Origin of the sequence: Actinotignum sanguinis, assembly GCF_030230305.1 — a bacterium.
GTDB classification, from domain to species: Bacteria; Actinomycetota; Actinomycetes; order Actinomycetales; family Actinomycetaceae; genus Actinotignum; species Actinotignum sanguinis.
In genome coordinates this window covers 1-230686 of sequence record NZ_JASPCQ010000002.1, presented here as the reverse complement: position 1 = coordinate 230686, position 230686 = coordinate 1, and the positions used below count along the sequence as shown (strand labels likewise).

The 230686-nt window shown below is 61.4% G+C and carries 198 protein-coding genes, 4 tRNA genes, 1 other RNA gene, 1 pseudogene, 1 CRISPR repeat array and 1 riboswitch (1 of these 206 cut by a window edge); of the genes and pseudogenes, 149 read left to right on the top strand and 55 right to left on the bottom strand.

Annotated elements, in window-relative coordinates; translation table 11 throughout:
* Positions 1-4677: the 3' portion of a type I polyketide synthase gene (locus QP828_RS02215; protein WP_279058210.1), read on the top strand. Its footprint begins 4377 nt before the window's first position; only the last 4677 of its 9054 coding nucleotides appear in the window; the start codon falls outside the window, past its left edge; the stop codon is at positions 4675-4677.
* A gap of 121 nt (positions 4678-4798) precedes the next feature.
* Here QP828_RS02215 and QP828_RS02210 read toward each other — a convergent pair whose 3' ends face one another.
* Positions 4799-6457, bottom strand: a complete 1659-nt coding sequence (locus QP828_RS02210) for a zinc ribbon domain-containing protein (protein ID WP_279058212.1) — start codon at positions 6455-6457, stop codon at positions 4799-4801.
* 235 nt (positions 6458-6692) lie between these two features.
* Here QP828_RS02210 and QP828_RS02205 point away from each other — a divergent pair, with 235 nt between their 5' ends.
* Positions 6693-7661, top strand: a complete 969-nt coding sequence (locus QP828_RS02205; RefSeq protein ID WP_279058213.1) for a variant leucine-rich repeat-containing protein — start codon at positions 6693-6695, stop codon at positions 7659-7661.
* Between the two features lie 91 nt (positions 7662-7752).
* Here QP828_RS02205 and QP828_RS02200 read toward each other — a convergent pair whose 3' ends face one another.
* Complete coding sequence (locus QP828_RS02200) at positions 7753-9186, bottom strand: purine-cytosine permease family protein (protein WP_274733558.1); 1434 nt, start codon at positions 9184-9186, stop codon at positions 7753-7755.
* Positions 9187-9377: 191 nt separating this feature from the next.
* On the opposite strand from QP828_RS02200, the gene QP828_RS02195 reads away from it, so the two are divergent.
* The 9 genes from QP828_RS02195 to QP828_RS02155 all read left to right on the top strand — a co-directional run bounded on the left by QP828_RS02195 (position 9378) and on the right by QP828_RS02155 (position 18436).
* Complete coding sequence (locus QP828_RS02195; RefSeq protein WP_206435388.1) at positions 9378-9899, top strand: holo-ACP synthase; 522 nt, start codon at positions 9378-9380, stop codon at positions 9897-9899.
* A gap of 220 nt (positions 9900-10119) precedes the next feature.
* Complete coding sequence (locus QP828_RS02190; protein ID WP_425536588.1) at positions 10120-11619, top strand: amino acid permease; 1500 nt, start codon at positions 10120-10122, stop codon at positions 11617-11619.
* Positions 11620-11785: 166 nt separating this feature from the next.
* Complete coding sequence (gene glyA, locus QP828_RS02185) at positions 11786-13096, top strand: serine hydroxymethyltransferase (protein ID WP_274733556.1); 1311 nt, start codon at positions 11786-11788, stop codon at positions 13094-13096.
* A complete protein-coding gene (locus QP828_RS02180; RefSeq protein ID WP_274733554.1) occupies positions 13096-14034 on the top strand; it encodes a bifunctional methylenetetrahydrofolate dehydrogenase/methenyltetrahydrofolate cyclohydrolase in 939 nt (312 codons plus the stop codon). Before glyA ends, QP828_RS02180 begins: the two co-directional genes overlap by 1 nt.
* Position 14035: 1 nt before the next feature.
* Positions 14036-14866, top strand: coding sequence for an exodeoxyribonuclease III (locus QP828_RS02175; RefSeq protein WP_274733553.1), 831 nt, complete (start codon positions 14036-14038; stop codon positions 14864-14866).
* A gap of 80 nt (positions 14867-14946) precedes the next feature.
* Positions 14947-16245 carry a YihY/virulence factor BrkB family protein gene (locus QP828_RS02170; protein WP_274733551.1) on the top strand — a complete coding sequence of 433 codons (1299 nt, stop codon included), beginning with the start codon at positions 14947-14949 and terminating at the stop codon, positions 16243-16245.
* A gap of 2 nt (positions 16246-16247) precedes the next feature.
* Complete coding sequence (locus QP828_RS02165) at positions 16248-17372, top strand: mannose-1-phosphate guanylyltransferase (protein ID WP_274733550.1); 1125 nt, start codon at positions 16248-16250, stop codon at positions 17370-17372.
* Between the two features lie 58 nt (positions 17373-17430).
* Positions 17431-18213 carry an LOG family protein gene (locus QP828_RS02160; protein ID WP_274733549.1) on the top strand — a complete coding sequence of 261 codons (783 nt, stop codon included), beginning with the start codon at positions 17431-17433 and terminating at the stop codon, positions 18211-18213.
* A 55-nt stretch (positions 18214-18268) separates the two neighbouring features.
* Positions 18269-18436 carry a DUF3117 domain-containing protein gene (locus QP828_RS02155; RefSeq protein WP_016442993.1) on the top strand — a complete coding sequence of 56 codons (168 nt, stop codon included), beginning with the start codon at positions 18269-18271 and terminating at the stop codon, positions 18434-18436.
* Between the two features lie 248 nt (positions 18437-18684).
* Here QP828_RS02155 and QP828_RS02150 read toward each other — a convergent pair whose 3' ends face one another.
* Genes QP828_RS02150 through QP828_RS02130 form a run of 5 tightly spaced genes read right to left on the bottom strand, consistent with a single transcriptional unit; the run spans position 18685 to position 23980 of the window.
* Positions 18685-19308 carry an O-methyltransferase gene (locus QP828_RS02150; protein ID WP_016442992.1) on the bottom strand — a complete coding sequence of 208 codons (624 nt, stop codon included), beginning with the start codon at positions 19306-19308 and terminating at the stop codon, positions 18685-18687.
* Positions 19309-19365: 57 nt separating this feature from the next.
* Positions 19366-20523 (bottom strand): Mrp/NBP35 family ATP-binding protein, encoded by a 1158-nt coding sequence (locus tag QP828_RS02145; RefSeq protein WP_274733547.1) that lies wholly within the window; start codon positions 20521-20523, stop codon positions 19366-19368.
* On the bottom strand, positions 20510-21157 hold the full coding sequence (locus tag QP828_RS02140; RefSeq protein WP_016442990.1) for a DUF1003 domain-containing protein: 648 nt from the start codon (positions 21155-21157) through the stop codon (positions 20510-20512). The genes QP828_RS02145 and QP828_RS02140 overlap by 14 nt, the downstream gene beginning before the upstream one ends.
* Complete coding sequence (locus QP828_RS02135; protein WP_016442989.1) at positions 21150-22454, bottom strand: magnesium transporter MgtE N-terminal domain-containing protein; 1305 nt, start codon at positions 22452-22454, stop codon at positions 21150-21152. Before QP828_RS02135 ends, QP828_RS02140 begins: the two co-directional genes overlap by 8 nt.
* A complete protein-coding gene (locus QP828_RS02130; protein ID WP_016442988.1) occupies positions 22454-23980 on the bottom strand; it encodes an aminopeptidase P family protein in 1527 nt (508 codons plus the stop codon). Before QP828_RS02130 ends, QP828_RS02135 begins: the two co-directional genes overlap by 1 nt.
* 58 nt (positions 23981-24038) lie before the next feature.
* Between QP828_RS02130 and QP828_RS02125 the strand changes: the two genes are divergently transcribed.
* Positions 24039-24878: a PHP domain-containing protein gene (locus QP828_RS02125; RefSeq protein WP_274733546.1), complete on the top strand. Its 840-nt coding sequence runs from the start codon at positions 24039-24041 to the stop codon at positions 24876-24878.
* A 216-nt stretch (positions 24879-25094) separates the two neighbouring features.
* The gene (locus tag QP828_RS02120) at positions 25095-25721 is read left to right on the top strand and encodes a MarC family protein (protein ID WP_016442986.1); all 627 of its coding nucleotides are present in this window, start codon (positions 25095-25097) and stop codon (positions 25719-25721) included.
* 96 nt (positions 25722-25817) lie between these two features.
* Here QP828_RS02120 and QP828_RS02115 read toward each other — a convergent pair whose 3' ends face one another.
* Together QP828_RS02115 and QP828_RS02110 are read right to left on the bottom strand one after the other, a co-directional pair.
* Positions 25818-27494, bottom strand: coding sequence for a DEAD/DEAH box helicase (locus tag QP828_RS02115; RefSeq protein WP_274778218.1), 1677 nt, complete (start codon positions 27492-27494; stop codon positions 25818-25820).
* Between the two features lie 419 nt (positions 27495-27913).
* Positions 27914-28138, bottom strand: a complete 225-nt coding sequence (locus tag QP828_RS02110; protein ID WP_016442984.1) for a DUF3107 domain-containing protein — start codon at positions 28136-28138, stop codon at positions 27914-27916.
* A 171-nt stretch (positions 28139-28309) separates the two neighbouring features.
* On the opposite strand from QP828_RS02110, the gene QP828_RS02105 reads away from it, so the two are divergent.
* Both QP828_RS02105 and QP828_RS02100 read left to right on the top strand, forming a co-directional pair.
* Positions 28310-31750, top strand: a complete 3441-nt coding sequence (locus tag QP828_RS02105) for an ATP-dependent DNA helicase (protein WP_274778219.1) — start codon at positions 28310-28312, stop codon at positions 31748-31750.
* Positions 31747-35613, top strand: a complete 3867-nt coding sequence (locus tag QP828_RS02100; RefSeq protein WP_284891157.1) for an ATP-dependent helicase — start codon at positions 31747-31749, stop codon at positions 35611-35613. Before QP828_RS02105 ends, QP828_RS02100 begins: the two co-directional genes overlap by 4 nt.
* Here QP828_RS02100 and QP828_RS02095 read toward each other — a convergent pair.
* The gene (locus QP828_RS02095; RefSeq protein ID WP_016442981.1) at positions 35561-36619 is read right to left on the bottom strand and encodes a phosphotransferase; all 1059 of its coding nucleotides are present in this window, start codon (positions 36617-36619) and stop codon (positions 35561-35563) included. The two genes, QP828_RS02100 and QP828_RS02095, sit on opposite strands and share 53 nt — an antisense overlap.
* A 207-nt stretch (positions 36620-36826) precedes the next feature.
* Here QP828_RS02095 and QP828_RS02090 point away from each other — a divergent pair, with 207 nt between their 5' ends.
* The 13 genes from QP828_RS02090 to smpB all read left to right on the top strand — a co-directional run bounded on the left by QP828_RS02090 (position 36827) and on the right by smpB (position 47259).
* Complete coding sequence (locus tag QP828_RS02090; RefSeq protein ID WP_016442980.1) at positions 36827-38044, top strand: TadA family conjugal transfer-associated ATPase; 1218 nt, start codon at positions 36827-36829, stop codon at positions 38042-38044.
* A gap of 236 nt (positions 38045-38280) precedes the next feature.
* Complete coding sequence (locus tag QP828_RS02085; RefSeq protein WP_274733538.1) at positions 38281-39141, top strand: type II secretion system F family protein; 861 nt, start codon at positions 38281-38283, stop codon at positions 39139-39141.
* Between the two features lie 14 nt (positions 39142-39155).
* Positions 39156-40037, top strand: a complete 882-nt coding sequence (locus QP828_RS02080) for a type II secretion system F family protein (protein ID WP_016442978.1) — start codon at positions 39156-39158, stop codon at positions 40035-40037.
* Positions 40038-40071: 34 nt separating this feature from the next.
* Positions 40072-40284: a hypothetical protein gene (locus QP828_RS02075; RefSeq protein ID WP_016442977.1), complete on the top strand. Its 213-nt coding sequence runs from the start codon at positions 40072-40074 to the stop codon at positions 40282-40284.
* On the top strand, positions 40281-40700 hold the full coding sequence (locus QP828_RS02070; RefSeq protein ID WP_016442976.1) for a hypothetical protein: 420 nt from the start codon (positions 40281-40283) through the stop codon (positions 40698-40700). The genes QP828_RS02075 and QP828_RS02070 overlap by 4 nt, the downstream gene beginning before the upstream one ends.
* A gap of 94 nt (positions 40701-40794) precedes the next feature.
* The gene (locus tag QP828_RS02065; protein WP_016442975.1) at positions 40795-41241 is read left to right on the top strand and encodes a hypothetical protein; all 447 of its coding nucleotides are present in this window, start codon (positions 40795-40797) and stop codon (positions 41239-41241) included.
* On the top strand, positions 41238-41651 hold the full coding sequence (locus QP828_RS02060; protein WP_016442974.1) for a hypothetical protein: 414 nt from the start codon (positions 41238-41240) through the stop codon (positions 41649-41651). Before QP828_RS02065 ends, QP828_RS02060 begins: the two co-directional genes overlap by 4 nt.
* Positions 41652-41660: 9 nt before the next feature.
* Complete coding sequence (gene prfB, locus QP828_RS02055) at positions 41661-42812, top strand: peptide chain release factor 2 (protein WP_016442973.1); 1152 nt, start codon at positions 41661-41663, stop codon at positions 42810-42812.
* A 97-nt stretch (positions 42813-42909) separates the two neighbouring features.
* Positions 42910-43602, top strand: a complete 693-nt coding sequence (gene ftsE, locus QP828_RS02050) for a cell division ATP-binding protein FtsE (protein WP_016442972.1) — start codon at positions 42910-42912, stop codon at positions 43600-43602.
* Positions 43602-44516, top strand: a complete 915-nt coding sequence (gene ftsX / locus QP828_RS02045) for a permease-like cell division protein FtsX (RefSeq protein ID WP_126135352.1) — start codon at positions 43602-43604, stop codon at positions 44514-44516. Before ftsE ends, ftsX begins: the two co-directional genes overlap by 1 nt.
* A gap of 86 nt (positions 44517-44602) precedes the next feature.
* Positions 44603-45916, top strand: a complete 1314-nt coding sequence (locus QP828_RS02040; protein ID WP_284891153.1) for a M23 family metallopeptidase — start codon at positions 44603-44605, stop codon at positions 45914-45916.
* Positions 45917-46017: 101 nt separating this feature from the next.
* The gene (locus QP828_RS02035; protein WP_284891151.1) at positions 46018-46713 is read left to right on the top strand and encodes a YrzE family protein; all 696 of its coding nucleotides are present in this window, start codon (positions 46018-46020) and stop codon (positions 46711-46713) included.
* Positions 46714-46728: 15 nt separating this feature from the next.
* The gene (smpB, locus tag QP828_RS02030; RefSeq protein WP_016442968.1) at positions 46729-47259 is read left to right on the top strand and encodes an SsrA-binding protein SmpB; all 531 of its coding nucleotides are present in this window, start codon (positions 46729-46731) and stop codon (positions 47257-47259) included.
* Between the two features lie 71 nt (positions 47260-47330).
* Here the strand turns inward: smpB and QP828_RS02025 are convergent, their stop codons facing one another.
* The 6 genes from QP828_RS02025 to QP828_RS02000 all read right to left on the bottom strand — a co-directional run bounded on the left by QP828_RS02025 (position 47331) and on the right by QP828_RS02000 (position 54774).
* Entirely contained in the window at positions 47331-47672 is a 342-nt protein-coding gene (locus QP828_RS02025; RefSeq protein WP_274733530.1) for a hypothetical protein, read from the bottom strand.
* An 83-nt stretch (positions 47673-47755) separates the two neighbouring features.
* Positions 47756-48229, bottom strand: coding sequence for a hypothetical protein (locus QP828_RS02020; RefSeq protein ID WP_274733529.1), 474 nt, complete (start codon positions 48227-48229; stop codon positions 47756-47758).
* Between the two features lie 514 nt (positions 48230-48743).
* Positions 48744-49055: a hypothetical protein gene (locus QP828_RS02015; protein ID WP_274733528.1), complete on the bottom strand. Its 312-nt coding sequence runs from the start codon at positions 49053-49055 to the stop codon at positions 48744-48746.
* A gap of 207 nt (positions 49056-49262) precedes the next feature.
* Positions 49263-49638: a transfer-messenger RNA gene (gene ssrA / locus QP828_RS02010) on the bottom strand.
* Positions 49639-50115: 477 nt separating this feature from the next.
* Positions 50116-52586: a CRISPR direct-repeat array (repeat unit 29 nt; unit sequence CTCTTCCCCGCGCAAGCGGGGGTAATTCC).
* 47 nt (positions 52587-52633) lie between these two features.
* Complete coding sequence (locus QP828_RS02005) at positions 52634-53659, bottom strand: hypothetical protein (RefSeq protein WP_274733526.1); 1026 nt, start codon at positions 53657-53659, stop codon at positions 52634-52636.
* Positions 53660-53724: 65 nt separating this feature from the next.
* A complete protein-coding gene (locus QP828_RS02000; protein WP_274733525.1) occupies positions 53725-54774 on the bottom strand; it encodes a hypothetical protein in 1050 nt (349 codons plus the stop codon).
* 240 nt (positions 54775-55014) lie between these two features.
* On the opposite strand from QP828_RS02000, the gene QP828_RS01995 reads away from it, so the two are divergent.
* On the top strand, positions 55015-56037 hold the full coding sequence (locus tag QP828_RS01995; RefSeq protein WP_274733523.1) for a Cna B-type domain-containing protein: 1023 nt from the start codon (positions 55015-55017) through the stop codon (positions 56035-56037).
* 268 nt (positions 56038-56305) lie between these two features.
* On the top strand, positions 56306-57382 hold the full coding sequence (locus tag QP828_RS01990) for an inositol-3-phosphate synthase (RefSeq protein WP_274733522.1): 1077 nt from the start codon (positions 56306-56308) through the stop codon (positions 57380-57382).
* A 188-nt stretch (positions 57383-57570) separates the two neighbouring features.
* On the opposite strand, the gene QP828_RS01985 is transcribed toward QP828_RS01990, so the two are convergent.
* Together QP828_RS01985 and QP828_RS01980 are read right to left on the bottom strand one after the other, a co-directional pair.
* Positions 57571-57942 (bottom strand): PH domain-containing protein, encoded by a 372-nt coding sequence (locus QP828_RS01985; RefSeq protein ID WP_274733520.1) that lies wholly within the window; start codon positions 57940-57942, stop codon positions 57571-57573.
* A 137-nt stretch (positions 57943-58079) separates the two neighbouring features.
* Entirely contained in the window at positions 58080-58493 is a 414-nt protein-coding gene (locus QP828_RS01980) for a DoxX family protein (RefSeq protein ID WP_274733519.1), read from the bottom strand.
* Positions 58494-58985: 492 nt separating this feature from the next.
* Between QP828_RS01980 and QP828_RS01975 the strand changes: the two genes are divergently transcribed.
* The 3 genes from QP828_RS01975 to QP828_RS01965 all read left to right on the top strand — a co-directional run bounded on the left by QP828_RS01975 (position 58986) and on the right by QP828_RS01965 (position 64331).
* Complete coding sequence (locus QP828_RS01975) at positions 58986-61700, top strand: MSCRAMM family protein (RefSeq protein WP_284891144.1); 2715 nt, start codon at positions 58986-58988, stop codon at positions 61698-61700.
* Between the two features lie 127 nt (positions 61701-61827).
* Complete coding sequence (locus tag QP828_RS01970; RefSeq protein WP_274733516.1) at positions 61828-63324, top strand: SpaH/EbpB family LPXTG-anchored major pilin; 1497 nt, start codon at positions 61828-61830, stop codon at positions 63322-63324.
* An 86-nt stretch (positions 63325-63410) separates the two neighbouring features.
* The gene (locus QP828_RS01965) at positions 63411-64331 is read left to right on the top strand and encodes a class C sortase (protein WP_274733838.1); all 921 of its coding nucleotides are present in this window, start codon (positions 63411-63413) and stop codon (positions 64329-64331) included.
* A gap of 10 nt (positions 64332-64341) precedes the next feature.
* Here the strand turns inward: QP828_RS01965 and QP828_RS01960 are convergent, their stop codons facing one another.
* Both QP828_RS01960 and mprF read right to left on the bottom strand, forming a co-directional pair.
* A complete protein-coding gene (locus QP828_RS01960; RefSeq protein ID WP_274733837.1) occupies positions 64342-64812 on the bottom strand; it encodes a hypothetical protein in 471 nt (156 codons plus the stop codon).
* Positions 64812-67520 carry a bifunctional lysylphosphatidylglycerol flippase/synthetase MprF gene (gene mprF, locus QP828_RS01955; RefSeq protein WP_279058265.1) on the bottom strand — a complete coding sequence of 903 codons (2709 nt, stop codon included), beginning with the start codon at positions 67518-67520 and terminating at the stop codon, positions 64812-64814. The genes QP828_RS01960 and mprF overlap by 1 nt, the downstream gene beginning before the upstream one ends.
* Positions 67521-67737: 217 nt before the next feature.
* Here mprF and QP828_RS01950 point away from each other — a divergent pair, with 217 nt between their 5' ends.
* From QP828_RS01950 to QP828_RS01940, 3 genes are all read left to right on the top strand, one after another.
* Positions 67738-68022 (top strand): HU family DNA-binding protein, encoded by a 285-nt coding sequence (locus QP828_RS01950; protein WP_016442950.1) that lies wholly within the window; start codon positions 67738-67740, stop codon positions 68020-68022.
* A gap of 129 nt (positions 68023-68151) precedes the next feature.
* Positions 68152-68496 carry a DUF3039 domain-containing protein gene (locus QP828_RS01945; RefSeq protein ID WP_274733834.1) on the top strand — a complete coding sequence of 115 codons (345 nt, stop codon included), beginning with the start codon at positions 68152-68154 and terminating at the stop codon, positions 68494-68496.
* Positions 68457-70274: a DEAD/DEAH box helicase gene (locus QP828_RS01940; protein ID WP_274733832.1), complete on the top strand. Its 1818-nt coding sequence runs from the start codon at positions 68457-68459 to the stop codon at positions 70272-70274. The genes QP828_RS01945 and QP828_RS01940 overlap by 40 nt, the downstream gene beginning before the upstream one ends.
* Before the next feature lie 108 nt (positions 70275-70382).
* Here the strand turns inward: QP828_RS01940 and QP828_RS01935 are convergent, their stop codons facing one another.
* Positions 70383-71738: a nicotinate phosphoribosyltransferase gene (locus QP828_RS01935; RefSeq protein WP_284891138.1), complete on the bottom strand. Its 1356-nt coding sequence runs from the start codon at positions 71736-71738 to the stop codon at positions 70383-70385.
* 82 nt (positions 71739-71820) lie between these two features.
* Between QP828_RS01935 and clpS the strand changes: the two genes are divergently transcribed.
* The 6 genes from clpS to rdgB all read left to right on the top strand — a co-directional run bounded on the left by clpS (position 71821) and on the right by rdgB (position 75983).
* Positions 71821-72159, top strand: a complete 339-nt coding sequence (clpS, locus tag QP828_RS01930) for an ATP-dependent Clp protease adapter ClpS (protein ID WP_284891137.1) — start codon at positions 71821-71823, stop codon at positions 72157-72159.
* Positions 72160-72161: 2 nt separating this feature from the next.
* Positions 72162-72872, top strand: a complete 711-nt coding sequence (locus tag QP828_RS01925; protein WP_284891136.1) for a DUF2017 family protein — start codon at positions 72162-72164, stop codon at positions 72870-72872.
* Positions 72873-72881: 9 nt separating this feature from the next.
* Positions 72882-73694 (top strand): glutamate racemase, encoded by an 813-nt coding sequence (gene murI, locus QP828_RS01920; protein ID WP_274733826.1) that lies wholly within the window; start codon positions 72882-72884, stop codon positions 73692-73694.
* Complete coding sequence (locus QP828_RS01915) at positions 73691-74488, top strand: MBL fold metallo-hydrolase (RefSeq protein WP_274733825.1); 798 nt, start codon at positions 73691-73693, stop codon at positions 74486-74488. The genes murI and QP828_RS01915 overlap by 4 nt, the downstream gene beginning before the upstream one ends.
* An 89-nt stretch (positions 74489-74577) precedes the next feature.
* Positions 74578-75369 (top strand): ribonuclease PH, encoded by a 792-nt coding sequence (gene rph, locus QP828_RS01910; protein ID WP_274733824.1) that lies wholly within the window; start codon positions 74578-74580, stop codon positions 75367-75369.
* Complete coding sequence (gene rdgB / locus QP828_RS01905; RefSeq protein WP_274733823.1) at positions 75360-75983, top strand: RdgB/HAM1 family non-canonical purine NTP pyrophosphatase; 624 nt, start codon at positions 75360-75362, stop codon at positions 75981-75983. The genes rph and rdgB overlap by 10 nt, the downstream gene beginning before the upstream one ends.
* 142 nt (positions 75984-76125) lie before the next feature.
* Here the strand turns inward: rdgB and QP828_RS01900 are convergent, their stop codons facing one another.
* Positions 76126-76662, bottom strand: coding sequence for a DUF4916 domain-containing protein (locus QP828_RS01900; RefSeq protein WP_026429485.1), 537 nt, complete (start codon positions 76660-76662; stop codon positions 76126-76128).
* Between the two features lie 148 nt (positions 76663-76810).
* On the opposite strand from QP828_RS01900, the gene QP828_RS01895 reads away from it, so the two are divergent.
* From QP828_RS01895 to nhaC, 5 genes are all read left to right on the top strand, one after another.
* Complete coding sequence (locus QP828_RS01895) at positions 76811-77134, top strand: hypothetical protein (protein WP_274733821.1); 324 nt, start codon at positions 76811-76813, stop codon at positions 77132-77134.
* A complete protein-coding gene (locus QP828_RS01890; protein ID WP_274733843.1) occupies positions 77118-77588 on the top strand; it encodes a peroxiredoxin in 471 nt (156 codons plus the stop codon). Before QP828_RS01895 ends, QP828_RS01890 begins: the two co-directional genes overlap by 17 nt.
* A gap of 101 nt (positions 77589-77689) precedes the next feature.
* Positions 77690-77771, top strand: a tRNA-Leu gene (locus QP828_RS01885).
* 203 nt (positions 77772-77974) lie between these two features.
* Positions 77975-79147 (top strand): MalY/PatB family protein, encoded by a 1173-nt coding sequence (locus QP828_RS01880; RefSeq protein ID WP_274736565.1) that lies wholly within the window; start codon positions 77975-77977, stop codon positions 79145-79147.
* Positions 79148-79264: 117 nt separating this feature from the next.
* The gene (gene nhaC / locus QP828_RS01875) at positions 79265-80863 is read left to right on the top strand and encodes a Na+/H+ antiporter NhaC (protein WP_274758703.1); all 1599 of its coding nucleotides are present in this window, start codon (positions 79265-79267) and stop codon (positions 80861-80863) included.
* A 30-nt stretch (positions 80864-80893) separates the two neighbouring features.
* On the opposite strand, the gene aroE is transcribed toward nhaC, so the two are convergent.
* The 4 genes from aroE to QP828_RS01855 form a co-directional block, all read right to left on the bottom strand.
* Complete coding sequence (gene aroE / locus QP828_RS01870) at positions 80894-81751, bottom strand: shikimate dehydrogenase (RefSeq protein WP_274733817.1); 858 nt, start codon at positions 81749-81751, stop codon at positions 80894-80896.
* A gap of 4 nt (positions 81752-81755) precedes the next feature.
* Positions 81756-83732: an AMP-dependent synthetase/ligase gene (locus QP828_RS01865; protein WP_274733815.1), complete on the bottom strand. Its 1977-nt coding sequence runs from the start codon at positions 83730-83732 to the stop codon at positions 81756-81758.
* Positions 83733-83801: 69 nt separating this feature from the next.
* Entirely contained in the window at positions 83802-84545 is a 744-nt protein-coding gene (locus tag QP828_RS01860; protein ID WP_274733813.1) for a fumarylacetoacetate hydrolase family protein, read from the bottom strand.
* Positions 84546-84574: 29 nt separating this feature from the next.
* The gene (locus tag QP828_RS01855) at positions 84575-85804 is read right to left on the bottom strand and encodes a MalY/PatB family protein (protein WP_274733811.1); all 1230 of its coding nucleotides are present in this window, start codon (positions 85802-85804) and stop codon (positions 84575-84577) included.
* Positions 85805-85829: 25 nt separating this feature from the next.
* Here QP828_RS01855 and gltX point away from each other — a divergent pair, with 25 nt between their 5' ends.
* From gltX to QP828_RS01830, 5 genes are all read left to right on the top strand, one after another.
* A complete protein-coding gene (gltX, locus tag QP828_RS01850; RefSeq protein WP_126135537.1) occupies positions 85830-87332 on the top strand; it encodes a glutamate--tRNA ligase in 1503 nt (500 codons plus the stop codon).
* Between the two features lie 26 nt (positions 87333-87358).
* On the top strand, positions 87359-88453 hold the full coding sequence (locus QP828_RS01845) for a hypothetical protein (RefSeq protein WP_274733808.1): 1095 nt from the start codon (positions 87359-87361) through the stop codon (positions 88451-88453).
* A gap of 176 nt (positions 88454-88629) precedes the next feature.
* Positions 88630-88701, top strand: a tRNA-Gln gene (locus tag QP828_RS01840).
* A 26-nt stretch (positions 88702-88727) separates the two neighbouring features.
* A tRNA-Glu gene (locus tag QP828_RS01835) sits at positions 88728-88800 on the top strand.
* Positions 88801-89013: 213 nt separating this feature from the next.
* Entirely contained in the window at positions 89014-89247 is a 234-nt protein-coding gene (locus QP828_RS01830) for a hypothetical protein (RefSeq protein WP_274733806.1), read from the top strand.
* Between the two features lie 291 nt (positions 89248-89538).
* On the opposite strand, the gene QP828_RS01825 is transcribed toward QP828_RS01830, so the two are convergent.
* Positions 89539-90438, bottom strand: a complete 900-nt coding sequence (locus tag QP828_RS01825; RefSeq protein ID WP_274733804.1) for a ChbG/HpnK family deacetylase — start codon at positions 90436-90438, stop codon at positions 89539-89541.
* Positions 90439-90524: 86 nt separating this feature from the next.
* Positions 90525-91082: a peptide deformylase gene (gene def / locus QP828_RS01820; RefSeq protein ID WP_126134559.1), complete on the bottom strand. Its 558-nt coding sequence runs from the start codon at positions 91080-91082 to the stop codon at positions 90525-90527.
* Between the two features lie 184 nt (positions 91083-91266).
* On the opposite strand from def, the gene QP828_RS01815 reads away from it, so the two are divergent.
* Positions 91267-92532 carry a glycosyltransferase family 4 protein gene (locus tag QP828_RS01815; RefSeq protein WP_274733801.1) on the top strand — a complete coding sequence of 422 codons (1266 nt, stop codon included), beginning with the start codon at positions 91267-91269 and terminating at the stop codon, positions 92530-92532.
* A 4-nt stretch (positions 92533-92536) separates the two neighbouring features.
* Here the strand turns inward: QP828_RS01815 and QP828_RS01810 are convergent, their stop codons facing one another.
* The gene (locus QP828_RS01810; protein ID WP_051278627.1) at positions 92537-93298 is read right to left on the bottom strand and encodes an IclR family transcriptional regulator; all 762 of its coding nucleotides are present in this window, start codon (positions 93296-93298) and stop codon (positions 92537-92539) included.
* A gap of 294 nt (positions 93299-93592) precedes the next feature.
* On the opposite strand from QP828_RS01810, the gene leuC reads away from it, so the two are divergent.
* The 3 genes from leuC (at position 93593) to murA (ending at position 97193) form a co-directional block, all read left to right on the top strand.
* Complete coding sequence (gene leuC / locus QP828_RS01805) at positions 93593-95086, top strand: 3-isopropylmalate dehydratase large subunit (RefSeq protein ID WP_274755659.1); 1494 nt, start codon at positions 93593-93595, stop codon at positions 95084-95086.
* 20 nt (positions 95087-95106) lie between these two features.
* Entirely contained in the window at positions 95107-95757 is a 651-nt protein-coding gene (leuD, locus tag QP828_RS01800) for a 3-isopropylmalate dehydratase small subunit (protein WP_274733795.1), read from the top strand.
* Positions 95758-95867: 110 nt separating this feature from the next.
* A complete protein-coding gene (gene murA / locus QP828_RS01795; protein WP_274733793.1) occupies positions 95868-97193 on the top strand; it encodes a UDP-N-acetylglucosamine 1-carboxyvinyltransferase in 1326 nt (441 codons plus the stop codon).
* A gap of 17 nt (positions 97194-97210) precedes the next feature.
* Here murA and QP828_RS01790 read toward each other — a convergent pair whose 3' ends face one another.
* Positions 97211-97852, bottom strand: a complete 642-nt coding sequence (locus QP828_RS01790; protein WP_274733791.1) for an AMIN-like domain-containing (lipo)protein — start codon at positions 97850-97852, stop codon at positions 97211-97213.
* 96 nt (positions 97853-97948) lie between these two features.
* On the opposite strand from QP828_RS01790, the gene QP828_RS01785 reads away from it, so the two are divergent.
* The 3 genes from QP828_RS01785 (at position 97949) to adhP (ending at position 101331) form a co-directional block, all read left to right on the top strand.
* A complete protein-coding gene (locus QP828_RS01785; protein ID WP_274733789.1) occupies positions 97949-99031 on the top strand; it encodes a D-alanine--D-alanine ligase family protein in 1083 nt (360 codons plus the stop codon).
* Entirely contained in the window at positions 99032-100165 is a 1134-nt protein-coding gene (gene thiL, locus QP828_RS01780; protein WP_274733787.1) for a thiamine-phosphate kinase, read from the top strand. It begins immediately after the preceding gene.
* Positions 100166-100314: 149 nt separating this feature from the next.
* Positions 100315-101331, top strand: a complete 1017-nt coding sequence (adhP, locus tag QP828_RS01775) for an alcohol dehydrogenase AdhP (RefSeq protein WP_126134551.1) — start codon at positions 100315-100317, stop codon at positions 101329-101331.
* A 125-nt stretch (positions 101332-101456) separates the two neighbouring features.
* Here the strand turns inward: adhP and rpmB are convergent, their stop codons facing one another.
* Complete coding sequence (rpmB, locus tag QP828_RS01770; RefSeq protein WP_016442917.1) at positions 101457-101648, bottom strand: 50S ribosomal protein L28; 192 nt, start codon at positions 101646-101648, stop codon at positions 101457-101459.
* A 303-nt stretch (positions 101649-101951) separates the two neighbouring features.
* Here rpmB and QP828_RS01765 point away from each other — a divergent pair, with 303 nt between their 5' ends.
* The 8 genes from QP828_RS01765 (at position 101952) to QP828_RS01730 (ending at position 108774) form a co-directional block, all read left to right on the top strand.
* Positions 101952-104165 (top strand): ATP-dependent DNA helicase RecG, encoded by a 2214-nt coding sequence (locus tag QP828_RS01765; RefSeq protein WP_274733784.1) that lies wholly within the window; start codon positions 101952-101954, stop codon positions 104163-104165.
* Between the two features lie 3 nt (positions 104166-104168).
* Entirely contained in the window at positions 104169-104726 is a 558-nt protein-coding gene (rsmD, locus tag QP828_RS01760) for a 16S rRNA (guanine(966)-N(2))-methyltransferase RsmD (protein WP_274778239.1), read from the top strand.
* A gap of 48 nt (positions 104727-104774) precedes the next feature.
* Positions 104775-105248, top strand: a complete 474-nt coding sequence (coaD, locus tag QP828_RS01755) for a pantetheine-phosphate adenylyltransferase (RefSeq protein WP_126134549.1) — start codon at positions 104775-104777, stop codon at positions 105246-105248.
* A complete protein-coding gene (locus QP828_RS01750; RefSeq protein ID WP_016442913.1) occupies positions 105245-105838 on the top strand; it encodes a F0F1 ATP synthase subunit B family protein in 594 nt (197 codons plus the stop codon). The genes coaD and QP828_RS01750 overlap by 4 nt, the downstream gene beginning before the upstream one ends.
* Complete coding sequence (locus tag QP828_RS01745; protein WP_126134548.1) at positions 105838-106398, top strand: YceD family protein; 561 nt, start codon at positions 105838-105840, stop codon at positions 106396-106398. The genes QP828_RS01750 and QP828_RS01745 overlap by 1 nt, the downstream gene beginning before the upstream one ends.
* A 2-nt stretch (positions 106399-106400) precedes the next feature.
* Complete coding sequence (rnc, locus tag QP828_RS01740) at positions 106401-107192, top strand: ribonuclease III (RefSeq protein ID WP_126134547.1); 792 nt, start codon at positions 106401-106403, stop codon at positions 107190-107192.
* Between the two features lie 6 nt (positions 107193-107198).
* A complete protein-coding gene (mutM, locus tag QP828_RS01735) occupies positions 107199-108080 on the top strand; it encodes a bifunctional DNA-formamidopyrimidine glycosylase/DNA-(apurinic or apyrimidinic site) lyase (protein WP_274755662.1) in 882 nt (293 codons plus the stop codon).
* Between the two features lie 76 nt (positions 108081-108156).
* Positions 108157-108774 (top strand): response regulator, encoded by a 618-nt coding sequence (locus QP828_RS01730; RefSeq protein ID WP_039899046.1) that lies wholly within the window; start codon positions 108157-108159, stop codon positions 108772-108774.
* Positions 108775-108808: 34 nt separating this feature from the next.
* Here QP828_RS01730 and QP828_RS01725 read toward each other — a convergent pair whose 3' ends face one another.
* The 5 genes from QP828_RS01725 to QP828_RS01705 form a co-directional block, all read right to left on the bottom strand.
* Positions 108809-110497 carry a GAF domain-containing sensor histidine kinase gene (locus QP828_RS01725; RefSeq protein ID WP_274733777.1) on the bottom strand — a complete coding sequence of 563 codons (1689 nt, stop codon included), beginning with the start codon at positions 110495-110497 and terminating at the stop codon, positions 108809-108811.
* A gap of 2 nt (positions 110498-110499) precedes the next feature.
* Entirely contained in the window at positions 110500-112260 is a 1761-nt protein-coding gene (gene cydC / locus QP828_RS01720) for a thiol reductant ABC exporter subunit CydC (RefSeq protein WP_016442907.1), read from the bottom strand.
* Positions 112257-114017: a thiol reductant ABC exporter subunit CydD gene (cydD, locus tag QP828_RS01715; protein ID WP_016442906.1), complete on the bottom strand. Its 1761-nt coding sequence runs from the start codon at positions 114015-114017 to the stop codon at positions 112257-112259. Before cydD ends, cydC begins: the two co-directional genes overlap by 4 nt.
* 203 nt (positions 114018-114220) lie before the next feature.
* Positions 114221-115348, bottom strand: coding sequence for a cytochrome d ubiquinol oxidase subunit II (gene cydB, locus QP828_RS01710; protein WP_016442905.1), 1128 nt, complete (start codon positions 115346-115348; stop codon positions 114221-114223).
* Positions 115349-115357: 9 nt separating this feature from the next.
* Entirely contained in the window at positions 115358-116863 is a 1506-nt protein-coding gene (locus QP828_RS01705; protein WP_039899041.1) for a cytochrome ubiquinol oxidase subunit I, read from the bottom strand.
* A gap of 498 nt (positions 116864-117361) precedes the next feature.
* Here QP828_RS01705 and QP828_RS01700 point away from each other — a divergent pair, with 498 nt between their 5' ends.
* From QP828_RS01700 to QP828_RS01675, 6 genes are all read left to right on the top strand, one after another.
* Positions 117362-119827, top strand: coding sequence for an Rne/Rng family ribonuclease (locus tag QP828_RS01700; RefSeq protein ID WP_016442903.1), 2466 nt, complete (start codon positions 117362-117364; stop codon positions 119825-119827).
* 190 nt (positions 119828-120017) lie between these two features.
* Positions 120018-120323 carry a 50S ribosomal protein L21 gene (gene rplU / locus QP828_RS01695; protein ID WP_016442902.1) on the top strand — a complete coding sequence of 102 codons (306 nt, stop codon included), beginning with the start codon at positions 120018-120020 and terminating at the stop codon, positions 120321-120323.
* 48 nt (positions 120324-120371) lie between these two features.
* Positions 120372-120626: a 50S ribosomal protein L27 gene (gene rpmA, locus QP828_RS01690; protein WP_016442901.1), complete on the top strand. Its 255-nt coding sequence runs from the start codon at positions 120372-120374 to the stop codon at positions 120624-120626.
* Between the two features lie 180 nt (positions 120627-120806).
* Complete coding sequence (obgE, locus tag QP828_RS01685; protein WP_016442900.1) at positions 120807-122342, top strand: GTPase ObgE; 1536 nt, start codon at positions 120807-120809, stop codon at positions 122340-122342.
* A gap of 45 nt (positions 122343-122387) precedes the next feature.
* Positions 122388-123503, top strand: a complete 1116-nt coding sequence (proB, locus tag QP828_RS01680) for a glutamate 5-kinase (RefSeq protein WP_016442899.1) — start codon at positions 122388-122390, stop codon at positions 123501-123503.
* 575 nt (positions 123504-124078) lie between these two features.
* On the top strand, positions 124079-124972 hold the full coding sequence (locus QP828_RS01675; protein ID WP_016442897.1) for a hypothetical protein: 894 nt from the start codon (positions 124079-124081) through the stop codon (positions 124970-124972).
* A gap of 75 nt (positions 124973-125047) precedes the next feature.
* On the opposite strand, the gene trxA is transcribed toward QP828_RS01675, so the two are convergent.
* Positions 125048-125431 (bottom strand): thioredoxin, encoded by a 384-nt coding sequence (gene trxA / locus QP828_RS01670; protein WP_016442896.1) that lies wholly within the window; start codon positions 125429-125431, stop codon positions 125048-125050.
* Positions 125432-125599: 168 nt separating this feature from the next.
* Here trxA and QP828_RS01665 point away from each other — a divergent pair, with 168 nt between their 5' ends.
* The 12 genes from QP828_RS01665 to QP828_RS01610 all read left to right on the top strand — a co-directional run bounded on the left by QP828_RS01665 (position 125600) and on the right by QP828_RS01610 (position 134719).
* Positions 125600-126862, top strand: coding sequence for a glutamate-5-semialdehyde dehydrogenase (locus QP828_RS01665; RefSeq protein WP_016442895.1), 1263 nt, complete (start codon positions 125600-125602; stop codon positions 126860-126862).
* Positions 126852-127550, top strand: coding sequence for a nicotinate-nucleotide adenylyltransferase (nadD, locus tag QP828_RS01660; RefSeq protein WP_016442894.1), 699 nt, complete (start codon positions 126852-126854; stop codon positions 127548-127550). The genes QP828_RS01665 and nadD overlap by 11 nt, the downstream gene beginning before the upstream one ends.
* A complete protein-coding gene (locus QP828_RS01655; protein WP_016442893.1) occupies positions 127547-128380 on the top strand; it encodes a hypothetical protein in 834 nt (277 codons plus the stop codon). The genes nadD and QP828_RS01655 overlap by 4 nt, the downstream gene beginning before the upstream one ends.
* Positions 128377-128838, top strand: a complete 462-nt coding sequence (rsfS, locus tag QP828_RS01650; protein ID WP_016442892.1) for a ribosome silencing factor — start codon at positions 128377-128379, stop codon at positions 128836-128838. Before QP828_RS01655 ends, rsfS begins: the two co-directional genes overlap by 4 nt.
* Complete coding sequence (locus QP828_RS01645; RefSeq protein ID WP_016442891.1) at positions 128835-129494, top strand: histidine phosphatase family protein; 660 nt, start codon at positions 128835-128837, stop codon at positions 129492-129494. Before rsfS ends, QP828_RS01645 begins: the two co-directional genes overlap by 4 nt.
* Positions 129495-129585: 91 nt before the next feature.
* Positions 129586-129661, top strand: a tRNA-Ala gene (locus tag QP828_RS01640).
* 399 nt (positions 129662-130060) lie between these two features.
* Positions 130061-130357 (top strand): hypothetical protein, encoded by a 297-nt coding sequence (locus tag QP828_RS01635; RefSeq protein ID WP_016442890.1) that lies wholly within the window; start codon positions 130061-130063, stop codon positions 130355-130357.
* A 252-nt stretch (positions 130358-130609) separates the two neighbouring features.
* On the top strand, positions 130610-131464 hold the full coding sequence (locus QP828_RS01630; protein WP_016442888.1) for an HAD family hydrolase: 855 nt from the start codon (positions 130610-130612) through the stop codon (positions 131462-131464).
* A gap of 76 nt (positions 131465-131540) precedes the next feature.
* The gene (locus tag QP828_RS01625; protein ID WP_039898878.1) at positions 131541-132890 is read left to right on the top strand and encodes an NAD(P)/FAD-dependent oxidoreductase; all 1350 of its coding nucleotides are present in this window, start codon (positions 131541-131543) and stop codon (positions 132888-132890) included.
* Between the two features lie 112 nt (positions 132891-133002).
* Complete coding sequence (locus tag QP828_RS01620; RefSeq protein WP_274734608.1) at positions 133003-133143, top strand: hypothetical protein; 141 nt, start codon at positions 133003-133005, stop codon at positions 133141-133143.
* 101 nt (positions 133144-133244) lie between these two features.
* On the top strand, positions 133245-133748 hold the full coding sequence (locus QP828_RS01615; protein ID WP_016442886.1) for a DUF4282 domain-containing protein: 504 nt from the start codon (positions 133245-133247) through the stop codon (positions 133746-133748).
* Between the two features lie 218 nt (positions 133749-133966).
* Positions 133967-134719, top strand: coding sequence for an HAD-IIB family hydrolase (locus QP828_RS01610; protein WP_016442885.1), 753 nt, complete (start codon positions 133967-133969; stop codon positions 134717-134719).
* Between the two features lie 73 nt (positions 134720-134792).
* Here the strand turns inward: QP828_RS01610 and QP828_RS01605 are convergent, their stop codons facing one another.
* Complete coding sequence (locus QP828_RS01605) at positions 134793-135233, bottom strand: HIT family protein (RefSeq protein WP_016442884.1); 441 nt, start codon at positions 135231-135233, stop codon at positions 134793-134795.
* Positions 135234-135340: 107 nt separating this feature from the next.
* Here QP828_RS01605 and QP828_RS01600 point away from each other — a divergent pair, with 107 nt between their 5' ends.
* Both QP828_RS01600 and QP828_RS01595 read left to right on the top strand, forming a co-directional pair.
* Positions 135341-138241, top strand: coding sequence for a leucine--tRNA ligase (locus tag QP828_RS01600; RefSeq protein WP_274733123.1), 2901 nt, complete (start codon positions 135341-135343; stop codon positions 138239-138241).
* 126 nt (positions 138242-138367) lie between these two features.
* Positions 138368-139339: an aldose 1-epimerase gene (locus tag QP828_RS01595; protein ID WP_279058457.1), complete on the top strand. Its 972-nt coding sequence runs from the start codon at positions 138368-138370 to the stop codon at positions 139337-139339.
* Between the two features lie 12 nt (positions 139340-139351).
* Here QP828_RS01595 and QP828_RS01590 read toward each other — a convergent pair whose 3' ends face one another.
* A complete protein-coding gene (locus tag QP828_RS01590) occupies positions 139352-141229 on the bottom strand; it encodes a helicase HerA-like domain-containing protein (RefSeq protein WP_039899032.1) in 1878 nt (625 codons plus the stop codon).
* 118 nt (positions 141230-141347) lie between these two features.
* On the opposite strand from QP828_RS01590, the gene QP828_RS01585 reads away from it, so the two are divergent.
* From QP828_RS01585 to QP828_RS01550, 8 genes are all read left to right on the top strand, one after another.
* Positions 141348-142337, top strand: coding sequence for a ComEA family DNA-binding protein (locus QP828_RS01585; protein ID WP_016442880.1), 990 nt, complete (start codon positions 141348-141350; stop codon positions 142335-142337).
* A 140-nt stretch (positions 142338-142477) separates the two neighbouring features.
* A complete protein-coding gene (locus QP828_RS01580; RefSeq protein WP_196800260.1) occupies positions 142478-144976 on the top strand; it encodes a ComEC/Rec2 family competence protein in 2499 nt (832 codons plus the stop codon).
* Positions 144891-145817 (top strand): DNA polymerase III subunit delta, encoded by a 927-nt coding sequence (gene holA / locus QP828_RS01575; protein ID WP_231366734.1) that lies wholly within the window; start codon positions 144891-144893, stop codon positions 145815-145817. The genes QP828_RS01580 and holA overlap by 86 nt, the downstream gene beginning before the upstream one ends.
* A 156-nt stretch (positions 145818-145973) precedes the next feature.
* Positions 145974-147500 (top strand): Re/Si-specific NAD(P)(+) transhydrogenase subunit alpha, encoded by a 1527-nt coding sequence (locus QP828_RS01570; protein WP_016442877.1) that lies wholly within the window; start codon positions 145974-145976, stop codon positions 147498-147500.
* Positions 147501-147503: 3 nt separating this feature from the next.
* A complete protein-coding gene (gene pntB / locus QP828_RS01565) occupies positions 147504-148982 on the top strand; it encodes a Re/Si-specific NAD(P)(+) transhydrogenase subunit beta (RefSeq protein ID WP_375712888.1) in 1479 nt (492 codons plus the stop codon).
* Between the two features lie 341 nt (positions 148983-149323).
* Positions 149324-149902, top strand: coding sequence for a hypothetical protein (locus tag QP828_RS01560; RefSeq protein WP_274733019.1), 579 nt, complete (start codon positions 149324-149326; stop codon positions 149900-149902).
* Between the two features lie 9 nt (positions 149903-149911).
* Positions 149912-150142 carry a hypothetical protein gene (locus QP828_RS01555; RefSeq protein ID WP_274733021.1) on the top strand — a complete coding sequence of 77 codons (231 nt, stop codon included), beginning with the start codon at positions 149912-149914 and terminating at the stop codon, positions 150140-150142.
* Positions 150143-150294: 152 nt separating this feature from the next.
* Positions 150295-150486 (top strand): hypothetical protein, encoded by a 192-nt coding sequence (locus QP828_RS01550; RefSeq protein ID WP_274733023.1) that lies wholly within the window; start codon positions 150295-150297, stop codon positions 150484-150486.
* Between the two features lie 139 nt (positions 150487-150625).
* Here QP828_RS01550 and rpsT read toward each other — a convergent pair whose 3' ends face one another.
* The 3 genes from rpsT to QP828_RS01535 form a co-directional block, all read right to left on the bottom strand.
* Positions 150626-150892: a 30S ribosomal protein S20 gene (rpsT, locus tag QP828_RS01545; RefSeq protein WP_016442875.1), complete on the bottom strand. Its 267-nt coding sequence runs from the start codon at positions 150890-150892 to the stop codon at positions 150626-150628.
* Between the two features lie 160 nt (positions 150893-151052).
* Positions 151053-151565, bottom strand: coding sequence for a PH domain-containing protein (locus QP828_RS01540; RefSeq protein WP_274733025.1), 513 nt, complete (start codon positions 151563-151565; stop codon positions 151053-151055).
* A gap of 118 nt (positions 151566-151683) precedes the next feature.
* Positions 151684-152706 (bottom strand): LLM class flavin-dependent oxidoreductase, encoded by a 1023-nt coding sequence (locus tag QP828_RS01535; protein ID WP_279058598.1) that lies wholly within the window; start codon positions 152704-152706, stop codon positions 151684-151686.
* Positions 152707-152760: 54 nt separating this feature from the next.
* Between QP828_RS01535 and lepA the strand changes: the two genes are divergently transcribed.
* The 3 genes from lepA to hemW are packed head-to-tail and all read left to right on the top strand — an operon-like array spanning position 152761 to position 156734.
* Positions 152761-154614 carry a translation elongation factor 4 gene (gene lepA, locus QP828_RS01530; protein WP_126134519.1) on the top strand — a complete coding sequence of 618 codons (1854 nt, stop codon included), beginning with the start codon at positions 152761-152763 and terminating at the stop codon, positions 154612-154614.
* Positions 154615-154616: 2 nt separating this feature from the next.
* On the top strand, positions 154617-155459 hold the full coding sequence (gene trmB / locus QP828_RS01525) for a tRNA (guanine(46)-N(7))-methyltransferase TrmB (RefSeq protein ID WP_274733030.1): 843 nt from the start codon (positions 154617-154619) through the stop codon (positions 155457-155459).
* A gap of 6 nt (positions 155460-155465) precedes the next feature.
* Positions 155466-156734 carry a radical SAM family heme chaperone HemW gene (gene hemW / locus QP828_RS01520; protein WP_274733032.1) on the top strand — a complete coding sequence of 423 codons (1269 nt, stop codon included), beginning with the start codon at positions 155466-155468 and terminating at the stop codon, positions 156732-156734.
* A 12-nt stretch (positions 156735-156746) separates the two neighbouring features.
* Here the strand turns inward: hemW and QP828_RS01515 are convergent, their stop codons facing one another.
* Positions 156747-157706, bottom strand: coding sequence for a DMT family transporter (locus QP828_RS01515; protein WP_126134516.1), 960 nt, complete (start codon positions 157704-157706; stop codon positions 156747-156749).
* A 158-nt stretch (positions 157707-157864) separates the two neighbouring features.
* Complete coding sequence (locus tag QP828_RS01510; protein ID WP_274733127.1) at positions 157865-158722, bottom strand: DUF3097 family protein; 858 nt, start codon at positions 158720-158722, stop codon at positions 157865-157867.
* An 88-nt stretch (positions 158723-158810) separates the two neighbouring features.
* On the opposite strand from QP828_RS01510, the gene hrcA reads away from it, so the two are divergent.
* From hrcA to QP828_RS01415, 19 genes are all read left to right on the top strand, one after another.
* Positions 158811-159830: a heat-inducible transcriptional repressor HrcA gene (gene hrcA, locus QP828_RS01505; RefSeq protein ID WP_126134515.1), complete on the top strand. Its 1020-nt coding sequence runs from the start codon at positions 158811-158813 to the stop codon at positions 159828-159830.
* 105 nt (positions 159831-159935) lie between these two features.
* The gene (locus QP828_RS01500) at positions 159936-161048 is read left to right on the top strand and encodes a J domain-containing protein (protein ID WP_126134514.1); all 1113 of its coding nucleotides are present in this window, start codon (positions 159936-159938) and stop codon (positions 161046-161048) included.
* Positions 161045-161830, top strand: a complete 786-nt coding sequence (locus QP828_RS01495; RefSeq protein WP_274733035.1) for a 16S rRNA (uracil(1498)-N(3))-methyltransferase — start codon at positions 161045-161047, stop codon at positions 161828-161830. The genes QP828_RS01500 and QP828_RS01495 overlap by 4 nt, the downstream gene beginning before the upstream one ends.
* 6 nt (positions 161831-161836) lie before the next feature.
* Complete coding sequence (locus tag QP828_RS01490; RefSeq protein ID WP_126134512.1) at positions 161837-162808, top strand: PhoH family protein; 972 nt, start codon at positions 161837-161839, stop codon at positions 162806-162808.
* A gap of 87 nt (positions 162809-162895) precedes the next feature.
* Positions 162896-163381, top strand: a complete 486-nt coding sequence (ybeY, locus tag QP828_RS01485) for an rRNA maturation RNase YbeY (protein WP_274733039.1) — start codon at positions 162896-162898, stop codon at positions 163379-163381.
* A gap of 6 nt (positions 163382-163387) precedes the next feature.
* Positions 163388-164668 (top strand): hemolysin family protein, encoded by a 1281-nt coding sequence (locus QP828_RS01480; protein ID WP_274733041.1) that lies wholly within the window; start codon positions 163388-163390, stop codon positions 164666-164668.
* Positions 164669-164674: 6 nt separating this feature from the next.
* Positions 164675-165583: a GTPase Era gene (gene era, locus QP828_RS01475; RefSeq protein WP_126134509.1), complete on the top strand. Its 909-nt coding sequence runs from the start codon at positions 164675-164677 to the stop codon at positions 165581-165583.
* 3 nt (positions 165584-165586) lie between these two features.
* A complete protein-coding gene (locus QP828_RS01470) occupies positions 165587-167200 on the top strand; it encodes an alpha/beta hydrolase family protein (RefSeq protein WP_284891121.1) in 1614 nt (537 codons plus the stop codon).
* 271 nt (positions 167201-167471) lie between these two features.
* Entirely contained in the window at positions 167472-169274 is a 1803-nt protein-coding gene (gene leuA / locus QP828_RS01465; protein WP_274733045.1) for a 2-isopropylmalate synthase, read from the top strand.
* Between the two features lie 11 nt (positions 169275-169285).
* A complete protein-coding gene (gene recO / locus QP828_RS01460) occupies positions 169286-170017 on the top strand; it encodes a DNA repair protein RecO (RefSeq protein ID WP_274778257.1) in 732 nt (243 codons plus the stop codon).
* Entirely contained in the window at positions 170014-170913 is a 900-nt protein-coding gene (gene uppS, locus QP828_RS01455; protein WP_274755667.1) for a polyprenyl diphosphate synthase, read from the top strand. The genes recO and uppS overlap by 4 nt, the downstream gene beginning before the upstream one ends.
* Positions 170914-170975: 62 nt before the next feature.
* Positions 170976-171497, top strand: coding sequence for a YbhB/YbcL family Raf kinase inhibitor-like protein (locus tag QP828_RS01450; RefSeq protein ID WP_274755668.1), 522 nt, complete (start codon positions 170976-170978; stop codon positions 171495-171497).
* A gap of 31 nt (positions 171498-171528) precedes the next feature.
* Positions 171529-172119, top strand: coding sequence for a hypothetical protein (locus tag QP828_RS01445; RefSeq protein ID WP_274733051.1), 591 nt, complete (start codon positions 171529-171531; stop codon positions 172117-172119).
* Positions 172109-172846 (top strand): HisA/HisF-related TIM barrel protein, encoded by a 738-nt coding sequence (locus QP828_RS01440; RefSeq protein ID WP_274733053.1) that lies wholly within the window; start codon positions 172109-172111, stop codon positions 172844-172846. The genes QP828_RS01445 and QP828_RS01440 overlap by 11 nt, the downstream gene beginning before the upstream one ends.
* A gap of 278 nt (positions 172847-173124) precedes the next feature.
* Positions 173125-173802 carry a translation initiation factor IF-3 gene (gene infC, locus QP828_RS01435; RefSeq protein WP_206435355.1) on the top strand — a complete coding sequence of 226 codons (678 nt, stop codon included), beginning with the start codon at positions 173125-173127 and terminating at the stop codon, positions 173800-173802.
* Between the two features lie 81 nt (positions 173803-173883).
* Positions 173884-174078, top strand: a complete 195-nt coding sequence (rpmI, locus tag QP828_RS01430) for a 50S ribosomal protein L35 (RefSeq protein WP_016442851.1) — start codon at positions 173884-173886, stop codon at positions 174076-174078.
* 37 nt (positions 174079-174115) lie between these two features.
* On the top strand, positions 174116-174499 hold the full coding sequence (rplT, locus tag QP828_RS01425) for a 50S ribosomal protein L20 (RefSeq protein WP_026429412.1): 384 nt from the start codon (positions 174116-174118) through the stop codon (positions 174497-174499).
* 77 nt (positions 174500-174576) lie between these two features.
* Positions 174577-175290, top strand: a complete 714-nt coding sequence (locus QP828_RS01420; RefSeq protein WP_274733058.1) for a glycerophosphodiester phosphodiesterase family protein — start codon at positions 174577-174579, stop codon at positions 175288-175290.
* Positions 175291-175332: 42 nt separating this feature from the next.
* A complete protein-coding gene (locus tag QP828_RS01415) occupies positions 175333-176172 on the top strand; it encodes a TrmH family RNA methyltransferase (protein WP_126134499.1) in 840 nt (279 codons plus the stop codon).
* A gap of 142 nt (positions 176173-176314) precedes the next feature.
* On the opposite strand, the gene QP828_RS01410 is transcribed toward QP828_RS01415, so the two are convergent.
* Together QP828_RS01410 and uxaC are read right to left on the bottom strand one after the other, a co-directional pair.
* A complete protein-coding gene (locus QP828_RS01410; RefSeq protein WP_126134498.1) occupies positions 176315-176623 on the bottom strand; it encodes a hypothetical protein in 309 nt (102 codons plus the stop codon).
* A 216-nt stretch (positions 176624-176839) separates the two neighbouring features.
* A complete protein-coding gene (gene uxaC, locus QP828_RS01405) occupies positions 176840-178291 on the bottom strand; it encodes a glucuronate isomerase (protein WP_274733062.1) in 1452 nt (483 codons plus the stop codon).
* 520 nt (positions 178292-178811) lie between these two features.
* On the opposite strand from uxaC, the gene QP828_RS01400 reads away from it, so the two are divergent.
* The 4 genes from QP828_RS01400 to QP828_RS01385 all read left to right on the top strand — a co-directional run bounded on the left by QP828_RS01400 (position 178812) and on the right by QP828_RS01385 (position 185104).
* A complete protein-coding gene (locus QP828_RS01400) occupies positions 178812-180479 on the top strand; it encodes an MFS transporter (RefSeq protein WP_126134496.1) in 1668 nt (555 codons plus the stop codon).
* 148 nt (positions 180480-180627) lie between these two features.
* Positions 180628-181707 (top strand): phenylalanine--tRNA ligase subunit alpha, encoded by a 1080-nt coding sequence (gene pheS / locus QP828_RS01395; protein WP_126134495.1) that lies wholly within the window; start codon positions 180628-180630, stop codon positions 181705-181707.
* Complete coding sequence (gene pheT / locus QP828_RS01390; protein WP_274733065.1) at positions 181707-184250, top strand: phenylalanine--tRNA ligase subunit beta; 2544 nt, start codon at positions 181707-181709, stop codon at positions 184248-184250. The genes pheS and pheT overlap by 1 nt, the downstream gene beginning before the upstream one ends.
* Positions 184250-185104 carry an SDR family NAD(P)-dependent oxidoreductase gene (locus QP828_RS01385; protein WP_274733067.1) on the top strand — a complete coding sequence of 285 codons (855 nt, stop codon included), beginning with the start codon at positions 184250-184252 and terminating at the stop codon, positions 185102-185104. The genes pheT and QP828_RS01385 overlap by 1 nt, the downstream gene beginning before the upstream one ends.
* A 107-nt stretch (positions 185105-185211) precedes the next feature.
* Here QP828_RS01385 and QP828_RS01380 read toward each other — a convergent pair whose 3' ends face one another.
* From QP828_RS01380 to QP828_RS01365, 4 genes are all read right to left on the bottom strand, one after another.
* Positions 185212-185691 (bottom strand): hypothetical protein, encoded by a 480-nt coding sequence (locus QP828_RS01380; RefSeq protein WP_274733069.1) that lies wholly within the window; start codon positions 185689-185691, stop codon positions 185212-185214.
* 128 nt (positions 185692-185819) lie between these two features.
* On the bottom strand, positions 185820-186191 hold the full coding sequence (locus tag QP828_RS01375; protein ID WP_274733071.1) for a hypothetical protein: 372 nt from the start codon (positions 186189-186191) through the stop codon (positions 185820-185822).
* A 101-nt stretch (positions 186192-186292) separates the two neighbouring features.
* A complete protein-coding gene (locus QP828_RS01370) occupies positions 186293-188302 on the bottom strand; it encodes a DEAD/DEAH box helicase (RefSeq protein ID WP_274733073.1) in 2010 nt (669 codons plus the stop codon).
* Between the two features lie 162 nt (positions 188303-188464).
* Positions 188465-189925 carry an MFS transporter gene (locus tag QP828_RS01365; RefSeq protein WP_274733075.1) on the bottom strand — a complete coding sequence of 487 codons (1461 nt, stop codon included), beginning with the start codon at positions 189923-189925 and terminating at the stop codon, positions 188465-188467.
* Between the two features lie 206 nt (positions 189926-190131).
* On the opposite strand from QP828_RS01365, the gene aspS reads away from it, so the two are divergent.
* Positions 190132-191967 carry an aspartate--tRNA ligase gene (gene aspS / locus QP828_RS01360; RefSeq protein WP_274755669.1) on the top strand — a complete coding sequence of 612 codons (1836 nt, stop codon included), beginning with the start codon at positions 190132-190134 and terminating at the stop codon, positions 191965-191967.
* A gap of 66 nt (positions 191968-192033) precedes the next feature.
* Here the strand turns inward: aspS and QP828_RS01355 are convergent, their stop codons facing one another.
* Both QP828_RS01355 and QP828_RS01350 read right to left on the bottom strand, forming a co-directional pair.
* Positions 192034-192582 carry a DUF421 domain-containing protein gene (locus QP828_RS01355; protein WP_274755670.1) on the bottom strand — a complete coding sequence of 183 codons (549 nt, stop codon included), beginning with the start codon at positions 192580-192582 and terminating at the stop codon, positions 192034-192036.
* A gap of 7 nt (positions 192583-192589) precedes the next feature.
* On the bottom strand, positions 192590-195190 hold the full coding sequence (locus tag QP828_RS01350) for an MMPL family transporter (protein WP_284891114.1): 2601 nt from the start codon (positions 195188-195190) through the stop codon (positions 192590-192592).
* A gap of 180 nt (positions 195191-195370) precedes the next feature.
* Between QP828_RS01350 and QP828_RS01345 the strand changes: the two genes are divergently transcribed.
* The 10 genes from QP828_RS01345 (at position 195371) to QP828_RS01300 (ending at position 206101) form a co-directional block, all read left to right on the top strand.
* Entirely contained in the window at positions 195371-196714 is a 1344-nt protein-coding gene (locus QP828_RS01345; protein WP_284891111.1) for a replication-associated recombination protein A, read from the top strand.
* A 111-nt stretch (positions 196715-196825) separates the two neighbouring features.
* Positions 196826-197446 carry a 30S ribosomal protein S4 gene (gene rpsD / locus QP828_RS01340; RefSeq protein WP_016442833.1) on the top strand — a complete coding sequence of 207 codons (621 nt, stop codon included), beginning with the start codon at positions 196826-196828 and terminating at the stop codon, positions 197444-197446.
* Positions 197447-197680: 234 nt separating this feature from the next.
* The gene (gene alaS, locus QP828_RS01335) at positions 197681-200362 is read left to right on the top strand and encodes an alanine--tRNA ligase (protein ID WP_284891109.1); all 2682 of its coding nucleotides are present in this window, start codon (positions 197681-197683) and stop codon (positions 200360-200362) included.
* Positions 200362-200841: a Holliday junction resolvase RuvX gene (ruvX, locus tag QP828_RS01330; RefSeq protein WP_126134484.1), complete on the top strand. Its 480-nt coding sequence runs from the start codon at positions 200362-200364 to the stop codon at positions 200839-200841. The genes alaS and ruvX overlap by 1 nt, the downstream gene beginning before the upstream one ends.
* On the top strand, positions 200834-202165 hold the full coding sequence (gene mltG / locus QP828_RS01325; RefSeq protein ID WP_274733088.1) for an endolytic transglycosylase MltG: 1332 nt from the start codon (positions 200834-200836) through the stop codon (positions 202163-202165). Before ruvX ends, mltG begins: the two co-directional genes overlap by 8 nt.
* A gap of 155 nt (positions 202166-202320) precedes the next feature.
* Complete coding sequence (locus QP828_RS01320) at positions 202321-202950, top strand: prepilin peptidase (protein WP_274733090.1); 630 nt, start codon at positions 202321-202323, stop codon at positions 202948-202950.
* Between the two features lie 129 nt (positions 202951-203079).
* Positions 203080-204291, top strand: coding sequence for a chorismate synthase (aroC, locus tag QP828_RS01315; protein WP_274733129.1), 1212 nt, complete (start codon positions 203080-203082; stop codon positions 204289-204291).
* Positions 204288-204812, top strand: a complete 525-nt coding sequence (locus QP828_RS01310) for a shikimate kinase (protein ID WP_126134480.1) — start codon at positions 204288-204290, stop codon at positions 204810-204812. The genes aroC and QP828_RS01310 overlap by 4 nt, the downstream gene beginning before the upstream one ends.
* 120 nt (positions 204813-204932) lie before the next feature.
* The gene (gene efp / locus QP828_RS01305) at positions 204933-205496 is read left to right on the top strand and encodes an elongation factor P (protein ID WP_016442826.1); all 564 of its coding nucleotides are present in this window, start codon (positions 204933-204935) and stop codon (positions 205494-205496) included.
* Positions 205496-206101, top strand: coding sequence for a transcription antitermination protein NusB (locus QP828_RS01300; protein WP_126134479.1), 606 nt, complete (start codon positions 205496-205498; stop codon positions 206099-206101). The genes efp and QP828_RS01300 overlap by 1 nt, the downstream gene beginning before the upstream one ends.
* Before the next feature lie 168 nt (positions 206102-206269).
* Here the strand turns inward: QP828_RS01300 and QP828_RS01295 are convergent, their stop codons facing one another.
* On the bottom strand, positions 206270-206647 hold the full coding sequence (locus QP828_RS01295; protein WP_087070820.1) for an RNA-binding S4 domain-containing protein: 378 nt from the start codon (positions 206645-206647) through the stop codon (positions 206270-206272).
* 173 nt (positions 206648-206820) lie between these two features.
* Between QP828_RS01295 and mihF the strand changes: the two genes are divergently transcribed.
* The 11 genes and pseudogenes from mihF (at position 206821) to QP828_RS01240 (ending at position 218324) form a co-directional block, all read left to right on the top strand.
* The gene (mihF, locus tag QP828_RS01290) at positions 206821-207195 is read left to right on the top strand and encodes an integration host factor, actinobacterial type (RefSeq protein WP_431732203.1); all 375 of its coding nucleotides are present in this window, start codon (positions 206821-206823) and stop codon (positions 207193-207195) included.
* Positions 207196-207290: 95 nt separating this feature from the next.
* Positions 207291-207860: a guanylate kinase gene (gmk, locus tag QP828_RS01285; protein WP_274733096.1), complete on the top strand. Its 570-nt coding sequence runs from the start codon at positions 207291-207293 to the stop codon at positions 207858-207860.
* A 66-nt stretch (positions 207861-207926) separates the two neighbouring features.
* A pseudogene (rpoZ, locus tag QP828_RS01280) lies at positions 207927-208175 on the top strand (DNA-directed RNA polymerase subunit omega); the annotation flags it as partial.
* Positions 208175-209458, top strand: coding sequence for a bifunctional phosphopantothenoylcysteine decarboxylase/phosphopantothenate--cysteine ligase CoaBC (gene coaBC, locus QP828_RS01275; RefSeq protein ID WP_274733098.1), 1284 nt, complete (start codon positions 208175-208177; stop codon positions 209456-209458). The pseudogene rpoZ and the gene coaBC, both read left to right, overlap by 1 nt.
* A 75-nt stretch (positions 209459-209533) precedes the next feature.
* On the top strand, positions 209534-210733 hold the full coding sequence (gene metK, locus QP828_RS01270) for a methionine adenosyltransferase (RefSeq protein WP_126134475.1): 1200 nt from the start codon (positions 209534-209536) through the stop codon (positions 210731-210733).
* Between the two features lie 66 nt (positions 210734-210799).
* On the top strand, positions 210800-212974 hold the full coding sequence (locus QP828_RS01265; RefSeq protein WP_284891106.1) for a primosomal protein N' family DNA-binding protein: 2175 nt from the start codon (positions 210800-210802) through the stop codon (positions 212972-212974).
* Positions 212975-213042: 68 nt separating this feature from the next.
* The gene (gene fmt, locus QP828_RS01260; RefSeq protein WP_274736525.1) at positions 213043-213999 is read left to right on the top strand and encodes a methionyl-tRNA formyltransferase; all 957 of its coding nucleotides are present in this window, start codon (positions 213043-213045) and stop codon (positions 213997-213999) included.
* Positions 213992-215440, top strand: coding sequence for an RsmB/NOP family class I SAM-dependent RNA methyltransferase (locus tag QP828_RS01255; protein ID WP_274733105.1), 1449 nt, complete (start codon positions 213992-213994; stop codon positions 215438-215440). Before fmt ends, QP828_RS01255 begins: the two co-directional genes overlap by 8 nt.
* Before the next feature lie 13 nt (positions 215441-215453).
* Positions 215454-216128, top strand: a complete 675-nt coding sequence (gene rpe / locus QP828_RS01250; RefSeq protein WP_274733106.1) for a ribulose-phosphate 3-epimerase — start codon at positions 215454-215456, stop codon at positions 216126-216128.
* 40 nt (positions 216129-216168) lie between these two features.
* A riboswitch (FMN riboswitch) is annotated at positions 216169-216287 on the top strand.
* 103 nt (positions 216288-216390) lie between these two features.
* Complete coding sequence (locus QP828_RS01245) at positions 216391-217194, top strand: ABC transporter permease (protein ID WP_274733107.1); 804 nt, start codon at positions 216391-216393, stop codon at positions 217192-217194.
* Positions 217195-217283: 89 nt separating this feature from the next.
* Positions 217284-218324, top strand: a complete 1041-nt coding sequence (locus QP828_RS01240) for an ABC transporter substrate-binding protein (protein WP_274733108.1) — start codon at positions 217284-217286, stop codon at positions 218322-218324.
* 45 nt (positions 218325-218369) lie between these two features.
* Here the strand turns inward: QP828_RS01240 and QP828_RS01235 are convergent, their stop codons facing one another.
* On the bottom strand, positions 218370-219485 hold the full coding sequence (locus QP828_RS01235) for a DUF3866 family protein (protein ID WP_274733110.1): 1116 nt from the start codon (positions 219483-219485) through the stop codon (positions 218370-218372).
* 36 nt (positions 219486-219521) lie between these two features.
* On the opposite strand from QP828_RS01235, the gene QP828_RS01230 reads away from it, so the two are divergent.
* Genes QP828_RS01230 through QP828_RS01210 form a run of 5 tightly spaced genes read left to right on the top strand, consistent with a single transcriptional unit; the run spans position 219522 to position 226570 of the window.
* Positions 219522-220502 (top strand): helix-turn-helix transcriptional regulator, encoded by a 981-nt coding sequence (locus QP828_RS01230; protein WP_274733111.1) that lies wholly within the window; start codon positions 219522-219524, stop codon positions 220500-220502.
* A complete protein-coding gene (locus tag QP828_RS01225) occupies positions 220499-221614 on the top strand; it encodes a helix-turn-helix transcriptional regulator (RefSeq protein ID WP_284891103.1) in 1116 nt (371 codons plus the stop codon). The genes QP828_RS01230 and QP828_RS01225 overlap by 4 nt, the downstream gene beginning before the upstream one ends.
* Positions 221611-224208: a DEAD/DEAH box helicase gene (locus tag QP828_RS01220; protein ID WP_274755672.1), complete on the top strand. Its 2598-nt coding sequence runs from the start codon at positions 221611-221613 to the stop codon at positions 224206-224208. Before QP828_RS01225 ends, QP828_RS01220 begins: the two co-directional genes overlap by 4 nt.
* Positions 224205-225797, top strand: coding sequence for an apolipoprotein N-acyltransferase (gene lnt, locus QP828_RS01215; protein ID WP_274733118.1), 1593 nt, complete (start codon positions 224205-224207; stop codon positions 225795-225797). The genes QP828_RS01220 and lnt overlap by 4 nt, the downstream gene beginning before the upstream one ends.
* 2 nt (positions 225798-225799) lie before the next feature.
* On the top strand, positions 225800-226570 hold the full coding sequence (locus QP828_RS01210; RefSeq protein WP_274733120.1) for a polyprenol monophosphomannose synthase: 771 nt from the start codon (positions 225800-225802) through the stop codon (positions 226568-226570).
* A gap of 24 nt (positions 226571-226594) precedes the next feature.
* On the opposite strand, the gene QP828_RS01205 is transcribed toward QP828_RS01210, so the two are convergent.
* Entirely contained in the window at positions 226595-226948 is a 354-nt protein-coding gene (locus tag QP828_RS01205; RefSeq protein ID WP_126134462.1) for an RNA polymerase-binding protein RbpA, read from the bottom strand.
* A gap of 418 nt (positions 226949-227366) precedes the next feature.
* Between QP828_RS01205 and QP828_RS01200 the strand changes: the two genes are divergently transcribed.
* Positions 227367-230686, top strand: a 3320-nt coding sequence (locus QP828_RS01200) for a S8 family serine peptidase (protein ID WP_284891101.1), incomplete at its 3' end; no start/stop codon positions are given.

Below are 230686 nucleotides of genomic sequence, written 5' to 3'. Positions count from 1 at the left end.
GTCAATTACAACCTGGCCGGCGCCCAGTACGCGGTGGCCGGAACCGTAGCGGGCCTGGAAGCCCTGGAAAAGGACGCCAATGAGCGCGCCCGGCAGGCCGGGGGCAAGCGCCCCTTCATGCTGGTTCCCGGTATTGATGTGCCTTTCCACTCCAGCGTGCTGCGCACCGGGGTGGCCGAATTTGGGGATACCCTGCGCGCCATCGTTCCCGCCGATATCAAGCTTGAGATCCTCGAAGGGCGCTACCTGCCGAATCTGGTAGCTCGCCCCTTCGAACTCACGGAAGAGTTCTGCGATGCCATTCTTGAGGTTGTGCCCTCCCGGGTGGTGCGTGAGATTCGCGCCGACCTGCCCGCGCGCCTGGAGCGCGACCGGGTAGGCACCGCCCGCGAGCTACTTATCGAGCTGCTGGCCTGGCAGTTCGCCTCCCCGGTGCGCTGGATTGAAACCCAGGATTACCTCATTGAGGCCGGGGTGGAAGATATCGTGGAAATCGGCCTGGCCGCTTCGCCCACGCTGGCGAATATGGCCACCCGCACCCTGGCGCTGCCCAAGCACGCCCAACGCCACGTGAGCGTGTACAACGTCCAGCGTGACGCCAAGCGGGTTTTGCATGAGGATGTGGCCAGTGCCCCGGTTGCGGAGGACGCACTCGAGGAAAGCACCGCGGCCGCGGCCCCGAGCGCCGCCAACGGTGCCGGTGCGAGCGGCGGCGATATCGCTGCTGCGGCACCCGAAGCTGCGCCTGCTACTCCGGAGGCCCCGGCCCCCGCGGCTGCTCCGGCAGCTGCGGCCGCTCCCGCCCCGGAAAGCGCTCCGGCGGGCGATGGCCAGCCGGCAGCGGATCTGCCCTTCCGGGCCGGTGACGCCCTGCGCGTTTTGCTGGCCTGGTCCACCAAGATCCGTGTGGATCAGATGGGTGATGCCGATTCGGTCGAAACCCTCACCAACGGGGTTTCCTCGAAGCGTAACCAGATCCTTATGGATATGACCGCTGAATTTGACCTGGCCTCCATGGACGGCGCCGCGGAGGCACCGCTCGCCACCCTGGTTTCCCAGGTGGATCAGGCCGCCCACTCCTACAAGCCTTTCGGGAGCGTGCTGCGCGAAGCTATCGCTGACCGGCTGCGTTCCCTCACCGGTGCGGCCGGCGCCAAGCCGGCCCGGGTGGCCCAGCGGGTGCAGGACACCTGGCAGCTCGGTGAAGGCTGGGTGGCGCACGTGACCGCCACGATTCTCCTGGGTACCCGGGAAGGTAAGTCGGTACGCGGCGATGAATTGGCGACCCTCCCGCTCGCCCCCACCTCGGCTGCGCAGCTCGATGACCTCATCGACGCGGCGGTACGGGCGGTGGGTGCAGCCCACGGGGTCAGCGTTGCGCTTCCGAGTACCGGGAGCGGGGCGGGCGGCGTCGTCGACTCCGCGGCCCTGGACGCTTATGCCGAGCGTATGGACGCGATTTTGGCCGGGACCGCCCGCGATCTGCTCGCGCGCCTCGGGCACGATGAGCGCCCGGACACGCAGGCGAGCGCCGATGATCTGGCTCTGCGCGAAGCCATGAGCGCGGAACTGGGCAGCGGTTGGGAAGACTTCGTGACCCCGCGTTTCGATCCGGCCCAGGCCGTGCGCCTGTGCGACCGCTGGGCGACCGCCCGCGAGGACGTTGCCAAGATCGCCTTCGGGCGTGAGGTAAGCGCCAATTTCACCGGCGTTGGGGAAGAAGTGGCCCGCCAGGCCGAATGGCAGGCGGCTCGCAATCCCCATCTGGCGGCGCGTTTCGCCAAGATTGCCCGTGAGGCGCGCGATACCACCCCCGGCATTTACGCCGGGAAGATCGCGGTTGTCACCGGTATGGCAGAAAACTCCATCGCCGGTGCGGTGGTGGCCGGGCTGCTGGCCGGCGGGGCAACCGTCGTCGCCACCTCCTCGCGTATCTCCACCGCGCGTCTGAACTTCGCCAAGAAGCTCTACCGCGAGAACGCCATCAACGGTGCCGAGCTGTGGCTTATTCCCGCCAACCTCGCCTCCTTCCGCGACGTCGACGCGATCACCGCGTGGATCGGTGCCGAACAGCGCGAAACCGTGGGTGCCACCTCGAAGCTCATCAAGCCGGCTCTTATTCCGGATCTGCTCGTGCCCTTCGCGGCGCCGCGGGTGAGCGGCTACCTCAGCGATGCCGGCCCCGAAGCGGAAAACCAGGCCCGAGTGCTGCTGTGGAGCGTGGAGCGCCTCATCGGCACCCTCGCGAGCCTCGGAACCGATGCCGCTATCGATCACCGTATGCACGTGATCCTGCCGGGCTCCCCGAACCGGGGCTCCTTCGGTGGGGACGGTGCCTACGGCGAGGTCAAGGCCGCGCTGGATGCGGTGGTCAATAAGTGGCGCGTGGAGCCGTGGGGCCAGCGCACCACCATTGCCCACGCGAAGATCGGGTGGGTGCGCGGCACCGGCCTCATGGGCGGGAACGACCCGCTGGTCGAAGCTGTGGAAGCCAAGGGTGTGCACACCTGGTCCACGGCGGAAGCCGGGCGCGAACTGCTCACTCTCTTCACCCCCGAATCCGTGGCTGCTGCCCGCCGCGCCCCGGTTATCCACGATATGACCGGCGGCTTGGGCGATATTAACCTGCCCGAACTGGCCGCCAGCATCACGCCGGCCGCACCCGCACCTGCTGCGGAGGACGCGCCGAGCGTGCGGGCGCTGCCCAGCCCGGTGAGCATCCACCAGCCCACTATGGACCTGGGTGCTTTCGGGAAGGGTACCGCGAAGCCCGAGGACCTCGTGGTCATCGTGGGGCTGGGCGAAACCGGCCCCTGGGGCAGTTCGCGCACCCGGTGGGAAGCCGAACTGGGGATTCAAAGCGACGGCGATGTGGACCTCACCCCGGCCGGGGTGCTCGAGCTGGCCTGGATGATGGGCCTGCTCACCTGGTTCGATACCCCCAAGCCGGGCTGGTACACGCCCGAAGGGGAACTGGTGCCGGAAGAGGATATCTTCGAGCGCTACCGCGATGAGGTTGTGGCACGTTCCGGAATCCGCGCCTTTGTGGACGACGGGCCGCTGGCCGATATCGGGACCACCGATATCGCCCCGGTCTACCTGGAAAAGGACGTTGTTTTCACGGCCGGTAGCGAGGCGGAGGCCCGCGCCCATGCCGAAGCAGATCCGAACTTCACCAGCTTCTTCGAAGAAGACGGCGAATGGCGGGTGCTGCGCAAGGCCGGGGCACTGACCTATATGCCGCGTCGTACCACGCTCACCCGGCGCGTGGGCGGGCAGTTCCCCACCGATTTCGATCCGGCCAAGTGGGGGATTCCGGCGTCGCTCGTGGAGAGCGCGGACCGCATGGCTATCTACAACCTCATGACGGCGGTAGATGCCTTCCTCTCGGCCGGGTTCTCCCCGGCGGAGCTGCTCGAATACGTCCACCCGGTGGATGTCTCCTCCACGCAGGGCACCGGCTTTGGCGGGATGACCTCCATGCGCCGCCTGTACGTGGATCGTTTCCTGGGGAAGGATTATCCGCAGGATATCCTCCAGGAAACCCTGCCGAATGTTATCGCCGCGCACACCATGCAGGCGTACGTGGGTGGTTATGGTTCCATGATTCACCCCATCGGCGCTTGCGCGACCGCCGCCGTTTCGGTGGAAGAGGGCGTGGATAAGATCGCCACCGGCAAGGCCCAGTTCGTGGTCTCCGGCGCGATTGATGACGTGCAGGTGGAGTCCCTCATCGGTTTCGGTGATATGAATGCGACGGCGGATTCTGCCGCGATGGCAAAGAAGGGCATTAACCCGCGCTTCTTCTCCCGCGCCGGCGATCTGCGCCGCGGTGGCTTCGTGGAAGCTTGCGGTGGCGGCACGGTGCTGCTGGCCCGCGGAGATGTGGCCGCCCAGATGGGGCTGCCCGTCTACGGTGTGGTGGCCTATATCCGCTCCTTCGCGGACGGTATCCAAACCTCGATCCCGGCACCGGGCCTGGGAGCGCTGGCCGCGGGCATGGGCGGAGAAAACTCCGTGCTGGCCACGAACCTGCGCAATCTGGGCGTGAGTGTGGACGACGTCGCCGTGCTTTCCAAGCACGATACCTCCACCAATGCGAACGACCCGAACGAAGCGGAACTCCATGACCGCCTCTTCACGGCACTGGGGCGCAGCGAAGGCAACCCGCTTTACGTTGTCTCCCAGAAGACCCTGACCGGACATTCTAAGGGCGGGGCGGCGCTCTTCCAGATGGCTGGCATCACCCAGATGTTCGCCACCGGGAAGATCCCGGGTAATAAGGCCCTGGACTGCTCCGATCCGGCCTTCGAGGAACGTAGCTACCTGGTGTGGCCGCGCGATGTCCTCGAGGTGGGGGATATTAAGGCGGCCGTGCTGACCTCGCTTGGCTTCGGGCACGTCTCCGCGCTCATGATGCTCGTGCATCCGGCGGCTTTCGAGGCGGCTATCGCGCGCACCAACGGCGCTAAGGCAGCCCAGCTGTGGCGCGAGAGCGCTGATATGCGCCTGCTGGAAGGCGCGCGTCACCTGGTTGCCGGAATGGTCGGCCACGCGCCGCTCTACACCGAAACCTCGGTGGACGAGCGCTTCGCCGGGGATCGCCACGAAGGTGAAGCCGCGCTGCTCCTCGATCCGCGCTACCGCCTGGTGAACGGTAAGTACCAGCTGCGCTAAATCAGAGCGGGTACAGCCCATAGGAGCGGGGCGGGTAGGTTGTGATGACCTACCCGCCCCGCTCTTTCGTTGAGTAACAGCAGTGCCCAGTCACAGTTGCGCTTGGTAACTGGAGCCGTGTTTACCAGCCGTAATTATCCTTGGAGAAATCCACCGTGATCGCCCCGTCCTTCACCTCGAAGCGCAGGGTGCGATTAACCCAGATATTGACCGGGAATTCCGATTCCTTCCAGGGGTCTTTTTCGCTGTAGCGCTGCTTGTAATTGATGATGGCTTTGCCCTTGACCTTGGCGGTGCCCACGTAAGCACCATCTTCGTAGCGCACGCTGGCGGCATCTACCTCAACCTTGGGCTCTTCCTTCCACGAACGCCGAATTTCCGTCACGGCCTGGAAAACCGGATCGCTCATATTCAATTCGGGGCATTCTTTCACCTCGAAAGTATTGGCGGGCATACACGCCTCGTAGCGGGCATTCACCTGCTTTTGTACCTCCGCGGCCACCTCCGGGGTGAAGCTCGGTTCAATGGAGGTCGAGGAACCCGGGCCAATAACGGGAACAGATACACTCTGTGCCTCCCCGAAGCTCACGAAGGTATCTCCGCCCTGCGCACCCACGGTATACGTCCCCGGGAAAGTGGGGAGCGAATAGTACTCGCTGAGCCGTTCGCCTTTATTGGCCGGGTCCACCGTGGTCGAAAGATCGACGTCGACCCCGTTAACACTGAGTTGCGGTGTGACTGAACGCAGTTCCACGGTCCCCAGTGGTGCATCGGTGACCTGCCATTCGGAGAAGAACAGGAATTTCTTGCCGCGTTCACTTAGCGTAAGGTCAACCGGATACTTCTTCATGTCGATGGTGAATTCCGCGCTCACATGCACGGTATCTTTCCCGCCCGCCTGAGGTGCCTTAAAGGCAGAGATGATCTCAAAATCGGTGGGCCGGTTGGTGGCCTTGCTGTAAATCTCATCGCTGAGGAGCAGGCGCTCACCGGAACGCACATTCGGGTCGTACACGTCGAGCGCCGCGCTGGCCTTCCCCTCCACAATCGCGGAAAGATATTTCTCGGCAGTTTTCTCCGGTGCGAATTTACTGGCCGTCACCTTAAAACCAATAACTCCCGCCACGACGAGCACGAGCAGAATCACCAGGCTGATCCACAATTTCTTATGGGATTTCTTCTGGCGTGGTGCCGCGGGTACCGCGGATACCGGAGCGGCCGGGTACATTCCTCCCGGTAGCCCGGGGCCCGCCGCCGGACTCGGCGCGGTGCCGTATCCGCCCGGAGGGGCGTAGCCCTGCGGCGGAACACCGTATCCGGGCTGCGGTGCATAGCCCGGTGCAGGTGGGTAGCCCGGAGCCGGTACCACATCCGGGGCAACGCCGGCGCTGGCTGCACTCGGAATCTCCTCAAGCATGCGCGGAAGCGCGATACGGGTGGGCGCGCCCGCCTCGGCATCGGCCGGTACGTGCGGTTCAGGCCCGCTTGGGGAGGGGGCCGACGGCGCCGCTGCCGCGGGTGAATCCTCCACCGCGGGTGAATCCGCTGCCGGGGTCTCGGCAGAGAGCTCGGGTTCCGGATCCGGTTGCGGGGGAGGCGGCGGAACGGGAACCGTGCGCGGATTCGCCGGAGTGGCCTCAGGCTGAGGCGCTGGCGCGTCCTCTACCTGCGGAATAGTCCGGGTCAGCCCCGCATCTTCAGGCGTCTGCGCGGAAGGCGGGGGAGGTGGAGGTGGGGGCACCGGCGTGGACGGTGGGAACTGGTCAGGTCCGTTAGTCATGGGATAGTCCTTCCTCACAGATGGAGTACGGTGACGTGGAAGGTGGAACTCGCGTGATGAGCCCCGCCGTCGTACCTGTAGAGTTTTTCATAAACTCCACGTACCTAGGGTAGCTGGGATACTGTTACTACAGGAGAAAACTCCGTATATTAACGATAGAAACTATTAGTAGCTACACGGGTTTTCGTCCGCGTTCGCACGGCACGAAAATTCTATGGGAGAAAGTAGAACGGCTATGATGTACGATCCGCGCACGATGACCCTTGAGAATTTGGGAGACCCGCAGATTACCGCGCGGGATCTTGCCGATATTGCGGCCCAGCGCCCCGACCTATGGGATGCCATTGCGGTGCACCCGCAGTGCTACCCGGCGCTGGTCTCCTGGATTCGCGAGCGCCAGGCCGAAGCCCAGGGCCAGCCGGCCCCGCAGGCTCCGCAAACTCAGCAGTCCCCGCAACCGGCAGCGCAGCCGGAAGAACGGCCGGCGGAACAACCCGCACCCCAGTTCTCGCAGCCTGCGGCACACGCCCCGCAGCCCCTCACCGCCGAACAGTGGCAGGCTCGTTTCCAGCTGGATAACGGGCGCGAACCCACGTTGCGGGAGTACCAGGAGGCTGTGGCTCAGGGCGCGGTGGCCGGGCCGGGCGTTCCGGATAACTCCGTGGGGGATATGAAAGAGGGCCTCAAGCAATTCGCTACCGGCGCCAAGGATTTTGTAAATAACCGGGTGGCTCCGGCGGTGGCCCAGCAGGCCGGTGCGATGCGCCAGGGGTTCGCGGCTGCCTCCGCGGGGCGCGGTTCCAAGTGGAATGTGATTATTCCGGCGGTGCTTATCGGCGCTCAGGTCCTCGCGATGCTCAGCGTTTTCCTGCCCTTCGCTTCCGCCTTTGGTTTTTCCGCCAGTATGATGACGGGAGACGCAGAATCGGCGTGGATGGTCATTCTCTGCTACCTCATTGCGGCTGTTTTCTCCACGCTTGCTCTGGTGATGAAGAAAAAGTGGACGATGGCTACCGCCGGCGGGGTGGGTTTGCTTTTCGGAATTCTGCTCTTTATCGGGAGTATGAACGCGCTTTCGAAGCTTTCTGAATTCTCTGAGGTTGCCAGCGTAGGCTTTGGCTTCATCCTCTTCATCCTCGCCACCATCGTGGATATTGCGTTCTCCATCTGGGCTATCGTCGTGGTGGTCAAGAAGCAGTACTAACAGGGAAATCTTGCGGATAGCAAGAACGATCGGATCATAAAAGTGGGGCGGACATCATCAAAATGTCCGCCCCACTTTTGTATGGGTAGCGCTAGTTCATCTCCACTTCCTGGCGGCGTACCCGCGCCCCGCACAGGCCGTAGTAGGCCACGAAGCCGATGATGAGAGCCAGGATCACGCCAATGTTGCCCGAACCGAGCGGCCCGTCCACCCCGCCGATGAGTGGGAGGAGGTAGCCCTGCCAATCATTGAAGGGGGCATCGGAGAAGCCGTTGACGACCAAACCCCAGCCGATCACACAGCACAGCGCCAAGATGGCCAGCGAGGTCACGTTGTAGTTGCCGTAGCGGCCGGTGGGGGAGAAGAGTGCGGCGTCGTCGTAATCACGCTTGCGCAACGTAATATCCGCCATCATGATGCCGGTCCACGCGGCAAGCGGCACCCCCAAGGTGACCAGGAAGGACTGGAAGGGACCGATAAACGTGGGTGAGAAGAAGGTGACGTACACGGTGCCCACGGTGAGGATAACGCCGTCGATGAGGGAGGCGAGGGGCCGTGGAATCCGAATCCCCAGGGTGAGGAGCGTGAGCCCCGAAGAATAGATACCGTTAATCGCGCCCGACAGCAGCGAAAGAATCGCGGTGAGGAGGAAGGGGAGAAGGAACCAGGTAGGCAGGATCGTGGCCAACGCGCCCACAGGATCAGCGCCGATGGCGTCGGAGAGGGCGTCATCTGAACCGGCGAGCATAAGGCCGAAACTAATGAGCACCACCGGGCCGAGGGAACCACCCAGGGTATTCCAGAAAATAATGTGGCTCCCGCGCGCCTGCCGGCTTTGGTAGCGTGACCAATCCGCCGCGATATTCACCCAGCCCAGACCCATGCCGGTGAGCACCATGACGAAAGCGCCGAGCATGGCCGCCACCGAGCCGGACGGGTGGGAGAAGAGCGCGCCGGCGTCGAGATGCGGGAAAACTAAAATGATATAGATAATGGTGGTGATGCCGGTGATCCAGGTGAGGACCGCCTGCATTTTCATAATAATGTGGTAGCCGGCCACCGCGCCCAGCACGATGAGGGTGGCAACAATCGCTGCCGCTACCACTTTGACCGTGGTGGAATCTTCCCCGGCCCAGCCCAGCCGCGCGAGCACCGTGTTGGTGGCCAGAACTGCGGTAATGGCCAGCGACGTTTCCCAGCCGATGGACGTCAGCCAGGAAATAATGCCCGGAACTTTCGCGCCGTTCACCCCGAAAGCCGCTCGGGACATGACCATCGTAGGCACCGAGCCGCGTTTGCCGCCCAGCGCGATGACCCCGCAGATAGCGAAGGAAAGAATCACGGCGATGACCGTGATAGCCAGCGCCTGCGGGAAAGAAATACCAAATCCAAGCACCCACGCCCCGTAACTCATCCCAAAAACGGAGATATTCGAGGCGAACCACGGCAGGAAAAGATGCCGGGGTTTCGCGGTGCGCTCACTATCGTCGACTATTTCGATGCCGGTTGTCTCTATCGATGCCATAGGTACTATCTTTCTCCAGCTCAGCGGGGAATGGTAGAGGGACAGCGAAATTCGGGACGAGCAGACAGGAAGCGGTGGCCTCGTTTACCATAAAAGGGAATAGTTACGCGGGAGCGAAAGTCACGGGGAACGACGGCGCCGCTTTGGCTTTGAGCTGGCCACACGGATACGTCACCAGGAAGGAGCACGCGGTGATCGCCGGAATTGGAACCGATACCGTCGCAATCGATGCCTTCGCCCAGCAGCTGGATCTACCCGGCTCCCGCTTCCGCAACGTTTTTACCGCGCGGGAAATGCGCTACGCGATTCGCCGGGCCCAGCGCCACACCCGCACCGAGGCCGCCGGAGCTTTCGCCACCCCGGCCGCGGAAGATGCCGGATTTGAGACCGTTATTCCGGCCGCGGAACTCGCCCCGCACCTGGCGGCCCGGTGGGCCGCCAAAGAGGCCTTTATTAAAGCGTGGTCGGCGGCTCTTTACGGCTCCCAACCGGTACTGCCCGAGGGGCATTGGGACGCCATCGAGGTCACCAATGACCGCTGGGGGCGCCCGGCGATTATCCTCGGGGCACCGATAGCCGGGGCGGTTCATAAAACCCTGGGGAGTGTCAATATTCATGTTTCGATGAGTCACGATGGGAACGTGGCCAGCGCCGTCGTTCTTATCGAATACCAGAACACCGGTGCGCCGCACCGGGCCGCACCCACCCGATAAACCGCGCCTAAACCGCGCTACACCCAGCTCCTGGCCGTAACTACACCCCGAAGTGGCCGGAAATAGACCCGCGGTTCACGCTCTGAGAAGCAGTGGCGCGCCACCGCTGGCGTACACTACCGTGTGCCGGTACGAACGAAGCACTGAGGCGGTGGCACGGTCACCGCGGGGAGCGGAGCCCGCACGGGGCGAGGCGCCGCGATGAAGGAGCTGAGAAAACGTGGCACCACAGCAAGCTGGACAATCCGAGCAGACCGGGCCGTCCGGGCAATCGGAACAATCCGCCGAGCCGCAGCTGCAGCGCGGCCTGCACGCCCGCCACCTCACCATGATCGCGGTGGGCGGGGCGATTGGCACCGGGCTTTTCGTGGCCTCCGGAGAAACAATCAGCCAAGCCGGCCCGGGCGGAGCCCTGGTGGCCTACGGGCTCATCGGCATGATGGTCTACCTCCTCATGCAATCGCTGGGGGAGATGGCGGCCTACCTGCCGGTGGCCGGGTCCTTCGAAGAATACGGGCGGCGTTTCGTTTCGCCCTCTTTCGGTTTCGCCACCGGCTGGAACTACTGGTACAACTGGGCGATCACCGTGGCCGCAGAGCTTTCCGCCGCGGCGCTCGTGATGAAGTACTGGTATCCGGATACGCCCGGCTGGGTGTGGTCTGCGATCTTCCTGGCCCTGCTCATTTTGCTCAACGCGCTCTCGGTGCGCACCTACGGGGAAGGTGAATTCTGGTTCGCTCTTATTAAAGTGGTGACGGTTCTCGCCTTTATCGCGGTGGGGCTCCTCATGATTGCCGGTGTTTTCGGGGCGAGCCCGGGACTGGCTCACTGGACGGAAGGCGAGGCGCCTTTCGTCAACGGCGGAGCAGGAATCCTCGCGGTTTTCATGGTGGCCGGTTTCTCCTTCCAGGGCACCGAAATGGTGGGGATCGCCGCGGGGGAGGCTCGCGACCCCGCCACCACGGTTCCGCGTGCCACCCGCACAATTTTCTGGCGCATCCTCATCTTCTACATCGGCGCCATCGTGGTGGTGGGCACCCTGGTGGCCTATAGCGACCCGAACCTGCTGCGCACCGATATTTCCGATATTGCGGTCTCGCCCTTCACCCTGGTGTTTGAGCGCGCCGGGGTGGCTTTCGCGGCCGCCGTCATGAACGCCGTTATTCTTACCGCGGTGCTATCGGCGGGTAATTCCGGCCTGTATGTCTCCACCCGCATGCTTTTTGCGCTCGCCGAGCAGGGCAGCGCCCCGAAATTCCTGGCGCGTCTGACCCGCCGCGGCGTCCCGCTCAACGCCATGATCATCACGATTCTGGTGGCTACCGCCTGCTTCATCTCCTCCTTTATGGGCGACGGCAAAGCTTACGCCTGGCTCGTCAATGCCTCCGGCTTGGCCGGTTTTATCACCTGGATGGGTATCGCGTGGAGCCATTACAATTTCCGGCGCGCTTTTATCGCCCAGGGCCGTAGCCTCGACGAACTCCCCTTCAAGGCGCGTTTCTACCCGGCCGGCCCCATTGTGGCGCTGGTGATGTGCGCGGTGGTGATCGTGGGGCAGAGCTACCTCATTATTACCTCAGGTGGTGGAGCCCTCGACCTGCTCTCCTCCTATATCGGATTGCCGCTGTTCTTCGGCCTGTGGTGGGGCCACAAACTCATCACCAAGAGCCCCGCCGCGGATCTCTCCCGCGCGGACCTGAGCGCCCCCAAGATTTCCTGAGCCGCCCGCTTTTCCGCGCGCCGCGGCTATGTTCCCACAAGCCTTGAGCACGACGACGCCGCGACGCCCCGCGTGGTCCCGGAAAGCTGCGCCACAATTTTGTGTCGTAACCCCGCGGTAGACTGTCGATCTAACAGCGAAGGCGTGGAAGGTGTGGAGGAGAGACATGAGTACACCACTGGATGAACCTTTGGCCGTGGCGGACCCGGAAGTTGCCGCAATTCTCACCGGGGAATTGCGGCGTCAGCAAGAAGGCTTGGAAATGATCGCGTCGGAAAACTTCGTTTCCCGCGCGGTTATGCAAGCCCAAGGCTCTGTTCTCACCAATAAGTACGCGGAAGGCTATCCCGGGCGGCGCTACTACGGTGGTTGCGCATGGGTGGATAAGGCCGAAACTCTCGCCATAGAGCGGGCAAAAAGCCTCTTCGGGGCGGATTACGCCAATGTGCAACCGCATTCGGGTGCCTCGGCGAATGCCGCTGTCTATCACGCGATGGTGAAACCTGGTGCGAAAGTACTGGGCATGGCCCTCGATCAGGGCGGGCATCTCACCCACGGTATGAAACTCAACTTCTCCGGGCGCAATTACGATGTGGCCGCCTACCACGTGAATCCGGAAACCTATCTTCTCGATATGGATGAGGTGCGTGAAACCGCGCTGCGCGAACGCCCCGCCATGATTATCGCCGGGTGGTCCGCCTACCCGCGGCAGCTAGATTTCGCGGCTTTCCGCTCCATTGCTGATGAAGTCGGTGCCGTGTTGTGGACGGATATGGCCCATTTCGCCGGCCTCGTGGCCGCAGGGCTGCACCCCAACCCCCTCCCGTATTCGGATGTGGTTACCACCACCATTCACAAAACCCTGGGTGGGCCCCGCTCGGGGATGATCCTGTCCGCGCGCGGGGAGGAATACGGCAAGAAGCTCAATTCCGCGGTATTCCCCGGCAACCAAGGCGGCCCGCTCATGCACGTGGTTGCCGCGAAAGCAGTGGCTCTCGGGTATGCAGCCACGGAAGAATTCCGCCAGCGTCAGCTCCGCACCCTGGAAGGCGCCCAGATCTTGGCCGCCCGGCTCACGGAAGCAGATGTGGCTCAGGCAGGTATCTCGATTATTTCCGGGGGCACTGATGTCCACCTGGTCCTCGTGGATCTGCGCAATGCCGCGATCAACGGTCGGGAAGGGGAGGACCTGCTGGGGAGCATCGGTATTACCGTCAACCGCAACGGGGTTCCCTATGATCCGCGCCCGCCTTTCGTCACCTCCGGGTTGCGCATCGGTACCCCGGCGCTGGCCACCCGCGGCTTCGGCCCGGAAGAATTCACGGAAGTTGCCGATATTATTGCCCGCGCCCTCATCGGTGGGCACGCTGCGCCGGTAGAGGAGCTGCGCGCCCGGGTACGCGCGCTCGCGGACCGCTTCCCGCTGTACGCCGGTCTGGACCAAATTGGGGCCACCCGGAACGGGGAAGGGCAGTAATGGCAGCGCAACTTCTGGACGGGCGCGCCGTCGCCGCCGCTATTAAAGACGAACTGAGGGTGCGGGTGGAAGCTCTGCGCGCTCGCGGATACACACCCGGGCTCGGAACAGTGCTGGTGGGTGATGACCCGGCTTCCGCGGCGTACGTGCGCGGCAAGCACCGCGATTGTGCAGAAGTGGGCATCGCTTCCTTGCAGGTGGAGCTGCCTGCCAGTGCCAGCGCCGCGGAAGTGGCCGATGCACTCCGCGCTCTTAATGCCAATCCTGCCTGCACCGGATATATTCTCCAGCTCCCGCTCCCGGCAGGCTTGCCCGAATCCCGCCTTATCGAAGTGATCGATCCTGATAAGGATGCGGATGGGCTTCACCCGGTCAACCTCGGGCGCCTGGTAGCGGGCGTGAGCGGGCAGCTCACCTCCCCGCTGCCCTGCACCCCGGCCGGCATCGTGGAGCTGATCGAACGCCACGGGCTCAACCTCGCCGGCAAACACGTGGTGGTCCTCGGGCGCGGCATCACGGTGGGAAGAACCATTGGTCTCCTTCTCACTCGGAAGAATATTAACGCCACCGTCACGCTCTGCCATACCGGCACCCCGAATATTCCCGAGCTATGCCGGCGCGCTGATGTCATTATCGCCGCGGTGGGCCAGGCGGGTTTCGTCCGTTCGGAATGGGTGGCGCCCGGCGCTGTCGTTGTTGATGTGGGAGTAACTCGGGAGCGCACCGCGGAAGGTACCTGGCGCACCCGTGGGGATGTGGATCCGGGCGTGCGCGAATCTGCGGCCTGGGTATCACCTAATCCCGGTGGGGTCGGCCCGATGACCCGTGTCATGCTGCTCAGCAACGTCGTCGATATGGCTGAACGCTACCTGGCGCAGCAGCACGCAACAGAACCAGGCGTCTCGGAACATTCCGGGGCCGGATACAAAGGGGAATGAGATGCGGATCAGCACTGTTAACGTCAACGGGATCCGCGCGGCCGCGCGAAAAGGAATTGCGGCGTGGCTGGAGGCCACCGCGGCGGATGTCGTGCTGCTTCAAGAGGTGCGTGCCCCCGCGGATATCACCGCAGATATTTTCGCGGGCACCGGCTACCAGGTTTACACGGCCGTTTCCGAACTCAAAGGCCGGGCCGGGGTCGCGGTGGCGGTGCGCGAAGGTACGGGCGTAGGCGAAGTGCGGGATCACCTGGGCGTGGGAGCCGATGGAGAACCTGTTGGGTCCGAAGCGCCGGTGGATAGCGGGCGCTGGCTTGAAGTGGAACTCCCGGATCTCCAGCTGCGGGTGGTGAGCGCCTACCTGCATTCGGGAGTGGCGGATAATCCGGAAAAAATGGCGGCAAAATACGCGCATCTTGAGCGGGTGAGTGCCCGCCTAGCGCAATTTGACCCGGCCGCCCGCACCCTAGTTGCCGGGGACTTCAATATCGTCCACACCGAAGCTGATATTGAGAACTGGAAATCCAACCACAACCGTACCTCCGGGGTACTCGACGATGAAATCGCCTACCTGGACCGGTGGTTCGGTGGGCCCTGGGTGGATGTGCAACGCGCGTTGCTGGACCGCAGCGGGCATGAGGGCAAAGGCCCCTACACCTGGTGGAGCCAGCGCGGCAAAGCTTTTGACAACAACGTAGGCTGGCGTATCGACTACCATATGGCCAGTCCGGCGCTTGCCGCCACCGCGCAATCCTTCACTATCGGGCGAGCATCCTCCTATGCGGAGCGCTGGTCCGACCACGCCCCGCTCACGGTGGACTACCAGCTCTAGGTGCACTGTTTGTACCGTTCAGGACCGTTGAGGAATCAAAAACTTCTGTTTTTGTCGTAGCCCTCACGTACGATGGCTATGTGACAAAGCAGAACTCTATGATTGCCGGTGTCTCTCGAGCTCTCGGCGTGGACCGGCAGGGGCGGCAAGCCGCCCGGCACGGTGCACCCGGTGGGGAACGGGGTGCGGAAAGCGCAATAGCCGGCGTCGTCCATAAAGGAAAAGCTCTGGCCGAATGGGTGCAAGGCACGCGCATCATGCGGGGGCTGGGGCGCTACGGAAAGGCCCGCGGGGGCCTGCTCGCCGGCGGAATCGCCTACTCGGCACTTTTCGCTATCACCGCGGCTCTCACCATTTCCTGGACCGTCTTTATGGCCACCCTCGGCAGAAATACGCAGCTGCGGGAAACTGTGGTGGATGCCGTCAATGCGGCCCTACCCGGCATTCTCCAAGATTCTTCCGGGGAAGGGCTCATCAATCCCGATGACCTCATCCTCTCGGGAACCTCGGTAGTGGCTACCATCATCGCGGGCGCGGTGCTGCTGTGGACGGCCATGTCCATTATGGCCGGGCTCTCCACCGCTATCGGTGCCATGTTCGGGGTGAATCAGCGGGTCGAAAATGGGGTGGTCAGCATCCTCTTCCGCCTCGCCGGATTCGTGGTGCTTGCCCTGGGGATTCTTACCTCCGCGATTATCGGCTCCCTCGTTGGTTCGGTAGGAACCATGCTTCTTACCCGTGTAGGAATGGACGGGGCATTCGTACAATTCGGAACCAAAATCGCGGTCTTCCTGCTCGCGGCCACCGTGGACGCGCTTGTCATCATGTTCATTATCCGGTTCACCTCCGGGATCCGGGTACCCCGCCGCGATTTCATCACGGGGGCGGCCCTCGGCGCGATCCTGCTCTCCCTCATTCGGGTAGCGGGAACCTCCGCGGTATCCAGTGTGTCCGGAAACCCGCTCCTCGCGCCCTTTGCCGCCATCGCCACCCTGCTGCTGTGGCTCAACCTTGCCTCGCGCATTGTGCTCATGGTCTCGGCCTATATGGCCAACCCGCCGCGGGTCTACGTGCCGAAAGATCCGGAAGAACTGCGGGCCACCACCACGCCCAATTACGTCACCCTCTCCGTTCCGGAAACACTCGCGTGGCCCCATGATCCCATCACCGGCTCCCTCCTTCCCGAACCGGAGAACGCCATCGGTACTGAGGAAGAAGATCTGCCCGAATGGGGCGGCCTGGCCGGTAACCTGGCCCGCCGCCGGGCCGAAAAGCTAGAATCAAAGGCGCGCGAGGCACAGCTCAAAGCTGAAGAAGCTCGCGCACACTACGTGAGCGGACAGCGCGAACTCGCCCGCTCGCAGCGAAAGGACAGCTAGGCGTGACATTCCATGCGATTATTCCCGCCGGGGGAGCCGGCTCACGGCTGTGGCCGCTCTCGCGGGCCAGCCACCCGAAGTTCCTGGTTGATTTCGGTTCGGGGCACACCATGATTCACGATACGGTGACCCGGCTTGCCCCGCTAGCATCCAGTATCTATACCGTGACCGGCACCGCGCATGCCGCGGCCGTCCGTGAGCAACTAGCCGATATTACGACGCCCCTTCACTACGTGGTTGAGCCGAGCCCGCGCGGCACGATGGCCGCCATCGGTATTGCCGCGGCGCTCGCCCACCGCACCGATCCGGATGCCCTGGTCGGTTCCTTTGCGGCCGATCATCGTATCTCCAATACCGCGGCCTTCACCGCGGCCGTGCGCGGCGCGCTGGAGGCGGCCTCCCGCGGTTATCTTGTTACCCTAGGGATTACTCCAACCGGGCCTGCCACCGGATTCGGCTATATCCGCGCGGGCGGGGCACTCCCCGGTGAACCTTCCGCCGGCGGATCGCGTGAGGCTAACGCCGCTGCCGTGCAGGTAGAACAATTCGTGGAAAAACCGGATGCGGAAACTGCCGCGCGTTATCTCGCGCAGGGGGGCTACTACTGGAACGCCGGGATTTTCGTGGTGCGGGCGGCCACGCTTATGGATATGCTCACCGACTACCGCCCTGATATTGCCGCTCCGCTGCGCCAGCTTGCCCAGCTGTGGGATCTGGACTCGGTTCAGCAATCTCCCCAGGTAGAAGCCATATGGGCGTCCATCCCGAAAGAAGTGATTGACCGGGCGGTAGCCGAACCGGCAGCTGCTGCGGGCCGGGTGGCCGTGGTTCCCGCAGATATGGGCTGGTCCGATGTGGGGGATTACGATTCCCTCGCCGAAGGTATCCCCGCCGGGGAGCTCACCGCCCAGCGTGTCCCAGGAAGCACAGGGGCTCCGGTGCTCACTGTTGATGCGCCGGATTCTCTGGTATACAGCTCAGCGAAGCCCATTGTTGTGGTGGGAGTACCGGGCGCCGTCGTTATTGATACCGGAAGCGCCCTGCTAGTGACCACCCGCGATAAAGCTCAGGATGTCAAAAAAGCCGTTGACGGTCTGGACGCGGCCGGGCTGGCAGAGCTCAGGTAGTTTTCCGCTCCGCGTAGCGGAGTGGAAGGCGCGTAGGTAGCGAAGGACAATAGAAACCATGAATACACGCGACTATCGGCGCGGGGCACAAACCCGGCGCGGCACCCAGATTCCGCCCGTCACCGCGGATACCAAGCTGCTCTCCAACCAGAGCAACGGGGACTGGACCCTCAGCGACCCGTGGCGAGTACTGCGCATCCAATCCGAATTCGTGGAAGGATTCGGGGCGCTCGCCCATGTGCCACCCTGCGTTTCGATTTTTGGATCCGCTCGTATCGCGCGCCAGTCACGTTACTACCGGGTGGCCGAGGAAGCAGCCAATATTCTTAGCCGGCAGGGCTTCGGGATTATTACGGGTGGCGGGCCGGGGATTATGGAAGCCGCTAATAAAGGCGCCGCGGCGAATGACGGCCTCTCCATCGGCCTAGGAATTGAACTCCCGCACGAACAGGGGCTCAACGAATACGTTAATCTCGGCATTGAATTCCGGTATTTCTTCGTGCGTAAAACAATGTTCCTTAAGTACTCTCAAGGTTTCGTGGTGCTCCCCGGTGGTTTCGGTACCCTCGATGAGCTATTCGAAGCCCTCACCCTGGTACAAACAGGGAAAGTCGCCGGATTCCCGGTGGTGCTGGTGGGCAGCGACTTCTGGGGTGGTCTCGTGGAGTGGATCCGCGGGCGCCTGGTGAGTGAAGGTATGATTTCGCCCGCAGATCCGAACATTTTTACCGTGGTGGATACCGCCCGCGAAGCTGTCGACGCTCTTATCGCAGGTCAGAGGTCTCTCACTGCCGAACAAGCCACGCGACAAGCTCGCCGCGAACAGGTGGCAGACTTCTAGTAGAATTAGGGGTGACGTTAGTCGCATAGTTGCGGCGAACAGGAAGGAAACCACTATGGCAGCTATGAAGCCACGCACGGGTGATGGGCCGCTGGAAGTCGAACGTGAAGCACGCGGAATCGTGGTCCGCATCCCGGTGGATGGCGGCGGACGCCTCGTTCTGGAACTCAACGATGAAGAATGCGTGAGTCTCAAAGAAGCTCTCGCAAGCGTGGAGAAGTAACCACCACCGACGTATCTGCATCTACTACCGATCCGGGGGCCAGCCAGCAGGCGCGGCCCCCGGATACATGCGCGCTTGCATACCCGGGCACCACGGCGACAGGGTGGTCGGCTAGCCAGCCGGCTACCCCAGCACATTAACCGGCTGCCGGCCAACTAGCCAGCGCTATCAGCCACCTAGCAGCCGGCTACCGGCCGACTAGCAACCGGTTACCGGCCAAAAATCTGTGTAAACGAAGAATCGCCCGGTTAGCGCAACCGGCAGACCAGCACACCATCGCCCAGAGGCACCAGGCTGGTATCGAGTTCTTCGGCTTGCATAAGCGCCTTGATGAGATGGCGAATCGCCACCACGGGTTCTTCGCGGCGCGCTGGGTCAGCGACCTTACCGCCCTGGAGAGCGCCAGCCACCACCAGGAGGCCCCCGGGTCGCAAAATCCGCAAAGCTTCTTCACAGTCACCGGCCGCCTCAAGAGGATCGCCGTCGACAAGCACCATATCGTAGGAGTGGGCCGCCAACCGCGGCAAAATATCAGCACTGCGCCCGTTAATGATGCGCACTTTCCCGGGGCGGGCCCCGGCTCGGGCGAAAAGCGAACGTGCCACATGCTGAGCTTCGGATTCCACGTCAATCGTGGTCAGGTGAATATCCCCGGCGCGCAGCAGGTAAAGACCGGACACTCCGCTGCCCGTCCCGATCTCCACCGCGTTGGTCACTTTCGCGCAGGCAGCCAGCACCGTGAGGAAGTTGCCGCAGGCCGGACTCACGCACCGGATAGAGAATTCAGCGGCGGTGGCGCGGGCCGCCCGGGTAATATCCCCTTCGATAACGGCATCTTCAGCGTATGTCCACGCCAGGGTCCGATCGGACATAAGCCTCCTCCATAACAGGGATCGTGCGCAGCAGTGTTTCTATCATAGTGCGCGGTGTCATTCCGCGGGAAATGCGCGCCGCGGTAGCTCGTGGATACGTGCCGCGAGGGCGCGCAGCATATCGCGCGCGGGGGAGTCCACCATATCAAGGACGAACGGCGTTCCGGCATCGCAGCCCTCCCGCAGCGCCGGCTCCAGCGGAATCTGGGCGAGAAGCTCAACCGGATACCCGAGCGTTGCGCTGAGGTTCGTAGCGACGAGCTGTCCGCCACCGGAACCAAAAACAGTATTTTTTGTTCCGTCCGGTAGTTCCAGATAGGACATATTTTCGACGACGCCGATAACCGTCTGCTCCGTTTGCTTAGAAACTGCACCGGCCCGTTCAGCCACGTCCGCGGCAGCTGTTTGCGGCGTCGTTACAACGAGGATATCCGCGCGTGGCAGCATCTGTGCCAATGAAATAGCGACGTCGCCCGTCCCGGGCGGCAAATCGAGGAAAACATAATCAAGATCCCCCCAGTACACGTCCGCGAAGAATTGTTCGAGGGCTTTATGGAGCATGGGGCCGCGCCAGACCACCGGGGTATTACCCGGCACAAACATACCGATGGACATGACTTTCACGCCGTGCGCGACCGGGGGAATAATCATGCCGTTGAGCTGTTGGGCGGGAGTATCCACTCCCATCATCCCCGGAATGGAAAAACCGTAAATGTCGGCATCGATGAGGCCCACGCGCTGGCCGGTGGCGGCCAGCGCAACCGCGAGGTTCGCGGCTATCGAGGATTTCCCTACTCCGCCTTTCCCGGAGGCCACCGCGATAACGCGGGTGGGCGAATCGGGGCGCGCGAAAGAAATTTCCCGCGTGGTGCGCCCGCCACGCAGCTTCTGCTGCAAGTGTTGCACCTGGAGCGGGGTCATGGCACCCATCGTGATAGTAATGGTTCCCACGCCTGCTAGCGCGGCGATGGCCTCGCGTACCTCCCGTTCGATCACGTCTTGGCGCGGGCAGTGCACGGTGGTGAGAAGCACCGTCAGGGTGACGGCACCCTCCGGACTCACCCGCAGCCCGTGAATCATATCCAGTTCGGTAATCGGGTGGCGTAATTCCGGGTCGATAACCCCGGAGAGGGCCTCCAGAACCCGATCCTTGGTGAGGGGAGGGGCCGCGGGTGAGTGCGGCACCGAATCGGAAACAGGATCACTCGTGGGCACCGGGCTCCTCCCTAGGGCGGTCAAGGTCGAGTGCGGCGCGGGCGTGGTCGTCTCCCGGATCAACGGGAACATCGCGTGCTTCGCGCTGGGCCTTGACCGCATCGAGTTCTTCTTGCAGTTCGCGGATGCGTTCTTCGCGTTCGGCGGCGCGATCAATATTGCGGTCATCAAGCTCGTGGAGTAAATCGCGCAATTCCGAACGCACAAAGTCACGGGTGGCCATATCGCCGACCGCATCGCGCAAGCCGGCAATTTCACGCATGAGGTATTCGGTATCTGCCAGGTTACGATCAGCGCGCTGGCGGTCCTGTTCGGCGCTCACCTTGTCTCGGGCATCCTGGCGGTTCTGGGCTAGCAGGATGAGGGGCGAGGCGTAAGAGGCCTGTAAGGAGAGCATGAGCGTAAGCGCTGTGAAACCGAATTCGGCTGAATCGAATTGCCATTTTTCGGGGGCCATGGTGTTCCACGCCAGCCACGCCACCACGAAAATAGTCAGGTAAACCAGGAAACTTGCGGTGCCTTGGAAACGGGCGATGCTTTCCGCGGCGCGCCCGGCAGCTTCCGGATCTTTGCGCCGGCGGCGCCGAAACAAGCGGCTACGCCGTTCGAGCGGTTCATTGAAATCATTAGCCACGGTTCACCTCGTTCGTCGTGGATGCGGCGGGGGAGTCTACGGGCCTTTCCTCAGCATCAGCGCCCTCCCAGGAATCATCCATATCACGCCAATCCTCAGGGAGGAGATGGTCGAGCACGTCGTCAACGGAGACTGCCCCGAGGAGGAGTCCCTGATCCACCACCGGGACCGCGGTGAGGTTATAGGTTGCCAATTCGCGGGTGACCGAACCGATGGGGGCTTCCGGATCCACGCCTTCGGTATTCCGATCCAGAATAGAACCGAGCATCGTGGTGGGAGGTTCGCGCAGCGCCCGCTGGATATGTACCGCACCTAAATACCGCCCCGTGGGGGTTTCCAAAGGCGGGCGGCATACGAAAGCCACCGCGGCCAGGGCCGGGGGAATATCCGGGCGGGATGCCGCGGCCAGGGCCTGCGCCACCGTGTCATCCGGACCGAGGATCACCGGGTTGGGGGTCATGAGACCACCGGCGGTGCGCTCATCATAGGTGAGGAGGCGGCGCACATCTTGCGCTTCGCCTTCACTCATGGAGTCGAGGAGGATCGCTGCTGTTTCCGAGGGCAGATCGGCCATGAGGTCGGCCGCGTCGTCGGGCTGCATCACGTCCAAAACGTCACCGGCACGTTCCACATCCAAACCTGCGAGCACCGTCACGCGGTCCTCATCACCGAGTTCTTCCAGGACGTCCGCGAGCTTTTCGTCCGTGAGCTCGCGGGCGACCGATTGCATACGCTCTTCAGGTAAATCACGCAAAATTTCCGCGATATCCCAAGGCTTGAGATCCACCAGCTGGGAGACGATGGAAGCGGCACCCTGGGTGTGGCTCGCCGTGGAGAGACCAGCCACCTCACTCACCTTGAGGATTTCAGAATGGCGGGAATTCGTGCCGATTCCACGCACATACACCTGGGTGAGGCCCCATTCGCGCCCGCGCAGCGGCTCAATGGCCGCATCCACGACGCTCATGCGGGTGCCGGTTTCCCGGACCACCACCTCGCGGTCAATGAGCTGAGCCATGACGAGTGTTTCCGAACTGCGTTGCTGGAAGCGCCGCATATTGAGCACACCCGTGATGATGACCTGGCCGTTGGCGATGGAGGTGACGCGAGTAATGGGCAGAAAGACCCGGCGCCTCCCCACCACATCAATGGTGAGCCCGACCGCGGAAGGTACCCCTTTGACGCGGAACACCACGACGACATCATGGACGGTACCCACCTGGTCGCCAATGGGATCGTAGACGGGGGTACCGGCCAGCCGCCCAATAAAAACGCGAGAATTTTGCGAGGTTTTCATCAGCGCTGCACCCGCGTGAACCATTCTTCGATATCGGCAATGGTCCGCGGTATATCTTCCGAGAGGCGCTCGGCGCCGTTTTCCGTGATGAGAATGTCATCTTCGATGCGCACCCCGATACCGCGGAAACGCTCGGGAACCTTGAGATCATCTTCGCGGAAGTAGAGGCCGGGTTCGATTGTGAAGACCATCCCCGGTTTCAGTTCCGCATCCAGGTACATATCCCGGCGGGCGGCCGCGCAATCATGCACATCCAAGCCGAGGTGATGGGAGGTGCCGTGCGGCATCCAACGCCGGTGATACTGACCTTCGGGAGCCAGGGACTGGGCTGCGGTGCCCGGGAGCATGCCCCACTTTTCTAGGTAAGCGGCAATAACTTCCATGGCGGCGGCATGCACATCCTTGAATTTCACACCGGGAGTACCGGCCACTTCCAAGGCTCGTTCAGCGGCCTCGAGCACAGCGTTATAGACCTCCGCCTGGTTTTCCGTGAAAGTGCCATTGACCGGGAGGGTGCGGGTGATATCCGCAGTGTAGAGAGAATCGAGTTCCACCCCGGCATCCACGAGGATAAGATCGCCATCGCGAACTTCGCCGTCGTTCGTCATCCAATGAAGGGTATTGGCATGGTTACCGGAGGCGGCGATGGTGTCGTACCCCAGGCCGTTACCTTCTTCGCGGGCGCGGGCAAAGAACGCCCCTTCCACCACGCGCTCCCCGCGATGGTGGGCAACCGCACGCGGCAGGTTGCGAATAATCTCATCGAAACCGGAATAGGTAGCCGCCACCGCTTTGCGCATTTCCCGGACCTCGAAATCATCTTTAATGAGGCGAAGTTCGGAGAGGGCCTGGGCCAGCTCCATATCTTGAGCGGCATCTTGGGAGAGCCCGGCCGCGGCACGCAAATCGTTTACTTGCGCGGTGAGCTGCTCCGAAGCTTCTGCGAGAACCCGGAGACTCACCTGGCCTTCCCCGAGATCCTTCGCGAGGGCATCGGGCAGGTTATCGAGAGAATCAGTGGCCAAACCGGTGGCGCGGCTCACTTCCTCCAGGGAAGGACGGGCCCCCACCCAGAATTCTCCGTGGGCCGGATCCGAATAAAACTCCTCCGAGGAACGCGAGGCGCGCGGATAGAAGTACAGGGTGACATCGTGTCCGCCTTCTTCCCGCGGGTTGAACACAAGGACCGCGCCCGGTTCCTGTTCCCCGCCCAGACCCGTCATATGCGAGAAAGCTGAGTGAGCACGGAAGCGGTAATCGGTGTCATTAGCGCGAACTTTTGTTTCCCCGGCGGGGATAACTAGCCGTTCACCCGGGAATAGCGCAGAAAGAGCGGCGTGGCGTGCCGGCAAATAATCTGCCACTTCCGTGCGCGGTGCCGGTTCGGGCCGCGGGCCCCAATCCGAACCCATGAACTCCCGAAATTCGAGGTTACTGGGCTGCTGAGAACGGTTATTTCCGCGGGCGCGCAAGTTTTGCTGCGCAGTATCCTGATCGTGCTGTCCCTTGGTAGTCATACCGTCCATTATCGCACCCTTTGCCGACATAAAAAGCCCTAGTAAAAACCCGACTAAGCTGGAGGGCATGGCTGTTGATACCCACACTCATTCCACCGCCTCCGATTCCACGGTCACTCCACGCGAACTCGTGGAGGAAGCCGGGCGTATCGGTCTGGCCGGAATTGCGCTTACCGACCACGATACGGTGGCCGGATGGGAGGAGGCCGCCGCTGCGGCGGCCTCCTGCGGCGTCGTACTTATCCGCGGCATGGAGCTATCTACCAAATGGGAAGGGATCACCTGCCATATCCTCGGCTATCTTTTCGATCCGGAGGATCGTGCTATTCAGGAACATATCGCGACCACGCGGGCATCTCGGCTGACGCGAACCCGGGCTATCGTGGACAAACTCAGCGCGGATGTCCCCATCACCTGGGATGATGTGGTGGCTCAGACACCTCCGGGGGCTACCGTTGGGCGGCCCCATATTGCCGATGCCCTGGTAGCGGCCGGCGTGGTTCCCACCCGGAGCGCGGCTTTTACCCACTATCTTTCCGTGCGCGGGCCGTATTATGTGTCCCACTATGCACCGCAGGCATGCGAGGCAATCAGGATGATTACGGCGGCGGGCGGGAAAGCGGTGCTGGCCCACCCGGTGGCGCCGGCGCGTAACAAAGTGGTTCCCGAACGTGCTTTTGATGAGATGGCCGCGGCCGGGCTTTTCGGGGTGGAGCTACGCCACCCGGAAAATGATCCGGAGCTGGTGCCGGGCCTGGAACGGATTGCCGCGCGGTTGCGGCTGCGCGGTTTCGGGGCGAGTGATTATCACGGGAGCGGGAAAACGAATCGGCTCGGGCAGTACACCACGAGCGCGGATATTATCGCTGAGCTGGTCGACGGCACCGCGTTGCCTGTGCTAGGTTAGAACGCGCTTCACTGCCGTAGCGTTCCGGCGGGAGCCGGGTACCCGCGAGCACCATTCCTAGCTGGTGCGGGTACGGCCGTGAAAACTCTCAGGATATCTTTTCGATTATCGCGGGGATGTCTTAGGATGGTGTCGTTATAAGTCCGGCTCGGTGTAAAACCGCTCCTGCGGATGTGGAGGACCTGGTCGCCGGGGAGAATCAGGAGGTACTGCCCCGTGGCCGTCTTTGATGTCACGATCTTCTTGTCCACCTTCATGACCCTGTTCGTCATCGCTGACCCGCTGGGCAACCTCCCGGTTTTCATCGCGCTCACCGCGCGGAATACCAATAAGGAACGCAATCGCGCGGCCTGGCAGTCTGTTCTCACCTCCGCGATTGTGCTGGCGATTTTCGCGATTTTCGGTAAATACATTCTGGATTTGCTGGGTATTACCACCGCCGCCATGCAGATTTCGGGCGGTATCTTGCTGTTACTCGTCGCGCTCCAGCTCATGCAGGACGAATCCAATCCGCAAGAAGAAGAGGCGAAGGCTTCCTCGGTGAATATCGCCCTGGTTCCCATGGGGATTCCGCTACTGGCCGGCCCCGGAGCGATCGTCGCCATCATGATTAAAGTGGAGGAATCCGGCGATTCTCTGGGCGGGATCCTCGCGATTATCGCCGCCTTTATTTTGCTGCACATTATTGAATGGGTGGTTTTGCGTTTCGCTTCGCCCATGCACCGCCTCCTGGGCGAAGGCGGCACGGTATTCCTCACCCGTATTGCCGGTATGCTGCTAGCCGCGATCTCGGTGCAGCTCATTATTGCCGGAGCGGTATCCGTGTGGCCGGGCGCCGCCTAGGTTTTCTTTTCCGCACAGGTCTTAAAGCTAGTCTTAAAACTCGGCGGGCGTCTTCCGAATGTTTCCGGAGACGCCCGCCGAGTTTGTTAATCCGCTTTAGTCCAGTTTGCGGGAGAGTTTACGACGCCGCCGCTGCGTTCCTGCCCGCTCGCTAGCCGCGGGAGTTTCGGCCTGCGTGCGCGGGGTTCCGAGCCGCCGCCGGGTGCGTACCGAAGCGCTGCGCTGCTCTTTTTCTTCGGTACGACGACGCCCGGCACCCGAGCGCTCCTCTGTTTTCGTGGTGGTGGACTTGGCGCGGCGCGATCCACGAGCGGAAGACGAACGCTGCGTCCCACCCCGCGCCCGCTGGCCGCGGTGTGCCGAGTGACGCCGGGAATTACCGCGCCCACCTCGCGAATGGCCAGTTTCACCCAGATCCTCAATTTCTTCGGCATCCAAACCAGCTAGAACACGCTGCGATTCCGGGAGAGTTGGGCCGGCATCGGTGGGAATATCAAGATCGGTGTAGAGGTGATCGGAGGTGTGATATGTTTCCACCGGATCTGCCATTCCGAGATTGAGCTGTTTGCTGATCAGCGACCAGCGGGGCATATCTTCCCAATCCACGAAAGTCACCGCGGTCCCCTTGTTTCCGGCCCGACCGGTACGGCCAATGCGGTGAATATAGATCTTTTCATCTTCGGGGCACTGGTAATTGATGACGTGGGTGACATCGTCTACGTCAATACCGCGAGCGGCCACATCAGTGGCCACCAATACGTCAATCTTGCCTTTACGGAAAGCCCGCAAAGTTTGTTCCCGGGCCCCCTGGCCCAAATCCCCGTGCAGGGAACCCACCGCGAATCCACGCTCGCGTAAGGTGTCGGCAAGTCGGGCCGCATTGCGTTTGGTACGGCAGAAAATAATGGAGCGATCCCGGCCCCGGGCCTGGAGAATACGCGAAACCACCTCGTCTTTATTGAGAGCGTGGACGCGGTAGGCAACCTGGCGAATGTTTTTGACGGTGGCGCTGTCATCACCGGGAGTATGGGCGCGAATATGCGTCGGTTTCGTCATGTAACGGCGTGCCATGGTAATGACGGGACCGGGCATAGTCGCGGAGAAGAGCATGGTGTGGCGGGTAGGTGGAACGGCGGAGAGGATTTTTTCGACGTCGTCCAAAAAACCGAGGTCCAGCATCTCATCGGCCTCGTCAAGAACCACGGTACGGACGTGGCTGAGCACGAGGGTACCGTGTTTCATGAGGTCAATGATACGACCAGGGGTACCCACCACAATTTCCACGCCTTTAGCCAGCGCTTCTTGCTGGGGCTCATAGGCGCGCCCTCCGTAAATATCGACGATACGCAAGCTGCGGTGGGCGGCGGCGTTACGCAGCTCCAAAGCAACCTGTTTGGCCAGTTCACGGGTGGGGAGCACAACGAGTGCCTGGGGTTTACCCTGATCGGCTGGGCGAATAGCTTCCCAGCCTTCTTCCCCCGGCCCCACCGATACCTCGAGGAGCGGGATGCCGAAACCGAGAGTTTTACCGGTGCCGGTTTTTGCCTGCCCGATAATGTCATGACCGGTCAGGGCAACGGGGAGCGTGAGTGCCTGAATCGGGAAAGGATGGGTAATACCGTGCTCTTCCAGGGCACGAACGATGGGTTCGGAAACTCCGAAATCTGCGAAAGACTTGGTTTCAAGGCCTTCACCCGTGCCGGTGATATCGGCAGCGGGGGAGGCGTCGGTTGGTTCATGGGCGCGGGAGGAATCAATCACTCCGGAAGCCATATGCTGTCCTTTCTGCGTGCGCGAACGCGCACGAGCTAGGGGTGGGCGCAGCGATTGCGATACATGCCACATCAGCCGATTACACACTGGCGACCGAGCGCACCACCCGATGTAGCAGCCGGTCGCGACAATCCCCAGCGACCGGGCAGCTACCCATATCAATCACGCCTGGCCGTGCCGCACCTATATCCCGCTTCATGTAGGAAACGTTCCAGCTCATGTAGGAAACACCCGGTTTGAGCTGGAAACGCACTCCAGCCGGAGCGAGAAACAGGTGGCGCAGACGATCACAGGTTCCCGGCTATTCTACGGCACTAACCCGGCCTGAGCGCTGCGACCTCCCGCTCATCACAACTCCGCCCGGTGCCGAGCTGCTCTTTCCCGGAGTTTTCCGGCCAGATGCTCCCGCGACAAACCTCTTAGAGACCGAAGCCCACCCGGCGGGTATCTTGTTCGCGGATTTCCACGAAAGCAATAGCATCGGCGGGGATAGTTACCTCGCGGTTCTTCTTCGCGATGATACGCAAGGGCTTACCTTCTCCACCGAGACTGGCATCGACAAGCGTGCGCAATTCCTCAACCGAAGCATCCGTTTCCAAAATCAGATCACGGGTAGTTTCGCGAAAACCAATGACGATTTCCATATGTTTCTCCTTAAAATCTAGGGTTGCGGAGCCGAAAGACACCGCCGCGAGCGAGCCGAATAGCTCATCTTCACGATGCCTCCACCGTAGCGGCCCCTTACGACAAAAAATTTTGTCGTAAGCCTCTCGTATGGTTAATCCTAACAACGCACCCGCGGAGAAAGGATCGTGGTGGACAGGATCGTCGAACAACTCGATGCCTCTCAGGAGGCAGCAGTCAGCGCGGCTCTGGCACGGTCCGCGGGCGGATTCGCCCCGGGCACGCTTAGCATTATTGGTGCGCCAGGAACTGGGAAAACCACTGTCCTCGCGCATATCGCGCGCGCGGCTCTCCACGAAGGGAATATTGCGGTGCTTACCCAAGATCGGCGCGCCGCAGCCCGCCTCCAACACCTGCTCACCCTAGCGGCCGGGGTGCGGCCCGAAAACCTGGAAGTGCGCACGCTTTCAGCTTTCGCCTACGCCATCGTGCAGCGCTACGCTCAAGCAATGGGGCGGGAAAAGCCCGAATTAGTCTCCGGGCCTGATGAGGACCGTATCGTGCGTGAGATTCTCAGTGATGGGTACTCCGGCATTCATTTCCCTGATTTTGTTACAGAAGATGTGCGTGATCTTCCCGGGCTTCGCCAAGAGCTGCGTAATCTCATCACTCGCGCTCGCGAACTCGGTCTGGAAGCAGGCCAGCTGGAAAGTTGGGCAGCACATAGGAGTGTGCCTGAGCTTCAATCACAGATGTGGCGTCTCGCCGCCGCGCTCATGCGCCGCTACGATGAGGTGCGCACCCTGGGAGATGCGCTGGCAGGTTCGGCCGCTAGCCCCGACCGTCTTGATCACAGCCAACTCGTCGGTGCGGCTACCCATATGCTCTCAGATTGGGAAGAACATCTGGCGGCAGCAGGGCGCACGGTTGCGGTACCGCGCCCGCACTGGGCAATGGTACTTGTCGATGATGCTCATAACGCTCCGCGTTCCATGCTCCCTCTGCTGCGAGTTATGCGGGAACACGGAACTCGAATCATCGTCGCCGGTGATCCCGATAGTGCGGTCCAAGGTTTCCGTGGCGGGGTGCATTCCCTCCCCGGTGATCTTGCCTATCCTGCTCCGCGCGGTTTGAATGCGGATCTTATTTATCTCAACATTAGGCACCGGGGCGGTCCCGTCCTTATTGGCCAAGCCCAACGCATTGAGCAGGCTCTCCCGGTGGGCGGGGGCGTGCAAGCGCACCGCGCTGCCGGGCCGGCATACGCGGAGCAGGGCAAGGGCGCCGGCGGCAGGGGGGGCACAGGCGGCACGGGTAGTGCGGGAGATGCGGGAGGCACCAGCCCGGGTGCGGGCACGGAAAGCTTGGTCCCATCCGATCAACAACCTGATACAGGCACCAATCCGTGGAATGATGCACTGCGCGGGGCCAGTTTCGCCAATATGGAAGAAGAAATCGCCTACGTGGCCTCCTACCTGGAAGAAGTGCATCTGCGCACCGGGGCACCTTACGCACGGATGGCAGTTTTCACCCGCGCACGCAGCGATCATGAGGGAATCCGCGATGCCCTCGTGCGCCGGGGAATCCCGGTAGCACCTCTGGCTAGCGATGAACCCCTCCACCGCGAACCTGCAGTCAGCGCACTATTCGATCTCATCCGCGCTGCCTTCACCCGCGGTCCGCATTCTTTCGCTACCGCTGAGGAAGTTGATATCCCGGCCTTACTTGCCTCACCTATCATCGGCATGGATCCCCTCGATATTAAACGGGTAGGTCGGTGGTTACGGGCCCAAGCCCTCCTATCAGGAGAACACGGCACAGAATCGGAGCTTTTGACCGAGGCGGTGCTGGGGAACACCGGGCCCACCGCAACCGAACTCGAAGCTCTCCGGGCCCTGCTCTCCCACATCCGGAAAGTGGGAGAAAACTGTGCGATGCAGGCGGAAGAGGTTTTATGGGCGGCATGGGAGGGTGCTGGGAAATCCGAAGAATGGCAACAACTAGCCCTCGGGCATGGCCCGGATGCTGATCGGGCGAACCGGAATCTCGATGCGGTTATTTCTCTGTTCCGGGTCGCGCAACGTATGGCTGATCGTGATCCTGCCGTTCCGGTATCGATGCTCGTGGAGGAAGTGAGTTCCCAAGAACTTCCCGAAGATTCCATTGCCAGGAGCGGGGTGGAAACAGATAGCGTCTCCCTCCTCACGCCCGCGGGTGCGCAGGGGCGTGAATGGGATCATATCGTCCTCATGCACGTGGTCGATGGAGTATGGCCCAATCCGCGCTTGCGTGATTCCTTGACGGGCACCGGACTCCTCAGCGAACTTGTAACCGGGAGGCTTGCTGGCGGTGCCAGTGATTCCAACGCGAGCGGCTCGGCAGGCGGAATCGCAATCTATCATGATTCCGCAGCGGCGGTTATCGCTGATGAGCTGCGCCAATTACACTTCGCTGTCACGCGGGCCCGGTGCAGCCTCCTCGTAACCACCACGGACAGTATGGGGGATAACCCCTCGCGGTTCTTCCCTCTGCTCGGTTTTGATATCTCAGCTAATTTGACCGGAGCCGGAACAAGTGCAGGAGCGGGTGCCGCGGGTTCCTATCTTCCGCGCACCGTGCGCTCGCTGACGGATCCGCGCTGGGGTCTCACCCTTCCCCTCGGGCACCGGCCTCTCGTTGCGCAACCGGTTCCGCCCGCGCTCCTCAGCAGCGAGGAAACCGTGGGGGTGCTGCGCCGGGCACTGCGCGCCGGCGGAGAATCGAGCGATTTCGCGCGGGCCCAGTTGGAGGATATGCGGCGTGCCGGATTTGGCGCCGCGGATCCGCATAGCTGGATGGATGAGCTTGCCACCTCAACTGAAGAATCCGTACCCGGGCCGGTTGATGTGAGTCCCTCAGCGATAGAATCACTGCTCGCCTGCCCGCTTGACGGTTTCTGTTCTGCGGTGGGACTCCGTTCAGAAGAAGGCACAGAGAGCGCCTCCATCGGTACCCTTATTCACCGCATCGCTGAGGAATTCGCAGCGGAACCGAACCAAGAAGCGATGCACGCCCGCCTGGTAGCTCTCTGGCCCGAAAAGCTATCCGAAAATCCCTCACATTACGACAAACTACTTTTCGACCAGGCCAGCGATATGGTCGATAACCTCTATATCTATCTCGATGCACACCGGGATGACACCCTCATAGGCGTGGAACACCGGATTACCCGTGACCTTTCGGGCACCCCGCCTGTTCGCGTCTCCGGTTCCATTGACCGCCTGGTCAACCGCGGCAGCGGTGCCCGGGTGATCGATCTGAAAACCGGAAAATATAAGCCCACCGCAGCTCAGGCAGATGATCACCCGCAGCTCCAGGTCTACCAATGGGCCCTCAGCGAGAAGCACAACCCGGCCGGTGCGGAACTTGTGTACGTCCACCCCCATAATTTCTTGAAGAAACAGCACAGCCCGTCCGTTCTCAGTCAAGATCCTCTTGATGAAGAGACCGCGGCCCGCGCGGAAGAGCGAGTGCACAGCGCTGCCCAGATCGCGATCAGTGGCTTCGTACCGGTCTCTCCCAGCTTGGAAGAGCCAAATGACCGGGTTCAATCCATCAGCCCACTCACCCAAGAAGGACGGATTTTCTCATGACACCTACGTCCCACGAATCTCTCGACTTGCGCGGCCCGGCGGAACATGACGCCGCTTTGGAGCGCATCCTAGCCGGTCAAGAACACCCACCCACCGCGGAACAACGCCGAGTGATCACCTCCGTTGCGCCGGCCATCCTCGTGGTTGCCGGTGCGGGATCCGGAAAAACAAAAACCATGGTGGATCGGATTGCTTACCACTTGGCCTGCGGCAATGTAACTCCAGATCAGGTTCTCGGACTCACTTTCACGCGGAAAGCTGCCGGGGAGTTGGCCGAACGGGTGAATACCAGCCTGGAGAAACTCGGCCTCCTCGCGCCGGAAAGAAGCAACGCGGAAAGCGGGATGCGCAGGCCAGTCATCTCCACTTACAACTCTTTTGCCAATGACATTGCCGGGGCATACGGCATGCTGGTCGGAGCCGATCCCACCGCTCGCCTGATAACCGATGCTGAACGCGTCCAGCTCATGGATCAGCTCGTCGGTGCCCTACCCAGCAGTGCACACACCGCGGTACTCGCGGAACGCAGCCGCTCCAGCCTCATCAACGATGCCCTCACCTTCGCCCAGGGGATTCTCACCAATGGCGTGACCTTGGAAGAAGCCCGTGCTTTCCTCACCTCCCAGGAACACGCCTTGGAAACCCTGTGTGCGGACTCAACGCGCATCATGAGCGCACAATGCTGGTACCCGGATGCCTCCAAGAAGTTCGCCACTTTGAAAGCAGGAACGGCAGTCCCCAAACAACAGCAGGTGGTGCTGGGGCTCGTGGAATCCTATCTACAGCTCAAAAAGGATCTCAACGTTACCGAGTTCGCCGACCAGGTTGCTATCGCCGGTCGCATCATGACCCGATATCCCCAGATTGCTCGTGAAATATCCTCCCGGTATCGCCTGATCTTGCTCGATGAATACCAAGATACCGACGAAAATCAGGCCCAGTTCCTGCTCGGCGCACTCACCGCGAAAAAAGAAGGCTTCCTCTCTATCACGGCGGTGGGAGACCCAAACCAGGCCATCTACGGGTGGCGGGGCGCAAGTGCGGCTGCCCTCACGAATTTCGCACACCACACCACTCGCATTTTTGGGAACGTAGAAAAGCTTCAGCTTTCCACAGCGTTCCGTAATGATCGGGCTGTGCTCGCTGCCGGCAACGCCGTCGCCACTCCCTTGGAACGGGATACGTTCCTCCACGAGGATCGTGACCACCCCAATTTTCCGCCCGAGTTCAGGCCCGAGCCGGCAAGCGCACGATCCGCGGGTGGCATGGGCCCTCACGCGGATATTGCGCCCCTCCGGCTGCGTGAACGTCCCGGGGCAGGGGCCGGGCGTGTCAGCGAAATTCGTACCCTACTTCGGGAAGATTCTTATCGGAGTATTGCGCGGCATATCCTCGCGGTACGCGAGCGGGTAGCAGCGGAAAATGAGGAGCGTCGCGCCCGCGGAGAAGCACCGCGTGGGGCAGAGATCGCGGTTCTGTGCCGCAAACGCTCCTATATCGATAGGATGGCCGCCGCCCTGCGAGAGCTCAACAGCCATTTCACCAGGGAAGATGCCGTACATCCTGGTACCACCTCGCCCCAACCCCTAGCCTTTGAAATCGTAGGTGGGGAATCACTCGTGGCACGTCCGGAAATTATCACCCTCCGGGCCGCTCTCGGTCTAGCCGCAAACCCGGCTCGCAGCGACCTCCTCGCCCGGTTACTTGCCCACTGGAATATTGGGGTGGCCGATATTCGTGCCCTCTCGCGCTGGGCGCGCCGTTACGCGGCCGCGGCGGTAGCCCACCTGGATAGTGAAGTGCGTGCCGGTATCAATAATGGTAACGGTGCACCCGGGGGCGACGACGCACCTGAACAAGAGAGTGCACCGGCCGCTGCACAGCCCCTTCTCAACAGCCGCGATGAGGCAAACCTTGGGGAGTCCCTCCATGCGCTCATGCTCCTCACTAACGGCATCGCCGCCGCGAGCGGAAACTCGGATGCGCATGAGAATGACCAAGCAGAGGGGAATACGCAGCTACCGGCACTAGCGGGGCCGGGCGAAGCTGAGCTCAGGCGAGCTGCCCGCGCCGCCCGGGCAGAATTTTCCGATATCGGATGGGAACGCCTGCGGCGTGTGAATACTACTCTCGCGTCCCTACGTTCAGGTTTGCACAACTCTTTGGGCGATCAAATTGACCGGGCTGTTCACCTCCTCGGATTAGATACCGCGGCCGCTACTCGCAGTGAAGGCGGGCAGCGGGTGCGTACCTCCATCGACCAATTCATTTCCATGGCCCGCGCATATGCGCACGGGGAAAGCCAGCGTGGCATGCGTGAATTCGTGGAATGGCTTGATGTGGTGGAAACGGAAGAACACGGCGGGGAAGAAGAATCCGGGGCGGATATTCCGCGTCTGGACAGCACGGTTGATGTCACACCCGGGGTTATCCAACTCATGACGATCCATGCCGCCAAGGGGCTGGAATGGCGTGACCTCGTCGTCGTTCCTGAACTTGTCAAAGGTGAATTCTCTGAAGTGACCGAAGGAGTGAAAGCCTGGCCGCGCAATACCGGTATTTTCCCCTATCCTTTGCGTACCGACTATCCTTACCTGCCCCAATTTACGCTCGCCGGTGCGCGCAATCTCGATAAGGTCACCGTTGCGAATACCTATGCGCGTTTCCTGGACGAATTGGCATACCATGAAAGCGAAGAGACGCGCCGCCTCGCCTACGTGGCTTTTACTCGTTCCACCCGAGAACTACTCCTGGCTGGCTACTGTTTCCGAGATGAAAGTGATGTGTCCGGCCGGGTACGCAAGGCGGAAAACACCGCAAAGAAAAACACGTCTGAAACCCTAAGCGATAGCGGAGATAACAGGCTGGAAATTGCGGCGCGCCCACCCTCGTATTTCTTGACCGCGGTGCGTGAAGCGGCTGCCCGCGGGGAGCTGGCATTGGCTGCCTCGCCAGCTAGGGTCTCCTCCGTGCAATTGCCGGCCGGATTCCCAGAAATTGCACCGGAAAGCTTGAGCGTGGATGAACTCATCGATATTTTCGGGGAGGATGTTGTATATCCACCAGCCTTAGAACCGGTGCCGCACTATTTCGAGGCACCCGATCTGCTTGCCTGGCCGCGCGACTTGGCCCGCAGCATTCCCATCGAAGCTGAAGCTCTCGATGCTGACCAGCGCGCCGAACTCACCCAGGTGGTGAGCCGACTCATCGCACGCAAACAGCAAGCTGAGACAGCCGAATACATTGAAGCCGGCGGGCATTACACCGCAACAGAGTTGGTATACCGGGCGGAACACCGCGAAGAATACCTGCTCAATAAACGCCGCCCGGTACCCCGCCAGCCCTCGCGGGCGGCTCGTTTGGGCACGATCCTGCACGAAAAGATCGCCGATAGTTACGCACGTGCTGCTGTGCTTGATATTGATAGCGAGGATCCCCTCGAGCACGATCCGGTTCTCAACGCAGAAGAAATCGCGCGCATGTATGAAAACTATGAGGCGTCCGAATGGGCCAGCTATCCGCACCTCGCCATCGAACAGCAAATCGGCGTGGTCGTCGGGGGACACGTGGTCCACTGCGCGCTCGACGCCGTCTTCGATACTTCGCGCGTCCCCGGGCGGGCCCCGGTGACTATTGTGGACTGGAAATCCGGGCGGCGCCCCTACGGGGAAACTAAAGCTGCCCGTGAACTCCAACTCGCCCTCTACCGGCTGGCCTGGTCCCGGGCACACGGCGTCCCCCTCGCGGATATCGACGCATCTTTCGTATACCTGCGGGGAAACAGGGCTGAGGAACTACGAGCAGGAAAGCTCAGCGAGGAGGAAATTCTGCTTCGTGCGGGTCTGCCCAATCAGGAGCCGTAACCGCAGTTTCCCCGGTTAGCTCAGCCTCCCCGCTCGCCTCGGCATCGGAAGAGCTTTCAGTGAAAGCAGGATCCGCTGCCGGGGGAGCGGGCAGCAAATCCGGGGCCTCGCGTACATCCTCGGCCAGCGCGGCGATCATCTGGACGGCGTCGTTCCTAATCTCCATGCTGCCGGTACGAATCCCGTACATGAGCCAGCGAATAATCGCAAACTCCGAGGTGAAAATAATACGGGTGTAATCTGCCTCCGAGAGCTCAACCGAGCGCGCATTCTCATACGAGGTAATAAAACTCGGCCACTGGTCATCATCGAGAACAAGCATCGCGGCTAAATCCCGAGCCGGGTCACCCACGTGTGCCTCACCAAAACCGAGCACGCTCGCAACCGAGCCGTTTGACCACAAGAAATTATCGGAAGCCACATCACCGTGGACAACTGTTTCCTCAAAATCCCACACTGCGTCGCTATCCAGCACATCCATCCAACGCTGGCGCAAAACCGTGGGAAGGGATGTTTCCTGGTCGGCTGCCTCAAGTTCGGCTCGCACCCGCTCGCGCCATTGCGCAGCCGTATAAACAGGCAAGCCGGACCGAGCCACCACATCCCGGTCAATGCTGTGAATCGCGGCAAGGGTGCGGCCCATCTCCCGCACCTCTTCCTCACCGAGGGCTTCGAAAACCAGCGCCCGCCCAAAAGGCTCCGGGTAGACCACCGCGCGGCCCCCGGTATCAGCATCGACAAAACCAGCAGGTCGCATAATATCGAAAGGCAGGCGACCGGCCCGCAATTCTTCCAAAAGCTGGGGGGCTAGGGCCGCCTCGGCTTCTAACGACGTCGCCGCCGTTCCATTTTTAGGAACTTTGACCATCCAGTGACGCCCCTGGGAATCAAGGACACAACCGGAAACAAAATCTTCCGTCTCAACAAACGGTTGGCGCGTGGAGACAATCTCGACGCCGAGAGCCCCGACGGCAAGCGCAGCAAGATAGAGCGGAGAAGTAGTCACCCCCTCAATTTATCCGAAAAATTAGCCACGTGCTTGCCCACACCCCGGCCACACCCCGGCCACAGCTTGCCCGCTGCTTCTATCCACACGATCACGAAACGCATCGCTCATCCACACCGGGCGAAGCAGGGGTAATTCTTGGGCGTAGGAAACTCTAGAGTGGGAGCACCTCACCACGATCACACCCGAATATCCAGAGGAGGTGCCATGCGTGAAGCGACGTATCCGGCTTCTACGGGCCTCGCCCCGGCTCGCCCAACGCGCCTAACTGGCCGCACCCATCACCCTGCCTCCACCAGCCGGCAAGGCATTGAAGAACGGGTGCGGGAAACGATCCGGCACCGCGGAATTGATCCGCGCCGGGACACAGCATTCCTGGAAAATCTTGTGGGAGAAACCCTCACAACGTTTAATGACGAATCGGTGCGCGGAGAGCACGCAGCACTGGCGGACACAGAAAGCGTACGCTCCCACCTCATCTCCCAGTTGAGCGGATACGGGCCGCTACAAGAATTCTTCGATGACCCGCAGGTGGAAGAAATCTGGATCAATGCCCCCGATAAGATCTTTGTGGCCCGCGCCGGGGTATCCGCCCGTGTTGATCTCACCATGGCAGAACAGGATATTCACACCCTGGTCGAGCGGATGCTCTATGCCTCCGGGCGGCGCCTAGATCTTTCTACGCCTTTCGTTGATGCCCAGCTGCCTAGCGGAGAACGCCTCCACGTGACTATCCCGGATATCACCGCACGGTACTGGGCAATCAATATCAGAAAATATACAGTGCGGGCCCGCACTGTCAGCGATCTAGTCGATGTGCATATGCTGGAAACGCGGCAGGCAGCTTACCTGAGCGCAGCTATGGAAGCAGGGCGCAATATTTTGGTATCCGGATCGACCGGGGCGGGCAAAACTACTCTCTTACGTGCTCTGCTCGGCGCGGTACCGCCAACCGAACGTCTCATTAGCGCCGAGGAAGTGTTTGAGCTGGGTATCGACCTCCCCGACGTCGTCGCGATGCAGACGCGCCCGCCATCCCTGGAAGGGCGCGGCGCGGTAACTTTGCGGGACCTCGTGCGCGAAAGCCTACGTATGCGTCCGGACCGAATCGTCATCGGAGAAGTGCGCGGGGCCGAAGCATTCGATCTGCTTATCGCCCTCAATGCGGGCATTCCCGGAGCGTGCACCATTCACGCCAATAGTGCGCGGGAAGCCCTCACCAAACTGGAGATTCTGCCACTTCTCGCGGGAGAGAACATCACCCCGAACTTCGTGACGCCCACCGTTGCCGCAACCATCAACCTCGTTGTGCACGTGAGGCGGGAATCCCACGGGCAGCGCCGTGTTTCCCAGATCTTGGAAGTCGCAGGTCTCGGTCCGGACGGTAGCATCCTCACTCGAGAAGCGGGGCGATCATGGGACTAATCGTTGGAGCTGTGATTGCCACCGGAGTCCTCACAGTTATTCAAGCGCTGGTCACGTCGAATCGCTCGGGTCGGCGGGATCGCTCGGGTCGGCGGGATCGCTCGGGTCGGCGGGATCGCTCGGGTCAGCGGGATCGCTCGGGCTGGCCGAGGCGTCAAAGAAAGCCTCGCATCACGATTCCCACACGCAGGCTCGGGATGAGTGTGTGCTGCGGTCTTGGTCTGGCTCTAGGCGTCTTGCTCACCACCGGTCATCCTTTCCTTGCTGCGGCCGGAGGGACGGTGGGAACCTGGTTACCGTTCTGGCATACACGTCACGCTGGAAGAAAAGCACGGGATGCCCAGCGCCTTGCCTGGCCCGACCGCATCGATCAGCTGCTCTCCTCCCTGCGCGCCGGCCGCACCGTGCCCGAAGCTCTCCTCTATCTGGCCACCCGGCCAGATGCCTCTCCGACGCTGCGATTCTTTGCCACCCACCTGGAAACAACAGGTAGCTTCGAAACTTCCCTAACCCGCCTAAAAGATGCCTTCCGGGATCCGGTAACAGACCGGGTACTCGAAATTCTCCGACTGGCGGTGCGCTACGGTGGCCATGATCTGCCCCGCGTCCTCGAATCACTTGCGTTGTCCTTGCGCGCAGAAAACCGAGCTCGGGGAGAACTCCTGGCCCGCCAATCGTGGACCGTCAACGGGGCACGGGTGGCCGCTCTTGCCCCGTGGCTCGTTCTCCTCCTGCTCTCGACCCGGCCCGGTACTAGGGAGGCTTTCACCTCACCAACCGGGACCCTCATCCTGCTGGCTGGCTTAGGCACCACGCTTGTTGCCTACGCACTTATGACACACCTGGGTCGTCTCCCCGAAGAACACCGCGTTTTAGCCGCTGCGCCTGCACCCCGGGGAGTCTCCCCAAGGTTGTCTCCACCAGCCGGTCTCGACGCGGCATCGCCGGCGCACGCAGCAGCTAAGCCACCGTCCGCCTCGCTTATCTCATCCATATCGACTACTTCGAGTACTTCGACGATTTCGACTACCTCAACTGCCGCGAGCACGTTGCCTGCTCCGCGGTGTCCCGGTCGCGGTCGGCGCGCCGCAGGGTAGAAGGGAGCATTTTCGTGGATTTCCCCCTTCCCGCACTCACCGGTAGCATCCTCGCGGCAGGTCTCCTGCTGCTAGCCTGGTGGTGGGCTTGGCCGGGCCCACCCCTGCTCTCACGCATCACACCATATTTAGGTAGTGCTCGCCCGCGCTTGCCTCATCGCATCATCAGAATTGCCTTGCGTGGCGCGGAAAAATTTGGTTCCACTCACGCGTCGGTTGCTCGCCGCCTCCATTGTTTAGGGGAGGGCGACGTCGCAGACTTCCGCTTTGCCCAGCTACGCGCGGGAGTGCTCGCGGCAGTAGCCGGGATCGCGTTAGGGCTAGCGTGCTTAGCGCGCGGACTACCCGCGGCGCTCGCGGCCGCCTGTCCTATATTCTTCCTGCTCGGTGCGATCCTCGCCACGGACTCCCACCTCACCGCGCGCCTGCGCCAGCGCGACAACGCTATTACCGCAGAACTACCCGATATCGCCCAGCTCCTAAGCATCGCGGTAGGGGCGGGCGCCAGCATCGTGGGTGCTCTCGAATATGTTGCGAGCTTTGCCGGCGGAGCCCTGGCAAAAGAACTGCGTCGCACCTTAGGGGATGTTTATGCCGGAGATCCGCTCACTACGGCGGTACGCCACTTGAGCGACCGCGTGCACAACCCGGCGCTACACAACCTCTGCGACGCGTTGCTAGCCACCCTCGCCCACGGATCTGCACTCACCGATACCCTGCGTGTGCAAGCAGAAGAAGCACGGAACTATGCCCGCCGCCAGCTCCTTGAACGCGGAGGCCGGCGCGAAATCCTCATGATGATTCCCGTTGTTTTCCTTATCTTGCCGTTCGTCGTGGTTATCGCCCTTTATCCGGGGCTGACCCGACTCACTTTCCTTCCCCTCACCTCACCGTAAACCGGAAATACTCAGCTCATGAAAGGAACCACTCATGCCCATGCCAACCCACAGCGCGCTTATCCACCCTGATATATCACCGGCAACATGGGCCGGTCCGGATCCCCGCGAACGCGGGGACGTGCCCGGCTGGGTGCTCGTCACCCTCATGACCGTTGGCCTAGTTCTCGCTATCTGGGCGGTAGCCGGGCCTGCCCTCACGAACCTCTTCTCGACCGCCATCGAACGCATATCGAGTTTTTCATGAGGAAGATACGCGATGCCGCACATTCCCCTGCCGAACGCGGGGCCGCGGTCGTGGATTTCTGCCTCTTAGCTGGGATAGTGGCCCTTGCTGCCCTGGCGCTCGCAGTTCTCGGATCCCGCCTCTTCGCCATCGAACAGATACGTGATTGTGCGGCGCGAGCCGCACGCACGGGAGCGGTGCGCCACCTGAACTTGTCAGAGGTGGCACGGCAGGCCGAGTCAGACATCGGCGCCCGCCTGCCCGGGTGCCAGTGCACGGCCAACGCGAGCACGATCCGCATCGGGAGCGAAGAATTCCTCCGGGTAGAGATCAGCGGAAACTATTCCTCAATCCTGGGAACCAGCCGGGTTCGGCTACACGCCCATGCGCACGTGCTCGACACAGATGCCACCACCCCGCGGCGGGCCAGCCCGTAACTCGCTACCTGACGCAACTAGCCAGCTGTCACGACTCGCCACCTGTCGCAATCCGCGACTTGTCGCAACCCACCACCCGAAAAGGAGCACCGGTATGAAGCACCCTCGCCTTCCTCTCCCGCTGATCGACAGCGAAGAAGGAAACGGCACCTTGGAAGCCCTCGCGGTACTCGTCATGCTAGTTTTGCCACTCCTCATCTTCACCGTGGAAAGTGCCGGGATTCCCCGCGCGCGGGCAGTAGCCGCCCGGGCGGCTCAGGAGGCAGCTCGCAGTTTCGCAACCGCGGATAGTACAGCGGCCGGAACCGCCCGCGCTCGGGCGGTTGCCCACGCAGTTGTGAGCGACGCCGCCATAAGCGACGCCGCAGCGAACACCTCACCACCGCAGATCTCCTGCTCCGCGCACCCGTGCCTGACCCCGGGAGCACGCATCACCGCCACCGTGGAAGTATCCGTGCCGCTTGTTTATATCGGGCGGGCCGTCCTCATCGAGCAAAGTGCTTCCACAACCGTTGATCGTTTTCGAGAGGCGCGGCCGTGACCGCCCCGGCGAAAGCTCCCACACCTCGCGAACGCGGCAATATCCTCATCCTGGGCCTAGGAGTCTGGGCGGTCAGCGCCATCCTGTGCCTGGGGTTCATCTACCTCACCACCGTCCTCACCGCTCGGCATACACTCCAGGGACAGGCCGATTCTGCCGCGCTCGCGATCAGCCAAGAGATCGCACAGGAGTGTTACTTCAGTGCTGCATCCCTAGCCGATTGCCATCCCAGCACCGCCACCGTGCGCCAGCTCGCCGCCGCAATATTTCCTGCTGATCACGTGCTGCCAGATACCGGCGCGGATAGCGCCGGCGTCGTCGTCGCTATAGAAAAAACCGTGCGGTTGCCGGTAGTGGACTTGCCCGTTTCGATACGCGCGCAGGCCCGGGCGCGCCTTGACCTGAGGTAGCCTTATGCCGTGAGTGATTTTTCCGAACGTCTTGACCATCTGCGTAGTGTTTTTCACCAAATCGAAGCGGTGACCGATGTGGAGGGCCTCACCGCGCGCATCGCCGCGCTGACGGAAGAATCCTCTGCGCCCGGGCTCTGGGATGATACTGCTCGCGCTCAAGAAGTCACCTCGAAACTCTCCCACGCCCAAAGTGAACTGGAGAAACTCGAGACCATGCGCGCGCGTATCGAGGATGCCGGTGCACTCCTCGAAATCGCCCAGGAAGAAGAGGTTTCGGATCCGGCTTCGGCTCGGGAAGTCTACGAAGCGCTCGGTGAAGAAATGACAGGCACTGAAAAAGCGCTGGAAGAACTCCATATCCGCACTCTGCTCGCCGGCAAATACGATGAGCGTGATGCCGTGGTGACCATTCGTTCCGGGGCCGGGGGAGTGGACGCGGCCGATTTCGCGCAGATGCTCCAGCGCATGTACCTGCGGTGGGCCGAACGCAGCGGTTACGCCACCAAAGTGCTCGATACCTCCTATGCCGAAGAAGCCGGATTGAAATCCACTACCTTTGAGGTGAGCGCGCCCTATGCCTACGGCACTCTTTCGGTGGAAGCGGGAACCCATCGGCTGGTGCGTATCTCGCCTTTTGATAATCAGGGCCGGCGCCAAACTTCTTTCGCTGCCGTCGAGGTTATTCCGCTTATCGAACAAACCGACCATATCGATATTCCCGATACCGATATTCGCATTGATGTGTTCCGTTCCTCGGGGCCGGGCGGCCAGTCCGTTAACACCACTGATTCGGCGGTGCGCATCACCCATCTGCCCACCGGCATCGTGGTATCGATGCAGGATGAAAAATCGCAGATCCAAAACCGGGCCGCGGCGATGCGGGTCTTGCAATCGCGCCTACTCCTTCTCAAACAGGAAGAGGAAGCGCGCGAAAAGAAAGAACTGCGCGGAGATATTAAAGCCTCGTGGGGGGACCAGATGCGGTCCTACGTGCTCCAGCCCTATCAGATGGTCAAGGATCTGCGCACGGGGTACGAATCGGGGAATACTGACGCTATTTTCGATGGCGATATTGACGGCTTCATCGACGCCGGTATCCGCTGGCGCGCTACCGGTGAGAAAGCGGGAGAAAAGGCGGGCGATAACGTGGGGGAGTGAACCGCGGGAGTTTCGCGGATCGTGCGGCGCGTCCCGCGCGATTTCGCGGCCTGTTCCGTAGGGTAAAGCACGATAGTAGTAATCTAAGGGCAAGTTTATGATCACATTTACCAAGGTGACGAAGCTCTACCAGAAGGGCGCGAAACCTGCGCTGGACTCGGTGAGCGCGGATATTGACCGCGGCGAATTCGTTTTCCTCGTGGGCCCCTCCGGTTCGGGAAAATCAACGATGCTTTCGCTCATCAACGTTGCCGAACGGCCAACATCCGGAAAAATTGAGGTGCTCGGTAAGGATCTCGCCACTGTTTCCCAGCGGCGCGTTCCTTTCCTGCGGCGCCGTATCGGTACGGTGTTCCAAGATTTCCGGCTCCTTCCCGATAAGAACGTGCACGATAACGTGGCACTCGCGCTTCAGGTCATCGGGGCTCCGCGCCACCGCATCCGCACCGAAGTTCCGGAAGTGCTGGAAATGGTGGGCCTGGACGGCAAGGAACGCCGCCGCATGAACGAACTTTCCGGTGGGGAACAGCAGCGCGTGGCTATTGCCCGCGCCATGGTCAATCGCCCGGAAATCCTCCTCGCCGACGAACCGACCGGCAACCTGGATCAAAATACCGGGCTGTCGATTATGCGCCTCCTGGACCGTATCAACCGCTCGGGCACCACGGTGGTTATGGCCACGCACGATGCCAGCGTCGTCAACCAGATGCGTAAACGCGTGATTGAGCTGGCCAACGGCGTGATCGTTCGCGATCAGGATCGCGGCCAGTACGGAGGAGGGCAACACTAATGCGCAGTCGTTTCGTCCTGTCCCAAACATTCAAGGGACTTATCAATAACAAGGCGATGGCTGCCTCGGTTTCCCTCGTCACCTTCGTTTCCCTCCTTTTTGTGGGCGCGGCAGCGCTACTCCAAACCCAGATCAGCCACCTGCGTGCCGATTGGTACAGCCAGGTGGAAGTCTCGGTGTTCATGTGCGCGGCAAATGACGCCACCGAACCATGCGCAGGTAACGAAGCCACCGAGGAACAAATCAAAGCTATCGATACCGCCCTGACCACCGAACCGCTCGCGTCCCAGGTGGAGCGCTACGAATTCGAAACTAAAGAAGAAGCCTTCGCCAATTACCGCGAACAAATGGGCGATTCGGTCTGGCGTGACACCGTCACCGCCGACCAAATGCAAGTTTCCTTCCGCGTCAAACTCCACGACCCGGAAAAGTACCAGGTGCTCGTGGAAGACCTCGGCAACCGCCCCGGAGTGCAGAGCGTGTACGACCAGCGCGAACAAATCGAGCCGGTTTTCGCCACGCTCAACCGCTTCACCGCGATTGCCGGCGGACTGGCCGCGGTCATGATCCTCACCGCGCTTCTCCTCATTCCCACCACGATTCGCCTTTCGGCAATGTCGCGGCGTAACGAAACGGGGATTATGCGCTACGTGGGCGCCTCGAATTTCTTCATCGAGCTGCCCTTCATCCTCGAGGGAATTATCGCCTCACTCGTCGGCGCGATTTTCGCGGTCGGAGGGCTGTGGCTGGCAGCGAAATTCCTGCTGGAAGACTGGATTTCCCAATCGCTGCCGTGGATTCGGGTGATTGGCGTGAGCGAAGCCCTCCAGGTGGCGCCCTGGCTGCTTATCGGTTCGGTAGTGGTGTCCGGCCTGGCATCCTGGATAGCTTTGCGCAGGTACGCACGCGTGTAACGGAGGTGGGGCGACGGCGCCGCGGCGTCGTCGCTCACCATGACGGTACGGTCGCTAACAGAGATACATATAGGAAAGGTGATCCGGTGAGAATCGGGAGCAGACGATGGCTGGGGGCGCTGGCAGCAGGTGCGCTGGGCGTCGCCGGGTTAGCGACGCCGGCGCGTGCCGATGACCGCGACGACCTCGTCCGCCAGCAAGAACAGCAGGAAGCGGAAATTGAGAATCTGCGGTCCTCCCTCGAGGGTGTGGACGTGGATTTGCAGAACGTCTACCTCAAGCTGCAAGAAACGCAGGCGCAGGTTCCCGGGGCACAGGCCGCATTATTGCAGGCGCAGAACGACGCCGCAGCAGCCCAGCGCGAACAAGAAAAGATCGGTGCGCGCCTGGATGCCGCCGAAGGTGAACTCGATTCCATCACCTCCTCCATTGCGCAAGGGGAGAAGAAACTGAGCGAAACGCGCGATAACCTCGGTGAGATCGCGCGTTCTGAATACCGCGGGGATAACCGGGTTTCTACCGTGGAGCTCCTCATCGGCGCGAAGTCGAGCGCGGATTTCTTCAACGCGCTTTCCGCGAACCAAGCTATTACCCGGGTGCAATCCCAAACTCTCACCGACGTCACCCAAACAACGGCGGCTAACCGGACCCGCGCCCAGCGGCAAAAAGCAGTGCAAGGGGAGATCTCCCAGCTCAAGAGCCAGGCGGATGCCGCCGTGGCGGAAAAGAAATCGAAAGAAGCAGCAGCCGCGGCCCGCACGAAGGAACTCGCGGATCTCGAAGCTTCTGTCACGCAGCAATCCCAAGCCCTGGAGGCGCGGCGCGGAGAATTCCAGAATTCACTTTCGGCCATGAACGCGGCCCGCGATGACACCGCCGCGCAGATTGCCCGCATTGACGAAGAAAACCGGCGGCGCGCCGCGGAAGCCGCAGCTCAGAGCGGCGGGGGAGGTGCCCCGGCGGCGCCTCCGGCCGCCTCCGGAGCACTCATCCCACCGGTGCCCGCCCCGCTGTATGTGACCTCGCCCTTCGGGATGCGGGTCTATCCCTTCGACGGCGGCTGGTGGATGCACGAGGGCGTGGACTTGCGTTCAGCCTGCGGTAACCCACAATATGCGGCGGCTGCCGGCGTGGTGGCTGCGGTGCGGCCGGCCTCCGGTAATGGCACGCACGGCAACCAGGTCATTCTCAACCTCGGCTATATCAATGGCTCTTCCTACGTGGTGGTATACAACCACCTCTCGGGCTTCAACGTGTCCGTGGGGCAGAGCGTGGGCCAGGGCGATGTGATCGGCTGGACGGGAATGACGGGCATGGTCACCGGCTGCCACGTACACTTTGAGGTGTGGCAGGACGGCGTGGTCATCGACCCGATGTCCCTGCCGGGATTCTACGAATAACGCGCCGGAAACGCTGGAGCACTGGCGAGCCCTGCATATTGGCTAGCTCAGCGCGTTGGCGTAGCTGACCACCTAACCGCGAATCGACGAATGAGGATGTCATGACACAAACACACGGCTCGACCGATCCCGCTCCCACCACCGCCGCGGCCTCGCACGTGCCTGACACCGCGTCGGAAGCAGAAGAACTGGTCCAACCTCGGGTGATGGAGGAGGACGCGGTTCCGGCCGGTGCTGAAACACCGGTTGCAACCACCGAGGTAAGCTTCGGTTCGCCGCGTCAGGACGCACCCGCGTCTGGTTCGCCCGATGTGCCCGCGCCGGCGAAGAAAAAGCAGAAGGCAGATGTGAGCGAGTATTCGCGGCGGCAATTGGAGAAGCGCTACGCGCGCGGGCAGCGTAAAGCAACGGCCTACGAGGTGCTCACCGGGGTGCTGGCGCTTGTGCTCGCCTGGTTCGTGTGGGATCGAGCTGCTATCACCGATTCGCCTTACGCGGTGGGGACGCTGCTTTTCGCGGTCGGTTTCGCGGCGCTCATTGTGCTGGCGATGGTACGCCGCATGATTAATACGATCTCCACGCGGCGGGGGATCGCGGTAGCCGGGGTAGCTACCGGCGTGACTACTTTTGTTATTGGATTGATTATCACCTTGACGGTGAATACCGATGCGGCAGCTGCGCCGTCGTTCTTCACCGATCATCTGCTGGACGTGAGCGCGCCAGCGGTGGTACTGCTGGCCGGAACCCTGATTTTTGTGTGGTTCCTCATCACTGACCGGCGTGAGCTCAAGGATTAGAACGGAGAAGCCCGCGTGGCGAAGAAAAAACAAGGAAAGCTGAGCGCGGCCCAGCAGGCGAAAGCGGCGGCCGATGCGCATCAGGTGATCGCGCGCAATAAGAAAGCGCGCCATGATTATTTCATCGAGGACACCTTTGAGGCGGGGATGTCGCTGTCTGGAACCGAGGTGAAGGCGCTGCGCATGGGCCGGGCCTCGCTGGTGGACGGCTGGATTGAGGTGGATCGCGGGCAGGTGTACGCGCACGGGATCAATATTCCGATTTACGCGATGGGGACGTGGACGAATCACGCTCCTACCCGCAAGCGGCGCCTGCTGTTGCACAAATCGGAGATCGAGAAGCTGGCGCGGGCTGTCGAGGCGAAGGGCTATACGATTGTGCCCCTCGAGCTGTATTTCGTGCGCGGGCTGGCCAAGCTGGAAATCGCGGTGGCCAAGGGTAAGCAGGAATGGGATAAGCGCGAGACGATCCGCCGGCGCGAAGCGGACCGGGAGGCACAGCGGGCCATGTCTGCAGCTAGGCGCCGCGAAGGGTTGGTGCGGTAGCGTTTCCGCGCAATGAGTGGCACGGGTTGAGACTGCACGTCTTGGGTCTGGTGAGTGCTCTCCGGGTTGCCTTAGTTTGTTTTTTCTTGGGACGCGGCTTGTCGATGATTATTCCTGCCGAGTCGCGCGTAGAGTTCGTGCAGTAGCTGATCGTTAGTGGCGTGGTGAAGAGCTTCTACGATGTGAAGTGGTTTACTGCCAGCTTCGGAAGGCGTTATATAACCGCCCGCTATCAAACCTTCTAAGGGGTCAGCGCCGTAATGACGGGCTATAGCAACAATGAAATGAGCGTTCAGATGTCCTGAAGCATATTGGCGGTTATAGGTGGAATTATGCACACCAATAGCCGCTGCGACGGCGCCGCGACTGGCCCCATTCGTCGCGCAGTTAATCCAGGTGAGTAATTCATTCATTGGGCTATCCTTCGCCGGGAATAGACTTCGCTCGCGATATTCCACTACATTTAGGTGAGGCGGCTCACTACGGGGTGCTATGGTTACTTCCTCGTCTCTGGCATAAGGGTCACGAACACCTTACCGTCCATCGGAGACTGATTCCTTTTTACATACGTCCCGAGCGGCGTAGTGTACTCAACCACCAAAACGCTCTTAGGCCCCCAGGGCTTCGCGGGAAGATATCCCGCGGGGGTATAGAAACACGTAGCACCCTCCATCTCCCCCTTGGTGCCCGCTGGCATGGTACCGAAAGCCACGTTATTGAAACGGTACTGATCGCGGTCAAGATATACGCCAACGTCCACATTGGTAGTCAATTCGCAAGTACCATCACCGTTATTTTTTGACACCTCGAACGGTGCCCAGTCTTTGATATTTACCGCGAGTGGTTTGCCGGTGGGTTCGGTGCTTGTCGGCGTCGTTGCCGTGGGTGTCGGTTCGGGGTTAGCGTTATTAGTGCCGCACCCGGTGAGAGCAAGTGCGGCAAAGCATGTTAGGGCAATATTGCGCTTCATGCCCTTAGTGTAGCTGGAGCTGCGTTACTTGGTATGGCTATTGATCTTCGTCGGACGGGAATCCGTAAGGGTTGCCCCATCTTCGCATGGATTCCCGTTCCGCTTCGCGGTTATCTCCGAAACGGTGGTATTCATGGCGGCTGCAAGTGGCGCCACTTGTGCGTAACTGATGCCCCGTGTTTCCGCAAGGAGACGTTGGAGGGTGACGAAAGGTATTTGGGGACGGTCTGCTAGTTCGGCTAGGGACATACCTACTTGTGCACGGCGTGCGCGTAGTGCTGATGCCATGCAGGAGTTGAAGCCTGAATTATGATCTTTGATGTACGGAGTCAATAAGTAATCGTGCGTCTATTTAGCTCTTGTGCATACACGCAGCTAAAAATCTAATGGGGTGCCGAGGGAGCGTCGTATAGATCCATATTAGATGGCGGGATACATGCTGGACAATGAAAATAAGACTAACTGAAGAGTTTTATATCCAAGTAGGCCATTCTCGTTTCACGGTACGTATAGCTTAATCTTTCGCTCGACTACTCTGCATCCGGCGATATAGTTCTGCCATGAGATCGTCGTTAGGAATCATTCCAAGATAGTGTTTTTCATTCACTGCGTAGACTTCTTCTGGTGTGAGGTAACCACCCGCAACCAACCCTTCCATAGGGTTTGCGCCGTATTTACGTGCGATAGCAATGAGGTATTGCGGATCCAGAGAGCCTTTCGCATACTGCCGGTTGTACGTACTGCGCGCGAGACTAATAGCGTCTGCCACATTAGCGCGGGGTGCGTAATTAGTTACGCGATTGATCCATTCAATTTGAGCGTTCACGAATTCGTCATATGTTCTTGAGCTCAGGTTGCGATTCCGAACTGGTCTTCTCTGACGATGATTTTGATTTCTGCCCATGCCGGTATTCTTAGAGTTGAGATTTCGCCTATTAGATTCAGCTGGATAGCTGTGAGACCGGGTGCATTGTGCCTTGCGAACGGGAAAAGTAAGCACCCGCGCCGGAAAACCAGAGCGGGTGCTCATCATAAGTGGAGATGCCGGGAATCGAACCCGGGTCCGACGATAGCCAAAGGAGTATTCTCCGGGCGCAGTTCGTTGATAGTTGTTTTCGGCTCCAGGGTTCCACACGAACCAGGCCCTGACGAACCTATCTATGTTGGTGTCGCGAGCACGCCCGTAGCAAACGTACTCACCAGTGGCTTTCTAAGCGATGCTGAGGTCTAGGCGGAAAGCACACCTAGTTCAGCAGATTTCGCAGGTCGCTTAGCTTAGGCAGCGAGGGCGAAATCGGTGCTCTTGTTCTTGGCACCTATTGGTTTGCAGAGACGCGTTATCGAGATGACTCTACATCCTCGGCCCGCTTCCCTCCGACTAACTACCGCCGTCGAAACCGATCATCCCCGTATGCTGTTATCAAACAGTTCCACCCGCCCGGCACTCAATGCCACTAACGCGGTGGATTCATTAGTCTACAACGACGACGCCGTATCCGCTATTCCCGCTGGCAGTGTACTTAGAATCCGGTACCTTTTCTGAGGTGAAGAGACTGACTCTTCCCCGCGCAGGCGGGGGTAATTCCTGGCGGGCATTCGTGGAGCCTTTTGAAAATTTCTCTTCCCCGCGCAGGCGGGGCAGTGGTTCCAGCCGGGCCTGAAAGTGTGCTGTCACAATAGTCACACCTGATAGGCAGATCCATCCCCTCGTGTCCGATAACGACGAACAGGGCAGAATAAGCTAAATTTAAGAAGTGGTATCTGACATGGCCGCAACACCCGGCGGGCCGGCGTACCGGGCACATCTCGCAGAGAACCGAAAATCTGGAACTCTGTTCCAGCCTGTTTTCCAGGCCCGCCGCGGATAAACGACCAGGTCAGGCAGTCTCTTCCCCGCGCAAGCGGGGGTAATTCCATACCAGGTGACACCACAAGTGGCGGCGAAAACTCTTCCCCGCGCAAGCGGGGGTAATTCCGGGTCGCCCGCGCATCCCGCGCCGGTGGCCGCCTCTTCCCCGCGCAAGCGGGGGTAATTCCCTGGCTCAATGGGAATCTCTTGCCGGGCTTGACTCTTCCCCGCGCAAGCGGGGGTAATTCTATCAGCGTGAATGACGTCGCTCTCGCCATAGGCTCTTCCCCGCGCAAGCGGGGGTAATTCCATAATTTTCTTCTCCTTATATATAGGGGTTGTCTCTTCCCCGCGCAAGCGGGGGTAATTCAACGCTTCGATAGCCTGCGCGATGTTGAATTCGCTCTTCCCCGCGCAAGCGGGGGTAATTCCACGCCCGTGAACCCCTCACGCTCAAGCCATTCCTCTTCCCCGCGCAAGCGGGGGTAATTCCAATTCGCGAACCTCTACGACGGGGACTACTACCTCTTCCCCGCGCAAGCGGGGGTAATTCCAACACCGCCGCGCCGCCCGCACCGCAAAACAGCTCTTCCCCGCGCAAGCGGGGGTAATTCCCAAGTTCTGGATAAAGAAGTGCTCGCGCGTGGCTCTTCCCCGCGCAAGCGGGGGTAATTCCCGGTGGTTGAGCCTTCCCACCACGTGTCACGCCTCTTCCCCGCGCAAGCGGGGGTAATTCCTCGTGGAAGATTAAGACTGTGACTGGGTTGGACTCTTCCCCGCGCAAGCGGGGGTAATTCCATTCGGCTGAGTTCGGCACCGCTAATGCCCAGCTCTTCCCCGCGCAAGCGGGGGTAATTCCCGCCCGCCGCATCCGAGACCTCGGCCGGGGAACTCTTCCCCGCGCAAGCGGGGGTAATTCCACTGCCGGGGCAAAAAATAGTTTTCGATATCAACTCTTCCCCGCGCAAGCGGGGGTAATTCTAAAGATTTCGCGGGATTCTGCCAGATTCGCGCCTCTTCCCCGCGCAAGCGGGGGTAATTCCCGCGGAGGGAATCCTCGCCGCTTTCGCGATCTCTCTTCCCCGCGCAAGCGGGGGTAATTCCGCCGCGGGTGGTGGTGATTGAGGTGGCGGCGCCTCTTCCCCGCGCAAGCGGGGGTAATTCCTGTGGTGCCCTCGGATACCATCGAGACCGAAGCTCTTCCCCGCGCAAGCGGGGGTAATTCCCCGGATTCCTTACCGTCCCGTTAATCATGCTGCTCTTCCCCGCGCAAGCGGGGGTAATTCCAAGAAAGCATTCCCCTGGCTTGCCCAAGCCCCCTCTTCCCCGCGCAAGCGGGGGTAATTCCTCAAGATTCCGGAAGCCCGGATTCCGTCGAGGCTCTTCCCCGCGCAAGCGGGGGTAATTCCGGAGCTACTTTCACGGATGGGGATTCTCACCCCTCTTCCCCGCGCAAGCGGGGGTAATTCCCCGTGAGTCTCCCCCCGACCCCGCCCGCCTTGCTCTTCCCCGCGCAAGCGGGGGTAATTCCAAGGGGAAGCAGATGCAGAGCTACGCGGCTAACTCTTCCCCGCGCAAGCGGGGGTAATTCCGAGCGCGCGCATGTCCTCGGTGTCTGCGCCGCCTCTTCCCCGCGCAAGCGGGGGTAATTCCCTTAGCGCGGCGTTTGGTGGCTCTACCGCGGACTCTTCCCCGCGCAAGCGGGGGTAATTCCCTCAACAGCATTGAAACCAGCGCCGCGAAGATCTCTTCCCCGCGCAAGCGGGGGTAATTCCCACTCGTAAGGTGGATTTGTCTGCCGTGTTCACTCTTCCCCGCGCAAGCGGGGGTAATTCCCGGTAGTAGCTTGAGCCAGCGGGCGCGGGCTGCTCTTCCCCGCGCAAGCGGGGGTAATTCCCTCCGAGCGCCCGCTGCGGGCGCAAAATCCGCCTCTTCCCCGCGCAGGCGGGGGTAATTCCTGCGCGCCGGAATTGTATGAGCCGCGCTTGTTCTCTTCCCCGCGCAAGCGGGGGTAATTCCGCTAGCCCGGCTGAATGGTCTATGCGCTTGTCCTCTTCCCCGCGCAAGCGGGGGTAATTCCCTGCCCGGCATGATCGGCGGGGAAGTAGATGCCTCTTCCCCGCGCAAGCGGGGGTAATTCCCACGCTGGGCACGGTCATGGCTTGCTCGCGGGCTCTTCCCCGCGCAAGCGGGGGTAATTCCACCAGTGTTATCGGTGCTGCCCGGCTTTTTTTGCTCTTCCCCGCGCAAGCGGGGGTAATTCCATTCTGAAATTGCCTAGCGGCTTTCGCCCTAGCTCTTCCCCGCGCAAGCGGGGGTAATTCCTTCGGGCTGCTCTACGATTCGCTGGAAGCATGCTCTTCCCCGCGCAAGCGGGGGTAATTCCAACGTGTTCAAAGGATGCACGGCGACAACGCACTCTTCCCCGCGCAAGCGGGGGTAATTCCGGTTCCGTCTTCTCCATCGACGAGGCGTCCCACTCTTCCCCGCGCAAGCGGAGGAAACTCCAGCGTGTGCCGTGTGCCTTGCGGCTTACTGCGCTTGGCCAGGTCCTCCTACACCTCGCTCCACACCTCGTCGACATCCAGAACAAACCACCGTCGAAGGCTGTCGATGAAGTGGATCGCGGAGCCGCGGGACCCGGCGGGGTAATAGGGGAGTTTGGCATCGGCCGTGTGTTGCACCTGGTAGCGCGTGATTTCGTGGTATCCGTTGCTCGTATCTGCAAGGGCACAGATGGGTTCGCGATAATCACCGTAGGCGAGTACACGATGTCCCGAAACTGCCAAGCCTCTCAGCCGCGGTATTTCCTTGCGAGTATCAACGATCCGTGTAATCCGATCCTTTTCAATTGTGACCAATGGGAAATCGGAATAGGGGCAAATGATCGTCCGCTCATCGGTGCAGTTCATGGCGTAGCAATCGGCAATAAAGGTCAGGCGGGCCAAGTCCTTGCCGAACTCCGGTTCCACATAATGCCAGTCAGGATAGAGCCATTCCGCTTGTAGTTCGCTATTCCAGCGGCAGAGCCCGCAAAACCCAAGCGCAAGGTTTTCCGCCTCTCCGCTTTTCTCTCCGCGTACTCCGAAGTCCCAACCGAAGTTACCGAAAATTCCTTCATCGAAATAAATCGTCCAGATGGTGCCATCGCTGAGGGCTTGGACATCCTGGATACCATCACCTAGTACCCCAGATCGCACCAGCTCCCCGCCCGCAGTGTAGATATAGGCATTGTGGGTGGCCTCGCGCCGGTCGCTAGACCACCGGCATCGCGCGCCGACGGCGAGAAATGTGCCGTTAGGCAAGCACTGAACATAAGGAACGGACACGGGTAGATCGACGGGCGTAGAAGCAATGCGTACCGTCCCATCCATATTATGCAGCACGAAAATCGCGACCGCGTCTTCAGAAACGAAAACCCGCGGAAAATTCTCGTTACGCTCGAAGAATCGCGCGTATCCCTCTTCATCGCTCCAGATCGCCACCGGCAGCCCGTTATAGCTAATGGAGGCTTGCACAAGAATCGCGCCCGTAACCGGTGCTTGCAGAGTGGCTTGGTACCGGGGCGTGATAATGCGCATTTCTTCAGCCTTTCTGTCGCGTCACTTTTTCGCGCTAGGGCACGACGACGCCGCACCTTGTCGCGCTACTCATCCGGCCACACATCGTTGATATCCACAGTGAACCACACGCCAAAATCGTCAATCCAATGTATTTTTGAATCGCGGCAACTCGCAAGCCACCACGGACCATAAACTTCTTCTGGAGAATCGATGTGGCACTTCTCAATTTCTTGATACCCGTTCGTCGTATCTGACAAGACGAAGTAGTGATCTCCACCACGCTCCACACAGTAGGCCAGAATGTGTGAACCTGATACGGCAAGGCCACGAATGTCGTGTAGTGCACCGTGGGTTTCAACAATACGTGTGACCTGATCGCCGGCAATGCTCGTGATGGCAAAGTCGTAATTTGGGCATATTGTTGAGACCTTATCGGTACAGTGCAACGCGCGATGGTCGTCGATATATGCATGGCGGGCAAGCTCTTTACCAAAGGTGGGCGTTAGCTCCTCAGCAGTAGGGTAGCGCCAAACGCTCTCGAGGTTGCTGTCCCAGCGGATCAATCCACACTCTCCGATTGGTTCGCGAGTTTCCTTATCCGCGTCATCTGGGCACAACTGCGCATGCCATCCGTTATTACCGAAAATTCCTTCATAGAAATACCCAGTCCAGAAAGTACCATCGCTGAGCGCTTGGACATCGGTAACTCCATCCCCAACAGTCCCGCTTCTGATTAGTTTGCCTTCGAAATCGTAGATGAAAGCGTTGTGGTCAGCACGGTTCTCCGCTGCGTACCATCGGCACCGTGACCCGACAAGAAGAAAAGCTCCCGAAGGTAATGATTGGATATGGGGGAAGCAAACCGGGAATCGAAAAATGGGTGTTTTCTGGGTAACTTTGCCGGTACCGTTATGCTGTGTCAGCAGAGCGTCAACAACACCATTCATATGCACATTAGGGCGACAGCCATCGTCGGACCTCCCAAAAAACTTGTGATAATCCTCGTCCGTGCTCCAGATCGCCACCGGTAAGCCGTCGTAGCTGACGGACGCGTCCACAAGGACAGCCCCGATAACCGGCGGTTCCAGCGTAGCTTGATATTTAGGTGTGATAACGCGCATTTCTTCGGCCATACTTCAGTCTCTCACAACCAGTTTTTCGTGCATCGCAGCATATGTGCTGGTAGGCGAAGTGGCGTCGTCGTCGTGCTAAATCGGTGGGACTTAGTTCCCTCACATGCCGCGCATTCTATGGGCGAAGATGAGACAAGCAGCCGCGCGAAAATAGGAAAACACGCCTTTTCGCGGCCGGATTGCGGTGATGATGGCGTCGCGCGCATCGGGCATGGCTGAGTCGATGGAGGGAGGATAACAATGAGCATACGAAAACTTGGCGCGATGGCGGTCGCGCTTCTGCTGGCCTTGCTGGGCATCACGGCCTACTCGCAGGCGCAACCGGTCGATAGTCCGGCCGCGCGGGTCGAGTGCCCGGCCAAGGAACACCCCGATTTCATTACCTTGGAGCTGTGGGGAACGCAGTACACCCGCGATGCCGAAGGTAACCTACAAAAGGATTTACCCAAGGAAACGATCAAGTACGGGGTGTTCAAGGTCTACCAGGACCGCAGCGAACAGCTGTGGATCAATCCCCGCTATGAAGCCAGCAAGGACCAATTCGAGGTCGTAAATTACCCCTCAACGGTCGATGAATGGAATTTTACGTTCAGCGTCCCCAAATATGAGCTTGCTGGCCCCACCTGGAGGGATAACGAAGTCGAGTACGGCATCACGGAAATTCCCTCACCGGGGTACCGCAGCGATATGGATATGAATCCGGATGGCACCTTCCGATTCACCAATACCTTGGCTACGGATGTCTCGGCAATGAAGGCGTGGCAGGACGACGATAACGCCAAGCAAACCCGCCCGGAGAACATCACTTTCGTGCTGCTGGGTGACGGCAAGGAAGTGGCTCGCAAGACTGTTGGTGCGGCCGAGGATTGGAAGGCCACCTTCGCTGAAGTGGATAAGTGCGCAGGCGGCTACCTCATCAATTACACGATTGTGGAGGAATCTGTAGAGGGGTACACCACGGCCGTGACGGGGAATATGACGGATGGATTCGTGGTGACGAACACTATCGTGCCGCCGCCCCCGACTCCTACACCTACGGAATCGGAGACACCCACGCCCACCCCGACCCCGACGGTGCCGGCAACCACCCCGCCGGCAACAACCCCGCCGGTTCCCTCGCAAACGCCAACTCCCACAACCACGCCTACGCCGCGCGAGCGGCTCGTGAAAACGGGAACATCCACGGCCGGTTCGGCCGTGACCCTGGCGGGCCTTGCTCTCTTGGGAGCGGGAGGTGTGATGGTGGTACGACGGCGCAGCTAAGCACCGTGAACTCCGCACAATAATGTGACTCATCGTGGGGCGGCGACGCCGTAAAGTCGCCGCCCCACACTAGTGCGCCCACCAATGTCCGCGTGTCAGCCAACCACATCCGCCCGTAAGGTCTCTTCACAAAAGAACTTTTTAGTGCCATAGTGGCTTGGTGATGGGGGCACAGGTGCCCCGTTCAGTCTCGCTCACCGTGGCGCCCGCCGCACCGATGGCTGAAAAAACAATCACGTTTCATCAATAACTACAAAGGAGTAACCGTATGTCGATTCGCGTTGCCATTGTGGGAGTAGGTAATTGCGCGTCCTCGCTGGTGCAAGGCGTGACCTACTACCACGGCGCATCTGAAAGCGAAACGGTCCCGGGCCTGATGCATGTGGTATTCGGCGATTACCATATCCGCGATATTGAGTTCGTTGCGGCTTTCGACGTCGACGCTAAGAAAGTCGGCGTCGATCTGGCCACCGCGATCAACGCCAGCGAAAATAACACAATTAAAATCTGCGATGTGGCACCCACCGGGGTGGAGGTGCTGCGCGGCCCGACGCTGGATGGGCTGGGGGAGTACTACCGCGCCACCATTACCGAATCTGATGCTGAACCCGTTGATGTGGTGGCCGCGCTTAGGGATGCACGGGCCGATGTGCTGGTTTCCTACCTCCCGGTCGGCTCCGAAGAAGCCGCGAAGTTCTACGCGCAGGCCGCCCTCGATGCCGGTGTTGCCATGATTAACTGCATGCCGGTGTTCATTGCCTCCAACCCGGAGTGGGCCCAGAAGTTCACGGATGCCGGTGTGCCGATTGTGGGCGACGATATTAAGAGCCAGATCGGCGCGACTATCACCCATCGGGTGCTCGCCCGGCTTTTCGAAGAGCGCGGGATTTCCCTTGACCATACGTACCAGCTCAACGTGGGTGGCAATATGGATTTCAAGAATATGCTCCAGCGTTCGCGCCTGGAATCGAAAAAAATCTCCAAAACCCAGGCTGTCACCAGCAATATCACCCAGCAGCTCGACCCACACGATATCCACGTGGGGCCCTCCGATTGGGTCCCGTGGCTCGAGGATCGCAAATTTGCCTTCGTGCGCCTGGAGGGTCGCAACTTCGGTGATATCCCCGTCAAGCTGGAATATAAGCTCGAAGTGTGGGATTCCCCGAACTCTGCTGGCGTGGTTATCGACGCGATCCGCGCGGCCAAGATCGCCCTCGACCGCGGCATCGGCGGCCCGCTGCTTTCCGCCAGCGCCTATTTCATGAAGTCGCCGGCGCAGCAGCGCCCCGATGAGGAGGCCCGCGCTGCGGTGGAGGCTTTCATCCGCGGGGAAGTGGAACGCTAAACCTCACGCTGAGTAGCGGGCACGTCGTGCGAAATACCTGGTGCTTTGCGCTGGCTACCGTGCACGTCGCGCCGACTACCCGGCGTTTTGCCTGAATGACCGTGGCGGCCGCACTCTATATGAGGAGCGGCCGCCACGCATATGTACCGATATAAACCGGGGCGCGCTACATAATCGCCCCGGCTGCTTTACCGCGCCCCGAGCACGCACCGGGCGATGAGCTTATCGATGCGCCGCACATCAATATGGCGCCCCAGGCTGATTTTGATGTGCCCGGCTAGCGTCCACATTTCGATTTCCGCGCTGATATCAATCTTTCCGGCATTTTCGCTCGACCACATCTGAATTGCCTTATACGGCAGCGAATAAATTTCTACCTTTTTGCCCGTGATACCTTGCGCGTCGCGCACAATCAACCGTTTGGAGGTGAAAATCGCGCTATCTCTCAGTGTTTTATAGGCGGCGTAGGGTTCTTCGCCTTCGGTGAGTAGATCAACAACATCGGCCGGGATTGGGGTTTCTTCCATGAATACCCAGGCGGCAACGCGCGCAGCTTCCATACTGGCTCCTTTTCTTCGTGGGGTGCGAACACCGCTGTTCGTAGCGATACAGCCATTTTTGCACGCCGGGACTCAGTTCAGGTAGGTACGACGGCGCAGCTCACGAGCCTGCGGGCACCCGAGCCACCACTGGTTCGCTACCGAGTTTTCACCCCAGTAGCCTCCTTCGCGTTGGCTCCCATCTCAGCATCAGCCATTTTCATGACGTTCCAACCTTGCTTAATAAGTAACGCCTGAAGGGGGAGTCGGCCGTAAGCAATAGCCTTGAGCGGCCAGGGCTTATCTTGCCACTGGTGGGCCATGTAGATATTTGCCGGGAAAACGGCCAGGAAAAGGGCGATTGCCGCAGCGCCGCCGAGTTTGCGGGTGCGGCGCTGTGCAATGAGTCCGGCTGTCGCTAATTCGGCCACCCCGGAGGCGAGAGTATAGGCGCGCGGCCGGCCGGGGAGTTGGGGCGGGATGATGGAGTCGAAAGGTTTGGGAGCGATGAAGTGGAGGGCTCCCATCCCGGCGAGCAGGCCGGTCAAGAGTTGTGGATCTTTGCGTGGCATAGCTTGATCGTAGACCTGGCATGAAGCCATGTTCAACCATTTCGCGAACGGGTGCGACAGGCCGGAACCGAATTCCGCGCCGAATTTGTCACTAGACAACCATGAACACATTACGTACTTTTCGTCAATTATCGTGTGGTGCCCACTACATAAAATCCTTTACCAATTGGTGAAACTTCATTTGAGATAAACGAGTTAGGTCAAGGGTCCTAGAATTTACCGTGCTATGGTGGCGCGAAAAAACGCGGGGGGGGGGGGGTGCTATTTCTGGGGATTTTTGCGCCATAGTACGCCAACTTGCCAAGTGTAAAGATTTGCAAAAAATTTTCAGGTTGGAAGCAATCTGGGAACTTTGGCGGATATGAATCACGTTTTGACCTACTGGACAGTAGGTATTCATTCCCGTAGGTTGTTAAGCCGATTGATAACTATTAGTTATACGGCGGGCTGATAAACCACTTCCGGTGATCAAACCTTCGTGTAATGGACAGGATGAGCGTGAATTTTCGGGCGATACCGGCAACGGTTGCAACGATCGTGGCCGCACTGATGACCAGCCACGCCACGGGTCTCCCGTTTTCGGAGGCCCCGGCGCCTCATCCCACTCCCGGTGTAACCACCGCACAAAACGCTAGTGACCAGCCCACCTCGGAAACTTCGGAGCCTGGCACCGCTGCCACGGATCCGGCGCAGCCCGAGCCCGCCAGCCCGGCAGCGCCGTCGCCCATCACTGAAGAAGGCACGGCAGAAGCGGAAACGGCAGAAGGTGCAGCCGGCACCACCGAACCTACTTCGGCACCGGAGACTGATCCGAGTGCCGCGGAAACCGCAGAGGCTGCCACACCGCTGGAGCGGGCCCAGAAGAGCTGGCGCGAACAGCTTGGAATTCTTGAGCAGCCGGAAAGTACTCCGCGTGATGGTTCGGCCAGCCTGCTGGCTGCACCCCCGAATCGTTTCGCCCCGCGCAATGTGCGGGAAACTTCTATGGAGCAGTGCTCCGGCCGCGGTTTTTACTCCATGAGCTCCGGTAAAGGCGAAATCAACCGTATTACCGTCGGGTCGAACGATCGGCTCGGTTCTGAACCGGTGGGGCGTGTGGAATGGAAGAAAGATACCGGCGCGGGGAAGAATCGGGGTTACGACGCCTTGGCCATCGCGGCGGATGGCTCTATGTGGCACGCTGAATTCGACGGTTCAACCCAGCCCGGAACAAGCCCGCTTACCTGGATTAGTCATGGGCGCATATCCAATACCGGTGATAAGGGTTATCAGCAGCAGGAAAGTTACCGGATCATCAATCCAGGGATGCCTATCAAGGGTGGCACGATGTCCCGGGATGGTAAGTACGTTCTTATCGGTGATACCGCGAAAGCTGGCCCCAATTACAAGTCGAAGCGCAAGCTCATGGTCTTCGACCCAGCAAATCGGCGCCTGGTCACTCTTGGCTATGTGAGTTCTAGTAGCCTGTCCTCGGCAGTTTTCTCCGACATGGTCTTCGATAAGGACGGCAATCTCTATCTTCTCGCAGGTTCTGCCGAAGGTCGCCTGGACAACCGGGGCCGCGATTTCTCCGGACTTACCCAGATCCGTATTGACCGTATCGACGCCAAGGCATTCGAGGATGCTTATAACAACGCGCTTGCCGCGGGCCAGTACGCGACCGCGAATAATGCTCGCGAGCCACAAATCAACCTTAACACTATTCGCAACAAGAATTTCCCCGAGCTGCCCGCTCAACTCGTTCGCTCTTTCCACATGAATATCATGATGTTTGAGCCCGGTGGGCTTGCGGCCGGGGCGAACGGTTCGTTCTATATCTCGGGGCGTTATACCGGGCAGAATCCGGGTGCTTCCAATGGGCGAGGTGGCTTTGCACGTAGCGCGATTTACGAAGTCGATATTGTTTCCGGCGAAGTGAAGAATGGCGGTAACCCCGTCTTCAAAACACCTGACGCTCCTCAAGGCAATGAGAACGGGCAATGGTCCGACCAAAACATTGTTGATCTTGAAGGCTGCCCGGATCTTCCTACTATTACCGCGGCAAAGAACATTACTCAGCGTCTGAATGACCGTGACCAGTTCACGGTGAGCGTTGAAGAAAAGAACTCTAGTAAGAATCCCGATGGCAGCCCCCGGGACGGTATTTTCTCCGTGTCTATGACGACGGAGGGCCAAACCACCGGTTCTCAAAAGCCCACATCTACGTTGCTGCGTGGCCGGAATCGCGTCTATGTGCTCAAGGAGCAGATGGCGGCCGATTCGACGTCGTCCCTCAGTGACTACAACAAAGTGTGGAGCTGCACGGACAAGCTGGGGCGGAATGTTCGGGTTCATAACCAACGTGAGGATGGCGGTGCCTTTGTCGGGGAAGTGACCTCGCCCGCTGTGAACGGTAATCTCACGTGTTCGGTGTTGAATACCCCGAAGATGACGTCCTTGACCGTGGAGAAGCGCGACGCGGATTATAACGATCCGCTGCCCGGTGCCATTTTCGACCTGTGCGAGGATACCAACGGGAACGGCCGTTGCGATGCCGGTGAGCCGCGGCAGGGCGAGCGCACCACGGATCGATACGGCCGGGCTAGGTGGGACAATGTGCTCATTGGCAGGCGCTACGTGGTGGATGAAGTATCTGCTCCGCGCGGGTACCGCCCGGCGGGTGCGCCCCAGGTAGTAACGACGGCGCAGCAGAATCCGCCGGTCATCATTAAGAATGATCGCGTGCGTGGCACCATCGTCTGGGAAAAGAAGGAAACCGGGTCGGAGAAATTCCTCAAGGGATCCGTATGGACGGTGCGCGATCAGCATGGGCGGCCTTTCGAGGTAAGTGATCGCGTGGGGGAGACCGCGCAGGCGTGCCCGGCCACGAAGCTCTGGCAGGATCAGGATCCGCGCCCGGGCAAGTTGCGGCTGGAGAACGTTCCCTGGGGTACCTACACCCTGGAAGAAAAGACCGCGCCGCTGGGCTACGTGAAGTCCACTGAGGTGAAAACCGTGGAGGTGGGCGCCACAACGGTTACGAACGACCGTAACGAGCCCGTAGAACTGAATCTCGGCGCGATTTATAACAAGCTTCGTGAGGCACCGCCGCTCCCACTCACCGGTGGATGGAGCGAGGACGCGTTCCGCACGGCAGGCTTCGCGGTGCTTGGGGGAGCTGTGCTCCTGGTGAGCATCGTGATGATCAGACGGCGAAACCGGGGGTGAGCGTGAAATAAGGCTCAGCCACTGAGAGCTGTGCACGTCACACTGTGCAGCTAACGCCGCCCTTCGGGCAGAAATAACCACAAAACTAATTGAAGCAATATGTGCTGCAATCACGGAGAGGACTACCATGCAGCTGAAGAAATCTATCCGCGCGGTGCTCGCCGCCCTGATCACCGCCCTGCTGGGCGCCGCTGGTCTGGTGCTCGCACCCGGGGCCCACGCTGTGCCGGGTGCTGAAGATGCGCTTGGCAACCCGAACCTCAACAAGACCGGCTCCATCACGGTTCATAAGTACGAGAACCCGGCTTGGGGTAAGGAAGCCAACGGCCAGCTGATCGCCGATGTGCCGCCGACCGCTAAGTCCATGGACGGTGTGGAATTCATTCTCCAGAAGGTGACGGGAGTTGATCTCACGAAGCCTGAAGACTGGAAGAAGATCTCCCAGCTCCAGTACAACGAGAACACCAAGAAGGTCACCTACAACGGCGAAGACGTTGCGGTTGAGACCAACGAAACGAAGAAGACTACCGCTGACGGCGGCGTTGCTGCGTTTACCGGTCTCAAGGCTGGCGTCTACCTCGTTCGTGAAGGTAGCACCGGTACCCACAAGGTCATCAAGAAGGCCCAGCCTTTCTTCGTCTCCATCCCCTTCCCCTCGAAGGTGAACAACAAGGCTGAGTGGATCTACGATATTCACGCCTACCCGAAGAACACCGTGTCCGATGACGGCACCAAGACTCTGAAGGACGAAGCTGCCAAGAAGGTCGGCGACGACGTTAAGTGGGAAATCAAGTACGAAGTCCCGGCTCTCGGTGTGAACGCTCAGGGCGTCCAGGAAACCTACACCAAGGTTGGTATTGAAGATCTTCTGGATCCGCACCTGAAGTACGTGAGCGCGAAGGTTACCCTCGGTACCGAAGTGCTGACCGAAAACACGGACTACACCGTTACCCTCGCCCCGGAAACCAAGGCTGACGATGATGTTGCGGAACGCCAGAAGGTGACCATCCAGCTCAGCACTGCTCGCCTCGCGACTGTTCAGGCCGGCCAGGAATTCAAGGTGGAACTCACCACCAAGATCACTGGGCTCCCCGAGGGCGGCGAAATCCCCAACTCCTTCGGTCCTCTTGTCAATGATTACAACCCGGGTACCGAAACCACCACCAGCGACCGCCCGGTCAAGGTTGGTGACCTCCTCGTTCTCAAGCGCGATAAGGACAACCAGAAGCCGCTGAAGGACGCCGAGTTCGCAGTTTACGAGACTCGTGAAGATGCGACTGCTGGCCAGAATGCCGTTGCTACCGCAACGTCCGACGCCAATGGCGAGATCCGTTTCGTCGGCCTCGTTCTGGGCAACGCTGACCAGAAGACCTTCTACCTCAAGGAAACCAAGGCGCCGGCCGGTTACGTGATCAGCACCGAGGTTAAGGACGTCAACGTCAAGAAGGGTAAGTCGACTGCTGTTGAATACACCATCGACAACACCAAGCATGACGGCCCGAACCTGCCGCTGACCGGTGCTGCCGGCCAGCTCATGCTCACCCTCGGTGGCCTCGCGCTGCTGGGTGCTGCTGGTGGCTTGACCGTCGCTCAGGTTCGCCGCAACCGCGCGGTGAACGCCTAAGCACAGAACTGACCGCGTAACTTTCGCGGCCTACCGAACGGGTGGGGAGGTGCCATCTGGCACCTCCCCACCCGGGTCTGTATCTCATGAAGAAAAACCTGCTGTTGCCCTACCTCATCGGGCTCCTTGTTATCCTCGGGCTCACCCTACTGGTGTACCCGCATGCCGCCGCCTGGCTCTCCCAATACGAGCAATCCAAAGTCACCGGGGCGTACTCTGAGCAAATTGCCACCGCCCAGCCCGATAAAGATACCCAGCTAGCCGCCGCGCACGCCTATAACGAAGCATTCAACGCTGGCGCGGTCCTGGAAGCCAATGAACGCAAAGCCACCGGCACCGGCGACACCACCGCCGCAGACGGCATCTGGCCATACGAAAAAATCCTTGCCGCGGACTCCGAGGGCCTCATGGCCCGACTCCGCATCCCCACTATCGACGTTGACCTACCCGTCTACCACGGCACCTCAGATGAGGTCCTCAACCGCGCGGCCGGCCATCTGGAAGGTACCTCACTACCCGTGGGCGGGCCCAGCACCCGCGCTGTTATCACCGCGCACCGCGGCCTCGCGAACGCCCGCATGTTCACCGACCTCAACAAAGTCAATGTGGGGGATACCTTCACCATTGAAGTCTTCGGAGACGTACTCACCTACCGCGTGCGGGATACCAAAGTAGTAGCGCCGGAAGATACCGATACCCTGCGGGTAGAAGAAGGCAAAGACCTGGTCACCCTGGTGACCTGCACCCCGCTCGGTATTAACTCCCATCGCATCCTAGTCACGGGGGAGCGCATTATCCCCACCCCGGTAGCGGACGTAGAAGCCGCGAATAAGCCCTCCGATCTGCCGCGCTTCCCGTGGTTCGCTATTGCGTACGGAGTGGCTGTGCTGGCCACCATCGGGGTGCTCGCGCGTATGACGTGGAAAGAGCGCCGCCGCGCCCAGAAGGTAGCAGCCGCCCGGAAAGAATCCTCGGCTCAGGAGGTAGCAGCCGCCCAGGAAGAATAGTGCTCGCTATTCAGGACAGTTCCTCGTCAGCACGTAAGAATTCATCCCTACCGATGGTGAAGCGCCGCTTGGATACGGGCGCGGGTGGTGCGGGAAGCGCAATAGCCTCAAGGCCGGCATCGGTCACCCGCACGAGGAGCTGAAGCTTCCCCTGCTCCACCAGGTAAAAAGCACGCGGATGCGGTCCATCCAACCACCCCCGGAAAGCATCCAAATCCAGCATGCTCATAATAAAGAAGCCAGCCGACTTCAATCGGAAATGGCTGGGCCGTGCCTCCAGGTACCAGATCCGCGCCTCCGGGAAGAGCTCACGCACCTGATGATCCGCATCGCGCCGTTCCGCAGCCGCGAGCTCAGACTTGTGCCATTCCGGATCAGCTACCAGCGCGCTGTGCACATTCTCCGCGGGGCGCCGCAGCACCACCGTGCCAAATGCCGACATCGGCGTTTCGGGATCACGCATCGAGGGCCGCTTCGCCATCAGGCACCTTCCTTTCCAGATTCCGCGGGAGCCGTAGCGTCAGCTGCCGGAACGGCAGCTGCGGCGTCGTCGCCCTCACTCGGGCAAGGCGCGGGGAGGCTCCACTGCAGCGGAATTGCCCCGCGGCTACGATCCGGATGCTGAATAACATCGAGCAGGCCCAGGATAGTGGGAGTGAGCGCCGTCGTGCCGGTATACGCAAGATAGCGGGACTGCCAGCGCGGCTTAAACTTTTCTTTATAGGAACGCAAGCCCTTGAAATTGTAGAGACGGTCCCCGAAATCGTAAATCACACGCACCACCTTTTCGCGCGCCCGTGAGAAGCGCGTGGTGCCGGTATTAGACATAGGCGCCATCCCCAGATTCACGTGGGTATAGCCGTTGTCCTTCGCCCATTCGATAAGGGAAACGAAAATACCGTCCATGGTGCCACCCGGCGCGTCGGGGCGGATGCGCATGAGGTCCACGGAGGCAACCCCCGGGGCCATCGGCATGAGACTCGCGAAACCTTCGATACGTTCCTCTCCGCGCACCAGCAGCACCGGGGTGCGGCCAATATAGGAGGCATCGAAGAAGCCGAGGGAGAAGCCCATCTCCGCGCGCTTGCCCAGCCACGCATCCGAAACCTCGCGCAGCTGCTCCAGGAACTCAGGAGTATAGGGCGGGAAATGCACCTCGAAATGGGTGCCCTTTTCGCCCATCCGGTTACGCATACGCCGGAATACCTTGCCCTTATTGCCAACGTTGGAATACGTGGCCAGATCCACGGTGGCATCCTCCCCGATTTTCACGAAGGAGAAACCGATATTCGCGCACGCCCCCAGGTAGATATCCGCAATCTCGTAAATCGCGACCGAGCAGCCGTGCTCATCGGCATAGGTGACGAATTCCTCGAAAAGCTCCTCGAAAGCAGCCTCGTCCCCGAAAGGATCACCGAGTACCAGCATGGAGGAACGGTAGGGGCGGTAGAGGAGCGCCGCGCGCCCGTTGGAAGAATAAAAGACCTGCTTATCGCCCAGGTAGAAGAGGTGGGTGAAAGCGTTGCCGGCATTGTGTTCGGCCAGGAACGCCTCGAAACGCTGCACATCGGCCGGGGTGGGAAGCTCGAAATGCGGGGCGCGGGAACGTGAGAAGAGCAGCGCGAGGGAAATAAGGGAAACGAAGCAGATCATGCTCAGCCCGGTGAGAAGGGCGTGCGCGGTGGGGTATACGTGCGCCTGCGGGGCACCGTGGATCCAGCGCCAGGCGAAAATTGCCAGCGGGATACCTACCGCGATCACCGCGGAAAACGCGAAAGAACGCCATTCGAAGGGGAGGGGTTCGCGGTTGAAGGCCCCGCGTGCCAGGTAGAGCAGAATCGAGAACAGAATGATGACGATGAGCGCGCCGGTATCTAGCCCGCGCGCCACCGAGGCCACCGCGGCTACGCCCAGCAGGATCAAAATGATGGGGAAGACGCGGCTGACACGCTGGCGCACCCCGCGCGCCAAAATAAGCAGCATGATCCCCACCAGCAGCGAGACAATGCGCGAGGAGCGGATCATTTCGTGGGGGAGGAATACATGTAGCAGCGCCACCCGCGCGTAGAAAGAAGGCGCGAAAGCGTTGACGATGGAGAAAATCCCCAGGATCACCACGCCGGTGGAGAGCGCATTAATGAGCCAGCGTTCGCGCTTATCCCGGTCCTCCAGGCCCAGGCGCGGGTAGGCGTATTCGGCCAGCCAGTACACGGTGGCCGCCAGCCACGGCAGCGCGTAGTAGGTGACCCGGTAAACGATAATCGCAAGCACCAGGGTGGAGGAATCAAAACCGAGGTGCTGGAAGAACACGATAACGGTGAGGTCGAAGGTTCCCAGCCCCGCCGGGATAAAGCTGAGCAGGCCCACGAGCGTTGCGGTGGCGTACACAAATACCGCCTGCACGAAAGAAACCTCGCCCAGGAACGTGCGCACGCAGATCCAGAAGAACACCGCCGCGGCCAGCCAGTCCGCAACAGAGGCGAAAAGCATCTGGAGTTTCTGCCGGAAGTTCTGGGTGCCGATCGCGGTGCTGCGCAGGTCAATCTTCCAGATATGCACCTTGCCGGCCAGGAAATACACCGGGATGTACAGGCATGCCACCACGGGCACGATGAGGAAACGCCCGTCATAGCGGAACGCGAAAGGGAGGGTGGCCAGCAGCATGGCGAAAAGTCCGAGCAGATTCGCGGCCCACACCGCCACGCTGGCATCCACGGCGGCTTTGGTGGAGGCCCCGGCCCGCTTGTAGTAGCGCGAGCGAATCGCCCCGCCGGTCAGCCCGCCCAGCCCCGCGAAATTATTGAAAGCCTGGGCAATCCACCCGATTTTCACGGCGGTTCCCACCGGGACCTCTACCCCGAAATGCCGCGAAGCGAAAATGTCATAAATACCGGTGGCGGTAAAAGCCAGGAAACCGAGAGCCACGAGCTCCACGAGGACCACCGGCGGCGTTGAGCTGAGGACCTGCGCCATATGCTCCCCGCTCAACTCCTGAAGTTGCGTACGAGCCACGGCCGCCACCCCGGCGATCACCAGCACATAGAAAGTGATTTTGAAGGGGCGGGGATGGGAGCGGATGAAAGCGACAAGTCGCGACACCGGGGAACCTTTCTTCGACGACGACGCCTCGGCCCGCGTGCTCGCTTTCGCGCTACTGACCGGCCCGGAGGCATCCTGAACCTTACTCATTATGCCCTGAAACCAGGCCCGTGCGCCGGTAAATGGAGGCGGCAAGGCCGCGCAAATCCTGTGACAACTGTGGAAATTGGTGGGAGTTGTGATGTATGTCTTAACCGACACGCGGCGATTTCGCAGAAAATTCTCACTTTGGCGCCAGTTTCCGCTACATTTTTGCTTAGTGGTTCTTATGAGCCATGTACCTGAACAGATATCGAGAGGTATTTTCATGTCCGTTAACCGCACAGAGCTCATCGCAGCTATCGCCGACCGTTCCGGCCTGTCCAAGTCCGATGCCGATAAGGCGATCGCCGCGCTCCAGGAAGTGCTCGTCGATTCGCTTTCCAAGGGTGAAGCCGTGAAGATCACCGGCCTGCTCTCCGTGGAGCGCACCGAGCGCGCCGCCCGCAAGGGCCGCAATCCCCGCACCGGTGACGAAATCGAGATTCCCGCCGGCTACGGCGTGAAGATCTCGGCTGGCTCCAACCTCAAGAAGGCTGTGTCCAACAAGTAACGCCACGGGCTGTCCAGCATCGCCTCCTCGGTTTACGCCGGGGAGGCGATTCTTCTTTGTGGTGAGGTGAGGTACGACGGCGCCGCCCGGCTGCTTCCCACTCCCGGCACGGGCCGTACAATAGAGCCCATGAGTACTTCCCTTCCCGATCCTTTAGGAACTCCGGGCGCACCATCGGCCCCGGCCGGCCCGGCTACGGAATCTCAACAATCCGTAGGGTTGCTGGAGCGCACCGAAGAACGCCTCTCCCACGGTGATGAAGAGCGTTTTTCCCACTATGTACGCAAGGACCGCCTCGTGGCCTCGGCCGTATACGGTCAGCCCGTGGTGGCGCTGTGCGGGAAGATCTGGATTCCTTCGCGCAACCCGGATCGTTACCCGGTGTGCCCCACCTGCAAGGAGATCCGCAAACAGATGGGCAACCAAGGCTCCGGATGGCCCTTCGGGCCGGACGTGCCGGGAAGTGGCAAGTGAGTCTGCACCGTTCGATTCCCGCTTCCACCCCGCATAGTCCCTCTGTTTCCGCAGCTTCGAATCTCCCTCCGGCTTTCCCGGCCCGCGCGGCCTGGGGAACCACCTCGAGCCTGCGTTCCTGGCAGGCCGAAGCGCTGCGCCTCTACCTGGAGCGCATGCCCCGTGATTTCCTCGCGGTAGCAACCCCCGGCGCGGGAAAAACTACCTTTGCGTTGCGCGTCGCCGTCGAAATGCTCGCGCGCCACGAGGCTCGCACCATCACGGTGGTCTGCCCCACGGAACACCTGAAAACCCAGTGGGCGCAGGCCGCGGCCCGCGTGGGTATTCAGCTGGACGCTGATTTTACGAATGCGCAACGCACCGAGGGATCCTTCTTCAACGGGGTGTGCGTGACCTATGCTCAGGTGGCCGCCAACCCCGCCCTGCATCGCGAACGCACCGCTGCGCGGCCTACCTTCGTGATTCTGGATGAGATCCACCACGGCGGGGATGCACTCTCCTGGGGCGATGGCATCCGCGAAGCCTTCACCCCGGCGGCGCGGCGCCTGGCCCTCACCGGCACGCCGTTCCGCTCGGATACCTCGCCCATCCCTTTCGTGACCTACGAACCGGATGGCTACGGCAACCTGCGCTCGAAAGCTGATTACACCTACGGCTACGCCCAGGCCCTGCGTGACGGGGTTGTCCGGCCCGTCATCTTCCTGTCCTATTCCGGGCAGGTGCGCTGGCAAACCAAACAGGGGGACGTGGTGGCCGCGACCCTGGGGGAGCCGCTCACCAAAGATATGACGGCGCAGGCGTGGCGTACCGCCCTCAACCCGGGCGGGGAGTGGATCCCGGAGGTGCTTTCCGCCGCGAACGAACGCCTCACGGTGGTGCGCCGCTCGCTACCTGATTCGGGTGGGCTGGTGATCGCCTCCAACCAGAAAGACGCGCGGGCTTACGCGGATATTCTTACTGAGATCACCGGGGAGGCCCCCACCGTGGTGCTCTCTGATGATTCAGGCGCGAATGAAAAAATCGCGAGCTTCGCCGGTTCAGATTCCCGGTGGATGGTGGCGGTGCGCATGGTATCCGAAGGGGTGGACGTGCCGCGGCTCGCGGTGGGCGTGTACGCGACTTCGGCCTCCACGCCGCTGTATTTCGCGCAGGCTATCGGGCGTTTCGTGCGGGCGCGCCGGCGCGGGGAAACCGCGACGGTGTTTCTGCCGTCCGTGCCGGTGCTGCTTGAGCTGGCCGCTCAGATGGAAAAAGAACGCGATCACGCCATTTCGAAGCAGGCGGAGGTGAGCGGCTGGGAAGATGAGCTGCTTGAGGCCGCCAATCGGGAAGAAAAAGCCAGTGAGGAACTGGCCGGCCCGGGCTACGAAGCGCTGGAATCGGGCGCGCTTTTCGATAGGGCGCTTTTTGACGGCGGTGAATTCGGGCTCGGGGCAGCTGTCGGTTCGGAAGAAGAAGCCGATTTCCTGGGGATTCCGGGCCTGCTTGAACCCGAAGAAGTAACTACGCTGCTGCGGGCCCATCAGGCCGAGCAGGCGAAAAAGGCCCGCACTCGGCGCCCGGCCGCCGGAACCGATGAGCTTACCCGGCGGCGCACCGCCCGTAAGGAACTCACCCAGCTGGTGGCCGCCTGGGCGAAGAAAACCGGGGACCCGCACGCCCTTATTCACACCGAGCTGCGCCGGGCCTGCGGCGGCCCGGAAGTGGCGCGCGCCAGTGCCGACCAGATTGAGGCACGCGTGAAAACACTGCGGCGCTGGTTCGTGGGCCAGCGCTAAGCGCGTCACCCCCGAAACAGCGCCGTGTGAGTGTGCGGCCGGTGCAGCAAGCCGCAACGAGGTGCAGCAAGTCGCAACGGCCGCGGCGAGCAGAAAGGCGAGCGGGAATTAAGCCGCGGCGTCGTCGCCCGGGAAAATATCCACCATGCGGGTGGGGATAGCGGGTTCTCCGGCGGAGAGGCGCCAACCGTCGTAGGGGAGGGCGTCGCGCGAGGTATCGTGGCGCAGGCGGGCCGCGGAGAGGACCTCCGTGCCGCAGTAGCGTTCATCGATCACGCCGGCGTTCACCAGGTGGACCTGAAGCGGGCGGGCACCCTGCTTCTCCAGGTAGGCCAGGCCCTCCGCGAAACTAGCGGCGCTCACCACCAGCTCTTCGGTGGCATGCCCCCCGCTTTCCAGCCGCCCGGCAACCTTGAGGCCACCCACAGAAGCCTTATTTTCCGAGGCCTTGGCGACCTCTTCGGGCTGGCCATCCGCGCCTTCGCGCTGGACCAGCTTATACACCATTTGCGCGGTGGGAACCCCCGAACCGGTCACCAGCCGGGTCCCCACCCCGTAGCCATCCACCGGAGCAGAATTGAGCGCTGCAATCGCGTATTCATCCAGGTCCGAGGTGACGGTAATCTTCGTGGAGGTGGCCCCCAGGTGATCAAGCTGCTCACGCACCTGGAAAGCCGTTGCGATCAAATCACCCGAATCGATGCGCACCGCGCCGATCTCACCGCCGGCAGCGCGCCCGGCCGCCACCGCATTCTCCACACCCTGCGCGATATTGTAGGTATCCACCAGGAGGGTGGTGCCGGTGCCCATCGCCGCGATCTGAGTATCAAAAGCTTCGCGCTCCGAATCATGGACCAGGGTGAAAGAATGCGCCGAGGTGCCGGAAACCGGGATCCCGTACTGGCGCCCGGCCTCCAGATCCGAAGTTCCCACAAAGCCCGCGATATAGGCCGCGCGGGCCGCGGAAACAGCGCTGCGTTCGTGGGTGCGGCGCGCCCCGAAGTCCACGCAGGGCCGCCCGTGCGCCGCAATCGTCATCCGCGAGGCAGCCGTAGCCACCGCCGAGTCATAGTTGAAAATAGATAGCGCGAGGGTTTCCAGCACGCAGCACTCCGCGAAAGTTCCCACCGCGGTGAGAATGGGGGAGCCAGGGAAGTACATTTCTCCTTCCGCGTAACCCCAAATATCGCCGGAGAAGCGGAACGTGCGCAGCCACTCCAGGGCAGCATCGGAAACGATCTTATTGGCGCGCAGATACTCAATTTCTTCTTCCCCGAAACGAAAATTCTTCAGGGCATCAAGGAGGCGACCCGTTCCGGCCACCACCCCGTAGCGCCGCCCGCCCGGCAGCCGGCGCGCAAAAATCTCAAAAACAGCCCGCCGTTGGGCCTTTCCCGACTGCATGGCGGCATCCACCATGGTCAGCTCGTACATATCGGTGAGCAAAGCAGTTGAAACACTCATATGCACGAGTTTACCCGCGCGCATCGGAGTGGACCGGGGATGATCGGCCGCGCCAGGTAGAGCTTGGCACTAGGATGGAGGTATGAGCGCGCACCCATCTCCTGAAGATTTAGGGGCCAGCAGCCCAGCTACCCGCACCGAAAGCCTCACGCTTTTCGAAGCGGTGGCCGGCCCGGCCCGCGCCTGGCGCACCGTTGTGCACGATGACCCGATCAACCTTATGAGCTATGTGCAGTGGGTATTCCAATCCTACTTTGGCCATTCGGCCGACCGCGCCCTCAACCTCATGCTAGAGGTCCATACCCGCGGGCGCGCCGTCGTATCAACCGGACCGCGCGAACAAATGGAAACAGACGCTAGGGCTATGCACACCTACGGACTGCTCGCCACCATCGAAGAAGAACCGGAAGGTGGAAGATAACCATGCTGCCTTTCCGCCCCGCCCGCGGCGGCTACCGCGCCAGTGTTGACGCGACCGAACGGCAACTTTTTGCCGGACTCGCGCGCGACGTCGCAACGCTGCTCGGCTACAACCTGGACGAAGAAATGCACGACGAAGGTAGCCGAACCGGCGATCTTACGGGTGGAACTAGCCACCTCACGGGCGGAACTAACCACGTGACGGGCGGAACTAGCGCGCAGCACGTGGAAGAATCCAGCGATGTGCTTGCCTCCTACGAACGTGAATTAGCTGATCTGGAGAGCACGCGCTGCTACGTTCCCGCGCGCAATATGGATACCGCCCTCGCCCGCCTCCTCCCCGATATGTCGGAAGAACCCGCGCTTGCGGACGAATTACGTTCGCTCACCGAATCCGCGGTCTGCCACGCAAAAATCTGCAACTTGCTGGTTTTCTATACTTCGCTGGCAAGCGAGAAAGTGTGGGTGAGTAATGAGGATGCCGGGGCGTGGCTGGCCGGCGCTAATGATATCCGCATCGTGCTCGGCAGCCGCCGCAATATCACCACGGCAGCGGAATCGCAGGCGGTGACCTCGCGTGCGCTCAGCATTATGGAATCCGAACGCCCCCAGATCGATACCACCGACGATATGATCGGCGTGCTCTACGTGATTATCGCGTGGTGGCAAGATTCACTCATCACTGCCATTCAGAACAAGGACCTGCGGCGGTAACTTGACAGTATGGATTCCCGTCCCATTGGTATTTTTGATTCCGGCGTAGGTGGCCTCACGGTGGCGCGCGCCATTATTGATCAACTTCCGGGCGAATCCATTACCTATATCGGGGATACCGCGCACTGCCCCTACGGCACCAAATCCATCCCCGAGGTGCGCTCCTACGCCATGGACATCATGGATAAATTGGTGAGATCCGGTGTGAAAATGCTGGTCATCGCCTGCAACTCGGCTACCTCCGCGGCGCTTGCCGATGCGCGGCAGCGTTTTGCTACGGAGATGGGGATCCCGGTGCTGGAGGTGATTCGCCCGGCGGTGCGCCGCGCGGTACGGGCCACCCGGAACGGGAAAATCGGGGTGATCGCCACTCCGGCTACCATCGAATCGGGCGCGTACCAAGATGCTTTTACCGCTGCCCCGAATCTGGAGCTGACCACCCGGGCTTGCCCGGAGTTCGTGGAGCTGGTGGAACAGGGGCAGACGGCCGGCGCCCAGGTGCAGGCGGTGGCCGAACATTACCTGGCCCCCGTGCGGGCGGCCGGAGTGGATACCCTGGTGCTTGGCTGCACTCATTACCCGCTGCTCGCCGGCGTGATCTCCTACACCATGGGGGAGGACGTCACTATCGTGTCCTCCGCGGATGAAACCGCCCGCGACGTTTACCGCGCACTAGCTACCCGCGATATGTTTGCCGGCCCGGGCACCCCCCGGCGCCGCTTCTACGCCACCGGTGACCCGGTGAGTTTCGGGCGCCTCGCCCGCAGATTCCTCGGTCCGGAAGTAGGAACTGTGCTATCTACGGAGGAACTCTCGGCATGAGACTGACAATCATTGGATGTTCCGGCTCGATGTCCGGGCCCGAATCGCCGGCCTCGGCCTACCTGATCCAGGCAGATGGTACAGACGCGAACGGTACTCCGCGAACCTACACGTTCACCTTGGATTTCGGTCCCGGTGCCATGGGCCATCTGCTGCGCTATACCGACCCGGCGCTTGTGGATGCCATGGTGATCTCGCACCTGCACGCCGATCACTGCGCGGACCTCATCGGGATGCAGGTCTACCGGCGCTGGCACCCCTCCGGCCCGCTGCCCCGGGTGGCGGTCTATAGCCCCGGGGATGCCCGGCGGCGCGCCCGCCAACTGGGCGACGACGGCCCCGAGGAAACGTACGATGACGTCTTTGATTTCCGCCAGGTTCGCAGCGGGGATACGTTCCGCGTTGGCCCCATGACCATCCAGGCTTTCCCCGCCCTGCACACGGTGGAGGCCTTCGCCTACCGGATCACCGGGCCTTCTGATATTCGCCCGGGGGAGAACGCGGTGCTCACGTTCACGGGGGATACCGATCTGTGCGACGGCGTCGTCGCCGCGGCGCGCGGCGCCGATCTGCTCCTTTCCGAATGCGCCTATGAGGACGGCCGGGATACCGTGCGCGGCATTCACCTCACCGGTTCGCGAGCCGGGATATTGGCAGCGCAGGCCGGAGCCCGTGAGATGCTCCTCACCCACCTGCAGCCGTGGACGGACCGGGAATCCGTGCGAGCCGCGGCCCGGGAAGAATACGAGGGCCGGGTTGCCTGCGTGCGGGCCGGGGAAGCCTTCCGCATCTAAGCCCGCGCGTCGGTAGGTCCCCGCGGTTTCGAGGCTCCCGGGGCCGCGGCCATATTTTTCATGTCGTAGCGGCGCGGTAGCCTTAAGGCATGACTGACAAGAACTCCAGCGCCACTCGTGCCGATGGGCGCACCGCAGATGAGATGCGCCCCGTTACCATTGACCGCCACTATTTTGAAACCGGGGAAGGCAGTGTGCTGGTGCGCTACGGGCGCACCACCGTGCTCTGCGTTGCTTCCTTTGAAGAAGGGGTGCCGCGCTGGCGTAAAGGCAGCGGGGAAGGCTGGGTTACCGCTGAATACTCCATGCTTCCGCGTGCTACCTCGGATCGCTCCCCGCGCGAATCGGTGCGCGGGAAAATCGGGGGCCGCACCCATGAGATTTCGCGGCTCATCGGGCGCAGCCTGCGCGCGGCCGTTGATATGAAAGCCCTGGGGGAAAACACCATCACTCTGGATTGCGATGTGTTGCAGGCCGACGGCGGAACTCGCACCGCGGCTATCACCGGCGCCTTCGTGGCCCTGGCGGATGCTATTTCCTGGGCCCGGGCATGTAAGTTGGTGCGTCGCCCGGTTCTCACCACCTCGGTTTCCGCGGTGTCCGTGGGCATTATTGATGGCCAGCCCCGCCTTGACCTTCCCTATGAAGAAGATGTGCGGGCAGATACCGATATGAATATCGTGGCGCTTGGCAGTGGGGACTATGTGGAGGTGCAGGGAACCGCGGAACACCACCCTTTCAACCGTGCCGATCTGGCGGTTTTGCTTGATCTGGCGGATAAGGGCACCCGCGAGCTTCGTGAGCTCCAGCACCGGGTGCTTTTCGCAGGGGAGAATCCCGTGCGTAGCGATGTTTTTACCGGCGGTGACCAGTGGAAGTAGCGCAGCCGCGGCGCGTCGTCGTCGCTACCGGAAACGCCCATAAAGTCACGGAACTGCGCAATATTCTGGCGCCGTGGTTGAACGGAATCGAACTGGTCTCCGGCGGGGAGTTTGAGGTGCCCGAACCGGTGGAGGATGGCACCACGTTCGCGCAGAATGCCCTCATCAAAGCACGGGCCTACGCGCGGGCCACCGGCCTTCCGGCTATTGCTGATGATTCGGGCCTGTGTGTGGATATTCTAGGTGGAGCCCCCGGGATTTTTTCGGCGCGCTGGAGCGGTGCGCACGGGAACGACGCCGCAAACCGCCACCTGCTGCTCGCCCAGTTAGCAGATGTGCCCCTGGCCAATCGCGGCGCGCATTTCCATTGCGCGGCCGCACTGGTAACCCCGCAGGGCCGTGAGGAGGTACGCGAAGGGGATATGCCGGGTACTCTCCTTACCGCTGAGCGTGGTAGCGGCGGTTTTGGATACGATCCGATTTTCGCGCCGGTCGGTTCCAGCCGTTCCAATGCGGAACTGAGCCCGGAAGAAAAGGACGCTATCTGCCACCGCGGTAAGGCATTTGCCCAGCTAGCCCCGGTGATTATGCAGGTGCTGCTGGAACAGCACTAGAGGGAAATAGCGCTGCTGGAACGGTGCCGGGGGAGCAAAGCTGGTGGAGCAGAGCTAATGGAGCGGGCGGGGCCCGCTCCGGCCCTGAGTAAGCACCGCTTACAGGCGACGTAATCGCTGCCGTAAGCGGTGTTTACAGTGCTTAGCAGCGGCCGATATAGCCAAGGGCGGCGCGCAGCAGAGCCGCGTGCCCATCTGACATCTCGGCCTGCAGCTCCGCGGTGCGTGCCTCCCCGGGCGTAAACCAGGTGAATTCCAGGGAGTCATTTCCTGGATCACAATCCCCATGAATGGGGATGATATAGGCCAGATCAACGCGATGCTGGCGCGCATCGTAGTACCCCGCCTCCGGTTCGGGAGTGGGGAAGTATTCGGTGACCGTGAACGGTGCCAGGTAGGGCGGAAGCTGGGGAAGTGCCACCGAGCCCAGATCTTTATCGATATGGCGGATGAGCGCGGCGCGCACCGGTTCGTGGAAGAGCACCCGCCCCGAGGGAAACTCCCGCAAAATCCCCTCGGAATCGGCACGCAGCAGCATCCCGATAGCGATCACCCGCCCGGTTTCATCCAGGCGAACCGGCACAATATCCACGTACACCATCGGGACCTTGTGCCGGACAAACTCGAGTTCCTCGGGGCTGAGCCACGGACCCATATCAGCTGCGTCGACTTCACTCATGTTCTTAATTTTGCCGGGCTTCGCGTTCCCGTGGTTCACTCCACGCTACCCGCGAAACATCTGCATTTTCGCGTATCGGGCCGGCGTGGGCCAGCGTGGGCCGGGGCGCGGCGTGTGATGCGCCAGCTAGGGGGTTAGACTGAGTGGCATGCGCCAAGCTCGATACCTCAACTACCTTGCCCTCGCCATTCTTGTGCTGGGCGTGGCAACCCTCGTTGTGGGTTGGTATATCGCAATCAGCGGGAATCTCCTTCCGCAGTACGGAGTGATTCTTGCGCTCGGTACGGTGGGTGCTGCGGCCTGCGGGTTCGGGTACCGTAGCGAACGCCCGTGGATATTCGGGGCCGGCGCTGTTTTCATGCTGTGGTTTGCGCCCACGCCCCTGGGGTTGTGGCCCCTGGGCATTGGTATCGCAATGCTGATCGCGTGGGCTGTGCTTATTGTGAAGGAAAATGATGTTAAATTCTGGTGATCGTGCCCCGGATTTCACCCTGGAGAGCACGGCGGGAACCTTCCGGCTATCCGAGCATCTGAACGACGGCGCCCGCGGCGTCATCGTGTACTTCTACCCGAAAGCAAATACCCCGGGGTGTACTACCGAAGCCTGCGATTTCCGGGATAACCTCAATTCGCTGCGCTCGGCTGGATATGCCGTGGTGGGAGTTTCCCCCGATTCGCTCACGTCGCTGGAAACGTTCCGGGAGAAGCAGGGGCTCAACTTTGTGCTCGCCTCCGATCCAGATCACGCGGTGGCAAGCGAATGGGGTGCCTGGGGAGAAAAGCAAAACTGGGGTAAAACGGTGATAGGGATGCGTCGCTCCACCATCGTGGTGAATCCGGATGGCACCGTCGCGGCAGCTTTCTATAATGTGAAAGCTACCGGGCATGTGGCTCGGCTGCGCCGCGATCTCGGTATCGATGAATAATCGGGATAAGTAAGGAATCGGGATGCTGCCGGTAGTTTTCTTTTCTTCGGGCAGCTTCTGAATTTTCCTACCCCGGGAAATCCGCTAGGATAGACCGGTACGCGCGCGTGGCGGAATTGGTAGACGCGCTGGATTTAGGTTCCAGTGCCTTCGGGCGTGAGGGTTCGAGTCCCTCCGTGCGCACTCTTGTCATGAAATCACCTCAATTTTCATTTGTGCTCTTGAATTGATATGTGTAGCCGGAATCTTTCGATGACACCTCACGCCGGGTTGTGATAATAAAACTCTCACGTTGACAAAACTACTATTTCGCGAGTATGTTTTGAAACAAAACAAAGGGTGAGTGTTCAAAGAAGTTCATCTCCCTTTGTAGTGAGGAGGCTGCAATGATGCGCATAACTAGAGGTGACTTCGAAGATCTCCATCGTGTAATCAATCGGCGTGGTACCTGGTCCGCTAAATGGGAGACCTTGCCCCCGGAACACATTTCGCTTTCAGTTGCCGAAATGGAATTTGCGTGTGCTCCTGCAATCCGTGTAGCTATTGAGAAAGCAGCAGCTCGGGGAATCTACAGTTACACCGAGGTTTTTCCGGATTTTGCGAGCGCGTGTACGTCATGGTTTGCGCGTCGTCACGGTACCGAGTTTGGCGAAGAATCCGTCGTTTTTGTTCCACGAATTGTGGAAGCTACAGCGATGATCTGCGCCCATATGCTGCCGGCCGGAGCGAAGGTCATCACGCTCTCGCCGGCTTATGACCCCATCATGGAAGTGGTTCGCCGCTGCGGTTGTCAGGTTACTGAGCCGTCCATGTTCTACACGGAGGGAACCTGGCATATCCCCTTTGACGAGCTCGCAACAATATTGCCAGACGCGGATCTTTTCATTCTTACTAATCCCCATAATCCGACCGGGCGGGCCTTCACCCAAGAGGAACTGGAACGGCTTTCGGAATTATTAGCAAAGAGTTCATGTCTGGTGTTATCCGATGATATCCACTGCGATATTCTGCGAGCTGGGCGGAGGTGGTTGCCGTTAGCGCGCTACGCGGATGCGAAATTGCGAACCCGGCTCATCACAGCGCTTTCTCCCTCAAAGAGTTTCAATATGGCCGGTCTAGAGGCTTCAGCGTTAATAGTTCCGGATCATCGACTGCGTGCCAGAATTCGAGAGGGCTTGCGCGCCGCGGGGTTCCATAATCCCAATTATTTCGCCATTCCCGCCGCTATTGCAGCCTGGACACAATGCGAGGAATGGCTCAATACCACGCTCGCCTATATAGATAACAATATGGAAGCTTTTGTTCCGCGCTTCGGAGCCCTATTTGCGCGCGAAAAGGCTGTCATTCCGGATGCGACATATTTGTTCTGGTGCGATACCAGGAGACTGGGTGCGGCTACCGCCGCAGAGGTATGCGCCGGAGCTGGAGTGCATCCTTCATATGGCAAGGGATTTGGACCGGAATGGCACGAATACCTTCGTTTTAATCTCGCCGCTCCTCAATCACTTCTTGACACTGCACTGCAACGCTGCGAAGCAACAGTACAGAAACTGAGATAAATCTCCGCGCAGTCAGCGCTTTTGACCTAAGCTGTGGCAGCTCCCTGTTCTCCACAGGGTACTAGCCGCATATTTCACCGAGGAATTGTCGTCATCGACACAGCGAAAGGATCAATGATGACTTCGGAAAACAATCGCGGCACCGAGGCCGAGATACATAGGAAGAAAAAGAAGCCAACGGTCTTCCTGGCGCTTTTGCCGGTGATTTCCCTGGCATTGTTCATCGGCGGGGGATACATCGGCTTTGATTTGCCTGTTGAACCTATGATTATTGCGGCGGCAGCCGTCGCCGCCTGCGTTGCTAAATATTTGGGGTACAGCTGGGATGAGATGATCGAATCCGTAGCCGAAAAGACAGCGAAAGCCTGGCCTGCACTCCTTATACTTCTCACCGTTGGGCTACTCATCGGTGCGTGGATGATTTCAGGGACGATCCCGTACCTTGTGTACTGGGGCCTAGCCATTATTGACCCGCGGTGGTTGGCATTGGTTGCTTTGCTCGGCACCGCCGTCGTATCACTGTGCACCGGAACTTCGTGGGGATCCGCAGGTACCATCGGCGTCGCCTTTATGGGTATCGCCATCGGATTGGGTGCTGATCTACCAATGATCGCAGGAGCCGTTGTATCCGGCGCCTACTTTGGCGATAAATTCTCTCCGCTCTCAGATTCAACAAATATCGCCGCGATGATTACCCGCGTACCGCTCTTCACGCATATTAAGAATCTGACATGGACCACCGGAAGTGCGCTCATTATCGGCGTTATTGTTTTCGCGATCGTAGGGCTTAAGGGAACCGCTGCTGGAGTCGACACTTCCGCAGTGCAGGAAACCCTCGACCAATTAGCGGCCGGATTCCACCTCACGCCGTGGCTCCTGGTGCCACCTATTGTTGTTCTCGTTGGTGCGGCACTGCGTTTCCCGACCATTCCGGTCATGATGGCAGGCGTTGCCCTCGGGCTTTTCAACACCTTTGTTTTCCAAAAGTCGACGATTGCAGATGCCTTCACCGCTCTAGTTAAGGGGTTCAATCTCGATATGATACAGCGGCCCGAGTGGGCCAGTTTGACTCCGAGCGATGACATGGTGACATTGCTGGAACGCGGCGGAATGAATTCCATGCTAGGAACCTTGGCGATCTGCTTCTGTGCCTTAGCCTTCGCAGGAATCATGGGGGTGTCGCATTCGCTCGATTACCTCATTGAAAAGCTACTTCACCGTGTTAAGTCGCGCTTCGGCTTGGTCGCCAGCACCATAGGCGTGGGACTAGGAACCATTTCCGTCACATGCAACGGCCAGATCTCCGTCATTATGCCCGGTGAAGTACTGCGCCCGGCATACGTACGCCGCGGCTATCACCCCATGACATTGGGACGTACGCTCGAAGATTCCGTAACCGTGACCGAAACCCTATTCCCGTGGACTGCTGCCGGTGCATATATGGCGGCAACCCTCGGAGTGGAAACCTTGCAATATGTCCCGTGGGCGATTGTTAACTGGTCAGGCATGATCGTGGCACTGATTCTGGCCGCAACCGGTTGGGGTATTCAGATGCTGAGTCGTGAAGAACAGCTACGCATGCTCGAAGAGGACGATATGAACGAAAGCCATATTATTCGCTATGGCGACGGCACTCCCGGCCCGAGCGCAGCAGATCCTGAAGCTGCTCTGGTTGAACCTGCTGGTGGCACCGGCGCCAATAGCGTAGAAAAGTAGCGGGAAGGAAAAGAATACCTGAATAATAATCTACTGGCTCAGGGCCGCCCGCATGACCTCCACGGGAATGTCGGTGCGGCCCAGCCAGATTTCTTCCGCGAAAACACCTTGCCACAGAAGCATATCCAGGCCGGATACACACCCTGCGCCAACGCGGCGGGCCCGCTGCAGAAGCTCAGTTTCCAAAGGTTCGTACACCGCATCGAAAACAATATGATCGGGGCGTAGCCACGTTTCTGGAATGAGAGCACCCGGATGGGCACTCATCCCCACACTCGTGGCATTGACCAGAAGAGAAGCAGCATCCACCTCGCGGCGAAGTGTACCCTCATCGGCAAGGTCACAAAGCTGAGCATCCACTCCGGTTTCACCACGTAAGCGCGCGAGGATATCGCGCGCACGCTCGAAATTCTGGCCGCGCCGGGAAAATACCCGGATACGGGAGACCCTTTCGAGGGCGGCCCGCGTGTAGATCGCGCGCGAAGCTCCGCCGGCACCCAGCACCACCACCGCTTCACCAGGGGCGTAGCCGGCCGCCCGTACCGCGGCAAGAGCCCCGCGTCCATCGGTGTTATGACCGACCGTGCGTCCATTCGCATGTATGTGAACGGTGTTTACGGACTCCATGAGTCGGGCATCGTCGGAAAGCTCATCAACGGTCTCATACACGGCAGTTTTATGCGGCATTGTCACGTTAAAACCGCCAAAACCAAGATCGCGTAAAGCACTAACTGCCCGAGCGCCCGAATCCGGAGCGATGTCATACGCGAGGTAAACGGCGTTCACACCTAGGTGAGCAAAGGATGCGTTATGCATCGCGGGGGAGCGGGAATGCCCTACCGGATGCCCGATAACGGCATAACTGACCGTGCGCCCGTTAATCTCCATCGCGTTACTTCTCGGCGCTGCCCGGCTCGCCAAGCTGCTGGCCATCCTGCCGGCCGGATCGCTCACCCTGCTGCCCGGCTGCACCGCGCCGCCGCAGCCGCCCCAGTCGGCGCTGCGCGCGCCGTTCTTTCCGGGCCGCCCGCCGGCGTTCCTTCTCCTCAGATTTCTTCGTGGATTCGGAGTGATTGGCCCCGTAAATACCGTCCACCACATCGCGGTACCTCTCGAGTACCACTTCACGGCGCACCTTAAGCGAGGGCGTGAGCAAACCATTCGCCTCGCTAAAGTCACCGGGCACAATCACGAATTTACGGATGGACTCCGCTCGCGATACCTGGGCATTGGTGCGGTCAATCGCCCGCTGAAGCGAAGCCTGAACTGCCTCGGAATTCATAGCTTCGGCCGGAGTCATCTTCGGCAAGCCGTGTGAAGAAAGCCAGGAGGGGAGCATCTGTGCGTCAAGGGTAATCAGCGCGGAAATAAAGGGTTCGCCATCACCCAGAACCACCACATTGGAGATGAGAGGGTGGGAACTCAGCTTGTCCTCCAGCACCGCCGGTGCCACATTCTTACCTCCGGCCGTGACGATCAGGTGCTTCTTTCGGCCGGTAATGGTGAGGTTGCCGCGCTTATCGAGCGTCCCGAGATCCCCGGTGTGGAACCAACCGTCCGCAAATGCGACCGCGGTAGCTTCGGGATTGTTATGGTAACCGCGGAAAACAGAGTGGCCCTTGACCAAGACTTCGCCGTCGTCGGCAAGTTTAATGCGCATGCCCGGCAGCGGCCACCCAACGGTGCCCAGCACGGGATTCGCCGCGCGCGTGGCATTTGCCGGACCGGTGGTTTCCGTGAGGCCGTAGCCTTCCACCACCGTTAAGCCGATGCCGCGATAGAAGCGCCCCAGGCGGGTACCCAGCGGCGCCCCGGCGGAAATTGCGAAGCGAATTCGTCCGCCCATCGCCTCGCGTAATTTATTGAAAACTAGCTTGCGTGCCAGTGCGCGCTTCACCGCGAAAATCGGGCTGCGCCGGCGCCGCGTCCCGTTCTGCACCGCGATATCCGCCGCCCAGCGGAAAATTCGGCGCCGCACACCCGCCCCGGCCTTCGCCTCGGCCGCGTTATAAACCTTTTCCAGTACCCGCGGAACTACGAGCAGCAGGGTGGGTTTGAAAGTTTCCAGGTCGCTCATGAGGTTCTTGAGATTGCCGACGAAACCTACCGAAATACGGGTGGCCAGGCCAAAGTAGGCACAAATCCGCCCCATCACATGAGCCATGGGGAGGAAGAGGATGAGCGATGCCTGCGGATTATTGAGGATTTCCGGTTCGTAATGCCAGGTTCCCAGCACGGTACGCGCGAAATTCCCGTGGGTGAGTTCCACGCCCTTGGGATCCCCGGTGGTGCCCGACGTGTAAATAATGGTTGCGAGGGAATCGGCGGTGACCGCCGCGATGCGGGCCTCGAGATCTTCTTCGGGAACCTCGAGAGCCGCGGCGTTCAGCGCGGCGCGCCAATCCTCCGTCATGACGGTCGCGGGCGGAATCGCGGGCGGCGTTACCGAATCCACCAATTCCGCGTGGGCGCGGGTATCGGTAAAGATATGGGTGATCTCCGCATCCGCAACCATCCACGCGATCTGCTTGGCCGAACTCGTTTCATAAATCGGAACCGGCACCACCCCGATATGCAAAGCGGCCGCGTCCAGCAGTGCCCATTCGTAGGAGGTTGCCGCGAGGATACCGATGCGTTCGCCGTGCCCGAGACCCAGGCCGACCAGCCCGCGCGCTGTGAGGCGCACCTGCTCGAGGAATTCCGTAATCGTCAACGGTTTCCAGTTCCCACCGATGGAGTTCTGGATATGCACCGCGATATCGCGCGGATGCTTGCGTTGCCGCTGCGCGAGCAGCCACGGAACCGTGTGATACGACTCGTTCTTGAAAGGAGCTTTTTGCGATAGGGAACCATCGCGATGCTTCTTCATCTATCCTCCTGCACAGGCCGCCCGCGGCGCGGACGGGCCTCGGTTGTGTAATTGACGCCCGCCTGAGCTTTAGTTTGCCGCGAGGACCGGGTTGCGCAGCACCCCGAAACCTTCGATTTCACATTCGACGACGTCGCCCGCTTTCAGCGGGGGCTCACCGTTAAAGGCACCGGGCAGAATAATATCGCCGGGTAGTAGGGTGCAGCGCCGCGAGGCCGCCGCCACCGATTGGGCCACGGAGAGCGGGTAATCCGAGGTCCGCGCCCGGGTGTAGGTTTCCCCGTTGACCCGCGAGGTCATCGCAAGATCGCTCACGTCAATATCGGTGAGGATATAGGGGCCCACCGGGAGCGCGGTATCAAACATCTTCTGGGCGCCGTTCACATCCCCGCGGGCGGTCACATCATTAATAATGGTGTAACCAAAAACGGCGTCCAGCGCGCGTTCTTCGGGAACATCCTTGGCAACGCGCCCGATAATAATCCCGAGCTCCACTTCGTGGGCGAGGCCTTCGCTGGCCCAGTCCGGAATAATAATCGGATCATCAGGCCCGCACACTGCCGTATTGGGCTTCATAAAGAAGAAGAGGTCAGCAGTGGTGGTACCCGGCGCGGTTGCATTGCCAAAACCAATGGCCTTCGAGCGCGGAATCATGGGGGAGAGGAGCACGGCGTCGGCGGCGGCCACCCGCTCCCCGGTAGGTTGAATGTCCCCGAAAATCGGGTCATCGGCGAGGATAACGAAGTCATCGGCGCCTTCGTCGTAGACCGCGTAGCGCGGGCCCTGGCTTAAACTCAAGCGTGCTATTTTCATATCATTAACCTTAGTATTTCACCTAGACTTTAGCGACCGGCGCCCCGAAGGCGCGTTGAGCTTTGCGAACAACTGGACTCCAGCAGGCCCTCGATCCGATCCAGGGCCTCCAGGGCGATAGCGCGCGGGGTGGCCAGCACCATGCGCGCCCACTGCTCAAAACCGGCGCCCGATGCCCGGCCGGGCGTGAGCGCCACCTGCGCCTGTTCCAGAATTGCGGCGACGGCGCCCTTCGGCTCGCGTCCCTCCCGGCGGGCACGTTCCTTCTCCGCGCGCACAAATTCCGCCTCGGAAAAATCAAGGAAAGCAATATAGGTGCCTTCCACGTGCGCCATGCGCACCCCGGGCCAGGTCTGCACCCGCTCTTCTACGACCCGCAGTGTTTCACCGATATAGGAGCACACCGCCCGATTCCAATCCCGGCCTTCCTCGAAAGCGATTTTGGTGGCGCGAGCTCCCAGCGTGGAAGTCGGAGAGCTCCACGCATTGGCATGGGGCGCGTAGCGGGCTGCGTCGTCGTCGTTATAAAAAATGAGCTGCGCGGCCTTGAGCCCGGGGATATTCCAGCCCTTCGTTGCGCTGGTCGCGGTGATGGTATGCGCGCGGGTGGCCGCGCTGCGCGGGCCGTAGGGAACGTAGGTGCCGTCGATAAGCACCGGGGCGTGAATACAATCCTCAAAAACGCGCGCGCCACGCCGTTCCACCACGGCAGCAAGCGCGTCAAGCTCCGCGCCACTCAAACAGCGGCCCGCCGGATTCCACGGGTTACACAAAATAAGCAGAGAACCGGGGGTGAGAGCTGCCTCTAATGCCTCCAGGTCCAGTTCCCAGCGGCCCGCGCGGAAAATCGAGGGAACTTGGCGCACCTCGCGCCCGTACTCTCCCGGAAGTGTGAGGAACGGCATATAGGCCGGAGTGGGGACGATAACCGGGGCATCCGGGGCTGTGAACTGCGTGATTGTGATCCGCAAGGCGCTAAGAACCTCGGGAATAAGGAACATGCGCTCGGGATCGGGCGCTGGGCCGAATTGGCCGAGCCAGTCGGAAACCGCGTTCATAATCCCCGGAATTTCGCGGGGTGGGAGGTAGCCGAGGGCGCCGCGCTGCGCTGCATTCACCAGGTAATCGCGGATTTCCGGTGCGATTCCCAGATCCATTTCGGCCACCCACATGGCGATAGCATCCCCGAACGCGGACCATTTATGCGAGCCCTGCGCGATGAGATCAGAGACGGTGCGAGTGTCGAAATCATATGTCATATCCGTAGCGTATCCTTAACCCATCATGGCTATCACAACTGCTACCGGACGCGAGATCCGAGTTCGTTTCTGTCCCTCACCCACCGGCACCCCGCATGTCGGTATGGTACGCACCTGCCTCTTTAACTGGGCCTACGCCCGGCACGTAGGTGGAACTTTCATTTTCCGTATTGAAGATACCGATGCAGCCCGTGATTCTGAAGAGTCGTATCACCAGATTCTTGATTCCCTGCGCTGGCTCGGGCTGGACTGGGATGAAGGTGTAGAGGTGGGCGGCCCGCACGGTCCCTACCGGCAGTCCCAGCGCGGTGATATCTACCGCAAGGTCGCGGCGCAGCTGCTGGAGCGCGGTTACGCCTACGAATCTTTCTCCACCCCGGAGGAAATCGAGGCGCGCCACCGGGAACGCGGGGAGGATCCCAAGCTCGGGTACGACGGCTATGACCGCAACCTCACCGAAGAACAGAAGGCGGCCTACCGGGCCGAAGGGCGCGAACCGGTGCTGCGTATGCGCATGCCCGATGAGGATATTACGTTCACGGATGTTATCCGCGGGGATATCACTTTCCGGGCCGGCTCCACCCCGGATTACGTGATTGTGCGCGCCAACGGGGATCCGCTGTACACCCTCACGAACCCCATCGATGATGCCCTCACGGAAGTGACGGACGTGCTGCGCGGGGAAGATCTGCTTTCTTCTACGCCGCGCCAGATCGTGCTCTATCGCGCCCTCGAAGAACTGGGAATCGCGAAGTGGACTCCGCGTTTCGGGCATATGCCTTATGTGATGGGGGAGGGGAATAAGAAGCTCTCCAAGCGTGATCCGGAATCGAATCTGCTTCTCCACCGCGAACGCGGCATGATCCCGGAGGGCCTGCTCAACTACCTGGCCCTGCTCGGGTGGTCATTCTCCGCTGAGCGCGATGTGTTCAGCAAAGAAGAACTTGTGGAGCATTTCGATATCCACAACGTCAACCCGAATCCGGCACGTTTTGATGATAAGAAGTGCGTGGCCATTAATGCGGACCATATCCGCCTCCTTGAGGTGGCGGATTACACCCGGCGCCTGGTTCCCTACCTCAGCGATGTACTCAGTGCTTCCACCTATGAGGAGCTCACGGATCGCGAACGGGAGATTCTTGATGCGGCGGCGCCGCTGGCGCAGACCCGCATGCAGCTGCTGGGAGAGGCCCGGGATCTGCTCGGCTTCCTGTTCGTTGACGCCGCGGGGCTTGAATACAACGAAAAAGCGCTATCCAAGCTGCGCGATTCGGCGCCCGAGGCATTGCGGGGAGCTCGCGAAGCGTTGAGCGGCCTGGATGATTTCACGCCGGAAGCTATCAAGCCCGCTCTTGATGCGGCGCTGGTGGAGGGGCTCGGTATCAAACCGCGTTTCGCCTTCGGCCCGCTTTTCGTGGCGATGACGGGTACGAATGTGTCCATTCCTGTTATTGACTCCATCGCGATCCTCGGGCGTGAGGAAGCGGTGCTCCGAATTGACCAACTCCTAGAGAAAATTTCCGGGTAGTTCAGATACGAACGTGGAGGGCCGCGATGGTGGTATGTACGACGCCGCTGCCGCGGCCCGCCGCGTCTTTTCCCGCGCCGGGAACCTACCTGCGTGCCTGGGGAAGGGCCTGGGAGCGGGTAGGTGCAGGCGCACGTGACTACGCGGGTGCGGGTGAAGCCCTGGGCGCGCGCGTGGGTGAGGGGGCGTGTGACCGGGTATTCTTCGAGCCCCTCACCATGGATGATGGCAGCGTGGAGAGCGTTCCGCGGGTGGGGCTATTCGGTGCTGAAATTCCCCAACCGTCCTGGCCGCTGGCTGAGTTGGGCCGTTTCCAGCGAGCTAACCTGGCGCTGGGCGAGTTCTCTATCCATTTTGCTTTTAACGCGGATATTGAGCGTGTTCTTGCCGCGGATTGGGCGTTGAGCACGGAGGAAGCCGCTGCGCGGGATTGCGTACTCGAAGGGCGCATCCCGCCCGAATGGGAGGTGGGTTTCCGGCCTGCGCAGTTACTCTTCCACGAGGTCGCATTGCCGAGCAGGCGCCGCAGTCACCGTTCGCGCCGCAGCCGTGCTCCGCTTGACTGGGAGATAAGTTCGCAGATCATCGAGATCCTGGGCCCGTCAGATAGTCCGGCGTGCCCGGAGGACTACCTCGCCTTCAGCTACCTCAGCTTCGACGTAGGCGATTTCTTCGCCGGTCACCCCCTCGGTGAGCTCTCCAGCACCTGGTCATTTTTCGGCGACGACGCCGGCGACTACCCCCATTCCAGCCTGGCCCGTACCGCGGTTCCGGATACGGCCGAGCCGGATCCTTCGCGGATCTATCGGATTGTTACCGCGGCTGACTGGGTGAACTTGGTAGAGCGCTATCCGCTCCGGATTCCTCTGGATCGGACATGGAGTCCGGATACTCTCGGTGGTCTGGATACCTACACGGTCAATTGGGCGCGGGCGCGCCGCGATTACGACGCCGTTGACATCACCATCGCCGGGGCCGTGCGCACCATGTTTTCTCCCCTGCCCGCGTGCGATGGCTACACAATGCTGACCGGTTGCACGCCGGGTTCCCGCATCTGGCTGCGGGTACCGGAAGTTTTGCGGGAGGAAGCTGGGCGGCAGGGGCGCGTGCGTGAATGGTAGCTGCAGGTTTCGGCCTCGCTTATGCGGGTGCAGTTAGAGCGGGTGTGCTGCGTGAACCGAGGCCGGTTGAGAACGTGGTGCGTCACACGTTCAGCGGATTTGCCAGCTCGAGGAGATTCCACTAAGCTTTTTATCTGTCGTCCTCGGGAGCGTAATGATTCTGAGGTCCACACCCTTGGGGTATGGTGTAATTGGCAACACAGGTGATTCTGGTTCATCCATTCTAGGTTCGAGTCCTGGTACCCCAGCGATGATGCTTCTAGCATCCTCATAGGCCCCGTTCGTCTAGCGGCCTAGGACGTCGCCCTCTCACGGCGGTAACACCGGTTCAAATCCGGTACGGGGTACAGCACAAGGCGGGAAAGCTTCGGTTTTCCCGCCTTGAGTCGTCTCGCCGCGACGATGCGAATGACGTTTTCAGCAACCGAAATGAACGGTATTTTTGTTGTCATTCCAGGGGGGAAAGCGCGGGTTGGAGACATCATTTTTCCATTAACTCCCTATTTGCACAGCGCAATGTTTCGATTAGGCTGGGGTCATACGGATGGAGGTGTCACCACATGATTATCCGAGGAAGCTATACAAGTCTCGACCAAGTGCTCGCTCGTCAGAACGAGATTTTGGACGAACTACGCACCACCCGCGAGGACTATAACGAAAGAGCGGAAAACTACTGGATGAACGACAAAGAGGCTGCACTACGTCCAGAGTTTGAAGCGCTCGAAGGCTTTGTGGAGTTTTACCGCGAAGAAGAGCTGAAGGAAAAAGAACTTGCAGCGGTCGGACGTTCTTAGTGAAAAGGTGCAGCAATTCGCCGGCGATATCATCGGAGTCGCACTGCTATTTGATGATAACTTCACCTTCGTAACGGACGAAGCAAAGGGCTATCGGCAGTCGACTCAGCGCATACAAGGGACTGTTGGTATCCAGTTGGATCATATGCGCCTGTATCTGGAACTCGACTACAGTCTCTTTCTCTCTCACCTTGAGCAGTTTTTAACGGTGGGGCAGTCTAGTTTTATATTGCGACTGCACTCGAAAAGAAGCGAACCCATGATTCGATGGGGCCGTAGGCGGCAAGGGCATTATGCAGCGCACCGCACCCTTGCTACCGCCCGCAAGAATGACGGATCGCGCATGAGCCGGGTTTCCCATTCCCCGCGCCCCGCCCCACTATCCTCGCGGGCCGGAGTAAAGACCACCTGGATTGCCGGGCCGGCACATTCCTCCAACGCGCTAAGGTACGCGTGGCGCAAGTCCCCGTAACTATCCGCGGGGAACTCCGGCGGGAAGAAGACGACGTCGTCCGGAAGTAGCACCCCAAGAGCATCAGCACGTTCCACGCGCCGGGCGTGCGCAGCCGCGACTTCCGCATCGGTACCGGAGTTCGCGTGCCACCCGGAGCCCTCCCCGGCACCCGCAGCACGATCCGCCAGGTAACGCGAGGCGGCAAGGAGTGGATCGCCCCGACGCGCGTAACGCAGCGGCACGCCAACGCGCGCGCAAAACTCCAAGGCACAATCAATAACCAGGCCGCGTCCGCGAAAATCGTAACCGTAACGCGGCCCCGCAATCCCCGCGGGGCGATACCCGCGATCCTCCATCCAGGAGAATTGCGCCGCTAATTCCGCGAGGATATCTTCGTGCACGAGTGGCGGGGGAGCGGCGTTTTTTTCCGCGGATAGGTAGCGGCCGGCGCGGTCCGTCAAACTTGAGGCATGTGCGGCGACGGCGCGCCACGGCGCCCCGGGCCCCTGTGAACTAATGGCGAAACTGAGCAAAATCCGCCCGGGATCGATGCCGACGGCCGCCAAAGCCCGCAGCGCATGATCTGCCGCGGGAGCGGCAACCAGGAGCGTGGCGCAGCTGGCATGCCCGCGTTCAAGCATCTCAATAATGAGGTTGTTCAGCGCACGATTGCGCCCCAGTCCATCGGCGCACACCGCGACGGTGCGGGCCGATGAGCTGGGCTGGGATGCAATCATGTCGCCAAAATATCCATTTCACGTTACCGAAATATGAACAAAAAATGAATGGGAGTCCGCGCGGTGGCTGCGCGGGATCGGAAGCGTTAGTATTCGAGGTTATCGCGCCCGGGCAGCCAGGTGTTCCCCTTCTTGCCCCAGCCGTGCTCACGCTTAGCACGTTTGGCAGCGGCTTCCTCGCGCCCCGTGAGCCGATCCACGTACAAATGCCCGGTGAGGTGGTCATATTCGTGCTGGAGAATACGAGCGAACCACCCGGTTGCCTCGATTTCGTAATGCTCGCCCTTTTCGTTTTGCGCCCGCAGCAAAGCGTGCGGAGAACGGGCCAGGGGATACTGTTCGCCCGGGAAGGACAGGCAACCTTCTTCGAAAGGCTCTTCATCCGGATTCACAGGTTCAATAAACAGCGTGGGATTAATCGCGACGCCGCGTTCGGGAGCCTCATCCTGATCGGCGTAAACCCACACGAAAATCTGCTTGCCAATACCGACCTGCGGCCCGGCCAGCCCGACTCCGGGAGCCGCCACGGTGGTCTCATACATATCTTCGACCAGCTGTGCCAGTTCCTCGTTAAACTCCGTAATGGGTTCGGCCGGCCGATGCAGAACAGGATCGCCGGTGATGTAAATAGGAAGAATAGCCATGCTTTAGTTTAAGGCCCGGGCGCGCCCAGGCAAAGAGCATTCCGTTCCGCGTGCTTTTTCTGTCGGAGGTGGGCGCTAAGCTGACGCTAGGAAAAGGAACGACGGCGCACCTACCCGCCGCGGGTGGGATGCTCAATCAATGGAACTCCGCTGTGGGGCATCTTCCGTAAGAAAGTGAGGGCTTATGCGCATCGCGCTCGTCTCGGATTGCTTCCTCCCGCGCCTGGGCGGGATCGAAGCACAAACTCGCGATCTTGCCCTAGCCTTACAGGCCGCCGGCCACCGGGTGTTGGTGATCACCGCCACCCCGCGTGATACCCCACCGGTTCCCGGGATCCCAGAAGATCGGGATATCGTGGCGGGTATTCCCGTCCAGCGCATTACTTCAGCGCTCTTCGGTAACCTCCCGGTATCCCCGGGGCACGGCGCCCAGCTGCGTGCTTCTATGCGCGGGGCGGATGTGGTGCATATTCAAGCCGGAGTTGTTTCGCCTTTTGCCTGGGCGGCTATGCGCATCGCCGCGGCGGACGGCATCCCCACTACCGTTACCTGGCACTGCGTATTGGATCCGGTGGAAAAGCTGCTTGCCCCGCTGCGCCGGGTTACGGCGCGTGGCGTCGTCCATAACGCGGTATCCACGTGGGTGGCCGGGCAGGTCCACCGGGCAGTAGGTGGTGAAGTGAAAGTTATTCCCAACGGTGTAGATCTGGGGGAATGGCGCACGGTTGCCGCCTACCGGCTCGCACATCTGGGCACTCCCGCGGCCTCGCATACGCTCGGGGTGGCTGGCGTTGCCGGGGGAGCTGGCACTGCCGGGGGAGCTGGCACTGCCGGGGGAGCTGGCACTGCCGGGGCTGCGGGCCGGAAGAATCACCCCGGCTCACCAGTGGAGGTTGTGGCCGCCCGGCGTCTGGCCCCGCGCAAACGCAACGCTGCCCTCATTGACTGTGTGGCAGGTGCGCGCCAGCTGACCGGGCGGGATATCCACCTCACGATTTACGGGGATGGCCCGTTACGCTCCCAATTGGAACGGCGCGGGCGCGCCTACGGGAATCCGGGTCCCGGGGAAGGTTGGCTTCATCTTCCCGGTCGCACGGATCGGGCCGGCCTCATGGATGCCTACCGGCACGCGGATATTTATCTCACTAGCTCGCGCCGTGAGGCATTCGGCATTGCCACCCTGGAAGCGCGGGCAGCCGGGCTGCCCATTATTTCTCCGGCGGGCACCGGAGCTGATGATTTCCTCGAGGATGGGCGTTCAGCACTCCTGGCAGAAACGGATGCGGATATGATCGCGCAGCTGGCCCGCCTGGTAGAAGATACTGCGCTGCGCACCCGCATGGCCCACCACAATGCAAGCGTGGCGCCCGGATACGGCTGGGAGGAGGTGATTCCTCTGGTGCTGGCCGAATATGACCGGGCTATCCGGAACAGCGGCGGGCGGCGTTAGGTGGCTACTCGTTAATACCTTCGGTTGTTTGAAGAACATCGGTGAGGCGCCCGGCTGCGGCCACCACCGCTGCGGAATGCACCCGCCCGGGCTGGCGGCCCATCCGCTCCAACGGTCCAGAAATTGATACGGCGGCAATAACCCGCCCGCTCGGCCCGCGCACGGGCGCGGAAATAGAAGCCACGCCGGCCTCGCGTTCGCCCACACTTTGCGCCCAGCCACGCCGACGCACCGCGGAAAGATTCGTGGCCGTAAATGAGGCACCCTGCAACCCACGATGTAATTGATCGGGTTCCTCCCAGGCGAGCAGCACCTGGGCTGCCGAGCCGGCTTTCATTGAGAGGGAAGCGCCCACCGGGATGGAATCGCGCAGGCCCATGGTGCGTTCGGCATTCGCCACGCAAATACGCTGGTCGCCCTGGCGCCGGTAGAGCTGAGAAGATTCCCCGGTATGGTCGCGCAGCGCGATGAGTACCGGATTTGCCGCGGCGATGAGCCGGTCTTCACCGGTGGCGGAGGAGAGCTCGCCCAGGCGTGGCCCCAAAGAAAAACGCCCTTCGTTATCGCGGGAAACGAAACGGTGATATTCCAGGGCGACGGCCAGGCGATGCGCCGTCGGCCGCGCTAAATGGGTGGCGGTCACCAATTGCGCTAGTGTTTGCGGGCCCGCCTCGAGAGCATCGAGCACGGCGGCAGCCTTATCGAGAACGCCCACACCACTTCCCTCCGGGGCGGGCGCAGGCTGAGCGTGAGGAGAATCAACCATACCGAAATTTTCTCATCTCAATAAGTGAGATGCAAATGTCCACACTGTGGTGCCGCGCGCAGTGCTGCGGCTTCGGGGTACGTGGCGAAAACCGCTGCGGATTGCTGTGGAGTTCCGTGGTTGCTGCATGGCGCTAGTACAATGTCCGCATTGTGAGAATTTCGTCTTGCCATGTGGACGAAACTCGGTAGAGTGATCCGCGGACCACCGCAACCGATCACCGTTGGAAAAGTAAAAAGTAACCGCAAGAAGAACCCGGGAAAAGTTCCCGGGAGGGAAAGAGGAGGTGCAGGGATGGGGCGCACGCTCGCGGATAAAATCTGGGACGCCCATCTGGTACGGCGTGGCGCGGAAGGCACGCCCGATCTTCTTTACATCGACCTGCATCTCATCCACGAAGTGACCAGCCCGCAGGCCTTTGACGGGCTGCGTCTGGAAGGGCGGCCGGTGCGCTGCCCGGATCGTACCGTCGCCACGGAGGACCACAACGTTCCCACCATTGATATTGATCGTCCCATCGCGAATACCACTTCGCGTAAACAGGTAGAAGCGCTGCGCGCTAACGTCGCGGAGTTCGGCATCCCCATTTATTCGCTAGGGCACGCGGATCAGGGAATTGTGCACGCCGTTGGCCCCCAGCTGGGCCTGACACAACCGGGTATGACGATTGTGTGCGGGGATTCCCACACCTCGACCCACGGCGCTTTCGGCTCCATCGGGATTGGTATCGGCACCTCGGAAGTTGAGCACGTCCTCGCCACCCAAACCCTGCCTCTCCAGCGCTTCAAAAATATGTCGATTACCGTCAACGGCACTCTGCGCGAAGGGACAACCGCGAAAGACATCATCCTCGCCGTCATCGCCAAGATCGGAACGAACGGAGCAGCCGGGCACATTATTGAATATCGCGGGGAAGCAATCCGAGCTCTGTCCATGGAAGCGCGCATGACGATCTGCAATATGTCTATCGAGGCCGGGGCGCGCGCCGGCCTCGTTGCCCCGGATGCTACCACGGTGGAGTATGTGCGCGGGCGCCCGCACGCCCCGCGCGAGGATGCCTGGGATGCCGCGGTAGCCTACTGGTCCACGCTCTACACAGATCCGGATGCGCATTTCGATACAGAAGTGGTTCTGGAGGCCTCCGACATTGAGCCTATTGTCACGTGGGGTACTAATCCCGGGCAGGGGGTGGCGCTGTCCGGCGTCGTTCCTCATCCGGAAACACTGCCGGAAGAAAAAGAGCGCCAAGCAGCGCGTGAAGCCCTCGACTATATGGATTTGCGGCCGGGCACGCCCATGCGCGATATTCACGTGGATACCGTCTTCATCGGTTCGTGCACGAACGGGCGCATTGAAGATCTGCGTTCGGTGGCCGCGGTGTGGCGCGGGCGCCACAAAGCCAAAGATGTGCGCGTCATGATCGTGCCGGCTTCGGCGCGGGTACGCCTCCAAGCCGAAGCCGAAGGGCTGGATGAAATTTTCCGGGCTTTCGGTGCTGAATGGCGCAACGCGGGCTGTTCCATGTGCCTGGGCATGAATCCCGATCAACTCACGCCCGGCCAACGCTGCGCCTCGACGTCGAATCGTAATTTCCGCGGTCGGCAGGGCCCGGGCGGGCGCACCCACCTCGTTTCCCCGCTGGTGGCTGCCGCTACCGCGGTCACCGGCCATATTTCCCATCCCGCCGACCTCACGCCGGTGGCTGCTCTCGCCCCGGTTGCGGGCGCGGGTACCGTATCGGCCGCGGTTCATGCCGCACCGGCCGCGAGCCGCGCCGCCCGCTCGTAGAACGTAGAAAGAACACACCCGTGGAGATTTTCACCCAGCACACCGGCATCGGCGTTCCCCTGCGCGAAAGCGCGGTCGATACCGATCAAATCCTGCCTGCCCGCTACCTCAAACGCATCACCAAAAGCGGGTACGAGGACGCGCTTTTTCACGAACGGCGCAAAGACCCCGCTTTTATCCTCAACCAGATCCCGTACGCGGCCGGTTCGATTCTGGTGGCCGGGCGGGATTTCGGCACCGGTTCCTCGCGTGAACACGCCGTGTGGGCGCTGCGCGATTACGGTTTCCGTGCCGTTCTCAGCCCGAGGTTCGGTGATATTTTCCGCGGCAATATGGGAAAACAGGGCCTGGTTGCAGGGCAAATTAGCGACGACGCCGCCACCCGGCTATGGGAACTCTTAGAAGAAAAGCCGGGCCGGGAGCTGACCGTGGACCTAGAAGCTCGCGAAGTGTGCTGCGCGGATACCACCTACCCCTTTGAGATTGATCCCTACACCCGCTGGCGCCTTATGGAAGGCCTGGATGATATTGCCCTGACCTTGCGTGATATCTCCCTCATTGAGGAATACGAAGCCCGCCAACCGGGTTTTACCCCGCGTACCCTGCCGCAGCGGCACCTTCCTGAGGTGCCGGTACAGTCGGCGCGCCTGGATCCAGATTCGCCGGTATAAGGCCACCCGCGGGGTGGCGCACCCCACCCGGATATCCTCATAACTCCGGAAACCGGCCGCGGGCCGGTATGCTGGCTGGGTACCTGTGACACGCGAGAAAGGCGGAGAGTATGGTGTCCCAACTTGTGGTTCGCGGAGGAGTCCCCCTGAGCGGTGAGATTACTGTGCGCGGCGCAAAGAATTTTGTGTCGAAATCCATGGTTGCTTCCCTGCTCACCAAAGAAACGTCCGTGCTGCGTAATGTGCCGCAAATCCGTGACGTCACCGTGGTTTCGGAGCTGCTGGGCCTGCACGGTGTGGCGGTCAATTACCAGCCGGAAGCCGGAACCGTGGACATCACCCCCGGCGATATTCACCTGCCTCACGACCCGCACGAAGTGAATGCGCTGGCCGGTTCCTCACGTATCCCCATTCTTTTTGCGGGTCCGCTGCTGCACCGCCTGGGCGAAGCGTATATTCCGGACCTGGGCGGCTGCCATATCGGCTCGCGGCCCGTTGATTTCCACCTGCGTGTCCTGGAGGAATTCGGCGCGAAGCGCGTGCAGGAAGAAACCGGAATGCACCTGGTGGCGCCCAAGGGCTTGCGGGCCAAGCCGGTGCGCCTGCCCTATCCCTCGGTAGGGGCTACCGAACAGACTCTCCTCACGGCCGTGATGGCGGAGGGAGTGACGGAGCTCTCCAATGCCGCGGTGGAACCCGAGATTATGGATCTCATCGCGGTGCTCCAGAAAATGGGCGCGATTATTTCCGTGGATACTGATCGTGTTATTCGCGTGGAAGGCGTGGATGAACTAGTTGGTTATTCGCACACCTCGCTACCTGACCGCATCGAAGCGGGATCCTGGGCGGCGGCGGCGCTAGCCACCGGCGGGGATATTTTCGTACGCGGGGCCGAACAGCAGTCGATGACGTCCTTCCTCAACCTCTTCCGTAAAGTCGGCGGCAAATTCGATGTGCGTGACGAGGGCATCCGCTTCTGGCACCCGGGTGGCGCCCTGCAATCCGTATCTTTTGAAACAGATGTGCACCCCGGTTTCATGACCGACTGGCAGCAGCCGCTCGTCGTCGCCCTTACCCAGGCCGAAGGCATGTCCATCGTCCACGAAACCGTCTACGAAAACCGGTTCGGCTTCACCGAAGCGCTGCGGGATATGGGCGCCAATATCCAGACCTATCGCGAATGCTTGGGCGGGCACGAATGCCGTTTCGGGCAGCGTAACTTCTACCACTCGGCTGTTATCCAGGGACCCACCCCGCTGCGGGCCACCGATATTGTGGTTCCCGATCTGCGCGGGGGATTCTCCCACCTCATTGCCGCACTGGCGGCCGAAGGAGAATCGCGGGTATCCGGGGTGGATATTATCGACCGTGGCTACGAAAAGTTCCTGGATAAACTCCAGGCCCTGGGAGCGGATGTTACGCCGCTGGACGCCTAGTTATTGGCAACGTCAATCTAGTTATTGGCAACGTCAATAACGACCCGTTTGGGGCTCTCCAGTACCTGAACCCGGTAGGGGCGATCCTTATCCAGCCCGATATGCACCTGGTGCATGCCTTCAAAAGCGTGTTCCACATGAACACCCTGGACCGCTTTCGCACCTCCGAGGTTTGCAACGGAGAGATCCGCAGCCTGAGATGGATCTTCCGGGTAGGTGACCCCGGAAATGCTCAGGGTGAGGAAACGCTTGCCCGGAATATCTAGGGGGCGCCCGGAACCATCCTGAATGGCTTCATCTCCGAAGAAACTGAACCATTCCAGATCGGCGTCGCTGTCATATTCCACGACCACGCGATCCCAACCCTCATGGCCGGCCACCCGCACCGCGGTGGGCACCGCGGAATTCTCGGTCAGCTTGGGATAATTCGGTGATTGCGAGTCCCCTTCAATAAAGCCCTTGAGGGAGGCTTGCGCGTCCTTGGGTGTAAGGCTGGGGGACTGGCTGGCCGCCGGAGCCGAAGCTGAGGCGCTCGGGGTAGTGGGCGCGGTGGAAGTATCGCTCACCGGGGCGCCTTTCCCGGTCCCGGAGCAACCGGCCAGCGTGAGGGCGGCAGCGCCTGCGAGCAGGAGAAACGACTTCATTGTGTTCTGTGTCATATGTTTACTGTAGTAGGCCGCGCCCGGGTTTGTCACCTTGCCGCGCGCCCCGGCGTACTACCCTGGGTACAGCACTGAGTAGAAAGGTGTCCATTCGTGGCCACACATCACGTCGCCCTCATCTACGGGGGCGTGTCCGGAGAACACTCCGTCTCTTGCCTGACCGCGGCTTCTGTTTTGGGAGCCATCGACCCGGAGCGCTACACCGTCATCCCCATCGGAATCACCACCGAAGGAATCTGGGTTCCCATGAGCACAGAGGAGGTGGCAGCCGGTGCGGAAGTGAAGTATCGCGGGGAACGCGTGCTGGCAGATTTTGGACCCGGAGGCGGTTTCGTGGTGCGCGGGGAAGCCGGCACCTCACGCAGCCTCGGGCCTATCGACGTCGCCTTCCCGCTCCTGCACGGTCCCTTCGGTGAAGACGGCACCATCCAGGGCACCTTCGAAATGATGGGTATTCCCTACGTGGGTTGCGGAGTTTTCGCCTCCGCAGCGGCTATGGATAAGCACTATATGAAACTGGTGCTGGAATCGGCCGGTCTTCCGGTTGCTCCCTATGTACTTGTGGAACCGCAGCGGTGGAACTGTGACCCGGCCGGTGTGCGCGCGGAAGTTGCCGAACGTTTACAGCTCCCTGTTTACGTCAAACCAGCCCGCGCGGGATCTTCGCTGGGAATCACGCGGGTGGCTGAGCTTTCGCAGCTCGACGCCGCCATTGCCACCGCGCGCGCCGTCGACCCCAAAGTTATTGTGGAAACAGGAATCCCCGGCCGTGAAATCGAATGCGCCGTTCTCGGCGGGCGTGGCGGAGCCGCCCCCCGGGCCTCCGTGCTCGGGGAGATCGTGCTGGATGTGCAATGGTATGACTACGCCACGAAATACGTGGCAACCGAGGGGTTCCACATGGAGATTCCCGCGGCTCTCCCGGATGCGGACGCGGAGAAGATGCGGAGCCTGGCGCAGCGCGTTTTCGAAGTATTCGAATGCGAAGGCATGACCCGCGTGGACTTCTTCTACACCGCCACCGGGGCCATGTACGTCAATGAACACAACACAATCCCCGGATTCACGGCGGTGTCTATGTACCCGATCCTGTGGGAGAAAACCGGCCTGAGCTACCGCGAGCTTATTTCCGAACTTATTGACCTCGCCCTCGCGCGCGGGGTAGGGCTGCGCTAAATGGTGGGCAGCCACGAAACTCAGGGGCCGGGTGCCGGTGCGGATGGTACCGGGGGCCGTTTCGCCGGCGGCACTGCCGGGCGGGTGCCCGGACCGCTGGTACGTGACCTGAGCGAAGCGGAGCTCCTCGCCCGGATTGTCCCGCTACTCCCGCGCGGAGAAACAACAATCGTTCCTAGCGGGGATGATAGTGCCGTGCTCGGCCTGAGCGACGGTCGGGTCACGGTCTCCACCGATATGCTCGTGGAGGGGGTGCATTTTCGGCGGGATTGGTTCAACGGACGCGATGTGGGGTGGCGGGTCGCCGCCCAAAATATCGCTGACGCTGTTGCGATGGGGGCGCGGCCGCGTTCCCTCGTGGTCGCCATGGAGCTGCCGGGGGATGTTCCGGTGGCTTGGGTAGCGGATATCGCGCGCGGGCTTGCGGAATATTGTGGCCCGCTCGGGTGTGGGGTCGACGGCGGAGACCTCGTGAGCGGGAGCCATATCGCCATCAGCGCGACTATTCTGGGCGATCTAGAAGGACGCACCCCGCTGCGGCGCTCGGCGGCAGCACCAGGGCAGCCGCTTATCCACTGCGGGAACCTCGGGCGTGCAGCCGCCGGTTTTGAACTCCTCAACCGCGGTTTTGCACCGGATCGGGGAGCTTTCCCGGATGCCGCAACCCGTCTCATGCAGGATTTCCTGCGCCCGCGCCCGCCTGTCCCCGCGGTGCTCAGCGCGGTGCGCGCCGGATTGCGCGGGGCGATGATGGACGTTTCTGATGGTTTGATTCGTGACGCCCAGCGTATCGCCGCTGCCTCCGGGGTACATATCGATATTCATTCCGAAACTCTGAACCGCCACGCTCAGGATCTTCTTGAGGTGGCCCGCCACCTGGGGCGTTCGGACCCGCTCGAGTGGGCTTATGACTGCGTTCTTAGCGGTGGAGAGGACCACGGTTTTCTCGCCACCATGGACGTGAGCCCGGAACGAGCCTGGGGGGCGCGCATCCCGCATCTCCCGGAAGGATTTAGCCTTATTGGAACAGTGGAAGCCGCGCATCCGGCTGGTCTGGTCACCGTGGACGGGCGAGCCTGGAATCGGGGGAACGGCTGGGATCATTTTCGCCGCACATCACAAACGTTGAATTAGGGTGGAACCGTAATAAAATTCTTTTTGCGCGAAATAGGGACGTTTTCCCCTGGATTGTTATGCTGCCGCTCGTAAAAATAGAAAGTGGTGCGAGGCCCGCACCGCGTTAACTGGGAGCAAGGGTGCTCCCGCTGAAATAGGAGGAAAAAATGCGAGCAGCGACAGTTCGAGAACCCTCGGACGGCTACGTTGACATTAAGGACGTTGAACTGCGTCCCATCAAGGCCAACGAAGCACTCGTCGATATCGAATACTGCGGCCTGTGCCATACGGATATCCACGTGGCGCTCGGCGATTTCGGTGACGTGCCCGGCCGCATTATTGGCCATGAGGGCGTGGGCGTTGTGGAACAAATCGGTGAGGATGTCACCTCGCTGAAGGTCGGTGACCGCGTTTCGGTGGCCTGGTTCTTCCGCGGCTGCGGTCACTGTGAATACTGCGTGACCGGTGACGAAACCCTGTGTCGTAGCGTGGAAAACGCCGGCTACAGCGTTGACGGTGGCATGGCGGAAAAGTGCATCGTGGTGGCTGACTACGCCGTCAAGGTTCCCGATGGGTTGGATCCGGCCGAAGCTTCGTCCATTACCTGCGCGGGCGTGACCACCTACAAGGCTCTCAAGAATGGCAATATTCGCCCGGGGCAGTGGGTGGCTGTGTACGGCGCCGGCGGGTTGGGCAACCTGGCTATCCAGTACGCCAAGAATGTGTTCCGCGCCCGCGTGGTTGCCGTGGATATCAACGATGACAAGCTGGAATCGGCAAAGAAGGTCGGCGCGGACCTCGTGGTGAATTCCTCGGATATCAACTCCGGGGAATGGATCCAGAAGGAAGTTGGCGGCGTGGATGTTGCGGTGGTAACCGCGGTATCCCAGGTTGCTTTCGGCCAGGCTGTGGATGCGATGAAGGCCGCCGGTACCGTGGTGTGCGTGGGCCTTCCCAAGGGCACCATTGACCTGAATATTCACCGCACCGTTCTGGATGGCATCAAGGTGGTGGGCTCCCTCGTGGGCACCCGCCAGGACCTGGCTGAAGCCTTCGACTTCGGAGCCCAGGGCCTTGTCAAGCCGATTGTTGCTACCCGCCCGCTCGATGACATCAACGATATGATCGACGAAATGCTGGCCGGCAAGATCGAAGGCCGCATGGTTGTTGATTTCAAGAAGTAATATCCGTCAACGTCGCCTGACTAGTTAAACTGGAAGGCCGCACATCGCTAATGGATGTGCGGCCTTCCTGTGCTGGCTCTGGCTAACTCACGGGAGTGAGCCAGAACTCAGCGAAGCCACAGTACTTAGGCGGCGCGCTGCACCTTGCCGGCCTTGAGGCACGAGGTGCACACGTTGAGGCGCTTGGGGGCGCCCTTCACAAGCGCGCGAACACGCTGAATATTCGGGTTCCAGCGGCGGCTTGTACGCACGTGCGAGTGCGAGACGCTCTTCCCGAAGCCCGGGTGCTTGCCGCAGACGTCACAAACAGAAGCCACGGTGTTCTCCTTCGGTTGATCATGGATCCGCTCGCGCACCTGCCGCTGTTCGGTAGATACACCTGAGCGCATAGGAAAATTACAACTCCACTAGTATAGCGGTAAGCGGCTTACTTGCCAAAGGCTCCCTCCGTGGCGTAGGGCACGTGTAGCGGGGGCGGCGTCGTCGCCATCAACAATAATGCAGGGCCGTAACGTTGCGGGTGCGCACCACCGGCACCACCGTGAGCAGTGAGAAACAGCGTACCGCGCGGGACAGGGCGCCGTTAGGGAAAATATGGCGCGGGTGTTAATGTGAATGGTATGGACAGCGCGCAGGCGGCGGCACATACGCGAGGCGGTACCCCGGCCGTGGTATCGGATGGCTGGACCGCGTTGAGCGTGCCACTGGAACGTGCCCTCGGCAAACGCAGCGCCACCTCTTTCGCGCGGCTCGGCCTGCACACGGTGGGGGAGCTGCTCTACCACCTTCCTTTTCGTTACGCCCGGCGCGGTGAACTCCTGCCCATTGAACAGGTGCGCGAAGGCGAGGACGTCACCGTGATCGGCCGGGTGGTGAATGCAGAATTACGGCCCATGCGCGCGCGGCGCGGCTTTATCCTCTCCGTTCTGATGACCGACGGCGCCCGCGAACTCGGCCTCACCTTTTTTGCGAAGTCACAGCGGGTATTGGCCTACCACGAACGGCGCCTGCACCCCGGCACGGTCGCCACATTTTCCGGCACGGTGAGTTCCTACCGTGGCACGCTGCAACTCACCCACCCCGATTACGATCTGGTAGAGGATGAAGGGAGCGTTGACGTGGAGCGCCTGCGCCGGCCCATCCCCATCTATCACGCCAGCGCCGCGCTGCCCTCCTGGAAAATAGAACGGGCCGTCAGCACTGTTCTTACCGGGCTGACCAGCGCGGATGTTCCTGATTTGCTCCCCGCAGACTACCGGCACGCCCACGGCCTGCCCTCCCGGCTCGCGGCCCTACGCCGCGCCCATTGCCCTGAGGAACCCATCAGCGCAGCGCTCGCCCACCTGCCCTTCCGGCACGAAGAAGCCCTCGTGCTCCACACCGTCCTGGCCCGGCGCCGCGCCGCCCGCGCCGCACATCCCACCACCGCCTACCCGCAGCGCCGCGGAGGCATCCTGGACGCTTTCGACTCCCGCCTGCCCTTTGAGCTCACCGCGGGGCAGCGCGCGGTCGGCGAAGAAATCGCCGCCGATCTGGCGGGCACCACCCCGATGCAGCGCCTCCTCCAAGGAGACGTGGGGAGCGGGAAAACCGTGGTGGCCCTGCGCGCCATGCTCCAGGTGGTCGACGGGGGAGGCCAGGCCGCACTCCTGGCCCCCACCGAAGTGCTGGCCGCCCAGCACGCCCGCAGCGTGCGCGACCTGCTCGGGGATCTGGGCGCGGGCGGGATGCTGGGTGCTGCCGAACAATCCACCCGGGTGGAGCTCCTCACCGGTTCACTCACCGCCACCGAACGTCGCGCTACCCTGGCCCGGATCGCCTCGGGAGAAGCCGGCATTATTATCGGTACCCACGCGCTGCTCTCGGATACCGTCCAGATTCCTTTCCTCGGTCTGGCGGTGGTGGATGAACAGCACCGCTTCGGGGTGGATCAGCGCGATAGCCTCGCGCGTGGCGTGCACACCCTCGTGATGACCGCCACCCCTATCCCGCGCACCGTCGCCATGACGGTTTTCGGAGATATGGCCGTGTCTACCTTGCGTGAACTGCCCGGTGGGCGCGCCGGCGTGGGTACCGTCGTCGTTCCGGAAAACCGCGCGAGCTGGATCGCGCGCATGTGGTGGCGGGCCCGGGAAGAAATAGCGGGTGGCGGGCGTGTATACGTGCTCGCTCCCCGTATTAGTGAGGACGACGACGCAAGCCCGCCCGCGCAGGATTCGGGCGCGGAACATACGCTGGCCACGGTAACTGACCTGGCTGAACGCCTGCGCGCCCTTCCACAATTCGCGGGAATCGCGGTGGGAGAGATGCACGGGCGGTTGAGCGCGGCTGAAAAAGATGCCGCTATGGCAGATTTCGCGGCCGGGCGGGTCCCGGTGCTCGTCTCCACCACCGTTATCGAAGTGGGGGTGGATGTTCCGGAAGCCACCATGATGATCATTATGAATGCTGAACGTTTCGGGCTTTCCCAGCTGCACCAGTTGCGCGGACGCATCGGGCGCGGCAGCAAAGCGGGACTGTGCCTCGCGGTTAGTGGAGCCCCGGAAGGGAGCCTGGCCGCCGAGCGCCTCGCGGCTTTCGCCGCCACCACGGATGGCTTCGCTCTGGCGGAGAAAGATGTAGAGCTGCGTTCCGAAGGAGATGTGCTGGGGACTCGGCAGGCGGGAACCACCTCCCACCTGCGTTTCCTCTCCGCGGTGCGCGACGCTGATATTATCGCTACCGCGCGCGCCGTTGCCACCGACCTCGTGGAACGCGGTGCGGTGAGCGCGGAATTGGAGCGCGCCGCGGACGCATTGGATACCGAGCGAGCCACCTACCTGGAAAGGGGATAAGCAATGACACGTATTGTTGCCGGAACCGCCAAGGGGCATATTCTGCGGGTGCCGAGTTCGGGAACGCGCCCCACCTCGGAAAAAGCGCGTGAAGCAGTATTTTCCCGGCTGGACCACCGCGGTTTTATCGTCGATGGCGAAGTGCTCGATCTTTTTGCCGGTTCCGGTGCCCTGGGCTTGGAAGCGAAAAGCCGCGGGGCACGCGCCGTCGTTCTGGTGGAATCAGAAGGGCCTGCGGTCAGCATTATTCGCGACAACGCCGCCCGCGCCCACCTCGATGTGGCCGTGGTGCGGATGAAAGCGGAAAAGTACCTCTCCCAGGAACCTAATTATCGTTTCGACGTCGTCTTCGTGGACCCGCCCTATCGCTACACCGAAGAACAGATTACGAAAGTGCTCGACGGCCTCACCCCGCATGTAGCCGCGGACGCCGTCGTCGTTGTGGAACGCGATAGCTCCTCACCGGAACCCAGCTGGCCGCAAGGATGGGAACTGGATGATTCGCGCCGGTACGGAACCGCGACGTTGTGGACGGCGCAGCGCAGCGAGAGCACGCTGTAATCGCGCGTCGACTAGGCCGAGCGCCTCAGGAAAGATTAGGCTATAACTATGACGCTTGCAGTCTGCCCCGGGTCCTTCGATCCCGTCACGTTTGGACATCTCGACGTTTTTGCCCGCGCCGCTTCCCTCTTTGACGAGGTTGTTATTCTGGTCGCGCATAACTCTTCGAAAAATCCGCTTTTTTCACCGCGGCAACGCGTGGAGTTCATTCGCGAAGAAGTGCGCCACATGACCAATGTGCGGGTGGAGGATTTCGGCGGGCTGCTGGTGGATTTTTGCCGAGATATCAGGGCGGATGCCATCGTCAAAGGATTGCGCTCCGCGGTGGATCTGGATGCGGAATACCCCATGGCGCTCATGAACCGGGAAATATCGGGAATCGAAACGGTGTTCCTGGTGGGGGATCCGGCGAAAGGCCATATTGCCTCCTCGCTGGTTAAAGATGTGGCACGGCACAAAGGTGACGTGCGGAGTTTCGTTCCCGCGCGGGTGGCGCGGGCTTTGGAAGAGGAGATGCAATGACTCACGATACGCGCGGGGAATCGGTGGTGGAGATCCTCGATGAGCTCCTCGCCCTGGTGGATAATGCACGTTCCATCCCTATGTCCGCCTCGGTGATGATCAACCAGTCCGAGGTGCGCGACCTGCTCCAGTTGGCCCGCGATGCGGTGCCCGATCAGGTGCTTCGCGCCGACGACGTGCTGGCCGATATTGATTCGGTGCGCGCCTCCGGGCGCCAGGAAGCCGCGAGCATTATTGCCTCGGCCCGCCAGGATGCAGAAAATATTGTGGCGGAAGCACGCGCCCAGGCCAGCCGGCTCGTCTCCAATGACGCCATCACCATTGCGGCGCGCTCCACCGCCGCGCGGATCGAGGACGAAGCCAAGCAGAAGGCCGAACGGCTGCGCGAAGGTGCCAACCACTACTCCGATTCCACCCTCGCTAATTTGGAAGGCCAGGTGAACGGGGTCGCGGCTGCGCTTGAAGAGGCCGTGCGGGCCGCGCACGAAAAAATGGATGCGGCCCTTGCCCAGATTTACGCGGGCCGGGAAGTCCTTGCCAGCCGCCAAGAAACCACCGACGCTGTTTTTGATCATTCCGAGGAGGAATAGTGGACCTTCGTAGTCCTTTTGTTGTCTCGCTGCACGATTTACCGCGTAGCGACGGCTCCCTTATGCCGGTGCGGGAAAGCTTCGCGGCGCCCGCGGATATGGGTATCGAGCTCATGGCCGTCCCAACCGGATCCGAACTTGACGTGGATCTTAACCTCACCTCGGTATCCGAAGGCGTCTATATTGGCGGGCAGGTGCATTTCACCGTGGAGGGCCAGTGCTCACGCTGCCTGCGCGATATCCACGAAGAACGCACCCAGGAAGTATCCGATCTGGCCTACTACCCGCAGCGGCGTGCCGAACTCATTGCCGAAGGGGATGAGGACGCAGAAGAACACCCCGTCATTGAAGATGACCACGTGGATCTGGAACCGGTGCTCCGCGATGCCATTGTGCTCAACCTGCCCTTCCAACCCCTGTGTTCACCCACCTGCCAGGGCCTGTGCGCCGGATGCGGGGAGCGCCTGGAAGATTTGCCTGCGGGGCACCATCACGAGGCACCCGCCCTGCACTCGGACGCCCTGGACGCGCTGGAAGCCCAGCTGCGGGCACAGGAGTAAGCATGGCCTATCGTGAATTAGTGGAACAGTGGGGAATCGACCTGCCCCGGCCCTTGCTGCGCCGCGCCCTCACGCATCGCAGTTTCGCTTTCGAACACGACGAACCCCATAACGAACGCCTGGAATTCCTAGGCGATTCCATCCTGGGTCTCATCATCGCGGAGAAAGTATTTCGGGAATACCCCGATGCTTCCGAAGGCGATATGTCGCAGATGAAAACCTATGCGGTTTCTGAGAAAGCCTTGGCCGATGTGGCGCGGCGGATCAACCTGGGTGATTCCCTGCGCCTGGGGCGCGGTGAGGACCGCTCGGGTGGGCGTAACAAGGATTCCATCCTCTCCGATACGGTGGAAGCCCTGATTGCCGCAACTTATCTGGAACACGGAATGGAACCCACCCGCGAGATCGTGGACCGGCTCCTCGATTCCAAGATTAAAGATGCCTCGGTGCTGGGCCCGAACCTCGATTGGCAAACGAGTTTCGAAGAGCTCGCGCACGGCCTGGGCTGGGAGGGCACCATGGAGTTCGAGTTGAGCTCCACCGGTCCCGACCACGCGCGGGTTTTCACCGCGGTGGCATCGATGGCCGGGCGCGAATGGGGGAGCGGCGAAGGAAGCTCGCAGAAGAACGCGCGCCACGCCGCCGCCGAAGCGTCCTACCGGATTCTCGCGGATCTGATTGAGAAGGGTGAGGCGAAGCCGGCTGCTGGGGGCAATGGGAACAACGGCGCAGGTGGGAACGACGGCGCAGCTCCCGGCGCGGGTGCATCTGCCACGCCCGGCGCGGCTGAGTAGGTCGGCGTGCCCGAACTTCCCGAAGTTGAATCAATCCGGCGCGGGCTCGCCGAACACCTCACGGGCCGGCGCATCCTCACCGCGCAAGCGTTCGGCACCCGCGTGACCCGCCGAGCCCCGCAGGGCCTAGAAGCCGTGGAGGGGCGCACCGTGCGGGCGGTGGTACGGCGCGGGAAATTCCTGTGGTGCGATGTGGGGGAGGACCTCGCCCTCCTCGCCCACCTGGGCATGTCCGGGCAGTTTCGGGTAGATGAACCGAGCGGGAACAGCGATACCGGCGGGGAACGGCGCCACCTGCGGGCCCGATTCAAACTTGATAACGGCCGTGTTCTCGATTTCGTGGACCAGCGTACTTTCGGCTACCTGGCACCGGTCGCTTTCCGGCCCACCGCTGATGGCGGGCCGGGCGGAGCGGGATCTAAGCGCGCCGTCGTACCCGTGCCCGTGGCTCATATTGCCCGCGACCTGCTCGATCCTTATCTAAATGAAACGGCGCTGCTGGGCGTTCTCACCACCACGCGGCGCGCGATGAAACGGGTGCTCCTCGACCAGGAGATAATTTCCGGCATCGGCAATATTTACGCCGATGAAATGCTTTACCGGGCGCGTATCCACCCGGAAGCCACGGCGCTCACGGCCACGGCAGCGCGCGAGCTGCTGAACGCCGGGCGCGCGGTACTCAACGCCGCGCTGGCCGCCGGCGGAACATCCTTTGACCGGCTCTACGTGCATGTCAACGGGGAGAGCGGATATTTTGAGCGGTCCTTGCAGGCCTACGGGCGGGCCGGGCAGCCCTGCGCGCGCTGCGGAACCCCGTTGCAGAAAATTATCCTCGGGGGACGTTCCACCACGCTGTGCCCGGTATGTCAAGTCGCTCCGATTGGGTAGAATAAGGGCGGATTATTGACCGATGATGGCGATGCAAACAAAGGAGGGCCGGCGCGTGGCACAAAATATTCGCGTCATGATTATTGATGATCATGAAGTGGTACGGCGGGGAATCATTGAGGTGGTTGACCGTTCTGAGGGCCTCGAGGTGGTTGCCGAAGCCGGATGCGTAGAAGAAGCGGTGCGGCGCGGCGGTCTGGTGCTCCCTGATGTTGCGCTGGTAGACCTGCGGCTTCCGGACGGCACCGGAATCGATATTATTAATCAGTTCCAGGAGGTCAGCCCGGATACCAAGTGCATCGTCCTCACCTCCTTTGATGACGACGACGCCCTTTCCGAATCCCTCAATGCCGGCGCGAAAGCTTACCTCTTGAAGTCGGTGCGCGGGGCGGAAATTTCGGACAATATCAAGGCCGTGGCCGAAGGGCGTGTTCTTCTTGATGAGCGCACGGTCTCACGGCGGCGCGCTGATCACGATGATCCCACCGCGGATCTCACCCCCTCGGAACGCAATGTTCTTGAGTTGATCGGGGATGGGCTGTCCAATCGGGAAATCGGTGAGCAGCTCGGGGTTGCGGAAAAGACGGTGAAGAACCACATCACTTCGCTGCTGTCCAAGATGGGCCTGCAGCGGCGCACCCAGGTTGCCGCGTGGGTGGCCGGCCAGCGCGCCACCGGGTGGCGCAACCAGTAGGCACACCTTTTTACCCGATGAGTCAGGTACCTGCCTAGCCGTCGATGAGGGCCCGCCAGCGCACCACCGTACCGCTCTGACTGCCCGGTGCAATGGAGAAAGTACCGTGGTGGCGCCGGGCCCGAGCCGCAAGATTAGAAAGGCCTGACCGCCGGCTCAATTCACCAATGCCCACGCCATCATCGGCAACTTCCACGCTAATATCGCGCTCGGTAACGGTAACCGTGACGGTGATGGTATGGGCGTGGGCGTGGCGCACCGCATTGGAGAGGCATTCGCGTACCACGGCGATAACATCGTCGCTAATATCAGAGCCGATAGCGTCATCAATTTCGGTGTGGGTACCGCTATCAATATCTTCGCCCCGCACGCTAATACGTAGGCTCGGGGTGAAACCGAGCTGCGCCGTCACGGAACTAACTTCACGGCGCAGGCGTGAAACCACCGGAACCGAGGTATCGGGGCCGCGCAGCGAGTAAATAATCTGGCGGATCTGCGCCACGGATTCGTCAATAGATTCGATGGCGTTATCGAGGGTGTCGAGCACGTTATCGGCCACCGCATCCTCGGTTGCCAGATCATCACGCAGCGCGGACAGGCGCATCCCGGAAGCGAAGAGCTGCTGGATCGCGAAATCGTGCAGATCGCGCGAAATACGGGAGCGTTCTTCCAGCTGCGCAGATTGGGCTTGTACGTAGCGCGCGTCGGCCAGCTCCAGAGCGAGGGCTGCTTGATTCGCCACGCTTTCCGCCATCGTCAAATCGACCATGTCGAATTCTGCTCGCCCGCGCACCCGAGCCAGAATGATAACGCCGCGCGCGGTATCCCCGCCGGCCATCGGCGCGTAAAGAAGCGGGCCGAAACGGCCGAGTGGATTATTGGGGGAAGGTGGCGCGGTGCTTGTATCAATAATGCGGCCGAGCCCGCTTTGGGCCACCGCCCGCGCCCGGGAATCCCGCCCGAACGTGGTGCCCACCAGGTCCTGCCCGACCTCGCCCGCCACAAATTCACAGGCCCAGGTATCAGCCACCGAGGGGAGAATAATAAGGGCCAAATCGGCATCCGCAACCCGCCGCATTTCGGTGGCGATGAGCTGGAGCGCTTCCTCTTCATCGCTTCCTTGCAGCAGCGCAATAGTGATGCGCCGCGAGGCGGAGAGCCATTGCGCACGGGAATTCGATTCCTCGTACAGGCGTGCATTTTCGACGGCGATGGTAGCGGCGCGCGCCAAAAGCGCGATGAGGTTGATATCTGCTTCGCTGAAAGATCCGGGTTTATTGAAGAAGATGACTCGGGCGAGCACCCGATTCCCGGTCATGAGGCGTGAGGTGAGGAAATTTGTGATACCCGGGCCGTAGAGTCCATCCCGGTGGCTGGCAGCGGTCAGGGGAGTGCTTCCCGCGGCAGGTTCCGGGGTGATGCCGCTTGCATCATGCACGGCACTGACTGCCTCGGCACGATCCCACATGATGGTATCTTCGGTGCCCAGGGATTCAAGATCACGATCCAGGCTGGTGGGGGTGAGGCTGGCAGCTGCGGGGAGTGGCTGGCCCAGGGTGACGATGCTTGTCACCTTTTCCGCCGAATTGAACATGAGAACGGCGGCGCTAGACGCCCCGGTTAATTTCAATCCGGCGCCGGCCAAATTTTCGAGCACCTGGGTGCGATCCAGGCGCGCGGTCAACGCGAGCGCATTGAAAATAACCGTTGTGGTATCCAGCATCCTTATTCCTGTTTCGCCGCCCATGCGTACGAGGCGAGCCTTTCGGTGAGCTCCTCGTGGGTGCCGCGCGCGCTCACGTGGGCGATACCACCGTCGGCACGGGTTATCACAATAACCTCGTCGGCGGCATCAAGGGGCGTGAGCCGGTGCGTCACCAAGATAATAGTACGCGGATCGGCGCTATTCTTACCGGCCCGAAGCAAATCGCGGATAAGCTCATCGGCGGTTTCCGGGTCGAGGTGCTCGCCGGGTTCATCCAAGAGTAGGAATTCCGCATCGGAGGCTAGCGCCCGGGCAAGGAGCAGGCGCCGTCGTTCTCCACCCGAGATCGTGGCGGCATCTTCTCCCAGCAGAGTATGAACCCCGCGCGGGAGCTGGGTGAGCCAGGTGCCCAGGCCCGCGCGTACCAGCAGTTCCACGGCCTCTCTTTCGGTGACCGAGGGGCGCGCCACCCGCAGGTTCTCTAGCACGGTGGTTTCAAAAACGTGGGCGTCTTCCGCCGTGAGGGTGAGGGTGCGGGAGACGGTGCGCCGATCCAGGGTGGAGACTTCGTGTCCGTCCAGGCGGACCGAGCCGGCATGCGGGCGCAGCATTCCCGCCAGGGTATAAAGCAGGGTGGATTTCCCAATCCCCGAATGTCCCACGATGGCAACGGAGGAGCCGCGTTCTACGTGCAGCTCAAAAGGCCCGGCCACGTCCGGCCCACCCGGCCACCCAATAATGAGGTCGGTAGCATGCAAGCCACGCTCGTGCCGCGGTGCCGGGGCTTCCGGTTCCTCACTGCGCTGGGCGCGGTCGAGGAGCTCGAGGATACGCTGGGCAGCCTTGGCGGAACGTACCAGTTGGATGGCTGCCTCTCCCAGGCCTTGAGTGGCTTCGAAAGCGGCGAGCGGGGTGAGGACGCAGACCGCCAGCGCGGTGGCGGAAAGCGTGCCGGCATCCAGGGCCCGGCTCCCGATAAGAATCGCACCCACCACGGCGATACCCATAGCAAGGGTATCCAGGGCGATAGCGAGGGCCTGGGGGCGGGCCGCGGCATCACGGTGCCGGAAGATCCGCTGTTCGGTGGCTTCCTGCACCTCTTCCATGGCGTCCACTCGCCCGGCTACCCGCAGCTCGGCGGCCGAATCAAGCATGGTCAGCGCGGTTGCGGAAATCTCGGTTTCGTCACGCACCTGCGCTTCTTCGGCGATACGCCCCCCGCGCATGGCCAGATAGGGCGCAAGAATCCCGGAAATAAGGAGGCAGCCGGCCAGCAGCAGGCCGATGGGTGGGCATAGAATCCCCACGATGAGGCAGGAGACGAGGCAGACAATACCGGCAACAGCTCCGGGCTGGACCGCTTTAACGACGACGTCACCGACCGAATCGACATCGCGTCCGGTGCGGGCGAGCAAGTCACCGCGGCGCACCGAGGTCACTACGTCGGTAGGGGAATCAGCCAGCGTCGCGTAGACGGCGGTACGCAAATTAGACATTCCGTAGAGGGTGACCCGGTGCGAGAAAATTCGATTGACGTAGCGCAGCAGTGCTTTGGACACCCCGAAGAAACGCACCGAGGTGGTGGCCACGCCGAGGGCGAGGACCGGCGGCATTTGGGAAGCCCGGGTAATAAGCCAGGCGGAGACAGCTGCCAGGGCCACCGAACTGCTCAGTCCGGCAGCACCCGCCGCAACGGAACCCCAGAATCCGCCCTTATCCACGCGCAGGAGGCGCAAGGCACGGAGGAGAGCACGGCGTTCATCTTGAGGGAAAGTACTCACTTGGTCACCTCGGTTGTCTGGGAGTTGGCGGGCGCGGGGACGGAAGGCGCGGGCGCCGATGGAGTGGCGGCGGGTTCCGGGACCGACCGCGCGGTGCCGGAAGATGTGGCAGCTGGCTGCGCCGTCGTCGATACGACATCAATAACCGCATCGGCAAGGTCGAGGAGCGCGGTGCGGTGCGCGATAACGATAACGGTGCGTCCCTGCGCCCGTAGATGCGCAACGGATTCGACGACGCGCCGTTCGCTGCGCGCATCCAGGTGCGCGGAAGGCTCGTCGAGGAGCACGAGGGGGCGCTCGGAAACCAGGGCGCGAGTGAGGGCAAGGCGCTGCCGCTGACCCACGGAGAGGCCCACGCCGCCCTGACCGATAAAGGTATTCCAGCCTTCGGGAAGTTCTGCGATGACTTCGTCAAAACCGGCGAGGGCCGCGGCCCGTTCCAGGGCTGGGCCCGGGGCAACCCCAATATTTTCCGCCACGGTTCCCGGCACGATCACCGGGCGTTGGGAAACCCAGGACACCTGCTTCCACAAGCTTTCTTGGCGGATATTTTCGAGCGGGGTGGTGCTGATATGCACGGTTCCGCTATCGGGGGTAATGAAGCGGAGGAGCACATTCGCCGTCGTCGTTTTTCCGGAACCGGAAGCCCCCCGCAATGCCGTGACGCGCCCGGGAAGAATCTCCGCGTTCAGCTGCGCGGGCGCGATGGTATCGCGGCCCGGCGCAAGAACCGAGAGATCGCGGATCACGATAGGGGAGCTGGCTAGATCAGGGCACTCAACCGTGCCGTCTTCCACCGGGAGGGGCTGCTCAAGTAGGTCAAAGACCTGGGCGGAGGCGGCCACTCCGTTGGAGGAGGCATGGAATTGGGTGCCCACTTCCCGCAGGGGTTTGAACACTTCCGGGGTCAGCATAATAATCGTCAAGCCGGTGAAAAGGGAGACATTTCCGGCCACCATGCGCAGGCCCACCTCGACCGCGACGAGGGCGGTGGATAGCGTGGCGAGGAATTCCAGCACCGCGCCGGAGAGGAAAGCGATGTACAGGGTTTGGAGTGTTTTCTTGGCGTAGTCATCCCCGAGGTGCTTGACGCGGCGGGCCGGCCCTTCTTCGCGCCCGAGTGCTTTGAGGGTGCTCAGACCGCCCAAAAGGTCGAGGAGCTGCTGGCCCAGGCGCTGCATGGAGGCGAGCCGCTCATTGGAGAATGCCTGGGTCATCCGCCCGATAAGGATCATGAAAATAGGGATGAGCGGGATACAGGCCACGATGGCGATAGCACTCACCCAATCAAGGAACAGGATAACAACGAGGGCGAAAGGGGTGACGGTGCAGGTGAGAATGAGCTGGGGGAGGAATTTGACGAAATAGGGTTCCAAGTCATCCAGCCCGGAGGTGACCAGGGTGACCGTGGTGGAGGTGTTCCCTGCGGCGAGCCAGCGATCACCCAGGTCGCCGGCCCGGCGTAGCACCCGGGCGCGCAGATTAGCGATGGTGCGCAGCGCGGCGCGGTGGCCGTAGGACTCGCGAATATAGATAAGAATGCTGCGGGCAGTAAAGGCCGCTGCGACCCCGAATACCGGCCAGCCGATGTCACGGAAGGTGAGATCGCCGTCTGCGACCGGCGCAACGGAGGCGGCAATAAAGAAACATTGCGCTAGCACGAGGGCTGTTTCCAGAAAACCAACACCACCGAGCAAGGCAACGTAGCGACGCGCCGTGGGCGCAAATTTCATAAGTCGAGAATCAACGGGCTTCATTCTTCTCCTTGCACACTGCTGTCATGGTAGCCCGTCCCTGAGTATGACACGGGAGCACCGCGTTTAACCGCGTACCACCACCCCGTAGTGGAGTCACGTCATACTTCAGGGCCCCAGGATCCGAGAGTGCGGATGGGAGGCTGCCGTATGAGGGAGGCCGCGCGCACGGTGCGTGCGCGCGGCCTCCTGATCTCACGTGCTACTTAGCGAATCTCGAACTCGCGGATCTTCTTCGGTTCCAATCCCACGGGTTCCTCGGGAATTTGCCCGGCGTCAATGCGCTTGCGGAACACGGAGTATGCCCACACCGTGTAACCGAGGACGATCGGAACGAAAATAAGTGCCGCGATGGTCATGATGGTTTGCGTTGGCGCGGTGGCCGAGGCTTGCGCGATCGTGAGGGAGTAAGCCTCGTTGATCGACGATTTCATGACATAGGGAACCATCATCGCAAAGATGGTGGACACCGCCGCGGCAATGGCCGCGAAGTGCAGCCCGAAGGCGAGAATCTCCCGGTTAGCCCACGTGGCTGCCACGGTGGCGATAAGGAGCACCGCGCAGATAGCCAGCGGGATAATCGCCAGGACTTGCGAGCTGTACACGAAGTAGGCCCACAGAGCCCAAACCGCGGTAATCGCGGTGGAGATCACGGTGGTGCGCTTCGCCAAGTTAATGGAACGCAGCTGGAGTTCACCGGCCGTCTTAATCGAGAGCCACAGCGCGCCGTGGCTGAAGAAGAGCGAGAGGGTGACCAACCCGCCCAGGACGGTGAAAGGCGTGAGCAGCGAGAAGAACCCGCCGGTCAGGTAATGGTGGTTATCCGCGAGGGCTTCCCACGTCACCGCATCGGGCGCCACGGCCACGAACTCACCGGAGGAGTAGTTGCCCACCTCGATTTTCATCCCGGCCACGAGGTTGGCGAAAGCCACCCCGAAGAGGATCGATACGATCCACGACACGATGCAGTGCAGGGTGTCCCAGGTATTACGCCAGCGCTCGGTGCGGATCATCTTGCGCCATTCGAGGGCGCAGATGCGGATAATAAGGCAGACGAGCACGAGGACGAGGGCGATGTACATGCCCGAGAACATGGTGGCGTACCATTCTGGGAACGCCGCGAAAGTAGCACCACCCGCGGTGAGCAGCCACACTTCGTTGCCGTCCCAGTGGGGGCCGATCGAATTGATCATGGCGCGACGTTCGCGTTCGTTACGCGCAAAGGTTTTGAGGAACATCCCAACGCCGTAGCCGAAGCCCTCCAGGGCCAGGAAACCAATCCACAGGACCGCTACGAGGATGAACCACAGAGTCATCAAAAATGTTTGTTCCATGAGGTCCTCCTAGTAAACGAAATTCGGGGTAGATTTCGCATCGTATTCGACGACCTTCTTGTGGGTATTGATACCCTCGCGCAGGTAGCGGCCCAGAAGCCAGATCCACACCACGCCGAGTGCCGAGTAGAGCACCGTGAAGATGGTCAGGGAGAAGGCGACGCTGCCACCGTTGACGGAATGGGAAACACCCAGGTCCGTCATGAGTAGGACGCCATCAATTTGAGTCGGGTAAACGATCCACGGCTGGCGCCCGATTTCGGTGAGGATCCAGCCCGCGGAATTCGCCACGAATTGCAGCGGGATCATCCACAGCCAGAACTTGCCCCAGCGTTCCGAGCGCATAATGCGATCCCCGCGCAGCACCCACAGTCCGAGGACCGCGATGAGGAGATCCAGCATCCCCACTCCCACCATGACGCGGAAGGAGTAGTAGGAGGCCAGAACGTTCGGAGTGACCTGCTGGTTTTCGAAAGCGGTATCGAACTTCTCCACGAGCTCCGCGTTGACGTTCTCCATCTGGTGGATGCGGTCACGCACGCGCTCATTGGCTTCGCTAATGGATTCCAGGCGCGAATCAGGACCGGACCAGTGGTTGGTCATCATGAAGGATTCCAGGCCGGGAATCGGAACGTAGATCGAGGTAGCATCCTCGCAGCTATTACCCCACATAACAAGGGAAAGCTTGGCGTTTTCTTCGCCCTGGCACACGCCCATCATGGCCGCGGCCTTGGGGGGCTGGATGACGCCGAGGTGCTGACCCATGTAGTGACCGGACAGGGCGGCAATAATCGCGGCGACCAGGGTGACCTTGAGGCCGAGCTTAGCGGTGGGTTTCCAGTATTCGCGCGCTTCGACTTCGTTGCCGGAGAGGCGAATAGAGCGTGCCATCCACCAGAAAGCGAAGCCGGCCACCAGTACGCCGGCCAGCGTAAACGCAGCGCCTAAGGTGTGGAGGAAGGTGAGCACCCAGGTGGTATTGGCGAAGAGACCAAGGAAGCCTGCCATGCCGTCCAGCTCCGCGCGCCCGGTTTCCGGGTTGAAGACCGCGCCGTGCGGATCTTGCATGAAGGAGTTGGCCGCCAAAATCCACGCCGCGGAAATCACGGTACCCATGGAGAAGAGCCAGATGGTCAGGTTGTGCATCTTGGGGGAGAGACGGCCCTTGCCGAAGATCCACAATCCGAGGAACGTGGACTCCAGGAAGAACGCCAGGAGGGCCTCGAAAGCGAGCGGGGCACCGAAGATGTCACCGACGAAACGCGAGTACTCCGACCAGTTCAAACCGAACTGGAATTCCTGCACGATACCGGTGGCAACGCCGAGCGCGAAGTTGATGAGCAGGATCTTGCCGAAGAAATCGGTGATCCGCTGCCACTTCGGATCGCCCGTTTTGCGGGCCTTAGTTTGCATATACGCCACGATGACAGACAGACCAATGGTCAGGGGCACCTGAAGCCAGTGGTAGACGGTTGTAATACCGAACTGCCATCGCGCAAGGGTGATCGGATCCACCTTTTCACCTTTCCGATGTGTAACACGTGTGATCGCGCGTGGATCGCCGCGGTGGTCCCGTAGCAGCGCGATCAAAATTTTTCACCCTCGATCCTACTCATCCGCGCGGCAATAAGAGGTATCGAACACGAGGGACTTTTGTCCGGCCCGGCGCTCATGTGCCATCTGGCACACAGGTTAGCGACACCTCTCAAAAAATAGGGACGAAAGTCCCGGGCGGGTCTGTGTGGTGGTGATTGCAGGCCCCGGCAGGCGCTCGGCGTTGCGGAGATTTCGGGAACCTCCCAGCGCCAGTCCAGTACTCCTCATGTAGAATCGGTATCAGTGTACCGGGCGCTACCGTATCGCCCCGGTGGTTCGAGGCTGTGAAGAACCTGGCCGGCAGATGATGAGCGCCGGATATGCCCTCGAACGTGAATATGCTTGCGCGGCGTCGGCCGCAATGGTGATAGGTCCGCACGGGATACGGGGTGCGCGCCTGTCGGGAAGTGTAGACGAATGGCGAAAGAAGCCACCGCGTCGGAGCACGGCACCGTGAGTGCGGCTGCGGCGAGTCCGTTTTTCATTCCGGTACCTGAAGAAGAGGCGGTGGAAATTCCACGCTTCCGTATTAATACGGATATTCCACTCTTCCAGGAACCCGACGCCGCCAATGCTATCCGGGTCACCTACCTCGTTGATGACGATTCCTCCAGCGGCGCAGATTCCGATTCTGGCGATAGTTCCTCCCGGCGCACCCGGCGGCGCGAACGCGGCGAGCATGATTCTTCCGCTCGCGCGCCGCGAGGTTCCCAGAACGACGACGCCGCCCCTGAAGAAAGCGACCACGCGGAAACGGATGAAACTTCGGTAGCGCCCATCCGGAGGCGCCGTCGTAGCCTTTCGTCCGACGATGAAGTGGCAGCGCCCAAGGGCTCCACTCGCTTGGCTGCCAAGCGGGCTCGGCGCCGCGAGAATCGCGAGGGATCGGCACGCCGGCGCGGCTCCATTACGGAAGTGGAATACCTGGCTCGGCGCGAGTCGGTGAAGCGCGACATGATCGTGCGTGAACGTGACGGTCTCAACCAGATCGCGGTGCTCGAAGATGATGTACTCGTGGAACACTACGTGGCGCGCCATACTCAGATTTCCATGGTCGGCAATGTGTACCTAGGGCGGGTGCAAAATGTGCTGCCCTCGATGGAAGCCGCTTTTGTGGATATCGGTAAGGGGCGCAACGCGGTCCTGTACGCCGGGGAAGTGGATTGGAAGGCTGCCGGGGTTACGGGAAAGAATCGCCGGATTGAGCAGGCGCTCAAGTCCGGGGATACGGTGCTGGTGCAGGTCACCAAGGATCCTATTGGCCATAAGGGTGCGCGGCTCACCAGCCAGGTCACCCTCGCCGGGCGCCACCTGGTCCTTGTTCCCGGCGGGGATATGACCGGCATTTCGCGTAAGCTTCCCGATTCGGAACGTTCGCGCCTCAAGAAGCTTCTTAAAGAAATTGTGCCGGAGGATCATGGCGTTATTGTGCGCACCGCCGCCGAAGGTGCTACCGCGGAGCAACTCAAGAATGACGTGGAGCGCCTGACCAAGAGCTGGAAGGAAATCCAGCGCAAGGCCAAGGTCGCGAAAACTGCGCCGCAGGTCCTCAAGAGCGAACCGGAACTGGCTGTACGAGTGGTGCGCGATATCTTTAACGAAGATTTCGACTCTCTGCGCGTGCAGGGTGATGATGCCTGGGAGACGATCTCCACTTACGTGGAAGAACTATCTCCCGAACTGATGGACCGGGTGAGCCGCTGGGATGATTCGCGCGATATCTTCGAGGCCTACCGCGTGGAAGAACAGCTCGCCAAGGCTTTTGATCGCAAGGTGTGGCTACCCTCGGGGGGTACTCTCGTTATTGACCGTACCGAAGCCATGACGGTGGTGGACGTCAATACCGGGAAATTCACCGGATCGGGCGGCTCGCTCGAAGAAACGGTGACCCGTAATAATCTGGAAGCGGCCGAAGAAATCGTGCGGCAATTGCGGCTGCGCGATATCGGCGGGATCGTGGTTATCGACTTTATCGATATGGTCCTGGAATCCAACCGTGACCTTGTGCTGCGCAGGCTTATCGAGTGTTTGGGGCGGGATCGCACCCGCCACCAGGTAGCGGAAGTAACCTCCCTCGGTCTGGTGCAGATGACCCGTAAGCGCGTGGGGCAGGGACTCGTGGAGGCATTCTCGACCGTCTGTGAAGCCTGCGAAGGGCGCGGCTACATCATTCACGACCACCCGGTAGAGGAAAACGAAGAATCCCACGCGCCCCGCAAGCGTAAGAATCGGCGGGAGGCTTCGGCGCCGCAGCGCGAGGCGGCTGTTCAAATGATGAATTCCATCGCCGCTGCGGGCCATGCCGACTCCCAGCAGAAGGATGGCCAGGATAAAGATAAGCCCCAGGATTCAGAGGCCCCGAAGCTGGAAACGGTTGAGAAGCCCGCGGAAACCCCGAAACCGGCGAAATCTGAAAAACTGGACAAGCCCGCGAAAGTCGCGAAAGCCGCGAAGGGTGATAAGCAGGAGAAGTCGGAAAAGCCGGCTACCCGGCGTCGTCGTAGCTCGCGAACCGCACCGGCGGCCGCAGATACTTCGGGCACCGGAACGAAGGACACGAAGGGTACTACCGCGGGGCAGGAACGCGCCGCGGCCGCAGCCACGGGCACCGTACGCGCCGGAAGTAGCACCGCGGGCACAGGCACCGCGCGGAAGACTGGCATGGTGGTTTCCTCCGGCGTGGTGAGCCCGACGCACACGGCCGTTTCTGCTAGTTCCCACGCAAAGACGGTGTCGCCGTCGTCCGCTATCCATACCGGATCGCGTGAGGCAGCTAACGGAACCAGCGGGGGCACCAAGCGGCGCGCCGTGGTCTCATCGGGTCCCATTTCCACCGGAAACGGGGCGGGGGTTCTGAGTTTCCCGGCCAATTCCCAAGGGTAGTTCGGAGCGGGCACAGCGCTACAACCGGGAGGTACGTGGCGCATCCCATAGCGACACGGCCGGTCTCATGCGCTGTCTCACTTGTAAGAAAGCGGGTCGACACAGTAAAGTAGATGGTCGGTGCTTAGGCACTCAGTCGTTTAAGTGCGCTGTCCAGCGCGAAAAGTAGCCGTAATCAACAGGAGCAAACGTGGTGTACGCGATCGTCAAGGCCGGGGGCCGTCAGGAAAAGGTTTCTGTCGGAACCGTCGTGGTTGTTGACAGGATGGAAGGTGAAGTCGGCGATACCGTCGAACTCGAACCCATCATGCTCGTTGACGGGGATAAGATCACCACGGCTGCCGATGGCATTTCGGCGAAGGTTACCGCGGAAATTGTGCGCGATGAAAAGGGACCGAAGATCTCCATCATCAAGTTCAAGAACAAGACGGGTTACCGGAAGCGCCAGGGGCATCGTCAGCCCCTGACCCGCCTCAAGGTCACCGGCATCCAATAGGATCTGCCGCGTCAGCAGCTAGTTTTGAGATAGTAAGAAGGTAGACAGATGGCACATAAGAAGGGCGCCTCTTCCTCGCGCAACGGGCGCGACTCCAATGCCCAGCGCCTCGGGGTGAAGCGGTACGGCGGTCAGGTAGTATCCGCCGGTGAAATTCTCGTTCGCCAGCGTGGCACGAAGTTCCATCCGGGTAATAACGTCGGGCGCGGCAAGGATGATACCCTGTTCGCTACCGCAGCCGGAACGGTCCAGTTCGGTACCCGTCGCGACCGCAAGGTTGTCGACGTCGTGACCCAGGCTTAAGGCGGAGCGGCCCGAGCGCCGCACGCACCTATGATGAGGGGTGGGGGATTGAACCTCCACCCCGTCATTCGTTAACGCGGGCTCGGTGCGCGAGTACCGGCTACGCAGACGTCCATCTACTCGCGGCGGTTAAGCCGCCGCGGTGACGCGTCAGCACTACAGAAAAAGGGGAGGGCATACGTGGCCTCGTTCGTCGATAAGGTGACCTTGCACTTGCGCGCCGGCAACGGTGGAAATGGATGCGTTTCGGTGCGTCGGGAAAAGTACAAGCCTCTCGGGGGGCCCGACGGCGCCAATGGCGGCCATGGGGGTTCCATCATTTTTGAGGTGGATTCCCAAGAATCTACCCTCATGGACTACCACCACACCCCGCACCGTAGCGCGGAAAACGGCCAGCCCGGAGCCGGTGATAACCAGCGGGGCAAGAACGGCGCGGATCTGGTGCTCAAGGTTCCGGCGGGGACGGTCGTGAAAAACAGCGAGGGCGACGTGCTTGCGGATCTCGTGAGCCCCGGGGATTCTTTCGAGGTAGCACGCGGGGGAGTAGGCGGACTCGGAAATGCGGCCCTCGCTTCTCCGCGCCGCAAGGCACCCGGTTTCGCTCTACTCGGGGAAGCCGGCGAAGAACTCGATGTTGTTCTCGAATTGAAATCGGTGGCTGATGTTGCCCTGGTGGGCTTCCCCTCCGCCGGGAAATCCTCTCTCATCGCGGCTATGTCCGCTGCTCGCCCGAAAATTGCCGATTATCCGTTCACCACTCTTGTTCCGAACCTCGGTGTGGTGACCGCTGGCGAGGAGCGCTACACCATTGCCGATGTTCCCGGCCTCATTCCCGGGGCTTCGGAAGGGCGCGGGCTCGGGCTGGAGTTTTTACGTCATATTGAGCGCTGCGCTGTTATTGCGCACGTCATCGACTGCGCCACGCTAGAGCCGGGGCGGGATCCGCTCACGGACCTGGATACCCTCGAATACGAACTGGCCCGCTACGCGGCCAATATCCCGCCCACCGAAGGCCAGCTTCCTCTCACCGAACGCCCCCGCGTGGTGATTCTCAATAAAATTGATGTCCCGGATGCGCGGGAACTTGCCGAATTTGTGACCCCGGAGTTGCGCGACCGCGGCCTCGATGTTTTTTCTGTCTCCACCGCCAGCCACGAAGGGCTGCGTGAGCTCTCCTTCTACCTGGCCCGGGTGGTGCGCGAAGAAAAGGCGAATCGCGAGGTTGCTGAACCGGTGCGCCCGGTGCTACATCTGACGCGGGAACGCGATGATCGTTTCACTATCGTCAAGCGGCGCGACGGCATGCAGGAGTTCTGGAATGTGCGCGGGCGCCAGCCCGAACGCTGGGTGGGGCAAACGGACTTCGCCAATGATGAGGCGGTCGGGTACCTGGGGGAGCGGCTTCACCGGCTGGGCATCGAGGACGAGCTGGCTCGTTTGGGTGCGGTGCCAGGCGATATGGTGGTCATTGGCCCGCCGCAGACCGGTTTCGTTTTCGATTGGGAACCAACCGTTGCCGCCGTCGCTGAAATTTACGGGCCGCGCGGGCGCGATATCCGGGTGGAAGCCGAGCGCTCGCGCCCCACCCGCCGCGAAAAGCGCGCCGATTTTTACGAGCGCATGGATGCCAAAGAGGAAGCCCGGCAGGAATTGCGTTCCGAACGGGAGGCCGGCATATGGACGGATCCGCAGGCAGGGACCCCGGAAGGGGACTAAACTATCCTGCGGTGTCCCGAACCATCAGATAAGAAAGAGTGACTCGTGTCCGGTACCTCATCCACCTCGCTGACCCGGCGTGACTGCCTTGAGAACTCCCGTCGAATAGTCATTAAAGTGGGATCCTCCTCCTTGACGGGGCCGGACGGTGCCCTGCACCAGGAAACCCTCGATCTTCTTGTCAACACCATTGCGGACGTGCACGCCCGCGGGGTGGATGTGGTGCTGGTATCCTCCGGCGCGGTGGCGGCCGGTATCGGGCCGCTCAAGCTGGGCCGTCCGCGTTCCCTGCGGGAAAAGCAGGCCGCGGCCATGGTGGGCCAGTCCCGCCTCATGGCTGCGTACGAGGAACGCTTTGAAGCGCATGGCATTAGCGTGGGCCAGGTGCTCCTCACCGCCTCTGATGTCACGAACCGGCGCCACTACGCCAATGCGCTTACGGCGATGCGTACGCTTTTGCGTTTGCGGGTGGTTCCGATTGTTAATGAGAACGACGCCGTTGCCACTGACGAATTGCGCTTCGGTGATAATGACCGGCTGGCCGCACTGACCGCCCACCTTGTGGGTGCCGGCACTCTTATTTTGCTCACGGATGTGGATGGCCTGTATACCAAGCCCCCCAGCGAAGCGGGCGCCACCCGCATTGCGGAGGTGACCGGCGAGGAAGACCTCGCCGGACTGCGGATTACCGGGCGGGGTTCGGCGGTCGGAACCGGGGGAATGCGCACCAAGGTGGCGGCGGCCGAATTGGCAACCTCGGGTGGCGTCGGCGTGATTCTCACCCACGTTGATAATGTGCAGCGGGCCGTGGCCGGGGAGAATGTGGGAACCTGGTTCGTGCCGAGCAAACGGCATGTGTCCGCGCGGGGGCGCTGGATGGAATTCGCGGCGCGGGCCCGGGGGCGGGTTACATTGGACGACGGCGCCGTTGCGGCGGTCACGGGCAATCACGCATCTTTGCTCCCGGTGGGAGTCATCGGGGTCTCGGGCCGTTTTGCGGCCGGGGATATCGTGGAACTTTGTGATGGGCACGGAGAAGTTATTGCCCGGGGTCTGAGTGCCTATAGCGTGGAAGAACTGATCGAGCTGGTGGGAAGCACCGGGGCGCGCGGCAAGAAGCCGGTGGTGCACGCCAATGACATCGTGCTCTTGGGCTCCTAACTGGTCACGCCGTTAGCATCACCTGTCCCAGGTGCGGGTGCACCGCCTTTGGCGTGTGCCGGTCGAGCGTGCTTCAATGGCATCCGCACAGGAACGCTGCGGCGTGCACAAATCTGTGTTACGTCTTACTTTACGGACCTGTAACTACGGGAAACGTGCATAATTTTGCACTAGCTGTGCAGGGTGGTATTTTTATTCGCCCAGGTTGTAGCGCTGACACCCGAGAGTTTAGCGAAGTATTGCATCACCTTGATCGAATAGTAATCACGATAAATGAATAGTGATATGCGCAAAAAACCCTCGTGTTTGTCTTGCCTATTGGACAATAAAGATCTAGCGTTATCGCAAGTGCTTATATAGCACCCTCGCAATCGCTCGGAATACCCGAGCCGACGAAGAACGGAGAATTCGATGTCGCAGTTTGTCACGCTCCAGGGCCTCACCTCCAGCATGTGCGCGGACTATCGAATTACCATGGCGCATTGGCGCCGCTGGCATCACCACTTTATGAGCGCGCGCCTTCTTGCGCCTGCCAGTGCCCCCTCTGCCCGTCTTCGTCCCGATAGTGAGTACTAATGACCATCCAATTGACCACCCTGTGCACCACCACGAATGAGGAAGTTTTAAGAGAAACATTTTTAGGAGTCGATCTCTCGGCGCTCGGCGGCGGGGAGAATCTTTGCGGCGACGGCGCAGCTGCGCGCCCAGCCCACGGGGCTTCCATCGCGCACCTGGCCTCCTGCGCGGATGCGGCCTGGAAAGGCGGACTTGATTTCGTCCAGTTTTCCGGGGAATTCGTACTTCCCGGTGCCCGCGTCGCCTCCGCGATGGAAACGGCAAGCCGCCTAGGTCCACGTGCCCGCGGTGATATCGCGGTAGAAGTACCCGCCACGGCCCAGGCTTTACGGGAAGCGGTGGCCAGAACCCAGCAGGACTCCAGCGATACCCCGGCTCTGGTAAGTCTTCCGATCACCCCGGCTACCGACCTCGCGGCCCTGCGCAGCGACGTGGAAAATGCTATTGCGGCCGGGGTACGCCTCATGCCGCACGTGCGCGCTGAAGATGTCCCGAATCTGAATCTGCGGGCAATCTGCGGTATTTCCCCGATGATGCGCCTCTCCGCGCCCGATGCGCACCGCGCCCGCGAAGCCCGTTTCGCTTTGAGGGCGGCGGCAGAAGAATACGATACCGACCTGCAGGTCCTCCTCGACATGACCGTCATTATTTCGGCTACCCGCACCGCTGCTCGCGAACGCCTCTTCCTGGTGCAGGCCCTGGGCGGTCCGGATTTCACCCGCAGCGCTCACGTGGTGGGAACGGTCTACGATGTTGCGGATACCACCGAGTCCTGGCTGGGGATGGGTGCGGCAGATGGCATCATCTACCGGCCTACCTCCATCCGCACCGATTTAGCTTCGCTGGTGCGCGGAGTACTTCCGGTGCTTTTCGGGCGCGCTGAAATTTCCTAATTTTTCTGGGGAGTAATGAGGGGCGAACTGGTTGATTCCAGTTCGCCCCTCGGTGCTTGGCGGAAAGTCGGTAGCTTATTCAGCCTGTTGTGCGGATTCCTCAGCTTCGTGAGCGGCGAGACGGGCGCGAATCTCGTCCATATCCAGCTCCTTGACCTGGCCGATCAGATCCTCGAGCGGACCGGCCGGCAGCGCCCCGGCCTGCTCAAAGACGCGGATACCATCGCGGAAAGCCATAATGGTCGGAATCGCCTGAATCTGGAAATGCGCCGCGAGCTCCGGGCTATCCTCGGTGCTTACCTTCCCGAAGGTGATATCGGGGTGCTTTTCGGAAGCCTTTTCGTAAATCGGGCTGAATGCACGGCAGGGTCCGCACCAGCTCGCCCAGAAGTCCAGCAGCACGATGCCTTCGTGTACGGTCTCGTTGAAGTTCTCAGTGGTGACAGTAACGGTTGCCATGGTTCTCCTCAAATTTGTTGGAAATCTCGCTACCTGCAACGCGGGGGCGGGCGGCGCTATTCCCATGAGATTGCCCGAATATATATGAGTGCTCCTCATTCCCGCTCGCTGTTCCTCTTCGGTGTTCCTATTCGGTAACGGGGGCCTTTCTGGCCTAAAGTAGAGACTATGACCGCAACGTTAACCGAGGGCGTGGCCGAGGTAGCCCGCCGCGCGCGCCAGGCTGCGCGTTCTTTGCGCGGGGCGCAGACCACGTCGAAAAATGATGCTCTTTGCCGTATCGCCGCAATTTTGCGTAGGGAAACCGCTCGTATCGTGGCGGCAAATGCGCAGGATGTGGCCCGGGAACAGGGTCGGCTTTCCCCGGGAATGATTGATCGCCTCCTCCTCACCGAAGAACGCATCGAGGGCATTGCCCAGGCGGTAGAACACGTGGTGGGCTTGGCTGACCCGGTTGGCGAAGTGATCCGCGGTTCGCGCTCGGCTCACGGCATGCGTTTGCGCCAGGTGCGGGTTCCCATGGGCGTGATTGGCATGATTTATGAGGCCCGCCCCAATGTAACGGTCGATGCTGCCACCCTGGCCCTCAAAGCGGGTTCCGCGGTGATACTGCGCGGGGGGAGTGCTGCTATACGCACCAACGAGGTGCTGGTCGAGCTCATGCGGCAAGCGGTAGCGGAGGCCGGCTTCCCGGCCGACTGCGTGCAGACCATTGATGCTTTCGGGCGCGAAGGCACCGTAGAACTCATGAAATTGCGCGGCCTGGTAGATCTTATTATTCCGCGCGGAGGCGCAGGTCTGATCCAGACGGTCGTGCGCGAATCCTTAGTTCCCGCCATCGAAACCGGGGTGGGCAATAATCACGTGTACGTGGATGCCAGCGCCGATGTGGAGCGGGCTAGCGCCGTCGTCGTTAATTCCAAAACGCATCGGACAAGCGTGTGCAATGCGGCCGAAACGCTTCTTGTCCACGCGGATATCGCACCGGACTTCATGCCTCGGATTTTGCGTGAACTTCATGAGCGCGGTGTGATCTTGCATTGCGATGCCGCGGCCCAGCGTTTCGCCGGGGATGTTCCCACCCAGCTCGCCACGCAAGAAGATTGGGAAACTGAATATTTGGCCCCGGAGATGGCCGTGGCGGTTGTTCCCGATATCGAGGCGGCGCTCGCGCATATTGCCCGCTATTCAAGCGGTCATACCGAAGCTATCGTGGCCGAAAATCAGCGTGCCATTAATCGTTTCATCGATGAGGTGGATTGCGCCGCCATTATGGTGAATGCTTCGACGCGTTTCACGGACGGTGGCGAATTTGGGCTCGGCGCGGAAATTGGTATCTCCACTCAAAAACTGCATGCGCGCGGACCTATGGGACTGGAAGAAATGACCACGACGACGTGGATTGCAGAGGGCGAGGGGCATGTCCGATAAATCCGATAAAGACGAACCGGTGCAAATTCCTTTCGACGAACGCAAGCACCGGCGTCGGCGGATCGGGGTGATGGGTGGAACTTTCGATCCGATTCACCACGGACACCTGGTGGCCGCCTCGGAAGTGCAGCATCGTTTCGGGCTGGACGAGGTGGTTTTCGTGCCCACCGGCCGCCCCGCTTTCAAACAGGGCCAGCACGTAAGCCCGGCCGAACATCGCTACCTCATGGCTGTTATTGCCACCGCGTCGAATACCCGCTTTACGGTATCGCGGGTGGATATTGAGCGGCGCGGCCTGACGTACACCGTGGATACCCTGCGGGATTTGCGTGAGGTCTACCCGGATGCGGATCTGTACTTCATTACCGGAGCAGATGTTATTCCGGAGATTTTGCGCTGGAAGAACGCCGAGGAACTGTGGGGGATGGCCCGCTTTATCGGCGTCACGCGCCCCGGGCACACGATTGATGTTTCCGCGCTGCCCAAACACGCCGTGGAAATTGTGGAGGTTCCTGCCATGGCGATCTCCTCGACGGATGTGCGCGAACGGGTGCAAGCTCACGCACCCATTTGGTATTTGGTGCCCGAAGGCGTGGTGCAGCACATTAGAAAATACAAACTTTATGCCCAGCGCGAGGCACCGGGTAAGCTTGATCAAGGACGGTCGTACCGAGAGGAGAAGAAATGAGCGAGGGCGGGCGGCGCCTCACACGCAGCGAGATGCGCGAGCGCGGACTCTTGAAACCTCTCGAAGAAGGCGAGGCTTCGCCGGTGGAAGAATTGCGGCGCACCCGGGATATTCCGGTGGTGCGAGCAACGCGGCGGCGGGCTATTCTTGCCGAGCGTGCCGAAGCAGCTGAGGAGGTAGAAGCCACCGCGCAGCCCGCGGTAGCGACGCCCGATCCCGGTGCGGTGTTGGATGCCGGTACGGTTTCGGTTCCCGATCCGGTGCCTTCCCCGGCCCCGACGGGTGAGCGTATCTCAGTTTTCGACCGTTTCGAAGCCGATACTCAAGCACGTATCGGTGAAGATGACCACTCGCTCGTGCCCCCGCTTACGGCCTCCGCACCAGCGGCCGCGCCCGAACCTGCTCTGGAAGCCGAGGCCGCGCCCGAGTTTTCCGAAGGTGGTAGCTTGCGGGAGCGTTTGCTGGCCCGCACCCAAAACGATGCTTTGCGTGCCTCCGGTGCGCAGGGTGATGCAGCGCCAGAAGTAGAAGAGGCCGGGAACGACGCCGCAGCGGCGTTGTCGCCCGCTTCCGTTTCCGCGGCGCAGCCGGACCTGCATGCCACGGACCCGCTTACCCCGGATCCGCTCGCGCACGAGTATGTGGACGAGGATGAACTCGAAGATGAGTCCTCGCCGCGCCGTTGGACGGTGACTATGCTTCTCCTCATTGCGGTGAGCGTCGTGCTCGGCCTGGTCATTGGCTTCTTCTTCTTGCAGCATGGCGCGCAGGCCGCGTCCTTTGAATATGTAACCCCCGGTATTATCCCCGACATCAAGGAGATCTTGTGACAGCTTCGGATCGTGCGATAGAGCTCGCCCGTATTGGAGCCGCGGCAGCGGCGGAGGTGAAAGCGACATCGATTGAAGCTCTCGATGTTGGTGAGCGTTTCGCCATTTCCGATGTTTTCCTCATCATTTCCGGTGATTCGGAACCGAAAGTGCGCGCCATCGTGGATCGCGTGGAGGAAAAACTCGATGAGGCCGGCGGGCAGCGTTTGCGCCGCGAGGGACTCACTTTCGACCCGCGGTGGGTGCTCCTCGATTACGGGGAACTCATTGTGCATATCCAACGCGATGAGGACCGCGCTGATTACGCCCTCGCGCGTTTGTGGGCTGATTGCCCGCACGTGGATCTTCAGCTCGATGATGAGGCGGTTATCGCCGGGGATCCGGCGCCTGTAACGCCGGAGGTTGCCTCGGAATCACGGGACCCCGAGACGGCCGGTTCCGCTGAGGCGCATGCATGACGGCAGATCGCATCCTGCTCTGGCGCCACGGCCAAACTGATTACAACCTGGCTTGGCGCATCCAGGGCTCCACAGATATTCCCCTCAATGCGGTCGGGCTCGGTCAGGCTCGCTACGTGGCCCCCCACATCGCTGCTGCCGGCCCGGCGCATTTTGTGGCATCCCCGCTGCAACGGGCCTATGCCACCGCACTTGAGGCTGCCCGTCTAGTTGATCGTGAAGTGGCAACTGATGCGCGGTTACAAGAACGCTGTTTCGGGCAGTTCGAAGGCTTGACCCGCACTGAGATCGCGGAGCGCTATCCGCGTGAATTTGCACAGTGGCGCGCGGGGGAGGAGCCCGTGGGCGTCGGGGTAGAAACGAAGGAACATGTTGGCGCGCGCGTGGCCGCGGCCATTACCGAGGCCAGCGAAGGTATGGATGGGGGCCTGCTGGTTGTGACCGCGCACGGCGCGGCGATTACCTGCGGGCTCGGGGTGCTTCTCGGCTGCGGGGCTGATTGGCAGGGCCTGGGCGGCCTGGATAACTGCCACTGGGCTATGTTGCAGCGGCGTAAGAACGGGAATGTGCAGTGGCGCCTCACCGGCTTCAACCGTTTCCTCGCGGACGAGCACGATCCGGTGAAGAACTTTGAGGTGGAAGGGCCGGAAGGCTAGGCTCCCACCAGGAAGAATGCGATGCTCGACACAAAGTCGAGTTCTGATTTGCCAAGCGTTTCTTCTCCGACTAAAGTTCTATAAGTCGCTTGGGGCTATGGCGCAGTTGGTAGCGCGCTTCCATGGCATGGAAGAGGTCAGGGGTTCGAATCCCCTTAGCTCCACCAAATACACTGCTGGTGTTGATATATTTGGCAATCATGCAATAAAACCCCGGTCAATTCCTAATTTTCAGTTTTAGGTGTATCGGCCACGTTTTATGTCCATATATTTTTTAGACAGGGATTCTGGGAACTTTTGGGCCAGGGAGTCTGCCTGAGTTGATGGACGGGCCCCTAAGTGTCCATAGGCCTTGGAACAATAGAACCTCCACCGTGGCCGAAAGCAACACTGTGGTACCGAGTGAGAAGCTCTAGCATATGTGGCCCACAACGTCTCTCATCTGTACGCAGAGACACTACTTCTCGTATCCTAAGAAAAATCAAGGTAGACGTAACCCCGGCGATTCAGCCGAAGCTGGTGATCGTTCCGGGGTCTTCGCCACCAGTTTACCGTGGGAGGAAAGGATGTCAACGTTAGCAGGTACGTGGGATCGGGCCGTTATGTTGCATTTGCTCTCCGAGGAACGTATGGGCACCTATCTGATAGCCACTAACGGTAATGTAGATGATGCTTTTGGCCTCTATGAACGCAACATTCGCATTGCCTCTGCCCTACAAAGGGTGACTGCGATGGTGGAAGTCGTGGTACGTAACGCTATGGATGCCCTCATTGCAATACGCTTTCCCGAACGGACACAAAGATATCTGGACACGACAGAAACAGGTCTCAGCAATGCTGGGCAATATGACGTTTATCCGTAACCGCGCGGCGCACCTCGAGCCGGTTTTTCGGCGTAACGTCGCTAAAGACATCACGGAAGCTAGACATCTTATGCACTGGGTGAACCCAGAAGCACTGCTGTGGTTTGATGACACGCTGAATATTGATGATGTAATAAGCCGCTAGAGTCACATCAATCTGCCATCGTGGAACCTACACGTCAAAAAGAGCTGACACAATTATTGAGGAAGTTACTGACTCGGGTTCCAGAGCGAGAGGAAAGCGACACCTAGATGCCACGAGTACGCCATCGGTTGGGAGTGCTGAGCTCCGGTGGGAACATCACCTTTGCGCAACGCGAATTCACTCGCCCTACGAACGTGCTATTCGACGTCGACGGCACTCTTACCGATGCCAGTTCGCGGGTGCTCCCGGAAAATATCCGGGCACTCCAGCAACTCCACGCTGCCGGCATTCCCATTACCCTGGCCACCGGGCGAATCATTGCCGGGGCTGCCGATATCCTCGCGGAGGCGGGCGTTCCCGGATGGGTGGTGGCCGAAGGCGGTTCCATCGTCTGGGACGGGCACACGGTAGTGCGCCGTCATCCGCTCGGCGCTGCGACCTATGCGCGTGCGGTCCGATTCGCGGAGGAACACCGGCTCGGGATGGTTGTTAATGGCGAAGAAGGCGTCGTCGTGCAAAGCTTTGGGGCGCCCTTGTTTGAGGACGTTATTTGCAACGCTTCCGCGGGGCGGGAACCGCTCCGCGGCGACGTCGCCGCCCTTGCGGCCGATACCATAACGAAGCTCTCATTCTCCGGAACTGAAACCCAGCTGGACCGGCTGCAAGAACTCTGGCAGGCAGCTTTTCCCGGGGCGGTGCGCGGGCATGCTCATTTTGTTGATGTGGTTGCTCCGGGCGTGACCAAGTGGGAAGGAATAGAGCTGGCGCTGCGGGCGCGCGGCCTCGAAGCGGAACATACGCTGGGGGTGGGGGATTCCGCCAATGATATTCCCTGGATGCGGGAGATCGCGCTGAGCTACGCAATGCCGCAGGCCAGTGCCGAGACTCAGGCTGCCGCCCGGTGGATCCTCCCGGCGGGTCCGGCTCCTGTTGCCGATCTGGTTGCTGCGGTGCTGCGGTGATATTTGCCGAGTGTCACTATTTTGCGCTCACGCGAAGTATTGGAAAGTAGCTCACATATCCACTATGTTATGGGGTATGAGTCACAATATTAAAGGAAGTGCGCTACCGCATGTGGTCATCGTCGGAGGTGGCTTTGCCGGTATCCAAGCGGCACGTGGCCTTCGCCAGGCACCCGTGCGGGTAACGCTCATTGATAAAAATCCGTACACCACGTTCAAGCCGCTGCTTTTCCAAGTGGCTGCGGGCGCGCTCAACGCGGGGGATATTACCTACAACCTGCGTGCACTACGGAGCAAGCAAAAGAATCTGCGTTTTGTGCTCGGGGAACTCCAGCACGTGGATACCGGCAATAAGCTCATCGAGCTCGATGATGAGCGCACGATGTCTTATGACTATCTCGTCCTCGCCACCGGCGTGAGCGCAGCATACTTTGGTATTCAGGGAGCCGCGGAACACACCTTGCCGATGTACACGCGCGATGAAGCGCTTGCAGTCCGCGACCGGCTCTACGGGCTGCTGGACGGCATGGATGCGGTTGACAATCCCGGGCCTTTCCGGGTGGTTGTGTGCGGTGCGGGCCCCACCGGAGTGGAAACCGCCGGCGCTATTGCCGAACTACGCAATTTTGATTTTGAGACGTTGTACCCCGGCATTGATACCGAGCAGTGTGAGATCATCCTCGTGGATATGGCCCCCACGGTTCTCGGGCCTTTCGATGAGAAGAGCCGCAACGCCGCCCACCGCGCTCTTGAAGATCGCGGCGTCAAGGTGCTTCTCAACCAGGCCGTTTCCGCGGTGGAAGAGAATCGCATCCTGGTGAAGAACACCAAGACGGAAGAGGAACAGTGGATTGATGCTTCGCTGATCGTCTGGTCTTCCGGTGTGGGTGTTCCGCCCGAAGTCAAGGAATGGAACGTGCCGCAAGGGGCGCGGGGGCGTATCCAGGTGAACGAACACTTCCAGGTGGAAGGGGTCGACGGCGTTTTCGCTGCCGGCGACGTAGCTGTGAGCGGCGAACGCGGCCTACCGCAGCTGGCCCAGCCGGCTATCCAGGGCGGGCGGCATATCGCCAAGGTTATCTCCAATAACCTGGCGGGCAAGGAGACTGAGCCGTTCGACTACTTCGACAAGGGCACCATGGCCACCGTGGGCGTTGGTTTCGCGGTTACCGAAATTCCGCATCTGCCGGCTATTACCGGAAAGTTTTCCTGGCTTATGTGGAATGCCGTGCATATTCAGCAGCTCCAATCCGGGCGGGAAATGTTCGCGACTTTCACCAACCTTGTCTCGAAGTACTTCCTCTTCCCCAAGCGCCACGATGTCATCGTGGGCGATTTCCACCGCTTCTCGCGTCGGGCACGCCAGGGAATCGTGAGCGCCTCCCCGAAGCTGGATGCTCAAGAGCTCGAGAAAGCTGAAGCGTAGCGTGCCGGTGGCACCGCCAATAATGGTGGTGCCCACGCTGAACCGGAATGCGGCGGGCCCAGGGGTGGTTACCTCAAGATTTTCTGTCGTAACCTCATGCCATCATTCAGGTATGAATGAGATACTGCCAGAAGATGTCCAGGTAGCCCTATCCCTCGGCCCGCCGCCAGGTTCCGTGCTGGATCTGGCCTATTCGCGGTGGCCGCTTCGGATAGCTACCCTTAGTTGGTACCTACCCGCCTCCGGCGGGTAGTGAAATGAGTACGCGCGCTTCCACTTTCTTGGTATTTTAAGTGTGAAGTGCCCCGGGTCATGATCCCGTCGTGGCCATCGCTCGTTACGGAAGGAATACTCATGAGCGAACAGAATAACCAGTTCCCTGATAATAACCCCGGTTATGGTCAGCAGAGCGCCCAGCCGGAACAGCAGTCCTACCAGCAGGGTTTTGATCAGCAGAATCAGCAAACCCAGCAGAATCAGGCGCAGGGCCAGGGCTATATTCCCGCCCCGCAGCAGGGCCAGTGGGCGCCTTCGGCGTACTCGGCGCCGGGCTACGGCTACCCGCCCCAGCCCCAGCAGCCGCAGAATCCCTCCGGCTTCGCGGCACTGTTCTCCACGAACTTCTCCACCCGGGTGGCGCGGTCCATCGCACCGATCATCATGATCCTCGCCTTCATTGTGGCCGGCTGCCACGTGCTCGTCTCGCTTTTCGCGATGATTAGCGTCTTTGGCGAATACACGCCTGCCATGGTTGCGCTTGCCGGAGTTCTCAGCTTCCTCCTCAGCCTCGTGGTTGCTGTCCTTATTATTGGCGGTGCCCGGTTGCTCTGCGAAGCAGCCATCAAAGACGAACAGTAGTCGGAGCGCAGCACACTACCGCCGGGCCCTCCGGAGCTAAAAATCCGGATACCCAAGCTGGCGAAACCCACCAGCGGGCTGATACATCGCGATGTATCAGCCCGCTGCGTCGTCGTAAGAATGTGTGGGTACCCTAAAACAAGGGGCATCTACTCTGCGGGTAGGTAGCGTTGCCTAGTTATTTCGCATTTGGGTGCTCGGTGCACCATACTGTGGCTATGACGTCTTACCGCCTTATTGCTTTTGACTTGGACGATACCCTGGCACCTTCCAAATCCGCGCTCCCGGAACGCATGGCGCGGGCCCTGCGGGCACTGCTCGATACGTACGACGTGTGCGTGATTTCCGGCGGCCAATTCGGACAGTTCGAAAGCCAACTCCTGGAAGGACTAGACGGCACCCCCGCAGAGCTTGCGCGTCTCCACCTCATGCCCACCTGCGGAACCCGCTACCTCGTTCACGAGGACGGAGCGTGGCGCGATGTGTACGTCCGTAACCTCACCGCGGAAGAACGTCGGGATGCCGCTCTGGCCCTGGAAGAAGAAGCACGGCGGCTCGGGCTGTGGGAAAGTAGCACCTGGGGCGAGATCCTGGAAGACCGCGGATCCCAGGTGACCTTTTCCGCGCTCGGGCAAAGCGCCCCGCTGGAAGCGAAACGCGCCTGGGATCCGAGCGGGGAAAAGAAAAACGCGCTGCGAGAAGCTGTCGCAGCGCGTCTGCCGCACCTGGAGGTGCGCTCGGGCGGTTCAACGTCCGTGGATATTACCCGCAAGGGCGTGGATAAAGCCTACGGAATTGCGGAATTATCCAAGCAAACCGGTATCCCCATCGCCCACATGCTCTTCGTGGGGGACCGCCTCGACCCCGCCGGAAACGACTACCCCGTTACCCGGCTCGGCATCGATACCCACGCGGTGCGGGACTGGACCGATACTGCCGACTTCATTGAGGAACTGGTGGGGCTGGCCTAGACCGTTGCGTGTGTGGCCTAGGCGAGCGGGCATAACGCAGTGGGCTTAGGCAACTTGGCTTAGGCAACTTGGCTTAGGCGAGGGAACTGAGCTGGGCCGGAACGAAGGAACCCCAGCCCTGCTGCCGCAGGGCCGCGCGTAATTCCTCCATGGCCGCATCCAATTCGGTGCCGGGAACATCCTTGCGTGCCGATGCGAAACTGGTGACGTTTTCCGAATCAGCCGGAATAACATGCAGGTGTGTATGAGGTACCCCGAGTCCGGCGATGACGAGCATCGCCCGCTCCACGCCGAAAGCCGCGATCTGGGCCTTGCCAATACGCTTAGCCACGATGAAGAGATGCGCGGCTGTATCGTCGTCAAGATCGGTGAAACGGTCAATTTCCGCGCGCGGAACAACTAGCACATGGCCGCGGGCGTGCGGCTCAAGAGTTGCGAAAGCAACGCAGACGTCGTCGGCCCAAACAAAACGACCCGGAATCTCGCCGGCAATAATTTTTGAAAAGACACTCATGGTGCCAGTCTAGTCACCGCTGTGGACGACCTGAGATTTGTCGGAGGAGAGAGCTACAATTGACCGAAGTCGACCGTCGAAAAGGAGTACCCTTGAGCGCTGAGGATATGACCCAGTTCCGCTACACCGCAGAACTGGCTAATGAGATCGAAGCCCACTGGCAGGAACGCTGGGAAGAGGAAGGTGCCTTCTACGCCGCGAACCCGGTTGGGGATCTCGCGGGGGATACCTCGGCGCCGAAGTTCTTCATCCAGGACATGTTCCCCTATCCGTCCGGGCGCGGCCTGCACGTGGGCCATCCGCTCGGCTATATTGCCACGGATACCGTGGCCCGCTACCACCGCATGAAGGGTGAGAACGTCCTCTACACCATGGGCTATGACGCCTTCGGACTTCCCGCCGAACAGTTCGCGGTGCAAAATGGCAAGCACCCGGCTATCACCACCGCGGAAAATATTGCCAATATGGCAGCTCAGCTGCATCGCCTCGGGCTTTCCCACGATTCACGGCGGGTTTTCTCCACCACAGATATTGATTACGTGAAGTGGACCCAATGGATTTTCACCAAGGTGTTTAATTCCTGGTTTGACCCGGATTACCCGCGCCGGGACGGGCGTGGCAACGGAGCGGCCCGGCCCATTGCGGAACTCGAAGCGAAATTCGCCAGTGGGGAAAAGGCCACGCCGGATGGTCGGCCCTGGGAGGCGCTCTCCAGGAAAGAAAAAGCGGATGCGCTCAGCGAGTACCGCCTGGTTTATATCAAGGAAGCCCCGGTTAATTGGTGTCCGGGGCTGGGAACGGTGCTTGCCAATGAGGAAGTCACCGCGGAAGGCCGGTCCGAACGCGGTAACTTCCCGGTGTTCCGGCGCAATCTTGCCCAGTGGATGATGCGGATTACCGCCTATGCGGACCGCCTGGTGAGTGACCTGGACACCATTGACTGGCCGGATAAAGTGCGGGCCATGCAGCAGAACTGGATCGGGCGCTCCCACGGCGCCACGGTTCGTTTTGAGCTTTCTGACGGCTCCGGGCGGGTCCTGGATGTTTATACCACCCGCCCCGATACTCTCTTCGGGGCCAGCTTCATGGCCGTTGCTCCCGAACATGAGGCCTTGGGCGGAAGTGAAGCGGGTACGGATACGGATGCGCAGGCACTCCGGGTTCCCGATAGCTGGCCGGAAGGCACCCGCGCAGAATGGACTGGCGGATACGCCACTCCGCGCGCAGCGGTTGCGGCCTACCGGGCGCGCGCCGCCGCGAAATCGGATATGGAACGCACCTCGGATACTCACGAAAAGACCGGCGTTTTCTCCGGGCTCTTCGGGATTAATCCGGTCAACGGCGCCAAGGTTCCGGTTTTCGTGGCGGATTATGTGCTGGTCGGTTACGGAACCGGTGCCATTATGGCGGTTCCTGCCCATGATGATCGCGACTGGGCTTTCGCGCGCGAATACAATCTGGACGTTATCCGCACCATCGGCCCGGCGGAGGATCCGTACGGCCCGGACCTGGAAGAGGGTGCCTACACCGGGGATGGCATCCTCGTTGATTCCGCCAATGAGGAAATCTCCCTCAACGGCATGACGAAATCCGAATCCATGGCCGCTATTATCGCCTGGCTGGAAGAACGCGGTGCCGGAACCGCCACCGTCACCTACCGCCTGCACGATTGGCTTTTCTCCCGCCAGCGCTACTGGGGTGAGCCCTTCCCGATTGTTTGGGATGAGGAGGGTATTGCGCACGCGCTACCCGAATCGATGCTCCCCTTGGAGCTGCCCGAAATGGAAGACTTCTCGCCGGCGTCTTACGATGCCGACGACGCAAATTCACTGCCCCAACCTCCGCTGGAACGCAACCCGGAATGGGTGAATGTGGAGCTTGACCTGGGTGATGGTCTCAAGAAGTACCGCCGCGAAACCAATACCATGCCGCAGTGGGCAGGTTCGTGCTGGTACGAATTGCGCTATGTGGATCCCACCAATTCGGATAGCTTCTGCGCCCCGGAAAACGAAGCCTACTGGATGGGCCCGCGTCCCGAGGCCGGTAACACTTCCGGAGGGGTGGATTTGTACGTGGGCGGCGTCGAACACGCGGTGCTCCACCTGCTCTACGCGCGTTTCTGGCACAAGGTCCTCTTTGACCTGGGTTATGTTTCCTCTTCGGAGCCTTTCCACAAGCTCTTCAACCAGGGCTACGTACAGGCATATGCCTATACCGATGCTCGCGGGGCCTACGTGCCGGCCGATGAGGTAGAAGAACGCGAAGAAAACGGCGAAACGGTCTTCTACTACCGGGGGGAGAAGGTCAACCGGGAATACGGGAAGATGGGCAAGTCCCTCAAGAACATCATCACACCTGATGATATGGCTGATCAGTACGGTGCGGATACGTTCCGCGTCTACGAAATGTCCATGGGTCCGCTTGATGTTTCCCGGCCCTGGGATACCCGCGCGGTGGTAGGTTCGCAGCGCTTCTTGCAGCGGCTGTGGCGCAATATCGTTGATGAGCGCACCGGCGAGGTGACGGTCAGTGACGCGGCTCCGGATACCGAAACCGCTAAGCTCCTGGCCCGCACCATCGCGGGAGTGGCTGATGATTACGATCATATGCGTATCAACACCGCGATCTCCAAGCTCATTGTTCTCAATAACCATCTCACCGGGCTGACGGCGGTACCGCGGGAAGCTGCCTGCGCTATCGTGGCCATGGTGGCACCGGTGGCCCCCCATATTGCCGAAGAACTCTGGGCACGTTTGGGTAATAGCGGCCTGGTCGCGCGCGCTGCGTTCCCGCAGGTTAGCGACGCAGCGCTGCTGGTGGATGACACCGTGACCTGCGTGGTGCAGGTGAAGGGTAAGGTCCGCGCCCGTCTGGAGGTACCCCAGGATATTTCCGATGCGGATCTGACCGCCCGGGCCCTGGCTGAAGAACGGGTGCAGGCCTTCCTGGAGGGCGAACCGCGCAAGATTATTGTGCGTGCTCCGGGACTCATCAATATCGTTCCCTAAAGCGGAACGCAGGCAAGTCTCAGGCTCTGCTGGGGTCCGAGCCTGAAATGCTCGTTCACGCCCGTGAAGTGGGCGCCAATCCAAGGGGAGGAACCCGCGGGAGTAAGGAGGAATATCGTGGCACGTATGCGAATCACAGCGCAGGACTTTGACGGTAACCCGGCGTGGCTTCTTAGCGCACCGGGCGGAGCCAGCGCCCTCGTAGCTGCACGCGGGGCCACCCTCCTCTCCTGGAGTCCCGACGGGGAGGTGTTTTCCGGATACCGTAACGGTGCCGAACTGGAGGAGGCAGATGGGGGGCGTGGGCTTATCGAAGCCCCCTGGGTGGGGCCTCTCGCCGGCGGGTGCTACACCTGGGATGGGCAGAGCTACCGCCTCGAAGCGGATACCACCGGGCGGTGCTTGCGGGTCCACAGCTGCGAATTCCGGCGGGAACGCTCCGCAGATGCGCTTATTTTGCGCGCGGAGCTTCCCGCGGTAGCGGGCTACCCGTGGCCCGTGGGAATCCAAGTGGTCTATGCGCTGGGGGATTCCAGCGCGGGAACCCATCATCTTTCCGTCAGTCTGGAAGTGACGAACCGGGGTGAGAGCTGCGCCCCGGTGGCGGTCGCGTGGAACGGCTACTTGCGTTTCCCGCAGCTCGCTTCCATTTCAAAAATGTCGACGACGGTTAGTGCGCGCACCAAGATCGCAGCCGATGCCCACGGAATCCCGGCTCCCGGCGATGCCGCGCTCACGGGGGTAAGCACCCCCGTGGAGTGGCCGGTACTCGGAGCTAGCCGTATCGACTCCACCTTCACCTCGCTGGTGCCCACCAGTGACGGAGTCGTGGCAACCGTGCTGACCGATCCAGCTCGCGAACGCGATATCATCCTCGCCCAGGAACCGAGCGAAGCACCCTATGTGCGGCTATGGACCGGGGATACTCTGGAACGCGGGGCCCGGGAAGCTCTCCTGGTTGCCCCGGCCTCTGCCTTGCCCAATGCTTTTAATCGTTCGGATCAAGTGGGGCGCGTGGCGCTAGCGCCGGGCCAGTCCCGCAGCCTCACCGTCACCATAAGCTATCCGGCTACCTCTGCTCCGTATGCCCGAAAGTAAGCGGAATCCGCGCTAGCGCCGCCGCCCGAAAATCGAATTAATAATTGAACGGCCGAGTGACCTTCCGGCACTGCGCACCACCGAATCAATTGCGGCATCGCGGCGCCGGGCCTGCCGTTGCGCCTCCTTCTCGGCATTCCGTTGGGCCTGCCGAGCCTGACGCTCCGCTTCCCGCTCCGCGGCCGCCAGTTTTTTCTCCGCCTCGCGGGCAGCTTTCTTCGCCGCGGCTTCCGCGGCCCGCCGCTGCTCTTCAGCTTCTTTAGCAGCCACCGCGGCAGCTTCTCGTTGCGCGCGCCGCGCGGCAACAGCGCGGGCAGCACCTTCGCTTGCGGTATCCCCGGCTATAGGAGCAGGCCGGGGTGTGGTGCCAAGAGCGGTGCTCAACGCGGCCGGTCCGGCTGGGCCCATGATAGAGCGCGGCGCCCAGAGCCGGGTAGGGGCCACGGCCGTAGGGGCGCCGTCGTCGCCCAAACCTGTAACCACAGCCTCGCCGGTGCCGAGCGCGGGTAGCACGGCCGCTATATCGAGGGGTGAGAAGGGGAAGGTTTTTGCTGTTTCCTTGAGAATCTTCACGTCCTTGGGCGTGTGGGCGCGCAGCGCGTGGTGAATGCGGGTGCCCAGCTGCGCGAGCACCGATTCGGGAATATCCTGCGGCGTTTGAGTCACGAAGAAAACGCCTACACCTTTCGAGCGGATGAGGCGCACCACGCGGGTAACCTCGTCCACGAAATTCCGGGAAGCGCCCGAGAACAGCAGATGCGCTTCGTCGAAGAAGAACACCAGGCGGGGCAGGGGAGTATCGCCCACTTCGGGAAGATCGGAAAAGAGCCGACTGAGTATCCACATGGTGAAAGTGGAGAAAAGTTCGGGCATATCGCGCACGTCGGGAAGTTCGAGGGCGGAGATAACACCGCGTTCGCCTTCGTGGGCGATGAGCTCGCTGGGGCTAAAGGACGGGCGCTGGAAGAACATGTCTCCGCCCTGCGCAGCCAGGGCTGATACCTCGCGCAGAATCACCCCGGCGGTGGCGGTCGATACCCCGCCAATACCGGATAGCTCCGCCTTCCCCGCCGTGGTCAAATAATGAAGTACCTCGCGCAGATCCTCCAGGGTGTACAAGTGCAGATTCTCTTTTTCCGCCCACGCGAAAACCAAGGCCAGCGCCGATTCCTGGGTGTCATTTAGTTTCAGGGCCCGGGCTAAGAGCAAAGCACCGAAATCTTCCACCGTGGAACGTAGCGGCACCCCGGTTGATTCGGTGAGGGAATACAGGTGGAGCGGGAACGAGGCACCGGACCAATCCTGCCCTAAAGCTCGGGTGCGGGCCGTGAGCTTATCGGAAGCCACGCCCGCTTCGCACAGGCCCGACAGATCTCCTTTAATATCGGTGAGGAAAACGGCCACTCCGGCCGCGCTCAGCTGTTCGGCCAGCAGCTGGAGAGTACGAGTTTTCCCGGTTCCGGTTGCTCCGCACACCAGGCCGTGCCGGTTGAAACTAGCGAAGGGCAGCCGCACCAGAACATCGGGGCGCGGATTCCCAGCCGGGTCCAGGTAGGCGCCCAGGGTGAGAGCCGGGCCCGATATCTGGTAGCTGCGGGCAACCTCGCTCGCGTAATCCTCACCGGTGCTTTCTGGCGATTGTTCCGGCGACGCCGCCGCCGGCTGCGCCGGTGAGCGCTTCTCTGCCGCGGTGGCGGTGGTTATGGTGTCCGCGCCGTCCGCGCCTTCCGCTCCTGCCGTGGCATCGGCGGCGGTGGCTACTGCCGGGGAGGCTGCGGCGGCAAGTGCGGCATCGAGGCGGGCCTGGGCGAGTTCGGCTTCGGCGCGGGCAGCTTTGGCAGCGGCTTCGGCCGCTTGGGCACGCAGGCGAGCAATATCGGCGTCGTTCATACCAATATTGTAGAGCGGGCAATGGCCGTGGCTATCCACAGCTCGGCAAACGTTAGCGTTATCCCCAGGCCAGTGGGGCTGCCAACGCTGGGTGTGCCTCGGTGTGCATGATAGCCCCATGAATGCTTCTCTGCCTCGCCCTGCCCCGCGCCTGAGTCTGCCCTTTAACGATCCTCTCAACGAAACCCGCGGGGATCCGGGTGCGGGTGCGCCGCCCGGCCAGAGCCCGGTACGGGATTTCGCCACGCTGGCCCTCGGTGCGGGCACCGGCGAGGATATCGCCGTGCTCACCACACCCGCGCAATCATCGCGGTGGCGGTGGTCACCCCGCGCGTTGGGCGCCTTTGCTATAGCTTTGCTGGGCGGGCTGCTCATTCTCGGGCTGCTGGTATGGCTCGGGCGCGGTGGTGGTCCCGTTTCCGCCAACCCCGCAGCGGTGCCACCGGGAAGCAGTGTGGCCAGTTCGGGTTCCAACACGGAAAATCCGGCTGTGGTATCTACCGATCCGCAGGCTTCGCCGGGCCCTTCGCACGGCCGGGTAATGGGTAGCACACCTGGGCCGGCTGGCCCTACCGCGGGAGAATCCGCTCCCGCAACCATCGTTGCCTATATTTCTGGTGAAGTGGCCACTCCGGGAGTGTATAGCGCTCCCGGTGGGGCACGTGTCAATGACCTCGTGGAATTAGCCGGTGGGCTCACCCCGAATGCGGATGGCGCCGCGATCAATCTTGCCGAACCGGTAGCGGATGGCTCCCATATTCATATTCCCGCTCCCGGTGAAGCACCGCGAGCACGCATCGGCTCTGGAGCTAGCACAAGCCCGGGTGGGAGCGGTGGTAGCGCAGGTGGGAATAGCGGTGGGGCGGGCGGCGGCGCGGCCGGTGGGGATAAAGCATCTGGGAAAGCCGGCTCGGGTGCCCTGATCAACCTTAATACCGCCTCAGCCAGCGACTTGGAGAGCCTCCCCGGGGTTGGCCCGGCTACCGCTCGGGATATCCTCACCTGGAGGGAAAACAACGGCCCCTTTACCGCTCCGGAAGATCTTCTTGAGGTCCCCGGTATTGGACCAGCTAAATTTAATAAGCTTTCCGCGCTGGTGACAGTATGATCCGCAAGCTCGATGTCCCGCGCAGTCGCAGTGCCAGGGGCAAGCGCAGCGATCTGTGCAAGCCTAGGGTGTTCGGCGATCCCCGCACTCGCAGAAGCCAGCGAAGTTCGCATTGCGCGCATGCGGGCCACGGTCAGGATATGCGCCTCCTTCCATCAGCCGCCGCGGCCCTGGGCGGGGCGTGGGCGGCGCTGAGCGGGTATGCGCACTTCGGATTCCTCGGTGCTGCCCTGTGCATCGTGGCAGCTTGGGCAGTAACCGGGTATGCCCGGGCGCATCCCGGCCGGCGCGGGAAAGCAAGCGGGGTGGTTTTGAGTATCCTCGCGGTGGCGTGCACGCTGGGTGCTACCAGTATCGCCGGGCTGCTCGCCCTCTCTGCCGCGCATATCCCGGCAGTCAGGGGAAGCGTGGAACTGGATGCCTATGTCATGACCCGCCCGGAACCCTCCACTATGCCGTGGGGAGAAGAAAAATGCACGGCGCTGCTGCGCCCCGCAAAGATCACCACCGCTGGCCCGAACGGGGTGCAGCTTGCCAGCGGCCCCCGCGCGCGAATCCGAGCGGAAGTTCCCTGCACAGCCCTGGCGGGTCAGCGCGTGTTTGGGCAGGGCCGACTCACCCCCGCGCACGGGCGGCGGGAAAGTGCCCGCTGGTCCGGGCCTGCCCTCCAAACACGCGGGAGTGGCGCGCTGAGCGCCGGCATCGTTCACCGCATCGATACCGCGCTTGCCACGCTGCTCTCCACCCGCCCTGAGCACGCCCGCGGCCTTATCCCCGGGGTCGCCCTCGGAGACGATAGCCGGGTATCCCCGGAACTGGAAGAAGCCATGCGCACAACGGCCCTTACCCATCTCATTGCGGTCTCCGGGGCTCATGTATCCCTTGTTCTCGGCATCATTATTATGGCGGTGGGCCGGGCCCGGCCCCTGCGTACCGCGTTAGCGGGAGTGGTGGGTTTAGGTGGACTGGTTATTCTGGTGGGACCCGCGCCCTCGGTTATCCGGGCGGCACTCATGGGCCTGGTGGTTCTCGCAGCAGTGGGAATGAACCGCCGAAGCCAAGCTATCAATGCCCTGAGCTGCGCGAGCATCACCGCTGCCCTCATTGATCCGTGGCTCGCAACCGGCTACGGTTTCCTGCTCTCCGCCAGTGCCACCCTCGGAATTATCTGCGGAGGATACCCGCTTACGGAACACCTCAGCAGGTTCTTCCCGGCCGCACTCGCCCGGGTCGTTGCCATTCCGCTGGTGGCCCAAATCTCCTGCCTACCCGTACTGCTCCTCTTCACCGAAGCTGGGTCGCTGTGGGCGGTTCCGGCTAATGCGCTTGTGGCACCCGTCGTCGCACCCCTCACTATTTTCGGACTTGTCGGGGCGCTCACCGCACCGCTGTTCCCGGTGCTCGCCGGCCTCGCCATCTCCTTTGCGCAACTGGCCACGTGGTGGATTGACCACGTAGCCCGCGCCCTTGCCTCCCTACCGGGATCGGGAATTCCCCTTGTCCTTGCCGGAATCGGTCATATATGTGCGGTCTTGGTGCTCCTGGTGATACCCCGCCTGAGCGCAATCCTGATTCTGGTGGCCGCCCTCGTGGCCCTCGGGCTATCACGAGGGCCGGGCGCTACCGTGATTCCCTCCAACTGGACGGCGGTGCAATGCGATGTGGGCCAGGGATCAGCTTTCCTCTACCGGGTGCGCGGATACACGATAATGATTGATGTTGGACCTCGCACTCCCGCCGCTGCTCGCTGCCTAAGCGATGCTCAGGTGAGTCATCTTGATCTCCTCATCCTCTCCCATTTTCACTCCGATCACGTGGAAGGGTTACGCGACGTTCTCAGCACCGCAACAATCAGCGCGGTATGGATATCTCCAAATTCCGCCCCGAAGCCCCAGTCCCGCACCGCACTCGACTTACTCGATTCCCATTCCATTCCGGTGAACGTGGTAGCCGCAGGAACAACCTTGCGGGTAGATGATGTTCCCATCGCCCGGATTCTTAGCCCGCATCCGGGTGCGCGTAGCATTCCCGAGGAAGCCAACGCGGATTCCCTCGTGATCCTCCTCGACGCTGATGGTGTGGACAGCCCGGGCCGGGCAGCTAACGCCGGCGCGAGCGGTGGCACTAGCCAGGCTGCTCAACGCATCGTGGTTCTCGGAGATGCGACTGCCCCGGCCCAAGAACGCCTCGTGGGGGCGGTCGGGCCGGTTGATATCGCCGTCGTCGCCCATCACGGAAGCGCGGACCAATCCGCGCGCCTCGCCCGTGAACTTGACCCCGCAATTGCCCTGATATCCGTGGGGGAGAATAGTTACGGGCATCCCTCCGCACGCGTCTATGAGCTTTATTCCGGTGCCCAGATTTATCCCACCCTCGCGTGCGGGGCAATCGCATGGGCGGAAGGGGACCTCGTTTCCGAATGCGAGGAGCCACCCACGCAGCCCACGCCACCCAAGCCACCCGCCGTGCAGCAGGTGGGTTATGACATGAGAGAATGGAGCTATGGCAGCCAAAGAACGCGCGGTCGGGTACGACGCTCTCCGCTTAGAACCGGTGATCCTCATCGTTGGCGCGGAACCGGTCCTTGCCGAGCGCGCCTGGGCCCGCCTCATCAGCCTTGCCCGCCAGGCGCACCCTGAGGTGCAGGTCGTGCGCGTGGACGCGGCAACCTATGAACGCGGGGCCCTCGCCCTGCACACCTCACCTTCACTTTTTGGTGACCATTGCATCGTCATCGTCACCGGCGCCGAACATATGAATGACGCGTTCCTCACGGAGATGCTCGCCTACCTACCGCAGCCCAATGCGGATATTCCCGTGATCATCCAGCACGGGGGAGGTACCCGCGGTAAAAAACTCCTTGACGCTATCGCGGCGGGTGGTTGGCAAGTAGCCCGGATCGAAAAAATCAAACGCGATGACGATAAGGCGCGCTTGGTGACAGCGGATGTGCGGGCCGCCGGGCGCAAAATCACGGACGGGGCGGTGCGGGCGCTCGTTGATGCACTCGGCCAGGACCTGCGCGAATTACTCAGTGCCACCTCCCAACTCCTCGCGGATGTGGAGGGGATGATCACCGAGGACCATATTCGGGATTTCTATGCCGGGCGCAATGAAGCAACACCCTTTGAGATCGCGGATGCTGCCTTGGCCGGGCGTACCGGCCAAGCTTTGGCACTGGCCCGCCACGCTTTCGCCACCCGGGTCAACCCGGTTCCCATCGTGGCGGCGCTCGCGGCGAAACTGCGCCAGCTCGCTATTGTCCAGGCGCCTGGCATCACCCAGCGAGAATTGAAAATGGCGCCCTGGCAGGCCCAACGGGCCCGCCGGGAAGCACGCGGGTGGAGCGATGCCGGACTCGGGCAAGCCATTCGAGCGGTGGCGCTCGCCGATGAACAGGTCAAGGGTGCCTCCCGCGACCCGCAGTTCGCTGTTGAACACGCGATTATCACCATCGGGCGCGCCCGGCGCACGCGGTAGCGACTAACCCGCACAGTCTCACGCTTGCCGGGGTGCTCAGGCCCCTTCGGGAAACGTGGAATAATAAGGAATGTCCCGCGGCGGCGCGACAATGGCGTATCTGGAGCGCCGCCCACGCAGACCGCAGCACGGTAGTGCTGTACTGAGGAGCACTTTATGCTTGTTGGAATACCACAAAGTACCCGCCCGGGTGACCCCCTGGTGGCGGGCACCCCCGATACCGTCGCCAAGCTCATCGCTTTGGGCTACGAGGTCGTGGTGGAAACGGGGGCGGGGGAGGCCTCGTCCTACCCCGATAGCCAATACGAAAGCGCGGGCGCACGCCTCGTTTCCGCGCAAGAAGCCTGGGCTGCGGATATTGTTTTAGCCACCGACGCCCCGGATGTGAGCTACCTTGACCGCATGAGCCGCGGCGCCACCCTCATTGCGCGTATGAACCCGGCCGGCTCGCCCGAGCTTATCGAGGAACTTTCGCGCCGTGAACTCACGGCCCTGGCGCTTGACGCAATTCCGCGTATTTCGCGCGCTCAGTCCATGGATGTACGTTCCTCGATGGCCAATATTTCCGGCTACCGTGCCGTTATCGAAGCAGCCTCCCACTTCGGGCGGCTTTTCACCGGGCAGGTTACCGCCGCCGGTAAGGTTCCCCCGGCCACCGTCTACGTTATTGGAGCGGGAGTTGCTGGGCTTGCGGCGGTTGGCACCGCCAATTCCATGGGTGCGATCGTCAAGGCAACGGACGTGCGTGCCGATGTTGCCGAACAGGTTCAGTCCATGGGTGCCGAATTCGTGGAGATCCCGGTACGCCAGGAATCCGCGGACGGTTACGCCCGTGAAATGACCGCGGATCAGGCCAACGCAGCCGGGGTGGTCTACGCCCGGGAAGCAGCCGCGGCGGATATTGTTATTACGACGGCGCTCATCCCCGGCAAGCCGGCCCCGCAACTATTGGACTCTGCGGCGGTAGCCGCCATGAAACCCGGCAGCGTCATCGTTGATTTGGCGGCGGCTAACGGCGGAAACGTGGCCGGTACTCGCCCGGGAGAAGTTGTCCACACCGAGAACGGCGTCACGATTATTGGCTACGAAGATCTTGCCCTACGCCTGCCCGGCCAAGCCTCGCAGCTTTTCGGGCAGAACCTCGTCAATTTCCTCAAACTCACCACCCCGGGTAAGGACGGCCAGCTGGTGCTGGATACCGAGGATGATATTGTGCGCGGTATTCTGGTCACCCTCGGGGGAGCGGTGGCCTGGCCGCCCCCGCCCATCAAGGTCTCGGCCGCGCCGGCTGCGCCTCCAGCGCCTCCCGCACCGCCGGCCGCCCCTGAACCGTCCCGCCCTAGCCCGTTGCGCTACCTGTGGGCCGGGCTGGCAGCGGCGGTAGCCCTGTGGATTCTCTTCACGGCCCCGCCGAGCATGACTTCGCATTTCATCGTCTTCATGCTGGCCTGCGTGGTGGGCTTCTACGTCATCACCTCGGTGACGCACGCGCTGCATACACCGCTCATGTCCGTAACGAACGCGATTTCCGGAATCATCGTGGTGGGGGCAATCCTCCAGCTCAGTTCGGGACATCTAGCCGTGACCATCCTTGCCGCTATTGCACTCACCCTCGCTTCCATCAATATTTTCGGTGGATTCTTGGTGACTGCGCGCATGCTGTCTATGTTTAAGAGGAGCTAAGCCGTGCTCACTACTATTAACGACGTCCTTGCCCTTGCCACCCCGAACTTGGGTGGTCTCAAGGTTGCTTTCAGCGTGCAAACTGTCGCCTACCTGGTGGCGGCCCTGCTCTTCATTCTCGCTCTGGCCGGGCTTTCCAAACAGGAAACCGCCGCGAAAGGTAATATTCTGGGCGCCATTGGAATGGTGTTGGCCCTGGTCGCCACCATTATCGTGGTTCTCGCTTTCCCCACGGAGGCTTCTTCCACTGTTGTTGTGCTGGTGCTCGTGCTCGCCCTCGTGGTGGGCGGCGGCATCGGGATTTGGAGGGCCCGCACCGTGGAAATGACGGGCATGCCCGAACTCATCGCTCTGCTTCATTCTTTCGTGGGCGCGGCAGCGGTGCTGGTGGGCTACAACTCTTTCCTCCAGCAACCCGGGGAAGATTTCTCCCCCACAAATGCCTTCCATATGGGCGAAGTGGGCTTGGCTGTGTTCATCGGCGCGATCACCTTCACCGGATCGGTATGCGCCTACCTGAAACTCGCGGGGAAGATTCCCGGCAAGCCGCTGGTGCTCCCGGCCCGTAATCTTCTCAATTTGCTGGCGATCCTGGCGTGCCTGGGGCTTATTATCTGGTTCGCCTGGACCCGCGGGGTAGGGGCCGGCCTCATTCCCCTCATCCTCATCACGATTATTGCGCTGCTGCTCGGGGCACATATGGTGCTCGCGATCGGCGGTGGTGATATGCCCGTCGTCGTATCAATGCTCAATTCCTACTCGGGCTGGGCGGCAGCGATGGCTGGCTTCACCCTCGGCAATGACCTCCTCATCATCACCGGAGCGCTGGTGGGGTCCTCGGGCGCGTATCTCTCCTACATCATGTGCAAGGCCATGAACCGTTCTTTCATTTCGGTGATCCTGGGCGGTTTTGGGTCCGACGGCGCAGTTACCGGAGAGGCGCGTGACTATGGCAGCCACACGGAAACCACCGCGGCGGAGGTGGCCCAAGAGCTCGCGGACGCCAGCTCGGTGATTATTGCTCCCGGTTACGGTATGGCCGTGGCCCAAGCCCAATATCCGGTGGCGGAGCTGACGAAGAAGCTGCGCGAGAACGGAACCGAGGTACGTTTCGCTATCCATCCGGTAGCAGGGCGCCTGCCCGGGCATATGAACGTGCTGCTGGCCGAAGCGAAAGTCCCCTATGACATCGTGGAGGAAATGGACGATATCAACGATTCCTTCGCGGATACCGATGTCGTGCTGGTTATCGGGGCGAATGACACGGTCAATCCTTCGGCTTCCGAGCCCGGTTCGCCTATCGCGGGTATGCCGGTGCTGCATGTCTGGGATGCCAAGAAGGTGATCGTATTCAAGCGGTCCATGGGCAATGCCGGCTATGCCGGGGTGCAAAACCCGCTGTTCTTTAATGAGAATACCGATATGCTGCTCGGCGATGCCAAGGCATCCGTGGATGCCATCAATGCGGCTTTCCCCGGTTAAGGTAGCCTCGCTCCCGCGCCCTAGCCCGGGCGTGGCCGGGGCAAGCTGAGCAACTATAACCGCTTAGGGAATCCCTCAGTTAGCGCAGGTGGCCGGAACACCTTTCAGGTTCCGGCCACCTGCGCTACGTGTATATCTAGCGACTCTTATAGATAAGTTTCTTTCAGGATTCTGACTTCAATTCGATTGTTGGATAGAAATATAACAAACCGTGATATGCGCTAAATGAAGTGTTGCAAAAGTGTAATAGGAAATTGATTTACGGTGAGTGTGACTCGTGTTACGGTGAAATCGTACCTGTAATAAGCGTCACAGGTATTCACATCTATGAAGGAATTGCTATGTCTATCAAAAGTTTCGCCGTACTTCCTGTTACTCTCGCTTTTGCCTGCGGCGGGTCTCTCCCGGCAGTTGTTGCTGGTGACGAGGTGCCGCAAGGGTCTCATGTTAATATGTCGATACCTACCAGTGAGGATGACGCTCTCGCGCAAGACTTGGCAAAGGTGCTTATTGAAGCGGAAAGCGTGCCACCAGATGGTCAGCTTCGAACAACGGGATCTTTGCGGTGGAAGGTGACGAAAGAGTCGTCGCAAGAACTCTCCCTCATGGGTAGGGAGCAGGGCTACGCTCCTCAGTTCCGAGTGACCGCAGGTTGGTATCTATACCTTTATCTCAACACGGACGAACATAAGCGGATTGGAATGGCTGTCGGTGGAGTGCTTGGAAATGCCATATGCGGTTCGTTGGGAGTTACGGGGGTTGGTGGCCTTGCCTGTGTAACCGTCTTGGCAACGTTTTCACGTTACCTTATGGAAAAAGGCGCACCTGGGCCGAATCAATGTGGAGAGCTTAGGTTGTTGTGGGGAGCGTTCACCCCGGTAGGTTATAAAATAATCAATCGTCCGTGCAATGAGATTTAAGGAGGGGGTATGCGTTCGAAGAGGTACTTCTATTTCTCGCAACTGGCACTTGGTGTCGTGTTGAGCTGCTTTGTACTGAATGTACTGAAGAGGCGTTCTTGGTATGACTACGCTCTTATCCCCGGCCTTGTCACTCTTGCGTTATTCGGCCTTGCTCTGTGGCACCGGCATCGTGAAAACGAAGTACGCGCTACACTGCGCCGTTTGGAAGCGGAACGCAAGCACGAGGAAGAAGAATGAGGGGAACTCGGGTTGCTGGGTGAGTGTCCATCTCGGTAGTTTATAAAAACATCAATCGTCCGTGCAATGAGATTTAAGGAGGAGGTATGCGCTCGAAGAGATATTTCATATGGGCAAGTTCGTGGCTCGGTGCAACGTTGGGTATCGTGATAATGGCTCTAGTGAGGGATAACCCGTGGTACGACTACGCTCTTATCCCCGGCCTTGTCACTCTTGCGTTATTCGGCCTTGCGCTGTGGCACCGGCATCGTGAAAACGAAGTACGCGCTACACTGCGCCGTTTGGAAGCGGAACGCCGCAGTTTGGAAGCGGACCGCGAGGGCGAGCACGAAGGAGAAGAATGAGAAAATTCGTGAGCGATATGAAAAGCGGCTGGAACGCCTAGGTTCCAGCCGCTTTTTCTAATTTCCTCTAAGTATCAGCGCGGTAGATATAAGAGATACAACCGCGCCGGAGGTCCGGCCTGCATGGCCGGGGCACAGCCTACTTGGCCAGTGCGTTCACGCGCTTAGCAAGCTTCGACTTGCGGTTCGCCGCTTGGTTGCGGTGAATAACACCCTTGGACACAGCCTTGTCCAGCTTGCGGGAGGCCGCGGCCAGGAGGGTTTCCGCTTCTTCGGCATTGCCGGCTTCCACGGCAAGGCGAGTCTTACGGATGTAGGTCTTCAGTTCCGACTTAACGGCCTGGTTGCGAAGGCGACGCTTCTCGTTCGTCAGAACGCGCTTCTTCTGCTGCTTGATATTAGCCAATGAAATATCTCTTTCGGTCAATCGCTAGGCGATAGATGAATATGGTCGGAGAGGGAAGCGTTCCTCGTAGGACTGCGGGCGTGGGGCACCCGTGGTTGTTACGAAAGAACAAGGACTTGCCACCCGACCGGTGAAAGTCCATCTCCAAACACTACCAGAATCAGGCGGTTTCGCGCGAGGTCCCGGTGTGAAACCCCTCTCCCGCGCGCTTGTCCAGTAGCGTGTTCAGGAACGTGGTGACAGCGGGAAGATTCGCGATGCGGCGCAGAATGACCGTGGCACCTGACGTCGTCGTCACAAGAAGGGAACCGGAGGTGCCGGTACCCGTAGGTTGCGCCTCCACCCGTGCCACCGCGGCGAGCGGAAGATCGTGCCCGAGCTTCGTGAATACCCCGCGCCGAGTGATAATCCGGCGGTTGGTAATACTCACGGTGCTCATATACCACTGCAGCCACGGCCACCCGGCTATCGCAATAAGCGTGAGAACCCCGGCCGCCACCACCAGCCACCCGGCCAGCGGCTGCCAACTACCTGGCAGCGCGACCACCCCGAGCACCGCGAGGAACACCACCGCCGCGGCACCGAGCGCCCGCGGCAACAAATGCCGGGCATCGGGGTGCATATGGACAAGGAGTTCTTCGCCGGTTCCGAGTAGTTTTTGCGACAGAGGCATACTGACCATCGTGCCACAAAGAAAACGCGGGCGTGCGAGGCGGCCGATAGCGCGTGGGGGATGCGACGCTGCGCGATACGGTACGACGCCGCGCCTAGCTGCCCGCGCCGTGCCTGCCTCAGCTATCCAAGCCGTAGCCGCGGGCGGTGAGCTCCAAGCACGCCAGTGATTCTTCATGCGAGGTGGCCTGCACCGAAATCATGAGCTCATCGGCCTGGGCATCCCGGGCGAACGTGCGCAGATACTCGCCCACCTCGGTCGCATTACCCACCGCGGTGTAGCGGAGCATATCGAGGATCTGGCGGCCCTGCGCGCTGTCCAGCACCGCAGCAAGATCCGCATCGGAAATATCGCGGCCGGGCGCCCCGCGCAACAGCATATTGCGAACCCGAGCCCGCTTGACCCGCTCAAATTCCCGCGCGGCAGCCTCCGACGTTTCCGCCGCGGTCACATTTACCGCCGCAATGACATAGGGGTGGGCAAGGGCTTCGGAGGGCTGGAAATTCTCCCGGTAGTGGGCGATAGCCTCGTGGAGCAGGCGCGGAGCGAAATGAGAAGCAAAAGAATAGGGTAGGCCCAGCTGCGCGGCCAGATCCGCCCCGAAAAGCGAAGAACCCAGAATAATGAGGGGGACGTGGGTGCCCTGGCCCGGATAGGCCGCCACGCCCGGTACCCGGGAAGTATCCCCGAGGAACCCCTGGAGTTCCATCACATCACGGGGGAAGTTCTCATAGGCGCTAGCATCGCGGCGCAGCGCGTAGAGGGTGCGGCTATCGGTGCCCGGTGCCCGCCCGAGCCCCAGATCGATACGGTTCGGGTACATCTCCGCAAGGGTCCCGAATTGTTCAGCAACGACGAGCGGAGAATGATTGGGGAGCATGACACCGCCCGCACCCAGCCGAATCCGTGCGGTGTGGGAGGCGACGTAGCCGATGATAATCGCGGGGGAGGAGGAGATCACCGTGGGCATATTGTGATGCTCGGTGTACCACACCCGGGTGTATCCCAAAGCCTCGGCGCGCTGGGCGAGGTCCACACAGCGGTGCAGGGCCGCGGCGGGGGCTTCGCCGTCGTACCGCGTAGCGAAATCTAACACTGACAAAGGAACATTCATGGCAACTCCCGTGACCGATATATCCATATCCATTATGGTCCAAGGACTATACTTGAGCAGAGTTTATTGTGAAGGAGAGACGTGCCTATTTCTTCCGCTGAGGAATCGCGCGCCATTATTCCGGGCGCCACACCGCCCGAGCGTATCCGCAACTTTTGTATCATCGCGCATATTGACCACGGAAAATCCACGCTAGCTGACCGGATGCTCCAGCTCACCGGCATCGTGGAACAGCGCGAGATGCGCGATCAGTACCTGGACCGGATGGATATTGAGCGCGAACGCGGCATCACCATCAAATCGCAGGCCGTGCGGTTGCCGTGGTCGGTGGAGGGGAAAGCTTACGCCCTCAATATGATCGATACCCCCGGCCACGTGGACTTCTCCTATGAAGTGAACCGTTCGCTGGCGGCCTGCGAAGGCGCGGTGCTGCTCGTGGATGCCACCCAGGGGATTGAGGCGCAAACTTTGGCCAATCTCTATATGGCCATGGAAAACGACCTCACGATTATTCCCGTCCTCAATAAAATTGATTTGCCTTCCGCGCAGCCGGAAAAAATCGCGGAAGAAGTGGCGTCCCTGCTCGGTGTGGAACCGGAGGAATGCCTAGCCGTTTCCGGGAAAACGGGGGCGGGCGTGCCGGAACTGCTGGACCGGATCGTCGCGGAGATTCCCGCGCCCTCCGGGCGCCCGGAGGGGCCGGCTCGCGCCATGATTTTCGATTCTGTTTACGATATTTATCGCGGGGTCGTCACCTATGTGCGTGTGGTTGATGGTGAGCTAACTACCCGCTCGAAGGTGCGGACCATGGCTACCCGCACCGAACATGAACTCCTGGAACTGGGCGTGATCTCCCCGGAACCCACCCCCACCACCGCGCTGGGTGCCGGGGAAGTGGGGTACCTCATCACCGGGGTGAAGGATGTGCGCCAAACCCGCGTGGGAGATACCGTGACCGGCGCGCGGGAGAGTGCCACCGAAGCCCTGCCCGGCTATCTCGATCCGAAACCGATGGTGTATTCCGGGATCTATCCTATGGACGGCTCTGATTTCCCGAATCTGCGCGAAGCCCTGGAAAAGCTCAAGCTCAATGATGCCTCGTTGGTGTATGAACCGGAAAGCTCAGTGGCCCTCGGTTTCGGTTTCCGCTGCGGCTTCCTGGGATTGCTCCACTTGGAGATTATCCGCGAACGCCTCGAGCGGGAATTCGACCTCGATATTATTGCCACCGCGCCCTCGGTGATCTACCGGGTCATCACAGACGCCGGTGAAGAACTCACCGTCACCAACCCCTCGGAATTCCCGGAAGGGAAAATTCGGGAGATTTACGAGCCGACCGTGCGCGCCACGATCCTGGCTCCTTCCGATTACGTAGGCTCCATTATGGAGCTGTGCCAGGAACGGCGCGGGGCGCTGCAGGGCATGGATTACCTTACGGCCGAACGGGTGGAGATCCACTACGTGCTGCCGCTAGCGGAGATCGTGACCGATTTCTTTGATCAGCTCAAGTCACGCACGAAGGGCTACGCCTCCCTCGATTACGATATTGCCGGCGAACAGCCCTCTGATCTAGTCAAGGTCGATGTGCTCCTCAACCACGAACAGGTGGATGCTTTCTCCGCTATCGTCCACAAAGACAAGGCATATTCCTACGGCAATGAGATGACGAAGAAACTCAAAACCCTCATTCCGCGCCAGCAATTCGAAATCCCGGTGCAGGCCGCGGTGGGTTCGCGCATTATCGCCCGCGAAACTATTAAGGCCCTGCGTAAGGACGTGCTGTCCAAGTGCTACGGCGGCGACGTCTCCCGTAAACGCAAGCTGTTGGAAAAGCAGAAGGAAGGCAAGAAGCGCATGAAGTCCATCGGGCGCGTGGACGTGCCCCAAGAAGCTTTCGTGGCAGCTCTCACCTCCGAAGCACCCACGGGGAAGTAAGCATGGCCGAGTCTCCCGCACCAGATCGCTCCCAATGGCGCATCCGCTCCTTCTCCCTGCGCGGTTCCCGCCTGGGTGCGCGCCACGAAGAAACGGTGGCCCGCCACCCCGAGCTTTTCGTGCCGCTGGCACCCGGCCCCCAGGCCACCACGGTTGCCCTCGATGCGCGCTGTGACCTCACGGAAGTTTTTGGCCGCGCGGCCCCGCTCGCCGTGGAAATCGGTCCGGGTTCGGGCGAACACGGGGTCTCCTTCGCGCAGCGCCACCCCGAATATAATGTGCTGCTCGTCGAAGCGTGGGCTCCCGGCGCGGCGCGCTGCGTGGCCAGTATTCTGCGTGCGGGCGTAACGAACGTGCGGGTGCTGGAGGCCGACGCCGCCCAGGCGCTCCCCGTCCTCTTTGGCCTGGAATGCGCGGGCCTGGTGCGCGGGGAGGATGTGACCACGTGCGGGCCGGAGCGCAGCGCCACCCATCCGAATGCTGCCAATCCGCGCGTCGAGCAGGTGTGGACATTCTTCCCCGATCCCTGGCGCAAAGCCCGCCACCACAAGCGCCGCCTGGTGGCCGCGCCTTTTGCCACGGTGGTGGCCGGGATGCTCCGGGAAGGAGGCGCGTGGCGGCTGGCCACGGATTGGGATAATTACGCCTGGCAGATGCGCGACGTCGTCGAAGCATCCCCGTACTTCACGAATCCGCATGCCGGTGAACGCCCGAACCCCGCGGATCCCACCCCGGAGCGCGGCGGTTTCGCACCGCGGTGGGAAGAACGGGTTTTGACTCGTTTTGAGGAACGCGGCATTGCGGCCGGGCGCACCATCCACGATATTCTCGCGGTGCGAGCCTAGTCTCCGATGGCTTCCCTTCCGCACGGTGAGCCGGCTCCGGCTTCCGGCATCCTCCCGAACCCGGATGTGAGCGCCGGTTTCTCCGCTTACGTCCACATTCCTTTCTGCACGGTGCGCTGCGGGTACTGCGATTTCAATACCTACACCAAGCCGAGCTTCGGGCCGGGGGCGGGCCGCGATGATTTCCCGGCGTCCCTCGCCCGTGAAATAGCGCTCTCGCGCGCGGTTCTCGACACCGGCACCAATCGCGCCGCGCTGCGCACCGTATTCTTCGGGGGCGGCACGCCCACCCTGTTGGACGCCCGGCAGCTCGTCTCGGTGCTCGCGGATCTCGCAAGCGCTTTCGGCCTGGCTGAGGGTGCCGAAATCACCACGGAATGCAATCCGGAATCCGTGGACCGCGCGGCCCTCGCGACCCTGCGCGCCGGCGGTTTCACCCGCATCTCTTTCGGGATGCAATCAGCCGTACCCGAGGTGCTGCGCACCCTCGACCGCCAGCACAGCCCCGGGCAGGTAGAACGCGTATGCGCGTGGGCGCGCGAGTTGGGCCTGGAGTATTCCCTCGACCTCATTTACGGTGCGCCCGGGGAAACAATGGGGCAGTGGCGCACCTCCCTGGCCGCGGCTCTTGCCCTCGAACCGGCGCATATCAGTGCCTACGGACTCATGGTGGAACCGGGAACCAAAATGGGCATGCAGGCCCGCCGCGGCCTCATTAGCCTCCCCGATCCGGATGAGCTCGCCGATAAATACGAGGTCGCGGACGATATTCTCAGCGCGGCCGGCTACCGCTGGTACGAAATTTCCAATTGGGCCCGCCCCGGTCACGAATGCCGGCACAATTGCTATTACTGGGAGAACGCGAATTGGTGGGGTTACGGCCCCGGCGCGCACTCGCATATTAACGGGGTACGGTTTTGGAACGTCAAACACCCGCGCGCGTACGCGGATCGCGTCTGGGCTCGCGGGATTGGAAACGACGACGGCGCCGCCGCGCCACGCGCGGCGGGCGAGGTAGCCATGAGCCACTCGGCGATTAGCTCGCCGGCCCTGGAGCGGGAAATTCTCAGTCCGGCTGAACAACGCGAAGAAAAAATCATGCTCGGTATTCGGATGAGCCGGGGAATTGATATTCCGCGGGGCGTGGATGCCGCGGTGGTGGCGGGTCTGGTTCGCGATGGTTTAGTAGAGGCAGAAATAGCGCGCTCCGGGCGCCTTGTTTTGACCCGGCGCGGGCGGCTCCTGGCTGATACCGTAACCCGGGCGCTCTGGTAGCGCAGTGGGTAGTTATGCGTGGCGGCGGCGAATCCGCAGCGAAGGCCGCTTGATCCCGAGCCGGTAGCGGCGCTTGGGCGCACGCCCGATGAGGAAGATCCCGAGCAGCATAATAATGGCGCCCAACCATTGCAGGGCGGAGAGCCGTTCTCCAACCAGTAGCGCGGAAAAAATAATGGCACTCAGGGGCTGAATCAAAATAAGGGTAGCGGCCACCGAGGGATTAACGAGGGGCATACTTGCCTGGCAGAACAACCATCCCAGTACCTGGCTGGAAAGCGCGATAAGAATCATCCATCCCCAGGAACTCGCTGAGAGTGCGAGGGTGAGAGGCCCGTGGGTGGCAATGAGCAGCGGGGTGGACACCACCGTGGTTACCAGGCAGACGATCGCCATGGCGGTGCCCTGATGGTGCGGAGAATTTGTGCGCCCGGTGAGGACCACGTAGACGGTATAGGTCAGGCCCGCGAGCGCGGAGAGGATAATGCCGCGTACCAGATCGGATCCGCCGGCGCCGTCGAGAATACCGGAAAGTAAGAAAATCCCGCCGAGGGAAAAAGGCGCGGCCACGAAAAACATCCACGGGACCCGGTTGCGGAAGAAAATCCAGGCGACCAACGGTACCGCGAGGGCCTGCACGTAATTGACCACCACAGCGGAAACCGAGGGGCCGGCTAGTAGTACCGACGGCGTCCACAAGGCCATATCCACCCCGAAGCACACCCCGCATACCGCGTAGAGCAGCAGGTCAGCGCGACGCATCGGCCCGTACTGGCGCCATTCATGGACCACCATGGGCAGTAGGGCAAGGAAAGCGAGACCGAAGCGGAAGAACACAATCGTGGTGGCGTTTTCTCCCGATAGCGTGATGAAGGGAGAGACAAGTCCCACGAGAACCGAAGCGACGGCGAGGGTGCCGCGCGGGGACGCAACAGCGATTTTGTCCACGACGGAGCGGCGCTGGGAGGCCACGTGATCACAACTCCTGATAGGGGTGAAGAAGAACCGAAACAACGAGGGCAGCGGCTCCGGCCGGGACCGGATAGGCGCACGCAGCAAGGATATACCCTGAGGGCCTAGGAATCGTAGCGCTACCGGGTGCGTCCTCGCGCTACCGGGTACGCCTTTCCCTACCGGGTGCCGGCAGCGGTCACGAAATCAATGAGTTCTTCCATGCGGCCCAGTAGCGCGGGCTCAATATCTTTATACGAATGCACGCAGCTAAGAATCCGGGCCCAGGCCCGGCCAATATCTTCCGCGGTTTCGTGCGGCCAGCCGAGCCGGCGCAGGGTACCCACTTTAATATCTTCCCCGCGCGGTACCTCCGGCCAGGCGCGCAAGCCCACGGCGGCAGGTTTAATCGCTTGCCACACGTCGATATAGGGATGGCCGAGCACGAGCACGCCCGGGCCGGCCACCCGCGCCGCAATCCGAGATTCTTTGGAACCGGGCACCAGGTGATCTACCAGTGCACCCAGGCGATGCTCATTATCGGGAGCAGTTTCCCGCACTACGGACTCCAGATTATCCACCCCGAGTAATTCTTCGACCACCACCCCTTCGAGAGCCAGATCTTCACCCCAGATCTTGGCCACCAGTTCGGCGTCGTGCTTGCCTTCTACCCAGATACGCGAGGCGCGTGCTACGCGCGCCCGCGCCGTGACGTGAAAAGATCCGGACGCGGTTAGGAGCCGGCCGCGCGGGGCCTCCACTTTCGGGGTGGTGATTTCTACCGGCTCACCCTCGATCCAATAACCTTTGCCCAGCGGGAAGGAACGGCGCACCCCGCCGCGGCCCTCCACTTCCATCTGCCAGCGGCCGGCTACTTTCCCTACCGAAAGCACCTCGCCCACGAAGCCGGAGGCCACATCCTCGATGAGGAGGCCGGGGGCGGCCGGAACGGGGCGGGAGGGGCGGCGGTGGTCGTGCGGGTCGCGGGCGAGGACGTCGTCGCCGTAGCGATCAGGCATTCCGGTAGCAGAGAACATCACGCTCTAAGGGTATGCGCTCCCGGGCGTCCCCGCGTAGAATTAGCACTCGAAGGTATAGAGTGCTGAGCGGGGAGGAAGAACACAGGTGGCGGCAGAAGATCGGCGCGGGCGCGTTCTTGAGGCGATTGTGCGCGATTACGTCACCACCCGCGAACCGGTGGGATCCAAAGCTCTGGTAGAACGCTACGCGCTGGGAGTGTCCCCGGCTACCGTGCGTAATGATATGGCGGTCTTGGAAGAAGCCGGGCTGCTCACCCATCCGCATACCTCGGCCGGGCGCATCCCCACCGATGCCGGCTACCGCGCGTTCGTAGATTCCCTTACTACCGTCAAGCCGCTTTCGCGAGCGGAACGGCGCGCTATCAGTCAAATCCTTGATGCCGCGGTGGATCTTGATGATGTGCTGGATCGCGCCGCGCGATTGCTTTCCCACCTCACCCAGCAAGTCGCGGTCATCCAATACCCGGCGCTGGATAAAGCAGTGTTGCGCCACCTGGAACTCATTTGGCTCGGCGCTACCCGTATTCTCCTCGTGGTCATTACCAGCGCGGGGCGGGTAGAACAGCGCGTTATCGCGGTGCCTGCGCACCTGGAAGGTCTCGATGTGGACGCGGTGAGCCGGGAGGTAACTACCCGCTGTAACGGCCAGCCGTTGACCACCGCGGTTGCGGTACTCGCAGAGATCGCCGAACGCAGCGAACCGGAGGCTGCCGCAGCTCTGCGCGATATCGCGGCGGCGCTCACCACCGCGGTGCATACCGGTGCGGAGGATCGCCTCACCATGGCCGGCACCGCCAATCTTTCGCGCCATTCGGTGGATTTCCTGCACTCGATTTCTCCGGTGCTGGATGCCTTGGAAGAACAGGTGGTGCTCTTGCGGCTCCTCGCCGCAATGGAAACTGATGTGGCGGTGTCCATCGGGGCGGAAAACGATCATGAGAATCTGAGTGAAACCTCCGTGGTTTCCTCCAGTTACGAAGTCGCCGGGCACGAAGTTGCCCGAGTGGGCGTCGTCGGCCCTACTCGAATGGACTATCCCGGGAATATCGCGGCGGTACGTGCCGTTGCCCATTACCTATCCGGTATTCTGTCCGGGCAGTCCTAAGTACGGTGATACACGGTAGGGAGCACGGCGTTTGAACGGGCACTCCTCAGCTAGATAGCGCGCCGGCGCGGTCAGGGCGCAGAAAAGAACAAAGACGGGAGAAATGTGGCTGATTTTTACGAAACCCTCGGGGTGGAACGCGATGCGAGCCAGGAGCAAATCCGCAAAGCGTACCTGCGCCTCTCGCGCAAATTACACCCGGATCACGCCGGTCCGGAAGCCGCCGAACGTTATAAAGAAGTCAACGAAGCGTATACGGTGCTCTCCAACCCGGACTCGCGCCGGCAATACGACCTCGGCGGACTCGGCGGGGGAGCCGGGGCTGGCGGTTTTGGTTTCGATATGAACGATATCTTCTCCACCTTCTTCGGGGGAGCGGGTATGCGCGCGGGCGGTCCGGCCCCGCGCGGGGAACGCGGGCGTGATGCGCTGCTCGGTTTGAGCATCGAGCTCTCCGACGTGGTCTTCGGAGCCCAGCGCCAGGTCAGTGACTCCTTCTTCAGCGTGTGCCCTACATGTGCGGGTAGCGGCTGCGCGGCCGGTTCCCAACCGGTCACGTGCGGGGCCTGCCAAGGCCAGGGCATGGTTCAGCAAGTCACAAATTCCCTCTTCGGGCAAATGGTTACCCAGGTGCCCTGCCACACCTGCGAGGGCCACGGTACCGTCATCGCGGACCCCTGCCGCCCCTGCCACGGCACCGGGCGCATCCGCCAAGAAAAAACCCTCACCGTGGACATCCCGGCCGGAATCGAGAACGGAATGCGTATCCGCCTGCGCGGCCAGGGCGATGCCGGAACCTTCGGTGCCCCGGCCGGTGATATTTTTGTGGAAATCCGGGTAGCGGAACACCCTATTTTCCAGCGGGTGGGCGAAGAACTCCTCGGTGAAGTTCAGGTGCCCATGACCTTCGCGGCCCTGGGCGGAACCGTCACCATTCCGACCCTGGACGGGGACCGCGAGCTGGAGATTCCCGCCGGGACCTCATCCGGCGTGGTCCTCACCCTCAAAGGCTTGGGGGTTGCCCGTTTGCGTGGCAAGGGCCGCGGGGATATGCGTATCACCGTTGCGGTGACAACCCCAACAGACCTCGATGAACGCCAGCGCGAGCTCCTGCGCGAACTGGCCGAGCTGCGCGGGGAAAGCGTGCAGGATGCTCAGCTATCCGAGCAGGGCAAATCCTTCTTCGATAAATTGCGCGAAAGGTTGAGTTCGCTGTGACGCTCCCGCTTTTCTTCGCTGACTTCCCCGCCACCCGGCCCGGGGGCGGAGCCGGCGCATCCCTCCGGGTAGGCCAGGAACTCAGTCTCACCGGCGAGGAAGCTCGCCACGCCAACGTCATGCGGATCCGGGTAGGGGAGGAGGTTCTGCTTTCCGATGGGGAAGGCCGCCGTGCCCGGTGCACGGTGAGCGTCGTCGCCAAAAATGAGGTGCGCGCCCGCATCGAGGCCGTGACCGCGGAGCCGAAACCGGCCGGGCCCATCACCCTGGTGCAGGCCCTTGCCAAGGGCGGCCGCGATGAACAGGCGGTGGAAACCTGCACCGAATACGGGGTGTGGGATATCGTCCCGTGGGAAGCGGCCCGTTGCGTTGCGTCGTGGAAAAACAAGGAAGAAAAAGGCCGGGCTCGCTGGCAGGCCACCGCACGCGCGGCGGCGAAACAATCGCGGCGCAGCTATATTCCGCGTATCCGTTCATTAAGTACGACGGCGCAGCTGCCCCGGGCCCTCGCCGGGAGCACCGTGTTCATCTGCCATGAGGAAGCCGAGGTTACCCTGGCAGAAGCGGTAACCCGCGGAACGGTGAGCCTCGCGCACGTGGCCGGGCCCGTGGCCGTGATTATCGGCCCGGAAGGCGGGATTGCACCGGAGGAGATGGAGGCATTGCAGGCGGCGGGCGCTATCCCGGTGCTCCTGGGGGCGCATGTGCTGCGCAGCGCCTCCGCCGGGGCCTACGCACTGGCAAGTATCGCCACCGTGCGGGCGCTGGGCGCGCTACTATAGGACGTAATGACGCATACAGAACACAGCCAGCGCACCATTGTTGTGCCGGACCGAGTTTCCATGATTCAGCTGCTCGGGCATCGTGATGACGTCCTGCGGACCTTGGAAGAACGGCTCGCCCCCACCACTATTCACGTGCTTGGCCACCGGATCACCCTGACCGGCGCGGCGGCCGAGCTTGATTTTGCCGAATCGCTCCTCGGGGAATTAATCGACGTCGTTGCCGAAGGTGAAATCCTCACCCGTGACGCAGTGGCCCGCGCCGTTGATATTGCGCGCGCCGGCGTGGCGCATCCCACCACGCTGCTGCACACCGATATTTTATCCAAGCGCGGTAAAACTATCCGCCCGAAAAGCCTGGGCCAGAAGGCGTACGTGGACGCAATCGACACCCACGATATTACTTTCGGGATCGGTCCGGCCGGCACCGGGAAAACCTATCTCGCCATGGCCAAAGCGGTGGTGGCACTCAATGACGGGCAGGTCAAACGTATTATTCTGACGCGCCCGGCGGTGGAGGCCGGGGAATCCCTGGGATTTTTGCCCGGTTCCCTCACCGATAAAATCGATCCGTATCTGCGCCCGCTATACGATGCCATGTACGACATGCTCGATGCCGATTCCATTCCGAAACTCATGGCTGCCGGCACCATTGAGGTGGCGCCGCTGGCCTATATGCGCGGACGCACCCTCAATGATGCTTTCGTGATTTTGGACGAGGCGCAGAACACCACACCCGAACAAATGAAGATGTTTCTCACCCGGCTCGGCTTCAACTCTAAAATGGTGGTGACAGGCGATATCACCCAGGTTGATCTCGGGGCGAATAAAGTTTCCGGATTGCAGGTGGTGCGTCGGATTCTGCGTGATGTTCCGGGGATTCATTTCTCGGAGCTGAGTTCGGCGGACGTGGTGCGCCACCGCTTGGTTGCCGAAATCATCGACGCCTATGCCCGCTGGGATTCCCGGCAACGTTAGCGCGGGGCGGTAGCGGTAGTGTCACGGCGTGAATGGCGGCAGAGCTGTTTCGGGGAAAGCTAGGGAACGGTTGTCAGGAAAGACCACATGATTGAAGTAAATGACGAATCGAGTTTTAGTCCGGCTGCGGATCTGGAAGAGATCTCGGAGCTGGCCACGTATGTCCTCGATAAGATGCGGGTGCATCCCATGGCGGATCTATCTATCGTGCTCCTCGACGAGGATGCCATGGCGGATCTCCACGTGACGTGGATGGATCTGGAAGGCCCCACGGATGTCATGTCCTTCCCCATGGATGAGGTGCGCCCGGCACCACCGGGTGAAGAACCGCGCCCGGGAATGCTCGGTGATATCGCTGTATGCCCGCAGGTCGCCAGCCGCCAGGCTCACGCCATGGGGCACTCCACCGCGGAGGAGATTCTCCTCCTCGTCACCCACGGGATTCTGCATCTGCTCGGCTACGATCACGCAACCCCGGAAGAAAAAGACACCATGTTTGCTTTGCAACGCCAACTCCTCCTCGTGTTCCTCTCCGAACGCGGGGGAGGCGATCCGCGCCCCACGGAGGTGTAAGAAAGGATGGATCACTTACCTGTGGCAGCGGGAACGCTGCCCTCCGCTCCGTTTTATATTGCGGCCGGCCTGTGCCTGCTGCTCTCCCTGTGGTGCACCGTGGTGGGTGCTGCCCTCGGGCGGATGACCCGCACCGAAGCCGCGGAAATGTACGCGCATAAGGAACGCGGTTCGGCACGCGTGGTGGCCATTATGGCCCGCCGCCCGGCCGCCTCTATGGGCATCGCGGTGGTGCGGGCCCTCCTCATGGCCAGCTACGGAATCTGCTTCACTTTCGCCCTGGGAACGGATGTAGCTGCCTGGTGGCAGATCTTCCCCATTTTCTTCGGCGTGACGGTGCTGGTTCTCCTCGCGTTCGCCTTCTTCAACCCCCTGAGTTTCGGGGTGGAACGCCACCAGCGAGTGCTGCGCAAAGCCACCTGGTGGCTTTCCCCGCTCACCTGGTTGCTTTCGCTACTCATCCGGGAACGCGAATTCTCACCCGAAGAAGCCGAACAACGCCAAGAAGACCAGCTCGCGGTTATGGTGGAACGGGTGGCCGAATCCGAGGCCTTGGATGATGCCGAACGCGATATCCTGCAATCACTTTTCGATATGGGGAACACCCTGGTGCGCGAAGTCATGGTCCCGCGTACCGATATGATCGCGGTGGAGGCCGATGAAACCCTTGACCGCGCCATCTCCTTGTTCACCCGCTCCGGATTCTCGCGGGTGCCCGTGTACCGCGAATCCATTGATGATGTAATCGGGGTGCTCTACCTGAAGGACGTGATCCGGCGGGTGCACCGGCGCCACCAGCACGATGAGCTACGGGTGGCCGATCTGGTGCGCGAACCTGTGTTCGTTCCGGAAACTAAAATCATTGATACGCTCATGCGGGAAATGCAGGCCGACCAGGTTCATATTGCCCTCGTCGTGGATGAATACGGCGGTATCGCCGGCCTGGTCACCATCGAGGATCTTGTGGAAGAACTCGTGGGAGAAATCTCCGATGAACACGACCGGGCCCTCCCGGCCGTGGAAGAACTCGAGGCGGGTAGTTTCCGCATCCCGGCGCGTATGCCCATCGATGATCTAGGTGACCTCTTCGGAATCGAATTGGAGGACGACGACGTTGATACCGCCGGTGGGTTTTTCGCCAAAAGCATCGGGCGGGTTCCCATCCGCGGAGCAGAAACAACGGTGGCCGGAATCCACATGGTGGCCGACCGCTTCGAAGGGCGCCGGCGCCGGTTATCGACTATTATCGTTGCGCGCGAAGAAACCGATGATGAGGGTGAGGACTAGAAGACGATGACGGTGGAAAACACGGAATTTCGGGCCGGGTTCGCCTCGGTGGTGGGCCGCCCGAATGCCGGGAAATCAACCCTCACCAATGCGATGGTGGGCAAGAAGGTCGCGATTACCAGCGCCCGCCCGGAAACCACCCGGCGTATTATTCGCGCCATTGTGACTCGGGATGCCGGTCAGGTGATCCTGGTCGATACCCCCGGGATGCACCGCCCCCGCACCCTGCTGGGTGAACGCCTGGGTGATATGGTGCGCGATTCTATCGCCGATGTGGACACCATCGTTATGTGCCTACCCGCTAATGAAAAACTCGGGCCGGGCGATAAGTACCTCCTCGATTTGGCGGTGCGCGCGAAAGTACCCATGATCGCCGCGATTACTAAAACCGATCTGGTCAGCCGCGAAGCCCTTGCGGAGAAGATCGCGGCCGTGGCAGCTTTCCATGATTTTGTGGAGATCGTCCCGGTGAGTGCCGCCACGCTGGATCAGGTGGAAGTCCTCACCGAGCAGATTATTAAACAGCTCCCCGTTTCCCCGCCGCTATATCCGCTGGATGCGATTACCGATGAAACGGAAGAAACCCTCATCGCGGAGCTTATCCGCGAAGCGGGCCTGGAAAAAATGCGCGAGGAACTTCCGCATTCCCTCGCGGTCACCATCGACGAAATCATTGAGGACACCGCACCGAACGGTGGCCCGCTGGTGCGGGTGCATGCCTCTTTGCACGTGGAGCGCGATTCCCAAAAGGGGATTGTTATTGGGCGCGGGGGTGCGCGCCTGCGCCAGATTGGGCGCGATGCCCGCAAAGCCATTAAGGCGCTGCTCGGTACGCCGGTCTATCTTGATTTGCACGTGAAAGTTTCCAAAGACTGGCAACGTGACCCGAAAATGCTGGATCGACTCGGGTTCTGATACGTGCGTTTCACCGATCATCCCGATACCCCGCCCGCCGAGAATCCGCCGGCGGGGCGCACCCTGGTGCCAGCCAGCGGAATGGAAAGCGCCGCAGGCCCGGAACACAGCGCGCTCCGGGGCTGGCGGCGCTGGCTTCCCACCCATAAACGTTTCGTTACCTGGCTGATAGTGGTGCTCGCCGCCGGGCTGATCGGGAGTGCTTTCGGCCCGGGGTGGAATCCGCAACCCATGACCGCCGCGATCGCCCCGCAAACCGCGGATACCACAATTTCCACCGGGGTTCCCACCGCGCGGCTGGGAACGTACGAGGTGGCGAGTAGCACGGTCACCATCACCTTGCGGGATGGCACCCTCATTCCGGCTGTTGTTAAACGCCCGGTAGGCGCGGGCCCGGTGGTGCCAGGCATGCTTTTTATTCACGGTACCGGCACTTCTTCCGCGCGTGATTTCGGGCGGGAAACCGAAGCTATTGCTTCTACCGGGATTATTACGGTGGTTTCGGAAAAACGGGTAGCGAACTATACGACGACGCATCGTGACTATCTCCAGCTCGCCGCGGATTTCGAGGACGTCTACCGCGAGATGCTCTCCTGGGAGGACGTTGATGCGCGCCACTCCGGCCTGTACGCGGTATCCGAAGGCTGCTTCGTTGCGCCCATTGTGGCCACCAGCGCGCGGGCGGTGAATTACGTGGCTCTTATCAGCGCCCCGGTGCTCCCGATCCGCCAGCAGGGGGCCTACGCGGCCGACGCCTACCTGCGGGAGATTCACGCACCGGAACGCCTGCGCGCCGCCATTCCAAAACTTATCGGCCAGGATTTCGGCCCCGACACCTTCCGCTATATTGATTTTGATGCGGCGCCGTATGAGAAGCAGATGACCATGCCGGTTCTTATGCTCTACGGCACGGCAGATAATTCCATGCCGACGATCCAGGGCCCGCAGATGATGAGCAACTACCTGGAAGAGGCCGGAAACAGCGCGCTCACGGTGCGCTACTACAAAGACGCGGACCACGGCCTCCAGATCAACCGCCGGCAGCTGTCCCAGGCGGCCATGCAAGATACCGCGGATTGGGTTAACGGTTTACCCTTTACGGCGACGGCGCAGCCGCGGGTGGCCGGTGACCAACCCCGGCAGGCATTCGTCGCCCCCACCCTGACGGCCGGCGGGTGGTTCACCGCCCAAACAGCGCTCTATATCGCGCTGGGCGGGGTGGCCCTCCTCGGGCTCAGCATCGTGCTGGTGGCGGTGTGCTGGATTCCGGTGCGCGGGCATCGACTCTCGAATTTTTCCAGATCGGGCGCAGCCCTCAATCTCGCTTCGCTTTCCGTGGTGGGAGCCTGGGTGGTATTCCTCATCTACCTGGTGGCCGTTGCCCATATCGCGCTCACCTACTCACATAATCTTCTCATCGTCCAGGGCGGATTTGCCCTTGTACACCTAGCGGCTCTGGGCGCGGCGTGGATGCACGTGCGGGCCGTTTTCCGCAGCTGGAGTGCGCGGCCGAGCATGGGGCGCATCGCGCGAGTGACGACCCTCCTCACCCTCTGCGCCCAGGCGGTTCTGCTCATGAGCCTGGGATACTGGAACGCCTTTCCGGCGGTGCTCTAACCGCAGCCCTGAACTAACGCGGCCCGGCCGGGTACCACCAGCCCACCGCGCCGTCACCCTTCGTAATCGTCCATATCCCGGGCGTTATGTCTCACATCTCGGACAAGTCTGTGCATATTCAGCTAGCTGAGGGGCTAGAGTTATCCGTATGGGTTCCTCTCGCCTTCTCCTTATGAGCCGCCGCGAGCTTATTCGGCTTCTCGCGGCGGGTTAAGCTGCGCCGTCGTTCTTAAATTTGACCGCCACACAGAGAAGACAAGGTGACCACCCCATGAAAACTTCCGGATACACGCACCGTCAGCGCCCCTCGGGAATGCCGTTCTACAAGTACCGGCCCTTCCTCGACACCAATCCGATCGCGCTGCCGGATCGCACCTGGCCCAATAACCGGATCACCAAGGCGCCGCGCTGGCTCTCCACCGATCTGCGGGACGGCAACCAGGCTCTTATCGAACCCATGGATATGATCCGCAAGCGGCGGATTTTTGATCTGCTTGTCAAGATCGGCGTGAAGGAAATAGAGATTGGTTTCCCGGCTGCCTCCCAAACCGATTGGGATTTCGTGCGCTCCCTGGCGGAGGACGGCGCGGTACCCGAAGATGTGACCGTCTCGGTCCTCACCCAGTCGCGCCCCGAACTCATCCACCGCACTATCGATGCGCTGGCTGGATTCCCGCGCGCCACCGTGCATCTGTATAACGCGACCTCGCCGGTGTTCCGCGATGTGGTTTTTGGCTCCTCGAAGGAGGCTATCCGCGAACTAGCCATGGCCGGAACTCGGGAAATCGTGGCCTACGCCGAGAAAGTCTTGCCGGATGATCTCATTTTCGGCTTCGAGTACTCCCCGGAAATCTTCGTGGATACCGAAATTGATTACGCCCTCGAGGTCTGTTCCTCCGTCATGGAGGTGTGGCAACCGGATGCCGAGCGCGAAATTATTATTAACCTGCCCACCACGGTAGAACGCGCCACCCCAAACGTATACGCGGATCAAATCGAGTACTTCTCCCGCCATATCCCCAAACGTGAATACGTGGCGCTTTCCGCGCATAACCACAATGACCGTGGTACCGGGGTCGCCACCACTGAGTTGGCCATGCTCGCCGGGATCGACCGGGTAGAAGGCTGCCTTTTCGGGCAGGGGGAGCGCACCGGAAATGTTGATCTCATTACGGTTGCTATGAATCTCTATTCGCAGGGAATTGACCCGGAACTGGACCTTTCCGATATTGATGCCATCGTGGATGTGTGCGAAGAATGCACCGGGATTGAGGTGGGGCCGCGGGTGCCCTACGCTGGCTCGCTCGTCTACACGTCCTTCTCCGGCTCCCACCAGGATGCCATCAAGAAAGGCATGCAGCGCCGGGCATCCGATCTGGCCGCGGCCGGGGGAGATGAGCGGCAAGTTCCCTGGGCGCTGCCCTATCTACCCATTGACCCGAAAGATGTGGGGCGCACCTACGATGCCATCGTGCGCGTCAACTCCCAATCCGGCAAGGGCGGTGTGGCCTATCTTATGCAAACCACCCGAAACCTGGATCTGCCGCGGCGTATGCAAATCGAGCTGTCCCGCATCGTGCAGACCTGGACAGAACGCACCGGAGAAGAAGTCAGTGCGGATACCCTCTGGGATATTTTCGTGGACGAATACCTCCCGCTCTCCCAGGGCTACGGAGAGCAGGGGCCGGCGGGCGCGCACGGGGCACCGGGGAAGGCCAGCACTCCGTGGGGGCGTTACCGCTTGCGCGCGCTGGAATTCACGAACCATAGCGGCGGGGTGACCGATATTAGCGCCGTCGTTGAAACTCAGGCGGACGGTGTGCAACATAGCCTGCACGGCAGCGGCAACGGGCCCATCCACGCTTTCGTGACCGCGATGGAACAGCTGGGCGAATATATCCGGGTGCTCGACTACGCCGAACACACCCTGAGCGAAGGTACGGATGCTTCGGCTGCCGCGTATGTGGAATGCGAGATCGATGATCAGGTGCTGTGGGGCTGCGGCATTCACACCTCCACGACACGCGCCGGCCTCAAGGCGATTATCTCGGCTGTCAATCGCGCGCACCGCTAAACTGGGAGCCAGTGAAACTCTATCGGGATGAAGGAATCGTCCTGCGCACGCAGGACTTGGGGGAAGCGGATCGTATCGTCACCCTGCTGGCACGCGCGCACGGCCTGGTGCGATGCGTGGCCAAAGGGGTGCGCCGCACCCGCTCCCGATTCGGGGCGCGCCTGGAACCCTTCACCTACGTGGATGTGCAGCTCTACCGGGGGCGCAGCCTTGATGTCGTCACGGAAGTGGCAACCCTCAATCCCTTCGGGCGGGCCATCGCGCCTGATTTTGAAGCCTACGCGGCCGCGAGCACCATGGTGGAAGTAGCCGAAAAGCTCGGGGCGGAAAGGGAGCCGGACCGAGCTCACTACCGCCTCCTCCTCGGGGCACTCAATTCCCTGGCCTCCCGCCAGCACGCTCCCTACCCAATTATGGATTCTTACCTGCTGCGTGCCATGGCGGTATCCGGGTGGGGCCTGGCGGTCACTTCCTGCGCGCTCTGCGGTAGCGGGGAGGACCTCACCGCCTTCCACGTGCAAGCCGGTGGGCTGGTGTGCCGGCGGTGCGCCCCGCGCGGGGCAGCCTATCCGGGGGAAGACGCGCGGCGGCTCCTCGCCGCGCTAGCCCGCGGGGATTGGGAAATTATCGACGCGCTTGCCGGGAGCGCGGGGGAAACCGCGCACGGCTATATTTCCGCGTACGTGCAATGGTATCTGGAACGCAAGGTACGTTCCTTGCAGATCGTGAGGTCGGCATCATGACAGAAGTACACCCGAAGCTGGAGCATCCACATCTGGCCCACCTGGAGCGGCCCACCCCGGCCCATCGGCCCGGCCTCACGCCCCCGCGGTTGGGGCGGGTGCCCGAGCACGTGGCCATCGTGATGGACGGCAACGGGCGCTGGGCAAATGCCCGCGGGCTGGCGCGTACCGAAGGCCATAAAGCCGGCGAGCGTTCCCTCATGGACGTGGTGGCCGGGGCCTTGGAACTCGGAATCGCGGAGCTATCCGTCTACGCTTTTTCTACCGAAAATTGGCGGCGTTCGCCGGCCGAAGTTCGTTTCCTCATGGGGTTTTCCCGCGATATTATCCGCGCCAACCGCGATCAACTCCACGACTGGGGCGTGCGGGTGCAGTGGGTGGGGCGCGAGGGCCGGCTGTGGCGCTCGGTGCTGCGTGAGATTCACGCCGCGGAAGAACTGACCGCGGGGAATACCCGCATGGTGCTCAATCTGTGCATTAACTACGGCGGGCGCGCGGAAATTGTCGATGCGGTGCGCGCGGTGGCCGAACGGGTAGCTCGCGGGGAGCTCACGGCGGAGCGCATTAGCGAAGCCACCCTAACCGCCCAGCTCTACGCTCCGCGGATGCGCGACGTCGACCTCCTCATCCGCACCGGCGGGGAATACCGCACCTCCAATTTCCTCATGTGGGAAAGTGCCTACGCGGAACTGTATTTTTCTCCGCTGCCCTGGCCCGAATTCGAGCGGCGCGCCCTATGGGATGCCTGCGCCGCCTACGGGCAGCGCGAACGGCGGTTCGGCGGCGCCGTCGACAAGATTGCGCCTCAGGATACCGGCACCGGTGCTGCGAGCGCGCCGCGGGGCGCGGGCGCCGTCGCCAAAAACAGGCCCGAGGGCACGGGCACGGACCGCTAGACTGGAACTCAAGCACGCCCGCCGCGCGGACGCGGCGCCCCAAGCACGCATAAGGAGCGGATATGACCACCCACGATCCCTACGCCGGAGTGCCGGCCGGAAGCGTTGATCTTCACCTCACCTCCGATGATTTCGCGGAAGGCGAGGCACTGCCCGAAAGCGCCACCGGGGCGGGCAGCACCCCGGGCGGTGCGGACCGCAATCCGCAACTGGGGTGGGATGCCCCGCCGGAGGGTACGGTCAGCCTGCTCGTCTCCTGCTATGACCCGGATGCTCCCACGCCGTCCGGATACTGGCACTGGACGGTGGCGAATCTGCCCGCGGATACCAGCGAGATTGTGGCCGGTGGCTCCGGTGCGCTTGCGGCACCGGCCCTCACCTTGAAGAACGACGGCGGAACCCCGACTTTCCAGGGCGCCGCCCCGCCGGCCGGCCACGGCCCGCACCGCTATATTTTCGCGGTGCTCGCCCTCGACACCGTTCTGGATATCGATGTGGAAACCCGGCCCGCGGTGGCGTATTTCCTAGCCCGTGAACACGTGCTCGGCCGCGGCCTACTCACCGGCACCTGGGAAAACAACTAAAGTAAACGAAGCGCAAGGGGAGGATAACTCAATGACTGACGTGCGCACATACGCGGTACTCACGCCTTTTGATAGCGCGGATACCCTCGCGGCGCTCTGCGCGCTGCACGGCCTGGACGTGCAGGTGGTCGCCACGCATTCCGGAGCGCTGGTGTATCGCCAGCTGGCAACGCCCGTGTATGACGAATGGGATATCCGTAATATCACCGGCCCGGATCCTGATGAGGAACCCGCCTCCCTTTCCGATGACGCCCCGGCGGTTGCCGGCATGCTCTCCCGCCTCAGCCCCTACGGTTCCATCCTCATTGATGTGAATCTGGATAAGGAATCCACCGGTTTTGAGCCGGGCGTATCCGGGATGGTGCGCGCGCGGCGTTTCTTCGCAGGCAAAGCCGATGAGGAAATCGCTTCCGGCCTGCTGCTCAATTCTTTAGATCCCATCGTTGAGGAGCTCATGCTGGGGGAGCGCTCCATTACCGACTGTGACCCGTGGGATTCCGCGAAGCTCACCCAGCAGGATATTGAGAAAATCCTGCGCAAGGTGACCCGCGGGGAAAGCGCGGAAGGTATGCGTGGCGAGGCTGGCGAGGAAACCGCTGCGGGGGATAACGATGAGCTGTGAGCTGCTCGTTGCCGTCGATATCCGGGCGGGGCGTTCGGCGCGGCTCGGTAGCGGGCCGGAGGCGTGGAGTGACCCGGCGGTGGCTATCGCAGATTTCCGGGCGGCCGGGGGACGGTGGATTCACCTGGTGGATCTGGATCTTGTGTACGGCACCGGGGATAATTTCGCGTTGTTAGAGCGCCTCATGGAGAGTAGCCCGATGCGTTGGGAACTCTCCGGGGGAATCGACAGCCCGGAGGTACTCGAGCGCGCCCTCGCCACCCGCGCGGAACGCATTAATCTTGCGACTACCGCGCTGCGGGATCGTGCGTGGGTGGCGCGGGTGCTGGCGCAGCACGCGGATCGGGTGGCCGTATGTCTTGATGTCGACGGCGCCCGGGTGGTTGCGCGCGGTGCCGGTACCGATGTCGGGGAGTTACGCGAAGTTATTGATTTTCTCGACGACGCCGGTGCCCGCCGCTACGTTGTTACAGATCGAAACCGAGATGGCGCCCTCGCCGGGGCAAACCTCGAGTTGCTTAGTCGGGTGGCGGCGCTGAGCCCGGCGCATATCACCGCCTCGGGCGGCATGGCGACGCTCGCTGATCTGCGCGCGGTTCGAGAACTGAGCGAGAGCGGCGCGAGCGGCGAAGCTGGTTGCCCCGGTCGCGTGGACTCGGTCATTATTGGCAAAGCTTTCTACGAAGGAAACTTCACCGTTGCCCAGGCCCTCGCGGAGCTTTCTTAACCGTCGAACTTGTTACGGCCGTGAGTTGCATATACGCCGTGGTATGTGGGGAGAATAACCCACGGTGTTATCCATAACTCATGGCGCTGTGCTACACTAGTACGGTCAATCCGGCATTCTGCCGGAACGCAAGTGGAGAAATCCCACCTAGCCGCCCGCCCGGGCTGCTGTTTCGAAAAGAAATTTTCGAAAACGGAAAGATCGGGTTATATCAAAGGGTAGCGGGTTCGTAACATGGCCATCTGGCGTGCCGTGTCACCTCGGGAGTACTCCGTGCGTTGTCCACGTTGAGGAACAGAGGAACTGCAATTAACAACGAACCGCGTGTAAATGATCGCATCCACGTCCCTAAGGTGCGCCTTGTTGGCCCCAGCGGTGAACAGGTCGGTGTGGTGCGCACGGAAGATGCGCTCCGCCTAGCCGTTGAGGCGAACCTTGACCTGGTGGAAGTTGCTCCGAATTCCAACCCGCCGGTCGCGCGCCTCATGGACTACGGGAAATATAAGTACGAATCCGCCCAGAAAGCTCGGGAAGCACGTCGTAACCAAGCCAATACTCAGATCAAATCCATCCGGATTGGGCTGAAGATTGACGGTAATGACTACAACACCAAGAAGTCGCAGGCGGAACGTTTCCTAAACGCCGGGGATAAGGTCAAGTTTGATCTTCGTTTCCGGGGCCGTGAACAATCCCGTCCGGAAATGGGTGTGCGTCTGCTTTCGGGCCTGGCTGAAGAGCTCGCGGAAATTTCCACTGTCGAAGCAGCACCTCGCGCTGACGGGCGCAATATGTCCATGGTTCTTGCGCCCACGCGGCGCAAGTCCGAAGCGAAGTCCGATCAGCGGCGTCGTCGTGAAGCGGAACGTGAAAACCGGCGCGCGAAAGCAGCCAAGCGCGCGGCGGAACGCAACGGACAATCGTCCGAAACGGACAGCAACGCAGCAGCAACCGAATAAGTTGACTTGTGAAAAGCGCGCCCGCGGGCGCGGAGATCTGGTAGATCAAATGTGCCCCCGGGGCACGAGTGAGGATGAATAATGCCCAAGATGAAGACGCACTCCGGTGCGAAGAAGCGTTTCCGCGTGACGGGAAGCGGCAAGCTCATGCGCGAACAGCGCAATAAGCGCCACCTGCTGGAGCACAAGAGCTCCACCCGGAAGCGTCGGCTCTCGCGCGACCAGGTTGTGGACAAGTCCAACCTTCGCGAAGTTAACCGTCTGCTCGGCCGCTAGATTCGTCCGACGAAAAGTTTTGTAAAAGGAGAAAAACATGGCACGCGTCAAGCGCTCCGTTAACGCCAAGAAGAAGCGTCGCACTACCCTAGATCGGGCGTCCGGCTACCGCGGGCAGCGGTCCCGCCTCTACCGCAAGGCCAAGGAACAGGTCACCCATTCCTTCGTCTACAACTACCGCGACCGCAAGAAGCGGAAGAACGATTTCCGCAAGCTGTGGATCACCCGCATCAACGCGGCCGTGCGCGCCGAGGGCATGACCTACAACCGCTTCATCCAGGGCCTGGGCCTGGCCGGAATTGAAGTTGATCGCCGTCAGCTCGCTGAAATGGCCGTCAATGATCCCACCGGTTTCACCGCGGTGGTCAATGCCGCCAAGGCTGCGCTTCCGGAAGACGTGAACGCACCCAAGGTTGCCTAAGCTTTTTCAAGCGTGACATAGCAGCGGCCCGAGTGACGAAACCTCGTTACTCGGGCCGCTGCGTTTAGACTACAATCATGAAACTTTTCGCCCACCGCGGCCTGTGCGCCGACGCCCCCGAAAACACGATGGCCGCATTCCGGGCTGCCTACCAGGCCGGATTTACCTGGATCGAAACGGATGTGGATATCACGGCAGATGGCTCGCTCCCGCTCTGCCACGATGCCACCCTCGAGCGCACCACCACGGGCCACGGGCGGGTCGATGCGCTGCGTGCCGCCGATCTGGAGACCTTGGACGCCGGATCCTGGTTCAGCCCGGGCTTCGCGGGGGAGAAGATTCCCACCCTCGCCCAACTCGTTGATTTTGCACTCGAGACTAGCATGGGTATTAATATCGAAATGAAACCATGCGTGCAAGGTGGCCAGCAAGCCCGTGCCCTCGTGCGCGCGGTGGCGGAACAAGCCCGCAGGCTCGGTCCCGAGCGAGCCCTGGTCTCCTCTTTCTCGCACCTGCAACTGGCCGAATTCGCGCGCCACGCCCCCGAGATCCCGCGCGGCGCACTCGTTGATCGAACGAGTTTCGGGCCGGATTGGCTCACCGTCCTCGACCTCACCGATTCCCGCTATCTGCACATGAGCGACGACGCCGTGACCGCGGCCGTGGTGGCAGAGGTCCGGGCAGCGGGCCGAGACGTGCACGTCTACACAATCAACAACCCCGAACGCGCCCGGCAATTGGAACGCTGGGGCGTGGCCGGTATTTTCACCGACGGATTCGTGCGGCCCTAGCGCTACCGAAAAACTGCAAGCTATAGAAAAAGAAAAAGACCCGTGAAAAGCACACCCGCATCGCATACCCAACTCACCCGCGCAGCCCGCCTACACCGGCCCCAGCAGCGCGAACGTTTCCGGCAAACCCTGGTGGAAGGTCCCGGGGCTGTTCAGGAGCTCCTCGCGCACCGCGCGAATCTTGTTCGCGACGTCTACTATACGAAAGCCAGCCTGATCTCCAATCCGGACTTGGGCGGGCTTATTAAAGAAGCCAACGTGTACCATCACCCGCTTAATGCCGATGAGATGCAGGCGCTCTCCGAAGATGCGCGCGGTGTTGTGGCCGTTATCGACATTCCGGAAACTCCCGCGCTCACCCCGACGGTCAAGGACGCGAAGCTGGTGCTCGCCACCGCTAATATCCAGGACCCCGGGAACGTTGGTGCCATTATTCGAGCTGCTGACGTGGCCGGATGCGATGCGGTGCTCCTTGGCCGCGGTAGCGTGGAGCTGTGGTCCCCGAAGGTTATTCGATCCTCAGCCGGCTCTATTTTCCATCTGCCGGTTCTCGATTCCATTAACATCAGCAAGCTTGACGGCGTTCTGGAGCGCGCGGGCATCAGTTTCTTGGCAGCCACCGGGGAAGGGGAGTGGGATCTTGCCACCCTGGTGACGTCTGCAAATGACACCGCTTATCTTGGGCAGCCGCCCCTCGGGCCGGATCTCACCCGGCCGGTATGCTGGCTGCTGGGAAACGAAGCGCACGGCTTCGCGGATGTGGACGCCAATGTGGATGCAACGGTCGCCATTCCGATCTACGGGAAAGCCGAATCCTGCAATGTTGCTATGGCCGCCGCGATTCTTGCCAGCACGACGGCGATGATCCAGCACCGCCCCTAAATAAACGCATACCGCACCTAAAGAAAGCCCTGCGGACATAAGTAAGCGGGCGGCGAAGATTCTTCTTCGCCGCCCGCCGTGGGCTACCCTGTGGCGGGTGCACCCAGCACTACTTTGGTGGATTTACTGCTGAATGGTGGATTTACTTGTTATCGGAGAGGTTCTCTTTGACGTCCTCGAACTTTTCCTTCGCGGCATCACCGGCATCGGAGGCAGCGTCCTTCACCTTCTCGCTAGCATCCTTCGCCTTGTCACCGGCATCGGAAGCCTTCTCCGCGGCCTTATCGCCGTGGTCCTTGTCCGTTAGTTCGTCCTTGATGTCCTCGAACTTTTCCTTGGCGGCATCGCCCAGCTGACCTGCCTTATCAGCAGCCTTCTGACCGAATTCCTTAGCCCGATCAAAAGCTTCGGTTGCGCCTTCCTTAATCTTGTCCACAAATTCGTTCGCCATAGCGACTCCTTTCCGTTGATTAATGGAACAAATCGATCATAGCAAAGTGGTGGCCGTCACTTCATGTTAAGGTGGTTAATGCGCTCGGCCGTGCGCGAACGTATCGCGCACGGCCGAATCTGCAATGCCGGACAGCTCGTTGGGGCGCTGGCGGCTCGGTGTGGAGCCACGCTCCGCTTACCGAGCCGTAAGTGCCGCGGCTGAGCGGTGGCTGCCTTACTGAGCGGTGGTTCCGCTCAGCTTGGAGGTGTCCACCCGGAAAGCCCGAGCCGGAATCGTGGTGACGAGTGCTTCGGATACCTCGAGAGCCTCATCAAGCTCCAGGCGATGTTCGGCAACCATACGGGCCAGGTACACGGCGTCCATCCGGCGTGCGACGTCGTGCCGCGCGGGAATGGAAGCGAAGGCGCGGGTATCGTCAATCATCCCGGAGGTCTTGTAGAAAGTACCGTAGGGGGTGACCTGCTCGCGGTAACGCAAAATCGCATCCGGCTCATCGATGAACCACCACGGTGCGCCCACGTAGACGCTCGGGTAGTAGCCGGCCAGCGGAGCCAGTTCGCGCTGGTAGACATCTTGATCGATGGTGAAGAAAACAACCTGGAAGTTCGGATTGTCCCCGTACTCGGAAAGCATGGGACGCACGTTATTCGTGAACTCCACAGCCATGGGCACATCGCCCCCGACATCCGCGCCCAGGCGCTCAAAGGCCGCCTGGTGGTGGTTGCGGTACACGGCCGGGTGGAAGGTCATCACCAGGCCGTCCTCGCAGGCCAGGCGAGCCTGGTCGTTGAGCATATGCCGGCGCAGCGCAGCGCCGTCTTCCGGCGAAATCTTGCCGTCCAGGGCGAGCTTGTAAAGTTCGGCCGCCCGCGCCTCGGGTAGGCGTGCCGTGCCCGGATCGCGATGCGAATGATCGGAGGAGACCGCACCCATTTCCTTGAAGAAGAGGCGGCGCTTGCGCATGGCCTCCACGTAGCCCGCATAGGTGGACACATCCTGATCGGCCGCCTGACCGAGCGCCTCCACATTTGCCTTGAAGTCCGGGGTGGCCGGCTCGAGGTACTTATCGGGGCGGAAGGTGGGCGGAATATAGCCTTCCCAGGTGGGATCCTCGAGGAGCTGCTTGTGGTAGCGCAGATCGGAAACCGGATCATCGGTGGTGGCCATCATCGCCAGGTTGAAACGCTTGTACAGCGAGCGGGGGAGGAACTCCTCCGTCTTGAGCAATGCGTTGATGTGATCGTAGATCTGGTCGGCAGTTTCTTCGGAGGGGCGCACATGCACATCGAAGACATCCACAAATTCGGATTCAAACCAGCCCTGCACCGCGGTACCGCGCAAGGTCCACCAGTTCTTGCAGAACAGGCGCCAGGCCGCGCGGGACTTTTCGGGGGAAAGCGGGCTTCCTACCGGTACGCCCAGATCGGCCAGATCCACCCGGCCCACCGCGTGCAAGAGGCGGTTGGTGTAGTGATCCGGGGTCAGGAGCATGCTCGTGGGATCGGTGAAGGGGGTATTGAGAGCGAGCCATTCGGGGGGAACGTGGCCGTGCGGGGAAATGATGGGATGCTTCTTGGTGACCTCGAAAATTTCGCGCGCCAGTTTCCGCTGCGTCGGATCGGCCGGGAAAAGCCGATCCGGATTGAGAGTGAGGGGCGTCGACATTGAATCCTCCTATTTTTGAGCCGGGCGCGGGGCTTTCCCTCGCCTCGGCTTTCTTCTTTTAAGGTACTCCACCGCGCCAGGTGGCACGCGGGCACAGAGACCGGGGGCGTGACCATCGGCGACGACGCCGCGGCCCGTACCCTCACTTTACGCGAAAACATGCGGTTTTCGGGAGAGTATTTGAAAGCACGAAACGGGAATTTCTAAATGTGAAAAATATCATGGTGGGGGCGGAGGGGTGCGCGCAAGCGCCGTCGTCGTGCAAAAAACCGCGATAATCCGCGGTTTTCAGAGAATCTCCCCGGTGGCACGTCACTCGTCCACGATATGAACCGGGAGCTAGATAACTGCTGGAAAGCCTTGGAAACTTATAAGCTTTTGATGCGAAAGAGCGGTAGTGATAGCTTCGCGGCAGTGTAGCGCGGTAACAGCTCGCGCGGGCACAGAAGCCGAGCGTGAGCGCGGTAAGAGTCGATGGCGAACCACAACCGTTCCTCCTTTCACAGAAAGACAAAAGAAAATGGGAACACACAATAGCGGCGCATTAGACGCCGATAAGCGTGGTGAGCTGGAGAAACTCTCCAAGCTGCGCGTGTACACCGCCAAGCCGATCACCATTGGTCGCGGTATTTGTTTCGGGCTGGTGGACCTCATGGGTGGTGGGTGGAATACCATCATCTCCGGTCTGCTGCTCTACTTCTTCACGAACTACGGCGGGGTAACGGCTACCCAGGGTGGTCTTATCCTCGGTGTAGCTCGTATCGTTGATGCTCTTATTTCGGTATTCATCGGCCCGCTCACGGACGGTTTCTACCGCACGAAGCTGGGGCGGCGTTTCGGGCGGCGCCACTTCTTCCTCATGATCGGCGGCCCACTGCTGCTTCTCATCTTCCCGCTGCTGTGGATCCCCTTCGGCGGGTTCTGGTACTACCTCGTTATCTACCTGCTGATCGAAGTTATTATCGCGATCATCCTCATTCCGTGGGAGACGCTGCCCACCGAAATGACGCGTAAGTACGAAGAACGCACCACGCTTTCGTCCATGCGTATGTTCTGCTCGGCTACGGGTACTTTCGTGGTGTTCTTCATCCCGGCGCTGGTGCGCGGTAACGTCTCCAACCCCTGGGCCTACCTCGGAATCGGTGGCGCCTTCGCGGTGCTCTTCGCTATCGGTGTGTTCACCACTTACGCCACCACGTGGGAGCGCCCGCTCACTCCGGAATTCGTGGCCGAACTTGACGCCATGCCGAAGATGAACGGTTTCCAGATGCTCAAGCACACCGCGGTGGAATTCACCTCGGTGTTCCGCAACTCTTCCTACAACAAGCACCTGACGGTGTACCTCTTCTCCTTCACCGGCAAGGATGTGTACGCTTCGGCGCTCACCTTCTTCGCCGTCTACGCGGTGGGAATGAGCGAATCCCAGGGCTTCTGGCTGCAGGCCGTGTCCATCGTGGGTATCCCCATGACGATTTGGGCGATGTTCCTCATGCTCTCGCACGGGCCGCGTTTCCTGTGGGCCTTCTCCTTCACGCTGATCCTCGCCTCGCTGGCGGGTGTGGGTGCGATCTACCTCATCGGGCCGGAAAGCAACGCCTTCATCTACCTGCTGGCCACCGCGGTCATCTACCAGTGCGGGCGCGCGCTGCTCGAATACACCCCGTGGAATGTGTACCCCTTCATTCCGGACGTTGACTACATCATGACCCGCGAAGACCGCGCCGGTATCTACGCGGCCGTTATGACCTTCGGGCGTAAGTCCACCGGTGCGCTGGGAACCTTCCTCGTTGGCTGGTTCATGGATCTGGGCGGTTTCGTCAATCCGCTGGAAAAGGGCACGAACCTGGCGGCCTCCGGCTACACCCCGCTGCACGAAGGTGCCTGCAAGGTAGATGCCTCCGGCGTGCTGGAAAGCTCCTGCCAGGTGGCTCAGTCCACCGGCGCTTCCCATATGATCGCCTTCGTGACGGTCATTCTTCCCGCGATCCTCATCGGGGTGGCCTTGCTTGTTTCCCGCTTCGTCAAGCTGGATAAGCACACCCACGCCATCCTCATGGATGAGATCCATCGTTTGGAAGCGGGCGGGGCGAAGGAAGACGCCACTCCCGAAGCCCGCAAGGTTGCTGAAGACCTCACCGGGCATTCGTGGGACAAGCTCTGGCCTGAGGTTCCCCTGAGCCAGCGCTAAATTTAGGAACGACGCCGGCGCCGCGTACCGCGGCGCGAGCGGCCTTCCAGTTACCTCACAGCGGGGCCGAGTCCATCTCGGCCCCGCTGTTACGCACTTTCGGCGAGTTTGACTAGAATTGACATGGTTAACAACAAGAAAGGCAGCTATGTCCTCACAGCTCAGTCCCCTGGACGAAGCGGGAGTACAGGCAGCCGTAGCGCAGGCCCTCAGTGCTTTTGCCGCGGCTACCACTCTCGAGGAGTTGAAAGCCGCGCGGCTGGCGCACAGCGGTGATAACGCTCCGATCACTCACGCAAATATGCAGATCCGGAACCTCGCCAAAGAAGAAAAGCCCATTGCCGGCAAGCTTCTGGGCGCGGCCCGCAAAGACATCCAGGCGGCCCTCGCCAGCGCCACCGCCCGCATTGAGGAGGCGGAAGCGGCCGCGGCCCTCGCCACTGAAACGGTGGATGTTACCGTGCCGACCAACCGGTCCCCGCGGGGGGCGCGCCATCCGCTCACGGTTCTCAGTGAGGATATTGCCGACTTCTTCATTGCCATGGGCTGGGAGATCGCCGAAGGCCCCGAAGTGGAACACGAATGGTTTAACTTCGACTCCCTGAATTTCGGGCCCGACCACCCGGCACGCCAGATGCAAGATACCTTCTACGTATCGGGTGTCGTCGACGGTGCCGGTGCGGTAACCGAGGAACGCAACCTGGTGTTGCGCACCCACACTTCGCCCGTGCAATCCCACGCGCTACTGCGCCGCGGGGCTCCGCTCTACATCGCCTGCCCGGGCAAGGTATTCCGTACCGACGCGCTGGATGCCACCCACACCCCGGTTTTTCACCAGGTGGAGGGCTTAGCGGTCGATAAGGGCTTGACTATGGCCCACCTGAAAGGCACCCTTGATCACTTCGCCCGCCATATGTTCGGCCCCGAAGCCAAGGCGCGCCTGCGCCCCTCTTTCTTCCCCTTTACCGAACCGAGTGCCGAAATGGACCTGTGGTTCCCGCAAAAGAAGGGCGGCCCGGGGTGGATCGAATGGGGCGGCTGCGGCATGGTCAATCCGGAAGTACTGCGCAATAACGGTATCGACCCGGATATTTACACCGGATTCGCTTTCGGGATGGGCCTGGAGCGCACCCTGATGCTGCGCAATTCCATCGCTGATATGCGTGACATGGTGGAAGGTGATGTGCGCTTCTCCATGCAATTCGGAACCACCGGGAGGGGAAACTAATGCCACTTATTCCGCAGGAATGGTTAGGCTCGCACGTGGAGCTGCCCGAGGATCTTACCCCGGCGCAGCTGGCTGCCGCGCTGGTAAAAGTCGGCTTGGAAGAAGAAACAATCCATCCAGCTACTGTTACCGGCCCGCTGGTTTTCGGCCGGGTTCTCACCCGCGAACCGAAGAAACAAAGCAACGGCAAAATCATTAACTACTGCCGCGTGGACGTAGGCCAGTACAATGACGAGCCCGGTACCGGCCGGGAGCCCTCTGAGCTGCCCTCGCGCGGCATCATTTGCGGGGCCCATAATTTCGAGGCGGGCGATACCGTGGTTGTCTCCCTCCCCGGCGCGGTGCTACCGGGTGGTTTTGAGATCGCGGCCCGCAAAACTTACGGCCATATTTCCGACGGCATGATGTGTTCGGAACGTGAACTGGGGCTCTCGGATGAAAGCGCAGGAATTATTGTGCTCGACGCCGCGGCCGCCAGCCGGGTGGAACTGGGAAGTGACGCCCGGCAATTCCTGGGCTTGCCCGGGGAAACCCTGGAAATTAACGTAACCCCGGATCGCGGTTACTGCTTCTCCATACGCGGAGTAGCCCGCGAATACCACCACTCCACCGGAGCATGCTTCACCGATCCGGGCCTGCCTACGCAGCCACTCCCGGAGGCGACTCCCACCGGTTTTCCGGTGCGGGTGGAAGATAATGCGCCCATTCATGGCCAGCCCGGCTGCGACCTTTTCGTGACTCGGGTGGTGCGCGGGGTGGATCCCGAAGCGCCCTCCCCGGCCTGGATGGCACGCCGTCTCCAGCAAGCCGGCCAGCGCTCCATTTCGCTGGCGGTCGATGCCACGAATTACGTCATGCTGGACCTGGGCCAACCGCTCCACGCCTACGATCTGGATAAGATCCGCGGCGGCGGGCTGGTGGTACGCCGCGCCACGGCCGGTGAAAAACTCACCACCTTGGACGACGTGGAACGCGTCCTCGATCCGGAAGATCTTCTTATTACGGATAGCGATGGAGCACGGGTTCTTGGCCTGGCCGGCGTGATGGGTGGTGCGGACACTGAGATCACCGCCGAAACGCGCAATGTCCTGGTAGAGGCAGCGCATTTTGACGCGGTATCGGTGGCGCGTAGCGCCCGGCGGCATAAGCTCCCCACCGAAGCATCCAAGCGGTTCGAACGCGGGGTGGATCCCGCGGTGGCGGCGGTGGCCGCGCAGCGCGTCGTCGACCTTTTGGTGGAATACGGCGGGGGAGAAGCTACCGATGAAGTATTCCACTACGGCCAGGTGCAGCCGCTGCCCGCGCTGGCTTTCCCGATTGCGGATGTGGAACGCCTGACTTCATTGCGACTGAGCGCGGATCGTATCGCGGATATCCTCACGGATATCGGTTGCACGGTGGAACGTAGCGGCGAGGTGTGGAGCGTGCAGCCTCCGACCTGGCGCCCGGACCTGGTCGGTTCGGCTCATCTGGTGGAGGAAATTGCGCGCCTGGAGGGCTACGACGCAATTCCAACCGCCGTTCCCACCGCTCCGGCGGGGCGCGGCCTGAGCCCCGCGCAGCGGCAGCGCCGCGATATTGCCCGTACCCTAGCTGAAACCGGGTGGGTGCAAGTACTTACCTATCCCTTTATCCCGGCCGCGCGTTTCGATGAGCTCGGGTACGCCGCGGATGATGAGCGACGCACCGCTATCGCCTTGGCTAACCCCCTGCAAGACGATGCCAATCTGCTACGCACGTCCCTGCTCGACACCCTCATTCCGGTGGCCTCGCTCAATGTGAAGCGGGGTAATCCGGCGGTGGCAGTGTTCGAGATGGGCACGGTGAGCCGTCCGGCTGGCATTAGCCCGGCTCCGATTCCGGCAGCGGGCCAGCGCCCCTCGGAAGCAGAAATTGCTGCACTCCACGCGGCTATTCCTGCTCAACCCCATCACGTCGCCGGGGTCGCCTGCGGTCCGCGCACGCCCGCGCGGGCCGGTTACCCGGTAGAAACATGGGATTGGCGTGACGCGGTGGAAGCCGGGCGGCGGGCTGCCGGTATGCTTGCCGACGTTTCGGTACGCGCCGCGAGCCAGGCCCCTTGGCACCCGGGGCGCTGCGCGGCCATTCTCAGTGGCGATCAGGTAGTTGGCTATGGTGGGGAACTTGCTCCGGCCGTCTGCAAGGCCTTGGATATTCCGGCGCGCTCTATCGCCTTTGAGGTGAATACGGATGCGGCGCTTCCCGATACCGTGGAACCCGCCGCGGTGAAGCCGGTATGGACCAGCCCGGTTGCCAAGGAAGATCTCGCCTTTATTGTTGATGCCGACGTGATTGCCGGTGATGTACGGGCGACCATCGAGGCAGCCGCGGGGGAGATCCTCGAGGGCATTGAACTCTTCGATGTGTTCACGGGCGATCCCGTACCGGAAGGCAAGAAGTCACTGGCGTTCTCGCTGCGTTTCCGCACCGATCACACCCTGACCGCTGAGGAAACTGCCCAGGTACGCCACCGGGTCGCACGCCGGATGCGCAAGGACTTCGGCGCGGAGTTGAGGGCGTAATGGCGCAGCAGGAACTGGAGCGCGAAGAATCGGGCGAGGCCGCGGCGGCTAGCGTGGAGCGGGCCGGTTTAGAACCCGCCCGCCGGATTCTTATCACCGGAGCCTCCCGGGGCGTGGGCAAGGAGCTTGCTATTGGCTTAGCGGCGCCCGGGCGCACTCTCATTTTGCTGGCGACCAAGCTCTCCAATTTGGATGGTACCGCCACCGAATGTGAGATCCGGGGTGCCCAGATTATTACCCTCGGGTGTGATCTAGCCAAGGAATCCTCCATTCGAGAGATGTTGCGCATCCTCCTGGAGGAAGGCGCACCCGATATGGTGCTCAATTCTGCCGGGGTGTACGGGGAAGAGGAACTTCCCTGGGATACCAGTCTGGAAGATTTCCAGCGCACCATCGCCATTAACGTGGAGGCGCCGTTCCAGCTCGCGAAAACGTTGGTGCCCATTATGCTGGAGCGTGGCGGGGGGAGAATTCTTGATCTTTCCGCCACCGCGGCCTCGCACGATTCTGCGGATGCGGTATCGTATTACGCCTCGAAAACGGCGCTTTTGCGGCTGGCTGCTTCTTTGCATCTAGCCGGGTACCAGCGTGGCTTGCGGGTACTTTCCCTCAATCCGGGAGCGGTGAAAACCGATATGACGGCCTCCATGAAACGCTATCGCGACCGCACCGAATGGGTACCGCTCGGGGAATCGGTAGCTATTGCCCAGGCATTTGCGGCCGGCGAGCTCGACGGACTTTCCGGCACCCAGGTGCGGGCTGGAACGGACTCCCTGGAAAAGCTTCGCGAGCTCTCCGCGCGTGGGGTATCCGGGCGGGCGCGCCGCCTGCGCCTAACCGGATGGGATGCCTAAATCTCTCCGGGTCCAGCAATGAGGGCTAGGGGCAGGCAATGACTAAGGGCGGGAGTCTCCTGCAATGGAGGCTCCCGCCCTCGCTTTGTACCCAGAATAACTAGTGGTTAGTTAGCCCCGAATTTTTCCCCGCAGACCTTGGCTGCTTCGCCCATAATGGCCTGGTCTTCCTGGGAGAGCAAAAGGACCTGCGCGGCGATATTACGCTGGCCCTGCTCGGAAAGGCCGCGGTTGAGCGCTTCATCAACAGTGCACTCCACCAGCTGGGGGAGCATCGCCTTTTGGGCTTCCGGAATATCCTGCGTGTTCTTGAGTAACTCCGAAGTAGCGGCGAGCATACCGGCGCTCACCTCATCGCGGCTAGGTGCCGGACCATCCGTTGCGATAGCTGCCGGGCCCTTATCGGTGATCGGCGCGGCAGGCTCAGCGGAGCTTTCAACCGGTGCCGACGGCGCGGCCGGTGCCGACGCGGCTACCGATGTTTCCGGAGCCGGCGTAGCCGATTCCGATGTATCGCTCTTACCCGAACAAGCGGCCAGATTCACCACGAGGCATACCGCGGCAACGCCGCCCAAAAATTTACGCATCTTCACTCATTTCCACGCGGAATAAAACAAGTAGATACTATCAGCTACGCGGCATTCACCCGCGGGCTGCCCGCGTGAGGTATACCGCCTAACGCGCGGGTAGCACAAATGGGTAATAAGGCGTGGGCTTAGCCCTGGGGCTGGCCAACGAGCTTCGTCACGCAACCTTCGGTGATTTTTTGGAGAAGCTCATCGTCCTGTTTCGGAACGTCATTAAATTTATCAGCGTCACCCGTGGCAATGATCTTGAGGCCCTCCGCGGAGACGCCCTGTTCGATAGCACCATCGGCTATGCATTCAACAAAGTTAGAAAGCATGGCTTCCTGAAGGCCGGCCGGGGCCGACGTGCCCGTCTCCTTGATAGCGGAACTGAATCCTTGGTTCAGCCCGGCTACGATCTCATCACGAGAGGGCGCGGCATCCTTTCCGGAACCGTTGGAGCAGGCTGTTAGAGTGATCGCGGTGCAGAGCGCCGCCAAACCGGCAAAGATTTTACGCATGGAATTCTCCTCAGAAGCGTGGTAGTGGGTGAAAGTTTATCCAGCCCACCACCACTTTACCGGGAGAAGGTTACCAGCGCGTGAACACTAAGCGGCGACACCTATGAGCGACGCCACCCGCGTCCGCCGCGGCGTTCCCCGCGATCATGCCGGTCATGGCGCCGGTCTGAGCGCCGCTCAGCCCGGTAATCCGAACCGTACTCACCTTCGTCACCGCGGTTGAAGCTGCCGCGCCCGCGCCCGCGCCGATCCCCGCGCGCGGTGCGATCCGAACGGCCGTGGCCCCCACGGCGCGCGGTGGGAGCACCGCTGTCCTCGGAGATACGCAGGGCTCGCCCGGAAACCTGGGCTTCGGAAATGCGCCGGCGGGCTTCCGGAGAAAGCGGCACCCCGATTTCCACCAGCGAGAACGTGGGATAAATATCGATATGACCCAGGTCCGAACCGCGCAGGCCACCTTCGTGGGTGAGTGCGCCAACGATAGCTCCCGGCCGCACCCGATCCTTATGCCCGACCTCGATGCGGTAACGCTTCCCGCCCTTGAATTCACGAGCTTCGCGACGCTTCTTCTTGAAGGAATCGCGGCTATCCTCCCCGGTGAAGCTTTCCTCTTCATCCGCGGAAGGCCCGGGATCGCGCACGCCCAAGGCCAGCAGGGCAACGATAATATCCTCGAGGCTCATCGGCTCGGGAGCGTCACTCGCTGCTTCGGTAACGTCCTCATCCGTGGGGAGGGAGGCGTCACTCGCGGCTTCGGTAACGTCCTCGCCCGCGGGGAGGGGAGCGGAGGAGGCTGCGGCGTCGTCGTTCTTAAGCTGCTGCGCCTCTTGTTGCGCGGCCAAGAATTGCTCGAGTACCTCGCGGTAGACCCCCAGGCGCCCGGCATCGAAACGGGTGCGAGCCTGCTCCATGAGTTTGGCGGCGCGCAGTTTCGAAACCTCGGCCGGGGTGGGAAGATCGATTTCTTCCATCTTCGATTTGGTGGTCTTCGCGATGCGGCGCAGGCGCGGGAGTTCCTTCGGGGTCACGAACGTGAGTGAGCGACCCTCGCGGCCAGCGCGGCCGGTGCGGCCGATGCGATGCACATAGGTATCGGCTTCGCGCGGCACATCAAAATTGACAACCAGCCCGATGCGTTCCACGTCCAGGCCGCGCGCGGCCACGTCCGTGGCGATAAGAACATCCAGGGTGCCGTCGCGCAGGCGCGAGACCAAGCGTTCGCGATCCTTTTGGGCGACGTCGCCGGACAGCGCCGCGGTGGCCACCCCGCGGGTACCCAGCTCAATCGCCAAGTCCTCGGCGGTGGCGCGGGTGCGCACGAAGACGAGGGCGGCGTCGGCCTCAGAAACCGCGAGTACTCGGGCGAGGGCACCCACCTTGCGGCGGGCCGGAACCACGGCGAACTCCTGGGTAATATTCGCAACCGTCGAAGCCGGGGGAGTAACAGTAATTTCCTCCGGGTCGTGCAGATGAGAATCCGCCACGCGGCGAATCGCGGGAGGCATCGTAGCGGAGAAAAGCGCCGAGACGCGCTCCGCGGGCAGATCCGAGGCGATCTTTTCCACGTCCTCCGCGAAGCCCATGCGCAGCATTTCGTCGGCTTCGTCCAAAACGAAGTAGGAAACGTGATCGAGCACAAGCGCGCCGCGATCAATGAGATCCATAATGCGCCCGGGCGTGCCCACCACCACGTGCACGCCGTTTTCAAGGGCGCGCAGCTGCGGCGGGTAGGGCGAACCACCGTACACAGCCAGCACCTTGGTATCCGTGCCGCGGGCAAAAGATTCAATGGCGTCCGCGCCCTGGAGCGCGAGTTCGCGCGTGGGGGCGAGCACAAGTGCTTGTACGACGGCGCTGCTAGTATCCACCCGTTCCAGGAGCGGCAAACCGAACGCCGCAGTTTTCCCCGTTCCTGTTTGGGCGACGCCGATAACGTCCCGCCCGCTCAGCAGGAGCGGAATGGCCTGTTCCTGGATCGGGGAGGGGTGTTCAAAGCCGAGAGCATGAATAGCGGTGAGCGTTTCCTCGGAAAGCCCGAGGTCAGCGAAAGTCGCCGGAGTGGCGGTGGAGGAAGAATCAGACGGCGTGTGTTCACCGAGATGTTCAGACATGAATTCCTAACATAGGCACAGGGGGCGCAAACGCGCCGCTACTAGTTTACTCCGGGGCGCAAGCCCGGCGGTGGATATGCGCGGTGAGCTTGCCCTCTGTTCGGAACGGGGCGCGGGTGCGGTGTGCCGCAGCGATACCCGGGGATTAGTTCGGACCAGGGATTAGTTCCTGCCCGGCCCGGGTTCCTCGCTGAGCATATCCGATCCACTCAGCTTTTCCCCGCCCGGACCCACGCCACTCAGGCGCTGCGATTCGGCAAGATTGGCTGCGGCCTCACTTCCCGCGGGTGGCACAATGCGACTGGCCACCACGGCACCGGCAATAGTCAGCGCGATGGACACCGCGATTCCCGCCATCAGCGCAATATCCTGCGGCGGCGTAATAACGGAATAAATAATGCCAATTATTGCGGCAACGAGTGAAGTCCCCATGGAATCAGCCACCTGGAGCGCCGAGGAGGTGCGTCCTTGACCGGCTTGGGAGGTGCAGGCGAGCGCGTGCACGCTCAGCGCTGGGAAAGCAAAACCGCATCCGATACCCGCGATGGCCCAGCCAAGAATGACGAGGCTTCCTGGAAGGGCGTGGTGTGAGCCGGCTAATACCAGGGCCAACCCGATGGCGTCGGTAATCGAGCCCCATAGCGGCAGGCGCAGGCGCAACGCCGCATTGGTAATCCGCCCGGAGAAATACGATCCCACCGCCCAGGTAATTGAGCCGACCGATAAAATGAGACCGGCTTCCACCGGGCTCCACCCGTGCACATCCTGGAGCAGCAGCGGTAGAAACATCTCAATGGCCGTGAAAGTACCCAGGAGGACGCGGGTGGCGATTGTTGCGGGTAGTCCGCGCACTCCGCGGAAGGTTCCGCGCGGGAAGAGCGGGCGGGCACAGAACACCAGGGCAAAGGCACATACGCCAATAATCGCGAAGGTGCGTGCGTTATGCGACGTCGCCCCGCTCATAATTTGCAAGCACGCCACCAGAGCGCCGGTGCCGAAAGCCGGAACCACCATGGTGCGAATATTCATCGGCTTCTTCACGCGGTCGATATCGGGGATTTTATTCATTCCGATAAAGAAGAAGGGGCCGATGAGCAGGATGGTGGCGGGGACGAATCCGAAAATCCAGCGCCAGGACATTGCCTCGACGATAATTCCGGCGAGCAGGGGCCCGAAAAGCGAGGGGAGAACCCAGGCCGCGGCGAAAGCGGTGAAGAATCCGGGGCGACGGCGCGGCTGCACGCTATTGCCCACGATGGTATAGAAGGGCACAATAATGAGCCCGCCGCCCAGGCCCTGAATGGCACGCCCGGCCACGAAAACTTCCATGCTGGGGGAGATGGTACAGATTGTGAGCCCCACGGTGAGAAGCACAACGCCGGTGTAGAGGCAGGAATGCGGGCCTTTGGAATCGGACCATTCCCCGGCGAGCGCCGTCGTCATGAGCTGGGCAGCAAGTACCACGCCGAGCGCGAGGGCGTAGAGATTCTGGCCGTTGAAGGCGCGGGCAACGGTGGGCATGGCCGTGGTGACCGCCATGCTCTCAAAAGCAACGAGCGAAATAAAGCCGACGGAAAAAATGCGGAAAAGGCGTTCGCGCTCCGGAGATAGATACCTGCTCATTAGATCAATTACACCAGCGGAAGGGGGGAGAAAGAAAGAGGCGGAGCTCAAGAAAGTCGGTGGTGTGTGCCACCGTAGCACATGGGCCTAACTTTTGCCCCGAGTGCGCTGCGGGTTCTACCATGGAGCCGGTGCTTGCTCGTCTCGCAGGTGCCTCAGAACGGCCCGTCTAGCCGTTTCCCACGACAAGAAAGAGTGACAAAAGCGTGTTACGTACTCGTTATGCAGGCTCGCTGCGAGCAAGTGATATTGACAGCGGAGTGACGCTGACCGGGTGGGTGGATCGCCGCCGTGACCACGGGGGTATCGCCTTTATTGATCTGCGCGATGCTTCGGGTATCGCACAGGTGACCGTCCGCGAAGAAATTGCGCACGAGTTGCGTAACGAATTTTGCATTAAGGTGACCGGGATTGTGCGCGAACGGCCGGAGGGCAATGCGAATGCGGCCCTGGCTACCGGGGAGATCGAAGTGGAGGCCACGGACGTTGAGGTCCTCAGCCCCGCCGAAGCCCTGCCCTTCCAGGTCTCCGATCATGCCGAAGGCTCCGGCAAGGTTTCCGAAGATATTCGCCTCAAGTACCGCTACCTGGATTTGCGGCGCTCCTACGAACAGAAGGCGCTGCGCTTGCGCGCCAAGGTGAATCAGGCGGCTCGCCGGGTGCTGGACGGCCATGATTTCGTGGAGATTGAGACCCCGACCCTTACCCGTTCCACCCCGGAAGGTGCGCGTGATTTCATTGTGCCGGCGCGCCTCAATCCGGGAACCTGGTACGCCCTACCGCAGTCCCCGCAGCTCTTTAAGCAGCTGCTCATGGTGGGCGGGATGGAACGCTACTACCAGATTGCCCGCTGCTACCGCGATGAAGATTTCCGCGCGGACCGGCAGCCGGAGTTCACCCAGCTGGACGTGGAGATGAGCTTCGTTGACCAGGATGACGTTATCGCGGTGGCCGAAGAAGTGCTGCGCGAGATCTGGAAGCTCATCGGCTATGACCTGGCCACCCCGATTCCCCGGATGACCTTCAAGGACGCCATGGAAAAGTACGGTTCGGATAAGCCGGACCTGCGCTTCGGGTTGGAACTTATTGACCTGACCGAGTACTTCAAGGACACCACCTTCCGAGTTTTCCAGAACCCTTACGTGGGCGCGGTAGTTATGCCCGGCGGGGCCTCCCAGCCGCGGCGCACCTTCGATAAGTGGCAGGAATGGGCGAAGGCGCGCGGGGCGCACGGTCTGGCCTACGTCACCATCGCGGAGGATGGCACTCTGGGCGGCCCGGTGGCCAAGAATATTACCGAGGCGGAACGTGCCGGCCTGGCTGAGGTCACCGGCGCGAAGCCCGGGGATTGCATCTTCTTCGCTGCCGGTGAGCCGACTTTCTCCCGTGAACTGCTGGGCGCGGCCCGGTTGGAGATTGGCCAGCGGGTAGGCCTTATTGATGAGGATGCCTGGGCCTTTGTGTGGGTGGTGGACGCACCTATGTTCAAGCCGGCCTCCCAGGCCGCGGCGGAAGGCGATGTGGCTCTTGGGTCGCGCTGGACCGCGGTTCATCACGCTTTCACGGCGCCCAAGCCCGAACACCTGGATACCTTCGATACCGATCCGGCCGGTGCGCTCACAAATGCTTACGATATCGTCTGCAATGGCAACGAGATCGGCGGTGGTTCCATCCGTATCCACCGCCGTGATATCCAGGAGCGCGTCTTCAAGGTCATGGGTATCGATAAGGAAGCCGCCGAGGAGAAATTCGGTTTCCTCCTCGAGGCTTTCAAATTCGGTGCGCCCCCGCACGGCGGCATTGCGTTCGGCTGGGATCGTATTGTCTCCCTGCTGGTCAAAGCCCCGTCGATCCGCGATGTTATCGCTTTCCCGAAGATCGGCAACGGCTGGGATCCCCTCACGGACGCTCCCGCGGAAATCACCGCGCAGCAGCGTAAGGAAGCCGGTGTGGATGCCACCCCGAAGGCCTGCTCTGGCGCGGTGGATGCCGCGACCGGTGCCCCGATCACGGAGGAGGCCGCTGCGGCCAGCGCGAAATAACGGCTCGGCCGCCGCGTAGGCGGTGGCTGTGAAACTAGGGGATTTACCGGGAAGACGCCGGGCGTACTAGATGCGCTCGGCGTCTTTCACACCCGCGAGCAGGCGCGGATCAAGCGTATTGGCTGGCCCGGTCAGTATCGATAGCTGCCCGTTCGGCTCGAGGATGACAGCGGCGACGTCGTCCACACACGCAACCCCGCGCAAACGCAAAGCCATCATGATTTCTTCCGTGGTGGTGGAATGGCGCCGGGCGGCAGGGGTGAGCTCCCCGTGCGCCCAGATAACGACGGGCCGCGCGTGCACCCAGGCTTCTCCGCGGTGCGAGAGCGCGATAAATCGCAGCAGCGCCTGCATGAAGAACAGGGTGAGAAGGGCGACGATACCGCCGGCCAGGGTGGGGGTATGCCCGAGCGTCACGCGCCCCGCGATTGCCCCGATAACGACGACGGCCGCCATATCCGAGGTGGAGAGCCGGCTCACCACGTTTTGCCCCAGAGCCCGCAAAATCACCACGAGGAAAAGGTACATAAGGCAGGTGGCCACCGCGATAGCACCGGCCTGCAACCAGGTAATGCCCAGTAGTTCGGCCAGATTCAGGTGATTGATCTCAGACATGCCTCCATTATGGCGCGGCGTGCCTCCCGCGCGGCACCGCAGTCGCGGTGCTGGCGCTTGCCGGCGCGATATCCGCGGGGTATTTTTCCGGCGCGATGGCCGCGGCTTGGGCCGGCTCGTGGTGTTCGAGGGTGCGGTGCCCGCCTTCGGATACCCCGAAACGCTGGTAGATACGCGAAAGCCAGCGCGGCGCCCACCAATTCCACTTGCCCAGCACCGTCATGGTGGCCGGAACCAGGAGGATACGGCTGAGGCTGGTATCCGCAATGACGGTGATGGCCAGCAGCACGCCCACTTCCTTAATCGCCAGCATCTGCCCGAAGCAGAAGCCCACGAAAACCGCCACGATAATCGCGGCCGCGGAGGTAATAATCCGCCCGGAACGCTGCAAGCCGAGCGAAACTGCCCGATCATTCGATTCCCCGGCGTCCCAGTATTCCTTCATGCGGGCCACCAGGAATACTTCGTAATCCATGGAGAGCCCGAAGCCGAAGGCGAGGCCGCAGGCCACCACCACCGCGGTGAGCCCATTCGTTTCCGGCAAGCCCAGCAGGCCGTTATCGAAGAGGAACGCGGTGAGCCCGAGGGAGGCCACCAGGGAGAGCGAATTAATAATGATGGCCTTGAGGGGGATCAGCACCGAGCCGGTCATGAGGAAGAGCAAGATGAGCACCGCGAGTAGCACCACCGCGAAGGCGATGGGTGCGCCTTCGCGCAGTACCTGATTGAAATCAATCTGGATGGCCGCGCTGCCGCCCACCAGGATCTCCGTATTCGCGGCGCTTTCCGCTTGGGCGCGAATATCGCGAACGGTATTAGTGGCCTGGGCGGAGGTGGGATCCCCACCGCTGACAAATACCCCGAGATTATGCCAGCCGTTATCCATCTTCGTGGATTCCCCGACCTTGGATACCGCTGGCAGTCCGGCGATCCACTCCGATTGCTCGCGCAGGGCGGCATCGTCGCCCTTCACCAGGACCGTAATGGCCGGCTGGCTCAAGTCTGGGTAATCGCGTTTGAGAATCTCCTGGGTGGTGCCCGGGGACGAGCTCACCGGAATATATTCGCTGGTATCCGTACGTAAAGTGGTGTCCTTAATGGGAATAATCATGACCACGAGGATGGCCGTCACCACGGTCATAATCACCCACGGGCGGCGTTGCACCCAGCCGGCAATCCGGGAGAATACCCCGTGATCGGTATGGGTATCACCCACCGCGCGCATGAGGTGCCCCAGCCCGGGAATTTTCGCGAGCACGGAAGGCTGGGCCAGCCGCGGCCCGGCAATGCGCAATAGCGCGGGCACCAAACTCACCGCAGAAATAACCGCGAGCAACACGACGACGAAACCGCCCATGGCAATCACCCGAATAATGCGGGAATTGAAGGCCAGCAGCCCGGCAATCGCAAAAGCAATGGTGACGGCGGAGAAGATCACGGTGCGCCCGGCGGTGCGGACGGTAGTGGCCAGCGCCCCTTCCATAATGACGGCCAGGTCTTTCTTCTCCGGGCGCACGCCCGGCCCGTAGCGTTTCTCAATACCGCGGGTGATTTCTTCCCGGTAGCGGGAAACCACCAGCAAGCCGTAATCGATAGACAGCGCCAAACCGATAATGGAAACCACATTGAGCACGAAGGAATCCACATCCGCCACGAAGGTGAGGAGCCAAATACCGCCGAGGGTAATAATGATGGCAACAATGGCCCCGGCCAGCGGCATGAGGGCGGTGAGGACCCCGCCGAAGACCAGCACCATGAGGATGAGGGCCACGGGCAGGCCAATGGCTTCCCCGCGCACCAGATCGTGGCGGGCCACATCGTTAATAGCGGTCATCGCGGCGTTCGCGGAGGTGGCATCCACCTGGACAGAGTGAGCGGCCGCGAAAGAATCAAGCGCCTGCTGGACTTCGGCTTCGGTGGCTTCGCTCTTCGCATCGGAGGTGAAGGTGATGACGAGGGCGAAACCGCTCGCGGCGCGCAAACCGGCCGTTTCCTCGCTCGCCTGGGTGCGGGCTTGCGCTATGCCTTCTTCACGCGCGGAAGCGATGACTTCTTCCTCACTGGGCTGGCTCGCCTGGGCCGCGGCGGCCGCGGCGCTTACTTCTTGAGTGGCGCGGGCCTGGGCGGCCTCGCGCGGCATACCGGCACGCATGAGCTGCGCGGTAGCCGCCTCAATCTGGGCGGTGAGTTGCTGCTGGGCCGCGGCGGCGGCTTTCTGATACTCCGCGCGCGCTTTTTCCTCCGCTTGGGCGGCGCCTTCCGCTTCGGCTTCCCGCACGAGGGAAGGTGAACTCAGGGCGCTGGCCACCCCGGGGATTTTTGCGATCTCCTCACTGAGATCAGCGACGGCAGCGGTGAGCTCCTGCGGATTTGCGGCGCCGTGGACCACGGCCACCATGCGGTAATCACCCTGGGAATCGGTGAGTTCCAGGACGCGAGCGGATTCCGTTCCGGTGGTGAGGCCCTGGGTGGAGGACATGCGGGAGAACAGGCCTCCCTGACCGAAACCTGACAGTGCGGCGATACCGGCAACAACGGCGCACAATATCCAGGTGATGATGACTCTCCACGGGTGGCGAATAGAGGCACGCGCTAACAACTCTGTCATGCCTCTATTATCGCTCATTTTCCCGAAAAATAGCGGTTTTTAAGCCATCTTTGAACGCTTGACCTGGAGCTTTCGCGCACGCTGCCCGTACCCGCCACCCGTACCCGGTGCTCGGCCCACACGTGAGCCGGCGCCCACACCCGCGCGTGCGCCTAAGCGCCGAGCTCGTAGACTGGGAGGGTGGATCTCTTTGAAAGTAGCCAAGTTGATGCCCGCGGGGTGCCCGATTCTGATACCGGCCCGCTGGCGGTGCGGATGCGCCCGCGCACGGCCGCCGAGGTGGTAGGTCAGGATGAGGTGCTCGCCCGTGGTGCGCCCTTGCGCCGCCTCATTGACGCGGAGGCCGGGTCTGCGCCGTCGTCGGTATTTTTGTGGGGACCGCCCGGGGTGGGGAAAACAACCCTCGCGTACCTCATCGCCCGGTCCGGGCAGCGCGATTTTATTGAGCTCTCCGCGGTGAGCGCCGGGGTGAAAGACGTGCGGGCCGCGGTGGAGAGCGCCCGGCGCAAACTGGTGAGCAACGGCACCGAAACCGTGCTTTTTATTGACGAAGTGCACCGCTTCTCGAAAACACAGCAGGACGCGCTGCTACCGGCCGTGGAAAACGGGTGGGTGATCCTGGTGGCCGCGACCACCGAAAATCCGGCCTTTTCCGTGGTGGCGCCGCTGCTCTCGCGCTCGCTTCTCGTCACGCTACGCGGTTTGAACGACGACGATATCCGCGCCATCATCAATCGGGCCCTCACCAGTGAGCGCGGGCTGGGCGGGGCATATACCCTGGACGAGGATGCGGAATTTAACCTGGTGCGCCTGGCCGGGGCGGATGGGCGGCGCAGCCTGACCCTCCTGGAAGCCGCGGTGGACGGGGCGCGCGCCCGCGGGGAACACCGGGTGAGCGTGGAAGATGTGGCGCGGGCCGCCGATGGTGCCACCGTGCGCTACGACCGCGATGGTGATGAGCACTACCAGGTGATTTCCGCCTTTATCAAGTCGATCCGCGGCTCGGATGTGGATGCGGCCATGCATTATTTGGCGCGCATGTTGGAAGCGGGGGAGGACCCGCGGTTCATCGCGCGCCGCCTCATGATTTCCGCGGCTGAAGATGTGGGGATGGCCGATCCTTCCGCACTGCAAACCGCCACCGCGGCGGCCCAGGCCGTGGCGCTGGTGGGGATGCCCGAAGCGCGGATTATCCTGGCGGAAGCCGTGGTTCACCTGGCCACCGCCCCGAAATCCAACCGGGCCTACCGCGCGATTAATGCCGCGATTGCCGATGTGCGGGCCGGGAAGAGCGCCCCGGTGCCCCTGCCGCTGCGCAATGCCTCCTTCAAGGGCGCGGCCGAACGCGGCTACGGGGAGGGCTACCGCTACGCCCACGATTACGAGGACGGTATCGCCCCCATGCAATTTATGCCGGAGGGCCTGGAAGGTACCCGGTATTACGAACCGACCACCCGCGGCTACGAGGCGAATATCACCCCGCGCCTGGCCCGTAACCGCGAGGTGCTCGGCCGGGAGAACTGATACACTAGTTCGGTTGCTTTGCGAGAAGTAACACCTGGGGTCTTAGCCGATTGTGTTGGCCCCGAACCGGCGCCACTCGGCGCTGGAACGTACATCTACAGGAGATTATTCATGGCAGGAAATCGTTCTCGTAAGGCCGTGCGTCAGTCGCGCGCCCTGGGCATCGCCCTCACCCCGAAGGCTGAGCGCTATATGCAGCGCCGCCCCTACCGTCCCGGTGAGCACGGCCGCGGCCGCACCAAGGATTCCGACTACTCGGTCCGTCTCAAGGAAAAGCAGCGCCTGCGCGCCCAGTACGGCATCCGCGAAGCGCAGATGCGCCGCGTGTGGGAAGAAGCGCGCCGCCAGGATGGTCTGGCCGGTGAAAACCTCGTGGAGCTGCTGGAAATGCGCCTGGATGCCCTGGTGCTGCGCGCCGGCTTCGCGCGTACCATCGCCCAGGCTCGCCAGGTTGTGGGCCACTCCCACGTGATGGTGGACGGCAAGATCGTCAACCTCCCCTCCTACCGCGTGACCCCGGGCCAGGTTGTGCAGGTCAAGCCGAAGTCGCAGGCCTCCCCGCAGTTCCTCGTGGCCGCGCAGGGCGCGCACCGCGATGTGCTCCCCGCGGTTCCCGAATATCTTGATGTTGACCTGGAGAAGCTGAAGTTCACCCTGGTGCGCCGCCCGCGCCGTGTGGAAGTTCCGGTCCAGGCTGATGTCCAGATGATCGTCGAATACTACTCCCGCTAAATCGGTGGGACGTCAGGAAGGGTGCACCCGCAAAGGTGTGCCCTTTCTTTATTTCATAGCTTGGTAGCTATGTGACAGTGATGCCCGCCGCTGCTTGCAGTGCCCACGCAGGCAGCCGCGGCGTCGTCGTAAAAATTCCACTCCCGCCCGCGCCTCGAAAATAGCGGGCGGGAGAGCCTGTACCATAGGTGCGTGGCCGGCTCGGCCACATAAGTCATAAGGAGACAAATACGTATGCGCACCGCTGAGATTCGCCGGCGCTGGCTGGATTACTTCGCGAAGCACGACCATCATATTGAGCCGTCCGTGCCCCTCGTGTCGCCCGATCCGTCCATTTTGTTCACGATTGCCGGCATGGTTCCCTTCATTCCTTATATCGTGGGAACCCAGCGAGCTCCGTGGCCGAGGGTAGCCTCGGTGCAGAAGTGCATCCGTACGAACGATATCGATAACGTGGGCAAAACCACGCGGCACGGTACCTTCTTCCAGATGTGCGGCAATTTCTCCTTCGGGGACTACTTCAAGGAAGGTGCTATCGACCTGGCCTTCGGGCTGCTGTGCGCGCCGCTGGACGAAGGCGGCTACGGCCTGGAAATCGAGCGGATGTGGGTGACCATCTGGGAAGAAGATGAGGTCTCCTTCAACAAGCTCGTTGAGGTGGGCGTGAACCCGGCTCATATCGTCAAACTGACCCGGGAAGAAATTTTCTGGTCCACGGGCCAGCCCGGACCGGCCGGCCCCTGCGCGGAGATCCATTACGACCGCGGCCCCGAATACGGCCCGGATGCCGTGGGCGGAACCGTGGACCCGGGCGGGGATCGCTACCTGGAAGTGTGGAACCTCGTTTTCGACCAGTACCGGCGCGGGGAAGGCTCGGGTAGTGACTATCCGCTGCTAGGGGAGCTGGACCAAACCGCTATCGATACCGGCGCGGGCCTGGAACGTATCGCCTTCCTGCTCCAGGGCAAAAATAATATGTACGAAACCGATGAGGTCTGGCCGGTTATCGCCCGCACCCAGGAACTCACCGGGCGTACCTACGGCGCGAACGAAGAAGATGACGTCCGCATGCGTGTGATCGCCGACCACGTACGTTCGGCCATGATGCTTATTAACGACGGCGTGCGCCCGGGCAATGACGGACGCGGCTACGTGCTGCGTCGGCTCATGCGGCGGGCCATCCGCTCGGTTCGCCTGCTCGGGGTGGACGCCGCGGTCCTCGGGGACCTGGTGGAAACCTCGAAGAATGCCATGAAGGAGTCCTACCCCGATCTAGAGGAAAACTTCGGGCAGATTCACCAGGTGGCGGTGGAAGAAGAAGCCGCTTTCCGGCGCACCCTGGCCACCGGCGAACAGATTTTCGCGGCGGCCGTGGACTCTGCGACAAACGCGCCCCATGCCGGCAAGGTCATTATTCCCGGATCGGCCGCTTTCACGCTGCATGATACTTACGGGTTCCCCATTGACCTCACGCTCGAAATGGCGGCTGAGAAGGGCGTGGCCGTGGATGAAAAGGGCTTCCGGGCTCTTATGACCGAGCAGCGCGAACGCGCGCGGGCCGATGCCCAGGCGAAGAAAACCGGGCACGTGGACGCCCACGTGTACCATGAGATTCTCGATGCGCAGGGCGGACCCACCTCCTTCCTCGGCTATTTCGAAAAGGCCGCGGAAGCGCGCGTGGTGGCCATCCTCGAAAACGGGGTGCCGGTGCCGGCGGTGAGCGCGCCTTCCGATGCCGATGTTATTTTGGACAAGACCCCGTTCTACGCCGAAATGGGTGGGCAGCTTGCCGATCACGGCACCATCAGCGTAGCCGGGGGCGGTATGTTCGACGTCGTAGACGTGCAGGCACCCGTCAAGGGCTTGCATGTGCATCGCGGCTCGCTGACCGAAGGGACCATCGCGGTGGGCGATATTGTCCACGCGCAGATCGATACCCTACGCCGCCATCGGATTGCCCAGGCGCATACCGCTACCCATATGATTCATAAGGTGCTCCACGAGTTTATTGGTGAGCAGGCCACCCAGGCGGGCTCCGAAGATGCCCCCTCGCGGCTGCGTTTCGATTTCCGCCACGGCTCGCAAATCCCGGTGGACGTGATGACGCAGATTGAGGCGCGCGCCAATGAACGCCTCCAGGACAACCTGGAAGTTACGTGGGCGGAATACCCGATTGAAGAAGCCAAGAAACTCGGGGCGCAGATGCTCTTCGGGGAGAAATACGGCGATATCGTGCGGGTGGTTTCCATTGACGATGCCTGGTCGCGGGAATTCTGCGCCGGCACCCACGTGGCGAATACCGGTGAAATCGGGATGATTACCGTCCTGGGTGAATCCTCCATCGGTTCGGGGGTGCGCCGTATTGATGCGCTCGTGGGCGAAAGCGCCTACGCGCAAGGGGCGCGTGAACGCGCGCTGGTTTCGCAGCTCACCGCGATGATGGGGGTACGCCCGGAGGAGCTTCCCGAGCGCATCGACACGATGCTCGGCAAGCTCAAGGCGGCTGAAAAACAAATCGCGGCGCTGCGCCAGAAAGATATTGTGGGGCAGGTTGACACGGTTATTTCGCAGGGCGTGCACCTGGGCGATCGCACGCTCTACCGTGCCCACCTCGGCGTGGTGGAGAGTGCGGATGACCTGCGCGTGCTCGCCACGGAGATCCGCGGGCGGCTGGCACCGTCCGATGATTTCGTCATCATTATTACCGGAGTTAGCAACGGGCGTCCCCTTATTGTGGTGGCAGCTTCCGAGGCGGCGCGTACGGCCGGTCTGAAGGCCGGGGCGCTGGTTTCGCGTGCGGCGAAGATCCTGGGCGGGGGCGGCGGCGGTAAGCCGGATCTCGCGCAGGGCGGCGGTTCGGATGTGACGAAGCTGGATGAAGCCCTCGCGGTTCTGGAAGCGGAGCTGCGCGGCTAATGCGGCGAGGCGTGCGGATCGGAGTGGACGTAGGGCGGGCGCGTACCGGCGTGGCCAGTTGCGATAGCGACGGCATCCTCGCCACTCCGGTCGCCACGCTCCGGGCGAACGGCACGGACGTGAGTGAAGTTGCTCGCGAGGTGCGCGAGCGCGGCGCCATTGAAGTCATCGTGGGTTTGCCGCGCAATATGGATGGGAGTGAAGGCTCCTCCGCTAAGTATTCACGCAGGTGGGCGCGGCGTTTAGCCCGGCGTATCGCTCCGGTTCCGGTACGTTTATTCGACGAGCGGCTCTCCACGGTGGCCGCCCATGCCCAATTGCACGAGGCCGGGCGCAGCTCGCGGAGCCACCGCGCCGTTGTTGACCAGGTCGCGGCGACCGTTATTCTTAATAATGCGTTGGAAGCAGAGAGGCTCACCGGCGCACCGGCCGGCGAACTCGTGGCGGCGAGTACCGAAGCGAAAGGCGATAATGAGTGACGTTTTTGACCGCTTGAGTGCGGACGACGCCGATACCCCGCGCCGTCGCCAATCGGGCGCGCGGCGAAGCTCTCACGGGGCGGGTGTGCCGCGGGGCGGTGCACGTGGAAGCCAGCCGCACGGGCGCGGTGCCCAGGGGCGCGGGAGTTCCGGGCGGATGCCGGCGGGGCGTAACTCATCGGGCCGAAATTCGGAAGGCCGCAATGCCGCGGAGGCGAGGCGTCGGGCGGCCGCGCGGCGTACGGAGCGGGCCCGGCTGCGGCGCCGCAAGAGGATTACCACCGGGATCATTACCGTTCTTCTTGTTACCGCGCTCACCGCGGCGGCTGTTATTTTCTTCCCGCGCTTGCTGCACAGCTCCGATACCGTGCGCGACTACAGCGGAGAAGGAACCGGCCAGGTGGTGGTGCGGATTCCGGAAGGGGCTACCGGGCGGCAGATCGCAGCGGTACTCGCCGAGAAAAATATTGTTGCCACCGAAGGCGCATTTATCGATGTCTTTTCCCGTGATCCGCGCTCCACGGGCATCCAGGCCGGGGCGTATACGCTGCGCGAGCAGATGTCCGCTTCCGCGGCTCTTTCCGCCCTGCTGGATCCGGCTAATGCCGCCACGATTAAAGTGACGATTCCCGAAGGCTTTACCAAATGGCAGGTGCGTGACCGGCTCGGCAATCTTATGGACATCGACGTCGGGGTGGTTGAAGATGCGATGAACGACGCCGCAGCTATCGGCCTGCCCGCGGAAGCTGGCGGGAATGCGGAAGGTTGGCTGGCGCCCGCCACCTACGATTTTGATCCGAATACCACGGTGACCGAGGCGCTCCAGCAGATGGTGGAAGTCCAGGTTGGGCGCCTAGAAGCCAGCGGGGCGGAGCGGAGCCGGTGGCAAGCAGTGCTCACCACCGCTTCTATCGTGGAACGCGAAGGGCATCCGGCCGATTACCCGAAGGTCGCCCGAGTCATTGAGAACCGGCTCGGGGATAATGCGCCGGAAGTAGCCGGGCGCCTGCAGATGGACTCCACTGTGCTCTACGGGGTAGGCAAATCCGGCGGGGTGCCCACGCGGGCGGAATTGGACGCGGATAATCCGTATAACACCTACCGGGTCAAGGGCCTACCGCCCACCGCTATCGGGGCGCCCGGGGTACAAGCCATTGAAGCGGCTGTCAATCCGGCGGAAGGCAATTGGCTCTATTTCACCACCGTTAATCTGGAAACCGGGGAAACGAAGTTCACGGCCGATTACGAGGAGCAGATGCGTTTCCAGGCTGAGTTCCGCGAATGGTACGCCGCTCACCCGGACGGAGAGAAAAAGGACCACTAGCGTAGCTGCGCATAGGTACGACGGCGCAGCGCGAATCTGGCACGTATCGATGCGGCGGTGCCGGAGTTTATCCCCAGGTTGCTCGCGCGGCCCTGCTATCCACAGGGTGCAGGCGTGGCATCGCCCCGATACGTGGGCATCCGTAATCTGAGCGCATGAACTTCTTTTCCCGTGAACGTATCCTGCGCGGCGCTCTCAGCCCGGCGGTAGCGGTGTTGCTCGTCGTGGGTGTGAGCCTGTGCTGGGCGGGGTTGGGGTGGTCACGTTCGGTGGGTGCACTTGGGGGCGGTAGCCCTGTTGTTGATACGGGTGCCGGTAATTCTGCCGGGGTGTTCCCGGGCGCCGGAGCGCTGCTGGGTGCCGGTATGCTCGCGCTCCTTTGCGAGGCGGTAAGCGGGGCATGCCTGGCTCTTGCCGCGGTCGTGGACTCGCGGGTGCAACTCCTTCCTGATCCGCTGCTGGCGGCGGCTGGGGGAGCTGCGCTTACGGGCATCGCGCTGCGCGGGCAGTGGGAGGATAGTGCTATTGGAGCCGTGGCTGGCCTCGGCGGTTACGTGGTGCATCGTTTTGCCCAGCTCGGATGGGGTGATGTCAAAATGCTCATCGTGCTGGGGTGGTGGACGGGGCCGCGCCTTGGGCTCGGCCTGCTTATGAGCCTCGTGGGCGCGGGTATATTTGCCGCGGTGCGGGTGCTGAGCGCCCGGCTCACCGTGGATGATTCCATTCCGCTCGGGCCGTGGCTCATGGGCGGTGGCGCCCTCGCGTGGCTGGCCGGGCTAGGATAGGGAGGCGCCCGCATCCCGGCACTTCCGGGCCATGGCGGGTGAACCGGGATCCGTGAGCTCTGTGCTAACAGCACGGGTGGCCGGGATACGTAACGGGACTTATGAACGTAGGAATGGGGAATGACGCGCATGATTCGGTGGTCAACAGCGGGGGAATCCCACGGAGCAGCCCTCGTGGCGCTTATTGAGGGAATTCCAGCGGGCCTGAGCCTGAGTTCGGATACCATTCGGGATCAATTGGCCCGCCGCCGGCTCGGCTATGGGCGCGGTGCCCGCCAGAAATTCGAACAGGATAAGCTTCACGTCCTCACCGGATTACGGCACGGATCCACCCTCGGTTCACCCATCGCGCTCGTTATTGAGAATTCCGAATGGCCCAAATGGGAAGCGGTCATGTCCGTTGATCCGGTTCCACCCGAAGCACTGCTGCGTGATGCCGGGAGGGGAGATAACCAAGAACTTGCCCGGAATAAACGCCTCACCGCGCCCCGGCCCGGGCATGCCGATCTCACCGGCATGAATAAGTACGACCACAGCGATGCTCGAAACGTCCTCGAACGCGCTTCGGCTCGGGAAACTGCGGCCCGGGTGGCGCTGGGCGCTATCGCGCGCGAGTACGCGAGCCAAAGCGCTGGAATCACCATCGTTTCCCGCGTGGTGGCTCTCGGTGGCGTGAGTGATACCTCAAAGACTGTTCCCGGGCCGGCCGATGCCGCAGCTCTTGATGCCTCGCCGGTGCGCTGTCTGGATGAGGCCGTGGCCCAGGCCATGATGGAAGAAGTTGATCGGGCGAAGAACGCGGGGGACACCCTGGGCGGCGTCGTCGAAGTTCTTGCCTACGGCGTGCCGCAAGGACTGGGCAGTTACGCAACACCTTACGGGAGGCTCGATGCGGAACTGGCCCGCGCCATGATGTCCATTCAAGCGGTAAAAGGCGTGGAAATCGGAGATGGATTCACCACCGCTGGCCGGCCCGGCAGCCAGGCTCATGATGAGATCGTCCGCACCGCAGCAGGGGTGCGGCGTCTAACCAACCGGGCGGGTGGAATCGAAGGCGGCATGTCCAATGGCGAAACGATCCGAGTGCGTGTGGCTTTCAAACCGATTTCCACGGTACCGAGGGCCCTGCGCACCATCGATACTGAAACCGGGGAAGCCACAACGGCACTGCACCAGCGCAGCGATGCAAGTGCTGTGGTTCCCGGAGCGGTTATTTGCGAAGCGATGATGGCGCTGGTTCTCGCGGAAGCAATCCAGGATAAATTCGGCGGGGACACCCTCGGTGATACCCGAGCGGCGGTCCGCGCCTACCTGGATCGCATTCCGGAGGAACGCCGATGAGCGTGCGAGCAGTGTTGGTCGGGATGCCTGGGGTGGGCAAATCGACCGTGGGAAAGCTGCTGGCCAAAGATCTGGGCCTTCCCTTTGCCGATTCGGATGCTCTGATCGTGAGCGAAACGGGGCAGAGCATCCCGGAGATTTTCCAGACGGTGGGAGAAGAAGGATTCCGGAGGCTGGAAGCCGATATTATCGCGCGCACCCTCGCGGATTTTGATGGTGTGCTTTCCCTGGGGGGAGGAGCTATTTTGAGTGAAGCCACCCGGCAAGCGTTACGGCACCATCCCGTGGTTCTCATCGAGGCGCGTATGGATATCCTGGTGCGAAGGATTACCGGTTCGCGGACCCGCCGTCCGCTCCTCGAGGATAATCCCGCGCTTCGGTTGCGGGAACTCGATCGGGAGCGCACTCCGCTTTATCGCGATGTGGCAAGCGTGACGGTAACCTCCGATGGGGGTTCCCCACACCGGGTAGTGCGCCGGATTCGCGCGGCTCTGGATGAATGCGGTGATACCGCCAGGTGAAGGCTCCGCCACCCAGTGGATGCACCGCTCAGAAAAAGGTGATGGCACCGTAGCGGCTGCGTCGCAAAGATGAAACTCCCCGTGTAAACTTGGGGAGGACTATTTGTGAAAGGATACCTTGTGGCAACAACCAATGATTTGAAGAATGGCATGGTCCTGGTATTCGACAACCAGCTGTGGCAGGTTGTTGAGTTCCAGCACGTCAAGCCGGGCAAGGGCCCTGCTTTTGTGCGGACTAAGCTGAAGAATGTCCTCTCCGGTAAGACTGTGGATCGCACTCTCAACGCGGGTATCAAGGTCGAAACCGCCACCGTGGACCGCCGCGATATGCAGTACCTCTACCATGATGGTACTGATTTCATCTTTATGGATGAGGATACCTACGAACAGGTTCCGGTCACCGCTGAAGTCATGGGTAATCTGGCGAACTTCCTGCTCGAAAACCAGAAGGCCATTGTTGCTTTCCACGAAGGTAATGTGCTGTTCGTGGAACTCCCCGCTTCGGTGATTCTCGAAGTGACGGAAACCGAACCGGGTCTCCAGGGCGACCGCTCGAATGCGGGCACCAAGCCGGCTACGGTGCAGACCGGGTATGAACTCCAGGTGCCGCTCTTCCTCAATATTGGGGACAAGATTAAGGTTGATACGCGCACCGGTGAATACATTTCCCGGGCGAATGACTAATGGCTAAACAGAAGAAACACCGGTCCACAGGCCGTTCCACCCAGCGTCATCGCGCCTTGGATGTGCTTTTCGAAGCTGATGAAAAGAACATCACGTCGGAAGCGGGTATTCTCGAGCTTCTTGCTGAGCGTCAGCGCGTCTCTACCGCACAGGTTCCTATCGGGGAATTTGGTTCGCAGATTGTGAGGGCTTACGCGCAGCAAATCTCGCAGGTGGATACCCTCATTGAGGCTTCCTCGGAGGATTGGTCACTCGAACGTATGAACGCGGTGGATCGCAGCGCTTTGCGCGGTGCGGTTGCTGAACTCATGTACCTGGGGACTTTCCGCGGTGCCGTCATTGTGGAGTGGACGAACCTCGTACGCGAATTCTCTACGGATCGCTCCGTCGGCTTCGTTATGGGCGTGCTCAATAAGGCTGCCGATATTCGCGAACGTGAGGAAAGTGGCGGCGCACCGATTCTTCAGAACGACGACGCCGCTAACGCGGTGGAATCCGGCGAAGAAAGTAACCTTGTGGAATCTGATGAGGCCGGCCTCATCGCCGCTATCCGCACCGGCCAGCTAGATGATCCCGAAGCTGCCCGGGCCAGCGCGGAAGAATAAGAATTTCTCCCGGCCACCAGTAACTAATGGCGGGTTTCCGTGAAATCAATTCACGGAAACCCGCCATTTTTGTGCTTGGTAGGCAGCTTGTGCTGCTAAGCGAAAGTGATGAATCCCCGCGCCCCCGAAAATTCCCGAGTTCCCGGAAAAGCCCGAGTTTCCGGAGTCTTATCGCCGGCCGTAATTGGAATTGCGGCCGAAAAGGCGGTCGAGTTCGCGCCGTTCTTTCTTCGTGGGGCGGCCGCTGCCAGGATCACGCCGCATGACCGGTAGATAAACTTTCTCCCGCACGGGGGTGAGATCCTCATAATTTTCCCGAGCTAGTGGCGCACTCGTCCGTTTGGTAATAATCCCGGTAACTTTGAGGATTCGATCAAAACCTTCTACCCGGTAGCGCACCACATCACCAACACGGACCTTCGCGGCGGGCTTGACCGGTTCATCATTGATGCGCACGTGGCCCGCCTTGCATTCGGACGTAGCCAAGGAACGAGTTTTGCACTGCCGCACGCTCCATAGCCAGACGTCAATCCGAGTTGTTTCCATAGGTCTAGCCTACTCGGATGCCGCTACCCGTCGCGAACTTCGTCACAAGCCGCGGCGCTGACCTGCCGCGATGGTTTTATAAAAAAACAAGGGCGCGGCTCCTTATATTATTTACGGCTTTTTCGCTCTACGCTACTAACAAGACAGAGAAGTTTCGTAGCGTCAGCGTCGTTATGACTGATGTTGACGGAATTGTTATGAGCACCAGGGCATATCTGATGCGCAAGAAAGGGGACACTGTGGAGGTACCACCACTTACTCCGGAGCAGCGTCTCGCCGCTTTGGATAAGGCCGCCGAAACACGGCGGCGCCGCGCGGAACTTTTGCAGCAACTGAAATCCGGACAGCTGCACCTTTCGGAGGTTTTGGCGCAGCGCGATGACCCGGTAATCGCACGCACCCGTGCCAGCGTGCTACTGCGGGCACTTCCCGGTATCGGTGAAGCCAAGGCCGCGCGGGCAATGGCTGATATCGGAATCGCTCCCTCCCGGCGCGTACGCGGACTGGGTGTGCATCAGACCGCGGCCCTTATCGCACTTTTCGGTTAAAGGCCCGCCTGAGGTAAGCACCAATTGTTCGCGAGGCACGGCGAGGATTTTCGGGATCGAAAATCCTGTCGTAGGGCTGTGGCACAATAAATGTCATGACACCTCAGGATCATCGTCGTATTTGCGTGCTTGCCGGCCCCTCCGGGGTGGGAAAGGGAACCGTGGTTGCGCAGTTGCTCGCGCAGGAGCCGCGCATATGGCTGTCCATTTCTGCCACTACGCGCGCACCTCGCCCAGGGGAGCGGGAAGGGGAATCCTACTTCTTCGTGGATGATGAGCATTTCGATCACCTCGTCGAAAGCGGGGAGATGCTCGAGTGGGCCATAGTGCACGGGAAACACCGTTACGGAACCCCGCGCCAGCCCGTGCTAGAAGCATACGCAGCGGGAAAAATTCCGCTTCTTGAAATCGATCTGGCAGGGGCGCGCCAGGTTCGCCAGTCACTGCCCGAAGCTTTCCAGATCTTTCTAGCCCCGCCGTCGTTCCAAGAACTTGAAGCGCGGTTGCGCGGGCGCGGTACTGAAACAGAAGAGGCCATCGAACGGCGCCTGGAGACCGCGCGAGGTGAATTAGCCGCCCAGGCGGAGTTTGACGCCGTCGTCGTTAATGACACCGTGGCACGTGCCACCGGCGAAATTCTCGACCTCATCGCCCCGAAGCGTTAGAATAAAAGGCCGAAGCTTCACGGTGGTGCCCATGTGCGGTACCGCGTTTATCCAGAAGGGAACTACATGTTCGGAACTGTTCCGGAACCCGAAGGTATTACCAACCCGCCCATTGACGATCTTCTCGCAAAGATTGATTCGAAGTACGCACTGTGCGTGCTTTCAGCGGATCGTGCGCGTCAAATCAACTCCTACAAGCAGGAAATGGCGCGTGGTGACGGCAATATCGAGCATTACGGTGCGCTTGTCTCGGCGGAACCGGAAGAAAAGCCCCTGTCCATCGCGCTGCGTGAAATCGCCGAGGACAAGCTCGAATGGCAGCTGGACGAAAAGTAGAACACGCGCCGCGCGTCGTTATCGGCGTAACCGGAGGTATCGCCGCCTATAAGGCGGCCTACCTCGTCCGGCTCTTCGTGAAAGCCGGTGCGGATGTGCACGTTATCCCTACCCCGGCTGCCCTGGAGATGGTCGGGGCCACCACGTGGGAAGCCTTGACGCATCATCCCGTTCTTGTGCGAACCAGTGAACACGCTGATGAAGTCGCGCACGTTCGCCTTGGAAAAGAAGCCGACTTGGTTGTGGTCGCGCCGGCAACTGCGAATACTATCGCGAAGGCGCGTGTGGGAATAGCCGATAACCTTCTTCTCAATACCCTGTTGGTGGCCCAGTGCCCGGTGGTGATGGCACCGGCGATGCACACCCAAATGTGGGAGCATCCGGCTACTCAAGAAAATATTGCGGTGCTGCAGGCCCGCGGGGTTCATATTATTCCACCCGCTAGCGGGCAACTCACCGGGGCGGATTCCGGGCCGGGCCGGCTGCCGGAACCGGAAGATATCTTCGCGCAATCCTGGGAGATCCTCACCGGCGAACACCCGGATGCACGGGCGGAGCAGCACAGTGCGGAACAGAGTACGCTGCGCGGTCGGACTATCCTTGTCACAGCGGGAGGCACCCACGAAGCCCTCGATCCGGTGCGTTTTATCGGCAACCGTTCTTCGGGGCGTTTTGGACTGGAAATTGCTCGTGCTTTGCTCGAGCGCGGCGCGCGGGTAACGGTGCTGGCGGCTCATGTAGCCCGCGATATCACCGCACTTGCTCCGGGGGCTGAGATTGTTCCGGTCAGTTCGGCGCGCGATCTTCACCAAGCAGTTCTTGCCCGAGTGAAGAATGTAGACGGCGTAGTTATGAGCGCAGCGGTTGCTGATTTTCGCCCGGCCGAACCCGCCGCAAGCAAACAGAAAAAAGACGGTAGCGGCAAACGCGTCGTCGAACTGGTAGAAAATCCGGATATTTTGGCTGATATTTCCCACCGGCGCCGCCGGTCGGGGCAGCTCATCGTGGGTTTCGCCGCGGAAACCGGCGACGCGAATGGAAGCGTCTTGGATTACGGACGCGAAAAAGCGCGGCGCAAAGGCGCTGATTTACTTGTGATCAATCGCGTAGGGGAGAAAACAGGATTTGGCGAGGTACCCACTGAGATCACCGTGGTTACCCCCGCAGGTGAGATCATTGCGAGCGGCGCGGGCAGCAAAGCTCAGATGGCTGGTATTATTGCGGGCCTTATAGCCGATCATTTCACCACCGAGCGCGTATAGAATAAGGTTTGCCTTACCTGGCAGCCGCTGATGACTAATAGTGACTAAGTAGTTTTAATTAAGCGAGGGGATACGATGCATTACCGGCAACCGTTCACGTCCGAATCGGTCACGGAAGGACACCCCGACAAGGTGTGTGACCTTATTTCCGACTCCATTCTTGACGCTCTGCTCGCGTCGGATGAGAATTCTCGCGTTGCCGTGGAAACGATGGTGACGACCGGGCTGGTGCACGTGGCCGGTGAAGTGACCACGGATGCCTACGCGGATATCGCTCATATTATCCGCACTGTTGTGACCGGGATCGGTTACAACTCCTCGCAAGTCGGCTTTGATGGAAACTCCTGCGGCGTAACCATCTCCATCGATGAACAAAGTCCGGATATTGCCGCCGGTGTTAATACCTCGCTGGAACGGCGGGAAAGCAGCGAAGTCGAATACGATCATTTCGACCAGCAGGGGGCCGGGGATCAGGGGCTCATGTTCGGTTATGCCTGCAATGAGACTAAAACACTTATGCCCGCTCCCATCCTGCTTGCCCACCGCTTCGCAGAACGCCTCGCCCTGGTTCGCCGTGAAGGTGTCGTTCCCGGACTGCGCCCCGATGGTAAAACTCAGGTCACTATTGACTATGAAGGTGCGCGGCCCGTGGCCCTCAATACCGTGGTGATCTCCAGCCAGCACGACGAAAATGTGCAACGCGAGTGGTTAACGGAAACGCTGCGTGACCACGTGGTTGCGCCCGTTCTCGAAGAAGAAAATATCGCCATCGATACCGATAAATTCTCGCTTCTCGTTAATCCCTCGGGGCGTTTCGTGGTGGGAGGACCGATGGGCGACGCCGGGGTGACCGGCCGGAAAATCATCGTGGACACCTACGGCGGGATGGCACGCCACGGCGGCGGGGCTTTCTCTGGAAAAGACGCGTCCAAGGTAGATCGCAGCGCGGCCTACGCGGCGCGCTGGGCGGCCAAGAATGTGGTTGCGGCCGGGCTTGCTTCCCGGTGCGAACTCCAGCTGGCTTACGCTATTGGGCGTGCCCATCCGGTATCCGTGCGCCTGGATACCTTCGGGACGGAAACAGAAGAACTGGGGCGTATCGAAAACGCTGTTCAGAAGGTTTTCGATTTCCGCCCCGCGGCGATTATTGACGCTTTGGAACTCAAGCGTCCAATTTTCGCGAAGACGGCTTCCTACGGTCACTTCGGGCGGGAACTCCCCGAATTCACCTGGGAGAAAACAGACCGGGTTGAAGAACTCCTCCGCGCTATCTAGAGCTATCTAGAGCCCGAAGTTTGACGCCGGATTTTTCTGTCGTAGGGCCGGGATATCCTAGGTTGCATGGAGAGCACACTCTTTGATTTCGATGCCCTCCCCCTCGTGGGGGAGCAAGGCGCCTTTCTTGAGGCGCGCCCGGCACGCACCCGCGTGCGCTCCAAGGTACCTAATCCCGTTGCGCATGTTCAGGTGCTCCACTCCCAGCCTCATATGGACCGGGTATTTGACTACCTTGTCCCCGAAAAATTCGCGGATAGTGCCCGGGTGGGAACCCGGGTCGTGGTAGATCTCGGTGCGCAGCGGGTAGGCGGATTTATCGTTGCTCGGGATAGTGTTACGGAAGGCAGCGGGCGGCTGCGCCCCCTGTATCGGGTGGTCTCGGAATACCCGGTGCTCACTGCGTCGGTGTATGCGGTTGCCCGTACTCTTGCCGATAAGTATGCCGGAACAGTAGCTGATATATTGCGGACCGCTATCCCGGAACGGCATGCGCGGGCCGCTAAGGAATTCTTGGCCACTACCCAAGAAACCATCCCCTTGGCAAGCTCGCACGCGGCTCCTGAACCGGGCCCCTGGGAAGCCTATCGGGGTGGACCAGAATTCCTTGCGGCGCTAGGGGAAGGGAAAGCCGTGCGGGCCTGCATGGCTGCCCTCCCCGGGCCCGCCGGGGGAGTAGAAGTTTTGATTCGGGCCGTGCAGGCAGTGCGGCACGCCGGGCGCAGCGTCCTCCTGGTTGTTCCCACTACCCGGGCCGCCAGAGCACTGCAGGATACCCTTGCATCCCGCGTAGGGGAAACCCCCACTCTCATGGTGTCCGAAGAAGCACACGAAAAACGCTACCGTGCTTTTTTGGCGGTGCTATCGGGGCAATCACGCATTGTGGTAGGTACCCGCGGAGCGGCCTGGGCGCCGCTCACAGATCTTGGGCTGGCAGTCATCATGGATGATGCCGCCTCAACCTTGCGTGATATTCGCGCACCGTATCTGGCAACACGTGACGTACTACTGGAGCGTGTTCGGCGTGAAGAGGCTGCGTTTCTAGCTTTCTCCCCTTACGTGAGTGAAGAATGTGCCCAGCTGCTTTCCGAACACCGCATCAGCCTATTGGACGGCACCGCGGCCGCTCGCCGCGCCGCGCTTCCGCATATTTCAGGTCCCCACCAGTGGCCCGGGGGAGAAGCCGATCACTTGCGCTTACCTCAACCTGCATTCCCTATTCTGCGGCGCGCCCTGGAAAATGGGCCGGTTCTTATCCTCGTGCCGCGGAGCGGGTATATTCCGGTGCTGTGCTGTACCTACTGCGGGGAGCGTGCGCTGTGCACAATCTGCGGAGGTAACCTGGCTCAGCGTACCTCACGTGAACCACTGCGCTGTCAGCGATGCGGAGTGCGAGTGCAGCCCTGGCGATGTCCGCACTGCCACAACGGGAAGCTGCGCGCTGTTCGAATCGGTTCTGCACGTACCGCGGAGGAAATCGGGCGGGCTTTTCCCGGTGTTGGCATTATTCTTTCCGGATCACACTCTCCGGAGGGAATTATTGGGCGAGTCTCCCCGCGCCCACGCATCGTGGTGGCAACACCGGGTGCGGAACCGGAGGCTGAAGGCGGATTCGCCGCTGCATTGGTATTGGATGCACGCTACCTCCTCGGAGAAGGGCTCGGTGCTGAAACACGTTTTATTCGGGTGCTCGCGCGGGTTGCGGCCCGGGTCCGTTCAGCCGGAGAAGGCGGCCATATGCTGGTGGCCGGGGGAGCACCTCCTGCACTTCTCAATCGGCTAGCGCAATGGGAGCTGGGTGAATATGCCGCTGAATTACTCGAACAGCGGGCCGAATTGAAGTTGCCTCCCACTGCTTCCTGGGTGGCTATCTCCGGAGCCAGCGGGGATGTGCGAACGTACCTGGCCATGTTGCGCGCGGCCCTCTATCGCGGCGTAAGAGAGGAAGAGTCCCATCTCTTTACCCAGTTTTCACGTGAGGCCGGTTCCAAGAAATGGCCGCCGGAGAATGAGAAAGAAACAGAAGCAGACCTGCTGGCCGGCGGAGCCTTTGAGCTAGCGTCCGGGATCGTGCTGCTCGGCCCGGTGCCGGGGGCACGCCCGGGAGAAATCACCGTCTATGCACGGGCGGAACTCTCGCGGGGTATGACCCTCACCCGTCAGACGCGGAAAACTTACGGTGCCTACTCTGCCCAGCGGCTGGGTGGCTCATTGCGTTTACAGGTTAACCCACCCCTATAAGCACTCAGGGTCAGAGATAACTATCCATACTCGACTAGGCTGAGAAAAGAACTAGGTAGGATTGATACGTGAGAATACTATTCGCAGGCACACCGGAGACCGCGGTTCCCGCCTTAAAACTCCTGCATGATGAAGGTTTCGATATCGCTGGGGTGCTTACCCGCGCTCCAGCCGCCCAAGGGCGCAAACGCGTGTTGACTCCCTCGCCGGTACACCGCGTGGCAACAGAACTGAACCTTCCCGTGCTCACCCCCCGTACCTTAAAGGACAGCACCGCTCAGGACCAGATCGCCCAGCTCGCCCCCGAAGCTGTAGCGGTAGTCGCCTACGGGCTCATTATTCCGCCCGCGCTCCTCACAGTGCCGCGCCACGGTTGGCTCAACCTGCATTTCTCCCTCCTGCCGCGCTGGCGGGGGGCCGCGCCGGTCAATTACGCGATTGCCGCGGGGGATACCACCACCGGAACCAGCGTCTTTCAAATTGAACAAGGCCTGGATACCGGCCCCGTTTTCGCGAGTGAAGCCACCCGGATCGGGGCGGAAGAAACCGCTGGAGAACTGCTGGCCCGCCTGGCACAATCCGGGGCGCGCCAATTGAGCGATACTCTGCATGCCATCGCTGCCGGTAACGCCCACGCACAACCCCAAACTGGGGAAGTTACCCTCGCACCCCAATTCGATTCTTCCTGGGCGCGAGTGAATTGGGAGTGGCCCGCCCAGCGTATTGTGGATCGGGTTCGCGCTGCCAACCCGGCCCCCGGGGCCTGGACCACCCTCAACGGCCAGCGCTTTAAAATCGAATCAGTGCACGTGGTTGTGCCTGAAGCGCCTACAGCACACCTAAACTTGGCACCGGGCGAAATCGGCCCGGGTGGTGTTATCGGCTGCGGGGAAGGAACCGTGCAATTGCGCCGGGTCGCCCCGCCCGGCAAGGCTCATATGGATGCCGCCGCCTGGCTTAACGGTGCCCGCCTTGCCGAGCACACCCGTTTCGATGCCGAAGTGAAGGAAGGCCACCATGAATGAGCGTCCTGCCGGCTGGGTGCCGCGCCGCCAGTCATCGAACTACGCCCGTCTCGTTGCCTATGATGCATTACGGGCTGTTAATACTGAAGATGCTTACGCTAATCTCATCCTTCCGGGCATGGTGAGCCGGGCGCGTCTCAATCGAAGCGACGCGGCCTTCGCCACCAATCTGGCCTACGGAACCTTGCGACTGCAAGGCCGGTGGGATGCCATGATCGCCCGCTGTTCCCAAGGCCGTACCCTCGCGGATATCGATCCGCGTGCCCTCGATCTACTCCGTCTAGGCTGCTACCAGCTCATTGAGCTGAAAACACCACCCCACGCGGCGATTAATGAAACAGTTGCGCTAGCTCGCAATGAACTAGGTCAGGGAATCGCCGGTTTCGTCAACGCCGTGTTGCGGAGGGTGTCTGAGCGTCGGAATGCCTGGCGTGGGATCATTGAAAATAGCACGGCATCTAGGGAAGAGTTCCTGGCGGTGTGGCATTCGCATCCGCGCTGGATCGTGCGGCAGCTGGAATCTTCGCTCGCGGCAGCCGGGCGTTCCACCGAGGTGGAAGCCGTTCTCGAAGCGAATAACACGCCCGCGAAAGTAGCTTTAGCCTGTCGCAATATCTCACCCGAACACCTCAAAGCCAGGATTGAGCGCGCCAAAATGACGTGGGAAGATCCCTACCTGGTACCCAGCGCGGTGCTCCTAGCCTCCGGTGACCCGCACCGGCTCTGGCCCGTACGGGACGGGGTCGCCGGTGTCCAGGATGAGGGCTCGCAGCTCATTTCCGCCATTGTCACGGAGGCCTCCATATCCGGGAAGGATAAATCCTGGTTGGATATGTGCGCCGGCCCGGGAGGGAAAACCGCAACTATCGCTGCTACTGCGGCACGGCGCGGTGTTCGGGTGTTCGCAAATGAACCCCAGGCTCACCGCCTTGATCTCGTTGAAGAAAATATTGCCCCCTGGGCGGATACCGTCGCCCTGCGCGAAGGCGATGGGCGGGATATTGGCGCTCAGGAACCCGATAGCTATGATCGGATCCTCGTGGATGCCCCATGTTCTGGCTTGGGGGCACTGCGCCGTCGTCCCGAAGCTCGGTGGCGCAAAAAAGAAAGCGACCTGGCTGCACTGACGCAACTCCAAGGCGAGCTCCTCGACTCCGCCTACCGTGCCTTGCGTCCGGGCGGGCTATTGCTCTACACCACCTGTTCCCCGGTGCTCGCGGAAACCCGCGATGTCATCGCCGCGTTCCTGGAACGCACCGCGGGCGCGGAACTTGGCGACGTCACCGTCACCGCGAACCGGCGAGCCCTGCGCCCGGTTGCCTCTCGTGGAATGACCGTGCAACTGTGGCCTGATATCCATCACACGGACGCCATGTATATGGCACGCATCCTCAAATCCGCATCCGCATCCGAATTCGCGCCAGCATCACGGCGCTCCTGAAAGGATCACCATCATGGACGTGAAGATTTCCCCCTCTATCCTCAACTGCGATTTTGGGCATCTAGCTGATGAACTGGAGAAAATCTCCAATGCTGATTTCGTGCACGTGGATATTATGGACAATCACTTTGTTCCTAACCTTGCCCTCGGTCTGCCTATTTTCGAAGCGGCGGCACAGGCAACCGCGGTCCCGCTCGATGCCCACCTCATGATCGAGAACCCCGATCGCTGGGCGCCCGCCTACGCGGAAGCAGGAGCTGCCTCCGTCACTTTCCACGCCGAAGCCTGCCAAGCCCCGCTACGTCTCGCCCGCGAACTACGCGCGCGGGGCGCCCGCGCCGGACTCGCCATCAAACCGGCAACGCCCATCGAGCCGTACATCGACATTCTCAACGAATTCGACATGGTCCTCATTATGACCGTGGAACCTGGATTCGGCGGGCAAAGTTTCATCGAATCGATGATGCCGAAAGTTACCCGCACCCGCCGCGCGATCGAAGCAGCCGGCCTGGACGTGTGGATTCAAGTGGACGGCGGTATCTCCCGCGCGACCATCGAACAAGCGGCCACTGCTGGAGCTAATAACTTCGTGGCGGGTTCAGCCGTTTTCCGCGCGGAAGATGCCTACGCTGAAGTAGAGAAGCTCCGCGAATTAGCCACAGGTGCGTGCCAGCACGCGGCGCATTAACAACGGGTGCACGCCCGCACGCGACGAGCTAATATGGAACACGATGCACCGGGGTCAGTGAAAGTCTGAACCGGCGGTAACAGTCCGCGAACCACGCACGTGGCCGATGGGGTGGAATTCCCCAACCGACGGTAATAGTCCGGATGGGAGGCGCATCGAGGGGCTCCAAGCCCTGCTTCGGCTACGCAATTTTGGCGCGCCGTGGCGTCAGCGTCTCCCGGCTTCAAAGTTCCCGGCCATCGGGAAGGTCAGGAACTGGAACGTGAACACCGTGCGCCGTAACTCTCACCCGCGCCCGCGCTCTCCTCGCACCGCGTGGGTACCCGCCGCCCTCTCTCTCCTCGCGGTTTTTCTCCTCTGGGCGGCAGTCACTAGCGCCCAGCTGATACCCGACCACCTCCTCCCCGCACCTCGCGCGGTCGGGCACCGCCTAGCGACCGCACTCCTCGGACTTGGCGCTCACCCTCCCTACCTCCTCACCGCGCTAGGAAACACCCTCGCCGCGGCCCTCACCGGGTGTGCCTGGGCTGCCCTCCTCGGAGTTCCCCTCGGCATCGCTCTAGCGCGCTGGCGTCTGCTCAATAGCGCACTCCAGCCCTTCCTCGCGGCTTCGCAAGCAGTCCCCGCCGTCGCCCTCGCGCCCCTCCTCGTCGTCTGGATTGGCTACGGGATGCCCTCCATCGTAGTGCTGTGCACCATCATGGTTATCTTCCCGATTATCGTTTCCACCTCGGTGGGCGTGCATGCCATTGACCGCGATGTTATCGCCGCCGCTCGGCTCGACGGCGCAGCTCGCCTCACCCTCCTTTTCCCCATCATCGTGCCTCTGGCTGCGCCTTCCATCCTGGCTGGCCTACGCACCGGATTCACCCTGTCCATCACCGGCGCCGTCGTTGGAGAAATGATCATCGGGGGAGCGGGCCTGGGCACCGAACTCTCCCGCGCCCAACCCACCGGAGATATCACCGGAATGTTCGCCGTCATCGTTGTTATGGCTGCCGCCGCCATCAGTATCTACCTCCTCATCTTTACCGTCGAAAAACACGTCACCGCTGCGGTGCGTTAACTGCGGTGCGTTACCGAGGTCATCACAGCCACAGCTCGCACCCCAGCAGGAAACTCGCGCACAGAAGCGCAACACAAGAAAGGACACCCATGAAACGACTCATTGCCACACTCGCAACCGCTGCCCTCGGGCTCGCCGGATGTGCGGGAGGCGGCTCCGGGAACAAAGCCGGTGAAAGCAGCTCCCCCTCCGCCGGCGTGCAGCAACCTACCGCGAGCGCCACCGCCGCCCTCACCGTCGGTCTCACCTACGTTCCGGATATCCAATTCGCGCCTTTCTACGTGGCTGAAGACCAGGGCTATTTCCGCGAAGCTGGGCTTGATATCACGCTGCGTCACCACGGCGCCCAAGAATCCCTCCTCGGCGCGCTCTCCAGCGGGAGCGAAGATGTGGTTTTTGCCGGCGGTGACGAAATGATGGAGGGTCGCTCCAACGGTATCGACGTCGTCAATTGGGCAACGATGTACCAGGATTATCCCGTCACCCTCATCGTGCCGGCCGATTCCCCGATTCAAAATGCAGCTGACCTGGCTGGACGCCGCATTGGGCTGCCCGGTCCGTACGGGGAAAACTATTATGCGCTCCAGGCGCTCATGGCCGCACATAACTGGACTGAATCAGATATCAGCGTGAATTACATCGGCTACACCCAGGCCGCCGCCCTGGCCAGTGGGGAGGTGGACGCAATTATCGGTTTCCGCAACTCCGATGTTCCCAGCGTGGAACGCCAGGGGGTGCCGGTGCGCACCATTGAGATGCTCCCGGGCGGACTGCCGCTCGTCGGGGTGGGACTCGGTTCGCTGCGCCCCACTGTCGATGCCCATCGTGACGATTTCACCCGCATGCTCGGAGCGCTCGACCGCGCCGTGAACTTCGCGCGCAGCAACCCGAAGGAAACCGTGGAGATCACCGCAAAGCATGTTCCGGCTTTGCGCGAAGCGGATAACGCCACCGCTGCCGAAAAAGTCCTCGCGAATACCATTGAGCTGTATGCGGGGCGTACCCCGCTCGGGGTGCAGGACACGCGGCGCTGGGAAGCGATGGCCACGTTTATGTCTGAGAAACTGTTACGCGAACCGGTTGCCGCGGCTGATGCTTTCGTTGATCTGACCGGTAACTCCGCGCATTAAGAACGACGACGCAGCTGCGTGCCACCGGCCTACCGGGCACGCAGCTCAACTCTGCTGAGCCCACGCCACCAGCTCCCCGGCCGTGTAGCCGGCCGCGCCGGCCGCTAAGAAATTGAGGGGATCGGCGGTGAGCGAGCGCCCCATCGTGGACAGCCGTACCGGGAAGTCTGCGAGGGCGCTCGCTACCGCACTCGCCTCTATATCCACACGTTCCAAGTGGGGTGCTCGGAAAAGTTCCTCCAGCTGCCCGCCCAGACGCGCGGCCACGTCAGCTGGTACCGCTCGGGAGAGCGCATCCTCGCCGAGCACCGGAACCGGGCAGCTCACCTGGCAGCGCGCCACCCGCGTGAGTGCCGTCACGCTGTGATGGGAAAGTCCCAGGTGGCGCTCCCGCCTATCCGCGCTCGACATCCGCAAGGCCGCAATCGGGATTCCTCCCAGGGTAGCGGCGGCGTTGAGATGCTCACCGACCCGTGTTCCGGAAAATCCCCACCGGGTATCCGTTCCCAAATTCCCCGGCCCCTGCGCCACCACGGCTACATCCGCGTGCCAAACCAGGCGCGCCGCCAGTAAGGCCGTATACATCGTGACAGCTTCGAGCTTCCCCCCGAAGGCCTGCCCGCACGAAATTGTGCCCAGGATAAGGCCGAGATCTTCCAATTGCGCAGCGGTGCGTGAGAACCAGGCGGGCAGAGCTCCGCCGTCGTCCATCACATACGCGATACGTGCGTTCGGCACCCGCGCGTGCACCCCGGCAACAATCGCGGGAAGCGCCGAATGCAAATCTGCTGCCACCACCGGCATCCCGGCGATGGAATCAGCCTCGCGCAGCAGCTCGTGGTGGGGAGAATTTTGTTCATCAACACCCAGGGTGAGGTATTGGAGCGGGGTGTAGCGGGCCTTGACAATATGGCCGGGCGTGGAGGAGTCTGCGGGCAAGCGCTCGGGAATCGCGCACACAAAGAAATAACCGCCGGTGCCCAGCCCGCGCGCGGCGGCACTTGCCTGAAGCAGCACGGTATCACCGACCTCCGGCTCGCCGACGAGTTCAGGATAGGCCAGCGCTCGCCCGCGGGTGCCATCCTCAAGCTCCACTTCGGCTTCGCGCGCCCCACGCCATGTTTTGCCCAGGGAAAGAATTCTCCCTCTCCGCCACATCATCACGGCTTTAACTCTACCGTCGGCTAGGCTGGGATCGTGAAGCAGAAAGAGACACGCCGGCGCCGCGAACGTCAGCTCGCGCTCCTCCACACGATTCGCCGCGGTAGTTTCCTTACCGCGGCGGAACTCATGGAGCGAATCCCGGCCTACGCCGAAGCCGGAATCGATCTGCGCACCTTCCAACGCGATATTGATGAGCTGCGGGAAGCCGGGTATCCCGTTATTTTCGATGATCGCTGGCGTTATTCTTATGATTCGACCGCTCCGGTCCTCGCGCGGGTGACCGGAATTGGAGCCGGTGTGCTCCACGCTCTGCGCGCTAGTATCGAGGCGGGCGATCCCCAAGGTGAATCGGCACGCCTGGGGGTGGCGAAACTGCTCGCGATAGCGCCGCCGGAAAACGGCGACGCCGCAGTCCCCACCCACCTGCGGGTTAGGATTCCGGGTGGCGCGGCCGCGCGGGTGGTGGCGCGTGCCCTCCAGTACCGGCGCCGGGTCCGCTTCGATTACCGCCGCGGCCCTGGGCTGGTCAAACATTATGAAGTCGAGCCGTGGAACTTCTCCGAACACTACGGAATGTTCTATGTTTCCGGGCTGGCGCGTTCGCGGGCGGGGCGCGGCGAGGCGTTCGGCCCGTGGGATGAGCGAACTTTCCGCCTCGGTCGTGTGATCGCCGGAACTCTCAGCGTAGGTGAGCCATGTGAGTTCCCGCGGGGGGAAGTAGGCGGTGACCACTTCGATGTCGATATTATTCTTCATATTCGCGACGGTGCCGCTGCGGCGCTTACCGCCCGCGGGGAAAAACTCAGCCGCGCGCAGGCGCCGGCTCCAGCGGGATGGTCGGCCTACCGATTCTCCACCGTGGGCCTTAATCGCATTTTCGAATATCTTGCTTTTTACGGGGTGGATGTGCGCCTCGCTGCGCCCGGTGAGCTGCGTGAGGAATGGGACCGCCGTGTAGAGAATCTCATTAACCTGGGCGAAGCTGCCGGGCCGGGGGAGGGGGGAACTCGATGAGTACCGATATTGTTACCACTCTCGGGATGCTGCTCTACCTGCATGAACGCCCCGAGGGCGCGAGTTTGGCTGAGCTGACCGCCCATTTCCAGTTCCCCTCCTGGAAGCGCACCCTCGACTATCTTTGGGATGCTAACCTCGCGGAAACCGCCGATTTCGATATCCCCTTCGAATTAGAGCTCCCTGAACGTGCCGCTTCCGCGGGGCGCGTGGCGGAATCGGATACCGCGGGCGGGCCGGAGAGTCGCGTCTACCTGCGGTCCATGACAGATGATCCGGTTATTCCTTTCACGTTGGACGATGCGATGGTGGTAGCTGCGCTGCTCGATGCCGCCCGGGATGTGACCGCTCCCGGCCCGGCTGCCACAACCCTCACCGCCACGCGCAACGCACTGGGGGAGGCGGTGCGCGAAGCCGGATACGAAGGTGCCCTCTGGCCACCAACCCGCCCGGCGGCGGATGCCGCCACTATGGAGGCCGTGCACGCAGCACTCCAAGGCGGCTGCTACCTTGACTTCAACTACGAACGCGCCGTGGCCGAGCCGTTTGCGCATGCGAAGGCCGGGCACGAACACGTTATTCCCCTCGTTATCCTGGCCGGTGACGCTCCGCTACTACGCGCCCTCACCGCGCAGGGCCTGCGGCATTTCCGCCTGGACCGGATAACGGCGGCCCGTCCCGGGGCGAAGCTCAACCGATCGGAACGCGCGGCAGCTCGCAAAGCCCTCGCCGAGGTAGAGAAAAGCGAGAAAGTGCAGCGCACCCGCGGGGAGGATACCTGGGAACCGCGCGGCACGCAGGTACGGATCACCGTGACCGGAGCCTCACGCTGGGTGGCCGAAACCCTCCCCGGCGCGCGGGTGCGCGAAGCGGATGAGGAATATGGCACCGCGGCAGCGCCGGGCGGCGCGGAACTGCTCACCATTGAGGTTCGGGCGCGCTCACTTTCCTGGCTCGTTTCCCTCCTCGTGCAAATTGACGACGTGATCGCATTGGAACCGCCGGCGGTTGCGCGCGCGGTAGGGCGGTATTGCGCGCGCTTGCGCGCCCAGAAGGGCGACGACGCCGCTGCGTGCGTGAGCGATGAAAGTGCACCGGAAGGGGAGCGATGACCGATCTGCTACTCGAGGATTATCGGGAAAGCTACGCTAGCCGCGGTATCCACCTCGATGATTTCCAGCTGGAAGCCTGCGCGGCTCTCGGGCGCGGCCATGATGTGCTGGTCTGTGCTCCCACCGGTTCGGGGAAAACAGTGGTGGCCCATTACGCGGTGTATCTAGCTTTAGCGTCGTCGAAAAAATGTATCTATACCGCGCCGATTAAAGCGCTCTCCAATCAAAAGTACGCCGAACTGTCCCGGCAGATCGGTGCGGAGCAGGTGGGTCTGCTCACCGGCGACCAGAGCATTAATCGCGAGGCGCAGATTTTGGTGGTGACCACCGAAGTGTTGCGTAATATGCTGCTGCACGAATCCCCTGATATCCGTGACGTCGGCTACGCAGTTCTGGACGAAGTGCATTTTTTGGCGGATCCTGACCGCGGGCCGGTATGGGAAGAAACAATTTTGTCGCTCCCTGATCATGTGCGTTTGGCTGCGCTATCGGCCACGGTGGCCAATACCGAGGAACTCGCAGCGTGGATGCGGTCGGTGCGCGGGGCAACGGACGTCGTCGTATCGACAAAACGCCCCGTTCCGCTCGCGCAATACGTCAATGTGGGCCGCAAGCTCTTCCCGCTCTACCGTGCGGGTACTTTGGATCCTGATCCGGCGCTGGTCAACGCGCTGGGCCGGCGCAGTGCGGAACGCAAGAAACGCGTCTCGGATCGCGAGCGCCGTGCCATCATCGACAAACTCGGCGAGCGGCGTATGCTCCCGGCGATTGAATTCATTTTTTCCCGCAAAGGCTGCGATAAAGCGGTTGAGGCACTACTGCGCCATAATGAGGTCCTCACCACCCGCGAGCAGCGCGCCGAGATCGCTAAGGAGGTCGCGGCGCTGCGCGAAACACTCACGGAATCGGATCGGCGCGCCGTGCATTTTGAGCGGGCCGCCGCGGCGCTGGAACGCGGATACGGAGCTCACCACGCCGGGGTTTTCCCCGCTATCAAAGAGCTGACTGAACGTCTCATGGAACGCGGGCTCCTCAGTATCGTCTACGCGACCGGTACTCTGGCCCTCGGCATCGATATGCCGGTGCGCACCGTGGTCCTCGAGGAACTCCAGCGCTGGGACGGGCACGGTTTTGTGGACCTGAGCGCTACCGAATACACCCAGCTCATCGGGCGTGCCGGGCGGCGCGGGCGCGATAACGTGGGCTACGGAGTGGTAGTAGCCGATGCGGATACCGATCCGGAGCATCTGGCCGATCTGGCTTCGGGGCGGGTAGAGCCCTTGATATCGGCTTTCCAGCCGTCCTATAACACGGTAACGAATCTGCTGGCTCGGATGAGCTACGCGGCGGCCCGGGATCTTATGGGGCGTTCTTTCGCGCAATTCCAACGCAATGCGGAGCTGGGGGGACTGGCGGCGCGGCGCGCCCGGATTCAACGCCGGGTGGAGACCGAGGAAAGCCGCCTGCGCTGCTCACGCGGGGATCTGCTTGACTACCTACGGCTGCGCGGGAATGCCGGGCGGGCCGCGAAAGCCGAACGCAAAGCCGCGAAACGGCGCTACCGGGAGCGTATTGCGAATAGTTTCGCGGCGGTGCGCCAGGGCTATGTGTACGCTTACGCGAGAGGTACCGAGCTGTCCTACGCACTGGTGCTCTCCGCCACCCCGGAGCGAGTGCGCATTATCGATTGGTTCGGGAACCTGGCGTGGCTTGATGAGGATTCTCTCGCCTCGGAAATGCGTGAGATCGGCCCGGTCACGGTACCTTTCGGAATGTCTACCAAAAAGGCGGAGGTGCGAGAGCACATCGCCGACGACATTCTCGATCTGGTGGGGGGACGCGCAGATCTGGGAATCGACCGGGACCTGCTGGCATCCTGGGCACGTTTCGCCACCCCGCGCGAGCCCAAAGTAGCCGCGCATCCGGTTTCTTCCTGCCCGCACCTGTATACCCATCTCGATGAGGCCCAAACATGGATGTCGCTCCACCACCGCATCGAGGAACTCGATCAGCGTATCGCGGCTTTCACCGATTCGGCCGGGCGGGAATTTGATGCCACCGCCGCGGTATTACGCGAGGTCGGGGTGCTCCAGGGCGACGATGACTCCATCCGCATGGGCCCGGGAGCCGCACAATTGCGCGAACTGCATACAGAGGCTGATCTGCTCATGTACCAGTGCTTAGCGCAGCTGCCGGAGGGCGGACTGGACGGATCGGCCCTGGCCGGATGGGTGTCCATGTTTTTGGCCGATGATCGCTTGGGGACTGCCCTACCTCGCGATACTCGGCTCTTTGATGCGGCGCGGGTCGCCCGCGCCGAGGTGCAGTACCTGCAATCCCTGGAATATCAGCATGGGATTACGCGCACCCCGGATCTGAGCCCGGGCTGCGCGGATGTTTTCGCGGCCTGGGCTAGGGGAGTGGGCTTGGAGGCGTGCCTAGAATCAGCCCGGATGACCGCCGGGGATTTCATTTCCGCGGCCCGCCGCATTATCGATGTCCTCGGGCAGGTCACGGTGGCCACTGAGGGTACCTGGCTGAGCGATATCGCACGTCAGGCCCGTGACCTCATGCGGCGATCGGAGCTTATGTGAGCGGTGTTCTCTTGCGGCTGTGCGGCGTGGTTCTGGCAGGTCTTGGGCTCTTTGCCTCCTTCCCGCCCCTGAGCTACGGCATCCTCGCGCCGGTGAGTATTGCGCTACTTCTCCTCGTTGCGGCCTCCTGTCGCCCGAGCGCTGGTTTCGCCTACGGAGTTCTTACCGGATGCATATTTTTCTCCTTGCATTTTTCCTGGGCCGGAGAAGCCTCCGGGGATCTCATACCCCAACTCGCTCTCGCTCTGTCGCAAGCACTGTTTACCGGAGTGGTGGTGGCAACCTGGAGCGCCATGAGCCAGGCGCGTTGGACTCGTTGCCCGCTGCTATTCCTCCCCGCGGTAGCCCTGGTGTGGACGGGCGCCGAACTGGCTCGCTCCCTGTGGCCTTTCGGCGGTATCGCCTGGGGAACCCTCGCCTTTTCCCAGGTAGATAGCCCGCTAGTGCGCCTGGCACCCTGGGGTTCCACCATGCTGGTCTCCGCCGCCGTCGTGATATGCGGGGCAGCCCTCAGCCTGGCCTTCATTCGAGTGCGCAGCGGTCGGCTTTTTGTGGGGGCCGCTCTGGCGCTCAGCGCCGCGCTGCTCTTCGCTCTTCCCTGGGCACTTCCTCTTCCCGCCACCCCTCCCACCGGTACGCTACGCCTGGGCTATGTGCAGGGGATCGTGCCGCGGGCGGGTAGCCTTCCGGACGGGCGTGATCAGGCCCTGACCGTCACCGAGAATCTCAGCCAAGCAACCCGGGAAATCAGCCCGGAGGAGGTAGACCTGGTGGTATGGCCGGAATCCGCCTCCGATCACGATATTCGCGAGCATCCCCGCGCTCGGGCTCTCGTGAGCGAGACCTCGAACTACCTGGGTGTTCCGCTGCTCTTGGGGACCCAATCTTACGAGCGTGATGCTTCGGGACAGGCGATGAGCCGAACCAATGATCTTGTTGTTTATCTTCCCAACGAGACCGGGGGAGAGGTAAACGCTGTATACAGTAAGCAGCACCCGGTTCCCTTCGGGGAATATATGCCCTATCGAGATTTCTTCCGAAAGTTTAGCTCCGCGGTTGATCTGGTCTCCGTTGATATGCGGGCCGGTACGAAACCTGCGGTTCTTGACATCCCGATGGGGGAGAGCGGTGCCGGTCGCAAAAACGGTAGCCCGGCCGCGAAAAGCACCACCGTGCGCCTAGCCACCCCGATTTGTTTCGAAGTGGCGCTCGGAGATGTGGGCTCCGAGGCGATCCGCCAGGGTGCCCAGCTCTACGTGGTCGCCACCAATAACGCCTCTTTTGGGGATAGCGCCGAATCTGCCCAACAATTCGATATGGTCCGTTTCCGGGCGGTGGAATACCAGCGTATTGCGCTCCAGGTTTCCACCGTGGGAGTTTCCGGCGTCGTCGAAACAAATGGCGCGGTACGTGAACGCACCGAAGCGTGGACGCAAGCAGTGCATACCACCACGGTGGCCCTCCACGAAGGCCTCACTCCGGCAGCGCGTTTCTATCCGTACTACCGGGACGGGGTTCTCGGTGCGGCGGCAGCGGTCGGCGGTATAGCATGGGTGTGGTACGCAAGGCTGCGCTGGAAGAAAGGTTAGTCGTGCACGTTCTCATCACGATTCCCACGTACAACGAGGCGGAGAATCTTCCGCGTATTATCGAGCGGGCCCGCCGGGCGGTACCCGCCGCGGATATCCTGGTTGTTGACGATAATTCTCCGGACGGTACCGGGGATATCGCCGAGGAACTTTCCGGGCGTGATGAGCAGATTCACGTGCTGCACCGCAGCGAAAAAGATGGTCTCGGGCGTGCCTATATCGCGGCTTTCGGCTGGGCACTTGAGCACGGATACAGTCATGTGGTGGAGATGGACGCGGATGGTTCCCACCATCCTGAACAGTTGCCGCTGCTGCTTGAGCGCGCCGCGATGTCTGATCGGCCGGATCTGGTTATCGGTTCGCGCTACGTGCGGGGCGGGAAAATTGATGGTTGGTCCAAGCCGCGCGAAGCGCTCTCGCGCCTGGGGAACCTTTATATTCAAGGGATGCTCGGGCTGCCGGTACGTGATGCCACCGCCGGCTACCGCGTGTACCGCACAGATATGCTGGAGAAGCTCAACCTGGATTCCGTGGAAGCACGCGGCTACTTCTTCCAGACGGATATGACCGACCATGTGGCGCGCAGCGGCGGTCATATCGTTGAAATGCCCATCACTTTTTCAGAGCGCGAGGCGGGGGAGTCGAAGCTCTCCGGTTCGGTATTCACCGAATCACTGAAGCGCACCACGGTGATGGGCGTCACGCGGCGGGGGAGGCAGCTACGCGATGCCGCGAAACGAGCTGCCGCCCACCTGCGCCGGCCGCGGCATTGAGCGCCGCGTGATTGACGGTGGCGATTAGCGGTTCCGCCGCAAGCGCAGCTTACCTTCACGCAGTAGCTCGAGACGTTCCTCCAGCAGCACCTTGAGCTCATCTTCGTTACGGCGTTCCATGAGCATATCCCAGTGGGTGCGCACCGGCTTGGGCGGCTTGCGGTCGTCCACGCCTTCACCTTCGATAAGTTCGGCTTCCACGCCGCAGCGGCACGTCCACGCGGTAGGTACCTCGGCGTCCACCGCCATGGCAACCCCGAATTCGTGGCCGTTCGTGCAGCGGTATTTCACCTGCTGGCGATCCACGAATACCACGTTGTCATCGGTCTCGAGTGAATTGGCTCCGATGCGCATTCCGCGCAAGGAACGTTCAGCCATAGTGCTATCCTTCCTCGCGGGCCGGCAAGCCCGCATATTGTTTCGCTGTTTCCATATTAACGACGACGCCGCGTACACCTGCGGTTGCGCTCTGGAAAACGGTGCGGTCATGCGTTAAAGAGGGGCTGGACGGGAATCTGGCCCCCCGGCACTACTTGCCGATAATGTACATTATGTCAAAACGAGTTCGTGGGGAGCGCGAGCGGCGGGCCGCTGGTCCGGGTCCTGGTAGCAAGCCCCTTCCCCGTACTTTTTCGCCGTACTTTGATCTTGCCCCTTCTTCGCCCATGCCTGTCGTTCACACTCTGGACTGTCAGTTTTGATTATTTAAGATATTCGGCAAAATTGCTGGCATGCCGTTGACCTGGGCGCATATCTCTCTGTTCGGGCCGGCGGCCAGCTATCAGGAAGGATATGTATGGCTGAGCAACCACGCTGGCGCCGATTTAGCGTCACTTGGGCCTGTGCCGCACTCATCGGCGGCGCCCTCGCTCCCGCAACCGCGGCGGCCACGGAATCGGATGGGCACGCACCCCTCGACATCCGCGCCACCGTCGCCGCAGCGGAAAGTGATCCAAATTTCACCGGGAAATGGTTTATTGAGCTTAAGAGCGAACCTCTTATTCGCGGTGGTTCCTCCGCCCGCATCGCGGGCGAGCAGCGCGAATTCACCCAGACGGTCGAAGATGACGGTGGCGAGGTGGACACCTCCTACCAGCACGTCTGGAATGGCGTGACCGTCGAAGCCGATTCGGTGGAACTGGCGCGCTACGTCAACGACGCTAATGTTATCGGTGTTTACCCGGTCCTCACGGTGGAACGTCCCGCCGAGGTGGACTCGAATGCGGAAATTAACCGCCCGGGCGAAACTCCCGATATGTATTCCGCGCGGGAGATGACCGGCGCGAGCGTGGCCAATGAAGAATTCGGTGTCACCGGCAAGGGCGTGCGCGTGGGAATTATCGATTCCGGCGTGGCCATTGATCACCCCGCTTTCGGTGGGAACGGCGTCAAGGGCGAGCGCGCTTTCCCCAATGAGAAGATCGTAACCGGTTACGATTTCGTGGGCGACTCCTTCAATACGGATCGCAGCGATCCGAATTTCCAGCCGGTCCCCCACCCGGACACTCTTCCCGATGATTGCGGGGCCGGCGGCGGGCACGGCTCGCACGTTGCCGGTATCGCCGCAGGTAATGACCCGGAAAGCAAGTTCAAGGGCGTGGCTCCCGATGCTGTAATCGGTGCTTACCGCGTATTCGGATGCACGGGTTCCACCAGCTCCGAGGTCATTCTTTCCGCTCTCGAACGCGCCCAGCGCGACAAGATGGACGTGGTTAATATGTCTATCGGCGCGGCTTTCGCCACCTGGCCCAACTACCCCACCGCGGTGGCTTCGGAAAACCTCGTTGCCGCCGGTGTGGTGGTGACGGCCTCGCAGGGTAATTCCGGTGCGAAAGGTATTTTCTCCGGTAGTGCTCCGGCGGTAGGCCCCTCGGTTATCGCGGTGGGTTCCGTGGACAATACCCACGTGCTGCGCCCGGTATTTATGTTCAACGGCGCGCCCGAGGGATTTGATAATGTCACGGAATCGCCGGCGGTACCCACGGCGGGTAGTCTCGACGTCGTCGCCTATCCCGAAGGGCAAAAAACCGGCGCTGTTGATCTTCCCGGAACACCGTTTACCGGGAAAGCAGTGCTTATCTCCCGCGGCACCTCGACCTTCTACCAGAAGGCGCGCGCCGCGCAGGACGACGGCGCCGCCGCGGTCATTATCTACAACAACCAACCCGGGAGCCTCAACGCAACCATCGCCGGAAGCCCGGCCGTGACCATTCCGGTCATCGCGGTCACCCAAGAACAGGGCGAGCGCTTCGAAGAGGCCGTAGCTGCCGGAAACGCCAGCCTCGAATGGACGGACGCGAAGCGAGTGGCCGCCTCCCCCACCGGCGGGAAGATTTCCGATTTTTCCTCCTGGGGCCTGGCCGCGGATCTCCAGCTCAAGCCCGATGTGGTCGCCCCGGGTGGCAATATCTATTCTGCGTGGCCGGTCGATGACGAGGTGACGCCCTCGTGGAAGACGATTTCAGGTACCTCGATGGCGGCCCCGCACGTGGCCGGGAGCGTGGCTCTGCTCCTCCAAGCTAACCCGAAGCTCACGCCGGCGCAGGTGCGCGCGGCTTTGCAGAACACCGCTGATCTGGTGACGGTGGACGGCAGCGCGGATTCCCCGAAGCTCGCCACGCACCGCCAGGGTGCTGGCCTCGTCAACCTTCCCGCGGCCCTGACCGCGGTCACGGAACCGGGTACGAATGGTGGTGGGAGCCCCACCGCTTTCACGCCCGCCAAGATTTCCCTGGGCGATTCTGACGTGCAGGAAACGACGACGCTCACCGTGCACAACGCCGCGGCAGCTCCTGTCACCTACACCTTCACGGCGGATACCCACGTGCGCGCCACCAGCGGGCCGCATGATCGTTTCACCAGCTACAACGGGACCGATGCGCAGGTGGCGATTAGCCCCGCGCAGGTAACGGTGCAGCCCGGGGCAGACGCCCAGGTACAGGTGTCCGTCACCGATCCGACGAACGTGCCCGAGGGTACGATCTACGGCGGGTATGTGGTGGCCCACGGCGATGATAATTCCACCTACCAGGTGCCCTTCGCGGGTCTCAAGGGCGATTACGAAAACGCCTTGCAATTCCTCCACACCACGTGGAAGGTCAAGGATATTCGGCCGGATATCGCTCAGAGGCGCCCGGATCTGGCGAATCTGCTCGCCTACGATCCGCCCTCGCTAACGAAGCTCATTGCTTGCCCCAACCCGGCCACCATCTACAAGGGCGAGTGCCTGGATAAGGGTGCGCAGTACTCCAATGCCCCCAATTCTGAGCTCTTTGCCTACGCCATGGACTACGCCAACGGCGCGGTTCCGGTGGTGGAATACCATATCGATTCCCCGGTGCAGAAGCTTGAGATTCGTGTCTTCCACGCGAATGAGGATGGCTCAAAGGGTGCCCCGGTCTCGGAAAATAACGTGGTGCATAGCGAGGACGGTGTGGGGCGTACCGATCTGGGGCGCTTCGCCTGGGACGGTACCTACCTCGAATCCGCCTCGGCGACGACGCGCACCGCGGCTGCCCCGGGTCGCTATGTCTTTGAGCTGCGGGTCGTGAAGGGTACCGGTGCAGGAACAACTGAGCCGACCGGTGACACTCTTCCCGGATTTACCCGCAGCGCCAGCGAAGAAACCTTCGTGACAGCGCCCTTCTGCGTCAAGGAATGCACGACGCCGCAGCCGACTCCCACACCGGAGCCCACCCCGAGCGAGAAGCCGGAGCCGACCGTCGCCCCGACAATCCCGGCCCCCGCGCCGAGCCCGAGCATCGATCCAACGACTCCGGCCCCGACGCCAACGACCCCGGCCCCCGCGCCGACGCCGTCGGTGGAGCCCACGGTCGAGCCGACCGCTCCGGCACCCGCGCCTACGACTCCCGCGCCCGCGCCGAGCCCGAGCACAGAGCCGGAACCCAGCGAGGAGCCGAGCAAGCCGGCCACTCCCCCGGCCTCGCACGGCAACACTTTCTTCGTCTCCAATACTTGGACGGCAACCGTTGCCTCGGCAGTGTTCTCTTACGGGCGTGCCGGCGATGAAGTCCTCGTGGGTGATTTCGACGGGGATGGGAAGGATACTTTCGCGGTGCGCCGCGGCAACACCTTCTATGTCCAGAACTCGCTCGT

Bases quoted from the DNA above. Each gene is read 5' to 3' on its own strand.
- alaS (WP_284891109.1), top strand. From the start codon at position 197,681: ATGCGCACCGCTGAGATTCGCCGGCGCTGGCTGGATTACTTCGCGAAG.
- QP828_RS02020 (WP_274733529.1), bottom strand. From the start codon at position 48,229: ATGAAGCGCAATATTGCCCTAACATGCTTTGCCGCACTTGCTCTCACC.
- QP828_RS01990 (WP_274733522.1), top strand. From the start codon at position 56,306: ATGTCGATTCGCGTTGCCATTGTGGGAGTAGGTAATTGCGCGTCCTCG.
- QP828_RS01900 (WP_026429485.1), bottom strand. From the start codon at position 76,662: ATGAGTGAAGTCGACGCAGCTGATATGGGTCCGTGGCTCAGCCCCGAG.
- QP828_RS01535 (WP_279058598.1), bottom strand. From the start codon at position 152,706: ATGGATATATCGGTCACGGGAGTTGCCATGAATGTTCCTTTGTCAGTG.
- QP828_RS01975 (WP_284891144.1), top strand. From the start codon at position 58,986: ATGAGCGTGAATTTTCGGGCGATACCGGCAACGGTTGCAACGATCGTG.
- QP828_RS01235 (WP_274733110.1), bottom strand. From the start codon at position 219,485: ATGATGTGGCGGAGAGGGAGAATTCTTTCCCTGGGCAAAACATGGCGT.
- QP828_RS02025 (WP_274733530.1), bottom strand. From the start codon at position 47,672: ATGAATGAATTACTCACCTGGATTAACTGCGCGACGAATGGGGCCAGT.
- aroE (WP_274733817.1), bottom strand. From the start codon at position 81,751: ATGGAGATTAACGGGCGCACGGTCAGTTATGCCGTTATCGGGCATCCG.
- murA (WP_274733793.1), top strand. From the start codon at position 95,868: ATGGTGTCCCAACTTGTGGTTCGCGGAGGAGTCCCCCTGAGCGGTGAG.
- QP828_RS01445 (WP_274733051.1), top strand. From the start codon at position 171,529: ATGACTGACGTGCGCACATACGCGGTACTCACGCCTTTTGATAGCGCG.
- murI (WP_274733826.1), top strand. From the start codon at position 72,882: ATGGATTCCCGTCCCATTGGTATTTTTGATTCCGGCGTAGGTGGCCTC.
- QP828_RS01665 (WP_016442895.1), top strand. From the start codon at position 125,600: ATGACCGCAACGTTAACCGAGGGCGTGGCCGAGGTAGCCCGCCGCGCG.
- QP828_RS01385 (WP_274733067.1), top strand. From the start codon at position 184,250: ATGGCGCAGCAGGAACTGGAGCGCGAAGAATCGGGCGAGGCCGCGGCG.
- QP828_RS01355 (WP_274755670.1), bottom strand. From the start codon at position 192,582: ATGTCTGAGATCAATCACCTGAATCTGGCCGAACTACTGGGCATTACC.
- QP828_RS01615 (WP_016442886.1), top strand. From the start codon at position 133,245: ATGAGCGAACAGAATAACCAGTTCCCTGATAATAACCCCGGTTATGGT.
- QP828_RS02100 (WP_284891157.1), top strand. From the start codon at position 31,747: ATGACACCTACGTCCCACGAATCTCTCGACTTGCGCGGCCCGGCGGAA.
- QP828_RS01895 (WP_274733821.1), top strand. From the start codon at position 76,811: ATGCGCCAAGCTCGATACCTCAACTACCTTGCCCTCGCCATTCTTGTG.
- QP828_RS02155 (WP_016442993.1), top strand. From the start codon at position 18,269: ATGGCAGCTATGAAGCCACGCACGGGTGATGGGCCGCTGGAAGTCGAA.
- QP828_RS01420 (WP_274733058.1), top strand. From the start codon at position 174,577: ATGAAACTTTTCGCCCACCGCGGCCTGTGCGCCGACGCCCCCGAAAAC.
- QP828_RS01255 (WP_274733105.1), top strand. From the start codon at position 213,992: ATGAATGAGCGTCCTGCCGGCTGGGTGCCGCGCCGCCAGTCATCGAAC.
- QP828_RS01995 (WP_274733523.1), top strand. From the start codon at position 55,015: ATGAGCATACGAAAACTTGGCGCGATGGCGGTCGCGCTTCTGCTGGCC.
- QP828_RS02110 (WP_016442984.1), bottom strand. From the start codon at position 28,138: ATGGAAATCGTCATTGGTTTTCGCGAAACTACCCGTGATCTGATTTTG.
- QP828_RS02075 (WP_016442977.1), top strand. From the start codon at position 40,072: ATGCCCATGCCAACCCACAGCGCGCTTATCCACCCTGATATATCACCG.
- clpS (WP_284891137.1), top strand. From the start codon at position 71,821: ATGAGCGCGCACCCATCTCCTGAAGATTTAGGGGCCAGCAGCCCAGCT.
- QP828_RS01410 (WP_126134498.1), bottom strand. From the start codon at position 176,623: ATGGCGAACGAATTTGTGGACAAGATTAAGGAAGGCGCAACCGAAGCT.
- QP828_RS01730 (WP_039899046.1), top strand. From the start codon at position 108,157: ATGATTATTGATGATCATGAAGTGGTACGGCGGGGAATCATTGAGGTG.
- QP828_RS01980 (WP_274733519.1), bottom strand. From the start codon at position 58,493: ATGCCACGCAAAGATCCACAACTCTTGACCGGCCTGCTCGCCGGGATG.
- QP828_RS02180 (WP_274733554.1), top strand. From the start codon at position 13,096: ATGGCAGCGCAACTTCTGGACGGGCGCGCCGTCGCCGCCGCTATTAAA.
- pheS (WP_126134495.1), top strand. From the start codon at position 180,628: ATGTCCTCACAGCTCAGTCCCCTGGACGAAGCGGGAGTACAGGCAGCC.
- QP828_RS02125 (WP_274733546.1), top strand. From the start codon at position 24,039: ATGGCTGTTGATACCCACACTCATTCCACCGCCTCCGATTCCACGGTC.
- QP828_RS01645 (WP_016442891.1), top strand. From the start codon at position 128,835: ATGACGGCAGATCGCATCCTGCTCTGGCGCCACGGCCAAACTGATTAC.
- QP828_RS02175 (WP_274733553.1), top strand. From the start codon at position 14,036: ATGCGGATCAGCACTGTTAACGTCAACGGGATCCGCGCGGCCGCGCGA.
- QP828_RS01580 (WP_196800260.1), top strand. From the start codon at position 142,478: ATGCGCCTCCTTCCATCAGCCGCCGCGGCCCTGGGCGGGGCGTGGGCG.
- coaBC (WP_274733098.1), top strand. From the start codon at position 208,175: ATGGCAGCTGGACGAAAAGTAGAACACGCGCCGCGCGTCGTTATCGGC.
- QP828_RS01225 (WP_284891103.1), top strand. From the start codon at position 220,499: ATGAGTACCGATATTGTTACCACTCTCGGGATGCTGCTCTACCTGCAT.
- QP828_RS01925 (WP_284891136.1), top strand. From the start codon at position 72,162: ATGCTGCCTTTCCGCCCCGCCCGCGGCGGCTACCGCGCCAGTGTTGAC.
- QP828_RS01555 (WP_274733021.1), top strand. From the start codon at position 149,912: ATGCGTTCGAAGAGGTACTTCTATTTCTCGCAACTGGCACTTGGTGTC.
- QP828_RS01845 (WP_274733808.1), top strand. From the start codon at position 87,359: ATGGTGGTATGTACGACGCCGCTGCCGCGGCCCGCCGCGTCTTTTCCC.
- QP828_RS01935 (WP_284891138.1), bottom strand. From the start codon at position 71,738: ATGAGTGTTTCAACTGCTTTGCTCACCGATATGTACGAGCTGACCATG.
- QP828_RS01240 (WP_274733108.1), top strand. From the start codon at position 217,284: ATGAAACGACTCATTGCCACACTCGCAACCGCTGCCCTCGGGCTCGCC.
- mltG (WP_274733088.1), top strand. From the start codon at position 200,834: ATGAGTGACGTTTTTGACCGCTTGAGTGCGGACGACGCCGATACCCCG.
- QP828_RS01440 (WP_274733053.1), top strand. From the start codon at position 172,109: ATGAGCTGTGAGCTGCTCGTTGCCGTCGATATCCGGGCGGGGCGTTCG.
- QP828_RS01595 (WP_279058457.1), top strand. From the start codon at position 138,368: ATGCGAATCACAGCGCAGGACTTTGACGGTAACCCGGCGTGGCTTCTT.
- ruvX (WP_126134484.1), top strand. From the start codon at position 200,362: ATGCGGCGAGGCGTGCGGATCGGAGTGGACGTAGGGCGGGCGCGTACC.
- QP828_RS01880 (WP_274736565.1), top strand. From the start codon at position 77,975: ATGATGCGCATAACTAGAGGTGACTTCGAAGATCTCCATCGTGTAATC.
- QP828_RS01375 (WP_274733071.1), bottom strand. From the start codon at position 186,191: ATGCGTAAAATCTTTGCCGGTTTGGCGGCGCTCTGCACCGCGATCACT.
- QP828_RS01635 (WP_016442890.1), top strand. From the start codon at position 130,061: ATGTCAACGTTAGCAGGTACGTGGGATCGGGCCGTTATGTTGCATTTG.
- coaD (WP_126134549.1), top strand. From the start codon at position 104,775: ATGACGCTTGCAGTCTGCCCCGGGTCCTTCGATCCCGTCACGTTTGGA.
- QP828_RS01510 (WP_274733127.1), bottom strand. From the start codon at position 158,722: ATGTTCTCTGCTACCGGAATGCCTGATCGCTACGGCGACGACGTCCTC.
- QP828_RS01855 (WP_274733811.1), bottom strand. From the start codon at position 85,804: ATGACATATGATTTCGACACTCGCACCGTCTCTGATCTCATCGCGCAG.
- QP828_RS01725 (WP_274733777.1), bottom strand. From the start codon at position 110,497: ATGCTGGATACCACAACGGTTATTTTCAATGCGCTCGCGTTGACCGCG.
- mprF (WP_279058265.1), bottom strand. From the start codon at position 67,520: ATGAGTAAGGTTCAGGATGCCTCCGGGCCGGTCAGTAGCGCGAAAGCG.
- trmB (WP_274733030.1), top strand. From the start codon at position 154,617: ATGGCCGAGTCTCCCGCACCAGATCGCTCCCAATGGCGCATCCGCTCC.
- QP828_RS02205 (WP_279058213.1), top strand. From the start codon at position 6,693: ATGATGTACGATCCGCGCACGATGACCCTTGAGAATTTGGGAGACCCG.
- rpmA (WP_016442901.1), top strand. From the start codon at position 120,372: ATGGCACATAAGAAGGGCGCCTCTTCCTCGCGCAACGGGCGCGACTCC.
- QP828_RS01940 (WP_274733832.1), top strand. From the start codon at position 68,457: ATGGCCCTTCGGGCCGGACGTGCCGGGAAGTGGCAAGTGAGTCTGCAC.
- ybeY (WP_274733039.1), top strand. From the start codon at position 162,896: ATGATTGAAGTAAATGACGAATCGAGTTTTAGTCCGGCTGCGGATCTG.
- QP828_RS01655 (WP_016442893.1), top strand. From the start codon at position 127,547: ATGAGCGAGGGCGGGCGGCGCCTCACACGCAGCGAGATGCGCGAGCGC.
- QP828_RS02150 (WP_016442992.1), bottom strand. From the start codon at position 19,308: ATGTCCGATCGGACCCTGGCGTGGACATACGCTGAAGATGCCGTTATC.
- trxA (WP_016442896.1), bottom strand. From the start codon at position 125,431: ATGGCAACCGTTACTGTCACCACTGAGAACTTCAACGAGACCGTACAC.
- QP828_RS01205 (WP_126134462.1), bottom strand. From the start codon at position 226,948: ATGGCTGAACGTTCCTTGCGCGGAATGCGCATCGGAGCCAATTCACTC.
- QP828_RS01830 (WP_274733806.1), top strand. From the start codon at position 89,014: ATGATTATCCGAGGAAGCTATACAAGTCTCGACCAAGTGCTCGCTCGT.
- QP828_RS01860 (WP_274733813.1), bottom strand. From the start codon at position 84,545: ATGAAAATAGCACGCTTGAGTTTAAGCCAGGGCCCGCGCTACGCGGTC.
- QP828_RS01320 (WP_274733090.1), top strand. From the start codon at position 202,321: ATGAACTTCTTTTCCCGTGAACGTATCCTGCGCGGCGCTCTCAGCCCG.
- QP828_RS01970 (WP_274733516.1), top strand. From the start codon at position 61,828: ATGCAGCTGAAGAAATCTATCCGCGCGGTGCTCGCCGCCCTGATCACC.
- QP828_RS01220 (WP_274755672.1), top strand. From the start codon at position 221,611: ATGACCGATCTGCTACTCGAGGATTATCGGGAAAGCTACGCTAGCCGC.
- gmk (WP_274733096.1), top strand. From the start codon at position 207,291: ATGACACCTCAGGATCATCGTCGTATTTGCGTGCTTGCCGGCCCCTCC.
- ftsX (WP_126135352.1), top strand. From the start codon at position 43,602: ATGCGCAGTCGTTTCGTCCTGTCCCAAACATTCAAGGGACTTATCAAT.
- nadD (WP_016442894.1), top strand. From the start codon at position 126,852: ATGTCCGATAAATCCGATAAAGACGAACCGGTGCAAATTCCTTTCGAC.
- thiL (WP_274733787.1), top strand. From the start codon at position 99,032: ATGGTGGGCAGCCACGAAACTCAGGGGCCGGGTGCCGGTGCGGATGGT.
- leuC (WP_274755659.1), top strand. From the start codon at position 93,593: ATGGGGCGCACGCTCGCGGATAAAATCTGGGACGCCCATCTGGTACGG.
- QP828_RS01370 (WP_274733073.1), bottom strand. From the start codon at position 188,302: ATGTCTGAACATCTCGGTGAACACACGCCGTCTGATTCTTCCTCCACC.
- QP828_RS01610 (WP_016442885.1), top strand. From the start codon at position 133,967: ATGACGTCTTACCGCCTTATTGCTTTTGACTTGGACGATACCCTGGCA.
- rpmI (WP_016442851.1), top strand. From the start codon at position 173,884: ATGCCCAAGATGAAGACGCACTCCGGTGCGAAGAAGCGTTTCCGCGTG.
- cydB (WP_016442905.1), bottom strand. From the start codon at position 115,348: ATGGAACAAACATTTTTGATGACTCTGTGGTTCATCCTCGTAGCGGTC.
- QP828_RS01950 (WP_016442950.1), top strand. From the start codon at position 67,738: ATGTCCGTTAACCGCACAGAGCTCATCGCAGCTATCGCCGACCGTTCC.
- def (WP_126134559.1), bottom strand. From the start codon at position 91,082: ATGGCTATTCTTCCTATTTACATCACCGGCGATCCTGTTCTGCATCGG.
- QP828_RS02210 (WP_279058212.1), bottom strand. From the start codon at position 6,457: ATGACTAACGGACCTGACCAGTTCCCACCGTCCACGCCGGTGCCCCCA.
- QP828_RS01490 (WP_126134512.1), top strand. From the start codon at position 161,837: ATGACGCATACAGAACACAGCCAGCGCACCATTGTTGTGCCGGACCGA.
- rsmD (WP_274778239.1), top strand. From the start codon at position 104,169: ATGACACGTATTGTTGCCGGAACCGCCAAGGGGCATATTCTGCGGGTG.
- gltX (WP_126135537.1), top strand. From the start codon at position 85,830: ATGGCTATCACAACTGCTACCGGACGCGAGATCCGAGTTCGTTTCTGT.
- rpe (WP_274733106.1), top strand. From the start codon at position 215,454: ATGGACGTGAAGATTTCCCCCTCTATCCTCAACTGCGATTTTGGGCAT.
- QP828_RS01815 (WP_274733801.1), top strand. From the start codon at position 91,267: ATGCGCATCGCGCTCGTCTCGGATTGCTTCCTCCCGCGCCTGGGCGGG.
- QP828_RS02035 (WP_284891151.1), top strand. From the start codon at position 46,018: ATGACACAAACACACGGCTCGACCGATCCCGCTCCCACCACCGCCGCG.
- QP828_RS01790 (WP_274733791.1), bottom strand. From the start codon at position 97,852: ATGACACAGAACACAATGAAGTCGTTTCTCCTGCTCGCAGGCGCTGCC.
- QP828_RS01605 (WP_016442884.1), bottom strand. From the start codon at position 135,233: ATGAGTGTCTTTTCAAAAATTATTGCCGGCGAGATTCCGGGTCGTTTT.
- ftsE (WP_016442972.1), top strand. From the start codon at position 42,910: ATGATCACATTTACCAAGGTGACGAAGCTCTACCAGAAGGGCGCGAAA.
- QP828_RS02070 (WP_016442976.1), top strand. From the start codon at position 40,281: ATGAGGAAGATACGCGATGCCGCACATTCCCCTGCCGAACGCGGGGCC.
- QP828_RS01400 (WP_126134496.1), top strand. From the start codon at position 178,812: ATGGGAACACACAATAGCGGCGCATTAGACGCCGATAAGCGTGGTGAG.
- QP828_RS01450 (WP_274755668.1), top strand. From the start codon at position 170,976: ATGACCACCCACGATCCCTACGCCGGAGTGCCGGCCGGAAGCGTTGAT.
- adhP (WP_126134551.1), top strand. From the start codon at position 100,315: ATGCGAGCAGCGACAGTTCGAGAACCCTCGGACGGCTACGTTGACATT.
- QP828_RS01965 (WP_274733838.1), top strand. From the start codon at position 63,411: ATGAAGAAAAACCTGCTGTTGCCCTACCTCATCGGGCTCCTTGTTATC.
- QP828_RS01985 (WP_274733520.1), bottom strand. From the start codon at position 57,942: ATGGAAGCTGCGCGCGTTGCCGCCTGGGTATTCATGGAAGAAACCCCA.
- QP828_RS01765 (WP_274733784.1), top strand. From the start codon at position 101,952: ATGGACAGCGCGCAGGCGGCGGCACATACGCGAGGCGGTACCCCGGCC.
- QP828_RS01350 (WP_284891114.1), bottom strand. From the start codon at position 195,190: ATGACAGAGTTGTTAGCGCGTGCCTCTATTCGCCACCCGTGGAGAGTC.
- QP828_RS01915 (WP_274733825.1), top strand. From the start codon at position 73,691: ATGAGACTGACAATCATTGGATGTTCCGGCTCGATGTCCGGGCCCGAA.
- uppS (WP_274755667.1), top strand. From the start codon at position 170,014: ATGACAGAAGTACACCCGAAGCTGGAGCATCCACATCTGGCCCACCTG.
- QP828_RS01625 (WP_039898878.1), top strand. From the start codon at position 131,541: ATGAGTCACAATATTAAAGGAAGTGCGCTACCGCATGTGGTCATCGTC.
- hemW (WP_274733032.1), top strand. From the start codon at position 155,466: ATGGCTTCCCTTCCGCACGGTGAGCCGGCTCCGGCTTCCGGCATCCTC.
- rplT (WP_026429412.1), top strand. From the start codon at position 174,116: ATGGCACGCGTCAAGCGCTCCGTTAACGCCAAGAAGAAGCGTCGCACT.
- QP828_RS02090 (WP_016442980.1), top strand. From the start codon at position 36,827: ATGCGTGAAGCGACGTATCCGGCTTCTACGGGCCTCGCCCCGGCTCGC.
- QP828_RS01945 (WP_274733834.1), top strand. From the start codon at position 68,152: ATGAGTACTTCCCTTCCCGATCCTTTAGGAACTCCGGGCGCACCATCG.
- QP828_RS01560 (WP_274733019.1), top strand. From the start codon at position 149,324: ATGTCTATCAAAAGTTTCGCCGTACTTCCTGTTACTCTCGCTTTTGCC.
- aroC (WP_274733129.1), top strand. From the start codon at position 203,080: ATGATTCGGTGGTCAACAGCGGGGGAATCCCACGGAGCAGCCCTCGTG.
- pheT (WP_274733065.1), top strand. From the start codon at position 181,707: ATGCCACTTATTCCGCAGGAATGGTTAGGCTCGCACGTGGAGCTGCCC.
- nhaC (WP_274758703.1), top strand. From the start codon at position 79,265: ATGACTTCGGAAAACAATCGCGGCACCGAGGCCGAGATACATAGGAAG.
- QP828_RS02130 (WP_016442988.1), bottom strand. From the start codon at position 23,980: ATGGACGGTATGACTACCAAGGGACAGCACGATCAGGATACTGCGCAG.
- QP828_RS01310 (WP_126134480.1), top strand. From the start codon at position 204,288: ATGAGCGTGCGAGCAGTGTTGGTCGGGATGCCTGGGGTGGGCAAATCG.
- QP828_RS02200 (WP_274733558.1), bottom strand. From the start codon at position 9,186: ATGGCATCGATAGAGACAACCGGCATCGAAATAGTCGACGATAGTGAG.
- era (WP_126134509.1), top strand. From the start codon at position 164,675: ATGACGGTGGAAAACACGGAATTTCGGGCCGGGTTCGCCTCGGTGGTG.
- QP828_RS01675 (WP_016442897.1), top strand. From the start codon at position 124,079: ATGACCATCCAATTGACCACCCTGTGCACCACCACGAATGAGGAAGTT.
- QP828_RS01585 (WP_016442880.1), top strand. From the start codon at position 141,348: ATGAATGCTTCTCTGCCTCGCCCTGCCCCGCGCCTGAGTCTGCCCTTT.
- QP828_RS02135 (WP_016442989.1), bottom strand. From the start codon at position 22,454: ATGAAAACCTCGCAAAATTCTCGCGTTTTTATTGGGCGGCTGGCCGGT.
- QP828_RS01630 (WP_016442888.1), top strand. From the start codon at position 130,610: ATGCCACGAGTACGCCATCGGTTGGGAGTGCTGAGCTCCGGTGGGAAC.
- rph (WP_274733824.1), top strand. From the start codon at position 74,578: ATGACTGACAAGAACTCCAGCGCCACTCGTGCCGATGGGCGCACCGCA.
- QP828_RS02160 (WP_274733549.1), top strand. From the start codon at position 17,431: ATGAATACACGCGACTATCGGCGCGGGGCACAAACCCGGCGCGGCACC.
- rpsD (WP_016442833.1), top strand. From the start codon at position 196,826: ATGGCAGGAAATCGTTCTCGTAAGGCCGTGCGTCAGTCGCGCGCCCTG.
- QP828_RS01620 (WP_274734608.1), top strand. From the start codon at position 133,003: ATGAATGAGATACTGCCAGAAGATGTCCAGGTAGCCCTATCCCTCGGC.
- QP828_RS01300 (WP_126134479.1), top strand. From the start codon at position 205,496: ATGGCTAAACAGAAGAAACACCGGTCCACAGGCCGTTCCACCCAGCGT.
- QP828_RS01480 (WP_274733041.1), top strand. From the start codon at position 163,388: ATGGATCACTTACCTGTGGCAGCGGGAACGCTGCCCTCCGCTCCGTTT.
- metK (WP_126134475.1), top strand. From the start codon at position 209,534: ATGCATTACCGGCAACCGTTCACGTCCGAATCGGTCACGGAAGGACAC.
- glyA (WP_274733556.1), top strand. From the start codon at position 11,786: ATGAGTACACCACTGGATGAACCTTTGGCCGTGGCGGACCCGGAAGTT.
- QP828_RS01750 (WP_016442913.1), top strand. From the start codon at position 105,245: ATGACTCACGATACGCGCGGGGAATCGGTGGTGGAGATCCTCGATGAG.
- QP828_RS01600 (WP_274733123.1), top strand. From the start codon at position 135,341: ATGACCCAGTTCCGCTACACCGCAGAACTGGCTAATGAGATCGAAGCC.
- QP828_RS01590 (WP_039899032.1), bottom strand. From the start codon at position 141,229: ATGAACGACGCCGATATTGCTCGCCTGCGTGCCCAAGCGGCCGAAGCC.
- QP828_RS01380 (WP_274733069.1), bottom strand. From the start codon at position 185,691: ATGCGTAAATTTTTGGGCGGCGTTGCCGCGGTATGCCTCGTGGTGAAT.
- uxaC (WP_274733062.1), bottom strand. From the start codon at position 178,291: ATGTCGACGCCCCTCACTCTCAATCCGGATCGGCTTTTCCCGGCCGAT.
- cydD (WP_016442906.1), bottom strand. From the start codon at position 114,017: ATGAAGCCCGTTGATTCTCGACTTATGAAATTTGCGCCCACGGCGCGT.
- QP828_RS01365 (WP_274733075.1), bottom strand. From the start codon at position 189,925: ATGAGCAGGTATCTATCTCCGGAGCGCGAACGCCTTTTCCGCATTTTT.
- QP828_RS02065 (WP_016442975.1), top strand. From the start codon at position 40,795: ATGAAGCACCCTCGCCTTCCTCTCCCGCTGATCGACAGCGAAGAAGGA.
- QP828_RS01960 (WP_274733837.1), bottom strand. From the start codon at position 64,812: ATGGCGAAGCGGCCCTCGATGCGTGATCCCGAAACGCCGATGTCGGCA.
- QP828_RS01890 (WP_274733843.1), top strand. From the start codon at position 77,118: ATGTTAAATTCTGGTGATCGTGCCCCGGATTTCACCCTGGAGAGCACG.
- QP828_RS02000 (WP_274733525.1), bottom strand. From the start codon at position 54,774: ATGGCCGAAGAAATGCGCGTTATCACACCTAAATATCAAGCTACGCTG.
- QP828_RS01865 (WP_274733815.1), bottom strand. From the start codon at position 83,732: ATGAAGAAGCATCGCGATGGTTCCCTATCGCAAAAAGCTCCTTTCAAG.
- QP828_RS02115 (WP_274778218.1), bottom strand. From the start codon at position 27,494: ATGGCTTCCGGAGTGATTGATTCCTCCCGCGCCCATGAACCAACCGAC.
- QP828_RS01570 (WP_016442877.1), top strand. From the start codon at position 145,974: ATGCTTGTTGGAATACCACAAAGTACCCGCCCGGGTGACCCCCTGGTG.
- QP828_RS01700 (WP_016442903.1), top strand. From the start codon at position 117,362: ATGGCGAAAGAAGCCACCGCGTCGGAGCACGGCACCGTGAGTGCGGCT.
- rnc (WP_126134547.1), top strand. From the start codon at position 106,401: ATGGCCTATCGTGAATTAGTGGAACAGTGGGGAATCGACCTGCCCCGG.
- QP828_RS01295 (WP_087070820.1), bottom strand. From the start codon at position 206,647: ATGGAAACAACTCGGATTGACGTCTGGCTATGGAGCGTGCGGCAGTGC.
- QP828_RS01825 (WP_274733804.1), bottom strand. From the start codon at position 90,438: ATGATTGCATCCCAGCCCAGCTCATCGGCCCGCACCGTCGCGGTGTGC.
- QP828_RS02005 (WP_274733526.1), bottom strand. From the start codon at position 53,659: ATGCGCATTATCACGCCCCGGTACCAAGCCACTCTGCAAGCACCGGTT.
- QP828_RS01550 (WP_274733023.1), top strand. From the start codon at position 150,295: ATGGCTCTAGTGAGGGATAACCCGTGGTACGACTACGCTCTTATCCCC.
- QP828_RS01540 (WP_274733025.1), bottom strand. From the start codon at position 151,565: ATGCCTCTGTCGCAAAAACTACTCGGAACCGGCGAAGAACTCCTTGTC.
- QP828_RS01265 (WP_284891106.1), top strand. From the start codon at position 210,800: ATGGAGAGCACACTCTTTGATTTCGATGCCCTCCCCCTCGTGGGGGAG.
- leuA (WP_274733045.1), top strand. From the start codon at position 167,472: ATGAAAACTTCCGGATACACGCACCGTCAGCGCCCCTCGGGAATGCCG.
- QP828_RS01810 (WP_051278627.1), bottom strand. From the start codon at position 93,298: ATGGTTGATTCTCCTCACGCTCAGCCTGCGCCCGCCCCGGAGGGAAGT.
- mihF (WP_431732203.1), top strand. From the start codon at position 206,821: ATGACTGATGTTGACGGAATTGTTATGAGCACCAGGGCATATCTGATG.